This is a genomic window from Acidovorax sp. GW821-FHT09A11, assembly GCF_059418365.1.
Map to the genome: position 1 here is coordinate 508,549 of NZ_JBWKPS010000004.1, position 200,360 is coordinate 708,908.

Annotated in this window: 173 protein-coding genes, 4 tRNA genes and 1 pseudogene (1 of these 178 running past the window's edge); 91 read left to right on the plus strand and 87 right to left on the minus strand. The window is 67.5% G+C overall.

Going from position 1 to position 200,360, the window contains the following annotated elements; all coding sequences use genetic code 11:
• A protein-coding gene (gene cgtA / locus AC07PV_RS13445; RefSeq protein WP_218293475.1) for an Obg family GTPase CgtA crosses the window boundary here: on the plus strand, positions 1-857 show its 3' portion. Its footprint begins 214 nt before the window's first position; 857 of the gene's 1,071 nt are visible here — the last part of the coding sequence; its start codon lies beyond the left edge, outside the window; the stop codon is at positions 855-857.
• A 92-nt stretch (positions 858-949) separates the two neighbouring features.
• Positions 950-2,092, plus strand: a complete 1,143-nt coding sequence (gene proB, locus AC07PV_RS13450; protein WP_218293476.1) for a glutamate 5-kinase — start codon at positions 950-952, stop codon at positions 2,090-2,092.
• 81 nt (positions 2,093-2,173) lie between these two features.
• Here the strand turns inward: proB and AC07PV_RS13455 are convergent, their stop codons facing one another.
• On the minus strand, positions 2,174-2,842 hold the full coding sequence (locus tag AC07PV_RS13455) for an RNA pyrophosphohydrolase (protein WP_218293477.1): 669 nt from the start codon (positions 2,840-2,842) through the stop codon (positions 2,174-2,176).
• Positions 2,843-2,934: 92 nt separating this feature from the next.
• On the opposite strand from AC07PV_RS13455, the gene AC07PV_RS13460 reads away from it, so the two are divergent.
• Together AC07PV_RS13460 and AC07PV_RS13465 are read left to right on the plus strand one after the other, a co-directional pair.
• On the plus strand, positions 2,935-4,677 hold the full coding sequence (locus AC07PV_RS13460; protein WP_494630479.1) for a proline--tRNA ligase: 1,743 nt from the start codon (positions 2,935-2,937) through the stop codon (positions 4,675-4,677).
• Positions 4,674-5,363, plus strand: a complete 690-nt coding sequence (locus AC07PV_RS13465; RefSeq protein WP_218293479.1) for a lytic transglycosylase domain-containing protein — start codon at positions 4,674-4,676, stop codon at positions 5,361-5,363. The genes AC07PV_RS13460 and AC07PV_RS13465 overlap by 4 nt, the downstream gene beginning before the upstream one ends.
• Positions 5,364-5,592: 229 nt before the next feature.
• Here AC07PV_RS13465 and paeA read toward each other — a convergent pair whose 3' ends face one another.
• From paeA to hemA, 7 genes are all read right to left on the minus strand, one after another.
• Positions 5,593-6,942 (minus strand): polyamine export protein PaeA, encoded by a 1,350-nt coding sequence (gene paeA, locus AC07PV_RS13470; RefSeq protein ID WP_218293480.1) that lies wholly within the window; start codon positions 6,940-6,942, stop codon positions 5,593-5,595.
• Positions 6,943-7,102: 160 nt separating this feature from the next.
• Positions 7,103-8,110, minus strand: a complete 1,008-nt coding sequence (locus AC07PV_RS13475) for an AAA family ATPase (RefSeq protein WP_218293481.1) — start codon at positions 8,108-8,110, stop codon at positions 7,103-7,105.
• 151 nt (positions 8,111-8,261) lie between these two features.
• Positions 8,262-8,945 (minus strand): hypothetical protein, encoded by a 684-nt coding sequence (locus AC07PV_RS13480; protein ID WP_218293482.1) that lies wholly within the window; start codon positions 8,943-8,945, stop codon positions 8,262-8,264.
• A gap of 159 nt (positions 8,946-9,104) precedes the next feature.
• A complete protein-coding gene (gene grxD / locus AC07PV_RS13485) occupies positions 9,105-9,428 on the minus strand; it encodes a Grx4 family monothiol glutaredoxin (RefSeq protein ID WP_218293483.1) in 324 nt (107 codons plus the stop codon).
• A gap of 53 nt (positions 9,429-9,481) precedes the next feature.
• Positions 9,482-10,324, minus strand: coding sequence for a peptide chain release factor N(5)-glutamine methyltransferase (gene prmC / locus AC07PV_RS13490; RefSeq protein ID WP_494630480.1), 843 nt, complete (start codon positions 10,322-10,324; stop codon positions 9,482-9,484).
• A 73-nt stretch (positions 10,325-10,397) separates the two neighbouring features.
• Positions 10,398-11,510: a peptide chain release factor 1 gene (gene prfA / locus AC07PV_RS13495; protein WP_494630481.1), complete on the minus strand. Its 1,113-nt coding sequence runs from the start codon at positions 11,508-11,510 to the stop codon at positions 10,398-10,400.
• Between the two features lie 115 nt (positions 11,511-11,625).
• Positions 11,626-12,942: a glutamyl-tRNA reductase gene (gene hemA, locus AC07PV_RS13500; RefSeq protein WP_218293486.1), complete on the minus strand. Its 1,317-nt coding sequence runs from the start codon at positions 12,940-12,942 to the stop codon at positions 11,626-11,628.
• Between the two features lie 72 nt (positions 12,943-13,014).
• Between hemA and AC07PV_RS13505 the strand changes: the two genes are divergently transcribed.
• Together AC07PV_RS13505 and AC07PV_RS13510 are read left to right on the plus strand one after the other, a co-directional pair.
• Positions 13,015-13,293 (plus strand): hypothetical protein, encoded by a 279-nt coding sequence (locus AC07PV_RS13505; protein WP_218340310.1) that lies wholly within the window; start codon positions 13,015-13,017, stop codon positions 13,291-13,293.
• Between the two features lie 112 nt (positions 13,294-13,405).
• Complete coding sequence (locus AC07PV_RS13510; protein ID WP_218293488.1) at positions 13,406-14,377, plus strand: Bug family tripartite tricarboxylate transporter substrate binding protein; 972 nt, start codon at positions 13,406-13,408, stop codon at positions 14,375-14,377.
• A gap of 227 nt (positions 14,378-14,604) precedes the next feature.
• On the opposite strand, the gene ugpQ is transcribed toward AC07PV_RS13510, so the two are convergent.
• The 5 genes from ugpQ to ugpB all read right to left on the minus strand — a co-directional run bounded on the left by ugpQ (position 14,605) and on the right by ugpB (position 20,003).
• Positions 14,605-15,378 carry a glycerophosphodiester phosphodiesterase gene (gene ugpQ / locus AC07PV_RS13515; RefSeq protein WP_218293489.1) on the minus strand — a complete coding sequence of 258 codons (774 nt, stop codon included), beginning with the start codon at positions 15,376-15,378 and terminating at the stop codon, positions 14,605-14,607.
• 152 nt (positions 15,379-15,530) lie between these two features.
• Positions 15,531-16,535, minus strand: a complete 1,005-nt coding sequence (gene ugpC / locus AC07PV_RS13520) for a sn-glycerol-3-phosphate ABC transporter ATP-binding protein UgpC (protein WP_218293490.1) — start codon at positions 16,533-16,535, stop codon at positions 15,531-15,533.
• Positions 16,536-16,595: 60 nt separating this feature from the next.
• A complete protein-coding gene (ugpE, locus tag AC07PV_RS13525) occupies positions 16,596-17,447 on the minus strand; it encodes a sn-glycerol-3-phosphate ABC transporter permease UgpE (RefSeq protein ID WP_218293491.1) in 852 nt (283 codons plus the stop codon).
• A gap of 149 nt (positions 17,448-17,596) precedes the next feature.
• Positions 17,597-18,478 carry a sn-glycerol-3-phosphate ABC transporter permease UgpA gene (ugpA, locus tag AC07PV_RS13530; RefSeq protein ID WP_218293492.1) on the minus strand — a complete coding sequence of 294 codons (882 nt, stop codon included), beginning with the start codon at positions 18,476-18,478 and terminating at the stop codon, positions 17,597-17,599.
• A 205-nt stretch (positions 18,479-18,683) separates the two neighbouring features.
• Positions 18,684-20,003, minus strand: a complete 1,320-nt coding sequence (ugpB, locus tag AC07PV_RS13535; RefSeq protein ID WP_218340308.1) for a sn-glycerol-3-phosphate ABC transporter substrate-binding protein UgpB — start codon at positions 20,001-20,003, stop codon at positions 18,684-18,686.
• 300 nt (positions 20,004-20,303) lie between these two features.
• Between ugpB and serA the strand changes: the two genes are divergently transcribed.
• The 14 genes from serA (at position 20,304) to nudB (ending at position 36,540) form a co-directional block, all read left to right on the plus strand.
• Positions 20,304-21,533, plus strand: a complete 1,230-nt coding sequence (serA, locus tag AC07PV_RS13540) for a phosphoglycerate dehydrogenase (RefSeq protein ID WP_218293494.1) — start codon at positions 20,304-20,306, stop codon at positions 21,531-21,533.
• Between the two features lie 84 nt (positions 21,534-21,617).
• Positions 21,618-25,544, plus strand: a complete 3,927-nt coding sequence (locus AC07PV_RS13545; RefSeq protein ID WP_494630482.1) for a DUF3683 domain-containing protein — start codon at positions 21,618-21,620, stop codon at positions 25,542-25,544.
• Positions 25,541-25,975: an HIT family protein gene (locus AC07PV_RS13550; RefSeq protein ID WP_494630484.1), complete on the plus strand. Its 435-nt coding sequence runs from the start codon at positions 25,541-25,543 to the stop codon at positions 25,973-25,975. The genes AC07PV_RS13545 and AC07PV_RS13550 overlap by 4 nt, the downstream gene beginning before the upstream one ends.
• Before the next feature lie 114 nt (positions 25,976-26,089).
• The gene (locus tag AC07PV_RS13555) at positions 26,090-26,512 is read left to right on the plus strand and encodes a gamma-butyrobetaine hydroxylase family protein (RefSeq protein WP_218293497.1); all 423 of its coding nucleotides are present in this window, start codon (positions 26,090-26,092) and stop codon (positions 26,510-26,512) included.
• 181 nt (positions 26,513-26,693) lie between these two features.
• Positions 26,694-27,425 (plus strand): bifunctional demethylmenaquinone methyltransferase/2-methoxy-6-polyprenyl-1,4-benzoquinol methylase UbiE, encoded by a 732-nt coding sequence (gene ubiE / locus AC07PV_RS13560; RefSeq protein ID WP_369641675.1) that lies wholly within the window; start codon positions 26,694-26,696, stop codon positions 27,423-27,425.
• A gap of 40 nt (positions 27,426-27,465) precedes the next feature.
• Complete coding sequence (locus AC07PV_RS13565; RefSeq protein ID WP_494630485.1) at positions 27,466-28,491, plus strand: Tim44 domain-containing protein; 1,026 nt, start codon at positions 27,466-27,468, stop codon at positions 28,489-28,491.
• A 54-nt stretch (positions 28,492-28,545) separates the two neighbouring features.
• Positions 28,546-29,148 (plus strand): hypothetical protein, encoded by a 603-nt coding sequence (locus AC07PV_RS13570; protein WP_492244441.1) that lies wholly within the window; start codon positions 28,546-28,548, stop codon positions 29,146-29,148.
• Positions 29,145-30,728, plus strand: coding sequence for a ubiquinone biosynthesis regulatory protein kinase UbiB (ubiB, locus tag AC07PV_RS13575; RefSeq protein ID WP_218293501.1), 1,584 nt, complete (start codon positions 29,145-29,147; stop codon positions 30,726-30,728). The genes AC07PV_RS13570 and ubiB overlap by 4 nt, the downstream gene beginning before the upstream one ends.
• A 41-nt stretch (positions 30,729-30,769) precedes the next feature.
• The gene (locus AC07PV_RS13580) at positions 30,770-32,215 is read left to right on the plus strand and encodes a high affinity choline transporter 1 (protein ID WP_218341533.1); all 1,446 of its coding nucleotides are present in this window, start codon (positions 30,770-30,772) and stop codon (positions 32,213-32,215) included.
• 63 nt (positions 32,216-32,278) lie between these two features.
• Positions 32,279-32,629, plus strand: a complete 351-nt coding sequence (locus AC07PV_RS13585; protein WP_218293503.1) for an FmdB family zinc ribbon protein — start codon at positions 32,279-32,281, stop codon at positions 32,627-32,629.
• A gap of 8 nt (positions 32,630-32,637) precedes the next feature.
• Positions 32,638-33,258 (plus strand): DUF502 domain-containing protein, encoded by a 621-nt coding sequence (locus tag AC07PV_RS13590; RefSeq protein ID WP_218293504.1) that lies wholly within the window; start codon positions 32,638-32,640, stop codon positions 33,256-33,258.
• 43 nt (positions 33,259-33,301) lie between these two features.
• Entirely contained in the window at positions 33,302-35,104 is a 1,803-nt protein-coding gene (gene aspS, locus AC07PV_RS13595) for an aspartate--tRNA ligase (protein ID WP_218293505.1), read from the plus strand.
• A 136-nt stretch (positions 35,105-35,240) separates the two neighbouring features.
• Positions 35,241-36,059 (plus strand): CsgG/HfaB family protein, encoded by an 819-nt coding sequence (locus AC07PV_RS13600; protein WP_370627873.1) that lies wholly within the window; start codon positions 35,241-35,243, stop codon positions 36,057-36,059.
• A gap of 10 nt (positions 36,060-36,069) precedes the next feature.
• Positions 36,070-36,540: a dihydroneopterin triphosphate diphosphatase gene (gene nudB, locus AC07PV_RS13605; RefSeq protein WP_218293507.1), complete on the plus strand. Its 471-nt coding sequence runs from the start codon at positions 36,070-36,072 to the stop codon at positions 36,538-36,540.
• A gap of 71 nt (positions 36,541-36,611) precedes the next feature.
• Here the strand turns inward: nudB and AC07PV_RS13610 are convergent, their stop codons facing one another.
• On the minus strand, positions 36,612-38,357 hold the full coding sequence (locus tag AC07PV_RS13610) for a response regulator (protein WP_218293508.1): 1,746 nt from the start codon (positions 38,355-38,357) through the stop codon (positions 36,612-36,614).
• A 119-nt stretch (positions 38,358-38,476) separates the two neighbouring features.
• On the opposite strand from AC07PV_RS13610, the gene AC07PV_RS13615 reads away from it, so the two are divergent.
• The 8 genes from AC07PV_RS13615 to AC07PV_RS13650 all read left to right on the plus strand — a co-directional run bounded on the left by AC07PV_RS13615 (position 38,477) and on the right by AC07PV_RS13650 (position 44,925).
• Complete coding sequence (locus AC07PV_RS13615; protein WP_218293509.1) at positions 38,477-39,214, plus strand: endonuclease/exonuclease/phosphatase family protein; 738 nt, start codon at positions 38,477-38,479, stop codon at positions 39,212-39,214.
• Between the two features lie 73 nt (positions 39,215-39,287).
• Entirely contained in the window at positions 39,288-40,526 is a 1,239-nt protein-coding gene (clsB, locus tag AC07PV_RS13620; RefSeq protein ID WP_218293510.1) for a cardiolipin synthase ClsB, read from the plus strand.
• A gap of 204 nt (positions 40,527-40,730) precedes the next feature.
• Positions 40,731-41,459 carry a GTP cyclohydrolase I gene (gene folE, locus AC07PV_RS13625; RefSeq protein WP_218293511.1) on the plus strand — a complete coding sequence of 243 codons (729 nt, stop codon included), beginning with the start codon at positions 40,731-40,733 and terminating at the stop codon, positions 41,457-41,459.
• Positions 41,460-41,461: 2 nt separating this feature from the next.
• A complete protein-coding gene (locus AC07PV_RS13630; protein ID WP_010461918.1) occupies positions 41,462-41,884 on the plus strand; it encodes a BLUF domain-containing protein in 423 nt (140 codons plus the stop codon).
• A gap of 206 nt (positions 41,885-42,090) precedes the next feature.
• A complete protein-coding gene (locus AC07PV_RS13635; protein WP_218293512.1) occupies positions 42,091-42,972 on the plus strand; it encodes an EamA family transporter in 882 nt (293 codons plus the stop codon).
• Between the two features lie 6 nt (positions 42,973-42,978).
• Positions 42,979-43,866: a DUF429 domain-containing protein gene (locus AC07PV_RS13640; RefSeq protein ID WP_494630486.1), complete on the plus strand. Its 888-nt coding sequence runs from the start codon at positions 42,979-42,981 to the stop codon at positions 43,864-43,866.
• Positions 43,867-43,904: 38 nt separating this feature from the next.
• The gene (locus tag AC07PV_RS13645; protein ID WP_218293514.1) at positions 43,905-44,129 is read left to right on the plus strand and encodes a hypothetical protein; all 225 of its coding nucleotides are present in this window, start codon (positions 43,905-43,907) and stop codon (positions 44,127-44,129) included.
• Positions 44,130-44,253: 124 nt separating this feature from the next.
• Positions 44,254-44,925: a histidine phosphatase family protein gene (locus tag AC07PV_RS13650; protein WP_494630487.1), complete on the plus strand. Its 672-nt coding sequence runs from the start codon at positions 44,254-44,256 to the stop codon at positions 44,923-44,925.
• Between the two features lie 62 nt (positions 44,926-44,987).
• Here the strand turns inward: AC07PV_RS13650 and AC07PV_RS13655 are convergent, their stop codons facing one another.
• From AC07PV_RS13655 to AC07PV_RS13690, 8 genes are all read right to left on the minus strand, one after another.
• The gene (locus AC07PV_RS13655) at positions 44,988-46,343 is read right to left on the minus strand and encodes a tetratricopeptide repeat protein (protein ID WP_494630488.1); all 1,356 of its coding nucleotides are present in this window, start codon (positions 46,341-46,343) and stop codon (positions 44,988-44,990) included.
• Between the two features lie 24 nt (positions 46,344-46,367).
• A complete protein-coding gene (locus tag AC07PV_RS13660; RefSeq protein ID WP_218293517.1) occupies positions 46,368-46,976 on the minus strand; it encodes a hypothetical protein in 609 nt (202 codons plus the stop codon).
• A 132-nt stretch (positions 46,977-47,108) separates the two neighbouring features.
• Positions 47,109-48,512, minus strand: a complete 1,404-nt coding sequence (locus AC07PV_RS13665) for an amidase (protein WP_492254709.1) — start codon at positions 48,510-48,512, stop codon at positions 47,109-47,111.
• Positions 48,513-48,773: 261 nt separating this feature from the next.
• Entirely contained in the window at positions 48,774-50,264 is a 1,491-nt protein-coding gene (locus AC07PV_RS13670; protein WP_494597962.1) for an ABC transporter substrate-binding protein, read from the minus strand.
• Between the two features lie 103 nt (positions 50,265-50,367).
• Complete coding sequence (locus AC07PV_RS13675) at positions 50,368-51,243, minus strand: ATP-binding cassette domain-containing protein (protein ID WP_494630490.1); 876 nt, start codon at positions 51,241-51,243, stop codon at positions 50,368-50,370.
• Positions 51,240-52,277, minus strand: a complete 1,038-nt coding sequence (locus AC07PV_RS13680) for an ABC transporter ATP-binding protein (protein WP_369641682.1) — start codon at positions 52,275-52,277, stop codon at positions 51,240-51,242. The genes AC07PV_RS13675 and AC07PV_RS13680 overlap by 4 nt, the downstream gene beginning before the upstream one ends.
• 30 nt (positions 52,278-52,307) lie before the next feature.
• A complete protein-coding gene (locus AC07PV_RS13685; protein ID WP_218293522.1) occupies positions 52,308-53,186 on the minus strand; it encodes an ABC transporter permease in 879 nt (292 codons plus the stop codon).
• A 5-nt stretch (positions 53,187-53,191) separates the two neighbouring features.
• Positions 53,192-54,154 carry an ABC transporter permease gene (locus tag AC07PV_RS13690; RefSeq protein ID WP_218293523.1) on the minus strand — a complete coding sequence of 321 codons (963 nt, stop codon included), beginning with the start codon at positions 54,152-54,154 and terminating at the stop codon, positions 53,192-53,194.
• Positions 54,155-54,363: 209 nt separating this feature from the next.
• Between AC07PV_RS13690 and AC07PV_RS13695 the strand changes: the two genes are divergently transcribed.
• Positions 54,364-54,621 carry a YfhL family 4Fe-4S dicluster ferredoxin gene (locus tag AC07PV_RS13695; protein WP_218293524.1) on the plus strand — a complete coding sequence of 86 codons (258 nt, stop codon included), beginning with the start codon at positions 54,364-54,366 and terminating at the stop codon, positions 54,619-54,621.
• 106 nt (positions 54,622-54,727) lie between these two features.
• Here AC07PV_RS13695 and pth read toward each other — a convergent pair whose 3' ends face one another.
• The 7 genes from pth to AC07PV_RS13730 all read right to left on the minus strand — a co-directional run bounded on the left by pth (position 54,728) and on the right by AC07PV_RS13730 (position 60,687).
• Positions 54,728-55,336: an aminoacyl-tRNA hydrolase gene (pth, locus tag AC07PV_RS13700; protein ID WP_218293525.1), complete on the minus strand. Its 609-nt coding sequence runs from the start codon at positions 55,334-55,336 to the stop codon at positions 54,728-54,730.
• A 218-nt stretch (positions 55,337-55,554) separates the two neighbouring features.
• Positions 55,555-56,190 carry a 50S ribosomal protein L25/general stress protein Ctc gene (locus AC07PV_RS13705; protein WP_218293526.1) on the minus strand — a complete coding sequence of 212 codons (636 nt, stop codon included), beginning with the start codon at positions 56,188-56,190 and terminating at the stop codon, positions 55,555-55,557.
• Positions 56,191-56,352: 162 nt separating this feature from the next.
• The gene (locus tag AC07PV_RS13710; protein ID WP_218293527.1) at positions 56,353-57,327 is read right to left on the minus strand and encodes a ribose-phosphate pyrophosphokinase; all 975 of its coding nucleotides are present in this window, start codon (positions 57,325-57,327) and stop codon (positions 56,353-56,355) included.
• A gap of 47 nt (positions 57,328-57,374) precedes the next feature.
• Positions 57,375-57,451: transfer RNA gene (locus AC07PV_RS13715), tRNA-Gln, on the minus strand.
• A 30-nt stretch (positions 57,452-57,481) separates the two neighbouring features.
• Positions 57,482-58,339 carry a 4-(cytidine 5'-diphospho)-2-C-methyl-D-erythritol kinase gene (gene ispE / locus AC07PV_RS13720; protein WP_494630491.1) on the minus strand — a complete coding sequence of 286 codons (858 nt, stop codon included), beginning with the start codon at positions 58,337-58,339 and terminating at the stop codon, positions 57,482-57,484.
• 33 nt (positions 58,340-58,372) lie between these two features.
• Entirely contained in the window at positions 58,373-58,789 is a 417-nt protein-coding gene (locus AC07PV_RS13725; RefSeq protein ID WP_370628118.1) for a lipoprotein insertase outer membrane protein LolB, read from the minus strand.
• Between the two features lie 119 nt (positions 58,790-58,908).
• A complete protein-coding gene (locus AC07PV_RS13730; RefSeq protein ID WP_494630493.1) occupies positions 58,909-60,687 on the minus strand; it encodes a tetratricopeptide repeat protein in 1,779 nt (592 codons plus the stop codon).
• Positions 60,688-60,716: 29 nt separating this feature from the next.
• On the opposite strand from AC07PV_RS13730, the gene mutM reads away from it, so the two are divergent.
• From mutM to mutY, 3 genes are all read left to right on the plus strand, one after another.
• Positions 60,717-61,532 (plus strand): bifunctional DNA-formamidopyrimidine glycosylase/DNA-(apurinic or apyrimidinic site) lyase, encoded by an 816-nt coding sequence (gene mutM / locus AC07PV_RS13735; protein WP_492254713.1) that lies wholly within the window; start codon positions 60,717-60,719, stop codon positions 61,530-61,532.
• Between the two features lie 212 nt (positions 61,533-61,744).
• Complete coding sequence (locus AC07PV_RS13740) at positions 61,745-63,604, plus strand: dynamin family protein (protein ID WP_255591738.1); 1,860 nt, start codon at positions 61,745-61,747, stop codon at positions 63,602-63,604.
• Complete coding sequence (gene mutY, locus AC07PV_RS13745) at positions 63,601-64,671, plus strand: A/G-specific adenine glycosylase (protein WP_369641685.1); 1,071 nt, start codon at positions 63,601-63,603, stop codon at positions 64,669-64,671. The genes AC07PV_RS13740 and mutY overlap by 4 nt, the downstream gene beginning before the upstream one ends.
• A 30-nt stretch (positions 64,672-64,701) precedes the next feature.
• On the opposite strand, the gene rapZ is transcribed toward mutY, so the two are convergent.
• From rapZ to AC07PV_RS13760, 3 genes are read right to left on the minus strand one after another with little or no spacing between them, the layout of a single operon-like run.
• On the minus strand, positions 64,702-65,565 hold the full coding sequence (gene rapZ, locus AC07PV_RS13750) for an RNase adapter RapZ (protein WP_218293534.1): 864 nt from the start codon (positions 65,563-65,565) through the stop codon (positions 64,702-64,704).
• Positions 65,565-67,235, minus strand: coding sequence for a DNA repair protein RecN (recN, locus tag AC07PV_RS13755; RefSeq protein ID WP_494630560.1), 1,671 nt, complete (start codon positions 67,233-67,235; stop codon positions 65,565-65,567). Before recN ends, rapZ begins: the two co-directional genes overlap by 1 nt.
• A gap of 2 nt (positions 67,236-67,237) precedes the next feature.
• Positions 67,238-68,134, minus strand: a complete 897-nt coding sequence (locus tag AC07PV_RS13760; protein ID WP_492244449.1) for an NAD kinase — start codon at positions 68,132-68,134, stop codon at positions 67,238-67,240.
• A 28-nt stretch (positions 68,135-68,162) separates the two neighbouring features.
• Here AC07PV_RS13760 and hrcA point away from each other — a divergent pair, with 28 nt between their 5' ends.
• From hrcA to greB, 4 genes are all read left to right on the plus strand, one after another.
• Complete coding sequence (hrcA, locus tag AC07PV_RS13765) at positions 68,163-69,167, plus strand: heat-inducible transcriptional repressor HrcA (RefSeq protein WP_218341517.1); 1,005 nt, start codon at positions 68,163-68,165, stop codon at positions 69,165-69,167.
• Between the two features lie 51 nt (positions 69,168-69,218).
• Positions 69,219-69,295, plus strand: a tRNA-Ile gene (locus AC07PV_RS13770).
• A 206-nt stretch (positions 69,296-69,501) separates the two neighbouring features.
• Positions 69,502-69,578: transfer RNA gene (locus tag AC07PV_RS13775), tRNA-Arg, on the plus strand.
• A 79-nt stretch (positions 69,579-69,657) separates the two neighbouring features.
• Positions 69,658-70,215, plus strand: a complete 558-nt coding sequence (greB, locus tag AC07PV_RS13780) for a transcription elongation factor GreB (protein ID WP_218341516.1) — start codon at positions 69,658-69,660, stop codon at positions 70,213-70,215.
• A 67-nt stretch (positions 70,216-70,282) separates the two neighbouring features.
• Here the strand turns inward: greB and AC07PV_RS13785 are convergent, their stop codons facing one another.
• The 4 genes from AC07PV_RS13785 to AC07PV_RS13800 all read right to left on the minus strand — a co-directional run bounded on the left by AC07PV_RS13785 (position 70,283) and on the right by AC07PV_RS13800 (position 74,437).
• A complete protein-coding gene (locus AC07PV_RS13785; RefSeq protein ID WP_218293539.1) occupies positions 70,283-72,562 on the minus strand; it encodes a RelA/SpoT family protein in 2,280 nt (759 codons plus the stop codon).
• Positions 72,563-72,658: 96 nt separating this feature from the next.
• Positions 72,659-72,862, minus strand: a complete 204-nt coding sequence (rpoZ, locus tag AC07PV_RS13790) for a DNA-directed RNA polymerase subunit omega (RefSeq protein ID WP_005794722.1) — start codon at positions 72,860-72,862, stop codon at positions 72,659-72,661.
• 15 nt (positions 72,863-72,877) lie between these two features.
• Positions 72,878-73,498 (minus strand): guanylate kinase, encoded by a 621-nt coding sequence (gene gmk, locus AC07PV_RS13795; RefSeq protein WP_218293540.1) that lies wholly within the window; start codon positions 73,496-73,498, stop codon positions 72,878-72,880.
• 36 nt (positions 73,499-73,534) lie between these two features.
• Complete coding sequence (locus AC07PV_RS13800) at positions 73,535-74,437, minus strand: YicC/YloC family endoribonuclease (RefSeq protein ID WP_304505103.1); 903 nt, start codon at positions 74,435-74,437, stop codon at positions 73,535-73,537.
• A gap of 90 nt (positions 74,438-74,527) precedes the next feature.
• Between AC07PV_RS13800 and AC07PV_RS13805 the strand changes: the two genes are divergently transcribed.
• The 5 genes from AC07PV_RS13805 (at position 74,528) to hemW (ending at position 79,479) form a co-directional block, all read left to right on the plus strand.
• On the plus strand, positions 74,528-75,544 hold the full coding sequence (locus AC07PV_RS13805) for a serine/threonine protein kinase (RefSeq protein WP_218293542.1): 1,017 nt from the start codon (positions 74,528-74,530) through the stop codon (positions 75,542-75,544).
• Between the two features lie 82 nt (positions 75,545-75,626).
• Positions 75,627-76,529 (plus strand): PP2C family protein-serine/threonine phosphatase, encoded by a 903-nt coding sequence (locus tag AC07PV_RS13810; protein WP_218293543.1) that lies wholly within the window; start codon positions 75,627-75,629, stop codon positions 76,527-76,529.
• Positions 76,530-76,650: 121 nt separating this feature from the next.
• Positions 76,651-77,385 carry a ribonuclease PH gene (gene rph, locus AC07PV_RS13815; RefSeq protein WP_218341515.1) on the plus strand — a complete coding sequence of 245 codons (735 nt, stop codon included), beginning with the start codon at positions 76,651-76,653 and terminating at the stop codon, positions 77,383-77,385.
• A gap of 66 nt (positions 77,386-77,451) precedes the next feature.
• Positions 77,452-78,054 (plus strand): RdgB/HAM1 family non-canonical purine NTP pyrophosphatase, encoded by a 603-nt coding sequence (gene rdgB, locus AC07PV_RS13820; RefSeq protein ID WP_218341514.1) that lies wholly within the window; start codon positions 77,452-77,454, stop codon positions 78,052-78,054.
• 171 nt (positions 78,055-78,225) lie between these two features.
• Positions 78,226-79,479: a radical SAM family heme chaperone HemW gene (gene hemW, locus AC07PV_RS13825; RefSeq protein ID WP_494630495.1), complete on the plus strand. Its 1,254-nt coding sequence runs from the start codon at positions 78,226-78,228 to the stop codon at positions 79,477-79,479.
• A 43-nt stretch (positions 79,480-79,522) separates the two neighbouring features.
• Here the strand turns inward: hemW and AC07PV_RS13830 are convergent, their stop codons facing one another.
• Positions 79,523-79,870, minus strand: a complete 348-nt coding sequence (locus AC07PV_RS13830) for an I78 family peptidase inhibitor (protein ID WP_492808684.1) — start codon at positions 79,868-79,870, stop codon at positions 79,523-79,525.
• 447 nt (positions 79,871-80,317) lie between these two features.
• On the opposite strand from AC07PV_RS13830, the gene AC07PV_RS13835 reads away from it, so the two are divergent.
• The 3 genes from AC07PV_RS13835 (at position 80,318) to AC07PV_RS13845 (ending at position 81,753) form a co-directional block, all read left to right on the plus strand.
• Positions 80,318-80,902, plus strand: a complete 585-nt coding sequence (locus tag AC07PV_RS13835) for an IPTL-CTERM sorting domain-containing protein (RefSeq protein ID WP_492254718.1) — start codon at positions 80,318-80,320, stop codon at positions 80,900-80,902.
• Between the two features lie 301 nt (positions 80,903-81,203).
• Positions 81,204-81,476 (plus strand): hypothetical protein, encoded by a 273-nt coding sequence (locus AC07PV_RS13840; RefSeq protein ID WP_492808686.1) that lies wholly within the window; start codon positions 81,204-81,206, stop codon positions 81,474-81,476.
• A 37-nt stretch (positions 81,477-81,513) separates the two neighbouring features.
• On the plus strand, positions 81,514-81,753 hold the full coding sequence (locus tag AC07PV_RS13845) for a hypothetical protein (protein WP_218293550.1): 240 nt from the start codon (positions 81,514-81,516) through the stop codon (positions 81,751-81,753).
• Positions 81,754-81,932: 179 nt separating this feature from the next.
• Here AC07PV_RS13845 and AC07PV_RS13850 read toward each other — a convergent pair.
• From AC07PV_RS13850 to AC07PV_RS13890, 9 genes are all read right to left on the minus strand, one after another.
• Positions 81,933-82,020: transfer RNA gene (locus AC07PV_RS13850), tRNA-Ser, on the minus strand.
• A gap of 19 nt (positions 82,021-82,039) precedes the next feature.
• The gene (gene ureG / locus AC07PV_RS13855; RefSeq protein WP_218293566.1) at positions 82,040-82,720 is read right to left on the minus strand and encodes an urease accessory protein UreG; all 681 of its coding nucleotides are present in this window, start codon (positions 82,718-82,720) and stop codon (positions 82,040-82,042) included.
• A complete protein-coding gene (locus AC07PV_RS13860; RefSeq protein WP_494630496.1) occupies positions 82,717-83,427 on the minus strand; it encodes an urease accessory protein UreF in 711 nt (236 codons plus the stop codon). Before AC07PV_RS13860 ends, ureG begins: the two co-directional genes overlap by 4 nt.
• 35 nt (positions 83,428-83,462) lie before the next feature.
• Complete coding sequence (gene ureE, locus AC07PV_RS13865) at positions 83,463-84,131, minus strand: urease accessory protein UreE (protein ID WP_494630498.1); 669 nt, start codon at positions 84,129-84,131, stop codon at positions 83,463-83,465.
• A gap of 76 nt (positions 84,132-84,207) precedes the next feature.
• Positions 84,208-84,696 carry a GNAT family N-acetyltransferase gene (locus tag AC07PV_RS13870; RefSeq protein WP_370627868.1) on the minus strand — a complete coding sequence of 163 codons (489 nt, stop codon included), beginning with the start codon at positions 84,694-84,696 and terminating at the stop codon, positions 84,208-84,210.
• 11 nt (positions 84,697-84,707) lie between these two features.
• Positions 84,708-86,426: an urease subunit alpha gene (gene ureC / locus AC07PV_RS13875; RefSeq protein WP_494630500.1), complete on the minus strand. Its 1,719-nt coding sequence runs from the start codon at positions 86,424-86,426 to the stop codon at positions 84,708-84,710.
• 91 nt (positions 86,427-86,517) lie between these two features.
• Positions 86,518-86,823, minus strand: a complete 306-nt coding sequence (locus AC07PV_RS13880) for an urease subunit beta (protein WP_218341495.1) — start codon at positions 86,821-86,823, stop codon at positions 86,518-86,520.
• Positions 86,824-86,849: 26 nt separating this feature from the next.
• On the minus strand, positions 86,850-87,464 hold the full coding sequence (locus AC07PV_RS13885) for a HupE/UreJ family protein (RefSeq protein WP_218341494.1): 615 nt from the start codon (positions 87,462-87,464) through the stop codon (positions 86,850-86,852).
• 35 nt (positions 87,465-87,499) lie between these two features.
• A complete protein-coding gene (locus tag AC07PV_RS13890) occupies positions 87,500-87,802 on the minus strand; it encodes an urease subunit gamma (RefSeq protein WP_055399013.1) in 303 nt (100 codons plus the stop codon).
• A 210-nt stretch (positions 87,803-88,012) separates the two neighbouring features.
• On the opposite strand from AC07PV_RS13890, the gene AC07PV_RS13895 reads away from it, so the two are divergent.
• Complete coding sequence (locus AC07PV_RS13895) at positions 88,013-91,663, plus strand: hybrid sensor histidine kinase/response regulator (RefSeq protein WP_494630502.1); 3,651 nt, start codon at positions 88,013-88,015, stop codon at positions 91,661-91,663.
• Positions 91,660-92,697 carry a response regulator gene (locus AC07PV_RS13900; protein ID WP_218341492.1) on the plus strand — a complete coding sequence of 346 codons (1,038 nt, stop codon included), beginning with the start codon at positions 91,660-91,662 and terminating at the stop codon, positions 92,695-92,697. The genes AC07PV_RS13895 and AC07PV_RS13900 overlap by 4 nt, the downstream gene beginning before the upstream one ends.
• 111 nt (positions 92,698-92,808) lie before the next feature.
• Here the strand turns inward: AC07PV_RS13900 and AC07PV_RS13905 are convergent, their stop codons facing one another.
• Both AC07PV_RS13905 and AC07PV_RS13910 read right to left on the minus strand, forming a co-directional pair.
• The gene (locus tag AC07PV_RS13905; protein ID WP_218293574.1) at positions 92,809-93,135 is read right to left on the minus strand and encodes a plasmid stabilization protein; all 327 of its coding nucleotides are present in this window, start codon (positions 93,133-93,135) and stop codon (positions 92,809-92,811) included.
• 266 nt (positions 93,136-93,401) lie between these two features.
• Positions 93,402-94,088, minus strand: coding sequence for a DUF3334 family protein (locus AC07PV_RS13910; RefSeq protein WP_218293575.1), 687 nt, complete (start codon positions 94,086-94,088; stop codon positions 93,402-93,404).
• A 216-nt stretch (positions 94,089-94,304) separates the two neighbouring features.
• Here AC07PV_RS13910 and AC07PV_RS13915 point away from each other — a divergent pair, with 216 nt between their 5' ends.
• Positions 94,305-95,486, plus strand: coding sequence for an S-methyl thiohydantoin desulfurase domain-containing protein (locus tag AC07PV_RS13915; RefSeq protein WP_494630504.1), 1,182 nt, complete (start codon positions 94,305-94,307; stop codon positions 95,484-95,486).
• A gap of 80 nt (positions 95,487-95,566) precedes the next feature.
• On the plus strand, positions 95,567-96,619 hold the full coding sequence (locus AC07PV_RS13920; RefSeq protein WP_218293577.1) for a GGDEF domain-containing protein: 1,053 nt from the start codon (positions 95,567-95,569) through the stop codon (positions 96,617-96,619).
• Between the two features lie 17 nt (positions 96,620-96,636).
• Here the strand turns inward: AC07PV_RS13920 and AC07PV_RS13925 are convergent, their stop codons facing one another.
• The 3 genes from AC07PV_RS13925 to AC07PV_RS13935 all read right to left on the minus strand — a co-directional run bounded on the left by AC07PV_RS13925 (position 96,637) and on the right by AC07PV_RS13935 (position 100,923).
• A complete protein-coding gene (locus tag AC07PV_RS13925) occupies positions 96,637-97,938 on the minus strand; it encodes a UDP-N-acetylglucosamine 1-carboxyvinyltransferase (RefSeq protein ID WP_494630505.1) in 1,302 nt (433 codons plus the stop codon).
• A gap of 232 nt (positions 97,939-98,170) precedes the next feature.
• Positions 98,171-98,632 (minus strand): (2Fe-2S)-binding protein, encoded by a 462-nt coding sequence (locus tag AC07PV_RS13930; protein ID WP_494630506.1) that lies wholly within the window; start codon positions 98,630-98,632, stop codon positions 98,171-98,173.
• Between the two features lie 20 nt (positions 98,633-98,652).
• Positions 98,653-100,923, minus strand: coding sequence for a xanthine dehydrogenase family protein molybdopterin-binding subunit (locus tag AC07PV_RS13935; protein ID WP_494630508.1), 2,271 nt, complete (start codon positions 100,921-100,923; stop codon positions 98,653-98,655).
• A 392-nt stretch (positions 100,924-101,315) separates the two neighbouring features.
• Between AC07PV_RS13935 and urtA the strand changes: the two genes are divergently transcribed.
• The 5 genes from urtA (at position 101,316) to urtE (ending at position 107,212) form a co-directional block, all read left to right on the plus strand.
• The gene (urtA, locus tag AC07PV_RS13940; RefSeq protein WP_218293581.1) at positions 101,316-102,587 is read left to right on the plus strand and encodes an urea ABC transporter substrate-binding protein; all 1,272 of its coding nucleotides are present in this window, start codon (positions 101,316-101,318) and stop codon (positions 102,585-102,587) included.
• A 154-nt stretch (positions 102,588-102,741) separates the two neighbouring features.
• A complete protein-coding gene (gene urtB, locus AC07PV_RS13945; RefSeq protein WP_494630509.1) occupies positions 102,742-104,322 on the plus strand; it encodes an urea ABC transporter permease subunit UrtB in 1,581 nt (526 codons plus the stop codon).
• Positions 104,323-104,339: 17 nt separating this feature from the next.
• Positions 104,340-105,479 carry an urea ABC transporter permease subunit UrtC gene (gene urtC, locus AC07PV_RS13950; RefSeq protein WP_218341486.1) on the plus strand — a complete coding sequence of 380 codons (1,140 nt, stop codon included), beginning with the start codon at positions 104,340-104,342 and terminating at the stop codon, positions 105,477-105,479.
• Positions 105,476-106,351, plus strand: a complete 876-nt coding sequence (gene urtD / locus AC07PV_RS13955; RefSeq protein ID WP_369641723.1) for an urea ABC transporter ATP-binding protein UrtD — start codon at positions 105,476-105,478, stop codon at positions 106,349-106,351. The genes urtC and urtD overlap by 4 nt, the downstream gene beginning before the upstream one ends.
• 168 nt (positions 106,352-106,519) lie before the next feature.
• On the plus strand, positions 106,520-107,212 hold the full coding sequence (gene urtE / locus AC07PV_RS13960; protein ID WP_218341485.1) for an urea ABC transporter ATP-binding subunit UrtE: 693 nt from the start codon (positions 106,520-106,522) through the stop codon (positions 107,210-107,212).
• Between the two features lie 4 nt (positions 107,213-107,216).
• On the opposite strand, the gene AC07PV_RS13965 is transcribed toward urtE, so the two are convergent.
• On the minus strand, positions 107,217-108,059 hold the full coding sequence (locus AC07PV_RS13965; RefSeq protein ID WP_494602059.1) for a phosphatase PAP2 family protein: 843 nt from the start codon (positions 108,057-108,059) through the stop codon (positions 107,217-107,219).
• A gap of 296 nt (positions 108,060-108,355) precedes the next feature.
• On the opposite strand from AC07PV_RS13965, the gene AC07PV_RS13970 reads away from it, so the two are divergent.
• The 3 genes from AC07PV_RS13970 to AC07PV_RS13980 all read left to right on the plus strand — a co-directional run bounded on the left by AC07PV_RS13970 (position 108,356) and on the right by AC07PV_RS13980 (position 111,641).
• Positions 108,356-109,435, plus strand: coding sequence for a diacylglycerol/lipid kinase family protein (locus tag AC07PV_RS13970; RefSeq protein WP_494630511.1), 1,080 nt, complete (start codon positions 108,356-108,358; stop codon positions 109,433-109,435).
• 40 nt (positions 109,436-109,475) lie between these two features.
• On the plus strand, positions 109,476-110,264 hold the full coding sequence (locus AC07PV_RS13975) for a metallophosphoesterase family protein (RefSeq protein WP_494630513.1): 789 nt from the start codon (positions 109,476-109,478) through the stop codon (positions 110,262-110,264).
• A gap of 291 nt (positions 110,265-110,555) precedes the next feature.
• Positions 110,556-111,641: an adenylate/guanylate cyclase domain-containing protein gene (locus AC07PV_RS13980; protein ID WP_218293589.1), complete on the plus strand. Its 1,086-nt coding sequence runs from the start codon at positions 110,556-110,558 to the stop codon at positions 111,639-111,641.
• 86 nt (positions 111,642-111,727) lie between these two features.
• On the opposite strand, the gene AC07PV_RS13985 is transcribed toward AC07PV_RS13980, so the two are convergent.
• Entirely contained in the window at positions 111,728-112,456 is a 729-nt protein-coding gene (locus AC07PV_RS13985; protein ID WP_218293590.1) for a haloacid dehalogenase type II, read from the minus strand.
• A gap of 244 nt (positions 112,457-112,700) precedes the next feature.
• On the opposite strand from AC07PV_RS13985, the gene AC07PV_RS13990 reads away from it, so the two are divergent.
• The 3 genes from AC07PV_RS13990 (at position 112,701) to AC07PV_RS14000 (ending at position 116,172) form a co-directional block, all read left to right on the plus strand.
• On the plus strand, positions 112,701-113,930 hold the full coding sequence (locus AC07PV_RS13990) for an MFS transporter (protein ID WP_492254740.1): 1,230 nt from the start codon (positions 112,701-112,703) through the stop codon (positions 113,928-113,930).
• A 134-nt stretch (positions 113,931-114,064) separates the two neighbouring features.
• Entirely contained in the window at positions 114,065-115,291 is a 1,227-nt protein-coding gene (gene alaC, locus AC07PV_RS13995; RefSeq protein WP_218293592.1) for an alanine transaminase, read from the plus strand.
• A gap of 182 nt (positions 115,292-115,473) precedes the next feature.
• Positions 115,474-116,172, plus strand: a complete 699-nt coding sequence (locus AC07PV_RS14000; protein ID WP_494598310.1) for an IPTL-CTERM sorting domain-containing protein — start codon at positions 115,474-115,476, stop codon at positions 116,170-116,172.
• Positions 116,173-116,269: 97 nt separating this feature from the next.
• On the opposite strand, the gene AC07PV_RS14005 is transcribed toward AC07PV_RS14000, so the two are convergent.
• The 10 genes from AC07PV_RS14005 to AC07PV_RS14050 form a co-directional block, all read right to left on the minus strand.
• Positions 116,270-117,100 (minus strand): urease accessory protein UreD, encoded by an 831-nt coding sequence (locus tag AC07PV_RS14005; RefSeq protein ID WP_494630514.1) that lies wholly within the window; start codon positions 117,098-117,100, stop codon positions 116,270-116,272.
• Between the two features lie 96 nt (positions 117,101-117,196).
• Positions 117,197-117,733, minus strand: coding sequence for a nucleoside deaminase (locus tag AC07PV_RS14010; protein ID WP_492254744.1), 537 nt, complete (start codon positions 117,731-117,733; stop codon positions 117,197-117,199).
• A 244-nt stretch (positions 117,734-117,977) separates the two neighbouring features.
• Positions 117,978-119,027, minus strand: a complete 1,050-nt coding sequence (locus AC07PV_RS14015) for a patatin-like phospholipase family protein (protein WP_494602066.1) — start codon at positions 119,025-119,027, stop codon at positions 117,978-117,980.
• 113 nt (positions 119,028-119,140) lie between these two features.
• Positions 119,141-119,908 (minus strand): ABC transporter permease, encoded by a 768-nt coding sequence (locus AC07PV_RS14020; protein WP_218293597.1) that lies wholly within the window; start codon positions 119,906-119,908, stop codon positions 119,141-119,143.
• 20 nt (positions 119,909-119,928) lie between these two features.
• The gene (locus tag AC07PV_RS14025; RefSeq protein ID WP_218293598.1) at positions 119,929-120,753 is read right to left on the minus strand and encodes an ABC transporter ATP-binding protein; all 825 of its coding nucleotides are present in this window, start codon (positions 120,751-120,753) and stop codon (positions 119,929-119,931) included.
• 218 nt (positions 120,754-120,971) lie between these two features.
• On the minus strand, positions 120,972-122,006 hold the full coding sequence (locus AC07PV_RS14030; RefSeq protein WP_218293599.1) for an ABC transporter substrate-binding protein: 1,035 nt from the start codon (positions 122,004-122,006) through the stop codon (positions 120,972-120,974).
• 350 nt (positions 122,007-122,356) lie between these two features.
• Positions 122,357-124,663 (minus strand): NADP-dependent malic enzyme, encoded by a 2,307-nt coding sequence (locus tag AC07PV_RS14035; RefSeq protein ID WP_218293600.1) that lies wholly within the window; start codon positions 124,661-124,663, stop codon positions 122,357-122,359.
• A gap of 374 nt (positions 124,664-125,037) precedes the next feature.
• Positions 125,038-126,525, minus strand: a complete 1,488-nt coding sequence (locus AC07PV_RS14040) for a nucleobase:cation symporter-2 family protein (RefSeq protein WP_218293601.1) — start codon at positions 126,523-126,525, stop codon at positions 125,038-125,040.
• A 214-nt stretch (positions 126,526-126,739) separates the two neighbouring features.
• Positions 126,740-127,429: a GntR family transcriptional regulator gene (locus AC07PV_RS14045; RefSeq protein WP_494630516.1), complete on the minus strand. Its 690-nt coding sequence runs from the start codon at positions 127,427-127,429 to the stop codon at positions 126,740-126,742.
• Positions 127,430-127,468: 39 nt separating this feature from the next.
• On the minus strand, positions 127,469-128,749 hold the full coding sequence (locus tag AC07PV_RS14050; RefSeq protein WP_218293603.1) for a C4-dicarboxylate transporter DctA: 1,281 nt from the start codon (positions 128,747-128,749) through the stop codon (positions 127,469-127,471).
• A 243-nt stretch (positions 128,750-128,992) separates the two neighbouring features.
• Here AC07PV_RS14050 and AC07PV_RS14055 point away from each other — a divergent pair, with 243 nt between their 5' ends.
• Positions 128,993-130,333 (plus strand): glycerate kinase type-2 family protein, encoded by a 1,341-nt coding sequence (locus AC07PV_RS14055; RefSeq protein ID WP_494598307.1) that lies wholly within the window; start codon positions 128,993-128,995, stop codon positions 130,331-130,333.
• 72 nt (positions 130,334-130,405) lie between these two features.
• Here AC07PV_RS14055 and AC07PV_RS14060 read toward each other — a convergent pair whose 3' ends face one another.
• The gene (locus AC07PV_RS14060; RefSeq protein ID WP_218293605.1) at positions 130,406-131,335 is read right to left on the minus strand and encodes a LysR family transcriptional regulator; all 930 of its coding nucleotides are present in this window, start codon (positions 131,333-131,335) and stop codon (positions 130,406-130,408) included.
• Positions 131,336-131,456: 121 nt separating this feature from the next.
• Here AC07PV_RS14060 and gcl point away from each other — a divergent pair, with 121 nt between their 5' ends.
• From gcl to glxR, 3 genes are read left to right on the plus strand one after another with little or no spacing between them, the layout of a single operon-like run.
• Positions 131,457-133,247 carry a glyoxylate carboligase gene (gene gcl, locus AC07PV_RS14065; protein WP_494630518.1) on the plus strand — a complete coding sequence of 597 codons (1,791 nt, stop codon included), beginning with the start codon at positions 131,457-131,459 and terminating at the stop codon, positions 133,245-133,247.
• A gap of 36 nt (positions 133,248-133,283) precedes the next feature.
• Positions 133,284-134,063, plus strand: a complete 780-nt coding sequence (gene hyi / locus AC07PV_RS14070) for a hydroxypyruvate isomerase (RefSeq protein WP_494630520.1) — start codon at positions 133,284-133,286, stop codon at positions 134,061-134,063.
• A 50-nt stretch (positions 134,064-134,113) separates the two neighbouring features.
• Positions 134,114-135,028 (plus strand): 2-hydroxy-3-oxopropionate reductase, encoded by a 915-nt coding sequence (gene glxR / locus AC07PV_RS14075; RefSeq protein ID WP_494630521.1) that lies wholly within the window; start codon positions 134,114-134,116, stop codon positions 135,026-135,028.
• A gap of 109 nt (positions 135,029-135,137) precedes the next feature.
• Here the strand turns inward: glxR and ggt are convergent, their stop codons facing one another.
• Positions 135,138-136,922: a gamma-glutamyltransferase gene (gene ggt / locus AC07PV_RS14080; protein WP_494630523.1), complete on the minus strand. Its 1,785-nt coding sequence runs from the start codon at positions 136,920-136,922 to the stop codon at positions 135,138-135,140.
• 237 nt (positions 136,923-137,159) lie between these two features.
• Positions 137,160-137,867 (minus strand): annotated as a pseudogene (locus AC07PV_RS14085) (GNAT family N-acetyltransferase); the annotation flags it as partial.
• Positions 137,868-138,008: 141 nt separating this feature from the next.
• Here AC07PV_RS14085 and pdxR point away from each other — a divergent pair.
• Positions 138,009-139,505: a MocR-like pyridoxine biosynthesis transcription factor PdxR gene (gene pdxR, locus AC07PV_RS14090; protein WP_494598302.1), complete on the plus strand. Its 1,497-nt coding sequence runs from the start codon at positions 138,009-138,011 to the stop codon at positions 139,503-139,505.
• 13 nt (positions 139,506-139,518) lie between these two features.
• Here pdxR and AC07PV_RS14095 read toward each other — a convergent pair whose 3' ends face one another.
• Genes AC07PV_RS14095 through AC07PV_RS14110 form a run of 4 tightly spaced genes read right to left on the minus strand, consistent with a single transcriptional unit; the run spans position 139,519 to position 144,230 of the window.
• Positions 139,519-140,760 carry a M20 family metallopeptidase gene (locus AC07PV_RS14095; protein WP_494630525.1) on the minus strand — a complete coding sequence of 414 codons (1,242 nt, stop codon included), beginning with the start codon at positions 140,758-140,760 and terminating at the stop codon, positions 139,519-139,521.
• Positions 140,757-142,535, minus strand: coding sequence for a 2-oxo-4-hydroxy-4-carboxy-5-ureidoimidazoline decarboxylase (gene uraD, locus AC07PV_RS14100; protein WP_494598300.1), 1,779 nt, complete (start codon positions 142,533-142,535; stop codon positions 140,757-140,759). Before uraD ends, AC07PV_RS14095 begins: the two co-directional genes overlap by 4 nt.
• A gap of 2 nt (positions 142,536-142,537) precedes the next feature.
• Positions 142,538-143,521 carry an allantoinase PuuE gene (gene puuE / locus AC07PV_RS14105; RefSeq protein ID WP_218294409.1) on the minus strand — a complete coding sequence of 328 codons (984 nt, stop codon included), beginning with the start codon at positions 143,519-143,521 and terminating at the stop codon, positions 142,538-142,540.
• Between the two features lie 40 nt (positions 143,522-143,561).
• A complete protein-coding gene (locus AC07PV_RS14110; RefSeq protein ID WP_218293614.1) occupies positions 143,562-144,230 on the minus strand; it encodes a GntR family transcriptional regulator in 669 nt (222 codons plus the stop codon).
• A 108-nt stretch (positions 144,231-144,338) separates the two neighbouring features.
• Between AC07PV_RS14110 and uraH the strand changes: the two genes are divergently transcribed.
• On the plus strand, positions 144,339-144,689 hold the full coding sequence (uraH, locus tag AC07PV_RS14115; protein WP_218293615.1) for a hydroxyisourate hydrolase: 351 nt from the start codon (positions 144,339-144,341) through the stop codon (positions 144,687-144,689).
• Positions 144,690-144,730: 41 nt separating this feature from the next.
• On the opposite strand, the gene AC07PV_RS14120 is transcribed toward uraH, so the two are convergent.
• Positions 144,731-145,213: a hypothetical protein gene (locus AC07PV_RS14120; RefSeq protein ID WP_218294410.1), complete on the minus strand. Its 483-nt coding sequence runs from the start codon at positions 145,211-145,213 to the stop codon at positions 144,731-144,733.
• 127 nt (positions 145,214-145,340) lie between these two features.
• Here AC07PV_RS14120 and xdhC point away from each other — a divergent pair, with 127 nt between their 5' ends.
• Both xdhC and AC07PV_RS14130 read left to right on the plus strand, forming a co-directional pair.
• Positions 145,341-146,174 (plus strand): xanthine dehydrogenase accessory protein XdhC, encoded by an 834-nt coding sequence (gene xdhC / locus AC07PV_RS14125; RefSeq protein WP_255594503.1) that lies wholly within the window; start codon positions 145,341-145,343, stop codon positions 146,172-146,174.
• Between the two features lie 220 nt (positions 146,175-146,394).
• Positions 146,395-147,654 (plus strand): urate hydroxylase PuuD, encoded by a 1,260-nt coding sequence (locus tag AC07PV_RS14130; RefSeq protein ID WP_494630527.1) that lies wholly within the window; start codon positions 146,395-146,397, stop codon positions 147,652-147,654.
• A gap of 95 nt (positions 147,655-147,749) precedes the next feature.
• On the opposite strand, the gene AC07PV_RS14135 is transcribed toward AC07PV_RS14130, so the two are convergent.
• Positions 147,750-149,627: an EAL domain-containing protein gene (locus AC07PV_RS14135; protein WP_369641743.1), complete on the minus strand. Its 1,878-nt coding sequence runs from the start codon at positions 149,625-149,627 to the stop codon at positions 147,750-147,752.
• Positions 149,628-149,857: 230 nt separating this feature from the next.
• On the opposite strand from AC07PV_RS14135, the gene AC07PV_RS14140 reads away from it, so the two are divergent.
• Positions 149,858-150,481 carry a Crp/Fnr family transcriptional regulator gene (locus AC07PV_RS14140; RefSeq protein WP_218293617.1) on the plus strand — a complete coding sequence of 208 codons (624 nt, stop codon included), beginning with the start codon at positions 149,858-149,860 and terminating at the stop codon, positions 150,479-150,481.
• A gap of 332 nt (positions 150,482-150,813) precedes the next feature.
• Entirely contained in the window at positions 150,814-152,919 is a 2,106-nt protein-coding gene (locus AC07PV_RS14145; RefSeq protein WP_492254755.1) for a diguanylate cyclase domain-containing protein, read from the plus strand.
• A 111-nt stretch (positions 152,920-153,030) separates the two neighbouring features.
• Here AC07PV_RS14145 and xdhB read toward each other — a convergent pair whose 3' ends face one another.
• The gene (gene xdhB, locus AC07PV_RS14150; RefSeq protein ID WP_369641745.1) at positions 153,031-155,460 is read right to left on the minus strand and encodes a xanthine dehydrogenase molybdopterin binding subunit; all 2,430 of its coding nucleotides are present in this window, start codon (positions 155,458-155,460) and stop codon (positions 153,031-153,033) included.
• Positions 155,457-157,082: a xanthine dehydrogenase small subunit gene (xdhA, locus tag AC07PV_RS14155; protein ID WP_494598296.1), complete on the minus strand. Its 1,626-nt coding sequence runs from the start codon at positions 157,080-157,082 to the stop codon at positions 155,457-155,459. Before xdhA ends, xdhB begins: the two co-directional genes overlap by 4 nt.
• A 191-nt stretch (positions 157,083-157,273) precedes the next feature.
• Between xdhA and AC07PV_RS14160 the strand changes: the two genes are divergently transcribed.
• From AC07PV_RS14160 to AC07PV_RS14215, 12 genes are all read left to right on the plus strand, one after another.
• The gene (locus AC07PV_RS14160) at positions 157,274-158,206 is read left to right on the plus strand and encodes a LysR family transcriptional regulator (protein WP_492808749.1); all 933 of its coding nucleotides are present in this window, start codon (positions 157,274-157,276) and stop codon (positions 158,204-158,206) included.
• 80 nt (positions 158,207-158,286) lie between these two features.
• Positions 158,287-159,888 carry an ABC transporter ATP-binding protein gene (locus AC07PV_RS14165; RefSeq protein WP_494630529.1) on the plus strand — a complete coding sequence of 534 codons (1,602 nt, stop codon included), beginning with the start codon at positions 158,287-158,289 and terminating at the stop codon, positions 159,886-159,888.
• Positions 159,881-160,954, plus strand: coding sequence for an ABC transporter permease (locus AC07PV_RS14170; RefSeq protein ID WP_218293623.1), 1,074 nt, complete (start codon positions 159,881-159,883; stop codon positions 160,952-160,954). Before AC07PV_RS14165 ends, AC07PV_RS14170 begins: the two co-directional genes overlap by 8 nt.
• Entirely contained in the window at positions 160,954-161,874 is a 921-nt protein-coding gene (locus AC07PV_RS14175) for an ABC transporter permease (RefSeq protein ID WP_494630530.1), read from the plus strand. Before AC07PV_RS14170 ends, AC07PV_RS14175 begins: the two co-directional genes overlap by 1 nt.
• Positions 161,875-161,988: 114 nt before the next feature.
• Positions 161,989-163,155 carry a BMP family ABC transporter substrate-binding protein gene (locus tag AC07PV_RS14180; RefSeq protein WP_218293625.1) on the plus strand — a complete coding sequence of 389 codons (1,167 nt, stop codon included), beginning with the start codon at positions 161,989-161,991 and terminating at the stop codon, positions 163,153-163,155.
• A gap of 235 nt (positions 163,156-163,390) precedes the next feature.
• Entirely contained in the window at positions 163,391-164,368 is a 978-nt protein-coding gene (locus AC07PV_RS14185) for an aromatic ring-hydroxylating dioxygenase subunit alpha (RefSeq protein ID WP_494630531.1), read from the plus strand.
• The gene (locus AC07PV_RS14190) at positions 164,368-165,420 is read left to right on the plus strand and encodes an adenosine deaminase (protein ID WP_494630532.1); all 1,053 of its coding nucleotides are present in this window, start codon (positions 164,368-164,370) and stop codon (positions 165,418-165,420) included. Before AC07PV_RS14185 ends, AC07PV_RS14190 begins: the two co-directional genes overlap by 1 nt.
• Before the next feature lie 273 nt (positions 165,421-165,693).
• The gene (locus AC07PV_RS14195; protein ID WP_494630534.1) at positions 165,694-167,268 is read left to right on the plus strand and encodes a methyl-accepting chemotaxis protein; all 1,575 of its coding nucleotides are present in this window, start codon (positions 165,694-165,696) and stop codon (positions 167,266-167,268) included.
• Between the two features lie 115 nt (positions 167,269-167,383).
• Positions 167,384-168,514: a BMP family ABC transporter substrate-binding protein gene (locus AC07PV_RS14200; RefSeq protein ID WP_492254759.1), complete on the plus strand. Its 1,131-nt coding sequence runs from the start codon at positions 167,384-167,386 to the stop codon at positions 168,512-168,514.
• Positions 168,515-168,597: 83 nt separating this feature from the next.
• The gene (gene guaD, locus AC07PV_RS14205; protein WP_218293630.1) at positions 168,598-169,896 is read left to right on the plus strand and encodes a guanine deaminase; all 1,299 of its coding nucleotides are present in this window, start codon (positions 168,598-168,600) and stop codon (positions 169,894-169,896) included.
• 80 nt (positions 169,897-169,976) lie between these two features.
• A complete protein-coding gene (dcd, locus tag AC07PV_RS14210; RefSeq protein WP_056167817.1) occupies positions 169,977-170,549 on the plus strand; it encodes a dCTP deaminase in 573 nt (190 codons plus the stop codon).
• Between the two features lie 145 nt (positions 170,550-170,694).
• Positions 170,695-171,054, plus strand: coding sequence for a hypothetical protein (locus AC07PV_RS14215; protein ID WP_494630535.1), 360 nt, complete (start codon positions 170,695-170,697; stop codon positions 171,052-171,054).
• Positions 171,055-171,129: 75 nt separating this feature from the next.
• On the opposite strand, the gene AC07PV_RS14220 is transcribed toward AC07PV_RS14215, so the two are convergent.
• The 3 genes from AC07PV_RS14220 to pcp all read right to left on the minus strand — a co-directional run bounded on the left by AC07PV_RS14220 (position 171,130) and on the right by pcp (position 174,531).
• A complete protein-coding gene (locus tag AC07PV_RS14220; protein WP_494630536.1) occupies positions 171,130-172,821 on the minus strand; it encodes a sensor domain-containing diguanylate cyclase in 1,692 nt (563 codons plus the stop codon).
• A complete protein-coding gene (locus AC07PV_RS14225; RefSeq protein WP_494630538.1) occupies positions 172,818-173,783 on the minus strand; it encodes a delta(1)-pyrroline-2-carboxylate reductase family protein in 966 nt (321 codons plus the stop codon). The genes AC07PV_RS14220 and AC07PV_RS14225 overlap by 4 nt, the downstream gene beginning before the upstream one ends.
• Before the next feature lie 70 nt (positions 173,784-173,853).
• Entirely contained in the window at positions 173,854-174,531 is a 678-nt protein-coding gene (gene pcp, locus AC07PV_RS14230) for a pyroglutamyl-peptidase I (RefSeq protein WP_492245844.1), read from the minus strand.
• A gap of 154 nt (positions 174,532-174,685) precedes the next feature.
• On the opposite strand from pcp, the gene ypfJ reads away from it, so the two are divergent.
• The 3 genes from ypfJ to AC07PV_RS14245 all read left to right on the plus strand — a co-directional run bounded on the left by ypfJ (position 174,686) and on the right by AC07PV_RS14245 (position 179,499).
• Positions 174,686-175,561, plus strand: a complete 876-nt coding sequence (gene ypfJ, locus AC07PV_RS14235; protein ID WP_218293637.1) for a KPN_02809 family neutral zinc metallopeptidase — start codon at positions 174,686-174,688, stop codon at positions 175,559-175,561.
• A gap of 72 nt (positions 175,562-175,633) precedes the next feature.
• Positions 175,634-177,829 (plus strand): SulP family inorganic anion transporter, encoded by a 2,196-nt coding sequence (locus AC07PV_RS14240; protein ID WP_494630540.1) that lies wholly within the window; start codon positions 175,634-175,636, stop codon positions 177,827-177,829.
• A gap of 161 nt (positions 177,830-177,990) precedes the next feature.
• Positions 177,991-179,499: a DEAD/DEAH box helicase gene (locus tag AC07PV_RS14245; protein ID WP_218293638.1), complete on the plus strand. Its 1,509-nt coding sequence runs from the start codon at positions 177,991-177,993 to the stop codon at positions 179,497-179,499.
• A gap of 76 nt (positions 179,500-179,575) precedes the next feature.
• Here AC07PV_RS14245 and AC07PV_RS14250 read toward each other — a convergent pair whose 3' ends face one another.
• From AC07PV_RS14250 to AC07PV_RS14285, 8 genes are all read right to left on the minus strand, one after another.
• On the minus strand, positions 179,576-180,199 hold the full coding sequence (locus tag AC07PV_RS14250) for a nitrous oxide reductase accessory protein NosL (RefSeq protein ID WP_492255361.1): 624 nt from the start codon (positions 180,197-180,199) through the stop codon (positions 179,576-179,578).
• A gap of 72 nt (positions 180,200-180,271) precedes the next feature.
• Complete coding sequence (locus AC07PV_RS14255) at positions 180,272-180,853, minus strand: nitrous oxide reductase accessory protein NosL (protein WP_494598289.1); 582 nt, start codon at positions 180,851-180,853, stop codon at positions 180,272-180,274.
• Positions 180,850-181,665, minus strand: a complete 816-nt coding sequence (locus tag AC07PV_RS14260) for an ABC transporter permease (protein WP_010461614.1) — start codon at positions 181,663-181,665, stop codon at positions 180,850-180,852. The genes AC07PV_RS14255 and AC07PV_RS14260 overlap by 4 nt, the downstream gene beginning before the upstream one ends.
• Before the next feature lie 2 nt (positions 181,666-181,667).
• Entirely contained in the window at positions 181,668-182,612 is a 945-nt protein-coding gene (locus AC07PV_RS14265) for an ABC transporter ATP-binding protein (RefSeq protein WP_492254764.1), read from the minus strand.
• Entirely contained in the window at positions 182,587-183,873 is a 1,287-nt protein-coding gene (locus AC07PV_RS14270; protein WP_492245841.1) for a nitrous oxide reductase family maturation protein NosD, read from the minus strand. The genes AC07PV_RS14265 and AC07PV_RS14270 overlap by 26 nt, the downstream gene beginning before the upstream one ends.
• On the minus strand, positions 183,873-186,494 hold the full coding sequence (locus tag AC07PV_RS14275; protein WP_494630542.1) for a 4Fe-4S binding protein: 2,622 nt from the start codon (positions 186,492-186,494) through the stop codon (positions 183,873-183,875). Before AC07PV_RS14275 ends, AC07PV_RS14270 begins: the two co-directional genes overlap by 1 nt.
• 217 nt (positions 186,495-186,711) lie before the next feature.
• Positions 186,712-188,637: a TAT-dependent nitrous-oxide reductase gene (gene nosZ / locus AC07PV_RS14280; RefSeq protein WP_218341441.1), complete on the minus strand. Its 1,926-nt coding sequence runs from the start codon at positions 188,635-188,637 to the stop codon at positions 186,712-186,714.
• Between the two features lie 23 nt (positions 188,638-188,660).
• The gene (locus AC07PV_RS14285) at positions 188,661-189,017 is read right to left on the minus strand and encodes a hypothetical protein (protein ID WP_218293644.1); all 357 of its coding nucleotides are present in this window, start codon (positions 189,015-189,017) and stop codon (positions 188,661-188,663) included.
• Positions 189,018-189,248: 231 nt separating this feature from the next.
• Between AC07PV_RS14285 and AC07PV_RS14290 the strand changes: the two genes are divergently transcribed.
• A complete protein-coding gene (locus AC07PV_RS14290) occupies positions 189,249-189,665 on the plus strand; it encodes a c-type cytochrome (RefSeq protein WP_218293645.1) in 417 nt (138 codons plus the stop codon).
• 11 nt (positions 189,666-189,676) lie between these two features.
• Positions 189,677-190,723 carry an FAD:protein FMN transferase gene (locus tag AC07PV_RS14295; protein ID WP_494630544.1) on the plus strand — a complete coding sequence of 349 codons (1,047 nt, stop codon included), beginning with the start codon at positions 189,677-189,679 and terminating at the stop codon, positions 190,721-190,723.
• An 8-nt stretch (positions 190,724-190,731) separates the two neighbouring features.
• On the opposite strand, the gene AC07PV_RS14300 is transcribed toward AC07PV_RS14295, so the two are convergent.
• Positions 190,732-191,574, minus strand: a complete 843-nt coding sequence (locus AC07PV_RS14300) for a symmetrical bis(5'-nucleosyl)-tetraphosphatase (protein WP_494630545.1) — start codon at positions 191,572-191,574, stop codon at positions 190,732-190,734.
• A gap of 24 nt (positions 191,575-191,598) precedes the next feature.
• Between AC07PV_RS14300 and AC07PV_RS14305 the strand changes: the two genes are divergently transcribed.
• Together AC07PV_RS14305 and AC07PV_RS14310 are read left to right on the plus strand one after the other, a co-directional pair.
• The gene (locus tag AC07PV_RS14305; protein WP_218293647.1) at positions 191,599-192,906 is read left to right on the plus strand and encodes a hemolysin family protein; all 1,308 of its coding nucleotides are present in this window, start codon (positions 191,599-191,601) and stop codon (positions 192,904-192,906) included.
• Positions 192,907-193,062: 156 nt separating this feature from the next.
• The gene (locus AC07PV_RS14310) at positions 193,063-193,371 is read left to right on the plus strand and encodes an H-NS histone family protein (RefSeq protein WP_218294417.1); all 309 of its coding nucleotides are present in this window, start codon (positions 193,063-193,065) and stop codon (positions 193,369-193,371) included.
• A gap of 255 nt (positions 193,372-193,626) precedes the next feature.
• Here AC07PV_RS14310 and AC07PV_RS14315 read toward each other — a convergent pair whose 3' ends face one another.
• Positions 193,627-194,508 carry a helix-turn-helix domain-containing protein gene (locus AC07PV_RS14315; RefSeq protein ID WP_494630546.1) on the minus strand — a complete coding sequence of 294 codons (882 nt, stop codon included), beginning with the start codon at positions 194,506-194,508 and terminating at the stop codon, positions 193,627-193,629.
• Here AC07PV_RS14315 and AC07PV_RS14320 point away from each other — a divergent pair.
• The 3 genes from AC07PV_RS14320 to AC07PV_RS14330 form a co-directional block, all read left to right on the plus strand.
• Complete coding sequence (locus AC07PV_RS14320) at positions 194,507-195,037, plus strand: hypothetical protein (RefSeq protein WP_369641779.1); 531 nt, start codon at positions 194,507-194,509, stop codon at positions 195,035-195,037. The two genes, AC07PV_RS14315 and AC07PV_RS14320, sit on opposite strands and share 2 nt — an antisense overlap.
• Positions 195,038-195,255: 218 nt before the next feature.
• Positions 195,256-198,183 carry an aconitate hydratase gene (locus tag AC07PV_RS14325; RefSeq protein ID WP_494630547.1) on the plus strand — a complete coding sequence of 976 codons (2,928 nt, stop codon included), beginning with the start codon at positions 195,256-195,258 and terminating at the stop codon, positions 198,181-198,183.
• 162 nt (positions 198,184-198,345) lie between these two features.
• Positions 198,346-200,360 (plus strand): PAS domain-containing protein (locus AC07PV_RS14330; protein ID WP_494630548.1); only part of this gene is annotated, 2,015 nt, incomplete at its 3' end.

A 200,360-nucleotide genomic window follows, 5' to 3' on the forward strand; every position in this document is an offset into this window, starting at 1 on the left:
ATGGCATGGGATCGGACATGTTCGGTGCCGCTGGCACCGACATCACCCTCAAGATGCCCGTGGGCACCATCATCACCGACGCTGAAACAGGCGAAGTGCTGTACGAGCTGCTCAACCCGGGCGAGGTCATCACCATCGCCAAGGGCGGGGATGGTGGTTTTGGCAACATGCGCTTCAAGAGCGCCATCAACCGCGCGCCCCGCCAGAAGACGCCGGGTTGGCCCGGCGAGAAGAAGAACCTGAAACTGGAGCTGAAGGTGCTGGCCGACGTGGGCCTGCTGGGCATGCCCAATGCGGGCAAATCGACCTTCATCACGGCGGTGTCCAACGCCCGCCCCAAGATCGCGGACTACCCGTTCACCACGCTGCACCCCAACCTGGGCGTCGTGCGCGTGGGCCCTGAGCAGAGTTTTGTGGTGGCCGATATTCCCGGGCTGATCGAAGGCGCTTCGGAAGGTGCGGGCCTCGGGCACCAGTTCCTGCGCCACCTGCAGCGCACCCGCCTGCTGCTGCACATTGTCGATCTGGCGCCCTTCGATGATGCGGTGGATCCGGTGGCCCAGGCCAAGGCCATCGTGAACGAGCTCAAGAAATACGACCAGCAGCTGTACAACAAGCCGCGCTGGCTGGTGTTGAACAAGCTGGACATGGTGCCCACCGAAGAGCGGGAAACGCGGGTGAAGGACTTCGTCAAGCGCTTCAAGTGGAAAGGGCCCGTCTTCGAGATTTCTGCCCTCACGCGCGAAGGCTGCGAGCCGCTGATCCATGCCATCTTCCGCCACGTGCAGTCCGAGCAGCGGGTGGAGAACGAGCCGGTGGAGGTGGATCCCCGCTTTGCCGGAGATGCTCCGGCCTGATCCGCCGCAAAGCCTTTCTGGTTTGAGTGCTATATTTTTAATAGCTATCGGCGCTTGACGGACAGGCGCTAGTGGCCAAAAACACTAAAAAAATGGTTTCCAGCGTATTGCGTGATGCCCGCCGCATCGTGGTCAAGGTGGGCTCCAGTCTTGTGACCAATGAGGGGCGTGGCCTCGACGAAACCGCCATTGGTGAATGGAGCCGCCAGCTGGCGGCCCTGGTGCGTGGCGACGGCGGCGTACCCCGCGAGGTCGTGATGGTGTCCAGTGGTGCCATTGCCGAAGGCATGAAGCGCCTGGGCTGGACCACGCGGCCGCACGAAGTCCACGAGTTGCAGGCCGCTGCCGCCGTCGGACAGATGGGACTGGCGCAGATGTACGAAACCAAGCTGCGCGAGCAGGGCATGGGCAGCGCGCAGGTGTTGCTCACCCATGCGGACCTGGCCGACCGCGAGCGCTACCTGAACGCCCGTTCGACACTGCTCACGCTGCTGCGCCTGGGCGTGGTGCCGGTGATCAATGAGAACGACACCGTCGTCAACGACGAGATCAAGTTCGGCGACAACGACACGCTGGGTGCCCTGGTGGCCAATTTGGTGGAGGCCGATGCGCTGATCATCCTGACCGACCAGAAGGGGCTGTACACGGCCGATCCGCGCCGCGATGCGTCCGCGCAGTTCGTCCACGAAGCCAAGGCGGGCGACCCGGCACTGGAGGCCATGGCCGGCGGCGCGGGTTCCAGCATCGGCAAGGGCGGCATGATCACCAAGATCCTGGCGGCCAAACGGGCTGCCGGCTCGGGGGCGTCCACCGTGATTGCCTGGGGGCGTGAATCCGACGTACTGGTCCGCCTCGTGCGGGGCGAGGCGCTGGGCACCTTGCTCGTGGCCCAGACGCAGAAGAAGCAGGCCCGCAAGCAGTGGATGGCCGACCACCTGCAACTGCGGGGTTCGGTGGTGGTGGACGCCGGGGCGGCCGCCAAGGTGCGGGATGAAGGCAAGAGCCTGCTTCCCATCGGGATGACGGCGGTGGAGGGCGACTTCTCCCGTGGTGACGTGATTGCCGTGCGCGACGCCTCCGGCGCTGAAATTGCCCGCGGCCTGGCCAACTATGCGGCGGCCGAGGCGCGGATGCTGTGCCGCAAGCCCTCGACGGAGTTCGAAAGGCTGCTGGGGTATGTTGCGGAGCCGGAGATGGTGCACCGCGACAATCTGGTGCTGGCTGCCACCAGCTGATGGCCAAGCTCCAGGCCACTCGCACACAGTCAAACGCCTGCTCTGCGCAGGCGTTTTTCATGGTGGCTGGCCACTGAAGGGCTAGCGCGGCGTGGTGACCGTGGGCAGGCCGTCCAGCTCCCCTGGCACACTGTTCTGCGGGTCGGGATCGAAGCTGGCGCCCGGAGGGAGCTCCATTCCCGGATTGATCAGCATGGACCCGGTCCGGAACATCGTGCCCGCGTGCTCCCCTTCGCGCGTGCGCATGCCGCTGCGCAGGTAGCGGTTGCGCTGCTCGTGGCGGGGCAGGTAGCGCGCCAGTTCCGTGAGGGCCATCTCATAGACGCCGCGCTTGAATTCGACCACCACGTCCAGCGGAACCCAGTAGTCGTTCCAGCGCCAGGCGTCGAATTCCGGGTGGTTGGTGGCACGGAGGTTCAGGTCCCAGTCGTGGCCCACCAGTTGAAGCAGATACCAGATTTGTTTCTGGCCTTTGTAGTGTCCGCGTGCATCGCGGCGGATGTACCGGTCAGGCACCTCATAGCGCAACCAGTCCCGGGTGCGGGCCACCACGCGCACGTGGTTGGGCAATAATCCCACTTCTTCATGCAGTTCACGGAACATGGCCTGTTCGGGGGTTTCACCCCGGTCAATGCCGCCTTGCGGGAACTGCCAGCTGTGGGTGCGTATGCGCTTGCCCCAGAACACCTGGTTTTTCTGGTTGAGCAGGATGATGCCGACGTTCGGCCGAAAGCCGTCCCGGTCAAGCATAATCAAACCCCAAATTTTTAAACTATGTCCATTATGCACGGCGCCTAGCGTGCAGCAAGTGGGCTGCCCCGTTCTGCCCGAAATCGATTCCGATGAAAGCCTCCCAATTCTTTATTTCCACCCTCAAGGAAGCTCCGGCGGATGCCGAAGTGGTCAGCCATAAACTCATGACGCGGGCGGGGCTGATCAAGAAGCTGGGCGCTGGCATCTACAACTACATGCCCATGGGGCTGCGGGTGATCCGTAAGGTCGAGGCCATCGTGCGCGAGGAGATGAACCGCGCGGGGGCCGTGGAGCTGACCATGCCCGTGGTGCAGCCGGCCGAGCTGTGGCAGGAAACGGGCCGTTTCGACAAGATGGGCCCCGAGTTGCTGCGCATCCAGGACCGCCATGGCCGCGATTTCGTGGTGCAGCCCACCAGCGAGGAAGTGATCACTGACATCGCGCGCCAGGAGCTCAAGAGCTACAAGCAGCTGCCCAAGAACTTCTACCAGATCCAGACCAAGTTCCGCGATGAGCGCCGCCCACGCTTTGGCCTGATGCGTGGCCGCGAGTTCATCATGAAGGACGCCTACAGCTTTGACCGCGACCAGGCGGCGGCCAAGGCCAGCTACCAGGTCATGGCACAGGCCTATCGCCGCATCTTCGACCGCTTTGGCCTGACCTACCGCGCCGTGGCGGCCGACAGCGGCGCCATCGGTGGCGACCTTTCCGAAGAGTTCCAGGTGATCGCCGCCACGGGCGAGGACGCCATCGTCTATTGCCCGGCGAGCGACTACGCCGCCAACATGGAAAAGGCCGAAGCGCTGGCCCCCGCCGGTCCACGCGGCGCTGCCACGCGGGCGCTGACCAAGACGGCCACGCCGGGCAAGAGCACCTGCGCCGACGTGGCGGAGCTGCTTGGCGTGCCACTGGCGACCACCGTGAAGTCGCTGGTCCTGGCCACGGACGAAACCAATGAGGCGGGCGAGATCGTCAAGACCCAGGTCTGGCTGCTGCTGCTGCGCGGCGATCACGACATGAACGAGATCAAGGTGGCCAAGGTGCCGGGCATGGCGGGTTTCCGCTTTGCCACGCTCTCCGAAATCGAGGACCACTTTGGCTGCAAGCCCGGCTACCTGGGCCCCATCGGCCTGAAGAAGCCCCTCAAGATCGTGGTGGACCGCGAGGTGGCCGTCATGGCCGACTGGATCTGCGGCGCCAACGAGCCCGATTTCCACATCACCGGCGTCAACTGGGGCCGCGACCTGCCCGAGCCCGATGCCGTGACCGACCTGCGCAACGTGGTGGCGGGCGACCGCTCGCCCGACGGCAAGGGCGAACTGGCCATCGAACGCGGCATCGAGGTGGGCCACGTGTTCTATCTGGGCACCAAGTACAGCAAGGACATGAACGCCACCTTCCTGGGTGACGACGGCAAGCCTGCCTTCTTCGAGATGGGCTGCTATGGCATCGGCGTCACGCGCCTGCCCGCCGCCGCCATCGAGCAGAACCATGACGAGCGCGGCATCATCTGGCCCGACGCCATCGCTCCGTTCACCGTGGTCGTGTGCCCCGTCGGCATGGACCGCAGCGAGGCCGTCAAGGCCACGGCCGAATCGCTGTATGCGGACCTGCTGGCCGCGGGCGTGGACGTGATCCTGGACGACCGTGGCGAGCGCCCTGGCGCCATGTTCGCCGATTGGGAGCTGATCGGCGTGCCGCACCGCGTGACCATCGGCGACAAGAGCCTCAAGGAGGGCGTGGTCGAATACCAGCATCGCCGTGACACGGCGGCCACCAAGGTGCCCACGGCAGACATCCTGGCCCACGTGAAGGGCCGCATGGCGGTATGAGCGAGGCGCGGCTGGCTTTGGCGGCAGGGGGGACGCCCGAGGGCGGCGGCCTGTCACGCCGTGCATGTCTGGCCGCCCTGTCCGCCCCCGCGGCGTGGCTGGCGGCCCCTGCAGCGGCGCATGCGGGCGGCCAGCTCGAAGAGCCTCTGATGGACTCCGTGCGCACGGCGCTGAGCTCGGCCATTGCCAACCAGGCCCCGCCCGAACCCGAGTTCTTCACCACCGAGGCCCGCATCCACTACCTGCGCTGGCTGGGCACCATGAGTGACCGGCTGCGCCGCCGCAAACCCGAGTGGGAGATCCGGCGCGACTTCCTGCAGACCGCCTGGTACGAATCCAAGCGCGCCGGGCTCGATGTCTCCCTGGTCCTGGGGCTGATCCAGGTCGAAAGCGCCTTCCGCAAGTTTGCCGTCTCCAGCGTGGGCGCTCGCGGCTACATGCAGGTCATGCCGTTCTGGACGCGCGTGATCGGCGACGGCGATGCGGGCAAGCTGTTCCATCTGCAGACCAATCTGCGCTTTGGCTGCGTGATCCTTCGCCACTACATCGACCGGGAACGGGGCGACCTGTTCATGGCGCTGGGCCGCTACAACGGCAGCCGTGGGCGCTCGCCCTACCCGGATGCGGTGTTTGGCGCCCAGCGCAACTGGCTGTTTGGCGAGAAGCCTCAGCTGCCCGCAGCCTGAAGCGGCCCCCTGCGGCGCCCGGCCTTGGTGCCGACGCAGCCGGGCGCCGGAGGACGGAACCGTGGAATCCGCGCAGCGGCCACTGATACGGATACGGGTGCTCCTATTTTTATAGCTTCTGGCGCTTATGCTGAGGGCGTTGGAGCCCGATTTTCCCCATGGTTTGGCAGGCCGCTGTGGCAGGCGCCGTGCCGCACCGGGCCCGATGGGCATGGCCGCGAAGGCATCCCTACTTCACAGGCGCTGCGGTGCTGTCCGCCGGAGGGGGCGCGGCAGGGCTTTCCGCCTGGGGCGCACCCAGGCGGGACACCATCACCTGGTCGATGCGGTAGCTGTCCACGTCCAGCACCTCGAACTTGTAGCCGCCCCAGCTCAGGCTGTCCGTGCGGCGCGGTACGCGGCGCAGCATCACCATCAGGAAGCCGGCCAGCGTCTCGTATTCTTCCGCGTGGGGCAATTCGTCGAGCGACAGCGCATGCAGCACGTCTTCGATCGGCGTGACTCCGTCGATGAGCCATGAATTCTCGTCGCGCCGCACGATCTGCTCTTCGTCCGCCGGGCCCACCAGGTCGCCCATCACCGTGCTCATCACGTCGTTCAGGGTCACCACGCCCACCACCAGGCTGTACTCGTTGACGATGACGGCAAAGTCCTCGTGCACCTGGCGGAACTGTTCCAGCACCTCCGAGAGGGTGAGCCGGTCGGGCACGATCAGCACCTTGCGCACCAGGCTGTCGTCCGCCAGCGAGATGGGCTGGTTGTTCAGCACGCGCTGGAAGAGATCCTTCGCGTCCACGTAACCCACCACGTGGTCGATATCGCCCTCGCAGACGGGGTAGGTCGAAAATGGCTCGGCCGCGATGCGCAGGCGGATGACGGAGTCGGGCTCGTCGCGCAGGAAGAAGGCGATCCGGTCGCGGGGCGACATGGCGCTGGACACCGTGCGCGTATCCAGCTCGAACACGTTGGTGATGACCTGCTGCTCGCGGGCCGCCAGCACCCCGGCGCGCGCGCCCGCCTCCATCATCGCCAGGATGTCGTCCGAGGTGATGCGGTCATCGCGCAGGGACGACATGCCCAGCACCCGGAACAGCGCATCGGCCCCCCGGCTGTAGAACCACACCACGGGGCGCAGCAGCGTCATGCACCAGGCCATGGGCTGCGCCAGCCGCACCACCAGGCGCTCCGGCTCGGCCATGCCCAGGCGCTTGGGAAACAGGTCGGCAAACAGGATGAACAGCGAGGTGATGACCAGGAACGACGCGAGGAAGCCGGCGGTCTGCGCGGTCGGCTCCGAAAACCACAGTCCGAACAATGCGCTGAAATGGGGGCTCAGCGCTCCCTCGCCCACGATACCTCCGAGGATGGCCACGGCGTTCTGGCCCACCTGCACCACCGTGAAGTAGTCGCCGGGCTGCTCCTGCATGCGCAGCACCCGGTCCGCGCGCGCGTCCCCCTCATCGGCCATCTGGCGCAAACGCAGGCGGCGCGCCGCCGCGAGCGAAATCTCGGCCATCGAAAAAAAGGCGCTGGCCGCGATGAGCAGGCCGATGATGAAAAGGCTTTGGGACAGGGTCATGGGACGGGCTACGGCGAAGGCGGGCAGGGCGCTGGGCAAGCCCCTTGGACAAGTGTAGCGGCCAGCCTGCCTGCCGCCCCAGTGCGCGCCCACGCTGCCGAGGCTGGAGGAGGCCCGCGCCGCGCGGGCGCCTTGGCCGCCTCCAGCCGGCGTGCCCTGGCTACTGCATGAAACCCATGCGCCCCTTGGCGCTGGCGGCGCGCGGCAGGTCCGACACCTCCACGGTGCTGCGCTGCGCGAGCCGCGCGTTGCCGAAGCCGGTCATGAGCGCGCGGCGCATCTCGCGCGGCGGCATCTGGGCCAACTGGTCCAGCACGTCCGGCGTGGGGTCGGGGTCGAGGCGCCGCCCCCAGTCGTGCCCCGCGCGGATGCCGTGGTAGAGGTTCAGGGCGATGGCGCGGGCCTGTTCCTGGTTGGGCGGCTGCACCTGGTACACATTCATGCGGTTGAGGATGGGGTCGGGAATGCCCCGTTCATCATTGGCCGTGGTGATCCAGATGACCTGGCTCGCGTCGATGGGGATCTCGGCGAACTCGTCGGTGAAGCTCTGCGCCGTGTCGTGCTCCAGCAGGCTGTACAGCGCGCCCATGGGGTCGTACTGCGCATCGGTGCTGGCCTTGTCGATTTCGTCGACGACGATGACGGGATTGGCGTATTCGCCCTCCACCAGGGCCTCGAACACCTTGCCCGGGCGCGCTCCCTTCCATTGCGCCGACGAGCCCGACAGCAGCCAGCCCGCGGTCATGGAGCTCATGGGCAGCAGGTTCATGCCGGTGCCCAGCAACTCGGCCAGATGGCGCGCGAAGTGGGTCTTGCCGATGCCGGGTGGGCCCAGCAGCAGCATGGGCGTGACCTCCAGGCCGTCGCTGCTGTCCTGCGCCAATGCCACGTGGCGCTTCACGTCGTCCAGCACCTCGGTGAAGTTGGGCAACTGCCCGTACAGGCTGGCCATGTCGGGGATGCCCGAGGGCTTGACCTGAAAGCGCTCCGGGCCACGCTCCAGCATGCGTTCGTACACGGTGCGCAGGGTTTCGTATTCGCGCTGGTTGCCGGACTCCTGCAGCCGTGCGAGCTTGCGCTCGACATCGCCGGGGTGGAACACGCTGCGCATCTGGGCCACCGGCAGGCGCAGGGCGGGTGGCTGGGGAACAAGGCTATGGCTGGTCATTGCATGCTCCTTCGTGATGTGAGGTCACGCAACCATTCAAGCACACAACGTGCCGGCCGGATGATAGGGGTTCAATGGATTGGACGAAAGTCCATTGAATCTCTCGAAGTGTTACAAAGCCTCTCGAAGCTCTACGGGCCCAACCAGTTGGCTATTGCACCTTCTGGAAGGGGATGCCCTCCGACATGCTGGCGCCCAATTCGGATGGCCGATTGAAGAAATACATGGTTGCGCCAACCCGGTGCATCGCCACATTGATCTCCTGAATGTGGGAGCTTGGGCGCAGGTAACACTGCCGACCTCCGATGGGAACCGGCAAGCAAGAGTAGACGCCAAACTGGATGAACTCATGGACCTCGGGACCAACGAGTGTCCAGCCAACCGTGCCAGTAGAAACAAAATCGTCGAACTCGGCGGTGATGTTGATTTCAGGATAGTGCGCAGAATTCCACGTGCGTGCAGTACGCGTGGTTTGCCCGGCGTGTGAAAGAACGCGGGGCGTTTGTGTTAGTTCAGCTCTGGCGTCCCCCGTACAACCTGGGCCGGTGTAATAGGTGCCTTTTGCCACCAGGCCCAAGCTGCCATTCTCGTTCAGAGTGATGGAGTAAGTCGTTTTGAGGAATGCAGATGAGCAGGCTTCCCAGGTGCCCACATATTTCGCGAGCCCGGAGGGCACAGTTGGCGGGTCGGTCGGGACTGGATTGCCGGGCGGTGGCTCGGACGCAACGGGTGGACTCGGGTCGTCTGAACCACCGCATGCCGCGAGAAGGGCCGTAAGAAAAAAGGCCGCGACAACGCGCGATACACGTCTGCCAAAAGTGCTTTTGGGATTCATGGGTGTCTTGGGGGAGAGCCTGAGCAGACGGCGGTTTTACCATGAAGTCAAACATTCTCGGTTGCCCCTCCATGGGGTAGTTTCCCCATTTCCATATCGCCCTGGAGCGAAAGCAAAAGCCGCCCGCAGGCGGCTGTGTGGGTGCGAACCGATATGGGCTCAGCCTTCGGTGCCCAGCACCTGCTTGAGTTCGCCCGATTCGTACATCTCCATCATGATGTCCGAGCCGCCGATGAACTCGCCCTTCACGTAGAGCTGGGGAATCGTGGGCCAGTTGCTGTAGTCCTTGATGCCCTGGCGGATTTCGTCGTCCTCGAGCACGTTGACGGTGACCACGGCTTTGGGGTCCACGCCGCAGGCCTTCAGGATCTGGATGGCGCGGCCCGAGAAGCCGCACATGGGGAAGCTGGCGCTGCCCTTCATGAACAGCAGGATGTCGCTGGATTTGACGAGGGCGTCGATGCGTTGCTGGGTGTCGCTCATGGGGATACTCCTTGAAAGAGGCGGGCGAGCCTCACCGGCCCGCGATGGGGGGATTATTTCACTGTCGGCCACTGTCCGCCCGAGCAGCGCGCGATGCCGGCCAGATCGTTGCGGCTTTGCACCTGGATGAAATCGGTGGCGGCGAGCAGGGCCCGCACGGCGGGGGCCTGGTCGTGCCCGTGCTCCAGCAGCAGCCAGCCGCCGGGCCGCAGGTGCGCGGGGGCGTGGGCCACGATGGCGCGGATGTCGTCGAGCCCGTCGGCGCCGCTGGCCAATGCCTGCAGGGGCTCGTGCCTGAGCGCGGCCAGGTGCGGGTCGGCGCTGGCGATGTAGGGGGGGTTGGAGACGATGGCATCGAACAGGCCCGGCACGCCCGCCAGCCAGTTCGCTGGCTGGAACTGCACGGCCAGGTCCAGGCGCCGGGCGTTGGCCTGCGCCACGGCCAGCGCATCGGCGCTCGCGTCCACCGCCAGCACCTGGGCTGTGGGGCGCTGGTGCTGCAGCGCCAGCGCGATGGCGCCGCTGCCGGTGCCCAGGTCCACGACGCGGGGGGCGGGCAACGGGGCCATCACCTCCAGCGCCCAGTCCACCAGCGTTTCGGTGTCGGGGCGCGGGTCCAGCACGCGCGCATCCACCTCCAGGGGCAGGCCGTAGAACTCCTTGCGGCCGGTGAGGTAGGCCACGGGCTCGCCCGACACGCGGCGCTGGCACAGGGCGATGAACCGGGCGTGCGCTGCCTCGTCCAGCGCGTCCGTGTCGTGCGCCAGCAGCCAGGCGCGGCCGGCGTCGGGCCGGGCCAGGGCGTGCAGCAGCAGCAGTTGCGCATCGATGCGTTCCAGGCCCAGGGTGCGGGCCTGGGCCAAAGCCTGGGCCAGGGTGGGGGAGGTGTTGTTCACTACTATTTTGATAGCTACTGGCGCATGTCCATCAAGCGCCAGAGGCCAGTTTGATTCAAATTCTGGATGGAGATCAGCCCGTGGTGCCCATCTCCAGCTCTTCCAGCTGCTCGGCCTCGCGTGCGTGGGCCAGGGCCTGCAGCACGTCGGCCAGGTCGCCTTCCATCACGTACAGCAGCTTGTACAGCGTGAGGTTGATGCGGTGGTCCGTCAGGCGCCCCTGCGGGAAGTTGTAGGTGCGGATGCGGTCGCTGCGGTCGCCGCTGCCGATCAGGCCCTTGCGCAGCGCGGCCTCCTTGGCGGCACGCTCGCTGCGTTCTTTTTCTTGAATGCGCGCCTGCAGCACCTGCAGGGCCTTGGCCTTGTTGGCGTGCTGGCTGCGGCCGTCCTGGCATTCGGCCACGATGCCGGTGGGCAAGTGCACCACGCGCACGGCGGAGTCGGTCTTGTTGATGTGCTGGCCGCCCGCGCCGGATGCGCGGAAGGTGTCGATGCGCAGGTCGGCCGGGTTGAGCTTGATGGCCTCATGCTCGTCGGGCTCGGGCATCACGGCCACGGTGCAGGCGCTGGTGTGGATGCGGCCCTGTGTTTCGGTGGCGGGCACGCGCTGCACGCGGTGGCCGCCGGACTCGAACTTGAGGGTGCCGTAGACACCGCTACCGGAGGGGCCCGTTCCGGGCTGGCCTTCGATGCGCAGCACGATTTCCTTGTAGCCCCCCAGTTCGGCCGCGTTCTCGCTCACGATCTCCACCTTCCAGCCCACGCGGTCGGCGTAGCGGGTGTACATGCGCGTGAGGTCGCCCGCGAACAGGGCCGATTCGTCGCCGCCCGTGCCGGCGCGGATTTCGACGAACGCATTGCGCGCGTCGTCGGGGTCCTTCGGCAACAGCAGGCGCTGCAATTCGTCTTCCAGCTGCAGCAGTTCGGCTTCGGCACTGGTGATTTCTGCCTGCGCCATCTCGGCCATGTCGGGGTCGGCCAGCATCTCGCGCGCGCCGGCCAGGTCGGCCTCGCGCTGCTGGTAGCGGGCGTAGCGGCCCGCCACCTGCGTGACCTCGGCATGCTCGCGCGAGATGGTGCGGTACTGCGCCATGTCGCTCATGATGTCCTCGCGCGAGAGCAGGAAGTCGAGTTCGCCCAGGCGCTGCGCGTAGCGCTCCAGCTGGCTTCGGAGAAAGGGTTTCATGGAATCCTGGAGAAATGGGTTGCTACGTATTTTGTAGCTGTTAGCGCTTGTGTATCAAGCGCTGAGGGCCGATCTGGCTTGAAATCGGAACGGGCTGGGGTGCGGGCGGGCGCCGCTACAGGCCGTTGTGGGGGGTCTTGCTTTGCGAGCGCAGGAACAGGCGCGAGACGGTCTGGGCCGTCTGGGCGCGCATCTCGGCGTCGCCCGCGCGCAGCTCGGCCAGGGTGCCGTGCAGCATTTTCTGTGTGAGGCCACGCGAGAGGGCTTCGAGCACGGCGTCCACATCCTCGCCCTTGGCGAGCAGCTTCTTGGCGCGCGCGATCTCCAGGGCGCGCCACTCGTCGGTCTGGGCGTTGAGCTGCTGGATCAGCGGCACCACGCCGCCGGTCTCGCCGGCCGGGCTGCGCAGCTCCATCCAGTGCATGAAGCTCTGCACGCCCGCGTCGATGATGGCCTCGGCCTGCGCCACTGCGGCCTGGCGGTTGGCCTGGGCCGTCTGCACCACGGTGGCCAGGTCGTCCACGGTGTACAGGTATACGTCGCCCAGGGCCTTGACCTCGGGTTCGATGTCGCGTGGCACGGCCAGGTCGACCATGAAGATGGGGCGGTGGCGGCGCTTTTTCAGCGCGCGCTCCACGGCGCCCAGGCCGATGATGGGCAGGCTGCTGGCGGTGCAGCTGATGACGGCGTCGAACTCGTGCAGGCGCTCGGGCAGGTCGGCCAGGCGCATCACCTCGCCGCCAAAGCGGGTGGCGAGCTTTTCGCCGCGCTCGAGGGTGCGGTTGGCAATCGCGATCTGCTTGGGGTTCTTGGCCGCGAAGTGCGTGGCGCACAGCTCGATCATCTCGCCCGCGCCGACGAACAGCACGCGGATCTTGCCGAGGTCTTCGAACAGCTGGCTGGCCAGGCGCACGGCGGCGGCGGCCATGCTGATGCTGTGCGCGCCGATCTCGGTGCTGGTGCGCACCTCCTTGGCCACGGCGAAGCTGCGCTGGAAGAGCTGGTTGAGCGTGGTGCCCAGGGCGCCAGCGGTCTCGGCGGCGCGCACGGCATCCTTCATCTGGCCCAGGATCTGGGCCTCGCCCAGCACCATCGAGTCGAGCCCGCTGGCCACGCGGAAGGCGTGGCGCGCGACGAGGCTGTCCTCGAGCGTGTAGGAGTGCGAGCGCAGCAGCGCGGGGCTCACGCCGCCGCTCTGGGCCAGCCAGCCCAGCGTGTGGTCCATGGCGGGCTGCTCGCCCGCGCAGTAGATTTCGGTGCGGTTGCAGGTGGAGATGATGGCCGTTTCCACCCCGGGGTGGCGGCTGGAGGTGCCCAGCGACTGGCGCAAACCGTGCAATGTGGGGGCGATCTGGTCGAGCGCGAACGCGAACCGGCCGCGCAGATCGAGCGGCGCGGTGGTGTGGTTGATGCCGAGGGCCCAGACTGCCATAGTTCCCGATTATAAAATTGTTGGCCCGAACAGGCGGTCTTGCCTGTTCAAGCCTTGATGTGGGTCAATTCCATGGGTCCTCTGGACGTTTTCAATCACCTGCTCAACTTCGTGGCACCCGCCGCGGCCGTGGCCCTGCTGCTTGCCTTGTCGGGGCGCTTCATCGGCTCCAGAACACCCTTGCCGCTGTCTGGCGGGTCTCGCCTTGCGATCGTCTTCACCGTGGGCGTGGCAACCCTGGCCGCCGGACTGGTGGTGTGGGGGCGCGACGGCCGTATGCTGACCTATGCCGCGCTGGTGGTGGCCTGCGCCACCTGTCAGTGGGTGCTGGTGCGCGGCTGGAAGGCCTGACCGGCCGCACACCCGCGCGCAATGCCGTGCCATGCCCCGCACCCGCCGCCGGGGCGGGGCGGGTGCACACTCCCCGATCCTCAACAACACAAAAACCTGGAGATAGAACACGATGACGCTCAAGCATTCCTGGCCCGTACTGGCCGCGGGGCTCGCCCTGTCGGTGGCCGCGCAGGCCCAGCAGGCCTTCCCTTCCAAGCCCGTGCGCATCGTCATCGGCTTTCCGGCCGGCGGCCCGCTGGACCAGCATGCACGCTTGCTCACCGACAAGCTGCAGGCCGTGCTGGGCCAGCCCGTGGTGGTGGACTACAAGGCCGGCGCGGGTGGCACCGTGGGCGCGCAGGACGTGATGAAAGCGCCGCCCGACGGCCACACCATCATGCTGGCCAACACGGGCGTGATGGTGATCAACCCCGGGCTCTACAGCCGCCTGCCGTATTCCACGCTCAAGGATTTTGTGCCCATCGCGCGCACCGCCATGCAGCCGCTGGCCCTTTTGGTGAACCCCGGCGTGCCCGCCAAGAACCTGCAGGAGTTCATGGCCTACGCCAAGTCGCGGCCGGGCCAGGTCAACTTCGGCTCGGCGGGCAATGGCGGCATCAGCCACCTGGTGCCCGAGATGTTCAAGACGGCCACCGGCCTGTTCATGGTGCACATCCCCTACCGGGGCAGCGCACCCGCGTTCACCGACCTCATGGGCGGCCAGGTGCAGTTCATGGCCGAAAGCATTCCGCAGGCCGCCAGCTACCACAAGCAGGGCAAGGTGCGCGCCCTGGCCGTGACCAGCAAGGAGCGCAACCCCGCGCTGCCTGACGTGCCCACGGTGATCGAGAGCGGCATCAAGGGTTTCGAGGTGGTGGGCTTCTACGGCTTCCTGGCTCCGGCCGGGACACCCAAGGATGTTGTCAACAAGCTCAGCGATGCCTTCGGCCAGGTGCTGCAGATGCCCGAGGTGCGCAACCGCATGGTGACCCAGGGGGCGGACCCAGCCTTCCTGGGGTCGGACGACTTCGCGAAATTCCTGGCTGCAGAGATGCCGCGCTGGGCCGACGCGGTGAAGAAGTCGGGCGCTAAATTGGACTGACCCCCTGAGGCGCTGCGCGCCTTCCCCCTGGAAGGGGGACGCCACCGGTGGCCCGGCAAAGCCGGTTCCACGGCGGCGCTGGCCTTGGGACGGGGTTGGGGTGACGGCACGCCCTGGGGCGTGGCGGGCAAAAAAAGTCCGCGCGGAGAGGGACGCCAATGGAGGCCCGGCAAAGCCGGTTCCACGGTGGCGCGGGCCTTGGGGCGGGGTTGGGGCGACGGCAGGCCCTAGGGCGTGGCGGGCGAAAAAAAGTCCACGCGGTCGGTGATGATGCCGTCGGTTTCCAGGTGGAGGAGCCGCTGCGCGGCCCAGTCGTCGTTCACCGTGTAGCTCAGCGCACGCAGGCCCGCGCCGTGGACCTGCGCGACCAGCGCCGCATCCCACAGTGCGTGGTTGCACACGATGGCCACGCAGCCTAGCTGGCGGGCCAGGTCCAGCCAGCCGTCGCGCAACGTGTCCAGCAGCAGCGCGCGCGGGATGTGGGGGGCCGTGGCCCGGGCGCCCGCCAGCGCGTCGGGCTGGAAGGATGAGAACAGGGGCTGCACGGCCTGGCCCTGCCACAGACGCGCCGCATGTTCCCCTACCACCCGGCCCGTTTTTTCCTCGACCCCGGGCGTTGGCTTGATCTCGATGTTCAGGAAGAAGCCGTTGGCGATGCAATAGCGCGCCGTGTTCTCCAGGGTGGGCAACGGCTCGCCCGCGTGGGTGCGCGAATGCCAGCTGCCCGCGTCCAGCTGGGCCAATGCGCTCCAGGGGTGATCGCCCCCGGTGCGGCTGGCGGTGGTGCCCAGCGCCTGCGCCGCGTTGGTGGTGCGGTCCAGCGTGGCGTCGTGCATCAGGAACGGCACGCCGTCGGCACTCAGCTTGGCGTCGCACTCGAACATGCGGTAGCCATGCCGGGCGCCCAGCCGGAACGCGGCCAGGGTGTTTTCAGGGGCCAGCTTGCCGGCGCCACGGTGGGCGATCCAGCGGGGGTAGGGCCAGGGAGTAGACATGGTCATCTTGCCTCGTGGTTTGCGTGCCACGCCGCGGTGGCCACTGGCACGGCACCGCGCGCGGACGCCGAGCAAGGGCCGCCCCGCAGCGACGGCGTCGTCCCCCTTTCCGGCGCAGCCGGGAGAAGGGGAAGGCGGCGAAGCCGCTCAGGGGTGGGTCACTTTCTTTTTCCGGTGGTGGCGTCGAACGCATGCAGGCGGTCTGGGCGCGGCACCACGTGGATCACCGAGTCAGGCGCGGGCGCATGGGTGCCTTCTTCCACGCGCACAATGATCTGTTCGCCATGGATGCGGCCGTAGATGAGGCGCTCGGCGCCCAGCAGTTCCACCGTCTCGACCTTGACTTCCCAGCCTTCGCTGCGCACGTCCAGGTGCTCGGGGCGGATGCCCAGGATGGTGCCGGGCGCGGCGCTGGGGGCGTTCTTGAGCAGGTTCATGGGCGGCGAGCCGATGAAGCTGGCCACGAAGGTGGTGGCGGGCGTGTGGTAGACCTCTTCGGGCGTGCCGAACTGCTCCATGTTGCCGGCGTTCATCACGATCATGCGCTGCGCCAGCGTCATGGCCTCGACCTGGTCATGCGTCACGAACAGGCTGGTGATGCCCAGTTCGCGGTGCAGCTTCTGGATCTCGAGGCGGGTCTGGGCGCGCAGCTTGGCGTCCAGGTTGGACAGCGGCTCGTCGAACAGGAACACCTGGGGCTGGCGCACGATGGCACGGCCCATGGCCACCCGCTGGCGCTGGCCGCCCGACAGCTCGCGCGGCTTGCGTTCGAGCAGATGGCCCAGTTCGAGGATCTTGGCGGCCTTGTCCACGCGCGCCCTGATTTCCTCCTTGGGCACCTTGGCGATCTTCAGGCCATAGGCCATGTTGTCGAAGTTCGTCATGTGCGGGTACAGCGCGTAGTTCTGGAACACCATCGCGATGTCACGCTGGGCGGGTTCCAGGTTGTTCACCACGCGGTCGCCGATGCGAAGCTCGCCGCCGGAGATTTCCTCCAGGCCCGCGACCATGCGCAGCAGGGTGGACTTGCCGCAGCCCGAGGGGCCCACGATGACGATGAACTCGCCGTCCTGGACCTCGGCGTTCACGCCGTGGATCACCTGGTTGGCCTTGGGGCCATGGCCGTAGCGCTTGATGATGTTGCGAAGGGAGATGGATGCCATGATGCAATGAATTTGATAGCTACAAGTGCTGAATGGATAAGCGCTGGCAGGGGTTTTGTCTTATTTCTCGGTGTCCACCAGGCCCTTGACGAACCAGCGCTGCATGACCACCACCACGAAGGCCGGAGGCAGCATGGCCAGGAGGGCCGTGGCCATCACGATGTTCCATTCGTTGCCCGCGTCGCCGCCTGCCAGCATGCGCTTGATGCCGATCACCACGGGGTACATGTCTTCCGAGGTGGTCACCAGCAGCGGCCACAGGTACTGGTTCCAGCCGTAGATGAACTGGATCACGAACAGCGCGGCGATCGAGGTGCGCGACAGCGGCACCAGGATGTCCTTGAAGAAGCGCATGGGGCCCGCGCCGTCCACGCGGGCGGCTTCCACCAGTTCGTCGGGCACCGTGAGGAAGAACTGCCGGAACAGGAACGTGGCGGTGGCCGACGCGATCAGCGGCACCGTGAGGCCCGCATAGGTGTTGAGCATGCCGAGGTCCGACACCACCTGGTAGGTGGGGCCGATGCGCACTTCCACCGGCAGCATCAGCGTGATGAAGATCAGCCAGAAGCAGATGCCCTTGAAGGGGAAGCGGAAGTACACGATGGCGAACGCCGACAGCAGCGAGATGGCGATCTTGCCCAGCGTGATGACGATGGCGGTGACGAAGCTCACCCACATCATGCGCGCCACCGGCGCGGTGGAGCCCGCGCCCGTGCCGCCGCCGAACAGGGCGTCGTGGTAGGTCTGCCAGAAGTTGCCGCCGGGCACCATGGGCATGGGCACCTGCACGATGTCCTGCGCGGTGTGGGTCGAGGCCACGAAGGCCAGGTACAGCGGAAAGCCGACGATGATCACGCCCAGCACCATGATGAGGTGCGAGAACGCGGTGAGATAAGGACTGCGCTCTACCATGCGAGGGCTCCAGGAGAGAGGGGCGATGAAGAAGACATGCGTGAATTAAGGAGTGCCAATGCGCGTGCCACCGCGGAACCGGCTTTGCCGGGCCGCTGGAGGCGCCCCCACGAGGGGGCGGCGCCACAGGCGCTTCGGGGGGGAGTCATCTAGTACTGCACTTTCTTCTCGACGTAGCGGAACTGGATCACGGTGAGCACCACCACGATCACCATCAGCACCACCGACTGCGCGGCCGATCCGCCCATGTCCATGGCCTTGAACCCATCGTGGTACACCTTGTAGACCAGGATGGCGGTATCGCGGCCCGGGCCGCCCTGCGTGGTGGCGTCCACGATGGCGAAGGTGTCGAAGAAGGCATACACCACGTTGATCACGAGCAGGAAGAACGTGGTGGGCGAGAGCAGCGGAAACTGGATGCTCCAGAACCTGCGCCAGGGGCCCGCGCCATCAATGGCTGCGGCTTCGATGAGCGACTTGGGGATGGACTGCAGGCCCGCCAGGAAGAACAGGAAGTTGTACGAGATCTGCTTCCACACCGCGGCGATCACGATCAGCGCCATGGCGTGGTCGGAGTTGAGCATGTGGTTCCAGTCGAAGCCCGACTGGCGCAGCATGTAGGCCACCACCCCGAGCGACGGCGAGAACATGAACATCCACAGCACGCCCGCCACGGCGGGTGCCACGGCATAGGGCAGCAGCAGCGCGGTCTTGTAGACCATCGCGCCCTTGATGATGCGGTCGGCGAAGATCGCCAGGATCAGCGACAGGCTGATGCCGCTGACCGCCACCAGGATCGAGAAGAAGGCGGTGGTCTTGAACGACGCCAGATAGCCGGGGTCCTGGAACAGGTCCCGGAAGTTGTCGAAACCGACCCATTCCCTCGAGAAGCCGAAGGAATCCTGCATCTGGAACGACTGCACCAGGGCCTGGCCTGCGGGCCAGAAGAAGAAGACGCTGATGATGGCCAGCTGGGGTGCCAGAAGCACCCACGGCAGCCACGCAGAGCGAAAGAGAACGCGTTTTTCCATGTCCAGACTCTCAAAAAATGCCCCCGTGCTGGCTGTTGCGCAGGGGCGCTGCCCCTCCGGGGGGCCGCTTTTTGCCCCGGGGCAGCCCGGCGGCAAAAAAAGACAACCCGCCGCCCAGTGAACCGCAGGGGTTTACAGGGGCGGCGGGCTTTCGATGTCCCCAGGCCGCAAGGGCCCGGTCGCATCCATAGGCGCTCGTCAGAACTTACTTGTTGGCGCGCGCGAACCGGGCCAGCTGTTCGTTGCCGCGGGTCACGGCCGTGTCCAGCGCCTCCTTGGGGGTCTTCTTGCCCGACCAGATCTGTTCGGTTTCCTCGTCGATGATGGAACGGATCTGCACGAAGTTGCCCAGGCGGATGCCGCGCGACTTGTCGGTGGCCTTGCGGATCATCTGCGTGACGGCGACGTCGGTGCCGGGGTTCTTTTCATAGAAGCCCGAGGCTTCGGTGAGCTTGTAGGCGGCCGTGGTCACGGGCAGGTAGCCCGTGCGCTGGTGGCTGGCCGCCTGCACCTTGGTGTCGTTCAGGAAGTTCAGGAAGTCGGCCACGCCCTTGTACTCTTCGGACTTCTTGCCGGCCATCACCCAGAGGCTGGCGCCGCCGATGGCGGTGTTCTGGGGCGCGCCCTTCACGTCGGCGTAGTAGGGCAGGGCCGAGATGCCATAGGCGAACTTGGCTTCCTTGGCCACGCGGGCGTACAGGCCCGACGAGCCCGTGATCATGGCGCACTCGCCCGAGGGGAAGGAGGCGTCCGGCACATTGCCGCGGCCCTTGTAGACGAAGCTGCCGTCCTTGGAGGCCTTGGCCAGGTTCTCGAAGTGGCGCACGTGCAGCGGCGTGTTGATCTGCAGCTGGGCGTCGTTGCCGTCAAAGCCGTTGTTCTTGGACGCGAACAGCGTGTTGTGCCACAGCGAGAAGCTCTCCAACTGCGTCCAGCTGATCCAGCTCGTGGTGAACGGGCAGCTGTGGCCGCTGGCCTTGAGCTTGGACGCGGCGGCGAACACCTCGGGCCATGTCTTGGGCGGGGTGTTGGGGTCCAGGCCCGCCTTCTTGAAGGCGTCCTTGTTGTAATAGAAGATGGTGGTGGAGCTGTTGAGCGGGTAGCTCAGCATCTGGCCGTTGGGCGCGGTGTAGTAGCCGGCCACGGCCGACACGTACTGGGTGGGGTCGAACTTGAAGCCGCCGTCATTGAGCACCTTGGCCGCGGGCACGATGGCACCCTTGCTGGCCATCATGGTGGCGGTGCCTACTTCGAACACCTGGAGGATGTGGGGTGCATTGCCCGCACGGAACGCGGCGATGGCGCCCGTCATCGATTCGTCATACGTGCCCTTGTAGGTGGGCACGACCTTGTACTTGGTCTGGCTCGCGTTGTACTGTTTTGCCAGGTCGTTGACCCAATCGCCGAGCGCTGCGCTCATCGAATGCCACCACTGAATCTCGACCGGCGCCTGAGCCTGGGCTTGTGCAGGCAGGCACGCCGACATGGCGATGGCAGCGCAGACCGCCAGATGCTTCGTTTGCATGAATATTTCCTCCGAGGATGACAAAAAGCACAAGGGCCGGATGCTATGCAGCCGATGTGACATTGATATGTCGTTGTCGCATGAGCCTGTCGCTTGCAACAACCGGGGAAACCCCTTGGGGTCCCCATGAGGGAAGCGATTGTGACTCTTTTGTGACAAGGTGTGGCGCATTTGCCGAGGCTTGCAAGGTTTTGTGCAATGCACCATGCTGTCGGTCGCGCGCAGGCCTCTGCCGCGCCGGTTCGTTCGCGTCGTCGCGCGCCGGTTTCTTTTCCCCTCTCCTCCTTCTTCCTTATTGCCATGGCCATCAATTCGCTGGACAAGAACAAGATCAAATTCCTGTTGCTCGAGGGCATCCACCCTTCCGCGGTGGATGTGATCCGCGGTGCCGGCTACACCCAGATCGAGACGGTGTCCGGCGCGCTGCCCGACGACGAACTCAAGCGCAAGATTGCCGACGTGCACTTCGTGGGCATCCGTTCGCGCACGCAGCTCACCGAGGAGGTGTTTGCGCAGGCGCACAAGCTGGTGGCCGTGGGCTGTTTTTGCATCGGCACCAACCAGGTGGACCTGAACGCGGCGCGCGAGCGCGGCATTGCCGTTTTCAATGCCCCGTATTCCAACACCCGTTCGGTGGCCGAGCTGGTGCTGGCCGAGGCCATCCTGCTGCTGCGCGGCATTCCGGAGAAAAACGCGGTGGCCCACCGTGGGGGCTGGCTCAAGTCGGCCGACAACGCCTATGAGATCCGGGGCAAGACGCTGGGCATCGTGGGCTACGGCTCCATCGGCACGCAGCTGTCGGTGCTGGCCGAGGCCATGGGCATGCAGGTGGCCTTCTTCGACGTGGTGAGCAAGCTGCCCCTGGGCAACGCGCGCCAGGTGCAGCATCTGCACGACCTGCTGGGCCAGAGCGACATCGTGAGCCTGCACGTGCCCGAGCTGCCGTCCACCGAGGGAATGATCGGCGCGGCCGAGATCGCCGCCATGAAGCCCGGCGGCATCCTCATCAACGCCGCGCGCGGCACGGTGGTGGATATCGAGGCCCTGGCCGGGGCCCTCAAGGCCAAGAAACTGCTGGGCGCCGCCATCGATGTGTTCCCGGTGGAGCCGCGCACCAACAAGGACGAGTTCCAGTCGCCCCTGCGCGGGCTGGACAACGTGATCCTCACGCCCCATGTCGGCGGCTCCACCATGGAGGCGCAGGCCAACATCGGCCTTGAAGTGGCGGAAAAGCTCGTGAAGTACAGCGACAACGGCACCAGCACCTCGTCGGTCAATTTCCCCGAGGTCGCGCTGCCCGCGCACCCTGGCAAGCATCGCCTGCTGCACATCCACCGCAACGTGCCGGGCGTGCTGTCGGAGATCAACCGCATCTTCTCGGACAACCAGATCAACATCTCGGCCCAGTACCTGCAGACCAACGAGAAGATCGGCTACGTGGTCATCGACATCGACGCGGCCTCGTCCGACCTGGCGCTGGACAAGCTGGCGAAGGTCGGCGGCACGCTGCGCAGCCGGGTGCTGTTCTGAACGGGGGGGTGCCTGGGCGGGGCGGGCGTCTGCAAGGGAAGGCACGGTGGCATAAAATCACGCCCCCACCCCAGGTAGACCCCCATGAATGTTCCGATTGCGTTGGCTGCCTTGCAGATGCAGGCTGCCGAGCCCGTGCGTCTGCGCGAGATTCCCTATAACTACACCTCGTTCTCCGACCGGGAGATCGTGATCCGCCTGCTGGGGTCCCCGGCCTGGGACGTGCTGGACCAATTGCGCAAGGAGCGCCGCACCGGGCGCTCCGCCCGCATGCTGTACGAAGTGCTGGGCGATATCTGGGTGGTGCAGCGCAACCCCTACCTGCAGGACGACCTGCTGGACAACCCCAACCGCCGCAAGCTGCTGGTCGATGCCCTGCAGCACCGCCTGGCCGAGATCGACAAGCGCCGCACCCCCGACGACGACGCCGGGCGCGACCGTCTGGTGGGTGAACTGGTGGTGGCTGCGCGCCGCGCCGTGGCCGAGTTCAACGCCACCTTCGAGCAGGCCGCGCAGCTGCGCCGCCAGATCCAGAAGACCCTGGGCCGCCTGACGGCCAAGGACAACATCAAGTTTGACGGCCTCTCGCGCGTGAGCCATGTGACCGACGCGACCGATTGGCGCGTTGAATACCCGTTTGTGGTGCTCACGCCGGATACGGAAACCGAGATGGCAGGCCTGGTCAAGGGCTGCATCGAGCTGGGCCTGACCATCATTCCACGCGGAGGCGGCACCGGCTACACCGGCGGCGCGATTCCGCTGACGTGGAAGAGCGTGGTCATCAACACCGAAAAGCTCGAAGCCATGACCGAGGTGGAGATGCGCCGCCTGCCGGGCATGGACCGCGAAGTGGGCACGGTGTGGACCGAGGCTGGCGTGGTCACCCAGCGCGTGGCCGATGCGGCCGAGCGTGCGGGTTTTGTGTTCGCCGTGGACCCGACCAGCGCCGAGGCCAGCTGCATCGGCGGCAACATCGCCATGAACGCGGGCGGCAAGAAGGCAGTGCTCTGGGGCACGGCGCTGGACAACCTGGCCAGCTGGCGCATGGTGACGCCCGACGCCCAGTGGCTCGAAGTGACCCGCCTGGACCACAACATGGGCAAGATCCATGACGCGGAGACGGCCACCTTCGATCTGCAGTATTTCGAGGCCGACGGCAAGACGCCCGTGCGCACCGAGCGCCTGGCCATCCCCGGTCGCACCTTCCGCAAGGAAGGCCTGGGAAAGGACGTGACGGACAAGTTTCTGTCGGGCCTGCCCGGTATCCAGAAAGAAGGTTGCGATGGCCTCATTACCAGCGCGCGCTGGGTGGTGCACCGCATGCCCGAGCACACGCGCACCGTGTGCATGGAGTTCTTCGGCAACGCCAAGGACGCCGTGCCTTCCATCGTCGAGATCAAGGACTTCATGTTCGCCGAGCAAAAGCGCAGTGGCGTGCTGCTGGCGGGGCTGGAGCATCTGGACGACCGCTACCTGAAGGCCGTGGGCTACGCCACCAAGAGCAAGAAGGGCAACGGTGGCCTGCCCAAGATGGTGCTGATCGGAGACATCGCGGGCGACAACGCCGACGACGTGGCCCGCGTGACCAGCGAGGTCGTGCGCCTGGCCAACACCCGCAGTGGCGAAGGTTTTGTGGCCATCACGGCCGAAGCGCGCAAGAAGTTCTGGGCCGACCGCAAGAAGACGGCCGCCATCAGCCGCCACACCAACGCCTTCAAGATCAACGAAGACGTGGTGATCCCGCTGCCGCGCATGGCCGAGTACACCGACGGCATCGAGCGCATCAACATCGAGCTCTCCCTGCGCAACAAGATCAAGCTGTGCGACGCGCTGACCGAGTTCTTCGAGCGGGGCAACCTGCCCTTGGGCAAACACGACGCCGATGACGAGGTGCCCTCGCCGGAGCTGCTGCAGGAGCGCGTGGCCCAGGCCATCGGCCTGGTGGAGGAGGTCCGCGCGCTGTGGCAAGGCTGGCTGCACGGTGTGGAAACCCTGTTTCCCCAACTGCAGGACCACACGCTGCGCGCGAGCTGGAAGACCCAGCTGCGTGGGCCGCTGCAAGGCATCTTCACCGGCGCCGCGTTCAAGCCCATCCTGGACGAGGCGGTGGCCATCCACAAGCGCGTGCTCAAGGGCCGCGTGTGGGTTGCGCTGCACATGCACGCCGGCGACGGCAATGTGCACACCAATCTGCCCGTCAACAGCGACGACTATGAAATGTTGCAGACGGCGCACGAGGCGGTGGCACGCATCATGGTGCTGGCGCGCAGCCTGGACGGCGTGATTTCGGGCGAACACGGCATTGGCATCACCAAGCTGGAGTTCTTGACCGACGAAGAGCTGCTGCCGTTTGCGCAGTACAAGCAGCGGGTGGACCCCGAGGGCCGCTTCAATAAGGGTAAGTTGCTCCGGAATCAGGAGCTACCAGCGGTTGATGGACAAGCGCTGGAGGCCAATTTGGCTTCAAATTCGGCGTCGAAGCCCGCCTTGCAGGCCGACCTGACGAATGCCTACACCCCCAGTTTCGGCCTCATGGGGCACGAGTCGCTGATCATGCAGCAGAGCGACATCGGCGCGATTGCCGATTCGGTCAAGGACTGCCTGCGCTGCGGCAAGTGCAAGCCCGTGTGCTCCACGCACGTGCCGCGCGCCAATTTGCTCTACAGCCCGCGCAACAAGATCCTGGCGACCTCGCTGCTGGTCGAAGCGTTCTTGTACGAAGAACAGACCCGCCGGGGCGTGAGCATCAAGCACTGGCAGGAGTTCGAGGACGTGGCGGACCACTGCACGGTGTGCCACAAGTGCGAGAGCCCCTGCCCGGTGAAGATCGACTTCGGCGACGTCACCATGAACATGCGTAACCTGCTGCGCAAGATGGGCAAGAAGACGTTCCGGCCGGGCAACGCGCTGGCGATGACCATGCTCAACGCCACCAACCCGGACACCATCAAGTTCATGCGTTCGGCCATGGTGGACGTGGGCTTTAAGGCCCAGCGCCTCGCCGTGGACCTGCTGCGCAAGGTGGGCCGCAAGCAGACGGCCAAGCCGCCGGCGACGGTGGGCACGGCTCCGATCAAGGAGCAGGTGATCCACTTCATCAACAAGAAGCTGCCGGGGGGACTGCCCAAGAAGACGGCGCGCGCGCTGCTCGATATCGAGGACAAGGACTACGTGCCCATCATCCGTAACCCGGCCACCACCACGGCCGAGACGGAAGCGGTGTTCTATTTCCCGGGGTGTGGCTCGGAGCGCCTGTTCAGCCAGGTCGGCCTGGCCACGCAGGCCATGCTGTGGCACACCGGGGTGCAAACCGTGCTGCCCCCGGGCTACCTGTGCTGCGGCTACCCCCAGCGCGGCTCGGGCCAGTTCGACAAGGCCGAGAAGATGATCACCGACAACCGGGTGCTCTTCCACCGCGTGGCCAACACGCTCAACTACCTTGACATCAAGACCGTGGTGGTGAGCTGTGGCACCTGCTACGACCAGCTGCAGGGCTACGAGTTCGGCAAGATCTTCCCGGGCAGCCGGATCATCGACATCCACGAGTACCTGCTGGAGAAGGGTGTCAGCCTGCAGGGCAAGGGGGCGTACCTGTACCACGAGCCTTGCCACAACCCGATGAAGCTTCAGGACTCGATGAAGACCGTGAAGGCGCTGGTGGGCGAGCAGGTCTTGAAGAGCGAGCGCTGCTGCGGCGAGTCGGGCACGCTGGGCGTGACGCGCCCGGATGTGTCCACGCAGGTGCGCTTCCGCAAGGAAGAAGAAATCAAGAAGGGCGAGGCCCAACTGCGTGCCAGCGGCGCAGTGGGCGCGCAGGACAACGTGAAGATCCTCACCAGCTGCCCCAGTTGCCTGCAGGGCCTGAACCGCTACGAAGGCGACCTGAACAACGGCCTGCTCGAAGCCGACTACATCGTGGTCGAGATGGCGCGCGAAATCCTGGGCGAGAACTGGATGCCGGACTATGTGCAGCGCGCCAACAACGGCGGCATCGAGCGGGTGCTGGTGTGACGGCCTGCCCGTTGTGCGCTGAAGATGGTGGCGCACTGGTCTGGCGCGGTGAGCGACTGCGTGTCATCCGTGCGCAGGAGGCGGGGTTTCCTGCCTTCTACCGCGTGGTCTGGAATGCGCATGTGGCCGAGTTCTCTGACCTGGCTGCTGCCGAACGTGCCCACTGCATGGAGGCCGTGACGGTGGTGGAGCAGGCCCTGCGCCAGCACCTGTCGCCCACCAAGGTCAACATCGCGGCGCTGGGCAACATGGTGCCGCACCTGCACTGGCATGTGATTGCGCGGTTTGACTGGGACAGTCACTTTCCCTCACCCGTGTGGGCGGCTGCGCAGCGCCCCAGCCCTGTGGCGCAAGAGGCTTCCGTGCAGGCGCTGCTGCCAGCGCTGGAAAGCGCCTTGCGCCAGCAACTGGCGACCCTGGCTACTGCGTGACTGGCGCTCTGTCAGGAGTCGGTGCGTCTGCCGGCCCTCTGGGCGGTGGGGTCTGCGGCGGGTGGGACAATCACAACCGCCTTTTCTGACAACAGTTTTCTCACAGGTGAATCCATGGCAGGTTTGAAAGCGGGCGCGCCCACGCCGCAGGCAATCACGGTGCACGAAGCATCACGGGTGCTCGAAGTGGGGTTCTCCGATGACGCCACGTTCCGCATTCCGTTTGAGCTGATGCGGGTGTATTCACCGTCGGCCGAAGTGCAGGGTCATGGCCCGGGCCAGGAAGTGCTGCAGACGGGCAAGCGGGAGGTCACGCTGGTCAACCTGGAGCCCGTGGGCAACTACGCGGTCAAGCCCACGTTCTCGGACGGCCACGACAGCGGCATCTTCACCTGGGACTACCTCTACGAACTGGGCCAGAAGCAGGACGCGCTGTGGACGCAGTACACCGAGCGCCTGGCCGCGGCGGGCGTGGACCGCGACGCGCCGATGGCGCCCAAGGGTGGTGCAGGCGGGCATGCCTGTGGCGGTCACTGAAGGGCAGCCCCTAAGCCCTTGTTGACCAATGTGCTATTGAAAGAAGAGCTGCCAGCGCAATATAGGCAAGCGGTAGCGGCTGTTTTCTCTTTGATGGCGTTGTCCTAATTGCGACACAAGCCCCATTTCAGTGCGGGGTTGTCGCTGTACCTCTGGCGCTTGCGCGCCTAGCATGATTCTTATGAGCACCACACATTTTGGTTTTCAGTCGGTCGACGAGCAGGAAAAGGCGCGCCGCGTGCGTGGCGTGTTCGATTCGGTCGCCTCCAAATACGATGTGATGAACGACCTCATGTCGGCCGGCCTGCACCGCGCCTGGAAGGCCTACACCGTGATGGTGGCCAACCTCGGCGAGGGCAGCCAGGTGCTGGACATCGCGGGCGGCACGGGCGATCTCGCGCTGGCATTTTCGAAGAAGGTGGGCGCCACGGGCCGCGTGGTGCATACCGACATCAACGAAGCCATGCTGCGCGTGGGCCGCGACCGTCTCATCGATGCGGGCGTGGTGCTGCCCACGCTGGTCTGCGATGCCGAAAAGCTGCCGTTCCCGGAGGCGCATTTCGACGTGGTGAGCGTGGCCTTCGGCCTGCGCAACATGACGCACAAGGACCAGGCCATCGCCGAGATGTGCCGCGTGCTCAAGCCCGGCGGCAAGCTGCTGGTGCTCGAATTCTCGAAGGTGGCCAAGCCGCTGGAAAAAGTGTACGACTGGTATTCGTTCAAGGTGCTGCCCCAGCTGGGCAAGCTGGTGGCGGGCGACGATGCCAGCTACCGCTACCTGGCGGAGTCCATCCGCATGCACCCGGGACAGGAAGAACTCAAAAGCCTCATGCAGAAAAATGGCTTTGGGCATGTGGACTATCACAACATGACGGGGGGAATCGTGGCCCTGCATGTTGGAATCAAGTGCTGAGTGAGCGTTTCGCTCGGTCATTAACGGAGACGGAGAAGTCATGATGAAACTGTGGTCTGTGGTGTTGGTCGCGATGCTGGCGTTTGCACACGCCGATGCCGACGCCCGGCGACTGGCTGGCGGCAAATCGGTGGGCAAGCAGTCCAGCAATGTGACGCAGCGCGAGTCGGCAACGCCGCCCGCAACGCCGGGGGCTCCGGCACAGAACGCGACCAATGCGGCAGGCGCCAAGCCGGCCACGGCGGGCGCGGCACCCGCCGCCGCGGCTGCGAAGAAGCCCTGGGGCGCGATGCTGGGTGGCCTGGCCGCGGGCCTGGGCCTGGCCTGGCTGGCCAGTTCGCTGGGCCTGGGCGCAGGGTTCGGCAATATTTTGATGATCGCGCTGCTGGCGCTGGCCGCGTTCGCCATCTTCAAGATGGTGATGCGCGCGCGCAGTGGCGCCAGCCAGGGCGGTGGTGCCGCTGGAGGCGCGCCGTTCGCCTTCCAGGGGGCAGGGGCCGCCTCGCCGGCGGCTGCGCAGGTGCCTCCGCAGTACAGCCCCAACAACGTGGGCAACGACGCCTCGGCGCGCCCCTGGGAGCGCAGCAGCATGGCGTTCGATGCCTCGCGCGCAGCGCAGGGCGGGGCCGGCACGGGTGTGGTCATCGGTTCGGGTCTGTCGGGCTCGCAGAACTGGGGCGTTCCGGCCGATTTCGACGCCGAAGGGTTCCTGTCCGCCGCCAAGCGCAACTTCGTCACGCTGCAGGCCGCCTGGGACCGCTCGGACATCACCACGCTGCGTTCCATGATGACGGACAGCATGCTGGACGAGATCCGCACCCAGCTGACCGAGCGCGAAGCGCACCGCGGCGTGCAGCCCAACCACACGGACGTGGTCATGATCGAGGCCCAGTTGCTGGGCATCGAGGACCTGGGCGACGGCTACATGGCCAGCGTCGAGTTCTCCGGCATGATCCGCGAGGAACCCTCCGCGGGCCCGAGCCCGTTCCGCGAGGTCTGGAACATGACCAAGCCCAAGGCGGGCAGCAGCGGCTGGCTGGTGGCAGGGGTGCAGGCCCTGCAGTAATAAAGGAGATACCCCCATTTGGGGCTATCCCAGTTCAGGGAATAATCGGGGACTATGGCAACACCACAGTCCCCTTTTTCGTTTCTGGACGGCCTCTTCGAGCGTGTGGCCGCCGGCCCCCAACCTCCGCAGTGGCTGGTGCACGAGATGCAGCAGCGCATGGTGCTGTTCCTCAACCATGTCCTGATGCAGGAAAAGGAGGCCACCGACCGCCTGGTGCGCCAGAAGGGGCGCATCGCCCGCGTGCAGTGGCGCGCCTATTCGATGGCGCTTGTCATCACGCCCGCAGGCCTGTTCAACCTGGCGCCCGAGACCGCGGCGCCCGACCTGCGCCTTGAAGTGACCGAGAGCTCGCCGCTCACGCTTGCCCAGGCGGCCCTGCGGGGGGACAAGCCCTCCATCCGCATCGAAGGCGATGTGCAGCTGGCCGCCGAGATCAACTGGCTGGTCGACCATGTGCGCTGGGATGTCGAGGAAGACCTCGCACGCGTGATCGGCGATGCCCCGGCGCACACGGTGGCGCAGGTTGCGCGCCGCGCCGCGCAGGCGCTGCGCCAGTTCGTGGGCGCGCGCGTGGCGCCGTCGTCCTTTGCGGCCGTGCCCGTGCCCCCCATGCCGGCAGCGCCGGCCAGCGGCTCCGACCGGGCCGGCGCATGAAGCAATTCCTGCGGGGCGCCGCCATCCTCTGGGTGGGGTTCCGGTACGGCCTGGACGGCCTGGTGCTCGACAGCTTCCAGAAGCCCTGGCTGCGGCCGGTGTCGCGCATCCTGTCGTTCGGGCGCAACCTGGACGCCCCCCGGGGCCAGCGGCTTCGCCTGGCGCTGGAGCGGCTGGGGCCCATCTTCGTCAAGTTCGGCCAGGTGCTCTCGACCCGGCGCGACCTGCTGCCGCCCGACGTGGCCGACGAGCTCGCCCGGCTGCAGGACCGCGTGCCCCCGTTCGATCCCGAGGTGGCGATCGCCACCATCGAGCGGGCGTTCCGCAGGCCCGTGGATGAGGTCTTCACGTCCTTCGATCGCGTGCCGGTGGCCAGCGCCTCGATCGCGCAGGTGCACTTCGCCACGCTGCGCGACCGCCACGGCATCGAGCGCGAGGTGGCGGTCAAGGTGCTTCGCCCCGGCATGCTGCCGGTGATCGAGAAAGACCTGGGCCTCATGCGCATGATGGCCGGCTGGGTGGAGAACCTGTCGGCGGACGGCAAGCGCCTGAAGCCCCGCGAGGTGGTGGCCGAGTTCGACAACTACCTGCACGATGAGCTGGACCTGGTGCGCGAGGCCGCCAACGCCGCGCAGCTGCGCCGCAACATGCAGGGGCTGGACCTGGTGCTGATCCCCGAAATGTTCTGGGACTTCTGCCACCCCGAGGTCATGGTGATGCAGCGCATGAACGGCGTGCCCATCAGCCAGACGGAGCGCCTGCGTGATGCCGGGGTGGACATCCCCAAGCTGGCGCGCGACGGCGTCACGATCTTCTTCACCCAGGTGTTCCGCGACGGCTTCTTCCACGCCGACATGCACCCGGGCAACATCCAGGTGAGCCTGGACCCGGCGACCTTCGGGCGCTACATCTCGCTCGACTTCGGCATCGTGGGCACCCTCACCGAATCGGACAAGGAGTACCTCGCGCAGAACTTCGTGGCGTTCTTTCGCCGCGACTACAAGCGCGTGGCCGAACTGCACATCGAAAGCGGCTGGGTGCCGCCCGAAACGCGGGTCAACGATCTGGAATCGGCGATCCGCGCGGTGTGCGAGCCGTACTTCGACCGGCCGCTCAAGGAAATCTCGCTGGGCATGGTGCTGATGCGGCTCTTCCAGACCTCGCGCCGGTTCCATGTGGAAATCCAGCCCCAGCTCGTGCTCCTGCAAAAGACACTGCTCAACATCGAAGGCCTGGGCCGCGAGCTCGACCCTGAGCTGGACCTGTGGAGCACGGCCAAGCCCTTCCTGGAGAAGTGGATGCTCGAGCAGATGGGACCGCAGCGCGTGCTGCGCGAGCTGCGCGCCGAGGCGCCGCACTACGCCAAGCTGATTCCCGAGCTGCCCCGGCTGCTGTACGACTACCTGCGCCACAAGCCGCAGGACCATCGGCGCGAGCTGCTGGAACTGCTGGCCGCGCAAAAGCGCACCAACCGCCTGCTGCAGGGCATCATCTACGTGGGCGCGGGCTTCGTGCTGGGCCTGCTGTCGCTGATGCTGGTACAGCAGTTGCAAGTGCTTCTGCGTTTCCGGATTTTCTAGGTTTCCCTTCCCCACCCCTTCGCGACATCGAGGAGCATGCCGTGCTGTTGACCCTGGTCATTGTCTATCTGTTGATCACCATCGCCATCGGCCTGCTGGCAGCCCGGCGAGTCAAGAATGCCGCGGATTTCGCCATTGCAGGGCGCCATCTGCCGCTGTACATGATCATCACCACCACGTTTGCAACGTGGTTCGGCTCGGAAACGGTGCTGGGCATCCCGGCCAAATTCATCGAGGGCGGGCTGGGCAACGTGGTCGAAGACCCCTTCGGCGCCGGCTTCTGCCTGATCCTGGTGGGCCTGTTCTTCGCGGGCAAGCTCTACCGCATGACGCTGCTCACCATCAGCGACTACTACCGCGAGCGCTATGGCCGCACGGTGGAGATCGTCTGCTCCCTCATCATCATGCTCAGCTACCTGGGCTGGGTGTCTGCCCAGGTCACGGCGCTGGGGCTGGTGTTCAACCTGCTGTCGGCCGGCGCCATCAGCATCCCCGTGGGCATGACCATCGGCGTGGTCTCCATCCTGGCCTACACGCTGTTTGGCGGCATGTGGTCGGTGGCGGTGACCGACTTCATCCAGATGATCATCCTGGTGGTGGGGCTGGCCGTGATCGCGGTGTTCGCGGGCAACATGGCGGGCGGTGCCGGCAAGGTCATCGAGTTCGCCTCCAGCCGCGAGCTGTTCCGCTTCCTGCCCGAGCCCAAGTTCCATGACGTGGTGTTCTTCATCGCGGCGGGCGTCACCATGATGTTCGGCTCGATTCCGCAGCAGGACGTGTTCCAGCGCGTGATGTCGGCCAACAACATCCAGGCCGCCACGCGCGGCCCGGTGATCGGGGGCATCTGCTACATCCTGTTCGCCTTCGTGCCCATGTTCCTCGTGGCCAGCGCGCTGATCATCATGCCCGCCGAGACGGCCGAGCTGCTCAAGGACGACCCGCAGAAGGTGCTGCCCACGCTGGTGCTGTCCAAGATGCCCTTCGTGATGCAGGTGCTGTTCTTCGGCGCGCTGCTGTCGGCCCTCAAATCCACCGCGTCGGCCACGCTGCTGGCGCCCAGCGTCACGTTCACCGAGAACATCTGGCGCCAGTTCCGCCCGCACAGCTCGGACAGGCAGCACCTGCGCACCATGCGCGTCACCACGCTGGTGTTCAGTGCGCTCGTGCTGGCGTATGCCATCTACATGCAGGGCACGTCGATCTATGAGCTGGTGTCCGGCGCCTATCAGGTGCCGCTGGTGGGGGCCTTCGTGCCCCTGGTGTTTGGCCTGTACTGGAAGCGCGCCACGACGCAGGGCGCCATCTTCGCGATCGTGCTGGGCTTGCTGACCTGGCTGCTGTTCCTGGCCACGCCCGCGGGCGCGGTCTTCCCCGCCCAGCTGGCAGGGCTGCTGGCCGCGCTGGCGGGCATGCTGATCGGCTCGCTGGGCCCGCAGGCCATCCGCAACAGCCATGCGGCGCACCACAGGCTCGTCGGCACGGAGTGACACGGTGGCCGGGGGCATGCCGCCTATAATTGAGGGTTTTGCACTTTCCCTCAACACTCTGACATGCCTATCTACGCCTACAAATGCGGCTCCTGCGGCCATGCCAAGGATGTGCTGCAAAAAATCTCCGACGCGCCCCTGACGGTCTGCCCCGCCTGCGGCGCGCAGGCCTTTTCCAAGCAGGTGACCGCGGCGGGTTTCCAGCTCAAGGGCTCCGGCTGGTATGTGACGGATTTCCGCGGCGGCAACGGCGGGAATTCCGCCCCCGCCACCGCCACCGAGGCCAAGCCGGAGTCGAAGTCCGACGCGCCCGCTCCCGCCAGCACCGGAGATGCTCCTAAAAAAGAAGCATCCAGCGCAGCTGCACCAAGCGCTGGCGGCGGTTCAACCTCCACAACCCCTTCGTCGAACTGAGTACCTTCATGGCTGCCTTGCGCAAATGGCTGTTGACCGGCCTTCTGGTGATCGTGCCAGGGGTCATCACGGCGTGGGTGCTCAACTGGATCGTGAGCACGCTCGACCAGACCCTGCAGATCCTGCCGGGCGCATGGCACCCCGACAAGCTGCTGGGAATCCACATTCCCGGCTTCGGCGTGGTCCTCACGCTGCTCATCCTGCTGGTGGTGGGCGCCATCGCCAGCAACTTCGCGGGCCGCAAGCTCGTGCAGTGGGGCGATGCCCTGGTGCACCGCATCCCGGTCGTGCGCTCCATCTACTCCAGCGTCAAGCAGGTGTCGGACACGCTGTTCTCCGAAAGCGGCAACGCGTTTCGCAAGGCCGTGCTGGTGCAGTGGCCGCGCGAGGGTGTCTGGACCGTGGCCTTCGTCACCGGGGCGCCCAACGGCGAGGTGGCGGCCTACCTGCGCGACGAATTCGTGAGCGTGTACGTGCCCACCACGCCCAACCCCACGGGCGGGTATTTCGTGATGCTGCGCAAGAGCGACTGCGTCGAGCTCGACATGAGCGTGGACGCCGCCCTCAAATACATTGTTTCGATGGGCGTGGTCGCTCCGGCGGACCCGACGCTCGTTTCATCCAAGTAAGTAATCCCCTTAACGCGCCCCCTGGGCGCCGGAAGTTTCTGCCATGGCCATGCGTTCCCACTATTGCGGTCTTGTGACCGAAGCCCTGATGGGCCAAACCGTCACCCTGTCGGGCTGGGTGAACCGTCGCCGCGACCATGGCGGCGTGATCTTCATCGACCTGCGCGACCGCGAAGGCTACGTGCAGGTGGTGTGCGACCCGGACCGTGCCGACATGTTCAAGACCGCCGAAGATGTGCGCAACGAGTTCTGCGTGCAGGTCAAGGGGCTGGTGCGCCCCCGTCCCGACGGCACCACCAACGACAAGCTCAAGAGCGGCCAGATCGAAGTGCTGTGCCACGAGCTGAACGTGCTCAACCCCTCGGTCACGCCTCCGTTCCAGATGGACGACGAGAACCTGTCGGAGACCACCCGCCTCACGCACCGCGTGATGGACCTGCGCCGCCCGCACATGCAGCGCAACATGATGCTGCGCTACAAGACGGCCATCCAGGTGCGCAACTTCCTGGACAAGGAAGGCTTCATCGACATCGAGACGCCCATGCTGGGCAAGAGCACGCCCGAAGGCGCGCGCGATTACCTGGTCCCGAGCCGCGTGCACGATGGCCAGTTCTTCGCGCTGCCCCAGTCGCCCCAGCTGTACAAGCAGATGCTGATGGTGGCCGGCTATGACCGCTACTACCAGATCACCAAGTGCTTCCGCGACGAAGACCTGCGCGCCGACCGCCAGCCCGAGTTCACGCAGATCGACTGCGAGACCTCGTTCCTGGGCGAGGAAGAGATCCGCGCGATCTTCCAGCGCATGATCGCCGAGGTGTTCCAGACCCAGCTGGGCGTGGACCTGGGCGAGTTCCCCATCATGACCTACCAGGAGGCGGCTTTCCGCTTCGGCTCCGACAAGCCCGACCTGCGCGTGAAGCTCGAATTCACCGAGCTGACCGAAGTGATGAAGGACGTGGACTTCAAGGTGTTCTCCGCGCCCGCCACCACCAAGGGCGGCCGCGTGGTGGCCCTGCGCGTGCCGGGCGGCGCGCAGATCTCGCGCGGCGAGATCGACGCCTACACCGAGTTCGTGAAGATCTACGGCGCCAAGGGCCTGGCCTGGATCAAGGTCAACGAGGTGGCCAACGGCCGCGAAGGCCTGCAGTCCCCCATCGTCAAGAACCTGCACGACGCAGCCATCGCCGAGATCTTGAAGCGCACCGGCGCCCAGGATGGCGACCTGCTGTTCTTCGGTGCCGACAAGGAAAAGATCGTCAACGACTCCATCGGCGCACTGCGCCTGAAGGTCGGCCACAGCGACTTCGGCAAGAAGAACGGCCTGTTCGAAAGCCGTTGGGCACCGCTGTGGGTGGTGGACTTTCCGATGTTCGAGCATGACGAAGAGAACGACCGCTGGGCCGCCGTGCACCACCCCTTCACGTCGCCCAAGGATGGCCATGAGGACCTGATGGACACGGACCCTGGCAAGTGCATCGCCAAGGCCTACGACATGGTGCTCAACGGCTGGGAGCTGGGTGGCGGCTCGGTGCGTATCCACCGCGCCGATGTGCAAAAGAAGGTGTTCGATGCCCTCAAGATCACGCCCGAAGACGCACAGGCCAAGTTCGGCTACCTGCTGGACGCGCTGCAGTACGGCGCGCCTCCGCATGGTGGCCTCGCCTTCGGCCTGGACCGCCTGATCACGCTGATGACCGGCGCAGAGTCGATCCGCGACGTGATCGCCTTCCCCAAGACCCAGCGTGCGCAGGACCTGCTGACGCAGGCGCCTTCGCCGGTGGACGAAAAGCAGCTGCGCGAGCTGCACATCCGCCTGCGCAACCCCGACGCCATCAAGGCGGCCTGATCCGGGGCATCCGCCAGATCGATCTCGCAGATGCACTCCGGCGGCATCGCACCACAAAGCGGCAGGGGCCTCGGCCCCATGCCGCTTTTTTCTTGGCTGGTTCCCCAGCGTTGAAAGGAAGCCTTCCATGCGTTCCATGACGATCCCGGCCCTGCTGGCAGGGGTGTTGCTGCTGGCCCTGGCGGGCTGCGGCGAAAAGAAGACCGAACTGGGCCAGGGCGGCTCGGTGGTCACCGGTTCGGCCGGGCCCCAGGGCGCGCAGAACGCCGCCCGCGAGCTGGTCCGCTGCGAAGCACCCGTGGCCACGCTGGCGCTGGCCGAGAACCCCAACGGCTACACCGTGGGTTCGGGCTACCACCTGCCGGCATCCCCCGTGCCCCTGGTCAAGCTGCTGGCGCAGCAAAGCGGCTGCTTTCGGGTGGTGGACCGCTCGGCCGGCCTGCGCGGCACCATCCAGGAGCAGGACCTGAAGGACTCCGGCATCCTGCGCAAGAACAACTCCACCGTGGCCAAGGGCAAGGGCTATGAGGCGCAGTACACGCTCACCCCCAGCCTGACCTTCAGCGAGCAGGATGCGGGGCGCGGCCTGGCCGGGGTGATCGCGATGATTCCGGTGCTGCGCGACATTGCCGGCCTGGCCGGTCTGGTGGAGCAGGTCAAGTTCAAGGAGGCGCAGACGGCCCTGCTGCTGTCCGACAACGAAACCACCGAGCAGGTGGCCGCGGCCACCGGGGCGGCACGCACCACCGACCTGGGGGTGGGCGGGCTCGTGTTCGGCAAGCTCGGTGGCGCGGCGGGGGCGGGCTGGAGCAATACCAACGAGGGCAAGGTCATCGCCGCGGCGTTCCTGGATGCGCACAACCAGCTGGTGGTGCAGGTGCGTGCGCTGCAGGCCAAGGAATTGCCCCCGCCCGTGCCCACCACCGCCGCCGCCACGCGCTCCAGGGGCGGGTGAGGAGGGCGCCATGGTGGCAGCGCAGCGGCCCTGCAAGCTCCCGGAGTCGGTGCTGGTGGTGATCCACACCCCGGCGCTGGAGGTGCTGCTGATTCGCCGCGTGGGCGGCGAGGGGCACTGGCAGTCCGTCACCGGCAGCAAGGACCGCCTGGAGGAGCCTTTTGAGGAGACGGCCCGCCGCGAGGTGGCGGAGGAAACCGGCATCGATGCGCGGTCGCCCGGCTGCGTGCTGACCGATTGGGCGCTGGAGAACGTCTACGACATCTGGCCGCAGTGGCTGTACCGCTACGCGCCCGGCGTGGTGCGCAACCGGGAGCGGGTGTTCGGGCTGCGCGTGCCTTCAGGCACCCCGGTCGTGCTCAGCCCGCGCGAGCACGATGCGTTCCGGTGGCTACCCTGGCAGGCCGCCGCGGACGCCTGTTTTTCCGCGTCGAACGCCGAAGCCTGCCTGCTGTTGCCCCGGTTCGCCGGGCAGGCCTGAGGCTTGGAGGGCGCCAGGCGCGTCGCCGATGGCACCAGAGGGGCGCCCGTCCAGCGGCGTTCCCGGGATTTTCAGACCGGCCGCAGGCGCAGCGCGGCCGCGGGGTCGGGAGGCTCGGCGGGGTCGGGGGCCAGGCTGTCCTGGGGCGGCGACGGGATGCGGGTGGGCTCATCGCCGCCGCCGCGCACGCGCAGCACCACGCCGCCGGGCCGGCGTTCGCTGTCCTGCCCCAGGATCGCCCGCGTGGGCGCGGTGCCCACACGCGTGCGCAGCGCGTCGATGGCGTCCTGCAGAGTTTCGGGCGAGGCCATGCGCGCGCGGTGGCGCAGCAGCACCTGCTGGGACATGTCCACCAGCTTGGAGTTGAGCGTGTGCCCGGCCTGCTGCAGCAGGTGGTTCACGGCGCCCGCCGGGTCGCCGGCCAGGCTTTGTGCCATGGCGGCCTCGGCGGTCTTGTTGATCTGCACGAGGCAGTCGCGCACCATCTCCCCGTAAGGTGCGTGCAGGCCGCAGGCGTTGGCCAGCAGCTCGGTCAGGCCCCGTGTGTTGGCGTAGCGCATGCCCAGCGCGCGCACCCAGCCCTCGCCCTCGGACAGGTCGATCGAGGTGACCGCGAGCACGGCCAGCAGGCTGCCCAGGTTGCACGCGGCCTCGAAGTCGAAGCCGCTGGAGGTGATCTCGCCGGCCATGCCGCGCACGGATTCCACGGCCTGCGAGAACTGGCGCTGCTGGATGAGCTGCAGCGTGCGCGCCACCGCCGCGAAACGCCGGATGCGGGCGCTGGACTCGTGCCGCTCCAGGATGCGGCCAAAGTCGGCCATGCAGCGCTCGATGCCCTTGCGGTCGTTGTCGGCGAAGTACGAGAACGTGAGCAGCACCAGCGACTGGAAGTCGAACAGCTTGGAGTCGATGCCCAGCACGGCCGCCCGTGCCAGCACCTTGGTGGCGGTTTCGCGGTCGCCCATGTAGTACGACATCATCCCCAGCTTCTGCAGCCGCACCACCGAATCCGGCGTGAGGCCGCTGGCCGTGCGGTAGGTCTCGATGGCCTGCGAGAAGTTGCCCAGTTCCACCTGCGCGCGGCCCAGCACGTCGTAGGCGTCGGCGAAGGAGGCGTCCTCGCCGATCAGCTCCTGCAGCGTGGTGATGGCCCGCGCCGCCTGCCCGGATTCGATCTGCGCGCGTGCCACCCCGAGCTTGGCCCAGGGCAGGGCGCGGGCGGCGATCACGGCCTCGAACAGCGTGCGGGCCTCGTCGTGGCGGGACAGGCGCAGCAGCAGTTCGGAGCCGATGCGCGCGGCATACAGCCAGTAGGGCTGGCGCGATTCGAAGCGCTCCACGCACAGCTGCGCGGCACGCTCGAAATCCTCGGCCTCGATGGCGTCGAAGATCGGGCGCAGATGGATCTTGCGCAGGCGCGCCAGGCTCAGGCGCTCGAAGAGCGCGCTGGGCGTGAAGGGCTTGAGCAGATAGCCGTCGAGCGCGGACTCGGCGGCCTCGGCCACGGCGGCGTACGAGGCCTCTGACGTGACCATGAAGAACACGGTGGAGAAGGGCAACAGCTGCGCGCGCCGCAGGTCGTCCAGCAGGGTCTGGCCCGAATAGCCCGATTCGCCGAAATACTGCTCGCACAGTACGTAGTCGAACACCGTGTGCTCCAGCCGGCTGCGCGCATCCTGCACCCGGGTGCACTGCACGATGCGGGTCACGCCGTACTCGCGCAACTGGCCCACGAGGATGCTGCGGGAAGTGGCATTGCTGTCGACGATCAGCGCCAGCACCGCAGGCGCGGCGGATGGGTCGTTCTCGGTAGCCATCAGGGTGTGTGCCGGCCCGCCACGGCGGGGGAGTGGAGTGCAACCAAGTGTAAGCCGCCGCCGCGGCTTTCAGCGTCGGGCAAACCCGCAGCCAGCGCGGCTTGCGACACAATCAGGACATGGAACACGACGATATTCTGCGGGTGGCCACCTACAACATTCACAAGGGCGTGCAGGGCATCGGGCCCGCGCGCCGCCTGGAGATCCACAACCTGGGCCTGGCGGTGGAGCAGCTCGACGCCGACATCGTCTGCCTGCAGGAGGTGCGCAAGCTCCACCGGCGCGAGGCGACCTATTTTCAGCGCTGGCCCGAACTGCCCCAGGCCGAGTTCCTCGCGCCCGAGGGCTACGAGGCCGTGTACCGCACCAACGCCACCACCAAACACGGAGAACATGGCAACGCCCTGCTGTCGCGCTGGCCCGTGATCGGGCACCAGCACGAAGACATCTCGGACCACCGCTTCGAGCAGCGCGGGCTCTTGCATGTCGAGGTGGATGCCCACGGGCGGCGCATCCACGTGATCGTGGTGCATCTGGGGCTCATTCCCGGCAGCCGCATCCGCCAGATCGAACGCCTGCAGCGCTTCATCGAGCGCGAGGTGCCGTCCGGCGCGCCCGTCGTGGTGGCCGGGGATTTCAATGACTGGGGCCAGCAGGTCAAGCGCATGCTGGCCGGCTTTGCGCTGCACGAGTTCGACGCGCCGCGCACTTTCACCTACCCGGCGCGGCTGCCGCTGGCGCAGCTGGACCATGTGTACGTGCGCGGCCTCACGCCGCTGTCGCTGCATGTGCCGCGCGGCCGCATCTGGTGGCGCATGTCCGACCACCTCCCGCTGATCGCCGAGTTCAGGCTATGACCCCCGTTGTGCCGCTCGCGGCGCCTTCCTCCCAGGAAGGGGCGACGCCCCCGCCGGGCGACGGGCTTCCGAAATGAGAAGAAAGCCTTTCGCGCGGGCCCATGGGGCAGGATTTTCCGACGACCACCAGGTGCGCCTGCTGCAAGGGGCCGAGGAGCTTTTTCCCGCGCTGATCCAGGCCATGGACGCCGCCCTGTCGGACATCCAGTTCGAGACCTACATCTTCGACTTCACCGGCGCGGGCGCCGCCGTGGCCGAGGCCCTGATGCGCGCGGCGCAGCGCGGCGTGCGCACGCAGCTGGTGGTGGATGGCGTGGGCACGGGCGCCTTGCCCCACGGCTGGGCGCAGCGCCTGCAGGCGGCCGGCGTGCAGTACCGCGTGTATTCGCCGCTCGGCCCTCTGGGCCTGCTGCTGCCACACCGGTGGCGGCGGCTGCACCGCAAGCTGTGCGTGGTGGACGGCTGCATGCTGTTTTGCGGCGGCATCAACGTGCTGGACGACTTCCACGACCCCAACCACGGCGCGCTGGAGGCGCCGCGCTTTGACTTTGCGGTGCAGGCCACGGGCAGCCTGGTGGCATCGGCCAGCGAGACCATGGACCAGCTGTGGTGGCGCATGCAGGCGGTGCGCGACGCGCGCCAGCGCCGCCTGCCCGAGGCCCTGCAGGCCTTGCGCGCCGCCAGCGCGGCCAAGCATGCGCTGCAGGCCGCCGAGGCCGGCCCGCCCATGCGCGCCGCGCTGGTGCTGCGCGACAACGTGCGCAACCGCAGCCGCATCGAAAAGGCCTACCGCCGCGCCATCGGCGCCGCGCGGCACGAAGTCATCATCGCCAACGCCTATTTCATGCCCGGCGGCAAGCTGCGCCGCGCGCTGGTGATGGCGGCGCGCCGGGGCGTGCGGGTGCGCCTGCTGCTGCAGGGGCGCTACGAGTACTTCATGCAGTACCACGCGGCACGGCCCGTGTATGGCGCGCTGCTGGAGGCGGGGGTGGAGATCCACGAATACGCGCCCAGCTTCCTGCACGCCAAGGTGGCCGTGATCGACGCGATGGGCGACAGGCCCTGGGCCACGGTGGGCTCGTCCAACCTCGACCCCTTGAGCCTGCTGCTGGCGCGCGAGGCCAACGTGGTGGTGGAGGACGCCGCCTTTGCCACCGACCTGCGCCAGCGCCTGGTGCATGCGATGCAGCATGCCGGCCGGCGCATGGACCCGGCGCGCTACGCGGGCCGCCCGCTGCGCCAGCGCGTGCTGGACCGCATTGCCTTCGGCCTCATGCGGCTGGCGCTGTGGATCACCGGAAAAAGCTATTGAGCCCCCTGAGCGGCTGCGCCGCTTTCCCCCGGGGGACGCCACCCGTGGCCCGGCAAAGCCGCTTCCACGGTGGCACTGGCGTGGGGCGGCGCCCTTGGTAAGTATTGCTATGAATAGCATAGCTGCTGGCGCTTTGCCATCAAGCGGTGGAGGCCAAAAACCTTTGAAATCTGCGGTGTGTCAATCGCTGTTACGATTCTGACCATGTCCAGCCAACCCGCCGCCGATATGACGTCCACCCCGCCGGATGATGAAGGCACGCCTGTCTCCGTCAAGATCCGAGAGCGCCTTGCCGCTGCCCGCAAGCGTTTTCATGCCAATGACAACATCGCCGAGTTCATCGAGCCCGGCGAGCTGGAGAAGCTGCTCGACGAGGTCGAGGTCAAGATGCAGGGCGTGCTCGACAGCATGGTGATCAACACCGAAGGCGACCACAACACCAACAACACCGCGCGCCGCGTGGCCAAGATGTACCTCAACGAGGTGTTCAAGGGCCGCTACGTGGCGCAGCCGGCCATCACGGAATTCCCGAACGCCGAGCACCTGAACGAGCTCATGATCGTGGGCCCCATCACCGTGCGCAGCGCCTGCAGCCACCATTTCTGCCCGGTGATCGGCAAGATCTGGATCGGCGTGATGCCCAACGAACACACCAACGTGATCGGCCTGTCCAAGTACGCGCGCCTGGTGGACTGGGTCATGGGCCGCCCGCAGATCCAGGAAGAGGCCGTGGTGCAGCTGGCCGACCTCATCATGGAAAAGACCCAGCCCGACGGCCTGGCCATCGTGATGGAGGCCAGCCACTTCTGCATGTCCTGGCGCGGCGTGCGCGAGATGGACAGCAAGATGATCAACTCCGTGATGCGTGGCGTGTTCCTCAAAGATTCGGCGCTGCGCCGCGAATTTCTGTCCCTCATCCCTGGAAGGAACTGACCATGCTCGTACGCCTGCTCTATGCCAGCCGCGCGGTGGACACTTCGCCCGCCGCCATCGAAGCCATCCTGACGCAGTCGCGCCAGCACAACCCGGGCTGCGGCATCACCGGGGTGCTGTGCTACGGCGGCGGCGTGTTCCTTCAGGCCATCGAAGGCGGGCGCTCCGCGGTGAGCGACCTGTACGGCCACATCCAGAAGGACCCGCGCCACAAGAACGTGGAGCTGCTGCACTACGAAGAAATCGCCGAACGCCGCTTCGGTGGCTGGACCATGGGGCAGGTGAACCTGTCCAAGATCAACCACTCCATCCTGCTCAAGTACTCGGAGAAGCCCGAGCTGGACCCCTATGCCGTGTCGGGCAAGGTGTCGTTCGCGCTGCTCGAAGAACTGATGGCCACGGCCTCCATCATCGGCAGAGCCTGAAAGGCGGGGTGTTTTGCTGCTGCGCGGCCACACCCCGGGCCTGCGGTACTCGCCGCACGGGACTGCGGCTGCGTTCCTCCACCCAGGCTGAGACCGCTCGCTACACAAGTCACCCCACTTTTCGCTGATGCTCTGGCCTCGTTGTTTCGGCCGCAGCCCACCCGGTTCTGCGGCTTTTTGCATTCAGGCCGCTCTTCTTCTCATCCGTGACCCTTACCGCCTTCGCCCTCATCATCCTTGCCGGCCTCATCCACGCGTGCTGGAACATCGTGGCCAAGAAGGCCGGGGGCGATTCGCGGTTCGCGTTCTTCACCTCGGTGATCATGATGGTCATCTGGGCGCCGTTGGGCTGGTACCTGGGGCGCGATGCCGTGCCGCTGTGGGGGGCCACGGAGTGGGCCTTCGTCGCGGCCAGCGGGCTGCTGCACGTGGGCTACTTCGTCATCCTGCTGCGCGGCTACAGCAAGGCCGATCTCACCGTCGTCTACCCGCTGGCGCGCGGTTCCGGGCCGCTGCTGTCGTCGCTGGTGGCGGTGACGGTCCTTGGCGAGCGCATCTCGGCGCTGGGCGTGGCCGGCATCGCCGGCGTGGTGGGCGGGGTGTTCCTGATCGCGGGCGGCCCGGGCCTGCTGCGCGCCGCGCACGACCCTGCCGCCCGGGCGCGCGTGCACAAGGGCATGCTCTACGGCCTGCTCACGGGCGCCTTCATCGCCAGCTACACCGTGGTGGATGGCTATGCGGTCAAGATCCTGCTGATGTCCCCCATCCTGGTGGACTACATGGGCAACTTCGTGCGCGTGGGCTTGCTCGCGCCCGTGGTGCTGCGCGACCTGCCCACGGCCCGTGCGCTGTGGCTGGCGCAGTGGCGCTTCGCGCTGCTGGTGGCGGCGGTGAGCCCCGTGGCCTACGTGCTGGTGCTGTACGCGATGCGCGAGGCGCCCATGTCCCACGTGGCGCCCGCGCGCGAGGTGTCCATGCTGTTCGCGGCGCTCATCGGCGGCCACCTGCTGGGCGAGGGCGACCGTGTGGCGCGCATTTTTGGCGCGCTGTGCATTGCCGCGGGTGTCACCGCCCTGGCGCTGGGGTAGGCCGTCATGGCGGAGCCCATCCGTCCCCTGCTGCTGGGCTGCGATTTCTCCAGCAGCCCCACGCGGCGCAAGCCCGTCGTGCTGGCGCTGGGCCAGCGCCAGGGCGCGCGGGTGCAGCTCGCCGCGCTGGAGCGCTTTGACACGCTGGCCGCGCTGGGCGAGTGGCTCGCCCGGCCGGGCGATTGGGTGGGCGGCTTCGACCTGCCCTTCGGCCTGCCGCGCGAGCTGGTGCGGGCGCTGGGCTGGCCGGTGCAGTGGCGCGCCTGCATGCAGCACTACCGCGGCCTCAGCCGCGCGCAGATCCGCGACCAGTTCGCCGCGTTCTGCGACGCACGCCCCGAGGGCGGCAAGTTCGCGCACCGCGCCACCGACGGGCCCGCGGGCTCCAGCCCGTCGATGAAATGGGTGAACCCGCCCGTGGCCTACATGCTGCACGCGGGCCTGCCGCTGCTGCTGGACGCCGGTGTCCACCTGCCGGGCCTGCACGGCGGAGACCCGCACCGCGTGGCGCTGGAAGCCTACCCGGGGCTGCTGGCGCGCGAAGTGCTGCAGCGGCGCAGCTACAAGAGCGACGACCGCGCCAAGCACACGCCCGACCGGCTCATTGCCCGCAAGGACCTTGTGAATGCGCTGGAGATGGGCCAGACCCGGCTGGGCCTGCGCCTGAAGCTCAGCCACGCGCAGCGCGATGTGCTGGTGGACGACGCGAGCGGCGACAGCCCGGACGCCGTGCTGTGCCTGCTGCAGGCCGCCTGGGCCCAGCAGCGCCATGCAGAGGGCGACGCGCTCTACGGCCTGCCGCCCGGGCTGGACCCGCTCGAAGGCTGGATCGTGACCGCCGATGCCGCCGATATTGCCGCTTTTCCGGGCATCGGTCCGGCGCACGGTGCGTAGCATGGGCGGAACCCACGCCTGATATCTTCACCACCCCCATGCCGGTTGTCGCCCGCTCCCTGCTTGCCCTCGCCCTGCTGGCACTGCTGATGCCGCCCGCACAGGCCGCCCCCGCGCCCTGGTACTACTGGCGCAGCATGGTGGATGGCGCACGCGTCTGCGCGCAAGCCTCGCCGGGCCATGGCTGGCAGCGCGACAGCGCCGCCTACGAAGGCCCTGGCTGCCAGCCGCGCCGCAAAGTGCTCATCGTGCCCATGCGGTGACGTGCCGCACGGTGGGTGGTGGACAGGCTGCTGTTATAAAAAACATAGCTATCAGCGCTTGTTGCATAAGCGCTAGCAGTCAAAAGTGCTTGCAATCATGTGCATGCATTCGATAATGGCATGCATGACTGAATTGATTCTGATCCGCCACGGCGAGACCGACTGGAACCGCGAACTGCGCTTCCAGGGCCACGTGGATGTGCCCCTCAACGCCACCGGCCACGAACAGGCCCGCCGCCTCGCCGAACGCCTGGCCGCGGAACAGATCGTGGTGGACCACCTGGTCTGCAGCGACCTCATCCGCACGCAGCAGACCGCCACGCCCAGCCTGCAGGTGCTGTTCCCGGAACTGCGCATCGACACCCTCACCGACAGCAGCCTGCGCGAGCAGAGCTTCGGCGTGGTGGACGGCAAGCGCGTGGACGACATCAAGATCGAACACGCCGATGCCTGGACCCAGTGGCTGCGCTTCGAAGCCGACTACGGCATGCCCGGCGGCGAGACCACGCGCCAGTTCCACACCCGCGTGATGGACGCCGTGCGCCGCATCGCGCTGCGGCACACGGGGAAAAAAGTCATGGTGGTCACCCACGGCGGCGTGCTCGACATGATCTGGCGCACCGCCCGCGGCACGGGCCTGGACGGCCCGCGCCAGAGCGACATCCCCAACGCCGGCCTGAACCGCGTGCGGGTGGATGCCGATGTGGTGGAGGTGCTGGACTGGGCCGATGTGCGGCACCTGGCGGACCTGCCGGCGCAGCCGGTGTATGACCAGACGAAGCTGCTGGTGAGATAGCCTGGCGGCAGGCACAGGGGAGGGCGGGCCGCGCCCGCGCCTGCTTCTATCGCCGGGCTCCGCTATCCCTGGTGTGGCAGCAGCAGCCCCAGGGCGCCATTGACCACCCCCACCTGCCGCGCGAGCCGCACCGACTCCGGCTGCGCATTGGCCATCGGCTGCAGCAGGTTCTGCACCGCCGCCCACTGCCCGTTGCGCTGCAGCGCATCCAGCCAGATCTGGTGGAACAAATCCCGCTGCGCGTGGCTGCCGCCGATCTCCAGCAGCCGTGGCAATGCCAGGCCCAGCTGCTCCGCCGCCGTGGCCCAGTCGCCTTGCGCATGCGCCAGCAGGCCGCGCGCGGCGGGCTCGCACACCTGCTTCCACACGGTGCGTTCATGTGCCTCGGTGCGCGTGGCGGCGTGGGCCTCGATGTTGCGCAGCAGCGTGCGTGCCGCCTCCGTGCGGCCCGCGCGGGCCAGGCCGTAAAGATACTGCAGGTCCAGGAACGGCAGCACATGGTCGGCCAGGCGCAGTGCCAGGTGGCCGGCCACGTCGGCCCAGCGGTGGCCCACATCCACGCCCGCCAGTTCCAGCCGCGCCAGCAGCGAGACGGCGTTGATCTGGTCCTGCGTGTATTCCTTGACCACGCCCCACACCTGGCTGTCGTACAGCGCCAGCACCTCGGCGTGCCGGTCCTGCTCCAGCAGGAAGAGTGCCTGGTGCCACCAGTTGTGCGTGACCATGAAGGAGTTGAGCCCCGTCCAGGTGTCGCTCACGCCGGCCATGAAGTCCGCGCCTTCGCCGATGCGCCCCTGTGTCAGCATCACGTGTGCGAGGGCATGGTGGGCCCAGGGTTCCTTGCGGCACAGGCGCACCGCATGGCGCGCGGCGGCTTCCGCTTCGGTGAGCCGGTGGCACTGCTCCCAGCCAAAGGCCAGCATGCCGTGCAGGTAGGGCACGTCGGCGGCCGCGGGCAGGGCCTGCAGCGCCAGGCGCAGCATGCCGGGGGAGTCGCCGCGGTTGAACAGATGGTATTGGCCGAGCTTGAGGGAGGCCAGGTCGCGCGGAAACAGGCGGGCCTGCTCCTCGTGCAGCGCGACGGCGCGCGGCAGGTCGCCATGAACCCAGGCGGCGACGGCGGCCACGAAGCGCTGTTCGCGCTCGCTCGCCGCAGGGGCATGGGCGAGCGCCCGGTCGATGAAGGGGCGTGCGTTGCCCGGCGCCTGCGCCGATTCGGCGAACATGTGCAGTGCCGCGCAGCAGGCCTGCACGATGGCGCTGGGGTCGCCGGCGGCCTGCAGCACGTTCACCGCGCGGGCCTCGCAGGCGATGAAGCCTTCCACGAAGTCATTCAACGCCGCCGCGCTGCCTGGCTCGCGCAGGGTGGCGGTGTTGCCCAGGCTGTCGGTCAGTGCGTGCGTGGCGGTGGATGGCATGGGGGCATTGTTGGGCGGCAGGGCTCAGCCGCCCTTGATCAGCGTCAGATAGGCCTTGCGTGTCTCGGCCGATACGGAGGCCACCAGCTGCTCATGCGGCGTCTGGTGGCGCGCCAGCATGCGGGCCGTGGCAACGGTCTTGGACTTGCAGAACCAGTGGCAGGTGTGCTGCATCAGGAACAGCTCCGCCGTCATCATGTAGGCCCGGTCCTTGGGCGACAGGTGGCTGGTGTTCTGCACCACATGGGTGATGCCGCGTGCATGGATCGCCAGGGCCCGCCGCATGTCGAAGGTGAACGCCGGCAGGATCTTCTCGGCGAAGGGGATGGCCATCGCGAGGCGGCTGACCCGCGCGTCGGCGTCGCTCACCTTGGCGAAGTCCGCGGCGAAGCGGCTGAACTGCTCGCTCAGCTGCTGTTCGGTGGTGCTCAGCAGGCTCCAGATCTGGCTGCGGCGCTCGTCGGTGCTTTCACCCAGGGCCCGCAGGTAGCCGTCTGTGAGCGCTTCCATCAGCTTTTCGATCTGGTAGTGCGCCAGATGGTTGCCCAGCAGCACGATGCGCTTGCGCTGCTCCTTGGCGTTGAGCATGAAGGTGCCGGTGGCGATGAGGATCGCCAGGATGAGGATGTCCATGCGGTGATTCGTTGAAGTGGTGCGTGTCGTGGTGGCCCGGGGCGCAGGCCAGCCCGGAGGGGGCGCCGCACGCGGGGCGTGCGTGTTGCCAACCCCTAGGTTACCAACATCCACCCCGCCGGGCCCTCGGGGTTAAGCCGCAGGCGGCAGCGGCCAGGCCTTTTGCGGCTCGCGGATCAGCTCGAACGCATGGGCCACCTGCAGCACGCCCAGGTCGTCGAAGCGCGCGCCGGCGATCTGCAGGCCGATGGGCAGGCCGCTGGCGGTGTAGCCGCAGTTGACCGAGGCCGCCGGCTGTTCGGACATGTTGAACGGCACGGTGAAGCCGATGTGCTCGAGCGGGCGCAGCGGGTCGTTGGTGGGCGAGGGCAGTTCGGCCTGGAAGGCGGGCATCGGCGCCACGGGCGAGATCACGTAGTCGAACGCGCTGCAGGCCTTCACCGTATTCACGCGCGTGAGGTGGAACTGGTGGCTGGCGTTGAAGACCTCGGTGCCGCTCATGCTGGCGGCGCTGTCGGCCCAGGTGCGGATATAGGGCAGCACCTTGTCGCGCTGCTGCGCGGGCAGGGCCTTCAGGTCGATGTGGGAGCGCATGCGCCAGAAGTGGTCCATGCCGTCGAGCATGGCCTGGGTCATGAAGGGCAGCATGGGCACGATGGTGGCACCAGCGGCCTCCATCAGGCGGGCTGCGCGTTCCACGGCGGCCTTCACTTCGGGTTCCACCGGCAGGCCGCAGCCCGCGTCCAGCAGCAGGCCGATGCGCAGGCCGCGCAGGCGCTCCACGCCCTTGTTGAACTGGCTCCAGGCGATGTCCTGCGCTGGCAGGCTCATGCTGTCGCGCGCGTCCGGCTGGCTGAGTACCTGCATCATCAGCGCAGCGTCGGCCACCGTGCGGGTCATGGGGCCGGCGGCACGGCCGGTGTAGGGCGGGTCGATCGGGATGCGGCCCAGGCTGGGCTTCAGGCTGAAGATGCCGCACCAGCTGGCGGGCAGGCGCAGCGAGCCGCCGATGTCGGTGCCGATGTGCAGCGGCCCGTAGCCCGCCGCAGCGGCGGCACCGCCGCCGGCGCTGGAGCCGCCCGGGCCCTTGCTCACGTCCCAGGGGTTGCGCGACAGTGGGTGGAAGGTCGACAGGCCCGAGGACAGCATGCCGTAGTCGGGCATGGTGGTCTTGGCCACGATGACGGCACCGGCCTCGCGCATGCGGGCGGCGGGCGGCGCATCGGCGGCGGCGGGCACGAGTTCGACAGCGGCGGTGCCCAGGGGGGTCGGGTCGCCTTGCGTCGAGATGTTTTCCTTGATGGTGCTGGGCACGCCGTCGAGCGCGCCCTTGGGCTCGCCACGCAGCCAGCGCGCTTCCGATTCGCGGGCCTGCGCCAGGGCGGCCTCGGGCCGCAGCAGGTAGGTCGCCTTTATGTGGGGCTCCCAGCGCCCGATGTGGGCCAGCACGGCCTGCGTGACCTCGACGGGCGAGAGGCGGCGCGCGCGGTAGGCGGCCAGGAGGTCGTGGGCGGGCAGGTCGTGCAGGGCGGTCATGGTAGAGGGATTTTTGGTAAAAAAGGCTGATAACGCCTATGGATAAAGCGCTGGCAGCTATTGTTTCAGGAGCTATCTGCTCCCGAGCGTTTCAGCTATTCATTGCTCGGCGCGCCACCCACAGCCTCTGAAAAGGGCACGGCCCAGGCGCGGGCAGCCGAGCAAGGGCCGCCCCGCAGCGAGGGCTGCGTCCCCCTGCCCACATCGCGCAGCGATGTGAGAGCGGGGGGAAGGCCCGCAGGGCCTCAGGGGGGTGTCTCATCAACTCCAGGACAGCGTGGAGATGTCGTTCACGAACACGGGCATGTCTTTCCACAGGCCCTTGAGGTTCTTGTTGGCCACCGTGATCCACTGGTTGGAGTACAGGAACGCGTGCACCGCATCGTTGGCCAGCAGGCGCTGCGCGTCGCCCAGCAGGCGTGCGCGGTCAGCGGGGCGCGCGGCGTTCTTGATCTGGTTGAACAGCTCGTTGAACTTGGGCGAGTTGTAGGCCCAGTAGTAGTCGGGCTTGGCGAAGTTGCCCAGGTCGAACGGTTCCACGTGCGAGATGATGGTCAGGTCGTAGTTCTTGCTGCCGTAGGTGCCGGACAGCCACTGCGCCCATTCCACGTTCTGGATCTTGGCGATGATGCCGACCTTGGCCAGCTGGGCGGCGACCACCTCGCCGCCCTGGCGGGCGTAGGGCGTGGGCGGCAGCGTCAGGGTCAGCTCCAGCGGTGTCTTGATGCCGGCCTCGGCCAGCAGCTTCTTGGCCTTCTCGGGGTCGTAGGGGTTCACGCCCGTGGTGTCCACGTAGCCGAACGCGCCGGGCACGTAGTGGCTGCCGATGGGCGCGCCATAGCCGTCGCCCGCACCTTCGATCACGGCCTTGCGGTCCACGGCGGCGGCGATGGCGCGGCGCACGCGCACGTCGTCCAGCGGCTTCTTGCCGTTGTTGATCGCCAGGATGGTCTTGGCGCGCGAGCCGCTCACCACCACCTGGAACTTGGGGTTGCCCTTGAACTGCGGCACGCTGCGGGGCGTGACGCGGGGGAACGCATCCACGTCGCCGGCCAGCAGGGCGGCCACCTGGGCGGCGGGGTCGGAGATGAAGCGGAACGTGGCGCGCTTGATCTTGAGCGCCTTGGCATCGCGAAAGCCCTCCCAGGCCGTCAGCACCACGGAGGAGCCCTTGTTCCAGGCCTGCAGCTGGTAGGGGCCGGTGCCCACGGGCTTGTTGGCGTTGGTGTCGGCGCTCTTGGGCTCCACGATGATGGAGGTGGCCTGGCCCAGCACGAACAGCAGGTCGGGGTCGATGTCCTTGTTGAGCAGCACGACGGTGTAGTCGTCCACCACCTGCGTGGTGAGGTTGGCGAAGGTGCGCTTGTCCTTGTTGGTGCTCTTTTCGCCGCCGGCGCGGTCGTACGAGAACTTCACCACGGCCGCGTTGAAGGGCTCGCCGTTCTGGAACTTCACGCCCCGGCGCAGCTTGAAGGTGTAGGTCTTGAGGTCGGGCGAGACCTCCCAGCTCTCGGCCAGCAGCGGCGACACGCTGCCGTCGGCGTTGATCTTGGTGAGCGTCTCGAAGATGTTGTACTGCACGATCTCGGCGATGGCCGATGCGGCGCCGGCCGTGGGGTCCAGGCCCGGGGGTTCGAGCGTCATGGCCAGCACCACGGCGTCTTTGCGGCCCTGCGCCAGGGCGCCGAGCGAGGTGGACAGGGGCACGGCGGCGATGGCGCCAGTGGCTAGGACGGTACGGCGGTTCAGCATGTTCGGACTCTCCAGACAAAAAAACCAGACGAAAGCCCCGGTGTCATTTCAATTTGTTACCGGGGAGCACAAAAGCTTTTTACACCATCGCGTGCGCATTTGGTTATGCGGTTTTTGCGGTGGCCGTGGCAGCGGCCGCCGCGGCGCGGCGTGCGCGCGCCCGGCCGGGCTGCACCTGCGGCACGGCGCCCACCAGCGACTGGGTGTAGGGGTGCTGCGCGTTGCGGAACAGTTCAGCTGGCGAGCCGCGTTCGACGATGCGGCCCTGGTACAGCACCACGACTTCATCGCACAGATGGTTGACCACCGCCAGGTCGTGGCTGATGAGCATGTACGTGATGCCGAACTCCTGCTGCAGGTCCTGCATGAGGTTCAGCACCTGGGCCTGCACGGACACGTCGAGCGCGCTCACGGGCTCGTCGGCGACGATGAGGCGCGGGCGCGTGATGAGCGCGCGCGCGATGGCGATGCGCTGGCGCTGCCCGCCCGAGAATTCATGCGGGTACTTGGAGAGGTCGTTGGTGCGCAGGCCCACCTGGGCCAGCACCTGGCCGGCCTGCTCGCGCTGGGCGGCGCGGCTGGTTTCACCCTGGGCCTGCAGGGGCTCGGTCACGATGCGCTCCACCGTCTGGCGCGGATCGAGCGAGCCGTAGGGGTCCTGGAAGACCATCTGGAAGTCGCGCCGCGCGTGGCGCAGCTGCTCTGCGGGCAACTGGTGCAGGTTGCGGCCCTGCAGCTCGACGGTGCCGGAGGTCGGCGTGTCCAGCGCCATCACCAGGCGGGCCAGGGTGGATTTGCCCGAGCCCGATTCGCCGACGATGCCCAGGCTGCGGCCTGCAGCCACCGAAAAGCTCACGCCGTTGAGTGCATGCACCTTGCCCGGGGGCTGGAACAGATGTTCCCGCGGCAGCGTGTATTCACGCACCAGGTCTTTCACCTGCAGCAGGGGGGCGTTGGAAAGGGACGCCAGGGAGGTCATGCGGTCACCTCGACAATGTTCACCGCCTGGGCACTCTGGGCCTCGGCGATGGCTTCGCGGCGCAGGCAGCGCACCGCGTGGTCGCCATCGGCATCGGTGGCCACCAGCGTGGCTTCGGGCCGATCGTGGTGGCAGGCATCCACGGTGTAGCTGCAGCGCCCGGCGAAAGGGCAGCCGGCCGGCAGGTCCACGAGTTCCGGCACGGTGCCGGGGATGGTGGACAGGCGCGGGCGCTGGCCGGGTGCATGCACGGCGCCCAGATGGGGCCGTGCCGCGAACAGTCCGCGTGTGTAGGGGTGGGCCATGGCGGAGAAGACGGAAGCGGTGGAGCCGCTCTCGACCACGCTGCCGCCATACATCACCATCATTCGGTCCACGTTCTGCGAGATCACGCCGAGGTCGTGCGAGATGAGGATCAGCGCCATGTTGCGCTCGGCCACGAGGTCGCTGATGAGGTCCAGGATCTGTTGCTGGATGGTCACGTCCAGCGCGGTGGTGGGCTCGTCGGCGATCAGCAGGTCGGGCCCGCAGGCCAAGGCCATCGCAATGGTGATGCGCTGGCGCTGGCCGCCCGAGAACTGGTGGGGGTAGGCATCGAAGCGCTGCGCGGCGTGGGGGATGCCCACGCGGTCGAGCAGCGCCAGGGCCTCCGCGCGCGCGGCCGAAGCGCTCATGCCACGGTGCAGACGCAAGGGCTCGGCCACCTGGCGGCCAATGGTGTGCACGGGGTTCAGGGCTGTCATGGGCTCCTGGAACACCATGCCGATGCGGTTGCCGCGCATCTTGCACATCTGCGCATCGGTGCGGCCCACCAGCTCCTGGCCATCAAAGCGGATGCTGCCCGTGACCTGCGCGCTGTCGGGCAGCAGGCCCATGAGCGACATGGCGGTGATGGACTTGCCGCAGCCCGACTCGCCGATCAGGCCCAGGGTTTCTCCGCGCGCCAGCGAAAAGCTTACGCCGCGCACGGCGTCGGCGGGGCCTCGGTGGGTCTGCAGGCGGATGCGGAGGTTGGAGACTTCTAACAGAGACATCGTGGGATTCTGGTGGTCTGCTTGGCGGGATCAGCGCTTGCGCGAAAGGCGGGGGTCCAGCAGGTCGCGCAGGCCGTCGCCCAGCAGGTTCAGGCCCAGCACGGCCAGCGCGATGGCAACGCCGGGCCACACGGCCAGCAGCGGCGCCTGGAACATCAGGGTCTGTGCCTCGCTGAGCATGCGGCCCCACGAAGGCTGGGGTGGCTGCGTGCCCAGGCCCAGGTAGGAGAGGGCGGCTTCCGCCAGGATGGCGATGGCGAACTGGATGGTGGCCTGCACGATGAGCACCGACAGGATGTTGGGCAGCACATGCTCGAGGGTGATGCGCCAGCCGCCCTTGCCGCAGGCGCGCGAGGCCATGATGTACTCGCGCGACCACACGGCGTTGGCCGAGGCGCGCGTGACGCGCGCGAAGGTGGGGATGTTGAAGATGCCGATGGCGATGATGGAATTGACGATGCCCGCCCCGAACACCGCCGTCATCATGATGGCCGAGAGGATGGCGGGGAACGCGAACGTGAAGTCCGCCAGCCGCATGATCAGTTCTTCCACCCAGCCGCGCTTGGCGGCGGCCAGCAGGCCCAGGGCCGTGCCGATGGTCAGGCCGATGCCCACGGCGATCACGCCCACCAGGATGGAGTTGCGCGCGCCCACCAGCAGCAGCGACGCGACATCGCGCCCGAAGGCATCGGTGCCCAGCCAGTGGGTGCCGGATGGACTCGCCAGCTTGTTGGCCAAGTCCATCTCGTAGGGCGACCAGGGCGTCCAGACGAAGGAGAGCAGCGCAGCAAGGATCAGCAGCGCTGACAACACAGCACCAATGACAAAACTGCGGTGGCGCAGGGCGCGGTGCAGCCAGCCGGGGGCGGAGGGCGTGGAAGAGGAGGGGGTGGACACGGCGGCGCTCATGGGAATCAGATGTCGGAAGCCTTCACGCGGGGGTCGATCACGGCGTAGAGGATGTCCACCACGAAGTTCACGATCACCACCATGGCCGCGAGCAGCATCACGCAGTTGCGCACCACGATCAGGTCGCGGTTGGAAATCGACTGGAAGATCAGGCGCCCCAGGCCTGGCAGGTAGAACACGTTCTCCACCACGATGGTGCCGGCCAGCAGGTTGGCGAACTGCAGGCCCATGACGGTGACCACGGGGATCATGGCGTTGCGCAGCACGTGGCCCCAGAGCGCGGCGCGCTGCGACAGGCCCTTGGCGCGCGCGGTGCGCACGAAGTCTTCGCGCAGCACCTCCAGCACGGCCGAGCGCGTGATGCGTGCGAGGATGGCCGCCTGCACCACGGCCAGCGCGATGGCCGGCAGCAGCAGCGCCTTGAGAGCTTCCAGCGGGCCGCCGCCGGCGTCCTCCGTCCAGCCGGGGAAGCCGCCGGCGGAAAACCATTGCAGCTTCACCGAGAACAGCAGGATCAGCAGGATGGCGAACCAGAAGTTGGGAATGGCGATGCCGATCTGCGCCAGCCCCATCACGCCCACGTCGCCGAGCTTGTTATGGCGCGCGGCGGCGTAGACACCCGCCGCGAGCGCCAGCACCGTGGTGATGACCATGGCCATGAGGGCCAGCGGCACGGTCAGGGCCAGGCGCTCCAGCACCAGATCAAGAACCGGGGAGCTGTAGGCATAGCTGTCGCCCATGTTGCCCACCACCAGGCCGCTGACCCAGTTCCAGTAGCGCAGGCCGGCGGGCTGATCCAGCCCCAGCTTGGCCGCCAGCGCGGCCACGGCATCGGGAGAGGCGTCGGGGCCCATCAGGATCTGGGCGGCGTTGCCCGGCAGGATCTCTAGCACCAGGAACACCACGACCGAAGCACCGATCAGCGTGGCCAGGAGGGTGATGAATCGCTTGAGGAAAAACAGGCCCATGGGAGGGTGGCGTCAGGAAAAAGGAGGAAGGCGCGAGTGCGTCAAATTAATGTGTATACACAGCATAACGGTAAAAACATCCCCGTCGGCGGTGGTGGGTTGCAGTGTCGCATGCAAGGCACATGCCACCATCGCGGGATAATACGGAGCATGAACTGCGCTGCGTACCTTCTGGCCCCTGCTTCCGGCTCCATGCCCAGGGAGGCCGCATGGCGCTGATGATCACCGACGAGTGCATCAACTGCGATGTCTGCGAGCCCGAATGCCCCAACCAGGCGATCTACCTGGGGCAGGAGATCTACGAGATCGACCCGAGCAAATGCACCGAATGCGTGGGGCACTTCGATGAGCCCCAGTGTGTGCAGGTCTGCCCCGTCGCGTGCATCCCCGTGAACCCGCAGCACGTGGAGAACCGGGAAACCCTGTGGCAGAAATTCCAGCGGCTGCAGGCTGCGCCGCCGGCCTGATTTCAAGCCTTGGAGGCGGTAAGCGCTTGTGTATCAGGCGTAGATTGCTATGAAATAAATAGCAATGACTGCCATGCCCTGTGGGCAGGGCCACGCCGCCAGGGGGTCAGTCTTCCGCGGGGCGGGGTGGCTTGGGGCGTGGCGGCTTGGTGGTGTGGATGAGCAAGGTGGCCTTGTCCATCTCCCCCGCCAGCATGGCCGGGTAGGCCTTCAGGGAATGGGCGATGCTGTCCTCGATCAGCGTACGCTGGTCGGGCGAGGGTTTTTTGAGCACCCAGTTGGCGACTTCACTTTTCACGCCCGGATGGCCGATGCCCACGCGCAGGCGCCAGTAGTCGGGCGAGCCCAGCTGGCCGTGGATGTCGCGCAGCCCGTTGTGCCCGGCATGGCTTCCGCCGCGCTTGAGCTTGACCTGGCCGGGCGGAATGTCCAGTTCGTCATGCACCACCAGGATTTCTTCGGGCTGGATCTTGAAGAAGCGCGCCAGCGAAGCGACGGACTTGCCCGAGAGGTTCATGAAGGTCTGCGGCTCCAGCAGCCACACGCTCTGTCCATGCACCGTGGTGCGCGCGACCAGCCCGTGGTAGCTGCGCTCGGGCACCAGCGTGGCCTTGAGCTCCCGCGCCAGGGCATCGATCCACCAGAAACCGGCGTTGTGGCGGGTGGCCTCGTAGTCTGGCCCGGGGTTTCCAAGGCCTACAAACAGCTTGATCATGGGCGGGATTATCCGTGTGCGGCGGTGGTGCGAACTGCAAGGGGTGCGGAGCGGCTCCGCCGGGGAAGGGGGGCTCGCCCGGCGGCGGGACGGGGTCCGCCAGGCCGCGTCTTCCAATGAAAACGGCCCACGCAGGGTGGGCCGTTTCGGTGGCCAGCGTCGCCGGAGCGCGCTGGCCTTGGGGAAGAAGCAAAGGGTCGTCCGTGAAGGACGGCTGATTACTTCTTGCCCTTGCCCTTGCCCTTGGCGTCGGCCGCGGGGGCTGCTTCGGCAGGGGTCTCGACGACCACGACCGGAGGCACCACGGACACCAGAACGGGGTTGTTGTTCTGGCCACCACGGACCTTGGCCACCACGCCCTTGGGCAGCTTGATGTCCTTCAGGTGCAGGGATGCGCCCTTTTCCAGCTTGGACAGGTCCACAGCGATGAACTCTGGCAGGTCCGAAGGCATGCAGGTCACGTCCAGTTCGTTCACGATCGGGTTGACCATGCACTTGTCGACCTTGACGGCGTTGGACTCTTCAGCGCCGCTGTAGTGCAGTGGCACCTTCATGTGCAGCTTGGTCTTTTCGTCCACGCGCTGGAAGTCGATGTGCAGGACGAGCTGCTTGTAGGGGTGGTATTGCACGTCGCGCAGCAGGACCTTGGAGGTCGTGCCGGCCACTTCCATGTCCAGCACGCTGGAGTGGAAAGCTTCCTTCTTGAGGGCGTGCCACAGTGCGTTGTGGTCCACCTCGATGAGTTGGGGTTCAGTGGTGCCACCGTAGACGATGCCAGGCGTCTTGCCCGAATTGCGCAGACGGCGGCTCGCACCCGTACCTTGCTTGGCGCGCTCAAAAGCGACGAAGTTCATAACTAGCTCCTGAAAAGGACAGACCGCGACCAGTCTTGCCCTGTTGAAAAAAGCCTGCGGTGCCATTCCTGGCGGCAGGCCCATGCAATGCCCTCGAACAGGCAAGCCTCCCGAAGGAGGCCTGCACGCAATCCGGTCCGCAACGCTCCCGTGGGAAGCGCGTCAGAACAGGTTGTCCTGGTCCGAGAACAGACTCATCACCGACTCACCCTTGGCAATGCGCTGTATCGTCTCTGCGATCAGCGGTGCCACGGAGAGCTGGCGAATCTTGGTGCATCCCCGGGCGTTGTCGCTCAAGGGGATGGTGTTGGTCACCACCACTTCGTCGAGGGCGGAACCCTTGGCGATGCGTTCGATGGCAGGACCCGAAAAAATGGGGTGCGTGCAGTAGGCGTACACCTTCTTGGCGCCACGCTCCTTGAGCACTTCGGCCGCCTTCACCAGCGTGCCGGCGGTATCGATCATGTCGTCCATGATCACGCAGTTGCGGCCTTCGATCTCGCCGATCACGTGCATGACTTCCGACACGTTGGCCTTGGGGCGGCGCTTGTCGATGATGGCCAGGTCGCAGTTGAGCTGCTTGGCGAGCGCACGCGCCCGCACGACGCCACCCACGTCGGGCGAAACCACGATCAGGTCTTCGTAGTTCTTCTGGCGCAGGTCACCCAGCAGCACGGGCGACGCGTAGATGTTGTCCACGGGGATATCGAAGAAACCCTGGATCTGGTCGGCATGCAGGTCCATGGTCAGGACCCGGGCAACGCCCACGGCCTGCAGCATGTTGGCCACCACCTTGGCGGTGATCGGCACGCGCGTGGAACGCGGGCGGCGATCCTGGCGGGCATAGCCGAAGTAGGGGATCACGGCGCTGATCCGCTCTGCCGACGCGCGCTTGAGCGCATCGACCATGATCAGCAGTTCCATCAGGTTTTCGTTGGTCGGCGCGCAGGTGGACTGCACCACGAAAACATCCCGTGCACGCACGTTCTGTTTGATTTCTACGGTGACTTCGCCGTCGGAGAAGCGACCCACGTCGGCTGCACCGAGGGTGGTGCCGAGGTGTTGGGCGATTTCAGCTGCCATGCCAGGATTGGCATTGCCGGTGAAAACCATGAAGTCGGGGTGGTTGGCTTGCATGAGCGTCCCAGCAGTCTGAAAAAAAAGCCCGTACGCGAAAAGAAATTTGGCAGGGGAAGAAGGATTCGAACCTTCGCATGCCGGAATCAAAATCCGGTGCCTTAACCAGCTTGGCGACTCCCCTACACAGGTCAACTGCCGAAGGCAGCGAACCTTAATTCTCGTCTGATGCCCAGCCTGCCAGAGGATGGATCATCAGATTTTCACATGCCTTGACCTGCCAGCCCTCGGGGGCGCGGTCCAAATCAACTGCGTGTGACATTTGTGCAAACACCGCACTGCCTGAGCCTGTCATCCGGCCTTGCAACCCTCGCGACCTGAGCCATTCAATGGCTTCGGTGACTTCGGGGCAGAGCGCCTGGGCAACGGGCTGCAAGTCGTTTCGACCGAAGTCAAAGTGTGCTGCAGCAAAGCCTAAGATTGTAGCACTATCTGAATCGCGTTTCAAACTTGGTGACGAAAAAATTGATTTTGTCTCCAAGCCTGCTGCGGGCTTCACGATGGCAAAGCGCGCTGGCGGCAGTTGGTGTGCTTTCTCAAGCGGCGTGATTGTCTCACCAATTCCTTCGACCCAGGCGTTGTGGCCGCGTAAAAAAAATGGAATGTCGGCACCCAGCGTCAATCCGATCTTTTCGAGTGCCGTGCGCGGCAGGTCCAGGCCCCACAGCCGATTGAGAGCCAGCAAGGTGGTTGCGGCATCCGACGAGCCGCCGCCCATGCCCGCTTGCGAAGGCACGCTCTTCAAGACGCCGATGCGCACGCCCTGGCGGCAGCCCGTGGCCTGCTGCAGGGCACGCGCCGCCTTGATGGTGAGGTCTATCTCCGGCAATGCGGGGCCGATGTCTTCACGCGTGATCTCGCCTGACGCGCAGCGCTCGAAATGAAGCGTGTCGCACCAGTCGACCAGCATGAAGACCGACTGCAGCAGGTGGTACCCGTCCGGGCGTCGGCCTGTGATGTGCAGAAAAAGGTTGAGCTTGGCCGGGGCAGGCACGTCATAAAGGGCTTGCATGGCAACAAACGGTGCGCGAGGAGGGGATGCGGGCTAGCGGGTCAGGGCGATGCGCAAGGTGGCCTGTGGCACGGGGTCGTCCCGGTGGGCGACCAGCCGCCCCTGCTCCAGGGCGGAGAGGTCCGCTCTCCAGCCTGGCACCGTGGCTTGCACGCCCTTGAGCCAGCCAAACAGGGCCGCGACGGGGATGCGCGTGCCGGTCACATCCTGCAGCAGTGCATCCAGCGAATCGGAGGTGCGGGTCTCCTGCGCGCTGACGAGCTGCGCGTGCCCATCCTTCCAGTCCAGCTGCGCGATGCGGCTGCCCAGGGGGCTTATCAATGCAAGCCCCCCGCTCTGGGCATTGCCGCGCAGCTCGAACATGGCGGAAAACGACTGCGATGCCTGCCCATCGACTTGCAGGGCCAGGCGACCGCTCCATGCGTCTTCTTCAGGAGCGGTTTTTTGCATCGGCTGCGCACAACCGGCCAGCCACAACGCGCAGGCAAGCCATGCGAGCAACACGGCGAAACGCCGCAGACCTGCAAGGCCGACCATGGGGTGCAGCGGTGTCGTTTGCCAGCCCCGCATCAAAGGCTGACTCCGAGGCGCGCCAGTGTTTCCTTGAGGGTCTCATTGTCGGGGCTCGCGCGCTGGCCTTCCTTCCAGACCCTGACGGCCGCTTCCCTGTCTCCCAGGCTCCAGAGCACCTCGCCAAGGTGCGCGGCGATTTCCACGTCCGGACGCGCCTTGTACGCGGTTTCCAGGTGCCGCCGCGCTTCCGCCTTGTTCCCCATCCGGAATTCCACCCAGCCCAGGCTGTCCGTGATGAAGGGGTCCGACGGAGCGAACTCCATGGCCTTGAGAATCAGCTGCTTGGCTTCGTCCAGGCGCAAGCCTCGCTCCGCCAGGGAGTAGCCGAGCGCGTTGTACGCATGATGGTATTGGGGCTTTTGCGTGATGACCTGTCTCAGCAGCCGTTCCATCGTCTCGGGTTGGCCCGCTTTCTCCGCCAGCATGGCCTGGTCGTAGACCAGCTCCGCGTCATCGGGCGCCAGCGCCACGAGATCGCTCTGGACCGCGTAGGCCTCCCGGTACAGTCGCAGGTCGCGCAGCAATTGCACTTCGGCCAGCAGCTTCATCCGCTTGTCTTCGGCCGACGTACCGGGCAGGTTGCGCAGCAGCGCGCGCGCCTGGGCCACCTTGCCCTGACGCGCCAGCAGGGATGCGCGGCGGCTTTGCGCGCTGAAGACTTCATCGACGTTGTCGATGCGTCCCAGCCATGCCTCGGCGGCCGCGAAATCCTGCTTCTTCTCTGCGATTTGCGCGTACAGCAAGTAGGCTTGCGTCAACCCCTTCTGGCGCACGTCCGCATCCGGAGAGGCCGACACAAGTTCCATGAAGCGCTGCAGCGAACTCTCCGACGCGGGCAGGCGGTTGTCCTGGAATTGCAAGGTGGCGAGCACCAGCCATGCTTCCACCAGTTCGGGCTTGTCCCTGGTGACAAATTCCAGCTGATGGCTGGCGTCCGGATAGCGCTGCAAGCCCAGAAGCACCCGGGCATACGCCATCCTGAGCTCGGGGACCGGCTGCTTGGCGAGTGCCTGTGTCACCAAGGGCTCGGCCTCGGGGGTGTTCTCTTCCATCAGCTCGAGCGCCAGCACGGCAGCAGCCTCGTTGGCGTTGTCCAGGGCCTGCGCCCTGCGCGCAGCATCCAGCGCTCCCGGCTTGTCGCCAGCCGCCATGCGCAGGCGCCCCAGGGACACCCAGGCCACCGGTCCGGTGGCGGGGTGCGCGAGTTCGTCGACAAGGGCCGCTTCCACCACCTTGGCCGCCAGTGCCTTGTCACTCGCGCGTCCGTACATCTGGGGCAGTGCGGAAAGCGTGGACGCCTTGGCGCGGGGCGGGGACTGGGCAAGCTCCTGGCGCAGCAGATCGGGGGTTTCGCCAATCCGGTTCAGCGCAACCAGAATCTGGAGTACATAGCGGTTGGCTTCCCGTGACTGCGGCAGTGCTTCCTTCCACGCCTTGGCGGCTGCCAGCGCGTATTCGCCCGAGCGCGACTGCAGTGCGATGTCCGCTGCCCTCTGGTAAAGCTGTCCATCCGCGCTGCGGCGTGCCGCCTCGAGCATGAACGCGTAGCCGGCACCCGGGTCACCGGTCCGAGCACTGATCTCGCCCAGAAAAATCTCGTAAAACAATTCCGCATCCAGCGCCGGATTGGATGCCACGGGGGCTTCGCCGGTGGCGGGAGGGGCGTCGCCCCCCGGCTGTTGCGCCCATGCTGAGTGGGCAGCTACCGCTATAACGGTAGTCAATGCGGCGATCCGAAAACTGTGAAATGGCACCATCGGGTCATAATAATCCATGCCTGTTAACCCATTGCCGGGGTCTTCGTATGCCTGAGTTGCCCGAGGTGGAAGTGACGCGCCGCAGTTTGGCCGATGCCATCACTGGCGCCCGCATCGAGGCCGTCACACTGGGAAAACCCCTGCGCTGGCCCCTGGGTTGCCCCCCTCAGACCCTGATAGGCCAGCACGTGGTGGACCTGCGCCGTCGCGGCAAGTACCTGCTGGCCGATACCAGCAGCGGGGTCCTGCTCCTGCACCTCGGGATGTCCGGAAGCCTTCGGTTCACCCGAGGGTTGCCTGCGGCGGGCGTCCATGATCACTTCGACATGGTGACCAGCCAGGGAACGCTGCGGCTGCATGACCCCCGCCGGTTCGGTGCGGTGGTTTACGCCACGGGGGAGGAGGACCCGGTCGCTGCCAAGTTGCTCGGGGGATTGGGCATGGAGCCGCTGTCCGATGCGTTTTCTCTCGCGGCCTTCCAGTCGGGGCTGAAAAAGAGCCAGATGCCCATCAAGCAGTTGCTCCTGGCCGGCCGGCTTGTGGTGGGGGTCGGCAACATCTATGCCTCGGAAGTGCTTTTCCTGGCCGGCATCCGGCCGACCACGAGTGCTTCGCGCATTGGGCCCGCACGGGTGCGGAAACTGCATGAAGCCATTCGCGTGGTGCTTGCGCGGGCGGTGGAGCTGGGGGGCAGTACATTGCGCGACTTTTCCAATGCGGATGGCACCGCAGGGCACTTTCAGACCCAGGCAAATGTCTATGGGCGCGATGGAGCGCCGTGCCACGTGTGCGCCACTCCGATACGCGTTCTGCGCCAAGGACAGCGGAGCAGCTATTTTTGCCCGGCATGCCAGCGGCCCTGAGGCGAGCGGGGGCGCGGCCTGGCCCAAATGACAGCCCGTGGGCCGTCGATGCTATATTTTGTGTATATGCCTGCCTTGTAGGCCATACATAGATCTCTGGGAGCACAGTGGGACCTTCATTCAACGAGCAGTTCGACCAGCACGGCGTCTGGCGGCGTGAGTTCGCCCAGCAACTCAAGCGGCTGGCCGAGTGGATGTCTTCGCACGAGCTCATGGACGCTGCCGTGCAGGAACGGCTGCACCGTCTGGAGGAGCAGGTTCGCAGCGACAAGGTCATGGTGGCGTTCGTTGCCGAGTTCTCGCGCGGCAAATCCGAGTTGATCAACGCGATCTTCTTTGCCGACTATGGACGCCGCATCATGCCTGCGAGTGCGGGGCGCACCACCATGTGCCCCACGGAACTCGGCTACGACGCCAGCGTGGCGCCCAGCCTTCGGTTGCTGCCGATTGAAACCCGCCTGCAGATGCAGAGCCTGGCCGAGTGGAGGGTCAAAACGGATCGCTGGCAGGAGATTCCTCTGGACGTCGGCAACGCAGACCAGATTGCCAAGGCGCTCGAGAAAGTCGCCGAAGTGCGCAAGGTCAGCCTGGACAACGCGCGCGCACTGGGCTTCTGGCACGATGACCTGACCGATGAGAACCCCGTGCCCGACGCCCAGGGGCTCGTGGAAGTGCCCATGTGGCGCCACGCCATCATCAATATTCCGCACCCCTTGCTCAAGCAGGGGCTGGTGATCCTCGATACCCCAGGGCTGAACGCCGTGGGCGCGGAGCCCGAACTCACGGTCAATCTCATCCCGCAGGCACATGCGGTCGTTTTCATCCTGAGTGCCGACACCGGCGTGACCCGTTCCGACCTGTCCATCTGGCGCGAGCATCTGGCCATTTCAGCGGACAGCATGGATGCCCGGCTGGTGGTGTTGAACAAGATCGATACGCTGTGGGACACGCTCAACTCGGCCGAACAGGTGCAGGCGCAGATGGAGCGCCAGTGCAGCACTTCCGCGGAAATGCTGGGGGTTCCCCTGGAGAGGGTGGTCCCGGTGTCCGCGCAGAAAGGCCTGGTCGCCAAGATCACCGCCGACGATCTGCTGCTGGAAACCAGCGGACTGCCGGTGTTGGAAGAGGCTCTGGCCAAGGGCATCATGGGCCGGCGTCAGTCGATTTTGCGGGCGGCGGTGGCCAATGGCGTCGCCAGCCTGCGCACTGAAACCTCCCGCGTCATCAATATCCGGCGCCGCGATCTCGACGACCAGATGGCCGAGTTGCGCAGCCTCCGTGGCAAGAACGCATCGGTGATCGAATCGATGCGCCACCGCGTCGAGCAGGAGCAGCGCGAATTCGACCTGAGCACGACCAAGATACAGGCGGTGCGCGCTGTTCACCTCAAGCTTCTCCGTGACGTGTTCCAGCAACTGGGCGCCAAGGCGCTCAAGGCGGAACTCTCTGAACTGGCGCAGACGCTGCAACAGAAGGGGCTCAAGCTGGGGGTCAAGAAAATTTATGTCCAGACCTTCGACAAACTGCGCGGCACGCTGGACAAGGCACAGGCATCGGGCACCGAGATCCAGGCCATGCTGGGTGGAACGTTCAGGCAACTCAATGCCGAGTTCGGTTTTTCCCTTCAAGTGCCTTCAGCCCCCCAGCTGGAGCATTTCACGCACGATCTGAACCAGATCGAACAAAGCCATCTGCAGTACCTCGGCATGGGCAATGCGCTGAAGCTGGCACAGCCCGAGTTCGCGGAACGCCTGGTGCGGGCCTTGGCCATGCGGCTGCGTACCGTGTACGAGTCCGCAGCGAACGATCTGGAACTGTGGAGCAAATCCGCCACCGCCCAGCTGGATGCCCAATTGCGTGAACGTCGCCGCAGTTTTGCGCGCCGCATCGAAGCCGTCGATCGCATACAGCATGCGGCCAGTGGCTTGGTGGAGCGCATCGCGGAAATAGAGTCGAGCGAGGACGAGCTGGTTCAGCTGGAGCACAGGCTGCAGGAACTGACCGCGAAGCTCATTGCCCTGCCGGGACTGGAATCCGCGACCACCGACAGCAGCCATCCTGTCTCGGCATGAGCGCCACAGAGCACGGGAGCGTGGCGGAGCGCGTGGTCGCGTGGCAGTCGACGCACGGGCGCAACCATCTGCCCTGGCAGCAAACACGTGATCCGTATAGGGTCTGGCTGTCGGAAATCATGCTGCAGCAAACCCAGGTTGCCACGGTTCTCGACTACTACGCGCGCTTTCTTGCGCGTTTCCCCGATGTGAGGGCGCTGGCGCAGGCCGGGCAGGACGAAGTGATGGGGCTGTGGAGCGGGCTGGGCTACTACACCCGTGCCCGCAACCTGCATCGCTGCGCCCAGCAGGTGGTCGCCGAACATGGGGGCGTATTTCCCGACACTGCCGCGGTGCTGGCGACTTTGCCGGGGATTGGCCGGTCCACGGCGGGAGCGATCGCAGCCTTCTGTTTTTCTGAGCGAGTCCCCATTCTGGATGCCAATGTCCGCAGGGTGCTCACGCGCCTGCTGGGGTTCGACAAGGACCTGGCGTCGGCAGGAAATGAACGTCTGTTGTGGGAGGAGGCGCAGGCACTGCTCCCCAGGAAAAATCTGCATGCTGCCATGCCCCGCTACACGCAGGGGCTCATGGATCTGGGCGCCTCGGTCTGTACTCCAAAAATGCCGCGCTGCGGGCAGTGCCCCCTGGCAAGCGGCTGCGCAGCGTCCAGGGCCGGCGACGCGGAGCGTTATCCCGTCAAGACGCGCAGGCTGGTGCGCCGTTCAGAATCCTGGCAACTGCTCGTGCTTCGAAATCCCGGGGGCCGGGTTTGGTTGCAGCGTCGTCCGGCGGCTGGCATCTGGGCGGGAATGCACTGCGTTCCGGTATTTGCCGACGGTGCCTCTCTCATGGGCTGTGTCGCGTCTTTGGGCGATGCGTCCCGCATTTCCTGCAATGAGCTGCAGCCGTTTCTTCACGTGCTGACGCACAGGGATCTGCATCTTCATCCCGTTCTGGTCGCGGGGGACATTGCAGAGCGTCCCACGGAAGACGGCGGGTGGTTTGGTGCCGACGAATGGCACTCCATCGGCCTGCCGGCGCCTATCCGCAAGCTGCTTGATTCGACGCAGGCGCAGCTTTGGTGATGGGGGTGGGGGTGTGCGCGGTACCGCGCCTTACCGCCCATCCAGTTCCCGGTGCCTCTTCAGTGCGGTCCAGCGGCTGTTCAGAACCTCGGCGAGGCGCTCCACCAGATAGACCGAGCGGTGCTGGCCACCGGTGCAGCCTATGGCCACGGTAACGTAGCTGCGGTGGTTGCGGTCAAGCATTTCCAGCCAGTGCGCAAGGAACTGCTCGATGTGCGCCTGCATCAACGAGACGTCGGGCTGCTGGCGCAGGAAGTGGGCAACAGGCTCGTCCAGCCCGGTCAGATCACGCAATGAGGGCTCATAGTGCGGATTGGGCAGCATCCGAACATCGAAGACGTAGTCCGCGTCCATCGGTATGCCGCGCTTGAACGCAAAGGATTGAAACACCAGGGTCATCTGCCCCCGGGCCGTGACGATCAAGCTCTTGACGTAGCTTTGCAGTTGCGAGGCCCGTATCGTGCTCGTGTCGATCACATGCGACTGCTCTCGTAGCTCGGCCAGCAGCTCGCGCTCCAGTTCGATGATCTGCACCAGCGCCTTGCGCCCCTGCTGGAGGTCGTCGTGCGACAGTGGGTGGCGTCGCCGTGTTTCCGAAAAGCGCCGCACCAGGGTGTCGATCGTTGCATCCAGAAAAATGGATTGCACCAGCACACCCTGGCTCCTGAGCCTATGGAGCTCCTGCGGCACCTGGTGCAAGGATGTGGCGCTGCGGACGTCCATTGCGATGGCAACGCGGTTCCCGTGGTGGCGGTGCTCCAGTGCCACGAAGGCCGGCAACAGTTCGGGCGGCAGGTTGTCCACGCAGTAGTACCCAGCGTCTTCCAGGGCATGCAGCGCCACGGATTTTCCGGAGCCCGACATGCCGGTGATGAGGACGATTTCGAGCGCCATCAGCCGTTTCCTTCCGAAGTTGCGGCAGCGATATCCAGCATTTCTCGTGCGTGGGCGAGTGTCGTGCCCGTGGAGCGTTCCCCTCCCAGCATGCGGGCGATCTCCGCGACACGTTGCTCCTCCTGAACCGCCAGGACTGTGCTGGTGGTGCCTTGTGGGCTCTTGCGCTTGGAAACCTTCAGGTGATGGTGGGCGCAGGCTGCCACCTGGGGCAGATGGGTGACTGCGAGCACCTGCCGGTTGCTGCCCAGCTGCTGCATGAGGCGTCCCACGGTTTCGGCCACCGCACCGCCGACACCGGAGTCCACTTCGTCAAAGATGAGCGTGGGCGCCATGCCCAATTCGCTGGTCGTCACCGAGATGGCAAGGGAGATGCGCGACAGCTCGCCCCCCGACGCCACTTTGCCGATGGGTTTGGGGGTCATGCCGGGATGGCCGGCCACGAGGAAGACGACGTCGTCGATGCCATGGGCTGAAGGCTCCTGCGCTTTGGTGACGGACACCTCGAATTTCCCTCCTTCCATGCCAAGGCCCTGCATGGCCAGCGTGATGGCCTGGGACAGCCGGGGAGCTGCCTTTGCGCGGCCCAGTGACAGAGACCGCGCCGATGCCTGGTAGGCCTTGGCGCTGGAGGCTTCCGCGGCCTGCAACTGCTCCAGATCGGTGGCCGCATCCAGGCGGCGCATGTCTTCCTTCCAGCCTGCGAGCAGGGCAGGCAGCTCTGCGGGAGTGCGCTTGTACCTGCGCGCCAGAGTCATCCAGAGCGATATGCGCGCGTCGAGTTCTGCCAGGCGCTGTGGGTCGATCTCCGCATGCCTCAGGTACAGCTGCAGCGAGTGCACGACATCGCTCGCCTGCGCGAGGCTGGAGGAGAGGATGTCCGCAAGATTGGCGAACTCGGGCTCAATATGTTCCTGGCTTTGCAGGAGGGCGTGCGCGCGCGAGAGCCCGGCGAGCGCCCCGACCTCGTCGTCCTGCAGGGTCTGGATCGCGCCCTCCGCGCCTTCCAACAGGGCCTGCGCGTGCGAGAGGCGCTTGTGCTGGGCGTCGAGCTCTTCCCATTCGCCATTGGCGGGGGCCAGCTTGTCCACCTCGCTGATCTGCCACTGCAGGCGCTCACGTTCCTGCTGCAGCGTGGCCTGCGCCTGGCGCGCCTGTTGCAGGGCCTTCTGGTCCGCACGCCATTGGGCCCAGCGTGCGGTGGTGTCTGCGGTGCGCACTCCTGCAAATGCGTCGAGCAGCCCGCGCACGGAGTCAGGCCGCGTGAGGCTCTGCCACGCATGCTGGCCATGAATGTCCAGGAGGCTGTTGCCCAGCATCCGCAGTTGCGCCGCAGTGGCGGGCGTTCCATTGATCCATGCCCGGCTTTTACCCTGCGCGTCCACGGTGCGGCGCAAGAGCAGCAGGTCATCGATGTCGAAGCCCGCTTCCTCCAGCCAGGGGTGAACATGGGCCGGGCAGTCGAATTCCGCACACAGGTCGGCCTTGTTTGCGCCCTCGCGAACCACGCCCGCATCCGAACGGGAGCCCAGCACCAATTGCAGGGCATCAATCAGGATCGACTTGCCGGCGCCGGTTTCTCCGGTCAGCACGGTGAAGCCGGAGCCCAGTTCAAGCTCCAGCGCCTGAACGATCACAAAATCACGCAGGGTGATCCGCCTGAGCGCCATGGTCAGGAACCTCCTTCGTTCCAACGTAGTTTCTTGCGCAGCGTGGCAAAGTAGTTCCAGCCCAGGGGGTGAAGGAACCGCACGCAATGCTCCGACCGTTTGACCAGGATGCGGTCCCCGTGCAGCAGAGAGGCCAGGGACTGCATGTCGAAATTGGCGCTGACATCCCTTCCGCTGACCACCTCGACCGCCACTTCGGTGGCATCCGACAGGACGATGGGGCGGTTGGACAGCGTGTGGGGGGCAATGGGCACGAGCACCCATCCTGGAATGGAGGGGTGCAGCATCGGCCCTCCGGCGGAAAGCGAGTAGGCCGTGGACCCCGTCGGCGAAGCAATGATGAGGCCGTCTGCGCGCTGGTTCGCCACCAGGCGGCCGCCCACCTCGACACGCAGCTCCACCATGCCCGACGTGGCGCCCCGGTTCACCACCACATCGTTCATCGCGAGGGCCTCAAAGACAATCCGCTCATCCCGCACCACCGTGGCGTGCATGAGCGGCCGCAGGTCTTCCTCGTACTCGCCCTGCAGCATGGGCAGCAGGGTGGCTTGGTACGTGTCAAACGGAATGTCCGTGATGAAGCCCAGGCGCCCCTGGTTGATGCCGATCAGGGGGGTGCCAAACCGGGCAAGCCTGCGGCCTATGCCGAGCATGGTGCCATCGCCTCCGACCACGAGGCCCAGGTCGCACTGGCAGCCTATCTGGTCTACATTCAAGGCTGGGTAGTGTGTCAGCCCGGTGTTGCTGGCGGTTTCAGCCTCCAGCATCACTTCACAGCCTTGGCGCTCCAGAAAATGGGCGATGTCTTCCAAGGCTTGGCGAGAGCTGTCGCCCATGGAGCCTGCCGATGAAGCCTGGTACTTGCCGATGAGCGCAACATGGCGGAAATTGGACGTCATCGCGAAATTACATCATTAAAATCATTCCATGCTCGATGACCGTGCCAAGTTGTTGCTCAAAGCGCTGGTCGAGCGCTATATCGCCGATGGCCAGCCCGTTGGATCGAGGACCTTGTCGCGCGCGTCCGGGCTCGATCTCTCGCCAGCCACCATCCGCAATGTCATGGCGGATCTGGAGGAACTGGGGCTGATTGCAAGCCCCCACACTTCGGCAGGCCGCATTCCCACGGCACGTGGCTACCGGCTCTTTGTAGACACCATGCTGACGGTGCAAAGGGATCCGCTGACACCTCCACAGCTTGCGCCGGAGCAGCCCCAGAAGGTGATTGCGAACGCGGCGCAGTTGTTGTCAAACCTCTCGCAGTTCGTCGGGGTGGTCATGGCGCCACGGCGCACTTCGGTATTTCGCCACATCGAATTCCTGCGGCTTTCCGAGCGCCGGTTTCTGGTCATCATCGTTTCTCCCGAGGGGGACGTTCAGAACCGCGTCATCTTCACCGAGGCGGACTACTCGCAATCGCAGCTCATTGAAGCCTCCAACTTCCTCAACGCGCACTACGCGGGGCTCGCGATGGAGCAGGTGCGCGAGCGCCTGAAGTCCGAAGTGGATGTGCTGCGCGGCGAGATCGCCTCCCTCATGCAGGCGGCCGTCAACGTGGGTTCCGAGGCCCTGTCGGAGGCGCAGGACGAGGTTGTTATTTCGGGCGAGCGCAACCTGCTGGCTGTCAGCGATTTTTCCAGCGACATGGGAAACCTGCGACGGGCCTTCGATCTGTTCGAGCAAAAGACCCAGATACTGCGGTTGCTGGATATCTCCAGCCAGGCAGAAGGTGTGCGCATCTACATCGGCGGCGAAAGCCATGTGGTGCCCTTTGAAGAGCTGTCCATTGTCAGTTCGCCGTACGAAGTGGACGGCAAGGTCGTGGGCACGCTGGGGGTGATCGGCCCTACGCGCATGCCCTATGACCGGATGATCCAGATCGTGGACATCACGTCCAAGCTCGTGTCCAACGCACTCAGCCATCGCAAGTAAAGCCCCTACAATACGGCGCTTGCCCCGTTGTATGGCGCTGGAGCATGGCTTGGGGCGTTAGCTCAGTTGGTTAGAGCAGAGGACTCATAATCCTTTGGTCGTTGGTTCAAGTCCAACACGCCCTACCACCCATCGCTTGCACGGGCGATCATCGCGATTGCAGCCATTTTTCTTGTCGCAGTGCACTCCTTTTCTCTTTGGAGTCTCTGGAGTGCATTACAATCCTGGCTTGCGTTGAGTTGAGTGTCTGATTGAGTTTGCCTTCAAGGCAGGAACAAGCAGAAAAATATGATTTCAAGGGTCGCCAAGAAATCATGCTATAATTCAAAGCTTAGCGGCTGTAGCTCAGCTGGATAGAGTACTTGGCTACGAACCAAGGGGTCGTGGGTTCGATTCCTGCCAGCCGCACCAATGTTTAAAGCCTGCAATCGAAAGATTGCAGGCTTTTTCATTTGTCCAGAGCGCTTTGCGCTGATCGGGAGATGTGGCTATGAGCAAGGCTTTTACCAAAGAAACCGACGGTGGCGACGAAGATGAATTGGCGCTGCCTCCGCTGCCTGCGGGTGGCAAGAACTACATCACTCCCGCTGGCTATGCCCGCCTGCGGGATGAGCTGCTTGACCTGATCGACAACGAGCGTCCCAAGATCGTGGACGTCGTGCATTGGGCCGCCAGCAACGGCGATCGCTCCGAAAACGGCGACTACCTGTATGGCAAGAAGCGTCTGCGCGAAATCGACCGGCGCATCCGGTTCCTGACCCAGCGGCTGGAAATTGCTGAAGTGGTGGACCCCAGCCTTCACGCTGGAAGTGACCAGGTGTTTTTCGGGGCCACGGTGACCTATGTGGATGATGAGGCCGTGGAGCGCACCATCACCATCATGGGCATCGATGAGGCGGACAGCCACGAGTCGCAGGTGAGCTGGATTTCTCCGGTCGCCCGCGCATTGCTCAAGGCCCGTGTCGGTGACGAGGTGCAACTGCCCACGCCGGGCGGTGTCCGCAATCTGGAGGTGGTGGAGGTGAGATACCCGCCGCGAGCCGGGTAGCAGCCAACCGCGCAGCAACTCAGCCGAAGCCGAGTGGCTGGTGGGGCCTCCAGGCCAGCTGGATTTCCTACGCCTGTGGCGTGATCCTGGCGGCGCGAATGACTGCCTGGGTGCGGCGCAGGTTTTTCAGCGCCAGTTCCAGGTGTGCCTGGTCGCGCACGGCAACGATAAACCGCAGGTCGGTGGTGTCGAGCGCGGCCTCGTCATCCATGTCGACATGGGTGATATCCGCTTCTGAATTTGCCAGTTCCGCGGCCACGCGGGCCAGGACACCCTTGCCGTTGGTGACGGTGACCACGACCCCTGTTTCAAACATGCGGGTGGGCTCGTCGGACCAATCCACCGCGATGAAGCGTTCGCTGTCCTTGTGCTGCAGGCGCTTGGCCACCGTGCAGTGCACGTTGTGGACGACCAGCCCTTCGCCCCGGCCGAGATAGCCGACGATGCTGTCGCCGGGCACGGGCCTGCAGCAGGTGGCGTATTGCACCGACGCGTTTTCGCTGCCGTCGAGCGTGACGGCCCCCTGGGACAGCGTTTCATGCGAGGTATAGCGCTCGCGGGTCATGAGCAGCGCGTCGGGGCGGTGGCCATGCTCGGACATCAGCACCATGAGCCGTTTTGCGACGATGCTGGCAATGCGCTTGCCAAGGCCCAGGTCCGTCATCAGTTCGCTGCGGGTGCGGTTGCCGGTGAAGCGCAGCAGCTTCTCCCACATCGGCTGGGTTTCCGCGTCCAGCGGTGGCAGTTGCTCAAGGCCTTCGGCGCGGATGGCCTGTGTCAGCAGCTTTTCCCCCAGCCCTTCCGATTCGGTCTGCGCCAGGGTTTTCAGATAGTGCCGGATCTTGGAGCGCGCCCGGCCGGTGCGCACAAAGCCCAGCCAGGCCGGATTGGGGGTGGAGACGGGCGCGGTGATGATTTCCACCACGTCGCCGTTCTTGAGCTCGGTGCGCAGCGGCACCTGCTCGTTGTTGATCTTGGCGGCGGTGGTGCGGTCGCCCACGTTGCTGTGGATGGCGTAGGCAAAGTCCACCACCGTCGCGCCGCGGGGCAGGGCCATGATCTGGCTCTTGGGGGTGAACACGTACACAGCGTCGGGGAACAGGTCCACCTTCACGTGGTCCCAGAACTCGGCGGCATCGCGGGTTTCGTTCTGTATGTCGAGCAGCGATTGCAGCCATTTGGTGCCCAGGCGTTCGGCAGAGGTGCCGTCGCCATCCTGTGCCTTGTACAGCCAATGCGCCGCCACGCCGGCCTCGGCGATCACGTGCATTTCGTCCGTGCGCATCTGGAACTCGATGTTCACGCCCGAAGGGCCGACAAGGGTGGTGTGCAGCGACTGGTAGCCGTTGAGCTTGGCGATCGCGATATGGTCCTTGAACTTGCCGGGCACGGGCTTGTACATCTGGTGCAGCACGCCCAATGCGGTGTAGCAGTCCGTTACCGTGGGCACGATCACCCGGAAGCCGTAGATGTCCGTGACCTGGGCAAAGCTCAGGTGCTTGAGGTCCATCTTCTGGTAGATGGCGTACAAGGTCTTTTCCCGGCCTGCCAGGCGAACCTTCATGCCGATTTTCGAGAAGGCGGTATCCACCTCGGCCTGCACCTTCTGCACCAGGTCGCGCCGGCGGTTGCGCGATTTGTTGACGGCCTTGGACAGCGTGGCATACCGCCACGGATGGAGATGCCGGAATGCCAGGTCCTGCAATTCACGGTAGGTCTGGTTGAGCCCCAGGCGGTGGGCGATGGGGGCGTAGATCTCCAGCGTTTCGGATGAGATGCGGCCCCATTTGCTGCGCGGCATGTCGGACAGCGTGCGCATGTTGTGGGTGCGGTCCGCCAGCTTGATCAGGATGACCCGCACGTCGCGCGCCATCGCCAGCAGCATCTTGCGGAAGGACTCCGCCTGGTTTTCCTCGCGGGTGTTGAACTGCAGCTTGTCGAGCTTGGTCAGGCCGTCCACCAGCTCGGCCACGGGGGCCCCAAAGCGGTCGATCAGGTCGGCCTTGGTGACGCCGCAATCTTCCATGGCATCGTGGAGCAGGGCCGCCATCAGCGCCTGCGCATCGAGCTTCCAGGTGGCGCACTGGGCCGCCACGGCGATGGGGTGGGTGATGTAGGGCTCGCCGCTGTTGCGCAACTGGCCCAGATGGGCCTCGTCCGCGAACCGGTAGGCCTGGCGCACCTGTTCGATGCTGCCGGCGTCCAGGTAGTCCAGGCTGTCCGTCAGCGCGGCAAAGCTGGCCGCAGCGGCATTGGCGGCCGCAGCGGCTGCCGAAAGGGTGCCCGCCGTTGGCGATTCGCCAAACCGGGGCTGCGTTGCAGAAGGTGAGTTGAGCACCGCGTTCATGCCTTAAATGTAGCGCGGGAGCGCATCAGACGACTTCTGGGCAAAAAAAAGCACCGCTGCCGCGGTGCTCTTTAGGGACTTCGCCCGGGAAAAGGCTCAACCAGGAACCTTCTTGAGCATTTCCAGGCCAACCTTGCCTTCGGCGATTTCGCGCAAGGCGGTCACGGCCGGCTTGTTGCGGCTTTCGATGCGGGGGGCGTGGCCTTGGCTCAGCATGCGGGCACGGTACGTGGCGGCCAACACGAGCTGGAAGCGGTTGGGGATCTTTTCCAGACAGTCTTCTACGGTGATGCGTGCCATCGGTTTACTCCGGATTCAGGTGATATTGAGCGACTGGAAGGTGTCAGCACGGGCGCGGCGCTGGGCGGCGTACTTGAGTCGCTGGGCGTGAACTACGGCTTTCAGGTCGAAAAGCGCGCGCTCAAACAACTCATTGATTATAACGAAGTCGAATTTGCTGACTTGCGCCATCTCGATGGCAGCGTTCTTGAGGCGGACTTCGATGACATCGGGAGAGTCTTCGCCCCGCCGTTCCAGGCGCGAGCGCAATTCTTCCCAGCTGGGGGGCAGGATGAACACCAGGATGGCGTTGGCAAATGCCTGCTTGATCTGCAGGGCGCCCTGGAAATCGATCTCCAGGATCACGTCCGAGCCCTGGGCAATCCGCTCCTCGATGGCTTTCTTGGAGGTGCCGTAGCGGTTGCCGTGCACATGCGCCCACTCCACGAAGGCATTGCCCTCCACCATGGCGTCGAATTCGGACTGCGAGGCGAAGTAATAGTCGCGGCCGTGTTTTTCCTGGCCGCGTGGCGCGCGGGTGGTGTGGGAGATGGACAGGTGGACGTGGGAGTCCAGCTCCAGCAGGGCCTTGACGAGGCTGGATTTGCCAGCCCCGCTGGGGGCTGCAACTACGATGAGATTTCCGGGGTAGTCCATAGTTGATGTGCGCTACGCGCTATCAAAAAATGAGTATTACTCGATATTTTGCACTTGCTCGCGCATCTGCTCGATCAGCACTTTCATGTCCACGCTGATGCGTGTGAGGTCAAGCGCGGCAGACTTGGAGCCCAGCGTATTGGCCTCGCGGTGCAGTTCCTGGATCAGGAAGTCCAGCCGCTTGCCCACTTCGCCGCCCTTCTTGAGCAGGCGTTCGATTTCGTCCAGGTGGGAGTCCAGCCGGGTGATTTCCTCGGCCACGTCGATACGGATGGCAAAGGCGGTGGCTTCTGTCAGGGCGCGGTCGCGGGCGGCCTCGGGCAGGGTGGCGCCATCGGTCAGGGCCATGGCCTCCTTCCAGCGCTCCATGAAGCGCAGCCGCTGCTGCTCGACCAACAGGGGCACCATGGGGACGGCCTGTTCCGCCAGGGCGCGCAGCTGCTTGACCCTGTCCAGAAGCATGGTGGCCAGCCGCTTGCCCTCCCGCTCGCGGGCGGCCATGAGCGCGGTCAGCGCTTCTTCCGCGAGGGCGGGCACGGCTTCGCTCCAGTCCTCGGAGCCCGACGGGGCGTTGGCGCACAGGCGCAGGGCATCGGCCACCGTGAGGGGGGCGGCGGTGGGCAGCCATGCCTTGACGGAGTCCTGCAGCGAGTTGAGCCGCTGCAGCAGCCGCGCGGGCGGATCCTGCAGGGTGTTGCTTTCCTCGTTCTCCAGGGCGGCCCGGACCTCGACCTTGCCGCGCTTGAGCCGGGCGGTCAGCAGGCTGCGCAGCGCGGGCTCCATGGCGCGCAGTTCATCGGGCAGGCGGAACGACAGGTCCAGGAAGCGGCTGTTGACCGACCGGATTTCCAGCCCCAGCCTGCGCGATTGGGACGCGCGGGCCTCGGTTTCTGCGCCAGTGGCGGATGCGCCGTGCTGTGCGCTGGCGTATCCGGTCATGCTGTAAACTGGCATTGGACTTTTTGATGGTTGCTTGCGATCCGGCGATTATCCGGGTTCCGCTCTACCCCCGAGTCATCTTCGCAAAATATGTCAAAAATCAAGCCGGCTCCCTTGCCGCCCGACACCGCCATTGGTGGATACCGCGTGGTTCGCAGGGTGTCCTCCGGGGGCTTTGGCGTGGTCTACCTCGCCACGGACAGCGAAGGACAGCAGGTCGCCATCAAGGAGTACCTTCCGTCGTCCCTGGCGACGCGCGCGCCTGGCGAATTGCTGCCCAAGGTGCCGTCCGAGAAACTCTCGCTCTACCGCCTGGGGCTCAAGAGCTTTTTTGAAGAAGGGCGCTCGCTGGCCCAGATATCGCACGCCTCCGTGGTGAGCGTGCTCAATTTCTTTCGCGAGAACGAAACCGTCTACATGGTGATGAACTACCTGGAGGGCGCGACCCTGCAGGACTTCATCATCACCGCGCGTGACCTCAAGACGCAGAAGGTGTTCCGCGAGTCGACCATCCGCTCGCTGTTCGACGAGGTGCTGCGCGGCCTGCGCATCGTGCACCAGCACAAGATGCTGCACCTCGACATCAAGCCGGCCAACATCTTCATCACCGACGACAACAAGGCCGTGATGATCGACTTCGGCGCCGCGCGCGAGGTGCTGTCCAAGGAGGGCAACTTCATCCGCCCCATGTACACGCCCGGCTTTGCCGCGCCCGAGATGTACCGGCGCGACTCGTCCATGGGCCCGTGGACCGACATCTATGCCATCGGTGCCTGCATCTACGCCTGCATGCAGGGCTTTCCTCCCAACGAGGCGCCCCAGCGCATCGAAAAAGACCGCCTGTCGCTGGCGCTGACCAAGCTGCGCGGCGTGTACTCCGACAACCTCATCGAGGTGGTGGAGTGGTGCATGGCGCTGGACCCGCTGTCGCGCCCGCAGTCGGTGTTCGCGCTGCAAAAAGAGCTCAGCCGCGAGGGCGAGCGCCGCTACACCAAGCTCACGGTGGCCGAGAAGATGCGCCTGCAGCTGGACACCCTGGTGTCCGACACCAAGAAGAACGTGCAAAAGGTGGGTGAAGCCACCGGTATCGGAGCCAAACCCAAATGAAAACGACCCACGCGAAGCGGGTTGGGGCGGGGCGCCTGTTCATTAACGATGCCGTGGTGCATCCTTGTTTGCGTGGGTCACTATGAAGTTCTCGGTTTTCCAGATCAGCCGCCGTGGCGGCCGCGAGAAGAACGAAGACCGCATGGGCTATTGCTACACGCGCGAATCGGGCCTGTTCGTGCTGGCCGACGGCATGGGCGGCCACCCCGAAGGTGAAGTGGCCGCGCAGATCGCGCTGCAGACCATCTCGGCGCTGTTCCAGCGCCAGGCCAAGCCCCAGCTCAAGGACGTGCAGGAATTTCTTTCGGGCGCACTCCTGGCCGCGCACCACCAGATCCTGCGCTACGCCACCGACAAGGGCATGCTCGACACGCCCCGCACCACGCTGGTGGCGGCCGTGCTGCAGGCTGGCACGGCCACCTGGATCCACTGCGGCGATTCGCGCCTGTACATGGTGCGCGACGGCGACCTGCTCACCCGCACGCGCGACCATTCGTACATGGAGCTGCGCAATTCGCCCCCGCCGGGGCTCGAGCGCATCAACCGCAATGTGCTGTTCACCTGCCTGGGCTCGCCGACCAAACCCATCTACGACATCACGGGCCCGGTGTACCTGGAGCAGGGCGACCGCATCCTGCTGTGCTCGGACGGCCTGTGGGGCACGCTCAGCGACGAGGAAATCGCCAAGCAGCTCGCCCGCAATGCGGTGTCGCACGCGGTGCCCGAGCTGGTGGAGGATGCCCTGCGCAAGGCGGGCGACAGCAGCGACAACGTCACGGTGGTGGCGATGGAATGGGAAACCCCCGACGCGTTCGAGTCCACCCAGGGCGTCTCGACAGACAGCATCAGCGACGACGTGTTTGCGTCCACCATCCAGGCGGGCCCGCTCGACGGGCTGGTGGATGACCTGGACGACGCGGCCATTGAGCGGTCCATCGCCGAAATCAACGAAGCCATACGCCGCTCTGCCGCCCGCAAGGCGTGAGTTCCCGGCCGGCCAGGCGCCGATGGATCTGGCGGCCTGAGTTTTTGGGGCGCGGGAGTGTGTCCCTGCACGCAGGTCCTTCACTCATCCGCCTTGTGTTTTTTTACGAGCCACCCACACCATGACACCCTTTGTCCGTACCGGCGGCCGCGCCGCCGACCAGTTGCGCACCGTGCGCATCACCCGCCACTACACCATGCATGCCGAGGGCTCGGTGCTCATCGAATTTGGCAACACCAAGGTGCTGTGCACCGCGTCGGTGGAGGAGCGGGTGCCGCCCCACAAGCGGGGCAGCGGAGAGGGCTGGGTGACGGCCGAGTACGGCATGCTGCCGCGCGCCACCCACACCCGCAACGACCGCGAGGCCGCGCGGGGCAAGCAAAATGGCCGCACGCAGGAGATCCAGCGTCTCATCGGCCGCTCGCTGCGCGCCGTGTTCGACCTGAAGCTGCTGGGAGAGCGCACTCTCCAGCTCGACTGCGACGTGATCCAGGCCGACGGCGGCACGCGCACCGCGGCCATCACCGGCGCCTGGGTGGCGGCGCAGGACGCGGTCAACCAGCTGCTTGCCAGCGGCAAGATCGCCCAGTCGCCGCTGGTGCAGCCCGTGGCCGCCATTTCGGTGGGCATGGTTCAGGGCACGCCGCTGCTCGACCTGGAGTACGTCGAAGACGTGGACTGCGACACCGACATGAACATCGTGATGACCGGCGCTGGCCATTTCGTGGAAGTGCAGGGCACGGCCGAGGGCGTGGCCTTTACTCGCGCGGAGATGGACCAGCTGCTGGCGTTGGCGGAAAAGGGCATTGCAGAGCTGGTGCAGCTGCAGCAGCGCTCGCTTCTGGAAACCCCATGACAGGAATGCTCATTTATTGATAGCTGCTAGCGCTTGATGGATAAGCGCCAGAGGCCATTTTGACCTATGAAAATTGTCCTTGCATCCAACAACCGCGGCAAGCTGGCGGAGCTGCAGGCCATGTTCGAGCCGCTGGGCGTGGAACTGGTGCGCCAGGCCGACCTCGGCGTGGGCGAGGCCGAAGAGCCTTTTCGCACCTTTGTCGAGAACGCCCTGGCCAAGGCCCGCTTCGCCTCGGCACACACGGGCTTGCCCGCATTGGCGGACGACGCAGGCATGTGCGTGGACGCCTTTGGCGGCCTGCCGGGCGTCGATACCGCCTACTACTGCACCCAGTTCGGCTACGAGAAGAGTGACGACAACAATGTGCGGGCCCTGCTGGAGCAACTGCAGGGCGTGGCCAACCGCCGCGCGGCAATGGTCAGCACCCTGGTCGCTGTGCGCAGCCCGCAGGACCCGGAGCCGCTGATTGCGGTGGGCCGCGTGGTGGGCGAGATCACCACGGCCCCCCGGGGCAGCAACGGTTTTGGCTTCGACCCCGTGATGTTCATCCCTGAATTCGGCAAGACCTTCGCCGAGCTGCCCGTGGAGGTGAAGAACGCCCACAGCCACCGTGGCCGTTCTGCCGCGCAGATGCTGGCGCTGATGCGCGAGCGCTGGCTGGCATGAAGTTCCCCCTGAGTCGCTTCGCGCCTTCCCCCAGAGGGGGACACCGCCAGCGCACGCAAGTGAAACGCAGCTGCGCCGCCTGGGCGGCCCTTGCGCGGCGGTCGTGCGCGCGACAGCTCCAGCTGCAGGCGGGTACCGCGGCGCGAGCGCTATGAACCTTTGAGGCTTGCAATGGCTATTCCCATCATTCCTGCTGCTGCTGATGCGCCCGCCGTGGTGCGCGACATCCAGCACTACATGCGGCCCGGCCTGCTGCAATTGCCCAGCCTGCCTCCACTGTCCTTGTATGTGCACCTGCCCTGGTGCCTGAAGAAATGCCCGTACTGCGACTTCAACTCGCATGAGTACCGCGAGGCCGCCGGTGATCCGGGAGGGGGCGGTTTGCCCGAGCAACGCTACATCGACGCGTTGATGGCCGACCTGGAGGCGGCGCTGCCGCTGATCTGGGGCCGCACGGTGCACAGCATCTTCATCGGCGGGGGCACGCCCAGCCTGTTCTCGCCCGCAGCCATTGACCGGCTGATCGGCGACATCCGCGCCCGCCTGCGGCTGGAGGCCGATTGCGAGATCACCCTCGAGGCCAACCCCGGCACCTTCGAAAAAGACCGCTTCCGAGCGTTCCGTGCAGCGGGCGTCACGCGCCTGTCGGTGGGGGTGCAGAGTTTCAACGACCGGCACCTCCAGGCCCTGGGCCGGGTGCATGACCGCGCCCAGGCCCTGGCGGCGGTGGAGGAGGCTGCCCAGGCCTTCGACACGTTCAACCTCGACATCATGTACGCGCTGCCGGGGCAAACGCTGCAAGAGCTGGAGCAGGACATGCAGACGGCGCTGGCCCTGAAACCGCCGCACATCTCCATCTACCACCTGACCATCGAACCCAACACCTACTTCGCGAAGTTTCCGCCGGCCGTGCCCGAGGATGACCAGGCCTATGCGATGCTGGACCGCATCACGGAGATGACCGGGCAGGCGGGGCTGGGGCGCTATGAAATCTCGGCCTACGCCCGGGCGGGGCACCAGTGTTTTCACAACACCAACTACTGGCAGTTCGGCGACTATCTGGGCATTGGCGCGGGCGCGCACAGCAAGCTGAGCTTTGCGCACCGCGTGGTGCGCCAGGTGCGCTTTCGCGATCCGGGCCGCTATATGGACAACGCCCTGGCCGGCCGCGCCGTGGCCCAGGATGACGAGGTGCGCCGCGCCGACCTGCCGTTCGAATTCATGCTCAATGCCTTGCGGCTGCGCGAGGGCTTTGCGCTGCAGGACTTCATGGCCCGCACCGGCCTGCCCGTCACCGCCATCGCCAAAGGCCTGGAGGCGGCCGAGCGCAAGGGCTTGATCGAACGCGACATGGCCCGCGTGCGCCCGACGGAGCGGGGCTTTGATTTCCTGAGCGACCTGCAGGAACTCTTTCTGGCCGACTGAAGGATCGCGGGCGCCCGCCGCGCGCCCGGTGTCGCGGGCCGGATCAGCCGCAGCGCACGGCGATGATGCGCCCGTTGGCATCCACCTCCAGGTTCAGGCGCTGCGCATCAAACTCCTTGGTGATCATCTGCCCCGGCCGCAGGATGCGGGCCAGTTGCGCGCCCGAGCGGGCGCGTGCGGACTCCATGACCGAGGAGGTGCTGTTCTGCCCCACCGCGAACTGCGCGGGCTGGGCGTTGCACACCGCTGCCGCAGGCGCCGCCGGTGGAGGCGTGGCGCTGCCGGGCCCGCTGGAGGAGGACGGGGCGGGTGTCTGGCCATAACCGGAGCAGCCCGTCATGGCGGCGGCCAAGGTCACGCTGCCCACAAGGGCAAGAGAAGCTTTCAACATGTGGATCCTTCGGGTATCGAATCCGCTCACCATACTAGAACCCTCCGCCGGGCGGCGTGTCCGCGCGTAACAACCCGGCCTGCGGGTTTGCACCGGCCCGGTAGCCCCTGCCCGCGGCGGCGCGGACCGCACGCGATGTTGTCCTACAGCTGGCACAAGACGGGCGTTTTAGGATGCGTGCGTCGATACCCTCTCGACATCCCTCCCGCGTGCACAAGCAAGTGTTCAGCCCGCGCACTGCGGGCTTTTTTTTGCGTGCTGGCCGGGGGCGCTGAGGGCCTGCGAACCAACGGAGCCGGTCCGGACAGCAGCCGCGAGGGCTTGGTTTCGAGTCAGCGGCCGCGGGGCCTTACCCCTGCCCGCCGCCTGCCGTGCGGCCACGTGCGCAGCCAGAAGTTGGCCGACTTCTCACGGCGTGTTACAAACGTCCGCTCACAGGGGGAATCAATGAAAATCGTCCAATGCGCGGCCATGGCGCTGGTGTTTGCTTGCGGCCATTCACACGCTGCGTACACGCTGAATTTTGTTCAGAGCGGCCCAGATGTCGTCGCCACGGGAAGCGGCAGCATCAACACCTCGGGTGCGACTTTTGCCGGGAACACCATTTCACCGGCGGTGATCATCCCCAATCTTGGAATGGCTCTGGTCGGAACGCCGCCGTCGAGCATCTATGCGATCACCACGCTGGGGCCTGCGGACTATGGGGCTGGTGCAGGCATCCTGTCCTCCAGTACCTCCGGCGACGCGGCGGGCATCACGTCGGGCGCGTGGATTGGAGTGCCCGTCGGCTATGTTTCCGGCGCCCCCCTGGCGCCCTCCACAACGACCTGGGCGGGAACCACGATGGCGGCCCTCGGCCTCACCCCGGGCTCCTATACCTGGACCTGGGGGGCTGGGCCCACCGCAGATTCCTTCACCATTGTGGTGGCTTCGACAGCCAGCATTCCCACGCTCAGTGAATGGGCCATGCTCCTCATGTCTGGCCTGCTGGCCGCCGGTGCCCTCGTGGGGCTGCGGCGCCGGCAACGCTGAGCCAGGCTGTTGCACAGCGCAGAGCCCACTCCGATGGGCTGTTTTTTGCGCCCTGCTGCGTGGTGCGAAGGTGCAGGGATGATGGCGTCAAGGACATCGCGGTTCGCACAGGCACCTCGGCCATTGCGCGCGGCCAGTCCATTTATTCATCCATCCATCCATCGCAAAGATAAAGGCGAGGATGTAGGACCGCGCCCATAGACGGATGCCGCGCGGTGGCGCAAGCTGGGGGCGGCATCGATGACCGCTGGGGCTGGGTCTCTTCGCTGCAAGCTCAGCAACCCTGCAACCAAGGTCAGACATGAACATCCACATCACCATTGCACAGAAGGTGCCGCAAGAGGCTTTTGAACGTGTGCTGGACGTAATGCGTTGCCTTCAGCAGACCGACGCCAACTTCGACGGCATTGCCATCGCGGTCACCCGGGGCCCGGTCGAGGAGTTCGTGGTCACCGACACGGTCGACAGCTTGCGCGAGAACCTCCTCCGGCTCGTGGTGGAAGACGCGCTGAAAGGTGGCTTTGTGAATGCGCCGCGCAGCGCGCAGGGTGCCAGGCACGCGATGAATGATTGAACCTTGAGGCGCACTGACCGGCTTCGCCAAGGACTCCATGAGCAGCACCATCACGGTTGCGAATTCGATTTCGGACAGCGACTATGCACGGGTTGAGATCCTGGCGCGCCACCTGCAATCCACCACGGGCGACGCGAACTTCAATGGGCGCGCCATCTGGGTGCAGCGCGGCCTCGTCACGGGGGTCACGGACACCAGCGACGACTTGCGCGCAGCACTCTTGATGCTGCTGGTGGACGGCGTGCTGGGCTTCGCCCCGCCGGTTTCCGGGGGGTGATGGATGCCGGGTCGTTGATGGATACCGTTCAGGATGACCGAAGGTGCGCCACCACGGTGCTTGCCATGGCCAGCTTTAGAGAGTTCCGCTTGTGCGGAAAGGCCTGTCGGATGCCCTTCATTGTGATCGGCCACGCGAAGACAAAGAGGTCTCCACTGCGGGGGGCCATTCTTGCGTTTTGGCGGAGACTGTGAGATTCGAACTCACGGACGGTTGCCCGTCGGCAGTTTTCAAGACTGCTGGTTTAAACCGCTCACCCAAGTCTCCGGGAGGGAAGGCGCGAATTCTAGCCCACGGCGGGCGCGGGTTTTTGCAGCATGCCGCGCGTCTCGATGAACTTCACCACATCGGCCACGCCTGCCAATGTCTTGAGGTTGGTCATCACGAAGGGCTTGAGGCCCTGGGCGTTGGTGCGCATGCGGGTAGTGTCGGCGTGCATGACGTCCAGGTTGGCGCCCACGTGGGGGGCCAGGTCGGTCTTGTTGATGATGAACAGGTCGCTCTTGGTGATGCCGGGGCCGCCCTTGCGGGGGATTTTTTCGCCGGCGGCGACGTCGATGACGTAGATGGTGAGGTCGCTCAGCTCGGGGCTGAAGGTGGCGGCGAGGTTGTCGCCGCCGCTTTCCACGAACACGATGTCGGCATTGGGGAACTCGCCCAGCATGCGGTCGATGGCTTCGAGGTTGATGGAGCAGTCTTCGCGGATGGCGGTGTGGGGGCAGCCTCCGGTCTCCACGCCCAGGATGCGCTCGGGGGGCAGCGCGCCGCTCACGGTCAGCAGGCGCTGGTCTTCCTTGGTGTAGATGTCGTTGGTGATGGCGATGAGGTCGTAGTCGTCGCGCATGGCCTTGCACAGCATTTCCAGCAGCGTGGTCTTGCCGGAGCCTACCGGGCCGCCGATGCCCACGCGCAGGGGGGGCAGTTGCTTGGTACGGTTCGGGATGTGGTGCAGGGTGCTGGTGGTCATGATCGGAAGAGGCGGGAGTATTGGGTTTCGTGCTGGGAACTCAGGATGGCCAGCATGGGAGAAAAGGCCTGGCGCTCGCTGTCCATCAGGCCGATGGCGTGGTCGGCGGCGGGGGGGATGGCATCGGCCAGGCGCGCCAGGATGCGCTGGCCGGCGCTTTGGCCCAGTTGCATGGACTTGAGTGCGGCCTGGACCATGTTTTCGGCCCAGCCAAAGGCGTAGGCCAGCAGCACGTCGCGCACGGGCGCCTGGGTGGTGGAGGCGGCCAGCGCGAATGCCACGGGGTAGGTCGGGGGCAGTGCGGCCAGGTGGCGGATGCTGGGCAGGGTCTCTTCATCGTCCTGGTGCTGGTTGCGCAGCCAGTCGGCCATCGACCGGCCCATCTGCTCGGTCTGCAGCCTCAGTTCGCTGGTTTCGCGGGTGTGCAGCACCCAGTCGTTGAGTTCACGCACATGCGCCCAGTCGGCGCGGCGCCAGGCGCCCACGGCCTTGGCGATCAGGGCCATGTCGCCGCGTGCCTGGGTGATGTGCAACTGGTCCAGCAGCCAGTCGGCCACGGCGGCTTCGCTGGCGATGCCTGCGTTTTCAATCGCGCTTTCCAGCCCCTCGGAATACGAAAAACCGCCCACGGGCAGCGCGGGCGAGGCGAGCCAGATGAGCTGCAGCAGGCTGGCTGCCGGCAGGGGGGCGGGGCGTTCGAGGCGCATGGCGGGGAAGGGGGGGAAGGGGGGTACGCAGCCCGTCAGTGGCTGTGCCCGTGGCTTTCATGGTCATGGTCATGGCCGTGGTTGCAGCCGGGGCCGTGCACATGGCCCTGGGCGACGACCGGGATGGCCACGGGGCGGGCGCGGGCCGGGGCGGCGCCCTGTTCGTGTCCGTGCGCATGGCCGTGACCCTGGCCGGCATCGTGGGAATGCCCATGATCGTGCCCGTGGTCATGGTCATGGCCGCCGTGCCCTGCGGCATAGGCGCCGCCCTCGGGTTCAAACGGCAGGTCCTGCGCTTTGACGATCAAGTGCATGGCGCGCAGCATGTCGGCCAGCACGTGGTCAGGTTCGATCTTGAGGTGATCGGGCTGCAGCTCGATGGGCACATGGCGGTTGCCCAGGTGGTAGGCGGCGCGGGTCAGGTCGAACGGGCTGCCATGGTTGGCGCAGTGTGTGATGACCAGCACGGGCTGCGGCGCCGCGATCACGCGGACCATGGAGCCGTCTTCGGCCACGAGCACATCGCCACCGCGCACCAGCGTGCCGCGCGGCAGGAAGATGCCCAGCTCGCGCCCGGCGGAGTCGGTGGCCGCGAAACGGCTTTTCTGGCGCACGTCCCAGTCCAGCTCGATGGTGGCGGCGCGCTTGACCAGAACGGGAGCAAGGCCTTTGCCTTGGGGGATGAGCTTGGAGGCTTGGATCATGGCGTTTCTTTTCTTTGTTCCAGCGGTAGACCGTGCATTGTCGGCCAGGGGCGCAACCCTGTTGGGCGCCCCCGGTTTACAGCTGACGGGTCATGAAGAAGCTGTAAGGGTCGGGGCCGTAGTCGGCAAAGGGGCCGCACTCGGCAAAGCCGTGCTGGAAATACAGCTGGCGCGCGGGCTCGAAGAAGGGCTGCGGGCCCGTCTCCAGGCTCACGCGGGCAAAGCCGCGCGAGCGGGCCTCGTGGAGCAGGTGGTTCAGCAACTGGCGGGCGATGCCCTGGCCCCGGTGGCGGGCGCTGGTGCGCATGGACTTGAGTTCGGCGTGGGTGGCGTCGAGCTGCTTGAGCGCGCCGGTGCCCACCAGCATGTCGCCCTCCGCGTCAGGCAGCCAGGCGGACCAGAAGGCAATGCCGGGCTGGCGCAGCTGGTCCATCTCCAGGGCATGCACGCTTTCCGGCGGCGACACCGCGTACATGTCCTGCAGGTGTTCCTGCATGAAGGCTTCGATGCGTGGATCGCTCAGGTCGTCCAGGCGGATGTGCAGGTCTTGCAGCACAGCATTCACGGGGCGTGGCCTCAGAACAGGAAGTAGCGCTGCGCCATCGGCAGCACCGTCGCGGGCTCGCAGGTGAGCAGTTGGCCGTCGGCGCGCACGGTGTAGGTTTGTGCGTCCACTTCCATCTTCGGGGTGTAGCTGTTGTGCACCATGTCGCGCTTGCGGATGCCGCGGATGTTGTTCACGGCGGACAGCGTCTTGCGCAGGCCGAAGCGCTCGCCGATGCCGGCATGCAAGCCTGCCTGCGACACGAAGGTGAGCGACGTCTTGGCAATGGCCCCGCCGAACGCGCCGAACATCGGCCGGTAGTGCACGGGCTGGGGCGTGGGGATGGACGCGTTCGGGTCGCCCATCGCGGCCATGGCGATCAGCCCGCCCTTCAGGATGAGCGCGGGCTTGACCCCGAAGAACGCGGGTTTCCAGATCACGATGTCGGCCCACTTGCCCACCTCCAGCGAGCCCACCTCGTGGCTGATGCCGTGGGCGATGGCCGGGTTGATGGTGTACTTGGCCACGTAGCGCTTGATGCGCGTGTTGTCGCTCCGGGCGGTGTCGCCGGCCAGGCTGCCGCGCTGCACCTTCATCTTGTGCGCGGTCTGCCAGGTGCGCAGGATGACTTCGCCCACGCGGCCCATGGCCTGGCTGTCGCTGGACATCATGCTGATGGCGCCCAGGTCGTGCAGGATGTCCTCGGCGGCGATGGTCTCCTTGCGGATGCGGCTTTCGGCAAAGGCCAGGTCCTCGGCAATGCTGGCATCGAGGTGGTGGCACACCATGAGCATGTCCACATGTTCATCGAGCGTGTTGTGCGTGTAGGGCATGGTGGGGTTGGTGGAGCTGGGCAGGAAGTTGTCCTCGCCCACCACGCGCAGGATGTCCGGCGCGTGGCCGCCACCCGCGCCTTCGGTGTGGAAGGCGCAGATGCCGCGCCCGCCCACGGCGGCGATGGTGTCCTCCACAAAGCCCGATTCGTTGAGCGTGTCGCTGTGGATGGCCACCTGCGTGTCGGTGGCTTCGGCCACGTCCAGGCAGTTGCTGATGGCCGAGGGGGTGGTGCCCCAGTCCTCGTGCAGCTTGAGGCCGATGGCGCCTGCGTTGATCTGCTCATGCAGCGCCTCGGGCAGGCTGGCGTTGCCCTTGCCCAGAAAGCCCAGGTTCATGGGGAAGGCGTCGGCCGCCTGCAGCATGCGCTCCAGGTTGAAGGGGCCGGAGGTGCAGGTGGTGGCCAGCGTGCCCGTGGCGGGGCCGGTGCCGCCGCCCAGCATGGTGGTCACGCCGCTGGCCAGGGCTTCCTCGATCTGCTGCGGGCAGATGAAGTGGATGTGGCTGTCGATGCCGCCCGCGGTGACGATGTTGCCCTCGCAGCTGATGACCTCGGTGCCGGGACCGATGATGATGTCCACGCCCGGCTGGGTGTCGGGGTTGCCCGCATTGCCGATGGCGGCAATGCGGCCTGCCCTGAGTCCGATATCGGCCTTGAAGATGCCGGTGTGATCCACCACCAGGGCGTTGGTCAGCACCGTGTCCACCGCGCCTTGTGCATTGCTGCGCTGGCTTTGCGCCATGCCGTCGCGGATGGTCTTGCCGCCGCCGAACTTCACCTCTTCGCCGTAGCTGCCGGCGCGCAGCGTGTGGTCGGCCTCGACTTCGAGGATGAGTTCGGTATCGGCCAGGCGCACGCGGTCGCCCACGGTGGGGCCGAACATTTCGGCGTAGGCGCGTCGTCCAATGGTTGCCATGGGGTGTGCTCCGCGAGAACTGATGACTATATTTTTGATAGCTGCCAGCGCTTGTTCAACAGGCGCTGGAGGCCGTTTTGGCTTGATATTTCTACAGGGCGCCGTGCGTCAGGCCCTGAAAGCCATACACCCGGCGCTGGCCCGCGTAGTCCACCAGTTCCACGGTGCGCTCCTGGCCAGGCTCGAAGCGCACTGCCGTGCCCGATGCGATGTTCAGCCGCATGCCGCGTGCGGCGGCGCGGTCAAAGCCCAGTGCGTTGTTGGTCTCGGCAAAGTGGTAGTGCGAGCCCACCTGGATGGGGCGGTCGCCGGTGTTGCGCACCACCAGCGTGAGGGTGCGGCGGCCCGTGTTGAGCGGGTGTTCGCCGGGTTCGGTGAAGAGTTCGCCTGGGATCATGGGATGCTCCTGTGGGGCGGATTGGCTCAGGCCATCTGCGCCAGCAGCGCACCACCGAATACTGCCACGCCCGCACCCGCAGCGCGCGCCAGCCACACGTGGCGGTGGCGCAGCGCCCAGCCCGCCGCCAGGCCCGCGCCATGCAGCAGCACGGTGGCGGCCAGCATGCCCGCCAGGGTTTGCCAGGCGCTGTCGCTGCCTGCCAGCTCGTGGCCGTGGGCCACGCCATGGAACACGGCAAACACCCCCACGCCCAGCGCGGCCACCAGGCCGGGAACGCGCAGGCGCGACACGACGAGCAGGCCGGTGGCCAGCAGCGAGGCTGCAATCATCGGTTCCACCGCGGGCAGTGCCACACCCTGCAGGCCCAGCACGGCGCCCGCCAGCAGCATGGCGGCAAAGCCCACGGGGCCCCACAGCAGTTCGCGGCCGGCGCCGCGCGCGGCCAGGGCGCTCCACAGGCCCACGGCCACCATGGCGGCCAGGTGGTCCAGGCCAAAGAATGGGTGGGCAAAGCCGCTCAGAAAACTGCTGTGGATGTGGGTTTCAGCGCCGGTATGGGCAACGGCGCTGGTACTGATGGCACTGGCAGCCATGAAGAGAAGAGCGGCTGTGTGGCGGTGTGAGAGTGCGATGCGCATGGGGGCTCCACAGAGAGAAAGAGGGAGAAAAGGGGTCAGACAATCGGCTGGTGCACGGTGACGAGCTTGGTGCCGTCGGGGAAGGTGGCCTCGACCTGGATGTCCGGAATCATCTCGGCGATGCCGTCCATCACGTCCGCGCGGGTCAGCACCGTGCGGCCCTCGCTCATCAGCTGCGCCACGGTCTTGCCGTCGCGGGCACCTTCCATCACGGCGGCGCTGATCAGGGCCATGGCCTCGGGGTAGTTGAGCTTGAGGCCCCGGGCCTTGCGGCGCTCGGCCAGCAGGGCGGCGGTAAAGATCAGCAGCTTGTCTTTTTCGCGAGGCGTCAGTTCCATGTCGTTGTACTCAATGCTGGTGTTGTTGGCTCGCGCGTCAGCCGATGCGGGGTGACCACGAGGGGCGTGCTATGGCGCACGGGGGTGATCTGGCGAGAGCTGTTCCATCATAGGCAGCAAGCCCCGTGCCCGCCATACGTCATCTGGCGCACGTCCCCAGGTGCAGTGGCATGGAAACTGCACCTGAAGGGGTGACCGCCGCCATTGCCCATGCCTTCCCACACCGCCTCCATCGCCCCTGCTGACGCCACCCCGCTGCAGCCGACAGAGCCCGGCATGGCTGCACACGAGCCCCAGCAGGCCCCGCAGCAGGTCGTCAAGGTCCGGCGCGACTACAACAGCTGGGTGGCCACCGAGACCATGGAGGACTACGCGCTGCGCTACACGCCCCAGCGCTTTCGCAAGTGGTCCGAATGGCGCGTGGCCAACACGGCTTTCGGTGCGGCGTCGTTCCTGATCCTGGAGGCCGTGGGCGCGACGCTGCTGGTGCAGTACGGCTTCATCAACGCCTTCTGGGCCATCGTGGCCACGGGGCTCATCATCTTCCTGGCGGGGCTGCCCATCAGCGTGTATGCGGCGCGCTATGGGGTGGACATGGACCTGCTCACGCGCGGCGCGGGCTTTGGCTACATCGGCTCCACGCTCACCTCGCTGATCTACGCCAGCTTCACCTTCATCTTCTTCGCGCTCGAAGCCGCCGTGATGGCCTATGCGCTGGAGCTGGCGCTCGACATCCCGCCCACCTGGGGCTACCTCATCTGCGCCATCGTGGTGATTCCGCTCGTCACCCACGGTGTGTCGGCCATCAGCCGCCTGCAGGTGTGGACGCAGCCGCTGTGGCTGGTGATGCTGGTGGTGCCGTTCGCCTATGTGCTGGTGCGCGATCCTGGTGCATTTTCCGGGGTTGTGCACTACGGCGGTGAATCGATGCGCGGTGCCACGTTCCAGTTGCCCTTGTTTGGTGCGGCGCTCACGGTGGGCATTGCGCTCATCACCCAGATGGGGGAGCAGGCCGACTACCTGCGCTTCATGCCCGCCAGCACGCCCGCCACGCGCGGGCGCTGGTGGCTGGGCGTGCTGGTGGGCGGACCGGGCTGGGTGGTGCTGGGGGTGCTCAAGATGCTGGGCGGTGCGCTGCTCGCCTACCTGGCGCTCACCCACATGGTGCCGGCCGACCGGGCGGTGGACCCGAACCAGATGTACCTGGCCGCGTACGAATATGTGTTCCCCCACTACGGCTGGGCGGTGGCGGCCACGGCGTTGTTCGTGGTGGTCTCGCAGCTCAAGATCAATGTGACCAATGCCTACGCGGGCTCGCTGGCGTGGTCCAACTTCTTCTCGCGCCTCACGCACAGCCACCCGGGGCGCGTGGTGTGGGTGGTGTTCAACACGCTGATCGCCTTCATGCTGATGGAGATGAACGTGTTCCGCGCCATGGGCGAGGTGCTGGGGCTGTACTCCAACATCGCCATCGCCTGGATCATGTCCGTGGTGGCCGATCTCGTCATCAACAAGCCGCTGGGGCTGTCGCCCAAGGGCATCGAGTTCAAGCGCGCGCACCTGTACGACATCAACCCGGTGGGCGTGGGCTCGATGGCGCTCGCGTCCATCCTGTCCATCAGCGCGCACCTGGGGTTGTTCGGCCCACTGCCGCAGGCGTTCTCGGCCGTGATCGCGATGGCTGTCGCGTTTGTCACCGCACCGCTCATTGCCTGGGCCACCGGGGGGCGCTATTACATCGCGCGCCAGTCCGAGCCCGCTGCGCTGGCCGACGTGGTGGCGGTACCCCTGCACGGCCCGGTGGGCCGCAAGGCCGGCGGCGGAATGGATGCGGCCCTGGGCAGCTACGTGCGCTACACCGTGCAGCGCTGCGTGATCTGCGAGCGCGAATACGAAGCGCCCGACATGGCCCAGTGCCCCGCCTACCGGGGCGCCATCTGTTCGCTGTGCTGCACGCTGGACGCGCGCTGCGGCGACCTGTGCAAGCCCGACGCCAGCATGGCGGTGCAATGGTCTGCCGCCCTGCGCTGGGTGCTGCCGCGCGCCATGTGGCGCTACCTGGACACGGGCCTGGGCCACTTCCTGCTGCTGATGCTGGTGATCGCGCCGCTGCTGGCCTCCGTCATGGGGCTGCTGTACCACCAGGAGCTCAACACCATCGCCAATGCGATGACCGACACGGAAGTCCTGGCCGCCCCGGAGGTCGCGTTGCGCTCCGGCCTGCTCAAGGCCTACCTGGCGCTGCTGGTCATCTCGGGCATCGTGGCCTGGTGGCTGGTGCTGGCGCACAAGAGCCGCCAGGTGGCGCAGGAGGAATCCAACCGCCAGACGGGCCTCTTGGTGCGCGAGATCGAGCTGCACCGCCAGACCGACGAGGCCCTGCAGACCGCGCGCAGCGTGGCCGAGCAGGCGCGCCAGGTGGCCGAGGCGGCCCAGCGCGCGGCCGACCAGGCCAACCAGGCCAAGAGCCGCTACATCAGCGCCATCAGCCACGAGATCCGCACGCCGCTCAACTCCATCCTGGGCTACGCGCAGCTCATGGGCGAGGACGCGGGCGTGCCCCCGCACCGCAAGCAGGCGGTGCACGTGATCCGGCGGGGGGGCGAACACCTGCTCTCGCTCATCGAGGGCACGCTAGACATCGCGCGCATCGAATCCGGCAAGCTCACGCTGGATGTCACGCCCATGCGCTTTGCCGATGGCCTGCACGAAATGGCCAGCCTGTTCGAACTGCAGGCCGCCGCCAAGGGCCTGGCCTTCCAGTTCGATGTGCTGGGCGTCATTCCCGAGGTGGTTCGTGCCGACGAAAAGCGCCTGCGCCAGATCCTCATCAACCTGCTGGGCAACGCGGTCAAGTTCACGGCGCACGGCACCGTCACGCTGCGCGTGCGCTATGCGCGCGAGATGGCGCGCATCGAGGTGCAGGACACGGGGCCGGGCCTCGCGGCCGAGGAGATCGAGCGCATCTTCGAGCCCTTTGCGCGGGGCGGCTCGGGCGGTGGCAACACCGCGGCCGCGCCGGGCGCGGGTCTGGGCCTGACCATTGCCAAGATGCTCACCGCGCTCATGGGCGGCGAGCTGACGGTGGGCAGCACCCCCGGCGTAGGCTCGGTGTTCCACGTCAAGCTGTTCCTGCCTGAGGTGCATGGGGACGCGCTGGGCAAGACCGCGCCAGCGCCCGCCGCATTGGCCACTCGCACCCAGCGCGCGCGCAGGGGTTACGCGGGGGACCGCCGCCGCATCCTGGTGGTGGACAACGAAGAGCCCGACCGCGAGCTGCTGGTGCAACTGCTCGAACCCCTGGGCTTCGAGCTGCGCCAGGCCGCCAGCGGGCACGACGCGCTGGACCTGCTGGCCACGGGCTACCGGCCGCACGCGATCTTCATGGACCTGGCCATGCCGGGCATCGACGGGTGGGAGACCCTGCGGCGCGTGCGGCAGATGCACCTCGCGAACGTCCACTGCGCCATTGTGTCGGCCAATGCGTTCGACAAGGCGCTGGACAACGACGTGGACATCCGCCCCGAGGACTTCATCGTCAAGCCCGTGCGCCACACCGAGCTGCTGGACTGGCTGGAGCGCCGCCTGGGCCTGCAGTGGCAGCACGGCGAGGCCGACGCCGCCCCCGCCCCCGCCTTGCCCGCGGCAGCGGATGCGCCCCTCACGTACCCCGATGCCACCGCCCTGGCGGCCTTGGCCCAGGTGGTCGCGCTGGGCTACTACCGGGGCATCCTCAACACCCTGGACGACATCGAACGCGGCCAGCCCGCGCACGGCGCTTTTGTCGGCACCATGCGGCAGCTGGCCAGGCAGTTCCAGTTCGATGCCATGGGCCACATCCTGGAGCAGGCGCCACCGTGACGACCACCGCGACCCCACCCTCCCTGCCGGTGCATGCCGCGGCCCTAGATCGCGGCGACAGCGACGTGGTCCTGATCGTGGACGACGTGCCCGACAACCTGGCCGTGCTGCACGACGCGCTCGATGAATCGGGCTACACGGTGCTCGTGGCCACGCACGGCGAGGCCGCGTTGCAGCGCGCCGCGCAGGCATTGCCCGACATCGTGCTGCTCGACGCCATGATGCCCGGCATGGACGGCTTCGAGGTGGCGCGGCGCCTGAAGGCGTCGCCCGCCACCGCGCACATCCCCATCATCTTCATGACGGGCCTCACCGAGACCGAGCACCTGGTGGCCGCGCTGGAGGCGGGTGGCGTGGACTACGTGACCAAGCCCATCAAGCCGCGCGAGGTGATGGCCCGCATGGGCGTGCACCTGGGCGCGGCGCGCAGGGCGCGCCAGGACGCGAGCCAGGCCCGCGAGGCGCGCAATGCGCTCGATGCCTTCGGCTATGCCAGCATCACGGTGCGCGCGGTGGACGGCCGCATCGTGTGGCAGACCCCGCTGGCGCGCGAACTGCTGCAGGGCTACTTTGGCGAAGCCAGCCCCTGGGCGCCAGGGATCGTGCAGGCCTGGCTGCGCCGCCATGTGCTCGCCGAAAACGCGGCGGAGCTGCTGGCCCATGCGCTGGCCGAGCCGCCGCGCCTGGCCATCGAGCAGGGCGCGCGCCGCCTGACCTTCCGCCTGCACCAGCAGGCGGGCGACAGCGAAGGCGGGGGCGACTGGCTGATCGTCATGCGCGAGGTGTCGGACGCCAAGATCATCGAATCCATGAGCCTGTCCTTCAAGCTCACCGCGCGCGAGGCAGAGGTGCTGTACTGGGTGGTCAAGGGCAAGATCAACCGCGACATCGGCGACATCCTGGGCGCCAGCCCCGCCACGGTGAAGAAGCACCTCGAACGCGTGTTCGCCAAGCTGGGGGTGGAAACGCGCACGGCGGCGGCCGCCATGGCGATGAACCGCATCCGGCAGCTGCACCCGCAGTTCGAGGGCTGATTCTTCAGTATTTTGGGCTCCTGGCGCTTGTGGAATAAGCGCGGAAAGCTATCAATTTAATAGCTTTGGTGAGGCCTGGGCCTGCGGTGCGCAAGGCCGGCCGGGTGCCGCTCAGCGGCCCACCGCGCGTTCCAGCTCCTGCTTGTTCATCCTGGAGCGGCCCTCGATCCCCTTGCGCCGGGCCTCTTCGTACAGCTGGTCGCGCGTTCGGCCCTGTGCGCCCTGGTGGGACCGCTGGCCGCCGCGCACCGGGGCCGGGGTGTCGCGCAAGGTCTTGGGGTTGGCGGTCTTGCTTTCGCCGTGCTGGGCGCGTTCCTTGTTCACGGTGCGCGCGGCAATCTCTTCGGCCGTGTCCGTGCTCTTGCCGCGCTGTTTCAGGCTGGTCTTGATGTGTTCGTACTGGCGTTCGCGCTTGGCGCTCCACTGGGCTTGGGGCATGGCGGGCTCCTTCGATGGGTTGGCGGGCGGGGCAGCCAGGCTGGCCCCGCATCTGAGCCCAATCTATCCGGCGCGCGGCCCGCGTTCGTCAGCAGGCCCGGCATGCAGCTGTAGGACAGCGGACCTCCTCGCTGACAACGGCCAGGGCCGCCATGCCCCATGGTGGCGGTATGAAAAATGGCCGTGGCGCCCGATCGGCAAGCGCTGGTAGCTACTTTTTTGATAGCGAATGGCCTGCGGACCACGGGGCGGCCGCAGGGGCCGCGCTACATCCCCAGCGACTTGAGCAGCGCGTCCGTGTCGTCCTGCCCGGCGGGGGGAGGCGCGGGCACGGGGGGCGCGGCCTGCGACTGGGCCATCAGCGCATCCGGGTCCGGGGCCTCCTGCGCCTCGAAGTCGTAGAGCTTGATGAATTCGGTGCGGTCGATCGCCAGCTCCAGGTAGAAGATGTTGTTGTTGCTGGTGTAGAAGGTCACGCGCCGCGCCTCGGGCTTGTCCAGGTTGGCGTCCACGCTCAGCATCACCTGCTTGTTCAGCACCAGCATCTTGGGCTGGTTCTGGGTGATGTGGGTCTGCAGTTCGCGCCGCACCTTGCCGGTGAAGTCGCCCACCACCTGGTTCATGAGCTCGCCCATCACGTTGCTGACCTCGTCCGAGGTGTAGGAGGTGACCAGGTCGTCCTTGGACATGCCCATGTTCAGCAGGTAGTTGGCGTACAGCTCCATGGCCGCCGTGGCCGAGAAGTTGATGATCACCAGGCCCGAGAAGCCGCCATCGAACAGCACGAAGCAGCCGATGTCCGGCTTCAGGCAGGTCTTGCTGATGCGCTGCACCATGCCGGAGTAGTGGATCTGGCTGTGGGTGGCCACGTTCAGCACCCGGGTGACGGAGTTGCACAGGCTGATCAGCAGGTCTTCGGTGCCGTAGACGGAGTTTTTTTCAGGGTGGCTCATGGTGTGTGTGGATGGCGGACAGTCGAATTTCTGGCGCGGTGCGCTGGGCAGAGCATAGGCGAAGCCGCCGCGCGAAACCAGAGTGCTTTCCGCGCCATGGGCCGCGGCGCGGCCCGCTGCCTACCACGCTTTGGCCTTTGTTCCGCGCGGGATGGCGCGGGTTGACAACCGACCGGGCTGGCGTATCGTGCCAGCCATCCATGAGAGGGGCGAGAGATGGGTGTTTATTCCTACGGGCTGAACGAGTTCCAGTCGGTGGCGGACGGCGCGGCGGTGCTGGCCAGCGGCGGCGGTGGCAGTTACCACGACGCGTGCTCCATCCTGGAGGAGCTGGCCCGCCAGGGCTTCACGGGCACCGTCCAGGTGCAGGATTATGACGGGGCGACCAACGCCTGCGTGCTGGCCATCATGGGCTCGCCCGACGCGGCCGACAGCCTGACGCTGGCCGCCATCCAGAACTCCATCCGCAACACGGTGCAGGTGCTGGCGGACGCCACCGGGGCGTCGCCGGGGGCCTACATCCCGGTGGAGATCGGGCCCATCAACTCGCTGGTGCCGCTGATCGGCGCGGCCATGGGCGGGGGGGCGGTCTGGGTGGTCAACGGCGACGGCGCCGGGCGCGCGGTGCCCGAGCTGCCGCAGACCACGTTCACCGGCAATCCGCCGCTGGCTCCGTGCCCCGCGGCGCTGGCCAGCGATGCGGTCAGCCCCGCCGACATCGAATCCGCCGTGCTGGGCGCGAGCACGGCCGCGCGGGTGGAAGCGCTGGCCGGCGGCGTGGTGGGCGGCTTTGGCGGGTATTCCGGCATCGCGATGTGGCCCTCCAACGCGGGCAACGGCTTTGCGCTGTCGGGCAGCTACATCGCGGGCACGCTGGAGCAGGCGCGCGCGCTGGGGCAGTTCCTGCGGGACAGCGGCACGCCGCAGGCCACGGGCGCGGTGGCCGATGCCATCGCCCTCATCACGGGCCGGCCCGCCGCCGCCGTGGCGACCAACTTCTTCATCACCTCGGTCTCGCAGTCCACGTCCAGCGCATCGCTGGATTCGGGCATCATCCGCCTGGACAACACGCAGGATCCGCGCCAGAGCACGCAGACGCACTACCTGTACAACCTCAACGAGAACCTCATCATGTACTCGTCGTCGAGCGCGGTGCCCGACATCATTGCCCCGGACTCGATCTGCTACTACTCCGAAAGCACCGGGCGCGGGTTCTCCAATGCCAGCGACGATCTGGCGCTGTACTTCGATGCCGCCACCGGCCAGAGCACGGGCCGGATGGTGAGCGTGATCGCGGTGCAGACAGCGCCGCAGCTGTACGGCACGCCGGGCGTGGTGGCCTCGTTCGCGTCGCTGCTGCGCAACATCGGCTACGCGGGCGCCATGCCCCCGGCCTGACCATGCGCAGACAGACAGACAACCAGCCCACCAGCCAGCAACCGGCCGGGACACGGACAGCGCGATGAAGGCAAGCCGCCATGGGTGAAGCAGATCTGAACCGGGAGCGGCTGGAGCTGGCGCTGGAGGCCGCCGGGCTGGACCTGTGGGAGAACGACCTGGTGACCGGCAACGTCACCCGCAAGGCGACCAAGACCTTCCTCGAACTGGGCTTCACCGAGGAGGAGATCGTCTCGGGCGTGCAGGACATCTACGGCCTGTTCCATCCGGAGGACGTGGACAGTGTCCGGCAAGCCGTGGCCGACCACCTCTGCGGCGTCACGCCGCAGTACCGCTGCGAATTCCGCCTGCGCGCCAAGGGCGGCGACTGGGTCTGGTACGCGAACTATGGCCGCATCATGGACGGCCACAGCGACACGCCGGGCAAGCGGCTCATCGGGGTCACCTTCAACATCGACGACCGCAAGCGCAAGGAAGACGAGATCGCCCAGATCAACCGCCAGCTCGTGGAGCAGAACCGCCTGCTGCAGCAGCTCAATGCCGCGCTGGAGCTGCTGGCGGCCAACGATGCGCTCACGGGGCTGTCCAACCGCCGCACGCTGATGGAACTGGGCGCCAATGAATGCCAGCGGACCCAACGGTTTGGCCACCCGCTGTCGCTGCTGGTGGTGGACATCGACCTGTTCAAGCCCGTCAACGACGTGTGGGGGCACCTGGCGGGCGACCGCGTGATCTGCGCCGTGGCCCAGGCCTGTGCGTCACGCAAGCGCAGTGGCGTGGACATCGTGGCGCGTTTCGGGGGCGAGGAATTCGTCATCGTGCTGCCCGAGACCGATGGGGCCAGCGCCCAGCGCATGGCCGAATCGCTGCGCCACGACGTGTCGGCGATGAGCGTGCCCGTGAACGACGAAGGCGCCAGCATCTCGGTCACCGTGAGCATTGGCGTGGCCACGCTGCACCAGGGCTCGGGGCTGGATTTCGAGGAGCTGGTCAACCGCGCCGACAAGGCGCTGTACCGCGCCAAGGAGTCGGGGCGCAACACCGTGCACTGCGCGGATGCGCACCCCGCGCACGCCCGGGTGCATGTGCTGCCCAACCCGGGCGAGGCACCGGGCGGCGTGGTCGCAGCCTGAGGCCCGCGGGCCGCCGCTCACTCCTCGCTGGTCCACTCCACCTGCACGCCCAGGCTGCGCAGGTTCTCCACGAAGCGCGGGTGGGCGCGGCGGATGGGCGTGGCGTTGCGGATCTCGGAGCGCCCGGGCGTGCTCGCCGCCACCATGAACAGCGCGATCGCCACGCGGATGATGTAGGGGCTCTCGACCACGGCCGGGCTCAGGGGGTTGCCCCCGAAGGTGACCAGGCGGTGCGGGTCGGACTGGAACACGTGCGCGCCGAACTTCGACAGCTCGCCCGCCCAGCCCAGGGCCCCGTCGTACACCTTGTTCCAGAACAGCGCGTTGCCCTCGGCGCGCACGCCCAGGGCAATGAAGATGGGCAGCAGGTCCACCGGAAAATACGGCCAGGGCGCGGCCTCCACCTTGGTCAGCACATTGCTCGTGAAGGGCGTCTGCACCTTGAGCGGCCCGTCGCACGCCGCGCGCGACCAGCCGTCCTCGTGCGTGACGGTGACGCCGAACTTGGCGAAGGTGCGGTCGATGAGCGGAAAGTTCCCGGGCGCGCTGTTCTTCACCACCACGTCCCCGCCGGTGATCGCGCCCAGGGCGAGGAAGGTCGTGATCTCGTGGAAATCCTCGTCGAAACGGAACTCCCCGCCGCGCAGGGCCGTGCCGCCGTGCACGGTGATGCGCGAGGTGCCCATGCCCTCGATGCGCACGCCGATCATGGCCATGAAGCGGCAGAACTCCTGCACGTGCGGCTCCGACGCCGCGTTGGTCAGCACCGAGGTGCCCTCGGCCGTGGCGGCGCACAGCACGAAGTTCTCGGTGGTGGTCACCGATGCGTAGTCCAGCCAGTGGTGGTTGGCCTGCAGCCGGCCCGCGCTGCGGATCAGCAGCGAGCCCTCGGCCCGCTCGACGGCGCCCCCGAAGCGGCGGAACACCTCCACGTGCGGGTCGATCTCGCGCACGCCCAGCGTGCAGCCCTTGACGTTGTCCTCCAGCCGCGCCACGCCAAAGCGCGCGAGCAGCGGGGGCACCAGCATGATGGACGAGCGCATCTCCTCGGGCAGCCGGTGCTGCGCGGCATCGAACACCGTGGCGTGGTGGTGCAGTTCGAGCGTGCCGGTGGCGTGGTCCATGCGGACATCGCTGCCCAGGGTGCGGAAGATCTCCAGGATCTTGCGCACATCGGTGATGTCGGGCACGCCCAGGAGCTTGAGCGGCTCGTTGGTGAGCAGCGTGGCGCACAGCACGGGGAGCACCGCGTTCTTGTTGGCGGATGGCGTGATGCGGCCCCGGAGCGGGGTGCCGCCGTGGACGACGAGGTTGGACATGGGTGGAGCAGGGCTGAAGAAGGGGCCGGGCAGGCCGGGGGCCTGCGCGAGGTCGATACTCTAACTGGGTCTGGTTTTCCGTGGTGACGGAAGGCCTGAATGCTATGCAATTAATAGCATTCCGCGCTTGACAGGCGTGCGCGGGGGCCATTCCAGAGGGGTGGCATCCTGGCGCCCGCCTGGCGTCTGGCCCCCGGAGCTTGCCGCCATCCCCCGGGGCACGGGGCGGGCGTCACGCCTTTTCCGTGGCCGCCGCCTGGTGGATCGCCGCGCGAATCCGCTGGTAGGTGCCGCAGCGGCACGCGTTGCCCGACATCGCCGCGTCGATGTCCGCATCGCTGGGCCGTGGCGTCTTCTTCAGGAGCGCGCAGGCCGACATGAGCTGCCCGCTCTGGCAATAGCCGCACTGCGCCACGTCCAGCACCGTCCACGCGGTGCGCAGGGCGGTGGCCTCGGGGCCCTGCAGGCCCTCGATGGTGGTGATGTCGGCATCGCCCACGGCCGACAGGGGCGTGATGCAGGCGCGCACGGGCTCGCCGTTCAGGTGCACGGTGCAGGCGCCGCACAGCGCCATGCCGCAGCCGAACTTGGTGCCGTTCAGATGCAGCTCGCCGCGCAGCACCCACAGCAGGGGGGTGTCGGGTTCGGCGTGGACGGAGATGGCTTTGCCGTTGATGCGCAGGGTGGTGGGCATGGAGGGTTCCTTCAAGCCGGTCAGGCCAGTTTCAGGGGCAGGGCGCGCAGGCGCTGCCCGGTCAGGGCAAACAGCGCATTCGCCACAGCGGGCGCGATCGGCGGCACGCCGGGTTCGCCCACGCCTTCGGGCGGCTCGGCGCTGTCGATGATGTGGGTCTCCACGCGCGGGCAGTCGGCCATGCGCAGCAGCGGGTAGTCATGGAAGTTGCCCTGCTGCACCTGCCCGTCCTTGACCGTGACCTCGCCGTGCAGCGCCGCCGTGAGGCCGAACACCACGGCGCTTTCCATCTGCTGCGCGATCAGGTTGGGATTGATGGCGGCGCCGCAGTCGATCACGCACACCACGCGGTGCACGCGGATGGCCTTGTCGGCGCCCACCGACACCTCGGCCACCTGGGCCACGATGGAGCCGAACGACTGGTGCAGCGCCACGCCCCGCGCGCGCTGCCCGCCCGCCGCGCCTGGCGCCAGCGGCTTGCCCCAGTCCGCCAGCTCGGCCGCCTTGTGCAGCACCTTCAGGTGGCGCGGGTGTTTTTGCAGCAGCGCGGCGCGGAAGGCCACCGGGTCCTGCCTGGCCGCTGCGGCGGCCTCGTCCACAAAACTCTCCTTGAAGAACGCCTGGTGCGAATGCCCCACCGAGCGCCAGAAGCCCACGGGCAGGGGCACGTCGACCACCTCATGCGCGATGCGCGCATGGGGCCATTCGTAGGGCTGGTCGAAGGCACCTTCGGACGTGGTCTTGTCGGGGCCCGCGCCCGCCAGGCCAAAGGTGCGCACCAGCACCTGCGGCACGATGGCCTGGCCCACGGAGATGTTGTGCCACGCCACCAGTTGTCCCTGCGCATCAAACCCCGCCTTGAAGCGGGCCATGCAGGCGGGGCGGTAGAAGTCGTGCTGCGTGTCCTGCTCGCGGGTCCACAGCGTCTGCACCGGCGCGCCCCCGGCGGCCTGGGCGATGGCGGCGGCCTGGCCCACGTAGTCCACCTCCAGCCGCCGCCCAAAGCCGCCCCCCAGCAGCAGCTGGTGCACGGTCACTTTCTCTTCGTCGATGCCCAGCGCCTTGGCGGCTGCCCTGCGGGCCAGGCCCGGCACCTGGGTGGATGTCCACACGGTGGCGGCCCCGTCCTTGAATTGCACCGTGCAGTTGATGGGCTCCAGCGCCGCGTGGGCCAGGTAGGGCGCGCGGTAGTCCGCGGTGATGGTGCTGGCCGCGCCCTGCAGGGCCGCATCCACGTCGCCCGTGCTGTGGTAGCCAAAGCCCTTGGCCTGGTCCAGCGCCTGCGCCATGCGCGCCATCACGGCGTCGCTCGACAGCGTGGCGGCGGGGCCGTGGTCCCATTCCACGGTGACCGCCGCGGCGGCCTTCCTGGCGTGCCAGGGCGTGTCGGCGATCACGGCCACGGCGCCGGTGCCGCCGTGCAGGGGCGCCACGGCCAGCACGTGTTTCACGCCCGGCAGCTTCCGGGCGGCGGCTGCATCAAAGCGCGCCACCTTGCCGCCGCGCGTGGGGCACATCACCACGCTGGCATGCAGCAGGCCGGGTGGGTGGGCGTCGATGCCGTACACGGCCGAGCCATCCAGCTTGGAAGGCGCCTCGATGCGCGTGAGCGGCTTGCCGATGAGCTTGAACTGCGCGGGTTCCTTCAGCGTGACCTTGCCCCGCATGGGCTGCTGCGCGGCCAGGGCGGCCAGTTCGCCAAACGTGGCGCGCTGGCCGGCCACATGTTCCACCACGCCCGCGTTGGCCGTGCACTCCGCCGCCTGCACGTTCCATTGCGCGGCGGCGGCGCGGATCAGCAGGGCGCGCGCGTGGGCGCCGGCCTCGCGCATGGGCAGCCACAGGTCCTTGATGCTGCTCGATCCGCCCGTCATCATCACGCCCACCTCGCGCATGGTCTTGGCCGTGAGCCAGCCCGCCACGGCCTTCATCGAGCCGTCGTTGTCGGGGTGGAACGGCAGGCCGTCCACCACGGTGGCCAGGTTGTTGTAGATGTCATCGATGGGCGCCATCTCCAGCCGCACCTGTGCCCAGTCGGCATCCAGCTCTTCCGCCAGGATGGCGGCCAGGCCCGTGTGCGCGCCCTGGCCCATTTCGGATTTGGCCATCATCACCGTCACGGTGTTGTCGGCGCCCACCTTGAGCCAGCCGTTCAGCGCCGCCTGCCCGCTGGCGCTGGGCACCGGGTCGGCCGGGTGCAGGCGCTGGCGCGGCGGCATCACGCCCCAGCCAATGACCAGCGCGCCCGCTGTCGCGGCGCCACCGAGGAGCACTGTGCGTCGTTTCACCATGGGGTTGTTTCCTTCGTGGCGTAGGTGGGCTGGATGGGGGCATGCGAGCCCGGCGCATGGGGTGATGGTTCAAATATCGTAAACCTGCGACCGAGATTCCCCCGCCTTTCGGGGACTTGGCATTTTGAGTGTTTTTGGCCTTCAGCGCTTATCCATCAAGCGCTGGAAGCTATTAAATGCATAGCGTTTCGCCTACCCGACACAAGCTGGGTGAGCAGACCCTGGCGGCCTGCGGCCGGGCCACCGTGTACGCCACCCGGCGTATTTCCCAAGCCGGCCTCGCTCTCCAGAATCCATTCCATCGCCCGATCCGCCACGGCTCCACCACGGAGCCCGCCGGGCGAAGCGGTTTGATTGATTCACTGATTGAAACCACCACCGGAGAAGCACACATGCAACGTCGTTATTCCCTCAAGGCCCTTGCGGCCGTCGCTGCGCTCGCTGGCCTGTCTGCGCTGCCAGCCCACGCACAGGACACCATCAAGGTCGGCATCCTGCACAGCCTGTCGGGCACCATGGCCATTTCCGAGACCGTGTTGAAAGACACCGTGCTGATGGCCATCGACGAGATCAACGCCAAGGGCGGCGTGCTGGGCAAGAAGCTCGAGCCCGTGGTGGTGGACCCCGCCTCCAACTGGCCCCTGTTCGCCGAAAAGACCAAGCAGCTGCTGGGCCAGGACAAGGTCTCGGTCATCTTCGGCTGCTGGACCTCGGTGTCGCGCAAGTCGGTGTTGCCGGTCGTGGAAGAAATGAACGGCCTGCTGTTCTACCCCGTGCAGTACGAAGGTGAAGAGCTGTCCAAGAACGTGTTCTACACCGGCGCCGCGCCCAACCAGCAGGCCATCCCCGCGGTGGACTACCTGATGAGCAAGGACGGCGGCAGCGCCAAGCGCTGGGTGCTGCTGGGCACCGACTACGTCTACCCCCGCACCACCAACAAGATCCTGCGCGCCTACCTCAAGTCCAAGGGCGTGAAGGACAGCGACATCGACGAGAAGTACACGCCGTTTGGTCACTCTGACTACCAGACCATCGTCGCCGACATCAAGAAGTTCAGCCAGGGCGGCAAGACGGCCGTGGTGTCCACCATCAACGGCGACTCCAACGTGCCCTTCTACAAGGAACTGGGCAACGCGGGCCTGAAGGCCAAGGACGTGCCGGTCGTCGCATTCAGCGTGGGCGAGGAAGAACTGCGCGGCGTGGACACCAAGCCGCTGGTGGGCCACCTGGCCGCCTGGAACTACTTCCAGTCCATCAAGAGCCCGGCCAACACCGAGTTCATCAAGAAGTGGAGCGACTACGCCAAGGCCAAGGGCATTGCCGGCCACAAGGACAAGCCGCTCACCAACGACCCGATGGAAGCCACCTACATCGGCATCAACATGTGGAAGCAGGCTGTCGAGAAGGCCAAGAGCACGGATGTGGACAAGGTGATCGCCGCCATGGCCGGCCAGACCTTCAAGGCACCGTCGGGCATCGTCAGCAAGATGGACGAGAAGAACCATCACCTGCACAAGAGCGTGTTCATCGGCGAGATCAAGGCCGACGGCCAGTTCAACGTGGTGTGGAAGACGCCGGGCCCCGTGAAGGCCAAGCCATGGAGCCCGTACATCGAAGGCAACGACAAGAAGAAGGACGAGCCGGACGGCAAGTCGAAGCTGTGATCTCCCCCTGAGCGGCTACGCCGCTTCCCCCTCTCTCACGCTGCGCGTGGGAGGGGGACGCCGCCAGCGCGGCGGGGCGGCCCTTGCGCGGCAGCCCTGGTCTGGGCCCTGCGCGCTGCACAGGCCCATCTTGTTCGACGCCACTGGCCCTTCCATGCTTTCTTCATTCTTTTCTCGCTTGATCGCCTGCCTGCTGTTGTGCACAACGGTGCAGGCGCACGCGCTCACGGCCGAGGCGGCGCGGGCCATGGCGGCGGGTGATACCGACGACCGGATCGCCGCGCTGCAGAAAGCCATCGCCACGCCCGACGAGGCCACTTTGGCGTTTATCCGCGCGATGGGTGACGACGCCGTGAAGATCGCGGGCGACAAGGCCATCGTGATCAAGGGCGACAAGGGGCTGGACCCCGTGACCGGCGCCGAGGTGCCGGTGCCTGACGACGCCGAAGACATCGTCAACAACAACCGCATGCGCGGCGAGTTCGACACTGCATTGGCTTCGATCCAGCTGATGTCCACCGACATTGCACAACGCCGCAGCGCCATCGAAGCGCTGCGCGAAGAGACCGACGAGGCCCGCCTGCCGCTGGTTGAGAAGGCCCTGGCCGCCGAGCAGGACGCAGCTCTCAAGGGGCGCCTGGCCAGCATCCGCGCGCGCATCCTCCTGAGCAGCAGCGATGCCGCCAATCGCCTGGAAGCCGCCCAGCACCTGGCCGCCAGTGGCAACCCCGCCACGCGCACGGTGCTGCTGGAGCAACTGCGCAACGAACAAGATCCCAAGGTCAAGGCCGCGCTGCAGGCGGCACTCAAGACGGTGGAAGACAGCCTGCAATGGGGCGAGCGTCTGGCGGCCATGTTCACGGGCATCAGCCTGGGCTCCATCCTGCTGCTGGTGGCGCTGGGCCTGGCCATCACCTATGGCCTCATGGGCGTGATCAACATGGCCCATGGCGAGCTGATGATGATCGGCGCCTACGCCACCTACGTCATGCAGGGCGTGTTCCAGCGCTACTTTCCGGGCGCGTTCGACTGGTACCTGGTGGCGGCCGTGCCCGCCGCCTTCATGGCCTCGGCGCTCATGGGCGCGGTGCTCGAGCGCGGCGTGATCCGCTTCCTGTACGGCCGGCCGCTGGAGACCTTGCTGGCCACCTGGGGCATCAGCCTGATGCTGCAGCAGCTGGTGCGCAGCGTGTTCGGCGCGCAGAACGTGGGCGTGGAAAACCCCTCGTGGATGAGCGGCGGCGTGCAGCTCATGGAGAACCTGCAACTGCCCTGGAACCGCGTGATCATCGTGGCGTTTGCGCTGGCGGTGCTGGGCGGCGTGGCCTTTCTCATCAGCAAGACGCGCCTGGGTTTGTTCGTGCGCGGCGTCACGCAGAACCGCCCCATCGCCTCGTGCATGGGCGTGAACACCGCCCGCGTGGACACCTATGCCTTCGCGCTGGGCTCCGGCATTGCGGGCCTGGCAGGCTGTGCCCTCAGCCAGGTGGGCAATGTGGGGCCGGACCTGGGCCAGGGCTACATCGTCGATTCGTTCATGGTGGTGGTGCTCGGCGGCGTGGGCCAGCTGGCCGGCACCGTGTATGCCGCGCTGGGCCTGGGCGTGCTCAACAAGTTCCTCGAAGGCTGGACGGGCGCCGTGCTGGCCAAGATCGCCGTGCTGGTGTTCATCATCATCTTCATCCAGAAGCGGCCGCAGGGCATCTTCGCGGTCAAAGGGCGTACCGCCGACTGAGCGGATCGAGACAGAACATGACGACGACTACGCCTTCCTCCTCCATCCAACTCCCCGCACCCGCGCCGCTGCTCACGCGCGGCGGCTGGTCGGCCTTCATCGTGGCGCTCATCGTGGTGTGCGCCGTGGCACCCGTGCTCAACCTGTGGGTGCCGGCCGGCAGTGCGCTGCACCTGTCCGACTACGCCGTGGCCCTGCTCGGCAAGATCATGTGCTACGCCATCTGCGCGCTGGCCATGGACCTGATCTGGGGCTACACCGGCATCCTGAGCCTGGGCCATGGCCTGTTCTTCGCCTTGGGCGGCTACGTGATGGGCATGTACCTCATGCGCCAGATCGGCCGCGACGGCAACTACCAAAGCGACCTGCCCGACTTCATGGTGTTCCTCGACTGGAAGGAGCTGCCCTGGCACTGGATGTTGTCCGACAGCTTCGTTGCCACCTTGATCCTCATCGTGGCGGTACCTGGCGTGATCGCGTTCGTGTTCGGCTACTTCGCGTTCCGCTCGCGCATCAAGGGCGTGTATTTCTCGATCATCACGCAGGCCATGACGTATGCGGCCATGCTGCTGTTCTTCCGCAACGAGACGGGCTTTGGCGGCAACAACGGCTTCACGGATTTCAAGCGCATCCTGGGCCAGCCCATTGCCACGCAGAACATGCGCATGCTGCTGTTCGTGATGACGGGCGTCACGCTCTTGGTGTTCTTCCTGCTGGCGCGCTGGCTGGTGCGCAGCAAGTTCGGCCGCGTGCTGCAGGCGGTGCGCGATGCCGAGACGCGCGTCATGTTCTCGGGCTACTCGCCACTGCCCTACAAGCTCACCATCTGGACCATCAGCGCCATGATGTGCGGCGTGGCGGGCGCGCTGTACGTGCCCCAGGTCGGCATCATCAACCCCGGCGAGATGAGCGCCGCCAACTCCATCGAGATCGCGGTGTGGGCCGCGGTGGGCGGCCGTGCCACGCTGATCGGACCCATCGTGGGCGCCTTCATCGTCAACGGTGCCAAGAGCTGGCTCACCGTGACGGCGCCCGAGTTCTGGCTGTATTTCCTCGGTGCGCTGTTCATCGCCGTGACGCTGTTCCTGCCCGATGGCGTGGTGGGCCTGGTGAAGAAGCTGAAGAAAAACAAGAAGACCGAAGGAGCCGCGCCATGACACCCGATCTGATGGACGAAGGCGCAAGGCGCATAGAGGCCAGGCTGGCGCCCGCCGCCCTGGGCCAGACCGAATCCGGTGGCCGGGCTGCAGGCTTCTCGCGCATCGCCACGCCCGGCGAGGTGGACATCACCCACGGCCGCATCCTGTACCTCGAAGACGTGAACGTGAGCTTCGACGGCTTCAAGGCCATCAACAACCTGAGCCTCGATATCGCGCCCGGCGAGCTGCGCTGCATCATCGGGCCCAACGGTGCCGGCAAGACGACGATGATGGACATCATCACCGGCAAGACGCGGCCCGACAGCGGCACGGTGTACTTTGGTTCCACCATCGACCTCTTGCGCCACAACGAGCCCGAGATCGCGAGCCTGGGGATTGGCCGCAAGTTCCAGAAACCCACGGTGTTCGAGCAGCTCAGCGTGTTCGAGAACCTGGAGCTGGCCTTGAAGACGCACAAGGGCGTGACGTCGAGCATGTTCTTCCGGCTGGATTCCGCGCAGTCGGACCGGCTGGCGGAGATCCTGCACACCATCCACCTGGCCGACAGCGTGGCGCGCATGGCAGGGAACCTGAGCCATGGGCAAAAGCAGTGGCTGGAGATCGGGATGCTGCTGATGCAGGACCCCAAGCTGCTGTTACTCGACGAGCCCGTGGCGGGCATGACGGACGAGGAGACGGCGCGCACGGCAGAGCTGTTCCTCACGCTCAAGGGCAAGCACTCGCTGATGGTGGTGGAGCATGACATGGGGTTCATCCGCACCATTTCGGAGATCGTGACCGTGTTGTGCGACGGGGCGGTGCTGGCGCAGGGCACGCTGGACCAGGTGCAGGCGGATGAGCGGGTGATCGAGGTCTATCTGGGGCGGTGATGGAGGTTGCCTGTTCTCTTTTCCTGGCGGGCGGTGGGCTGTTGCGAAGGCTGGGGCCGGGGCGACTCTCGGAATCCGGACTCGGCACAGGCGCACCGAATGCTTCCAAATTCATAGCTGCTGGCGCTTGATGAACAAGCGCCAGAGGCCCAAAACACTCCAAGTACCATGCTCACCGTCCAGAACATCAACCAGTACTACGGCGGCTCCCACATCCTGCGTGATGTGAGCCTCACGGCGCAGGCCGGCAAGGTCACCGTGCTGCTCGGCCGCAACGGCGTCGGCAAGACCACGCTGCTCAAAAGCCTCATGGGCCTGGTTCCCATCAGGAGCGGGGGCATCACGTTCGACGGCAAGCCCATCGACAAGGCCACGCCGTACGACCGTGCCCGCGCAGGCATCGGCTTTGTCCCCCAGGGGCGCGAGATTTTCGGCCGCCTCACGGTGGAAGAAAACCTGCGCATGGGCCTGGCCTACAAGAGCGGCGCCACCCCCGTGCCGCCACACCTGTACGAGCTGTTCCCCGTGCTCAAGCAGATGCTCGGCCGCCGGGGCGGCGACCTTTCGGGCGGGCAGCAGCAGCAGCTGGCCATCGCCCGGGCGCTGGCGCCGGGGCCGCGCCTCTTGATCCTGGACGAGCCCACCGAGGGCATCCAGCCCAGCATCATCAAGGACATCGGCCGCGTGATCCGCATGCTGGCCGACAAGGGCGAGATGGCCATCCTGCTGTGCGAGCAGTACTACGACTTCGCGCAGGAGCTGGCCGACGACTACCTGGTGATGGAGCGTGGTGAGGTCATCGCGCGCGGCCCTGGCAGCGAGATGGAGGCCAAGGGCATCCGCAACCTCGTCGCGATCTGATGGCTCATGGCCGTTGCGCCGCAGCGCCGGGGGCGGGGCCGCGCCAGCGCGACACACTCTCCATGATCAGCACCGTGCACACCATCCAGGTGCCGCCCAGCAGCCAGCCCGCGAGCACATCGCTGGCGTAGTGCACATGCAGCACCACGCGGCTCCAGCCGGTGGTGAAGATGAACGCGCCGGCCAGGAGCGCCGCGGGTGCGTGCCAGGGGCGGGGCAGCAGCCGCGTGGTCAGGTAGGCCAGCATCGCGTACGCCACCATCGACGCGCTGCTGTGGCCGCTGGGAAAGCTGTAGCCCTGGGCCTGGGCCACGCCGTGCACGTGCTCGGGCCGGACACGCTCGAACACCTCCTTGAGGACTTTGGTCAGGGCGCCGTTTCCCGCCATGGCGACGAACCAGCCCGTGGCCAGCAGCCGGTGCCGGCGCAGCCACAGCGCCAGGGCCACCACCAGCGTCAGCCCGGCCAGCACCCCCGAGTCCCCCAGGTGGGTGAGCGCGGCGAACCAGCGCAGCACGGCGGTGTCCGCCTGCGCGCGCAGGCCGTCGGCAAGGGCGTCGTCCAGCACGCCCCAGCGGCCATCGGCGGCGCGCCCGCTGTCGGCCAGCTCCGCCATCGCGGCGCCCGCCAGCACCAGGGTGCAGGCCGACGCGCCCATGGCCGCGATCATCACCCAGCGCGCCCGTGCCGGCAGGAGCCGGCGCAGCGGCGGGGCCGCGCGGCGCAGGCCCCGCAGGCCCGCCAGGCCGCCCAGCCCCAGCAGCGCGAAGGCGACCGTGCCCGCCCACCACCAGGCCATGGGGTGCTGCGCCAGCAGGGCGCCAATGTCGGATGCGGGGAGGGTCATGGGTTGCGGACGGCGTCAGCTTCTTCTTCGCCAGGCTAGGAGGGAGCCCGCGTTTGTACCGGAGTTCCCAGCGGCCCTGCCGGGCATGGGTGAATCGTCGTGGCACCGTGGCACCGTGGCGCTGCCCCGGCCCTGTCGGCGGGCGCTGACAGGGCAAAGGCGTGGCTACCGGCTGCGCATGCACTGCCCGCCCGCCATCATCGGACGACCGCACCGCAATCCCCGGCGCGCAGCCAGCACGGTGCCGGCCTGGCGCCCGGGTCCGGTGCCGCAGCCTGTTGCAGACCTTTCTCTTCATGACACCTTCAGAGCGTCCCGTTCCTGCCCGGCCCCACGGCCCCATCCACCTGGTGGTGCCCCGGCGCCCCGGCGCCGACCTGGACCTGCTGCGCGCCAAGCTCGAGGGCGTCTCGGCCCTGCAGGCGCACAACCTGGTGTGGCACGTGCCGGACCAGCGCGGCGACATCGTGGCGCTGGCGGGGGAGGCGGCGCATGCCGCGCGCGCCGACGGTGGCCTGGTGGTGGCCGCGGGCGGCGACGGCACCATCAACGCGGTGGCCGCCGCGGTCCTGCGCCTGGGTGTGCCCATGGGGGTGGTGCCGATGGGCACCTTCAACTATTTCAGCCGCGAACACGGCCTGGCGCTGGACCCCGAGGTGGCCGTGCAGGATCTGCTGCAGGCCCTGCATGCGGGCGACATGCGCCCCGTGCAGGTGGGCTATGTGAACCGCCAGCTGTTCGTGGTCAACGCCAGTGTCGGCCTGTACCCCAAGCTGCTGGCCGAGCGCGAGAAGGCGTCGCGGCGCTTTGGCCGCTCGCGCCTGGTGGCCGTGGCGTCGGCGGTGTGGAGCATGTTCCGGCCCGCGGCCGGCCGCCGCTGGCGTGTGGTGATGAAGACCCACGAGGGCGCACGGGACCGGCAGGAGGAGCACCTGGTCACCACGCTGTTCGTGGGCAACAACCCGCTGCAGCTCGACCGCATGGGCCTGCCCCAGGCGCAGATGGTGGCCGATGGCGGCAAGATGGCCGTCGTGCTGCTGCAGCCCCAGGGCCGCTGGGCCGTGGCGCGCACGGTGTGGAACGCGGCCACCGGCCAGCTCGACAGGGACGGCGCGGTGACCAGCGTGGCGTGCACGGAGCTGACGGTGGCCCCGGCCAGCTGGCGCCCGCCGCAGGTCAAGGTGGCTTTCGACGGCGAGCGCGCGTGGATGGCGCCGCCCCTGCATTTCCGGATCAGCGCGCGGCCGCTGTGGCTGGTGGCCTCGTCCACTCTGATCCGTGACGATGCCTCCGCGCCCGCGCCGCCGGCTGCCATGCCCGTGCAGCACGAAGGGGCGCCGGTCGCCCCTCCGGTGGAAGGGATGCTGCCGGCATGACGCAGCAGCCTGGCCGCCCAGCCCCGTTCGGAGAGTGCCCATGGACGTCCTGATGCACCTGTCGGATCTGCATTTCGGGGCGCACGATCCCGATGTGTGCGCCGCGGCCCAGCGGCTGGCGCAGCGGCTGGGGGTGTCGATGGTGGTGGTGTCGGGCGACCTCACGCAGCGCGCCACCGCCAGCCAGTTCGAGCAGGCCGGGCGTTTTGTGCAGGGCCTGCACGCCCGCTCCACCCTGGTGCTCGCAGGCAACCATGACCTGCCGCTGTTTGCCTGGTGGATGCGCTGGGGGCGGTCGTACGAGCGTTTCGCGAGCCAGTTCGGGGTGGACCACGAACCCGTGCGGCAGGCGGGCGCGTTCTATGTGGTGGGCGTCAACACCACGCGTGCCTGGCGGCATGAACGCGGCAGCCTGTCGTCTGCCCAGATCCACCATGTGGCCGACCTCCTGGCCCGCGCCCCCCCCGATGCCTGGCGCATCGTGGCCAGCCACCACCCCCTGGTGGCGCGCGATCCGGCCGACCGCGCGCACCGCCCCCACCGGGCCGACGAGGCCCTGCAGTGCTGGCGCTCCGCCGGTGCGCAGATGCTGCTGTCGGGCCACGCCCACCAGCCTGCGCTGCTCAACCCCCTGCCCGGGCTGTGGGCCAGCCACGCGGGCACCGCCGTGTCGTACCGCCTGCGCCACGGCAGCCCCAACAGCCTGGTGGTGCTGACGGTCGAGGCATCCGGGGCGGCGGAGGGCGGCTGGGCGCGCTATGCCGCCCGCTGGGACTACGACGCGGCGTTGGGTGAATTCCAGCGCGTGCTGCGGCAGACCGTGGGCTAGGGCGGACGGTCCCGGCTCCGTGGCCAGGAAAACTGTTGCTATATTTTTGATAGCTTCTGGCGCTTGAAGGGAAAGCGCCAGAGGCTCGAAACATCTGAAGTGGCCGCCGCGCGCAGCGGTGGGCGCGCATGCCCCCGCACGCGGGTGCAGGCGGCGGTGTGGGCGGGCAACGGGGTGTTTTCACCGGTTGACCGGCCGGAGGGCGCCACCTATTCTGGTGGCCTGGCGGGCGGGCCGTGCGGCGGATGCGGGGCCGGGCCGTGCCGCCGTTTTTGCAGCCTCTCGTCACTCATGCACAAAGAATTCAACCACGATGCGGTGCGCCGGCTGCAGGCGCTGATCGAGCGGGAGACCGGTGCGCCGCTGGGCGAAGGGGCGCAGGCCGAGATGGCGGCGATCCTGCGCGGCAGCGAATGCCCCGATGGCGCCGCCGCCGAAGGCCTGGCCGTGGCACCGCGCGAGGTCACCATCCTGCTGGCGGACCTGCGCGGCTTCACCGCGCTGTCGGGATCGCAGCCGGCGGCGGTGGTCATCGCGGCGCTCAACCGCTGTCTGGCGCGGCTGAGCGAGGTGGTGTTCAAGCACCAGGGCAGCATCGACAAGTTCATGGGCGACTCGATCATGGTGCTGTTCGGCGCGCCCATGGGGCGCGACGACGACGTGGACCGCGCGCTGCTGTGCGCGGTGGAGATGCAGATCGCCATGCGTGACCTGAATCTGGAGCACCTGCGCGAACGCCTGCCGCAGGTGTTTCTGGGCATTGGCGTGAACACCGGCAACGTGATGGCGGGGCGCTTCGGGTCGGAGCTGTATTCCGAATACACGGTCATCGGCGAAGAGGTGAACCTTGCCTCGCGCATCGAGGCCTTCAGCCTGCGCGGGCAGGTGCTGATCAGCGAGGCCACCTACCAGCGCTGCTGGGGCCTGGTGTCGGCCACCGCGCCCATGCAGGTGTACGTGAAGGGCCGCGTGCAGCCGGTGAGCCTGCGCGAGCTGGTGGCGATCCCCTCGCACAAGCTCAAGGTGCCGCGCCAGGAGTTCCGCCGCAGCCACCGCGTGGACACGCGCCTGCCCTGCCTGTGCCAGCGCATGCAGGACAAGATCATCGTGCCGCACATCGTGCACGCCGCCATCCGCGACATCGGCTACCACGGCCTGCTGATCGAGGTGGCGGAGCCGGTGGCGCTGCACAGCGAGGTGAAGGTGGAGTTCGACCTCACGCTCGTGGACTACCACGCCACCGACGTGTATGCGCGCGTGGTCACGCTCAAGCCCGAGCGCGAGCAGTGGCTGGCCGGGCTGGAGTTCACCTCGATCAGCCCCGAGTGCAACGCCAAGGTGCAGATGTTCGTGCAGCTGCTGGTGGCGGCGCGGTAGCCGCGGCCTGGGCCGGCAAGGATTCCGCGGGCGGCCTCGCTGGAACCGGCGCGGGGGCGGCGCCTGCGGGGTGGCACGCGCCGCTCTCAGCAGCCCAGCATCCGCGCCAGGTCGTTCAGGTCGGTGGCATGCAGATCGTTGCCGGGCTGGGGCGACCCGTCCTTGGGCCGTGCCTTGCCGAGTTCGTGCGGGCGCTCGATGTAGGCGGTGCGCAGGCCGCAGGCGCGTGCGGCCGCCAGGTCGTCGTGGTGGGTGGCCACCAGCGCCACCTGTCCGGGCCGCAGGTCGAACACGCGCGCCACGCCCAGGTAGGTGTCGGGGCTGGGTTTGTAGGCCTTGAACACTTCCGCGCTCAGCACGCAATCCCACGGCAGCCCCGCGCGCTTGGCCATGTGCGTAAGCAGGCTGATGTTGCCGTTGGACAGCGTCGTGAGGATAAAGCGGGTTTTGAGCCGCGTGAGGCCCGCCACGCTGTCGGGCCACGGGTCCAGCCGCTGCCACACATGGTTCAGGTGCTGGCGCTCGGCCTCGGCCAGGTGGGCGAGGCCGAAGCGCGGCAGGATGCCGTCGAGGATGCCCCGGTGCAGCGCGTCGATGCGCGTCCAGCCCTGCTCGCCGCGCATCACCCGCGCCATGGCCGGCTGGTAGCCGCTGCGCCAGGCGATGGCGAACGCGTCGCCGTCGATGGCCGGGTACAGCGCCTGCATCTCGCGCACGATGCTGCCGTGCCAGTCCACCACGGTGCCGAAGATGTCGAAGGCCAGCACCTTCACGCTGCTGGCGATGGGGTCTGCCGTGCTCTGGGTCGTCGTCATTCGCGGTCCTGGGTGGGGAGGAAGGAAGGGCGGGGTCGGGGCGCCAGCGTAGCAGCCTTGCGTGTTGGGCCGGTGCGCCGGGGTTGCACATGCCCTCGCCCCTGCAGGGCGGCGCGGGGCGTGCTATGGTTACAAAAATCGGGTTTACCCCCGTAACTGCGTTTCTTCTCCATCCCCGTCCATCGCCTGCGCCGCCCGCCGCCTGCCGGTGCAGCGCCCCTTTGTTGCTGTTGTTCCTGCTGCCATGACCGCGCCCCTGACTCCCACGTCGTCCCTCGCCCACGCCCCGACCGACGACCGCACCCTGGTGCGCGCCGTGCTGGCCCTGGGGGTCGGCGGCTTTTCCATCGGCACGGGCGAATTCGTCATCATGGGCCTGCTGCCCGAGGTGGCGCGCGACATCGGCGTCAGCATTCCGCAGGCCGGCCACGTCATCAGCGCCTATGCGCTGGGCGTGGTGGTCGGTGCACCGGTGCTGGCCGTGCTGTGCGCCCACTGGGGGCGGCGCGCGCTGCTCATGGCGCTGATGGTGGTGTATGCGCTGGGCAACTTCGCATCGGCGCTGGCGCCGGGCTACCTGTCGCTCAGCGCCATGCGGTTGTTCACCGGTTTGCCGCACGGCACCTACTTCGGCGTGGCCGCCCTCGTGGCCGCGGCCCTGGCGCCACCGGGGCGCCGCGCGCGCGCCGTGGGCTGGGTCATGCTGGGGCTGACCACGGCCACCCTGGTGGGCGTGCCCATCGCGGCGGCCCTGGGCGAATACTTCGGCTGGCGCGCGGCGTTCGTTTTCGTGGGCCTGATCGCCGTGGCCGCCGTCGCCATGGTGCGCCTGTGGGTGCCCGACATGCCCGCATCGCACGGCGCCAGCCCCCTGCGCGAACTGGGCGCGCTGGCGCGCAAGCAGGTGTGGTTCACCCTGGGCATCGGCGCCATCGGTTTTGGCGGCATGTTCGCGGTGTTCAGCTACATCAAGCCCACGCTGCTGGAGGTGGCCGGCATGCCGCCCGCGCTCATGCCTTTCGTGCTCTCGCTCTTCGGCCTGGGCATGGTGGCGGGCAACATCGTGGGCTCGCGCATGGCCGACAAGGCCCTCATGCCCGCCATCGGCAAGGTGCTGCTGTGGTCCATTGCGGTGCTGGCGCTGTTCGTGCCCGCCGCGCACCACCCCGTCACCGCCGCGCTGGCCACCTTCTTCCTGGGCACGCTGGTCGCCATTGGCCCCGCGCTGCAGATCCGCCTGATGGACGTGGCGGGCGACGCGCAGACCCTGGCCGCGGCGCTCAACCACTCGGCCTTCAACGCCGCCAACGCGCTCGGTGCCTGGCTCGGCGGCGTGGCGATTTCCGCCGGCATGGGCTGGACGTCCACTGGCTGGGTGGGCGTTCTGCTGGGCATCGGCGGCGTGGGCATGTTCGCGTGGTCGATGGGCAGCGAGCGGAACACGCAGCGCGCCACGGCGGGCCTCAAGGCCTGAGCGTAGCGGCGGCGCTACAGCGCCGCCCTCTGTAGACCGGCCACCGCGTTCTGCGTTACAGTGAACGCGGGCCAACCCCATTGTTGGCCACGTCGCTCGGACGGTTCCGGGCGCTTACGTGAAAGTTCACCAGCATGTCTGCTTCTCAGGGCAAGCGCCGCTTTGCGCGCATCGATCGCCTTCCCCCCTACGTCTTCAACATCACGGCCGAGCTGAAACTGGCTGCCCGCCGCCGTGGCGAGGACATCATCGACATGAGCATGGGCAACCCCGATGGCGCGACCCCGCCGCACATCGTGGCCAAGCTCACCGAGGTGGCCCAGCGGCCCGACACCCACGGCTACTCCGCCAGCAAGGGCATCCCCCGCCTGCGCCGCGCCATCAGCCACTGGTACAAGGACCGCTACGCGGTGGACATCAACCCCGACACGGAAGCCATCGTCACCATCGGCTCCAAGGAGGGCCTGGCCCACCTGATGCTGGCCACGCTGGACCGGGGCGACACCGTGCTCGTGCCCGACCCGAGCTATCCCATCCACATCTACGGCGCGGTGATCGCCGGGGCCGACATCCGCAGCGTGCCCGTGGCGCCCGACGTGGACTTCTTCGCCGAGCTGGAGAAAGCCATCCGTGGCAGCTACCCCAAGCCCAAGATGATGATCTTCGGCTTTCCCAGCAACCCCACGGCGCAGTGCGTGGAGCTGTCGTTCTTCGAGCGCGTGATCGCGCTGGCCAAGAAGCACGACATCCTGGTGGTGCACGACCTGGCCTATGCCGACATCGTGTACGACGGCTACCGCGCCCCCAGCATCATGGAAGTGCCCGGCGCCAAGGATGTGGCGGTGGAGTTCTTCACCCTCTCCAAGAGCTACAACATGGCCGGCTGGCGCGTGGGCTTCATGGTCGGCAACCCCGACCTCGTGGCCGCGCTCGCGCGCATCAAGAGCTACCACGACTACGGCACCTTCACCCCCCTGCAGGTGGCCGCCATCGCCGCGCTGGAGGGCGACCAGCAGTGCGTGAAAGACATCGCCGCCCAGTACCAGCGCCGCCGCGACGTGCTCTACAAGGGCCTCACGGAGTCGGGCTGGGCCGTGGACTGCCCCAAGGCCAGCATGTACATCTGGGCCCGCATCCCGGAGCCCTACCGCGCCCTGGGCTCGCTCGAATTCGCGCGCCAGCTGCTGGACAAGGCCAAGGTCTGCGTATCGCCCGGCATCGGCTTCGGCGACCAGGGCGACGAGTACGTGCGCTTCGCCCTCATCGAGAACGAGGCCCGCATCCGCCAGGCGGTGCGCGGCATCCGCGCGATGTTCAAGGCCGATGGTTTGCTGAAGGTGCCTGCGGCCGCGGCGGCCTGAGGCCTGCCGAAAACGCCCGCCGGGATGGCGGCTGCTTTCGAAGCGGGCTCCTGCGGGACGGGCCGCGGCTGATCGGGCGGGTTCATGGGGGCCCATCGGCGTATAGGTATTGCGGGCGAATGCCTATACGATCCCTCTCCTGTTGTTTCACAAAACGCGGAGGGGGGTCCATGAAGGAATGTATGAAGAATTGGCTCGCGGCGCTGGTGATGCTGTGCGCCGCAGCGGTGGCCCATGCGCAGCCCACGACCTACGTGGCCACCGCGACCGGCAACTACAACCTGTTCATCGATTTCACCCTGTGTGTGACGGGCCCCTGCCAGAACTTCAATACAAGCATGGGCGCATCAGGCTCGTTCACAACCTCCGCCCCGCTGGCGGCCAATCTCTCTGCCGCGAACGTGGCGCCCCTGGTCACGGCCTTCAGCTTCTCGGATGGCATCAATACCTATTCCAGTGCAGACCCGGCCGTCCGCATCTTCTTTTTCAACGTATCCACCAACGCCTCCGGCGCCATCACCACCACGAACATCCGGATCCAGCGCTGGCTGACCGGAACCTCTCCCCATGTGCCGGGTGACCGGCATTCCTGGGTCTTGTTCCTGGCAACAGGGGAAGTCGACCACAACGCGCAGTGCCTCACCGTCGGCGCCTCGCCCGCGGGTGTGCCGGATTCATGCGTTCTCGTCCTGGGTGCCGACACCAGCCGGTCGCTGGCATTTGGTTCCGCCCGGGCCTGGGCCGTGGCGCCCTCTGCCGTCACCGCTGTTCCCACCCTGGCCGAATGGAGCCTGGCCCTGATGGCCGTGTTCATGGCGATTGCCGCCTTGGTGGCACTGCGCCATCGTTCCCGGGCCAGCGCAGGCTCCGTGCCCTCCTGACGGGGCGTGGCCTGGCCCCGGGCGCAGCACTGCGGCAGGGTTTCGGCCCTGCCGTGTGTGCCGCCCTGGCCAGGCCGGGCCAGCATGCCTGCAGGCCCTACATGGCCCAGATGCGGGGCGCTTCGCCCTCCAATTCCCACAGCACCTCCCGCCAGGCCATGCGCACGGCCTTGAGCAACTGCATCGCGGGCTCCACCTGTGGCGCCAGCACGCGCAGCACGACCATCTGCGCATTGGGGCTGGTGGCGCCGGCGCTGGCCTGGAGTGCATGGCCGTCCACCATGGCGCGCGCGGCGTCCAGGGCGGCGTCGCGGCGGGGGCGGTCCAGCGGGGTGCCGGCGGCAAAGAACAGGCTGGCCAGGCAGCGGTGCCCCGCCAGGCCCAGGGGACTGTTCAGCAGGCGCTGGTCGGCCGCGTCGATCACGCCGCGCTCCAGCCACAGGCCGGGCACTTCGAGGTGCTGTGCGAAGCGGCCGGTGTCGAACGGCTGGTTGGCGTGGGGCAGGCCCAGGGCCGTCACGTCCCAGCCCATGAATTCGGCGCCGGGGGCGAGGTTCAGCGTGAGGTGGTTCTCGGCATTGCAGGCGCTGTAGCACAGCGCCTCCAGCGGCAGCCATTCCAGGCGCGCACCCTCGGCCAGGGTGAGGTGGCTGCGCTGCAGCGCCAGCGGGCCGGTGGATCGGTAAAAGCGCGTGGCGCCCGGTGTGGTGACGAGGCCGTGCGCGCCCGGGCCCACGGTGGCGGTGATGTCCAGCGTGTCGCCGCCCACCAGTCCGCCGGGCGGATGCACCAGCACGTTGTGGCAAATCGCGTCGCCTTCGGGGTACAGGCTCTGCAGGATGCGCAGCGGTCCGCTGTGCTCATGGCGCGCCACGGTGCGGGCGTTTTCTACCGAGTAGTTCAGCTGCAGGCGCGCGTGCCAGGGCATGGTGCGGGTGTCTTTTGCTATTAAATAAGTAGCTGATTATGCCCCGTGGGCAAGCGGTGGCGGCCCAGGCGCCGGGCCCTGGCGAAGCCTTCTCGCTCAGGACGACCAGAACCCCACGTGTGGCGCGCTGGCTTCGGCCACGAGGGCGGGGCCGATGCATTCGATGAAACGGGGCGACGCCGCCAGCACGTCGCGCCCCGAGAGGGCTGCTGCTGCCGCATAGGCCTGCCGGGAGCGGGGCACCTGCAGGGCGTGCAGGCGCGCCGCGTCGATGCCGAACACCACGCGGCCGATGCCCGACCAGAAGATGGCGCCCGCGCACATCACGCACGGCTCTGCCGAGGTGTAGAGCGTGGCACCCGCCAGCGTGTCGCGGTCCACGCGCGCGCTGATCTGGCGCACGGCATTGGTTTCGGCATGGCCGGTGCAGTCGCCCGTTTCGGCGGTGTTGCAGTACGCCTCGGACAGCAGCTCGCCCTGCGCGCCGATCACCACCGCGCCAAACGGCGGGTTGCCGCGCGCGCGGGCACGGCACGACCACGCGATGGCCTGGCGCAGGTACACGCCGTCGTTGGCGGCAAGGGCGGCTGCTTCGCCGGGCTGGGGGGGCGCTGCGGACATGAGGGCAGGCATGGGCTGTCTCCGGGCATGGTGTGTTGCGCCCAGCGGCATGCATGGGGCATGCCAAGAACATTGTGTGACATGTGTGCATGGCTTTCGCCGTGCTGCCCGAGGCGCGGGGCGGTCCCCGGTGGCGCGGTGGGGGTGTGGTGGGCACGCCGCAGCAAGGAGCCGTCCCGTGACGTGGGCGATACCGCCCCGGGCGCGCATGTCGCGCAGCGGGGCCACGCCTTCGGGGGCCTGCCGGGCCGGCGGGCTACCTGCCGGGCGCGGGGCAGGGGTCGTCCAGCCCCGCCATGCCCGCCAGCCTTTGCAGGCGCGAGCGGTTGTCCAGGCAGGCCTTGTACTCGGCCTCCAGGACCTTTTGCTGGGCTTGCTGCGCCGCGCGGGCGCGCTCGGCCTGCAACTGCGCGATGCGTTCGCGGATCTGCGGCATGGCGGCCAGGGCGGCCTTCTCGCCTTCCAGGATCGCGCCGGCGCGCTGGCTGAAATCCGCCGGGCCGATGTCCAGCACCTTGGGGCTGATGATGACGTCGGCGCGTGCCAGTTCGGCCTGGCCCAGCTTCTGGCCCATGATGGCGATCGACTGGTTCAGCGCGCCCAGCATGTTGCCTGGCGACTGGCCCCGGGCCTTGTTGGAGATGTCCACGGCGACCACGATGTCCGCGCCCAGCTGGCGCGCCGCATCCACCGGCACGGGGCTCACGATGCCGCCGTCCACGAAGTGGTACTTGCCGATGGTGACCGGCTGGAACACGCCCGGCACGCTGCTCGAGGCGCGCACGGCCTGGCCCGTGTTGCCGCGCGAAAACACGGTGCGCTCGCCGTCCTCGAGCCGGGTGGCCACCACCACGAAGGGCTTGGCCATTTGCTCCAGGGGCTTGCGGCGCACCTGCTCGTTGACGTAGTCCTCGAGCTTCTGGCCCAGCACCAGCCCGCCGGACGACAGCTGCAGGTCGCGGATCTTGGCTTCGTCGAGCGCCACGGCTTTTTCCTGCATCTCGAACGCATTCATGCCGCTGGCGTACAGCGCGCCCACCACGCTGCCCGCGCTGGTGCCGGAGACGACGGCGGGGGCGAAGCCATTGGCTTCCAGCATCTTGATCACGCCGATGTGCGCGAAGCCCTTGGCGGCGCCCCCGCCCAGGGCGATGCCCACCTTGATAGGCGCGCCTGGGGATGGGGTGCCGGTGGCGGCCGCGCCCTGCGCGGGCGTGGCGGGCTGTTGCGGGGGCGTGCCGCCGCACGCCGCGAGGCCCAGGCAACCCACAAGCGCCAGGGGGCGCAAAAAGACTTCCAACCGCATGCCAAGGAATCCTGTTGTCGACGGGGCGGCGAGTATAGCGGCAGGCTGTAAAGAAGAGAGGCGCTGCCCGTGGCGCCGGGGCCTTGCACGCCGCTACCGGCGCGGCCGGGCCTTCACTCTCCCTGCGAGCCCCGGTGGGCCCAGCCGGTGGTGCGCTTTTCAACCCAGCTGAACAGTTCGTACATCACCATCGCCATCGCGCCCACCACCATCAGGCCGGCGAACGCCAGGCCCATCTGCATGGAGGAGCCCGCGCTGATCAGCAGGTAGCCGATGCCTTCGTTGGCGGCGGTCATCTCGCTCACCGTGGTGCCCACGAAGGCCAGCGTGATCGCCACCTTGAGAGAGCCGAAGAAGTAGGGCATGGAGCGCGGCAGGCCGACCTTGGTGAGCACGTCCCAGCGCCTGGCGCCCAGCACGCGCAGCACGTCTTCGAGTTCGGGCTCCAGCGTGGCCAGGCCGGTGGCGATGTTCACCATGATCGGGAAGAAGCTGATGAGGAACGCCGTGAGGATGGCCGGCCCCACGCCGATGCCGAACCACACCACCAGGATGGGCACGAACGCCGCCTTGGGCAGCGCGTTGAAGGCGGTCATCAGTGGATAGACCGCCGCGTAGGCGATGCGCGAACTGCCGATCACGAAGCCCAGCAGCACCCCCACCACGATGGCGATGCCAAAGCCGGCCATGGTCACCCAGAAGGTGCGCCATGCGTGGCCCGCGATGACGCCGCCGAACTCGACCAACTGGGTGGCGATGGCCCAGGGGCTGGGGAAGATGAACTCGGACACGTTGAAGGCCGAGCAGATGATCTGCCAGAGCAGGATGATCGCGACCAGCAGGATCCAGGGAGACCAGCGTTCTACGGTTTTCTTGTGCATGGAAACAGGCTCGGATCAATCTATTGCTGGAGGGGCGCGCCGGCCTTGCGCAGGGCGCCGATGTGGCCGCGCAGCTCGTGCACGATGTCGGTGAATTCCTTGGTGTAGGTGATCTCCAGCTCGCGCGGGCGCGGCAGCTCGATCTCCTTCCTGACGACGAAGCGGCCCGGGCTCTTGCTCATCACGTACACCGTGTCGGCCAGGAAGACCGACTCGCGCAGGTCGTGGGTGACCAGGATCACGTTGAACCGCTGTTCGGTCCACAGGTCGCGCAGGATGCACCAGAGCTCCTCGCGCGTGAACGCGTCGAGCGCGCCGAAGGGCTCGTCGAGCAGCAGCATCTTGGGCTCGTGGATGAGCGCGCGGCAGATGCTGGCGCGCTGCTGCATGCCGCCAGACAGCTGCCAGGGGAACTTGTCCTCGTAGCCGGCCAGGCCCACCTTCTGCAGCAGGCGGCGCGCGCGCTCCTCGTACTCCTTGCGCTTTTGCTTGAAGCTGCTGCGGTACGGCTCCACGATCTCCAGCGGCAGCAGCACGTTGTCCACCGTGGTGCGCCAGGGCAGCAGCGAAGGGGCCTGGAAGGCCATGCCCGAGATCTTGAGCGGGCCGGTCACGGGCTGGCCGTCGATGAGGATCTTGCCCATCGACGGCATCTTCAGGCCCGTGGCCAGCTTCATGAAGGTGGACTTGCCGCAGCCCGAAGGACCGACGATGGCGATGAACTCGCCGCGCCGCACCTGCAGGTCGATGGCCTCGACGGCGAAATGGTTCTGCGCGCGCAGCTCGTCGTTGTAGGCGAGCCAGACGTCACGAAAATCCACGAAATAGGAATCGGCAGCCTGCATCAGGTGTCCGTAAATAAAGGTTGCGCACCGGGCCGGGCGAGCGGCCCATGCATTTCAGTTTTCAATAGCGCCGAGCGCCACCCACCCCGCACGAAACTGGCGAGGCTCAAGCCAGCGCCCCCGTGCAAGGACCGCCCCGCCGCATGGGGGGCGGCCCCCTCCGGGATTGCGAAGCCATGTGAGAGAGGGGAAAGGCGCGAAGCGACTCAGGGTGTGTTTCACTTCTTGGGCAGGATGTTCAGCTCGGCCGCGCCGGGCAGGAAGCTGGCGTTCCACACATCGTCGGCGTTCACGCGCGTCTTGGTGTTGAACGCATCCGACACCTGCGAGGCCATCAGCGACAGGCGGCCGGGCTTGGCCTGGCCAAAGCCCTCGGCGCGCGCGTCGGGGCTGTTGATCACGGTGTCGATGGCCAGTTGCAGGCGGCGCGTTTCCAGCGGCACGTTCACGATGCCGTCGCGCGCCTTCACGTGCTCGATGGCCGCCCCGGGGTTGGCGATCACTTCCTTGGCGCCCTTGGCGAAGGCCGAGAGGAAGGCCTTGATGGCCGCGGGGTTCTCCTTGATGAGCTTCGGCGACGCGATGATCACGTTGCCGTAGAGCTTCACACCGAAGTCGGCATAGGGCAGCACCACCACGTCGGCCGCCTTGGCGCCACGCGCCTCCAGGTTCAGGAGCGAGGTGAAGGTGAAGCCGGTGATCGCGTCCACGTCGCCGCGCACCAGCATGGTCTCGCGCAGGGGTGGGTCCATGGCGGTCCATTGCACGCTGCCGATGGCGTTGGCCTTCTGGAAGATGGGGAACGCGCGGCGGCCCGCGTCGAACACGGGTGCGCCCAGCTTCTTGCCCGCCAGGTCGGCCGGCTTGGCGATGCCGCTCTTCTTGAGCGCCATCACGGAGGCGGGCGTGTTGTTGTAGACCATCATCACCGCCACGGGCTTGTTCTGCGCGTCGGGATTGTTGGCGTGGAACTCCATCACGGCGGCCAGGTCGGCAAAGCCCATGTCGTAGGTGCCCGAGGCCACGCGCTGCACGGCGCCGCCCGAGCCGTTGCCGGCATCCACCGTCACATCCAGGCCCGCCGCCTTGAAGTAGCCCTTGGCCACGGGCTGCAGGAAGAGCGCGGCGGGGCCTTCAAAGCGCCAGTCGAGCTGGAACTTGATCGGCGTGGGCGTTTGCGCCTGGGCCAGCGAGAACAGGCCGGTGGCGGCCATCATCAGCACGGTGGTTTGCAAGAACGAGCGTTTTTTCATGGGGGCTCCTGTCAGAAGACGGCAAGGGACGCGGCGAGCGAAGAACAAGGACGAAGAAAGAAGAACAAGAAGGGCAGGCGAGAGGGAAGGGCAACACGGCGACCGACCGGTGGGGCCGGGCGCGCGGGGCCCATGCCGTCAGGGTCAGCAAAAACGATGCCCGCTTTGGTGGTTGTAATGTCAGGCAGCGGACCATTGTTCACCGAAGCGGTGCAGGCGCGCATGCAGGGTTTCCCGAAATGGTGCGCCGCAGGCACACCCGCCGGCCGCTCCGGCGCTGAAGGCCCCGCCACGGTGCATGCCGGGGGGCTGGCAGGCGCCGCGGGCATTGCACCCGCGGCGCGGTGCCCTTACTTGGGGCGTGCCGCCGCGCTGGCCACGGCCAGCGCCGTCATGTTGAACACGCGGCGCACGGTGGCGGCGGGGGTGAGGATGTAGGCCGTGGCCGCACCGCCCATGAGGATGGGGCCCACGGTCACGCCGCCGCTGGTCGTGGTCTTGAGCACGTTGTAGAGGATGTTGGCCGCGTCCAGGTTGGGGCAGATCAGCAGGTTGGCCGAATCGGTGAGCGTGGAGTCCGCCATGTAGGCGTTGCGGATGTTGGGCTCCAGCGCGGCATCGCCATGCAGTTCGCCGTCGCATTCGATCCCGGGGTGGGCGGCCACGAACAGGTCGCGCGCCTCGCGCATCTTGCGGGCCGAGGCGCGCTTGGACGAGCCATAGCTGGAGTGCGACAGGAAGGCGACCTTGGCCGGCAGGCCAAAGCGTTGCACCTCCTGCACCGACATCCAGGCGATGTCCGCCAGCTGCTGGGCCGTGGGGTTCTCGTTCACATAGGTGTCGGCGATGAAGAGCGTGCCCCGGTTGGTCATCAGCGCGTTGAGCGCGGCGTAGTCGTTCACGCCCTCCTCGCGGCCCAGGATGCTGTGGATGCGTTCCAGGTGCGTTTCATAGGTGCCCACCAGGCCGCAGATCATGGCGTCGGCATCGCCCAGGGCGACCATCAGCGAGGCGATGATGGTGTTGGAGCGGCGCACGGCGGCCTTGGCCACCTCGGGCGTGGCGCCGTTGCGCTTCATGAGCTGGTGGTAGTGCTCCCAGTACTGGCGAAACCGGGGGTCGTCCTCGGGGTTGCACACTTCCACGTCCTGTCCCAGGCGCATGCGCAGGCCGGCCTTCTCGATGCGGGCGGCGATGACGGCGGGGCGGCCGATCAGGATGGGCACGGCGATCTTGTCGTCGATGGCCATCTGCGCGGCACGCAGCGCGCGCTCGTCCTCGCCGTCGGCATAGGCCACGCGCTTTTGCGCGTCCGGCAGGGCCTTGGCTGCGTTGATCACGGGGCGCATCAGCATGCCGGTCTGGTAGACGAAGCGCGACAGGGCCTCCTTGTAGGCCTCCATGTCGGTGATGGGGCGCGTGGCCACGCCCGATTCGGCCGCGGCCTTCGCCACCGCGGGCGCGATCTTGAGGATCAGGCGCGAGTCGAACGGCGTGGGGATCAGGTAGTCCGGGCCGAAGGTGAGCTCCTTGCCCGCATAGGCGCTGGCCACCTCTTCGCTGATGTCGGCCTTGGCCAGGTCGGCGATCTGGCGCACGCAGGCAAGCTTCATCGCCTCGGTGATCTTCGTGGCGCCGCAGTCGAGCGCGCCCCGGAAGATGTAGGGGAAGCACAGGACGTTGTTGACCTGGTTGGGATAGTCCGAGCGGCCCGTGGCGATGATGCAGTCGGGGCGGATGGCCTTGGCGAGTTCGGGGCGGATCTCGGGCTCGGGGTTGGCCAGGGCCAGGATGATGGGTCTGTCGGCCATCGTCTTGACCATCTCGGCCGTGAGCACGCCGGGGGCCGAGCAGCCCAGGAAGACATCCGCGCCGTGGACGGCGTCGGCCAGCGTGCGCGCGTCGGTCTTCTGGGCGTAGCGCGCCTTGGATTCGTCGTAGCCGCCGGGGCGGCCTTCATAGATCACGCCCTTGGAGTCGCACATGAAGATGTTTTCCACCTTCACGCCCAGGCCCACCATCACGCCCACGCAGGCAATCGCGGCCGCGCCCGCGCCCGAGACGGCGATCTTCACCGCGCCGATGTCCTTGCCCACCAGCTCCAGGCCGTTGAGCAGCGCGGCGCTGGAGATGATGGCCGTGCCGTGCTGGTCGTCGTGGAAGACGGGAATGTTCAGCCGGTCGGACAGCTGCTTTTCGATGTAGAAGCACTCGGGAGCCTTGATGTCCTCGAGGTTGATGCCGCCCAGCGTGGGTTCCAGCGCGGCGATGATCTCCACCAGCTTGTCCGGGTCGCGCTCGGCCAGTTCGATGTCGAACACGTCGACGCCCGCGAACTTCTTGAACAGGCAGCCCTTGCCCTCCATCACCGGCTTGCCGGCCAGCGGGCCGATGTCGCCCAGGCCCAGCACGGCGGTGCCGTTGGTGATCACGCCCACGAGGTTGCCGCGCGAGGTGTAGTCGAACGCCTTGGACGGGTCGGCCTGGATGTCCAGGCAGGGGTAGGCCACGCCGGGCGAGTACGCCAGCGACAGGTCGCGCTGGTTGGACAGGGGCTTGGTGGGAGTGACCGAAATCTTGCCCCGGCTGGGATTGCGGTGGTACTCGCGCGCGGCGTCGCGCAGGGCCTCTTCGGCGGCGGAAAGTGTCTGGGTCATACGGAAATCCTGGAGATGCTCAGCAAAATGCCAAATGAGCTTACCCCATGGCAGGAGGCGCCGGAATGGGGGTTAATGCCTTCATTGCATGGAATCCGCCCCTCGCGGGATACCGGCCGCCCGGACGCGCGCCGGGCCCGTGGAGGGCCCGCGCAGCGGCAGGGGCAGCGCGGGCCGGGCGTGGGCGGGGCTTGCGCGGGCTGCGGGCTTCCACGTCGCCACCGTGCACGCCGTTGCGGAGGCACTCTGCGTGGCGCGTTCGGCCGCCCATTCCACCTGCCTTGGTCACAGGTGTTTTGCTGCGGCGGGGCCCGGCTGCCCGATGCCGCAGGCCCGCCCCCGCGCCGGGTGGCGCGCGGCCGCGGGCCCCTCCATCAATGTGCGTCGGCCTGGCGGGCCGCATTCACGGCGGCCGAGGTGTCGCGGCTGGCGCCATTGAAGAACACATTCAGCGCCACGGCCGTGATCGAGGCCAGCAGGATGCCGGATTCGATGAGGGGGTGGATGGCGTGTGGCATCCACTGGCGGAAGTTGGGAGCGATCAGCGGGATCATGCCCACGCCGATCGACACCGCCACGATCATGGCGTTGAAGCGGTTGTTCTTGAAGTCCACGCCGCCCAGGATGCGGATGCCCGTGGCGGCCACCATGCCGAACATCACCAGGCCCGCACCCCCCAGCACCATGGTGGGCAGGGACTCCACCAGCGCCGCCATCTTGGGCAGCACGCCCAGCACGATGAGGATCACGCCGCCCGCCACGCAGACAAAGCGGCTCTTGACGCCCGTGACCGCCACAAGCCCCACGTTCTGCGAGAAGCTGGTGTACGGAAAGGTGTTGAAGATCCCGCCCAGCAGCGTGCCCAGGCCGTCGGTGCGCAGTCCGCGCGTGAGCGCGTTCTGGTCGATCTTGCGGTCGGTCATCTCGCCCAGCGCCAGGAACATGCCCGTGGATTCGATCATCACGACGATCATCACGAGGGTCATCGTCAGGATCAGGATGGGGTCGAACACCGGGCTGGCGATCTCGAAGGGCAGGACCAGGTCGAACCACTGGGCCTTGGCCACCTTCTCGAACGACATCAGCCCCATGGCCACGGCCACCACGGCGCCGATGACGATGCCCAGCAGCACCGAGATGTTGGCGATGAACCCCTTGGCGAACTTGGCGATCAGCAGGATGGAGACCAGCACCAGGGCCGAAATGCCGACGCCCGTGAGGTCCGCGTAGCGCGGGTTGGGCACCGTGGGCACCACGGCGAATCCCTTGGGGACGGGGGGCAGCGACGAGCCCGGAGCGCCCGCCGCGGACTGCATCTCGGTGAGCCACTTGAGGTGCTCGGGGTTCACCATGCTGGGGGCCGTGGGGCCCACCGGGTTGCCAAAGATCCAGTTGATCCCCACGCGCATGAGGCTGATGCCGATGGTGGCAATGATGGTGCCGGTGACCACGGGGGGGAAGAACCGCAGCATGCGGCTGACCAGGGGCGCGATCAGGATCGAGATGACCCCCGCGCCGATCACCGAGCCGAAGATCAGCCCGGCGCCGGCCGTGCCGCCCGTGCTCTGCGCCATCGACACCATGGGCGCGACGGAGGCGAAGGTCACGCCCATCATCACCGGCAGCTGGATGCCGAACCAGCGCGACGCGCCCAGGGCCTGGATCAGGGTGACGAGCCCGCAGACGAACAGGTCCGCCGAGATGAGCTTGGCCACCTGGTCGGGAGTGAGGTTGAGGGCCCGGCCCACGATGAGGGGCACGGCCACGGCGCCGGCATACATCACCAGCACGTGTTGCAGGCCCAGGGCCGTGAGCCGGCCCACCGGCAAATGTTCGTCCACGGGATGTACGGGCGGGTGCATGGGAGGTTCCTTTGGGTTGACGGGGGTGTGGGGATTCAGGGGTGGAGACGGCGCATCAGATGGTGCACAGTTGTCCATACAAAAATCGTATACACATTAGCCCGGCCGTTGATCAAGGTAAACCCTAGGGCGTGCCAGGGCCTCGCGCGCCGCACGAAAAAAAGGAGCGGTCGGCCGGGGCCGCCGCAAGGGAGGGGGTGGGGCGGCCCGGCCGCTAGGGACCGGCCGGCGCGCGCTTGCCCAGCGGTGTGAGCGAGTCGCGCAGGCGGTCCCGCACCAGGGGCTCGGTGGGGTTCAGCGCGCCTTCCACATGGCCGATGTGCGTGAGCATGCGTTCGCGCGCCAGGGCGGTGTCGCCGGCCTCCAGCGCCTGCACGATGGCCGCGTGTTCGGCGCAGGACTGGCTCGCCTCGTGCCGCGACTGGTAGAGCGACGCCGCCAGCGTGGTGCGCGCCGTGAGGTCGCGCAGGATGTCGCTGAGGCTGCGGTGGCCCATCGCCTCGGCCAGGCAGACATGGAAGTCCGCCAGCAGGAAGGCGCGCGTCGCGGCGTCGGCGCCCTCGATGGCCTGCTGTTCCTGCGCGATGTGGGCGCGCAGGCGGCGCGTCACGGACTGCAGCGGCCGGCCCGTGTCCGCCAGGATGCCCGACTCGATGATGCGCCGTGCCGAGAAGGCATCGCGCGCGTCCTCCACCGAGGGTTCCACCACATACCAGCCCCGGCGCGGGCGCACCTCGACGAAGCCGCGCGCCTGCAGCTGCATGAGGGCTTCGCGCACCAGGGTGCGGCTCACGCCGAAGAGATCGGCCAGTTCCTGCTCGCCCAGGCGCTCGCCCGGGGCGAGCTTCTGGGCGAGGATGGATTCCACCACCTGCTGGGTGATCTGGGTCTGGTTGATGCTCATGGCCGGATTGTCGCGTGGTGGGCGGGGGGCGGGGCCCTGTCAGGCGCGCGGCAGCGGCGGCTCGCGGCCGTCCAGCACGGCGTGGGCCCGTTCGCGGTCGATGTCGCCTTCCCAGGCCGCCACGGCCACGGTGGCCACGCAGTTGCCGATCAGGTTGCCCAGGGCGCGGGCGATGCCCATGAACCAGTCCACCGACAGCACCAGCACGAGGCCGATGGCCGGGATGGCGGGAATCGCCTGCAGCGTGGCGGCCAGCACCACGATGGCCGAGCCCGGCACGCCGTGCGCGCCCTTGGACGTGACCAGCGAGATCGCCAGGATGGTGAGCAGGTCGGCCATGGAGATCGGCGTGTTCGTGGCCTGGGCGATGAACACGGCGGCCAGCGTGATGTAGATCGAGAAAGCGTCCAGGTTGAACGAATAGCCCGTGGGGATGACCAGGCCCACGGTCGAATCGCGGATGCCCAGGTGCTTGAGCTTGGCCATGATCTGCGGCAGCACGCTGTCCGACGAGGTGGTGGCGAACACCACGGCCAGCTCCTCGCGCAGGTAGCGCAGCAGCTTGAACAGGCTGAAGCCCGAGAAACGCATGATGAGGCCCAGCACCACCACCACGAACAGGAACACCGCCGCATAGAACAGCACCACCAGCATGCCCAGCTGCTTGAGCGAGCCGATGCCGTACTTGCCCACCGTGAAGGCGATGGCGCCCAGCACGCCCAGCGGCGCCAGCTTGATGATCAGGCCCATGGTCTTGAAGAGCACGTGCGACAGGTCTTCGATGAGGGTGGTGACCCGCGCGCCACGCTCGCCCATCAGCGCCAGCGCGCAGCCGAAGACGATGGAGAACAGCAGCACCTGCAGCACGTCGCCATTGGCGAAGGCGCTCACGGCCGTGGTGGGGATGAGCTTGAGCAAGAAGTCGCTGAAGCCGCCGCCGGTGAGCTTGCTCGCGTTTTCCGCATAGGCGCCCATGGCCTTGGGGTCGAGCGCCTTGGGGTCGATGTTCATGCCCACGCCGGGTTCGAACCAGAACGCGAGCGCCAGGCCGAGCACCAGCGCGATGGACGTGACGACCTCGAAGTAGATCAGCGACTTGACGCCCACGCGGCCCACGCGCCTGAGGTCGCCTGTGCCGGCGATGCCGTGCACCACCACGCAAAAGACGATGAGCGGAATCAGCATCTTGATGAGCTTGATGAAGCCGTCGCCCAGGGGCTTGAGCTGCACGGCGGTATCGGGCCAGAACAGCCCGACGGCCACGCCGGCAATCAGGGCCAGGATCACCCGGCCAAACAGGGAGTTGAGGAAGCGGAGCATGGGAAACCCTTTGAAAAGGAAGGAACTTGCATGGCGATCAATCTTGCATACAAGAACTGTAGACAAGTGCGGCCGCCCGGAACATGGGGTTATCCCGGGCTGGGGCCTGCCCGGGAAGGGGCCTCAGTGCGCCCGCACGGGTGCGTGGAGCCCTGCCGCCGGCGTGGGCGGTTGAAGTTCTTTTGACTTGCGCGCGGGGTATCGCCGGGCGTGGTGCGCCACAATCGCCCGCGGAGACCACCCATGACCCGCAACGACCCCGTGCCCGATCCCGTCCGCCAGGGCGGAGACTTCCTCGAATACCTGTACCGCGTGGCCGTGCGCCGCGCGCTGCCGCTGCACAACACCGCAGCTTTCCTGCCCGCACCGCCCAGCCGCGAGAGCGGCGGCCGCACCCTGGTGCTGGGCGCGGGCAAGGCCGGTGGCGCCATGGCGCAGGCCGTGGAGGCGCTGTGGCCCGCCGACGCGCCGCTGTCGGGCCTCGTGGTCACGCGCTACCACCACACGCCGCCGCGCCCCGAGGGGCTGGCGCAGCGCATCGAAGTGGTGGAGGCCGCCCACCCCGTGCCCGACGCGGCGGGCCTGGCCGCCGCGCAGCGCATGCTCGAATGCACCCGGGGGCTGACCGGGAACGACCTCGTGCTGTGCCTGATCTCGGGCGGCGGCTCGGCCCTGCTCACGCTGCCGGCCGAGGGCCTGACGCTCGAGGACAAGCAGTGCATCAACAAGGCGCTGCTGGAGAGCGGCGCCGCCATCGACGAGATGAACTGCGTGCGCAAGCACCTCTCGCGCATCAAGGGTGGGCGCCTTGCGGCGGCCTGCGCGCCAGCGCGCGTGGTCACGCTCACCATCAGCGACGTGCCGGGGGACGACCCCTCGGTCATCGCCAGCGGCCCCACCGTGCCCGACGCCACGACCTGCGCGGACGCGCTGGCCATCCTGGCGCGTTATCGCATCGACATCCCCGACAGCGTGCGTGCCGCGCTGGAGGCGGGTGATCTGGAAACCCCCAAGCCCGGCGACGCCGTGTTCGCAGGCCACGCCGTGCACATGACGGCCACGCCGCAGCAGTCGCTGGAGGCCGCGGCCGAGGCCGCGCGCGCGGCGGGCGTGCCGGCCTACATCCTCTCGGACGAGATCGAGGGCGAATCGCGCGAGGTGGGCAAGGTGCACGCCGCGCTGGCCCGTGCCGTGGCGCGCCACGGCCAGCCGTTCGCGCGGCCCTGCGTGATCCTCTCGGGCGGCGAGACCACCGTCACCGTGCGGCAGCGGCCACCTGGCGCCCCCAGGGGCCGGGGCGGCCGGGCGGGCGAGTTCTGCATGGGGCTGGCGCAGGCGCTGCAAGGGCAGGCGGGCGTGTGGGCGCTGGCGGCGGACACGGACGGCATCGACGGCGTGGAAGACAACGCCGGTGCCCGCGTCGCGCCCGACACCCTGGCGCGCGCTGCCGCGCAGGGCCTCTCCGTCACGGACCACCTGGACCGCAACGACGCCTATGGCTACTTCGAGGCGCTGGGCGACCTCGTCATCACGGGGCCCACGCACACCAATGTCAACGACTTCCGGGCGATCCTGATTTTGTAGCGGCTCGCGCTTGTCTTGCCAGGGTTTCAAGCAATAAATGCCTGAAACCGTTGACTGGCAAGCGCGGGCAGCTCACTTTTTTGACAAGCCTTCGCGCGGCAAGGACGCCACCCAGTCCTTGCCGAAGCGCCCCTGCAAAAACGCGACGAAGGCCTGCACCTTCTGCGGCACCAGGCGCGGCGACGGGTACACCGCATGGATCTCCTGCTCGGGCAGGCGGCAGGTCTTGAGCACCTCCACCACGCGCCCGGCGGCCAGCGATTCGACCGCCACGTAGTGCGGCAGCGCCGCGATGCCCATGTGCGCGCGCGCCGCCGCCAGCAGGGCCGAGAGGTTGTTGGAGCGCAGCCGCCCCGTGACGGGCACCGACACCGCCTCGCCGCTCGCATTGCGCAGCCGCCACAGGTCGTTGCCCTGCACGCTGCTGTAGATCAGCGTGGCGTGGTCCTTCAGGTCCGACGGCCGGCGCGGCGTGCCGTGGCGGCGCAGGTAGGTGGGCGAGGCCACCAGCACCCAGGGGTTCATGCCCAGCGTGCGCGCACCCAGGGCCGAGTCGGCGAGCTTGCCCAGGCGGATCGCCACGTCGATGCCCTGGGCCACCAGGTCGGTATAACGGTCCTCGAAGCTCAGGTCCAGCTGCACCTGCGGGTTCTGCGCCATGAACTCCAGCGCCAGCGGCACCACCACGCGCCGCCCGAACGCGACCGAGCTGCCCACGCGCAGCTGGCCGTGCACCTGTGTCTGGCGCACGCGCACCACGCTCTCGGCCTCGGCCACATCGGTCACGATGGCCTTGCACTTTTCGTAGTACAGCGCGCCGGGCTCGGTCAGGCTCACGCCGCGCGTGTTGCGGTTGAGCAGCCGCACCTTCAGGTGCGCCTCCATGGCGGCGACCTGCTTGGTCACCGTGGGCTGCGTGGTGGCGAACTCCCGCGCCACCTTGGTGAAGCTGCCGGTCTCCACCACGCGCACGAACATCTGCATGGCATCGAGGCGGTCCATGGTCTGTCTCCTGTTGCTGTCCAGATTTATTCCTGGCTGGAATAAATTTTATGGTCCATCGCCACCTTCCGCCCAACGAGGGGCTTGCCTAAAGTTTGACCATCCACAAGGAGGTCAAGCAATGGCAAGAATGAAGGCAATCGAAGCGGCCGTGAAGGTGCTCGAGAAGGAAGGCGTGAGCGTCGCGTTCGGCGTGCCCGGCGCCGCCATCAACCCGCTGTACGCGGCGCTGAAGGCGCATGGCGGCATAGGCCACATCCTGGCGCGCCATGTCGAAGGCGCCAGCCACATGGCCGAGGGCTACACCCGCGCCGTGGCCGGCAACATCGGCGTGTGCATCGGCACCAGCGGCCCGGCCGGCACCGACATGGTCACCGGCCTGTACTCGGCCAGCGCGGATTCCATCCCCATCCTGTGCATCACCGGCCAGGCGCCGCGCGCCCGCCTGCACAAGGAAGACTTCCAGGCCGTGGACATCGCCACCATCGCCAAGAGCGTGACCAAGTGGGCCACCACGGTGCTGGAGCCCGCGCAGGTGCCGCAGGCGTTCCAGCAGGCGTTCCACCTCATGCGCTCCGGCCGGCCCGGGCCGGTGCTCATCGACCTGCCCATCGACGTGCAACTGGCCGAGATCGAGTTCGACCCCGACACCTACGAACCCCTGGTGCCCTACAAGCCCGCCGCCACGCGTGCCCAGATCGAGAAGGCGCTGGCCATGCTGAACGACGCCGAGCGCCCGCTGATCGTCGCGGGCGGCGGCATCATCAACGCCGATGCATCCGGCCTGCTGGTGGAGTTTGCCGAGGTGCTGGGCGTGCCGGTGATCCCCACGCTCATGGGCTGGGGCAGCATCCCCGACGACCACCCGCTCATGGCCGGCATGTGCGGCCTGCAGACCAGCCAGCGCTACGGCAACGCCACGATGCTGGCCAGCGACTTCGTGCTGGGCGTCGGCAACCGCTGGGCCAACCGGCACACGGGCTCGGTCGATGTCTACACCCGGGGCCGCAAGTTCGTGCACGTGGACATCGAGCCCACGCAGATCGGCCGCGTGTTCGCGCCGGACTTCGGCATCGTCTCGGACGCGGGCGCCGCGCTCAGGCTCTTCGTGGACGTGGCGCGCGAATGGCAGGCCGCGGGGCGCCTGAAGGATCGCAGCGGCTGGGCCGCCGAATGCCTGGGCCGCAAGCACAGCGTGGACTACCTGCGCAAGACCCACTTCGACAGCGTGCCCATGAAGCCGCAGCGTGTGTACCAGTGCATGAACCGCGCGCTGGGCAAGGACGTGTGCTACGTCTCCACCATCGGCCTGTCGCAGATCGCGGGCGCGCAGTTCCTGCATGTGTACCAGCCGCGCCACTGGATCAACTGCGGCCAGGCCGGGCCGCTGGGCTGGACGGTGCCCGCCGCCCTGGGCGTGCGCGTGGCCGACCCGGCGCGCAAGATCGTGGCGCTGTCGGGCGACTACGACTTCCAGTTCATGATCGAGGAGCTGGCCGTGGGCGCTCAGTTCAAGCTGCCCTACCTCCACGTGCTGGTCAACAACAGCTACCTGGGCCTGATCCGCCAGGCGCAGCGCAGCTTCAGCATCGACTACTGCGTCCAGCTCGCGTTCGACAACGTGAACATGGCCGAGGGCGAGGCGGCGCGCGGCTACGGCGTGGACCACGTGAAGGTGGTCGAGGGCCTGGGCTGCAAGGCCATCCGCGTGCACCGTCCCGAGGAGTTCGCGCCCGCTATCGCCCAGGCCGAGGCCTGGATGGCCGAGTACCGCACGCCGGTGGTCATCGAGGTGATCCTGGAGCGCGTGACCAACATCGCCATGGGCACCGAGATCGACAGCATCGTCGAATTCGAAGCGCTGGCCACGCAGCCGGCGGATGTGCCCAGCGCGCTCGCAGTGCTGGACTGACCCCACCATTTCCTGACTGATACCGGAGACCTGTTCATGCCCCGTTTCGCTGCCAACCTCAGCATGCTGTTCACCGAGGTGCCTTTTCTCGACCGCTTCGAGCGCGCCGCGCGCACCGGCTTCGAGGCCGTGGAGTTCCTCTTTCCCTACGAGTTTGCGGCGGAAGACATCCGCGAGCGCATCGACCGCCACCAGTTGCAGATCGTGCTGCACAACCTGCCCGCGGGCGACTGGGCCGCTGGCGAGCGCGGCATTGCCTGCCACCCCGCTCGCATCGTGGAGTTTCGCGCCGGTGTGGCCCAGGCCATCAGCTATGCCCAGGCGCTGGGCGTGCCGCAGCTCAACTGCCTGGCCGGCAAGGCGCCTGCGGGTGTGGAGGCACAGGTGCTGCGCCGCACCCTGGTCGACAACCTGCGCTTTGCCGCCACCGAGCTGAAGGCCGCCGGTCTGCGCCTGCTGATCGAGCCCATCAACCCGTTCGACATCCCGGGCTTTTACCTCACCCGCACGGTCCAGGCGCTGGACCTCCTCGACGAGGTGGGCGCCGACAACGCCTTCGTGCAGTACGACATCTACCACGCGCAGCGCACCGAAGGCGAACTGGCCGCCACGCTGCAAAAGCACCTGCCGCGCATCGGCCACGTGCAGCTGGCGGACAACCCCGGCCGCCACGAGCCGGGCACGGGCGAGATCAACTACCGCTACCTGTTCGCACACCTGGACCGGCTGGGCTATGGCGGCTGGGTGGGCTGCGAGTACCGGCCCGCGCGTACCACGGAAATCGGCCTCGGCTGGCGCGCTGCGCTCACGGCATGACCCGGCACAGACCCATGGACGAATCACCACAACACAAGGAGAAAAAGAACATGACCGACACCCCCCTCAAACTCGGCTTCATCGGCCTGGGCATCATGGGTGCGCCCATGTGCGGCCACCTCATCGCCGCCGGCCACCAGCTGTACGTGCACACGCGCGGCCGCGTGGCGCCGCAGATCGCAGAGAGCAGCGCCACGCAGTGCACCACGGCGCGCGGCGTGGCCGAGCGGGCCGACATCATCTTTCTGATGCTGCCCGACACGCCCGATGTGGAGAAGGTGCTGTTCGGCGCCGACGGCGTGGCCCAGGGTCTGAAAGGCAGCACGGCCAAGGTGGTGGTGGACATGAGCTCCATCTCGCCCGTGGCCACCAAGGACTTCGCGGCGCGCACCGAGGCCGTGGGCGCGCAGTACCTGGATGCGCCCGTCTCCGGCGGCGAGCTGGGCGCGAAGAACGCCACGCTGTCCATCATGGTCGGCGGCCCCGAAGCGGTGTTCGAGCGCGTCAGGCCGCTGTTCGAGCGCCTGGGCAAGAACATCACCCTGGTGGGCGGCAACGGCGACGGCCAGACCGCCAAGGTGGCCAACCAGATCATCGTCGCCCTGAACATCGAGGCCGTGGCCGAGGCGCTGCTCTTCGCCGCCCGCGCGGGCGCCGACCCGGCCCGCGTGCGCCAGGCGCTGCTGGGCGGCTTCGCGTCGTCAAAAATTTTGGAGGTGCATGCCGAGCGCATGATCCGGCGCACCTTCGACCCCGGCTTTCGCATCGGGCTGCACCAGAAGGATCTGAACCTGGCGCTGTCCAGCGCTCGGGCGCTGGGCGTGCCGCTGCCCAACACGGCCATGGCGCAGGAGCTGTTCAATGCCTGCGTGGCGCATGGCGGCCAGGGGTGGGACCACTCGGCGATGGTGCGGGCGCTGGAGAAGATGGCGAACTTCGAGATCGGGCAGGCAGTGCCGGCCTGATGCGGGCCGCCATGAAAAATCCCGCTGGCCTTTCGGCGAACGGGATCTTTGAAAAAATGGCTGCCAGCGCTTGTCCATCAAGCGCGGTTAGCTATTGATTCAGGAGCAATCAATACCCCAGCGTCTTCCCATCCGGGTTGCGCGGGTCCGAGTATCCGTACAGCGCGCCGCCACGGATCTGGATGGTCTGCGTGCGGCCCATCGACGGCTTCACCGCGATGTTGTGGCCGCGCTGCTTGAGGAGCGCGATGGTGTCGGGCGAGAGGCCCTTTTCCACGCGCAGCTCGTCGGGCGTCCACTGGTGGTGCACGCGGGGGGCGGCAGCGGCTTCGGCGGGGTTCATGCCGAAGTCGATGGTGTTCACCACCGTCTGCAGCACCGTGGTGATGATGCGCGCGCCGCCAGGGCTGCCGGTCACCAGCGTGGGCTTGCCGTCCTTCAGGACCAGGGTGGGCGTCATGGACGACAGGGGGCGCTTCTTGGCGGCCACCGCGTTGGCGTCGCCGCCGACCAGGCCGTAGGCATTGGCCACGCCGGGCTTGGCCGAGAAGTCGTCCATCTCGTTGTTGAGCAGGATGCCCGTGCCCTTGGCCACGATGCCGCTGCCGAAGTTGGTGTTGAGCGTGTACGTCACGGCCACGGCGTTGCCGGCCTTGTCCACCACCGAGTAGTGGGTGGTCTGGTCGCTCTCATACGACTGGGGCTGGCCGGGCTTGATGCTCTTGCCGCTGCGCGCGGTGTTGGCGTCGATGCCCTTGGCCAGCGATTCGGCATAGCGCTTGGAGGTCAGGCCCTTGAGCGGGATCTTCACGAAGTCCGGGTCGCCCAGGTACTCGGCGCGGTCGGCGTACGCGAGCTTCATGCTCTCGGCCATGTAGTGGATGGTCTGCGCGCTGTTGGGGCCCCACTGGGCCAGGGGCAGGGGCTCCAGCATGTTCAGGATCTGCACCAGGTGCGGGCCGCCGGAGGAGGGTGGCGGCATGGTCACGATCTCATAGCCACGGTAGGTACCGCGCGTGGGCACGCGCTCGGCCACCTTGTATTCGCGCAGGTCCTGCAGCGTGAGGGCGCCGGCGTGCGGTGCCATCTCGGCGGCGATCTTCTGGGCGATCTCGCCTTCGTAGAACGCCTTGGCGCCCTGCTGGCCGATCAGGCGCATGGACTGGGCCAGGTCTTTCTGCACCAGCGGGTCGCCCACCTTCAGCGGCGCGCCGTTCTTCCAGAAGATGGCCTGGGTGGCGGGCCATTGGCCCATGTTCTTCTTTTCCTGGTCCAGGATCTTGGCCAGGGTTTCGCTCACCGGGAAGCCCTTGTCGGCCAGCTCGATGGCGGGAGCGATCACGCGCGACAGCGGCAGGGTGCCCCAGGTCTTGAGCGCATGCTCCATGCCGGCCACGGTGCCGGGCACGCCCACGGCGTAGTGGGTGTACAGCGACTTGCCGTCCACCACGTTGCCCTTGGCATCCAGGTACATGTCGCGCGTGGCCTTGATGGGCGCCACTTCGCGGAAGTCGAGCGCCACGCTCTTGCCGGTCTTGGCGTCGTGCACCACCATGAACCCGCCGCCGCCCAGGTTGCCCGCATTGGGCAGGGCCACGGCCAGCGCGAAGCCGATGCCCACGGCCGCGTCCACCGCGTTGCCGCCGGCTTTCAGGATGTCGAGGCCGATCTGCGAGGCCAGCTCCTGCTCGGTGGCGACCATGCCGTTGCGCGCCACCACCGGGTGGAATACGTCCATGTCGAAGTCGTACGCGGCGCTGGCGGCCTGGGCCGAGGCCGTTTGCTGCACGGCGGGCGCGGGCGCCGCTGCCGTGGTGGGTGGGCTGCCGCAGGCCGTGAGGCTGGCCAGCGCCAGCGCCAGGCTGGAGGCCAGCAGCGTGTGTCGGATGTTCATGGGTGATGCTCCTGAGATGGTTTTTTGCTCTGTAGGAAGGGGAGGGCGGGTGGACCCTGCGAAGGGCGCCCGCGGCAAGTGTAGGGTGGGCCCGCGCTGCGTGCGGGCGGCGGGTTATGCCGATTGAGTATGCAGCCTGGGCATGCCCGTCATTCCCGCTTTCTGTGCAGAAGAATGCGGCACGGGGCCGCGCTCCTCGACGCCTCAGCGCGGTGGTTGCGAAGCCCCTGGGCCCAGTGATTCGCGCACCTGGGTCAGCGAGCGCCGCTGGCGCCCCTGCGCATCCTGGTTGTCTTCCGACCGCCAGGCCTCGAACGCCTGCCGCAAACCAGGCCATTCGGTGTCGATGATGGAAAACCAGGCGGTGTCGCGGTTGCGGCCCTTGTAGACCAGGGCCTGGCGGAAGATGCCCTCGAACTGGAATCCCAGGCGCGCGGCGGTGCGCCGCGAAGGGGCGTTGAGGCTGTCGCACTTCCACTCGTAGCGGCGGTACCCCAGCGTGTCGAACACGTAGGCCATGAGCAGGAACTGCGCCTCCGTGGAGGCGGGTGTCTGCTGGAGCAGGGGCGAAAACATCACGTTGCCGACCTCGATGGCGCCATGGGTGGGATCGATGCGCATCAGCGCCAGGGTGCCCACGGCCTTGCCCGTGGCCTTGTCCACCACCGCGAAGTGGCGCGGGTCGGTGCTGAGCGCGGCGGTGTGTGCGTAGCGGCCATAGTCCTCGGGGGTGTCGAACGGGCCGGTGAACATGTAGGTCCAGGCGCGTGGGTCCGGCGCGAGCCGGTAGGCCGCATCCAGGTCGGCCGCGTGGCGGTCGGCCTGCAGCGGCTCCAGCTGGCAGTGGCGGCCCACCAGGGTGACGGCGCCGGGCTGGGGGCGGGGTGTCCAGCCGGGCACGGGGGTACCAATGGGCTGGGCGAGATCATTCACGGAGGTGGACATGGAATTGCGCGGTCGAAGGGTCAAAAAAAGAGAGGTTGAACCGGTGACTCTAGGATTCTTGTGGACCATTCAAAAGATCCACTCATGCACAATCTGATGGTGCCACCGAGGCTGTGAACTGGTGGTTTTTCACCGGCCACCATGACCCAGCGCCTCCCCGCCATCGACCCCGTCCGCCATGTCCTGCTGGAGGCCCCGCTGGTGCGTGACCGGCAGGGCGACTCGCTGCAGCGCCAGCTCCTGACCCGCATCCGCGATGCCATCCTGGATGGGCGCTTCCCTTCGGGCTGCCGCCTGCCGGGGTCGCGGGATCTGGCGGTGGACCTGGGCGTTTCGCGCAATAGCGTGACAGCGGTCTATGAGCAGCTGGGGGCCGAGGGCTACATCGCGCTGAGCCGCCGGGGCACCAAGGTGTCCGCGCTGGACCGCAGCCGGGCCCGGGGCCATGCGGACCCCGCACACGCAGCGCCGCCCCGCCTGTCCGAGCGCGGCACGCGGGTGGTCAGCCGCTTTGCCGATGCGGCCGAGACCCTGGCTTTCAGGCCGGGCGTGCCCGCGCTGGCGCGGTTCCCCCTGAGCGCATGGAAGAGCTGTTTTGACCGCGCCTTCAAGGCATCTGGCGTGTCGGCCCTGGGCTATGGCAATCCGGCGGGCGAGCCCGCCTTGCAGGGCGCCATCATGCGGCACCTGGCGGTGGCACGCGGCGTGCGCTGCGAGGTGGGCCAGGTGGTCATCACCGAAGGCGCGCAGGAGGCGCTGAACCTGTGCGTGCGGCTGGTCACCAACCCGGGCGACACCGCCTGGGTGGAGGACCCGGGCTACCGGGGGGCGCAGACCGCCTTCCAGTGCGGAGACCTGAAGGTCGAAGCCCTGCGGGTCGATGGCGCGGGCCTGGTGGTGCCTGCCGATGCCTGGTCGGCGGCGCCGCCCCGGCTCATCTATACCACGCCGTCGCACCAGTACCCCACGGGCGGGGTGCTGCCCGTGGCCCGCCGGCTCGCGCTGATCCGGCAGGCGCAGGCCTGTGGCGCCTGGATCATCGAGGACGACTACGACAGCGAGTTCCGCCACGCGGGCGAACTCATTGGTGCCATGCAGGGCCTGGTGCCACAGGCGCCGGTGATGTACGTGGGCACATTCAGCAAGACGCTGTTCCCTTCCTTGCGGCTGGGTTTTGTGGTGCTGCCGCAAGCCCTGGCCGCAGCGGCCGCGCCGCTGCTCAAGGAGACCCTGCGCGGCGGGCATCGCCATGAGCAGCTGGCGCTGGCGGAGTTCATCGACAGCGGGCAGTTCAGCCGGCACCTGGGGCGCATGCGGCGCCTGTACCGGGGCCGGCAGGCGCTGTTGCGCGATGCGCTGGCGCAGCACCTGGCCGTGCCCCATGCGGTGCTGGGGGGCGACAGCGGCATGCACCTCACGGTGCGCCTGCCGCCCGAATACCCCGACCAGGCGATTGCCGAGGCGGCCCGCGCCTACGACATGGCGCCGGCACCACTGTCGCGGTTTGCCCTGCGCGCTCGGCCCGAGGACAACGGCCTGGTGCTGGGCTACGGCAATACGTCCGAATCGCAGTACCCGGCCCTGGTGCAGCGGCTTTCGCGGCTGGCCCAGGCGCGGCGGGCACGGCGCAGCGCCTGAGAGCGAGACCGGATCAGGCCAGCAGGTCGCTCAGCGTGCGCGCGATCACCTTGGTGGCGCGGCGCAGGTCTTCGAGCTGCAGGCGTTCGTCGGCGCGCTTTGCGTGCGATTCGAGCACGGTGCGCGGGCCGGAGCCGTAGATCACGCCCGGGATGCCGCGCTCCACATACAGGCGCACATCGGTGTACAGCGGCGTGCCCACCGCGGGCACGGGCTCGCCGATCACGGCCTGCGCATGCTTCTGGATGGCGTCCACCAGCGGCTGGTTGCCGGCCAGCGGGGTCATGGCGTTGGCCAGCAGCAGGCGCTTGATGTCCACGCTGATGCCCGCGCGCTCGCTCGCGGCCTGCTCGATGATGCGGCGGATGGCGGCTTCGACCTCCACCGGGTTCTCTTCGGGGATCATGCGGCGGTCGAGCTTGAAGGTCACCTTGCCGGGCACGACGTTGGTGTTGGTACCGCCTTCGATGCGGCCGACGTTCAGGTACGGGTGCTTGATGCCCGCCACGTTGGACGTGATCTTCGTGTACTCGCCGTTCTGCGCATACAGCGCGTTCAGGATGTGCACCGCGCCCTGCAGCGCGTCCACGCCGGTGTGGGGCACGGCGGCGTGGGCCATCTTGCCGTGCACGGTCACTTCCATCTGCAGGCAGCCGTTGTGGGCGGTGACCACCTCGTAGCTGAAGCCGGCGGCGATCATCAGGTCGGGCTTGGTCAGCCCTTTTTGCAGCAGCCAGCCGGGGCCGAGTTCGCCGCCAAATTCCTCGTCGTAGGTGAAATGCAGTTCCACCGCGCCCCGGGCGGGCTTGGCGACGGCTTCCAGCGCGCGCACCGCGAAGGTGAAGCTTGCGAAGTCGCTCTTGCTCACGGCGGTGGCGCGGCCGTACATGGCGCCATCGACGATCTCCGCACCGTAAGGGTCGTGCGTCCAGCCTTCGCCGGGGGGCACCACATCGCCGTGTGCGTTCAGGGCGATGGTGGTGCCGCCGCTTCCGTAGGGCCTGCGCACGATGAGGTTGGTGATGGACTCCATGCCGTAGGCCTGCACGTCTGCGGCCGGTACTGCGTGTTTTTCAGCGGTGTAGCCGAACTCGGTCAGCAGCTCGGCCGTGCGTTCGGCGTGGGGAGCGTTGTTGCCGGGTGGGGTGTCGGTGGGCACGCGCACCAGGGCCTGCAGAAAGCGCACTTCCTCGTCGAAGTGCTGGTCGATCCAGGCGTCGAGAGCGGCGTAGGCGGTGGGGGTGTTTGTCGTCATGGTTGTTGTTCCTCGGCAAGTTGGCGCAGGACCTGGGTGAAGGCGTCCACGGCCAGCTGCATGTCGTTGTTGGTGGTGGATTCGAGCGGGTTGTGGCTGATGCCGGAGTTCAGCCCGCGCACGAAGAGCATGGCCTGGGGCATGATTTCGTGCAGCTTCATCGCATCGTGTCCCGCCCCGCTGGGCATGCGGAACACGGGCACGCCCAGCGTGTCCACGGCGCGTTCCCAGTGGTGCTGCCAGGCGGGCGCGCTAGGTGCGGCGGCGGCGCGCATGGATTCTTCCAGCGTGTAGCGCAGGCCGCGGCGGGCGGCGATCCTGGCGAGCTGCTCCCTCACGTCGTTCACCAGCGCGTCGCGCTGGGCGTCGGTGGGCGCGCGCAGGTCCAGGCTGAATTGGCAGCGGCCGGGCACCACGTTGATGGAGCCCGCGGGCACCTGCAGCTGGCCGATGGTGCCCACCGAGTCGCCGTCCTGCGCGGCGCGCTGCTCCACGTACAGCGCGAGTTCCGCCACGGCCACGGCGGCGTCGCGGCGGCGGTCCATGGGGGTGGTGCCGGCGTGGCTGGCGGTGCCGATCATTTCGCACAGAAAACGCACGCTGCCGTTGATGGAGGTGACCACGCCCAGGGGCAGGTCCAGCTCGTTGAGCACGGGGCCCTGCTCGATGTGTACCTCGATGAAACCCAGGTATTGCGCGGGGTCGCGCTGGAGCTTGGGGATGTCGTCGATGCACAAGCCCGCGTGCTGCATGGCCGCGCGCATGGTCACGCCGTCCACATCCTTCTGGTCGAGCCAGGCGGGGTTGAAGTCGCCGATGAGCGCGCCCGAGCCGAGGAACGTGGCCTTGTAGCGCTGGCCTTCCTCTTCGGCAAAGCCCACCACCTCGATGCCGAAGGGCAGCCGCCGGCCGGCGCGGTGCAGCTCGCGCACGCAGGCCATGGGCACGAAGATGCCCAGGCGGCCGTCGTACTTGCCGCCGTTGCGCACCGTGTCGTAGTGCGACCCGGTGATGAGGTAGCGGGCCCCTTCCGTGGCCGGGTGGTAGCGCCCCACCACGTTGCCCACGGCGTCAATCTCCACTTCGTCGAAGCCGCAGTCGCGCATCCAGTGGCTGATGCGCTGGGCGCAGGCGCGGTGCGCGTCGGTCAGATACGTGACGGTGAGCTGGCCCTTTTCAGCGAAGTCGGGGTCGGAGTGTTCGGCCAGCTTTTCCTGCCAGTCCCACACGTCGTTGCCCAGCACGGGCTCGGCGGCGAACTTGTCGTTCAGGCGGATCTCGGCGATGCGGTGGATGTTGCGCAGGGCCTCGGCCAGTTCGAACTCGGGGTGGTTGTCCAGGCGCCGCGCAAAGGTGTCGATGATCTCCTGCTTGGGCAGGCCCGTGCCGCGCGGCCCGCGCACCGCCAGGATGAACGGGAAGCCGAAGCGCTCGTTGTAGGCGGCGTTGAGCGCCTGGATGCGCGCGAACTCCTCGGGTGTGCACTGGGTGAGGCCCGCCTTGCTCTGCTCGTTGGTGGACTCGGCCGTGAGGTTCTTGGCCACCATCGCTTTGCCCGCCAGTTCCGGGTGGGCGCGGATCAGTGCCAGCTGCGCGTCCTGGCCCGCCGTGCGCACCACCTGGGCCAGCGCGTGCTGCAGGTGGGCCTGCGAGCGGAAGGGCCGCTGCGCCAGCGCCTGCTCGGCGATCCAGGGCGAGTGCTCGTACAGGCCATCGAGCAGCTGCAGGGCCTCGGCGCTGCTGGCGGCGTTGAGTTGTTCCAGTGTCAGGGCCATGGTCAGCCTGCTTTCTGTGAAGGGTAGGGGTGCGCCTGTTTCCAGTGGCGCGCGATGTCGATACGGCGGCACACCCACACGTCGCCGTGGCGCTCGATGTGGTCCAGGAAACGCTGCAGCGCGGTGATGCGGCCGGGCCGGCCCAGCAGGCGGCAGTGCATGCCGATGCTCATCATCTTGGGCGCGTTGTCGCCGGCCGGGTCGCCTTCGGCGTACAGCGCGTCGAACGTGTCCTTCATGTACTGGAAGAACGGGTCGGCGTGCGAGTAGCCCTGCGGCAGCGCGAAGCGCATGTCGTTGCAGTCGAGCGTGTAGGGCACGATGAGCTGGGGCGCGGTGGTGCCATCGCTCTTTTTCACGTCCATCCAGAACGGCAGGTCGTCGCCGTAGTAGTCGCTGTCGTATTCGAAGCCGCCGAAGTCGGCCACGAGGCGGCGGGTATTGGGACTGTCGCGGCCGGTGTACCAGCCCAGGCCATGCACATGGCCTTCCGAGCTTCCTCGGGGGCCCGTCATGCGCTCAATGATCTCCATGGCCTCGACCATGTGGGCGCGCTCGACCTCTTCGGGCACATGCTGGTAGTGGATCCACTTGAGGCCGTGGCAGGCGATCTCGTGGCCCAGCTGCACGAAGGCCTGGGTCAGCTCGGGGTGGCGCTGCAGTGCGCTGGACACGCCGAACACGGTGAGGGGCAGCTTGCGCTTTTCGAACTCCCGCAGGATGCGCCACACGCCGGCGCGCGAACCGTATTCGTAGATGCCTTCCATGCTCATGTGCCGCTCGGGGTAGCTCGCGGGGTTGAACATTTCGGACAGGAACTGCTCGCTGCCCGCGTCGCCGTGCAGCACGGCGTTCTCGCCGCCTTCTTCGTAGTTGAGCACGAACTGCACGGCGATGCGCGCACCGCCCGGCCATTGCGCATGGGGCGGGGTCTTGCCGTAGCCGATGAGGTCGCGGGGGTAGGGCTGGGTGGAGTCGTAGATCATGGGCATGAGGGATTCAAGGGGTCTGTCACGCGCTGGGATGTCACGTGCTGAGCGCGGCGGCCAGGTCGCTGGCCGGGCGCTTGCGGTCGAAGGTCAGGCTGGCTTCCACGTGCTCCAGGTGGGCCTGCATGAGGGAGACGGCCAGGGCCTCGTCGCGCGCGGCGAGCGCGGCCACGATGTCGCCATGCTCCTCGTGGGAGTGTTCGGCGGCGCTGGCCGACTGGTACATCAGCGTGATGAGGGCGCAGCGAGAGATCAGGTCGCCCAGCATCTGCGCCAGCACCTCGTTGCCCATGAGCTCGGCCATGCGCACATGGAAGTCGCCGAGCAGCTCGGTGCGGCTGCTGGCATCGGCCGTGCCCATGGCGGCCTTCTCGCTGGCGACGTGGGCGCGCAGGGCCTTGATCTTGGCGGGGGTCACGGTCTGCACGAAGGCCCGCGTCATCTCGGTCTCGAGCATGCGTCGCACGGCGAACACCTGGCGGGCCTCTTCGACCGAGGGGGTGGACACGAACGCTCCGCGCGCGGGCTCCAGCGTGACGAGGCGGTTCTGCGCGAGCTGGAACAGCGCCTGGCGCACCAGCGTGCGCGACACGCCGAAATGGTCGGCCAGTTTCTGCTCGGCCAGCTTGGTGCCCGGCTGCAGGCGGTGCTCGACGATGGCGCGGGTCAACGCGTCGACAATGGCACTGGTGGATGAAGATTCCATGGTTGCATGATACGTTGGATGGCGAAAAGTGTATACACTTTTGGTCTACACGCTGCGATCTGGCAATCCTCGCCGATCGGCCGTGGTCCCCACTTCAGGAGATTCCCTATGGGATTGAGCACCCACGTTCTGGACACCATGAATGGCTGCCCCGCGGCCGGCATGGAGATCGCCCTGTATTCCACCGACGGCGACAACGCCACCCTCATCAAGCGCCTGGTGTTGAACCATGACGGCCGCACCGATGCGCCGCTGTTCGACAATGCGACCCTGCGCGCTGGCACCTACCGGCTCAGCTTCAATGTGGCGGGCTACTTCAAGGCGCGCGGCGTGCAGCTGCCCGAACCCAATTTCCTGAACCTGGTGAGCCTGGATTTCGGCATCGCGCACGCCGACCAGCACTACCACGTGCCGCTGCTGGTGAGCCCGTGGAGCTATTCGACCTATCGCGGGTCGTGAGGGGCGGGGCCCAGCCAGGGCCCGCGCGCACGGGGATGTGCCTACAGCTGCCCTTCGGTCAAGGTATCGAGCTGGAAATGCCCGCTCTTGTCCCACAGCCAGGTGTCGGTGTAGGTGACCTTGCCCAGGCGCGCGGGCACCGGGAAGGGCGCCGCTGCGCGCACGGTGCGCTCGATTTCCGCGACCACCTCGGGGGCGTGGCGCGGGGCGCGCATCCACCGCAGGCGCGTCACCTTGCCAGCGCGGTCGATATCCACCTCCAGCACGCCGATCGCATACAGCATGGGGGGCAGCTTGCCCTTGAACACGCGCTGCGCGTTCAGGCCGTAGAGGTGGGTGGCGGCGTCCTGCCGGTACGCCCGGGGGGTGGTCGCCGCCGAGGCGCGGGCCGAACCGGCGCTTGCGGGCACGGGGCCCTTGACGCCGCTGGAGGCATCGGTGCTGGGCGCACGGCTGTCCTGCGCGGGCGGCGCAGGTTCGGGCGCCGACTTGCATGCCGCCACCAGCGCTGCGATGGCGGCCATGAGCCCGGCGAGCAGCCAGTGGCTGCGGGTACTGGGGGTGCGCTCGGGGGCTGGGGACGGCATGATGGCTGGTGTGGGCTGGAACGGAACGGGGACCCTGGGATCCCGATGGCGCGAAGGATCTGGATTGACTGATGTGCTTTTACTGCTGGACGGCCTTGCGGCCGCGCCCGCCTGTCTGGTAAGGGTGGAGTCTACCGAAGGCTCGGTGCCGCGTGAAGCCGGGGCCTGGATGGCCGTGTTCGCCGAGCGGATAGTGGGCACCATCGGCGGCGGCCACCTGGAGCACCAGGCCATTGCCGAGGCCCGCCGGCGCCTGGGGGGCGTGCCCGGCCCGGCCCGCATGCGCTATGCGCTGGGCCCGGCGCTGGGGCAGTGCTGCGGGGGCGTGGTGCACCTCGAATTCGAGACGCTGTCCGCACCCGCCGACCAGGCCCTGGCCGACCGCCTGCGCGCGCGCCTGTCGCCGCGCCGGCACCCGGTGGCGCTATTCGGCGGCGGGCATGTGGGCCACGCGCTGGCCCGGGTGCTGGCGCCGCTGCCGTTCGCGCTGACCTGGATCGACAGCCGCGACGGGATCTTTCCGCAGCCGGCGCCGGACGGCGTGGCCTGCGAACACTCCGACCCGGTGCAGCTGGCGGTGCCGGACCTGGCCTCTGGCACCCGCGTGCTGATCATGAGCTTCAGCCATGCCGAGGACCTGGACGTGGTGGCCGCCTGCCTGCGCCGCCAGCGCGAGCGGCGCGACCTGCCGTTCATCGGGCTCATCGGCAGCAAGACCAAGTGGGCGACGTTCGCAAACCGCCTGCACGGGCGCGGGTTCGCGCAGGAGGAACTGGCGCAGGTCACCTGCCCCATCGGCATCCGGGGCATCGACGGCAAGGAGCCGGAGGTCATCGCCGTGGCCGTGGCCGCGCAGCTCCTGCAGACCCTGGGCGGTGGGGGCGCGAACGGGTTCTGAGGGTAACTCCGCTCCTGCGTGCCTTCGAGGGGGCTGGAATCGAGAACAATTTCTGCATACACTTTTCACTGTCCTGATTCGGTATTTCATGGGTCGCAGCGGTGCCCCGGCAGAATCTCTGCCAAGGTGCGCGACCCCCTTCTTCTGCTCAGAGCGCCCGCAGTGGTGAGCAGGTTGCACAAAGGCGGCGCCTTCGCGCCGCCAAAGTTGAGAGACTTCCATGGAAAGCTACTTTCTCGACTGGGCCAACCTGCTGCTGCGCTGGGTCCACGTCATCACCGCCATCGCCTGGATCGGCTCCTCGTTCTATTTTGTCTTCCTGGACAGCAGCCTCACGCCGCCCGAGGACGAGGACCTGAAGAAGCAGGGCGTGAGCGGCGAGCTCTGGGCCGTGCATGGCGGCGGGTTCTACCACCCGGTCAAGTTCGCCGTGTCGCCCCCGAAGCTGCCCGGCCACCTGCACTGGTTCTTCTGGGAGAGCTACAGCACCTGGATCAGCGGGTTCGCGCTGTTCACGGTGTCGTATCTTTACAGCGCCAGCACCTACCTCATCGACAAGTCGCGCATGGACTGGGCCCCCGCCACGGCCATCGTGGTGGCGCTGGCGTTCTTCGTGGTGTTCTGGCTGCTGTACGACGCGATCTGCCGCCTCTTCGGGCAAAAGAAGAACGGCGACGCCATCGTGGGGGCGCTGGTGCTCGTGCTGGTGTGCATCGCCTCCTGGCTGGCCTGCCACTGGTTCGCGGGCCGCGCGGCCTTCCTGCTGGTGGGCGCGATGATCGCCACGGCCATGAGCGCCAACGTGTTCTTCTGGATCATCCCCGGCCAGCGCACGGTGATCGCGCAGATCAAGGCCGGCGAGCCCGTGGACCCCATCCACGGCAAGCGCGGCAAGCAGCGCAGCGTGCACAACACGTACTTCACGCTGCCCGTGCTGTTCGCCATGCTGAGCAACCACTACAGCTTCACCTGGAGCCACCCGCAGAACTGGCTGGTGCTCATCCTCATGATGTTCGCGGGCGCCGCCATCCGCCAGTTCTTCGTGATGCGCCACGGCCACAAGCTGGGCCGCAACGGCAACCCGCTGCCGTATGCGCTGGTGGGGGTGGTGGTCATCGTGGGCGTGATCGCCTGGATGCGCCCCGCGCCGGTGGCGGCCCCTGCCGCGCCGATGGCGGGCTATGCTACTGTTTCAGGAGCTGCTGGCGCAGGTGGGCAAAGCGCTGGAGCTCAAAATGACTATGCATCCCTGCAGCCCGTGCTGGCCCAGCGCTGCTACATGTGCCATGGCGAGCAGGTGCAGATGAAGAACCTGCGGCTGGATGCGCCCGACAGCGTCAAGCAGCATGCGCAGGCCGTCTACCAGCAGGTGGTGGTGCAAAAGCTCATGCCCATGAACAACGCCACGGGCATGACCGATGCCGAGCGGGCGCTGGTCAAGCGCTGGTTCGAGGCCGGAGCGGCGGTGGGCACTCCCTGAGCCGCTGCGCGCTTCACCCCGGGGGACGGCCACCCGGGGTCCGGCCGGACCCGTTCCATGCAGGCACCCGCCGGGGTGCGTGATTTTTGGGCGCCCTACGCCGCCAGCGCGTCTTGCAGCGCGCGGGTGGCGGCCAGTGCGCCCAGGCTCGATTCGGTGAAGCCGCCATGCAGAACCACCCCCGTGGCCGCCTGCTTGGCCTCGTGTTTGGCCACCGCGGCCAGATTGGCCACTTCCTCGGCATGGCGGAAGCGCCCGGGCGTGATGCGCACCGCGCCGATGGCCAGCGTGGTGCACGGAAAGAACCGCTGCACGCCGTGGCGGTCCTCGGCGTCGATGCCGCCGGCCTGCCGCGCAGCGTCGTCGAACAGCGTGAGCGCCTCGCGCGCGAATTCGTCCACGATGTTCTTGCAGCGCTGCAGCCAGTTGCTGCTCTGGAACACGAGCATGAAGTCGTCCCCGCCCACATGGCCCACGAAGTCGCGCCGCGCGTCGCAGTGCGCCGTGGCCAGGCGCGCCACCAGGCGGATCATCTGGTCGCCGCGCCAGTAGCCGTAGTGGTCGTTGAAGGGCTTGAAGTTGTTCAGGTCCGCATAGCAGGCGACGAACTCGGTGTGGTGGTCCAGCAGGCGCTGCATGTGCAGGCTGATGGGGATGTTGCCGGGCAGGAAGGTCAGCGGGTTGGCGTGCCGCGCCGCCTCGATGCGCGTCTCGGTCACGGCGCGCACCAGCTGGTCGCCCGTGCCCAGGCCCAGGTAGCGGCCGTTGTCGGTCACGATGTAGCCGTCGCTCAGGTAGCGCTGGTCCTGCGAGGTGAGGATGCCCACGAGCTGGTCCACGTCGCAGTCCAGTTCCACCACGCGCGGGGCCTGGTTGGCGAAGGCCAGGCACGGCTTGCGGCCATGCACTTCGCGGAAGTACAGCGTGGCGTAGTGGTTCATGAACTGCTGGCGGTTGATGAGCGCCACGGGGCGCGTGCCGTCCACCACGGCCAGCGCATGCAGGTCGGTGCGTTCGTGGAACATCGCCGCCACCGCGTCATTGCTGGTGGCGGGCGCGGCGGTGGGTGCCTGCACCACCAGCACGCTGCGCAGGATGCCCGGGCGCGCCGTCTGCCCCAGGTGGGGCAGCACGGCCACGCGGCGGTCCTGCATCACTTCCAGCGCGGGGCCGTCCACCGTCTCGCGGGGTGTGCGGGCCGGGCGGCCCAGCAGCCAGCCCTGGCCGTAGGGGATGTCCAGGTCGCGCAGCGCGCGCAGGTCGTCGCGTGTCTCGATGCCCTCGGCGATCAGCGTGGTGCCGAACACGTCGGCGATGCCCTTGATGGCCTGCAGCATCTGCAGGTTCTCGGGGTGGTCGCTGATCTCGCGGATGAAATACTTGTCGATCTTCACGAAGTCGGGCTTCACCTCGGACCACAGCCGCAGGCTGGAGCGGCCGTCGCCGAAGTCGTCCAGCGCCATGCGCGCGCCGCAGGCGTGCACGGCCTTGATGGCCTGGCGCAGCAGGGGCATGTCGGACACGCGCTCATGCTCGGTGATCTCCAGCACCAGCATGCGCGCGCTCGCGCCGAAGCTGCGCACCGTCTCGCCCAGTTTCTGGGCGCCGACCAGTGCCACGCCGTGCACCAGCGCGTCGGCGCTGATGTTCACGAACAGGCGGCCGGGGGCCTCCTGCGCACCCCATTGCTGGAGGGCGGTGAACACGCACAGCAGCTCGAAGTCCTGCAGGATGCGCTCGCGCCGGGCCATCTCCAGCAGTGCGTCGGGGGTGTGCCAGGGCGTGCCGCGAGGTCCCCGGATCAGGGCCTCATGGGCATAGATGCTGCCTTCGCGCAGGTCGGCCAGCGGCTGGAAAACGCAGTGCAGGCCCCCCTCGCGCATGAGCCCCGCCAGAGGGCCCGTGCCATGGCGCGCGGCCGGCGACAGCAGCGCCAGCATCGCCTCCAGCCGGCTCCAGGGAGTGTTCTGCATTGCGTGGGATGGGTGGTCTCTGGGCAAGGTGCCCACGATAGCGGTGGGCTGTGACAATGTGGTTACAAGCTGTCACGTTTCTGCCGGCCGCCGGCGCCGCGCCCCGGGGCCGGGTAGTGCGCCGCCGCCCGTGTGCTGGCGCAAGGCCCCCGCGCGGCGGGGCCGGCGGCGAGGTTCCGGTTTGATCTTGCTCAATGCTCGGCGGGCGCCGGCACGGCACAGTCCGTCCCATGCTGCCCTCTATCTATTTCTCCCTGCCCGCCGAAACCGAGGTCATTGCCGCCGGTGAAGTGCTGCGCAGGCGCAACGAGGTGCTGACGTCCGTGCTGCACCTGGAAAGCGGTCGCGTGCTGCGCGGCGTGCTGGACGATGGCTACCTGCGCCACCAGCTGGGAGCCGTGGACGGGCCGTTCTGGCTGGACGCCGCGTCGGCGCTGATGGGCCTGCCGTTGCCGGTGGACATGGTGGCCGACACGCGCCTGCAGGTGCGCCGCCTGCCCATCGATGAATTTCACCGCAGCCTGGCCGAAATGCCCGCGGGCGCGCGCGGCCTGCTGCTGGACATGGCGCAGGGCTACCGGCAGCAGTCCGAGCTGGCCGTGAGCCGCCTGGCGCAGGATGCCGAATCGCGCTGCGCGCAATGGCTGCTCAAGCATGCCGAGCAGGACCACAGCGGGGCGATGCAGGTCACGCTGCACCAGCGCAAGCGCCTGATCGCCGCGCAGCTGGGCATTGCGCCCGAGACCTTCTCGCGCGTGCTGCGCCACCTGCGCGAGCTGGGCCTGATCCACGGCACCGGCAACGTGCTGAACCTTCCCCATCCCCGCGCGCTGCAGTCCATGGCGGGTTGCTAGAAAACACGCCCTGAGTCGCTGCGCGCCTTGACCCTGCTCTCGCTGCGCGGGAGGAAGGCGCACCCGGTGGCCTGGCAAAGCCAGTTCCACGGGGGCACTCGCCCCGTCCGCGCCAGTTTCAGAGGCTGGCGCGCGGCGGAAGGGCCGCCGGTGCGGATGGTCCTTTGACCGCAGTGTGGCTCAGGGTTTGTCCTTGGGTTTCACTGAGGGTTCTACCCAAGCCCCGGGCTGCAGGGGCTGCGTATATTTGTTGGGACCTGTCCGGTTTGACCCGTTCCGATGCCCAACGCCAATTCCCGTGCTTGCCGGGGTGCTCCCAGAGCGGAGTGTCCATGAAGCCTCCCGCTCACCCCGCGCCGCCGCACGACGCGCCGGGCTGGTTTGTGCCTGGGACCCTGGTGCTTCGGCTCATGCTGGCGGCGGTGCTGGCGGTGGCCCTGTCGGGCACGGTGTCGGCATGGCTCGTCACGCGGGCGTCCGGGCAGGAGGCCGTGCGGCGCGTGGTGAGCCAGCAGACCGACGAGGTCGAGGTCGTGGCCCGCCTGCTGGCCAGCAAGATCGAACAAAGCCAGAAGGTGCTGCGCACCGTGGCCGCCGGCATCACGCCGGGCATGCTGGAATCCCCGTCCACCCTCGAATGGCTGCTGCAGCAGGGCCTGCCGGCCGTGCAGTTCTTCGATGCCATGCAGGTGGCCCGCGACAACGGCGAACTGCGGCTGAACCTGCGGGCGGGGCGCCTGGAAAAGGCGGCCGACCTGGACCCGGCCGAGCGCGACGCCCTGCGCCGCACGCTCATCGATGGCAAGCCGCTGGTGTCGGAGCTCATCGCGGGCCGCACCGGCGATGCGCGTGTGATGTTCACCATGCCGCTGCACCGCGAGGATGGCGCCGTGCTGGGCGTGGTGGCGGGTGCGCTGCGGCTGCAGTCCCAGGGGCTGCTGCCGCCGTCCATGGCGCTGCCCGCGCGCGATGACTCGCGGCTCATCGTCTTCACGCGCGACGGCACCATCCTGTCGCACTCGGACCCCGCCCGCATCCTAGGCAAGGTGCGCGACGAGGCGGGCCTCGCCCCCGTGTACGCCCGCTGGCTCGACCAGTCCCAGCCGGTGGTGGGGCGGGGCACGACCCACCTGGAGGCCCAGCACATCGTCAGCATGGCGGGCATGCCGCTGCCGCAGTGGATCGTGGCGCGCGTCAGCCCCTCGCAGGCGCTGCTGGCGCCGCTGGAGGGCGCGCAGCGCGAGGCCTGGTGGCTGGCCGCCGCCAGCATGGCGCTGTGCATGCTGCTCGTGGCCGTGCTCATGGCCTGGATGGCCCAGCCCCTGGCGCAGCTCACGCACAGCGCGCGCCAGATGCTGCGCCGGGGCGCGCGGGCCGGGGTCGTGCAGGACATTGCCTGGCCGCGCGCGGACGGCGAGGTGGGCGAACTCGTGCGCGTGTTCCAGGGCATGGTGCAGCAGGGCAGCCTGCAGCAGCAGCACAAGGCCACGCTGGACGGGCAATTCCAGGCCGTTCTGGACAGCGCATCCGTGGGCATCGTCATCTCGCGCCACGGCATCCTGGAGGTGGTGGGCCGCCAGGCCTGCGTGATGCTGGGCTACGCAGAAGGGGAGCTGCAGGGCCGACCCGCCCGCACCCTGTACGCCAATGATTCCGACTATGTGCGCATCGGCGAACGGGTGCAGGCCGAGTTTGCCGCGCACGGTGTCTTCGACGGCGATGTCTGCTTCATGCGCAAGGACGGCTCGCCCGTATGGGCCCGTGTGCAGGGCCGCGGCGTGCGGCCCGACGAGATGGGTGGCGGCACGGTCTGGATCCTGGAGGACATCACCGCCGCGCGCGAGGCGCAGATGCAGCATGCCTGGGAGCGCACGCACGATGCGCTCACCCAGCTCTACAACCGCAGCGCGTTCGACGAGCGCCTGGGCCTGCTGCTGGCCGAGCGCTCGGCGCGGCCGCGCGCGCCGGAGGGGGACGGCGGCGACACCGCCGGGGACGGCGTGGTGCTGTTCCTGGACCTGGACCACTTCACCGTGGTGAATGACATCGCCGGCCACGATGCGGGCGACGATGTGCTGCGCCATGTGGCCCGCCTGCTCGAATCCCAGGTGCGCCAGGTCGGCTGGGCCGCGCGGCTGGGCGGCGACGAGTTCGCGGTGGTGCTGCCCGGCTGCGCGCTGGCGCGCGGCCAGGCCGTGGCCGAGCAGCTGCGTGCCTCCGTGCAGGACTGGGAGCCTTCGTACCAGGGGCGCAGCTTCACGCTGGGGGTGAGCATCGGCCTCGTGGTGCTCGATGCCAGCCTGCAGGACGTGCCCTCGGTGCTGTATGCGGCGGACATGGCCTGCTATGACGCCAAGCGGGCGGGGCGCAACCGGGTGGAGACACGGCACGCGAACCAGGCGACCGCATCGGGGAGGATGGCGCTGGGGCCTGCATGAAAAGCCCCCTGAGCCGCCTGGCGTCTTCCCCCTGGGGACACCGCCAGCGGCCTGGCAAAGCCCGTTCCGCGGCGTCTGCCGGCCTGGGCCGGCCAGTGCCCGGGGGCTCACTCAGTCCGTCAGGCGTCCCAACGCCCGCAGCACATTCTCCGCGGTCGCCGGTGCCGTCAGCACCACGGGCCCCGTGGCTTCATCCCCACGCCCCGCCGCCACCGCATTGCGCAGCGCCTCGTACACGCTGATCGCCAGCATGAACGGCGGCTCGCCCACCGCCTTGCTGCCGCCCACGTTGTCCTCGCGGTTCGCCTCGGGCCACAGGTTCACGCGGAAGTGCGCGGGGATGTCCCCCGTCGCCGGGATCTTGTAGGTGCTCGGTGCGTGCGTGGCCAGGGTGCCCTTGTCGTTCCACACCAGCTGCTCGGTGGTGAGCCAGCCCATGCCCTGCACGAAGCCGCCCTCGATCTGGCCGATGTCGATGGCCGGGTTGATGCTGTGGCCCACGTCGTGCAGGATGTCCACCTTGAGCACGCGGCTTTCGCCGGTGAGCGTGTCGATGACCACCTCGGAGCACGCGGCCCCGTAGGCAAAGTAGTAGAACGGCCGGCCCGTGAGCGTGGCCTTGTCGTAGTGGATCTTGGGCGTGCGGTAGAAGCCGTCGCTCCACAGCTGGATGCGGTTGGCGTACGCCTCCTTCACCACGTCGTCGAACAGGCGTACCTTCTTGGGCGAGATCACCTGCCCGCCCTCGAAGCGGATGGCGCCGGCGCCGCAGCTGTCGAGCCCGCACACGAAGGAGGCGAGGTTGTCGCGCACGTTGCGCGCCGCGAACTGCGCCGCGCGGCCATTCAGGTCGGTGCCGCTGGACGCTGCCGTGGCGCTGGCGTTGGGCACCTTGCTGGTGTCGCTGGCGGTGACGAGCACCCGGGACAGCGGCACGCCCAGTTCGTCCGCCACGATCTGCGCCACCTTGGTGTGCAGGCCCTGGCCCATCTCGGTGCCGCCGTGGTTCACCTGCACGCTGCCGTCGGTGTACACATGCACCAGCGCGCCGGCCTGGTTGAACAGCGTGGCCGTGAAGCTGATGCCGAACTTGACCGGCGTGATCGCCAGGCCCCGCTTGAGCACGGGGCTGGTGGCGTTCCAGGCCGCGATGGCGTGCTGCCGCTCGCGGTAGCCGGCGTCGCGCTCCAGCTGCGGCATCAGTTCGTGCAGGATGTTGTCCTCCACCGTCATCTGGTAGTGGGTGACGTTGCGGCCCTCCCCGGCGTCCTTGCCGTACAGGTTGGCCAGGCGCACGTCCTGGGCATCCCGGCCCAGCGCGCGCGCGATGTCGCCCAGGATGGCCTCGATCACGATCACGCCCTGCGGCCCGCCAAAGCCGCGGAACGCGGTGTGGCTCTGGGTGTTGGTCTTGCAGCGGTAGGAGGCGATCTCCACGTCGCTCAGGAAATAGGCGTTGTCGCTGTGGAACACGGCGCGGTCCGCCACTGGCCCCGACAGGTCGGCGCTGAAACCGCAGTTGGCCGCCATGTGCAGCGCGAGGCCGGTGATGCGGCCCGCGCCGTCAAAGCCCACGTCGTACTGGTACGCGAACGGGTGGCGCTTGCCGGTGACCATGAAGTCTTCATCGCGGTCGAGCCGCAGCTTGACGGGGCGCCCGAACTTGCTGGCCGCCACCGCCGCCCACACGGCCAGGTGGCCGGCCTGGGTCTCCTTGCCGCCGAAGCCGCCGCCCATGCGCCGGCACTCCACGCGCACCGCGTGGTTGTCCAGCCCCAGGGCGTGGGCCACCCAGTGCTGCACTTCGCCCGGGTGCTGGGTGCTGGAATAGATCCACCACTGCCTTTGCTCCAGCGGCAGCGCGTAGGCAATCTGGCCTTCGAGGTAGAAGTGTTCCTGCCCGCCCACCTCGAAGGCGCCCTGCAGCCGGTGCGCCGACCGCGCGAGGCCGGCCTGTGCATCGCCCCGGCGCACGAACACGGGCGGCAGCACATAGCTTTCGGCCCGCAGCGCTTCCTTCACCGTGAGGATGGCGGGCAGCGGCGTGATGTCCAGCTTCACGGCGCGCACGGCGCGGCGCGCCTGCATCACCGAGTCGGCCACCACCAGGCCGATCACCTGGCCGACGTGCTGCACGGTGTCGATGGCGAACACGGGCTCGTCGTGCGCGAAGGCAGCCAGCAGCTTGTCGCCTGGCACGTCGGACGACAGCACCACGCCGCGCACGCCGGGCAGGGCCAGGGCGGCGCTGGCATCCACGCTGTTCAAGGTGCCGTGCGCCACGGTGGAGAGGATGGGCGCCGCATAGAGCGTGCCCTTCACCTCGGGCAGGTCGTCGATGTAGTGGGCCGCGCCCGCCACCTGGGCGCGCGCGCTTTCGTGGATGTGCGACTGGCCCATGGCGCGGGTGCTGGCGGGCGCGCTGGCCTGCGGCGGGGCCAGGGGTTCGGCGGCGTGGGCGTCGGCGCTGGCGACCACGGGGTCGTCCACGGCATCGCGGCTCACGGGCAGGCCGCCGGGCAAGGTGTCGCGCTGGTTCATACGGCTTCCTCCAGGCGGAAGTTCTCCACGCTCACCGCCTCTTCGCCCTGGCTCTCCAGCCAGAAGCGCTGCAACAGGCTGGCCAGCACCGTGCGGCGGTAGGCACCGCTGGCGCGCATGTCCGAGATGGGATTGAACTCGCCCTGCAGCGCTTGCGCGGCGCGGGCGATGGTGTCGGCGTTCCACGGCTGGCCGGCCAGCGCCGCCTCGGTCTGGCGCGCGCGGGCCGGGGTGGCGGCCACGCCGCCCGCGCCGATGCTGGCGCGGCGCACCACGTCGGCTTCGATGTCCAGGTTGATGACCAGGCACACGGCGGAAATGTCATCGTCAAACCGCTTGGAAATCTTGTAGGCCCTGAGCACTTCCGTGACCCCCGGCCTGGGCACCACGATGCGCACCAGCAGCTCGTCGGGCGCCATCACGTTCTGCCGGTAGCCGGTGTACAGGTCTTCCAGCGCCAGGGTGCGTTCTCCCCGCACGCTGGCCAGTACCACCTGGGCGCGCAGCGCGATCAGGAGCGGCATGGAGTCGCCAATGGGCGAGCCGTTGGCCACGTTGCCCCCCAGCGTGCCCGAATTGCGCACGGGCAGGCCCGCGAAGCGCGTGGCAAAGGTGTGCAGCTGCGGCCACTGCGCGGTCAGTGCGGCAAACGCGTCGGTCAGGGTGACGGCGGCCCCGAGCGTGATGTGGTGCGCGTCCTGCTGAACCTGCCGCAGTTCGGCCACGCGGGTCACGTCCAGGATGCTTTCGTATTGCTTGTGCTGCTTGGTCACCCACAGGCCCACGTCGGTGCAGCCTGCCACCACCTGCGCCGCGGGGTGTGCCGCCCGCGCGGCCAGCAGATCAGGCAGTGTGGTGGGTGAAATATAAGAAGAATTGGCCTCTGGCGCTGGATGGGTAAGCGCGAGTAGCTCCAGCTTTTGTAGCAAAAGAGGTTCATTTACCACCATTGCGGGCAGGGCGGCCATGTGCTGCGCGGCGTCCAGGATGGGGCGGTAGCCCGTGCAGCGGCACAGGTTGCCGGAGAGTTCTTCCTGCGCCAGTTCGCGGGTGATGGGTTGGCCGTGGTGGACGTGGTCGAGCGCCGACGGGCCGCCCCTAGGCGCGAGGGCCCCGGGCGCGCGGGAATCCGGGGGCCCTTCCCCGGATGGGGGCCGCGAACCACACGCAGTGGGGAGCGTGGGGGCGATGTGTTTCTGGTACATCCCAAAGAGACTCATCACAAAACCGGGGGTGCAAAACCCGCATTGAGAACCGTGGCACTGAACCATCGCCTCTTGTGCGGGATGCAGTGTGATGGGTGGACGAGGAGCCGGGGCGGCATCGCCCACGGGCTGGATCAACGGGTCTTCCGCCAGGTCCTCCACCGTCCACAGCGCCATGCCGTGGACCGAATGCGCCAGCCGGATGCAGCTGTTCACCGCGCTGTAGTGCACCTTGCCGTCCCGTGCCTCGCCCAGCACCACGGTGCAGGCGCCGCAGTCGCCTTCGCCGCAGCCCTCCTTGGTGCCGGTGTTGCCCAGGTCTTCGCGCAGCACCTCCAGCAGCGTGCGATCGGGTGGTACATTGCCCAGCGCCACGGGCTGGCCGCGGCGCAGGAATTGCAAGGGTTGGGTGGTCATGACGGATGCCGCTTCTTCGATTGCTGTCAATTCATGAGGACCTGCGCACATCGGGATGCGACGTCCGCATTGCCTTGGAGCGATGCGGTTTGCCTGAGCCCTGTTTTGCGCAAGTCGTGTTCATCAGAGGGTAGGGCGCCCAATGGCCGCCAGCATAAGTACAAGCTTATGACATCAATGCACGCACTGCTATGAGAGACCACGCCCTTTTCGACAAGATAGACCTCCATCTCATAAGGGTCTTGCACACCGTGCTCACAGAACGCAGCGTATCGAGGGCCGCCGTCCGCCTGGGCATGCACCAGCCGGCGGTGTCGGCCGCGCTCAAGCGCCTGCGCGACCTGGCGGGGGACCCGCTGCTGGTGCGCTCGGGCGCCAGCATGATGCCCACCGACGCCGCGCTGCGCATGGTGGAGCCCGCGGGCGCCATCCTGCGCTCGGCCGAGGCGCTGTTCTCGGATGCGCGCGGGTTTGATCCGCGCACCGCCACCCGCACCTTCCGCGTGGCGGCCAGCGACTACCTCGATCCGCTCTTCCTGCCCCAGCTGGTGTCCCGCATCAAGGTGGAGGCCCCGCTGTGTCCCATCGAGATCCTGCCCCTCTCGGCCGACGCGCACTACCATGCGCACCTGGCGCAGGGCGAGGTGGACGTGGTGATCGGCAACTGGCCGCAGCCGCCGGACGACCTGCACATGGGCCGCCTGTTCGGCGACGAGGTCGTCTGCCTGGTGGGCAGGGACCACCCCGCCGTGCGGCGCGGCTGGGACGTGGAAAGCTGGCTGGCGGCCGAACACATCGCGCCCACGCCCACCCACCCCGGCGCGCGCGGCGTGATCGACGCCCACCTGGACAACCTGGGCATGCAGCGCCACATCACGGCGCGCTGCGCGCATTTCAGCCTCATCCCCAGCATCGTGGCCTCGAGTCTGCTGGTGCTGACCACGGGCCGCCAGTATTGCGAGCGTTATGTGGAGCAGCTGCCGCTGGCCATCCTGCCGTGCCCGGTGCCTTTTCCGCGCCTCATGTACTACCAGCTGTGGCATGCGCGCACGCACCACTCCGCCGCTGCCGCGTGGTTGCGCGAATGTGTGAAAACCGTGGCCTCTTCGCTACGAAAAGAATAGCTGCTTGGGCATGCTGAACAAGCGCAAGAAGGTGTTTCCATTCTTATAACAAGTTGTAAAACTGAGAGACAATCCACCGCATGAGTTCACCTCCTACTCCTCCCGCCCCGGGCGCGCCGCCGCCGCCCCGGCTGCAGCTCATGGGCATCACCAAGCGCTATCCGGCCGTGGTGGCCAACAGCGGCGTGTCGCTCACGGTGCTGCCCGGCGAGATCCATGCGGTGCTGGGCGAAAACGGCGCGGGCAAGTCCACGCTGATGAAGATCATCTACGGATCGGTCAAGCCCGACGAAGGCAGCGTGTTCTTCAACGGCCAGGCCGTGCAGGTGCGCAACCCGCAAGAGGCGCGGGCGCTGGGCATCGCCATGGTGTTCCAGCACTTCAGCCTGTTCGACACCCTCACGGTGGCCGAGAACGTGTGGCTGGGCCTGGACAAGAGCCTGCAGCTGGCCGAGGTGACGCAGCGCATCACCGCCAAGGCGGCCGAATATGGCCTGGACATCGACCCGCTGCGCCCCGTGCACACGCTGAGCGTGGGCGAGATGCAGCGCGTGGAAATCATCCGCGCGCTGCTCACCAACCCCAAGGTGCTGATCCTGGACGAGCCCACCTCGGTGCTCACGCCCCAGGCGGTGGAAAAACTCTTCGTGGTGCTGCGCAAGCTGGCCAGCGAGGGCTGCAGCATCCTCTACATCAGCCACAAGCTGCACGAGATCCGCGCGCTGTGCACCGCGTGCACCGTGCTGCGCGGCGGCAAGGTGACGGGTGTGTGCAACCCGGCGGAAGAATCGAATGCGTCTTTGTCGCGCCTGATGATCGGCGCCGAGCCGCCCGCGCTGGAGCACCGTGCCGTACAGACTGGCGTCACGGTGCTGCGTGTGCAGGGCCTGTCGCTGCCGCGTGCCGACCAGTTCGGGGTGGATTTGATCGACCTGCAGTTCGAGGTGAAGGCGGGCGAGGTGGTGGGCATTGCCGGTGTGTCGGGCAACGGGCAAAAGGAACTGCTCTACGCGCTGTCGGGCGAAGACCAGCGGGCTGATGCGGCCTGCATCCAGGTCTCCGGCCAGAACGCGGGTCGCATGGGCCCCGGCCAGCGCCGCGCGCTGGGCTTGCACTTCGTGCCCGAAGAGCGTTTGGGCCGGGGCGCCGTGCCCACCATGGGGCTGGCGCACAACCTGCTGCTCACCCGCACCAATTCGGTCGGCGGCAGTGGCTGGATCAAGGTGGGCGCGCTGCAAAAACATGCCGAGGACATCATCCGGCGCTTCAATGTGAAGGCGGGTGGACCCAACGCAGCGGCCAGGTCGCTGTCGGGTGGCAACCTGCAGAAGTTCATCGTGGGGCGCGAGATTGACGCCAACCCCAAGCTGCTCATCGTCTCGCAGCCCACCTGGGGCGTGGATGTGGGCGCCGCCGCACAGATCCGGGGCTCCATCCTGGCGCTGCGCGATGCAGGCTGCGCCGTGCTGGTGGTGAGCGAGGAGCTGGACGAATTGTTTGAAATCTGCGACCGGCTGCACGTGGTGGCCAAGGGGCATCTGTCGCCTTCGGTGCCGCGTGCCGAGGCCACGGTGGGCCTCATCGGCGAATGGATGAGCGGCCTGTGGCATGCCGACGTGCAGGCGCACCTGGCGCAGCAGCACCAGCAGCAGGCGCGGGCCGGGGAGGTGCAGCATGCTTAAGCTGGAACCGCGTCCCCAGGCGTCGAAGCTCTGGACCTATGGCTCGCCGCTGCTGGCGCTGGCCATCACGGTGCTGATCGGCGTCGCGCTGTTCGTGGCGCTGGGCAAGGACCCCGTGCGCGGGCTGCAGGTGTTCTTCTGGGAACCCGTCAAGTCGCAGTACGCCATCGGCGAACTCATGGTCAAGGCCACGCCGCTGCTGCTCATCGCGCTCGGCCTGGCCGTGTGTTTCCGCTCCAACGTGTGGAACATCGGTGCCGAAGGGCAGTTCGTCATCGGCGCCGTGGTGGCGGGTGGCGTGGCGCTGCTGGCCGACAAGACCACCGGCCCGTGGATCGTGCCCGCCATCCTGCTCGCCGGTGTGCTGGGCGGCATGGCCTGGGCGGGGCTCACGGCGCTGCTGCGTGACAAGTTCAACGCCAATGAAATCCTGGTCAGCCTGATGCTGGTCTATGTGGCCACGCTGGTGCTGGGCTACCTGGTCTACGGCCCGTGGAAGGACCCCATGGGCTACAACTTTCCGCAGACCAAGACCTTCGAGAAAGTGACGCAGATCCCGCGCCTGATGCAGGGTTCGCGGGTGTCCATCGGCCTCTTGCTGGCGCTGGCCGGGGCGGCGGCGCTGTGGGTGTTCCTGTTCCGCACGCGGGCCGGTTTCGCGCAGCAGGTCGGCGGACTGGCCCCGGCGGCGGCGCGGTACGCCGGGTTCTCCTCGCGCAAGGCGCTGTGGACGGCGTTGCTGATCTCGGGCGGCGCGGCAGGCCTGGCGGGAGCGCTGGAAGTGGCGGGGCCGATTGGCCAGCTCACGCCCTACGTGCCGGCGGGCTACGGCTTCGCGGCCATCATCGTCGCCTTCGTGGGGCGCCTGCACCCCGTGGGCATGATCCTCTCGGCCATCCTCATGAGCATGTTCTATATCGGTGGCGAGCTGGCGCAGTCGCGCATGGGGCTGCCCAAATCGCTCACGGGCGTGTTCCAGGGCCTGCTGCTGTTCACGCTGCTGGCGTGCGACACGTTGATTGCCTACCGCGTGCGCTGGGTCGGCACCAGGAAAGGAGGTGTCTGATGGAGTCCTATGCACTGCTCATCGGCGCCACGCTCAGCGCGGGCACCGTTCTGGCCATTGCGGCCCTGGGCCTGCTCATCAACGAAAAGGCCGGCATCGTCAATCTTGGGGCGGAAGGCATGATGCTGTGCGCCGCCATCGCGGGCTTCGCCACCGTGGTGCACACGGGCAACACCTGGCTCGGGTTTGCGGCGGGCATGGCCGCCGGCGCCGTGCTGGCCGCCATCTTCGGCGTGCTGGTGATCTGGCTCAACACCAACCAGTACGCCACCGGGCTGGCGCTCAGCCTGTTCGGCGTGGGGTTCTCGGCGTTCGCCGGCATCAGCTACGTGCAGGCCAAGCTGCCCGAGCTGCCCAAGTACGCGGTTCCGGTGCTGGGCGACGTGCCGCTGCTCGGGCCCGCGCTGTTCCAGCAGCATCCGCTGGTGTACCTCACCATGCTGCTGGTCGCGGGGCTGATCTGGTTCCTGTACCGCTCGCGCGCCGGGCTCGTGCTGCGCTCGGTCGGCGAGTCGCCCGAGTCGGCCCACGCGCTGGGCTATCCGGTGCGGCGCATTCGCCTCGCGGCGGTGGTGGCGGGCGGGGCGCTGTGCGGGCTGGCGGGCACTTACATCTCGACGGTGTATACACCCCTGTGGGTAGAGGGCATGGTCGCCGGCCGGGGCTGGATCGCCCTGGCCCTCACCACGTTCGCGACATGGCGCCCGGCACGGGTGTTGCTTGGTGCCTATTTGTTCGGCGGCGTGACCATGTTGCAGTTCCACCTGCAGGCCACGGGGGTGCAGGTGGCCAGCCAGTTGCTGAGCATGCTGCCGTATGTGGCCACCATCGTCGTGCTGGCGCTGATTTCGCGCAATCCGGCGTGGATCCGCATCAACATGCCTGCGTCGCTGGGCAAGCCGTTCTATCCCGGCTCCTGAAATGGGCGGGCCGGTGCGTCAAAAACTGGTTACCCCACGGTAGATCGCCCCATAATTGCTGCTTTCGTCCCCAACCTTTGCAAGTCTCACTCTTCATTCAACAAGGAAACCGACATGACTGATCTGCAGAAACGCTCCATGCTCAAGGTGGCAGCGCTCTCCGCCGTTGCCGCCGCCGCGCTCGTGGGCTGTGGCAAGAAGGAAGAACCGGCACCGGCCCCCGCGCCCGCACCGGCCCCTGCGGCAGAAGCGCCGGCACCCAAGCCCGAGCCTCTGAAGATCGCGTTCGCCTATGTCGGCCCGGTGGGTGACGGCGGCTGGTCGTTCGCGCACGACAACGGCCGCAAGGCCATCGAGAAGGAATTCGGCGACAAGGTGGTCACGAGCTTCGTGGAAAGCGTGCCCGAGTCGGCCGACGCCGAACGCGTGCTGCGCGACCTGGCCGGCCAGGGCAACAAGCTGATCTTTGGCACCACCTTCGGCTACATGGAGTCGATGCTCAAGGTGGCCGAGGACAACAAGGGCATCAAGTTCGAGCATGCCACCGGCTACAAGACGGCCGAGAACATGCGCACCTACGACAGCCGCACCTACGAAGGCGCGTACATGGCGGGCGTGATCGCCGGCGCCATGACCAAGACCAACACGCTGGGCGTGGTGGGCTCGGTGCCGATTCCTGAAGTGATCCGCAACATCAACAGCTTCACGCTGGGTGCGCAGTCGGTCAACCCCAAGATCAAGACCAAGGTGGTCTGGGTGAATGAATGGTTCAGCCCGCCCAAGGAAACCGAAGCCGCCACGTCGCTCATCAACGGCGGCGCCGACGTGCTGTTCCAGAACACCGATTCGCCCGCCGTGCTCAAGACGGCGCAAGAAAAGGGCAAGCGCGCCTTCGGCTGGGATTCCGACATGACCGCCTACGGCCCCAAGGCCCACTTGGCATCGGCCGTGATCAACTGGGGCCCGTACTACATCAAGGCCACCAAGGACGCGCTGGAAGGCCAGTGGGCCACGGGCCAGAGCTGGTGGGGCGTGAAGGAAGGCGCGATCGACATCGTCTCCATCGCCGAAGACGTGCCTGCCGACACCAAGGCCAAGGTCGAAGCCGTGAAGAAGGGCCTGGCCGATGGTTCGTTCCAGATCTGGAAGGGCCCGATCGTGGGCCAGGACGGCAAGGAAGTGCTCGCCAAGGATGCGGTGGCCGACGACAAGTTCCTCGGCGGTGTCAACTTCTACGTCAAGGGCGTGGAAGGCAAGATCCCCGGCGGCGACAAGAAGTAAGAAGCCGCACGGGCTTCCCGGCGCTGGCGCCGGGAGCGCTCCCCTGAAAAAGGCCGCCCCCGGGCGGCCTTTTTGCTGGGCGTACCCCACGCCCCCGCGCGACCGGCACGCCGTGCTGCCGGCGCTGGGCATGCGGCGTGCGGCAGCGCTTGCGTATATGCTCGACCAGCGCCCTCGCACAAGAGAGGAGGGGGCGCTGCCACAACGACACGCACCACGAGATTCCCTGCCCACCATGATCGAAGCCACCCTCTGGCATCCTGTCGCGCCCTCGGAGGATGTCGTGCAGGCCCCGCTGGCCGCGCGCCTGCTGGAGCGCGACATCGTGCTCTGGCGCGATGGCGAGGGCCATACGCGGGCCTTCGCGGACCAGTGCCCGCACCGGGGTGCGCGCCTGTCGCTCGGCCGCGTGCACGAGGGCCGGCTTGAATGTCCCTACCACGGCTGGCAGTTCGCCGCGAACGGCCAGTGTGTGCACGTGCCCGCGCTGCCGCATTTCACCCCGCCCGCCACGCACTGCGCCCACCGCCATGCCGTGCACGAGGCCCACGGCCTGGTGTGGGTGCGGCTCGAGGCCGGCGATGCCGCGCCGCCCGCCTTTGCCGCCGAGGACGATGCGCGCCTGCGCAAGCTCAACTGCGGCCCCTATGACGTGGCGGCGAGCGCGCCGCGCATCATCGAGAACTTCCTGGACATGTCGCACTTCGGCTTCGTGCACGAAGGCTGGCTGGGCACGCGCGAGGCCACGGCCATCGACGACTACCGCGTGGAGTCCCTGCCCACGGGCCTGCGCGCCATGGGCTGCAAGGCCTGGCAGCCCCAGTCCAACCTGCATTCGACCGCCCCGGCCCAGGTGGAGTACACCTATGAAGTCACGGCCCCCTATGCCGCGGTGCTGACCAAGGTGCCCGAGGCCGGCACCACCGCGGTACGGGATTGGCGCGAGGCGATCGCGCTGTTCATCTGCCCCGTGACGCCCGTGCGCAGCCGCGTCTGGTTCCGCTTGGCGGTGGCGGATTTCGAGTCGCCGGCGGAAAAGCTGCAGGCGTTCCAGCACACCATCTTCATGCAGGACCAGCCCGTGCTGGAGTCGCAGGTGCCCCGGTGCCTGCCGCTGGACCTGCGGGCGGAGTTGCATACCGCCGCCGACAAGGCATCATCCTTCTACCGCCGCTTTCTGCGCCACAGCGGCATCACCTTTGGAGTCTGCTGATGTTTAAAGTGCCTCCCATCTCCACCGAACGCCTGCCCGAACTGCTGCGCGCCATGCCCAAGGCCGAGCTGCACATCCACATCGAGGGTTCGCTGGAGCCCGAACTCATCTTCGCGCTGGCGCAGCGCAACGAGCTGGCATTGCCCTATGACAGCGTGGACGCGCTGCGCAGCGCCTACGCGTTCACCAACCTGCAGAGCTTTCTGGACATCTACTACGCGGGCGCCAGCGTGCTGCTGCACGAGCAGGACTTCTACGACATGGCGCGCGCCTACCTGGGGCGCGCGGCGCGCGACAACGTGCTACACGCCGAGATCTTCTTCGATCCCCAGACCCACACCGCGCGCGGCGTGGCCATGGAGACGGTCATCAACGGCCTGCACCGCGCCTGCCAGGACGCGCGCACCGAACTGGGCATCAGCGCGACCCTGATCCTGTGTTTCCTGCGCCACCTGAGCGAGGAGTCCGCGTTTGAAACGCTGGAACAGGCCATGCCGCTCATCGACAAGATCGTGGGCGTGGGGCTGGACTCTAGCGAGGTGGGCCACCCGCCCGAGAAGTTCGCGCGCGTGTTCGCACGCTGCCGTGAACTGGGCCTGCACCTGGTGGCGCATGCGGGCGAGGAGGGGCCTCCCGCCTACATCTGGAGCGCGCTGGAGGTGCTCAAGGTCGAGCGTATCGACCACGGCGTGCAGGCCGTGCACGATGCCGCGCTGATGCGGCGCCTGGCGCAGGACCGCATCGCCCTCACGGTGTGCCCGCTGTCCAACCAGAAGCTGTGCGTGTTCCCCAACCTCGCCGACCACAACCTGGGCCAGCTGCTGGACGCCGGCCTTGCGGCCACGGTCAATTCGGACGACCCGGCTTACTTTGGCGGCTACATCAATGAGAACTTCACGCAGGTGTTCGCGGCCGCGGGCCTGACAGCCCGCCATGCCTACCAGCTGGCGTTCAACAGCTTCGAAGCGAGTTTTGCCGGCAACGCCGACAAGCGCGTGTGGGAACACAAGCTCAAGGAAGCCTTCGAGCGGTGCTTGGAGCACGACTACTGAACGCAGGCGCACGCTCCCCGAGCGGCAGGCGGAAGCTGGCCATGCCGGCCCTTCGCGGGAGCAGCCGTTTTTGAGGGGATTTCGCTGCGCGGGGGCGCCGCGTGCGCCGGACCGTCGCACACGTTGCGGGTGAAATCCGGGTAAACCCTAGAATCATGGGTTTCTGTAAGCATTTGTTGGCATCCACCGGATGCCCGCGTGCCCTGAAACGGCCCTGCGGGGCCCTAATTTTTTGTGCAGGCGTCTGCGCTGTTTCCTACCGGAGTGTTTTCCATGTTTCTCAATCAGTTGTCCATCGGCAAGCGCCTTACCCTGGTGCTCGGTGTGATCCTCGCGCTGTTCCTGGCGAGCAGCATCGTGGCGGTGGTCCGGCTGGGCCAGCTTGGCGCCGAGATCGACACCATGGTCAACGACAACGTCAAGACCGAACGGGCGGGCTCGGACTGGCTGCGCCACACCACGTCCGGGGTGCAGCGTGCCGCGGCCATCGCCAAGAGCAGCGATGCCAGTCTGATCCCGTACTTCGCGCCCGCCACGGCGGCTTCCATCCGCGACACCAATGAACTGCAGAAATTCATCGAGTCGAAAATGGACACGCCCGAGGAAAAGCAGCTGTTCATCAAGGTGGGCGAACTGCGCAAGAGCTATCTGGCCGCGCGGGAAGAGGTGAGCAAGTTCAAGCAGGCGGGTGACGCCGAGAACGCGAACAAGGTGTTCACCGAGCGCTTCGAGCCCACCTCGCGCAGCTACCTGGCCGGCGTGCAGGAAATGGTGGATGCCCAGCGCGCCCAGCTGGACGCCGCCGGCAAGCGCAGCGAAGAGCTGCGCGCGCAGACCACCTTGCTGCTGCAGCTGTGCACGGCCATCTCGCTGGTGCTCGGTGGGCTGCTGGCCTGGCTGCTGGCCACCAGCATCACGCGTCCTTTGCGCCACGCCGAGGCCATTGCCGAATCGATCGCCGACATGGACCTGACCGGTGCGCCGCAGGCCAGCTACGCCAACGACGAAACCGGCCGCCTGCTGCGGGCGCTGGACCTCATGCGCAGTGCGCTGCACGGCTCGCTGCAGCAGGTGCGCGGCGTGGTGGACAGCATCTCCACCGCCAGCACGCAGATCGCCATCGGCAACCAGGACCTGAGCGCGCGCACCGAGCTGACGGCCGCCAACCTCGAGGAAACGGCGAGCTCCATGGAAGAGCTCACCAGCACCGTGCGCCAGAGCGCCGACTCCGCCGTGCAGGCCAACCAGATGGCCGCATCGGCCGCCCAGGTGGCGCAGCGCGGCGGCGAGGTCGTGGCCCAGGTGGTGAGCACCATGGACGCGATCAACGCCAGCAGCAAGAAGATCAGCGACATCATCGGCACGATCGACGGCATCGCCTTCCAGACCAACATCCTGGCGCTGAACGCGGCGGTGGAAGCCGCCCGTGCGGGCGAACAGGGCCGCGGCTTTGCCGTGGTGGCCAGCGAAGTGCGCAGCCTGGCGCAGCGCAGCGCCGAAGCGGCCAAGGAGATCAAGACCCTGATCGGCCAGTCGGTCGAGAAGGTGGAATCGGGCGCCGCGCTCGTGCAGAACGCGGGCAGCACCATGGACGAGATCGTGAGCTCCGTGCGCCGCGTGACCGACATCATCGGCGAGATCAGCGCCGCCGCGTCGGAGCAGAGCCAGGGCATCAGCCAGGTGAACGTGGCGGTGAACCAGCTGGACCAGATGACGCAGCAGAACGCCGCCCTGGTGGAGGAGTCCACCGCCGCCGCCGAGAGCCTCAAGGACCAGGCCGCACGCCTGGCGGACGTGGTGGGCGCGTTCCGCCTCGGCGCGCCGTCGAACACGCCGCGGCTGCGCTGAGGAAGCGCTGCGCCAGTGCGGACGCCCCCCGCTGGCTACAATACCGCCCTTGCAAAGGCTGCTGTCCCGGCAGCCTTTTGCTTTTTCTGTCATCGGGACCATGTAGAGGAACACCATGTACAAAAACCTCGCCACCGCACTGCGTGCGGCTTGTGTGAGTGCGCTCGCGGGCGCCGTTTTCATCTCCCCCGTTTTTTCCCAGACTGGCGCGGCCGCTCCCAGGGCGGCGCCCGCCGAACCCGTCAAGGCTGGTTTCGTCTACGTCTCGCCCATCACCGAGGCGGGCTGGACGCGCCAGCACGAAGAAGGGCGCAAGGCGGTGGAGGCCGCGCTGGGCAGCCAGGTCAGGACGACCTTCGTCGAGAACGTGGCCGAGGGGGCCGATGCCGAGCGCGTGATCCGCGACCTGGCCGCCACGGGCCACCAGATCATCTTCACGCCCAGCTTCGGCTACATGGAGCCCACGCTCAAGGTCGCGCAGGACTACCCGAACGTGAAGTTCGAATCCATCACCGGCTACAAGACGGCCGCCAACGTGGCCGTGGCCAATGCGCGCTACTACGAAGGGCGCTACCTGGCGGGCATCGCGGCGGGCCGCATGAGCAAGACCGGCGTGGCGGGCTACGTGGCGGGATTCCCGATCCCCGAGGTGCTGCAGGGCATCAACGCGTTCACGCTGGGCATGCGTTCGGTGAACCCCCAGGCCACCGTGAAGGTGGTGTGGATCAACGTGTGGTTCGACCCGCCCAGGGAGCGCGATGCGGCCATGGTGCTCTTCAACCAGGACGTGGATGTGATCGCCTTTCACACCGGCTCCACGGCCGTGATGGCCGCCGCGCAGGAGCGCGGCAAGATGGCCGTGGCCTACCACTCGGACATGCGCCGCACCGGGCCCGATGCCCAGATCGTGGCCGTGACCCACCAGTGGGGCCCCTACTACACCGAACGCGTGCGCGCCGTGCAGAACGGCACCTGGAAAAGCGCCGCCCTCTGGGGCGGGGTGCGCGAGGGCATGATCCGCGTGGGCGACTTTGGCTCCCGGGTGCCGGCGGCCGTGCAGCAGGAGGTGCTGGCCGCGCAGAAGGCCATTGGCGCGGGCAGGCTGCAGCCGTTTCGCGCGGGCAAGGCCCCGGTGCGGGACAACGAAGGGCACGAAGTGATCGCTGCGGGCCAGGCACTCTCCGATGCGCAGATCCTGCAGATGAACTGGCTGGTGGAAGGGGTGCAGGGCAAACTGGCGCGGTGATCCTGCCGTCTCGCCGGCGCGTGCTATAGCCACTATGGGGCGCGCCATATGCAAGCCGCCGTCCCTGCCGCTAAGCTTGCGCCATGCCTGTCTACCGATCCGCCCTCCTGCGCTTTGCCGATGACGGCACGGCCCTCTACGATGAAGACGGCCTGCTGGCCGTGGGCCCCGACGCCGGCGGCCGCCAGCGGGTGCTGGCGGCGGGCGGGTGGCAGGCCTTGTCGCACCGGTACGCCGGCGAGCCTGTCGTCCACCTGCCGGGGCGCATTCTGGCGCCGGGCTTCGTGGACATGCACATCCACTTTCCGCAGACCGATGTGATTGGTTCCCCCGCCGAGGGCCTGCTGCCCTGGCTGGAGAACTACACCTTTCCGCACGAGTCTCGTTTTGTCGATCCGGCCTACGGCGCCGAGGTGGCGGGCTTCTTCGTCGACGAGCTGCTGCGCAACGGCGTGACCACGGCGCTGGCGTTCGCCACCTCGCACCCCGCATCCGTGGATGCGCTGTTTGGGGAGGCGCAGCGCCGGCAGATGCGCCTGATCACCGGCAAGGTGCTGCAGGACCGCCACTCGCCCGACGGCGTGCGCGACGAGACAGAGCAGAGCCTGCTCGACACCGAGGCCCTGATCCAGCGCTGGCACGGCGTGGACCGCCTGGGCTACGCGATCACGCCGCGGTTTGCGCCCACCAGCACGCATGAACAGCTGCGCGGCGCGGGCGAGCTGGCCGCGCGCTATCCGGATGTATGGATCCAGTCGCACGTGGCCGAGAACCGCGACGAGATCCGCTGGGCGCGCGAGCTGTTTCCGGATGCGCGCAGCTACCTGGCGGTGTATGACGGCTTTGGCCTGATGCGCGAGCGCGCGGTGTACGCCCATTGCATCCACTTCGACGACGACGACCGGGCGCTGATGCGCGACACCGGCACCGTGGCGGCCGTCAGCCCCACCAGCAACCTCTTTCTGGGCAGCGGCTTCTTCGACTACGCGGGCGCGGACCGCGTGGGCTTTGGCTACGGCCTGGCCAGCGATGTGGGCGGGGGCACCAGCTTCAGCCCGTTCCACACCATGCTGGCGGCCTACTATGTGGGCCGTGAAGGGCAGAGCAAGCAGGGCCTGAGTTTGTCGCCCCGGCAGCTGTGGTGGCGGCACACGGCGGGGGCCGCGAAGGCGCTGGGCCTGGCGGGCGTGGTGGGCAATCTGCAGCCGGGCTGCGAGGCCGATTTTGTGGTGCTGAACCCTGAGGCCACCCCCCTTTTGGCGCGCAAGACCCGCCAGGCGCGCAACCTGGATGAGCTTTTGTTTGCGCTGATCGTGCTCGGCGACGACCGGGTGGTGCAGGAAACAGTGATTTCTCAAGCAAAATACGGCTCTAGCGCTTGATATTCATGCGCTACCAGCTACGTATTTAATAGCGCCCGGCAGTCCACCACTGTGCGGGCCACAGCGCAGGGAGTTCTGCTATGAGCATCAAGAGCGACAAATGGATCCGCCGCATGGCGGCCGAGCACGGCATGATCGAGCCTTTCGAGCCAGGCCAGGTGCGCGAGGCCGAGGGCCGCAAGATCATCAGCTACGGAACCAGCAGCTATGGCTACGACATCCGCTGCGCGCCCGAATTCAAGGTGTTCACCAACATCCACAGCACCGTGGTGGACCCGAAGAACTTCGACGAGAAGAGCTTCGTGGACTTCCATGGCGACAGCTGCATCATCCCGCCCAACAGCTTCGCGCTGGCCCGCACGATGGAGTACTTCCGCATCCCGCGCAACGTGCTCACCATCTGCCTGGGCAAGAGCACCTATGCGCGCTGCGGCATCATCGTCAACGTGACCCCGTTCGAGCCCGAGTGGGAAGGCTACGTGACGCTGGAGTTCTCCAACACCACGCCGCTGCCCGCGCGCATCTACGCGGGCGAGGGCTGCGCGCAGGTGCTGTTCTTCGAGAGCGACAAGGACGACGTGTGCGAGGTGAGCTACCGCGACCGCGGGGGCAAGTACCAGGGCCAGGTGGGCGTGACCCTGCCCAAGGCCTGACATCGGCCGCCTGCGCGGCCGGCGGGCCGCCAGGGGCCGCGTCCTACAGCGCGTCAGCCCGTTGGCTGAAGTGCAAGCGCAGGTAAGGTTCTTAGCATCGTGTCATGCCACCCCGATGTCGCGGTGGGCAAGAAGGAGTCCTCCCATGCTGACCTTTGCTGCGCCGTTCACACCCGCCAAGGCCCGGGGTACGGGCCTTTCCCTGCACGCCGCCTGTGGCGCGGGCGACCTCGGTTTCGCGCCCTCGCAGCCGCACGGCGGGCCGCAGGTGCATTATTGGCCGTGCGAATCGCTCAATGCCTTCGTCCTCAAGATGGCGGCGGCGGGCCATTGCGTGAACACCGCGATGATGCTGGGACACCGGCCCTACGCGCTGGAACAGCTTGCCATGGCGCGCGCCGCGAACGACGGCGGCCTGAATGCATTGGCCGAGCGGCTCCAGGCCTATTTCGACGCGACCGCCCCGCAAGGCTGCGCCGTCGTGGCGGACATCGACGGGGCCTAGGTGGCACCGGGCCACGCGCCAGCGCGGCTCCATCCATCTACCCACCCATCCACCCATCCACTCACACTCCGTTTCTCAGGCCTCCACGCAGACCCGGTTGCGTCCCTGTCCCTTGGCTTCGTAGAGCGCGGCGTCGCCCCGGCGCAGGAGGTCCGTGCCGTTGTCCTGCAGGCTGCGCATGCTGGCCACGCCGGCGCTCACGGTGATGAGCCCGACCACCGGATCCTGCTGCCCTGCCATGGCCGCGACCAGGGACTGGGCAATGGCCTGGGCGCCCGCCAGGTCGGTATCGGGCAGCAGCGCCACGAACTCTTCCCCGCCCAGCCGCGCCACCACGTCCGAGTTGCGCAGCCGCACCTCCAGCGTGCGTGCCAGCCGGCGCAGGACTTCGTCGCCCGCCTCGTGGCCGTAGGTGTCGTTCACGCGCTTGAAATGGTCCACGTCGATCGTGATCAGGCTCAAGGGGCGGCCGCTGCGCCGGGCCAGCGCCAGCGCAAACGCCATCTGCGTTTCGAAGCCCCGGCGGTTGAGCAGGCCGGTCAGCGCATCGGTGCGGGCCTGCAGGTCCAGCGCGCGGTTGGCCGCCTCCAGCTCCAGCGTGCGCACGCGCACCTTCTCTTCCATGGCCTCGCGGGATGCCAGAAGCCGGTGCGTCATGCGCCCGAGGGCACTTGACAGCTGGCGCACTTCGCGGCTGCTGTGCGCCTGCGGAATGCGGGCCCCGGCCTTTTCGGCTTCCACGGCGCTGGCGGCATCGGCCAGCGCGTACAGATCGTCGCTCAGCCGGCGTGCCGCCAGCCAGGCCAGCACCGAGGCCAGAAGCGCGGCAGCCAGCCCGATGGCCAGGGCCATGCGCACGGTGCGGCTCGCCTCGGCGAAGGCCAGCGCCACGGGCTCACGGGCGACGACCCGCCATCCGAGGTCGCTGGCGCTGCTGCGCGCCCGCAGCGGCACCATCGCCGTGAGGTAGCTGCGGCCGTCCCTCCACGGCACCACGGCCGCCGGGCTGGCGGCCCGGTCTCCGGGCGCCGCGGCCCCGGCCGGCAGGTGCTGCCCGGCCTCCCGCAGGGCCTGGGTCTGGCCGCCGGGGGCATAGATGAGCTGGCCCTCGCGGTCAAAGACAAAGAGTTCCACCGCGCTGTCTTCGGTGTGCGCGGGCGTGAGGCTGACCATGACCTCGCGGGTCCATTCCCAGCTGCCATGGATGCCCACCACGCCCACGGTGGTGGGGCCGATGCGGATGGGGGCCGCGAAGTCGACGAGCCGGTAGGGTTCGCCCGAGGGGTTGGGGGGCAGCAGCTTTTCCAGCAGCTTGGCCGCGTGCACGTCCCCCACGTGCAGTTTCTGCAGACCTTCCTGGAACCAGGGCCGCTGCGCCACGCTCTGGCCCACGAGCAGGCCGCCCGTGGCCGTGCGCACCACCCCCTGGGCGTCGGCCACGCCGATCCACACGCTGTGGGGCTGGGTGGCCTGGCTGCGGGCCAGCATGTGGTGGCCTTCGGGGGTGTCCAGCCCCTTGACCCAGACCACTTCGGCGGCGGCCAGCACCTCGGCTTCCCGGCTGCGTTCCAGCAAGCCGTTGGCCAGCAGCTTGCCGGCGTTCTCGGCGATCACCTGCAGGGCGGTGCCGGCATCGCGCTCGATGCGCCGCTTGAGCAGCTCTCCGAAGGCGAGGGACAGCAGCACCGCCAGGCCCACCACCAGCGCGCCGAACACCAGCGCGATCTGGGCGCGCAGGCTGTGGTCCGAGAAGCGGAGGAGGGTCATGGCGTGGCCCGCGGGGCGTGCCCTGTCGACACCGGCGGGTGCACCGCGAGGCGTGCCGCCGCCAGGTCCCAGCCTGCCCAGCCGCAGCTCTTGAACAGCACGGGGCCTTCCGGGGGGATGGGCCGGCCGTGCAGCACGTCCCGCAAGGTAGGCAGCACGCCCACATCCATTCCTGCCTGCAGCAGATCGCCGGCCTCGTGGCGCGCATCGTCGCTGTCCAGCACGATGTGCCCCCGCAGCGCCACGTGGCGGCACAGGGCCGGCGCCAGCTCGGCCATCGCGGGGGTGTAGGCGCCCACCGCCGCCACGAAGGCATCGGGTCGTGGCGGCGCGGCCAGCACGACGGCGTGCGCGGGCGTGCAGGTGGCGATCAGCGGGCAGTGCGGCACCGCGTCGTCCGCGTTCGCCACCACGCGCGCCCGGGCGCCCAGCGCATGGGCGCGCCGGACCAGCGCCTCGGCGCTGGCCGCGCTGCGCGAGGCCACCCACACCTCGCGCACCGCCATGCCCAGAACAAACGCCTCCAGGTGGGCCAGGCCCTGCACGCCGGCACCCACGATGAGCAGTGGCCCCTCGGGCGCGCGCGCGAGGTGCCGTGCGGCCAGCAGCGACACCGCCGCGGTGCGCCGCGCGGTGATCGTGGGGCCGTCGAGGACCAGGCGGCGCTCGCCGGTCGCGACATCAAACACCACCACATCCCCCTGGATCGCGGGGCGGTGGGTTCCCGCGTTGCCTGGTGTCAGTGTGATGAGCTTGGCCATGGCCACGCGGCTGTCGGCCGCGGGCATGACGAACAGGTTGGCGCCCCCGGCCAGCGCCACCACCGTGCGCGCAGGAACCGCCACCGAACCGTCCCGCAGCAGGGCCGCGATCTCGTCGGCGAGCGCATCCCAGGGAAGGCATGCCGCGGTGGCCGCGGCGTCCAGCGCGCGGGGGGATCCGGAAAGAAGGTGGGAAGGCATCGCGAGACTTTATACAGGGCCATGGTGCCGGGGAAGCGGGCAAGCCCGTGGTGCGGAGACCGGCATTCAGTCAGTGCGTGGCGCCGGCGCCCAGCGCGATGTCGTGGCGGACCAGCATGGCGGCCCACAGGGCGGCATGGATGCCGCGCACCATCTCCCGCAGCGCCAGGTGGGGCGTGCCCTGGCCTGGCAGCCAGGGCACGTGCACGAAGCCGCCGCGGGTGCCCGGAAGGTCCGCGTCCTGCGCCTGCAGCATGTGCATCAGCCCGTACAGCACATGGTTGCAGACAAAGGTGCCCGCCGTCTGCGACACCTCGCAGGGCACCCCCGCGCGTTGCACGGCGCGCAGCATGGCCTTGACGGGCAGGCTCGCGAAGTAGGCGGCGGGGCCGCCGGGCACCACGGGCGTGTCGACGGGCTGGCGGCCGGCGTTGTCGGGAATGCGGGCATCGTTGATGTTGATGCCCACCCGTTCCAGCGAGAGCGCGCCGCGCCCGCCCGCCTGGCCCAGGCAGACGATCAGCGCGGGCCGGTGGGCCTCGGCCAAGGCCCGCAGCTGCTGCAGCGATTCCCCGAACACGGTCGGCAGTTGCGCGGCCACCACGCGATTGCCGGCGATGTGCTGCCCGTGCAGGGCCTCGGCGATGAGCCAGCTGGGGTTCAGGGCGTCGCCCCCGAAAGGGTCGAACCCGGTGAGCAGGATGACCCCGCCCGCGAGGGGGGCGTAGTGCGATGCGTCGTGGAGCATGGAGGGAGTGCGGGCGGGTTGTGGCCAGGTCGATGGTGGAGCATGCCCGCGGGGCGCGGACAGGCAGGCCATCGTAATCTGCCCTTGGAGTTCCTGCCGGGCGCGTAATATGGCGGCAATGCCTTCCGCAGGGCGAGGGCGCTGGAGATACGGTATGAAATGGGAAGGCAATCGCGAATCGGACAACGTGGAGGACCGCCGCGGCGAAGGCGGCGGCGGATCGCCGGTTTTTGGCGGACGCAGCATCGGCATCGGCACCATCGTCATCGCCCTCGTGGGCGGCTGGGTGCTGGGCATCAACCCGCTGACCATCCTGGGGCTGCTCAGCGGTGGCGGCCCCCCCGCGCAGGTGCAGTCGCAGGGGCCCGCCCAGCGCCCGCCGGCGGACGACACCATGGCCCGTTTTGTCTCGACCGTGCTGGCCGATACCGAGGACGTGTGGAAGGCCGTGTTCCGCCAGGGCGGCGGCAGCTACCAGGAACCGCGCCTGGTGCTGTTTCGCGGAGCCACGCCCACGGCCTGCGGCACGGGCCAGGCGGCCATGGGGCCGTTCTACTGCCCGGCCGACCAGAAGGTCTACATCGATCTCGGTTTCTACGAGACCCTCAAGAGCCGCCTGGGCGCCCCGGGCGATTTCGCGCAGGCCTACGTGATCGCGCATGAGGTGGGCCACCACGTGCAGAACCAGCTGGGCATCAGCGGCAAGGTGGACCAGATGCGCGGGCGCGTGAGCAAGACGGAATACAACGCGCTGTCGGTGCGCCTGGAACTGCAGGCCGACTGCTTCGCGGGCGTGTGGGCCCACCATGCGCAGAACGCGCGCCAGATCCTGGAGCAGGGCGATGTGGAGGAGGCCATGAACGCGGCCGCCAAGATTGGCGACGATGCGCTGCAGCGCTCGAGCGGCGGCGCGGTGGTCCCCGAGAGCTTTACCCATGGCACCAGCGCCCAGCGCCAGCGCTGGTTCAACAACGGGCTGCAAAACGGCAGCGTCAAGGCCTGCGACACCTTCTCGGCCCGCAGCCTGTAGCGCGCTGGCCGCCGCGGCGGGTTGCACCCGGTGTCCGGCGGCCCGCAAGCCCTGAGAAAAAACACGGTTGCCATGTCCGCCACCGCCTTGTCTTCGACGGCTTCGGCCCACGGTCCCTCCGGCGGCGCCAGCAGCGGGGTGGCCGGGCCCCTGCCGCAGCCGCCCTCCTCGGGGGTCGCGGCGGCATGGTCGGCCGCGGCGGTCACGGTGCCCCATGCGGTGGGGCTGGGCCTGCTGGCGTTCGCACCGCTGGCGGGCGACTACCCGCTGGCGGCCCTGGCGCTGTGGTCCGCCGCGCTGCCGGGGCTGCTGCTCACGCTGGCCGCGCCGCGCGCCGGCGTGGTGTATGCGCCCACCACCGTGGTCGCGCTGCTGTTCGCGGCGGTGCTGGCCACCGCCCACGGCGCGGCCCCCGCGCTGGGCCTGAGCGCGCGCCAGGTGCTGGCCGTGAGCGGGGCGACGGTGGGGCTGGCCTTCGTGTTCCAGTGGCTGCTGGGTGTATTGCGGCTCGCTTCCGTGGCGCGATTCCTGCCGATCTCGGTGACCCACGGCTTCGCCGCGGGGGTGGGCTTGTCCATGGTGGTGGGCCAGGTGCGCAATGGGTTTGGCGCGGGGCCCGACGCGCTGTGGGACGCGCGCACCGGCTGGCATGCGCTGGCGGCCGCGGCCGTGGTGGCCATCGCCTGGGCGCTGCGCCACCGCTGGCCCCGTTCGCCGGGCCTGCTGTCCGCGGTGGTCCTGGTCACGCTGGGGGTGGCGCTGGCCGGGCTGTGGGGCGGCGGCCTGGGGGCCGTGTTCGCACCCGCCGTGCAGCCCAGCAGCTTCGCCGGGCCGCTGTGGCCCGACTGGACGGGCATCCCCTGGATGGCGCTGGCCCAGCAGGAGGGCTCGGCGCTGGTCGTGCTGGCCTTGCTGATGGCCCTGGTCAACAGCCTGGAGATCCTGGTGTTCAACCAGGAGCTGGAACTGGAGCACGGGCTGCGCGGCAATCCCAACCTGGCCCTGCGCCGCGAGAGCCTGCTCGGAGCGCTGTGCGGCCTGGCCGGAATGATCCCCGCATCGACCAGCGCATCGCGTTCGCGCATCGTGCTGGCGCAAGCCGGGGCCTCGCGCGACGCGCCGCGGTGGCATGCGGCGATCATGCTGGGCGTGGCCGCCACGGGCGCATGGTGGCTGCACTGGGTGCCCATGGCCTGCCTGGCGGGCGGCCTGGTGCTGGCGGGGCTGCTGCAGGTGCCGGGCCTCATGTGGTCGCTGCGCTATGCGCGCAGCTCGCGCGTGACCTGGGCGCAGAGCTGGCTGGTGGCGCTGGTGTTCGCCGTCATGGGCGGCGTGGGCGCGCTGGTGGCGGGCCTGGTCGTGGCCACGTTCGTGCTGCTGCACGACTCGGCCGCCAAGGTGCTGCGGCATGTGCGGCTCGATGGCGAACTGCGCTCGCGCCGCCTGCGCCGGGCCGGGTCCGACACCTGGCTCGTTCCGCGCATGAACCAGATCGCCGTCTTTGAGCTGCAGGGGGTGATGTCGTTTGGCGTGGCCGCCCACCTGGCCGAGCAGGTGCGTTTGCTGCTGCAGCCGCGCCACCGGTGGGTGATTCTCGATGCGGGGCGCGTGCCCGCGTGGGACAGCACCGCGCTCGCGCAGCTGCGCGCCCTGGTGCGCGACCTGGGCCACCAGGGCATCGCGGCGGCCGTGGCGGCGCTGGACCCCCTGGCCGCCGAACAGGCCAGGGACCATGTGCGCTCCTTTTCCGATGTGGACCGGGCCCTGGAATGGGCGGAGGCCGGCATCCTGTCGCAGCGGCCCATCGAGCAGCGCCCGGCCCATCCCGCCCGGGACCTGCTGGGCGAGATCGGGGAAGGCGTGCCGCGCGCGGCGAGCGACGCCCTGCTGGCCTTGCTCGAGCGCGAGACGGTGCCGGCACGCGGCGTGGTCTTCAATGCGGGCGACACCGACCACGACCTGCTCGTGGTGCAGTCGGGCCACATCACCCTGGTCACGCAGTGGCCCCCGGAAAAGGGGCTGCGCCTGGCCACCGTCGGTCCGGGCATGGCATTTGGCGAGATGGCGTTCCTCAATGGGGCGGCCCGCAGCGCCAGCGCCGGGGCCGAGCGGGGCAGCGCACACCTGGTGCGCCTGTCCCGCGCGCATTTCGACGCGTGGGCCCGCCAGTACCCGGAGGCGGCGCTCACGGTGATGAATAACCTCGCCCAGATCGGGGCGAGGCGCCTGGCGGCCACCACCCGCCAGCTGCGGGCGGTGCTGGAGTAGTTTTCCGTCCAGATGGCATGCAGCGCTTGTCCCTTATGCGCTGGCAGCTATCAAAAACATAGTGAATGGCCGTCGTGCGTGCCCTGCACCACGGCTGCCGACGTGCCGCCAAAACGCTAAAAATGGCATTTTGGGCCACCGGTGCGACAATAGAGGGCTAAATGACAAGTTCCTTTTCCAATCTATCGCTGGCCGAGCCGCTGGCGCGCGCCGTGGCCGAAATGGGCTACGAGTCCATGACGCCTATCCAGGCGCAGGCCATTCCGGTGGTGCTCACCGGCCAGGACGTGATGGGCGCGGCCCAGACCGGCACCGGCAAGACGGCGGCGTTCTCGCTGCCCCTGCTGCAACGCCTGCTCAAGCACGAGAGCAGTTCCACCTCTCCCGCCCGCCACCCCGTGCGTGCGCTGGTGCTGCTGCCCACGCGGGAGCTGGCCGACCAGGTCGCCCAGCAGATCGCGCTGTACGCCAAGTACACCAAGCTGCGCAGCACCGTGGTGTTCGGCGGCATGGACATGAAGCCGCAGACCATCGAGCTCAAGAAGGGCGTCGAAGTGCTGGTGGCCACGCCGGGCCGACTGCTCGACCACATCGAGGCCAAGAACGCGGTGCTCAACCAGGTCGAGTACGTGGTGCTCGACGAGGCCGACCGCATGCTGGACATCGGTTTCCTGCCCGACCTGCAGCGCATCCTGTCCTACCTGCCCAAGCAGCGCACCACGCTCTTGTTCAGCGCCACGTTCTCGCCCGAGATCAAGCGCCTGGCCGGCAGCTACCTGCAGAACCCCGTCACCATCGAGGTGGCCCGCCCGAATGAGACGGCCTCCACGGTGGAGCAGCGCTTCTACAGCGCCAACGACGACGACAAGCGCCGCGCCATCCACCAGGTCCTCAAGACCCGGGGCTTGAAGCAGGCCTTCATCTTCGTGAACAGCAAGCTCGGCTGTGCCCGCCTGGCGCGCAGCCTGGAGCGCGAAGGCCTCAAGACGGCCGCGCTGCACGGCGACAAGAGCCAGGACGAGCGCCTGAAGGCCCTGGAAGCGTTCAAGAAGGGTGAAGTGGACCTGCTGGTGTGCACCGACGTGGCCGCCCGCGGCCTCGACATCAAGGACGTGCCGGCGGTGTTCAACTTCGACGTGCCGTTCAACGCCGAAGACTACGTGCACCGCATTGGCCGCACGGGCCGTGCGGGCGCCTCGGGCCTGGCGGTCACGCTGGTGTCGGGCAGCGATGCCCGCCTGGTGGCCGACATCGAGAAGCTGATCAAGAAAAAGATCGAACTCGAAGCCATCGAATACGAGGAAGACCAGCCGCGTGGCCGCATCAACGACGGCCGCCGCGCCTGGCGCGAAGCGGGCGAGACGGGCGACGGGCGCGATGCGATCTCGGCGGGCCCCCGCCGCGAGCGTGAACGTGAGCGCGACCACCGTGGCGGCCGCGAATCCCGCGAGACACGCGAGCAGCACCGGGGCTTCCGTCCTGCGGTCGCTTCGCGCGATCCCTTCTTCGAGAAACCGTACGAGGCCAGCACCGCCGCCGATGCGGCCCCTGCCTGGGAAGCCGCCAAGTCGGCGCCGCGCAGCAGCGTGTCGGCCAACATCAAGCCCAAGCGCAAGGTGGCCGCGCTGTTCAAGGCAGTTCAGCCGCAGACCGAGACGTCGGCACAATAATTGGGTGAAATTGGCCGCTGGCGCTTGATGAGCAAGCGCTGGATGCTCTATTTTTGATAGTGCATTGAGATCGTGGCTACGGCTGCGGTGGGCCTGCATGGACGGCGTGGTCCTGCCGCCTGCCCGGGGCCAATGACCGCAGCAGCGCCGCGTCGATGGCGCTGAACCCCAAGACCCGCCCACCACGCCGCTGCGCAAAGTGCTGCGCCGCGGCAGCGTCGGCAAAGGCCGGCAGGTTGCCCGCGCGCATGGGCCCTCGCGCGGAAGATCCATGGACATACAGCGCCTGCCGGGCATCCAGCCACGCGCCGGTGTCCGCATCGGTGACGTAGCGGGCCACGATGGCCTGCGCCGTGCGCCCACGCGCATAGTGGCCCACGTTGCCCAGGTACATCATCAGGCTCAGGGGCGAATCCAGGAACTGGGCGTCCCCGTCCGCAAAAATGACCTGCGCCGCCCAGTCGCGCGCGCGGGCCGGGAACATGCCGCACACGGGGCAGCGTGCCTCGGGGGGCACTTCGCGGGCGGCCTGCGGCGGCTGGCCCAGCGCGGGGTCGTACGGCGTCGTCGGGGCCACCACGCACACATCGTCGCCCACCATCGCGGCATCGGCGGCTGCCGCCGGGGCGCGGCGCCACCTCGGGGGCCATTGCCAGGCCCCCAGGCTGGCGGTGCCCAGCAGCACCGCCGCCAGCGCCATGCGCCGCGTGGGCGCGCGGGACGGGGCGCGGGCCGAGGGGGCCGGCCGTGGGGGCATGGGGGGCTGCATCGCCTACATCCGCGTGTCGTGCAGTGCCCCGCCGCTCAGGTCCACCATGGCGGGCGTGATCTCGGCAAAGCGCAGCACCTTGCCGCCGTATTCGGCGGCGAACTTCTTCGCGTCGGCCTCTTGCGCGAAGCTGCCGATGGTGGGGCCCATGGAGCCGTGGCGCTTGCCGCCCACCACGTAGAGGGCGGTCTTGCCGTCGATCCAGTGGCCCTGCGGGGCATTCCAGTCGGCCTGGCCCATGTCCTGCACATACACGGCCTGCACGGCGCGCACCTGCTCGCCGGCCAGCAGGGTGCTGAAAAGCTCCACCGTGTCGCAAAAGAACGAGGGCCTGTCCTGCCCCGCGAAACGCACCTGCGCCTTGGGGCCGGGGTAGTCGGCCAGCAGCATGCCGTCGAGTTCGCAACTGGTGGTGCGGTCGATCTCCACGGGTTTCAGGGACTGCGCGCTGTTGTCCGCCTGGCTGCAGCCGGTCAGGCCCGCAAGGCCCGTGAGCGTGCCCAGCGATGCGAGGGCCGCCCAGCCCAGCAGTTGGCGCCGCGTGGCGCAGGCGCATTGATATTGGTTGTGGGTTTTTTTCGTCATGGCTTGAATCTCCAGCTCGCCAGGCCCAGCGGCACCACGATCCAGCCCGCCATCACCGCGCCCATCAGCCATGGCTTGGCCAGGGCGGGGGGCACGATGCTGGTCAGGCCGTACAGGGTGCGCACGTCGTCGAGCGAGAACACGTTGAGGATGCGGAAAACGTCGGCCGGGTTGAGCAGCAGCAGATAGGCCATGGCCTCGCCGCCGACGCTGCCGCCCGTGGCCACCAGGGCGCCCAGCAGCAGCAGGTCGAACACCAGCACAAAAAAGAACCAGGCGGCAATCGCCAGGCCCGAGGCGCGTGTGCGCTCGTGCGTGAGCACCGAGAGCAGCACCGCCATGCTCAGGAACGCCAGCCCCAGCAGCACCGAGCTGATCATGAAGCCGCCGTAGTGGAACAGCGCAGCCCCGCTGAACTGCCGCACCAGCAGCACCGCCACCAGACCGAACCCCGCCAGCGTCGAGAGCGTGAGCGCCGCCGCCAGCCCCAGGTACTTGCCCAGCAGCAGCTCCAGCCGCGTGATGGGCAATGACAGCAGCAGGTCGAGCGAGCCGCGCTCGCGCTCGCCCACGATGGCGTCGAAGCCCAGCAGCAGCGCGATCAGCGGGATGAGGTAGATGACCAGGCTGACCAGGCTGGCGATGGTGAATTCGATGGAACGAAAGCCCACCGTGCCCTGCTGCGCGCCGCCAAAGTAGGCGATGGCCAGCGAGAACACGGTGAACACCAGTGCCACGGCCAGCACCCAGCGGTTGCGCATGCGGTCGCGGAACTCTTTGCCCGCGATGGTGAAGATTTGTTGGAATTCCATGGCTAGCCCTTGCGCAGGTCGAAGTACACATCCTCCAGCGAGGGCTCCTGGATCTGCAGGTCCTGCAGCGCGGCGCCCAGCGGGGCCAGCGCACCCAGCACGGCCATCTTGCTGCCGCGCGGGCAGTCCACGTGCAGGCCTTCCGGCGTTTCCGTCCCGGTGACGCCGGGCACGGCAGCGAGCAGTCCCAGCGCGGCAGGCCGGTCGGCCGCGGCCAGCGTGAGGTGGATGGTCAGCGGCATGTGCGCCTGCTCGCGCAGCGCCTGCACGCTGCCCAGGGCCTGCAGCTTGCCGGAGGCCAGGATGGCCAGGCGGTCCACGCGCTCCTGCAGTTCGGCCAGGATGTGCGAGGTGATGACGATGGTCACGCCACCCGCCTGCAGCCCGCGCAGCGTGGCGTAGAAGTCGCGGATGGCCTGCGGGTCCAGGCCGTTGGTGGGCTCGTCGAGCAGCAGCACCCGGGGCTCGCCCAGCAGGGCCTGTGCAAACCCCAGGCGCTGGCGCATGCCCTTGGAGTATTCGCGCACGGCGCGGTTGCCCGCGTGGGCCAGGCCCACGCGTTCCAGCAGCGCGGGGCATTGCGTGAGGGGCGCACCCTTGAGGCGGGCGAAGAAACGCAGCGTTTCCAGCCCGTTCAGGTTGTCGTAGAGCACCACGTTCTCGGGCAGGTAGCCCAGGTGGCGGCGGGCGGCGCGAAAGTCGCGGCCCTGCACCGTGGCGCCGCCCACCCGGATCTCGCCCGAGGTGGCGGGCGTGAGGCCCAGGATCATCTTGAACAGCGTGCTCTTGCCCGCGCCGTTGTGGCCGATGAGGCCAAAGATCTCGCCGCGCGCGATGCGCAGGTCGATGCCGTCCACGGCGTGCAGTGCGCCGTAGTGCTTGTGCGCGCCCCGCACCTCGATGGCGGGGGGCTCGCTCAGGTCAATGGGGGGAGGGTTGCGTGTCACGCTGAAAATTCCGTTGAGGTTGGTTCGGTTGCATGCGGGGTTTTGGGTCCACCACGGTGGGCACGCGCAGCACCGGAAACTGCTGGCCCACCAGGCGCAGCGCCTGCACGGCAGGGCTGGCCAGCAGCAGCTTGATGGCGGGGTGGCGCCAGGTCAGGCGGTCCACCATGTCGTTGGCCTCGTAAGGCACGTCGCCCACGCCGTTGCCGTCGCGGTCCCAGCCGAGGTAGTTGCTCCAGTGGTTGCCGCCCTCGGTGCCCCAGCGCTCGTCGCGGGCGCCCACATAGCGCACCTGCTCGCGGTTGCCGATGAAGTCGTTGCCTTCGACCTTGTTGTTTTTGGAGCCGGCCGACAGGTGCACGCCCACCGTGTTGCGGGTCACCAGGTTGCCGCGCAGGGTGATGTACTCCACGTCGTAGATGAAGAAGCCCCGGGCGTTTTCGGCCACCACGTTGTTCTCGATCACCGAGTCCTGCAGGGTGCGCAGCATGATGCCGTGGTCGCTGTTGCCCCACGCGCGGTTGTTGCGCACCACCTGGTCGCGTACCTCCATCAGCGCCAGGCCGCCACGGTTGAGGTAGGTATCGTTGTCCTCCCACAGGTTGTAGTAGGAGTTCATGTAGTGCGTGCCGTAGCGGCTGTGGTGCAGCCGGTTTCCGCGAAACACCGCGTGGTGCGACACGTCCACATACAGCGCGTCGCGCACGAAGCTGATGTGATTGCCCTCGATGCGTGCGCCCGTGGTGTTGTACAGCTGTACGCCGTTGCCGCGCTGCGACGAGTTCACATCGCGCAGGCCGGTGATGGTGTTGTGCAGCACCTGCACGTCATTGGCCTTCTCGATCCACAGGCCGAACAGGTTGTAGGTGAGGTCGTTGTGGCGCACCACGGCGCGGTGTGCACCGGGGTAGATGTAGATGCCCGCGTTCTGGTCCTTGAGGCTGGTGCCCGAGTCGCGCACGATCAGGCCTTCGATCACCACGTCGGGCGCGGTGACGCGGATGGTGTCCCCCGTCTGGCCGCCGGTGAGCGTGGGGCGGTCGATGCCGCGCAGGGTCACGGCCTTGTCGATGCGCAGGTTCACGCGGTAGAAGCCCCGCTGCACCTCCACCGTGTCGCCCGGCGCCGCGGCCGTGATGGCGGCCTGCAGGTCCTGGCCGGGGCGCACCAACACGGTGGCGGCGTGGGCGGGCAGGGCCAGCAGGCACGCAGCCAGCGCCACGCATGCGGCGAATGCGGTGGCAGCAAGGGGGGGCTTCATCACGCCAATCCCACCACGGCCTTGATGGCCAGGAAAAGCGCCGCGCCGATCAGCAGGTTCTTGAAGCCCACGTAGCTCAACATGTCCATCACGCCCGCCCGGCGGTACTGGCCCTGCCACCAGGGGCCGTCCTTCACATAGCGCTTGCCCGACAGGCGGATCAGCACCTCGTACACGCTCCAGCCAAACCACCAGCCGATGATGGCGCCCGACGACAACGTGCCCAGGGCGGTCATCACCCAGGCCACGCTGGCGGCCACGGCCAGCGAGAAGCCTGCCATTTGCAGGCCACGGCCTGATGCCCAGCCTTCGCGGCTCCAGGGCCACAGGTGGTCCACCAGCTCCAGCCAGAGCCAGCGCAGGCCTTGGCTTCCAGCCTTGTGGGCGGGGTGTGCAGGCGTTGTGGGCATGCGCGGGTCGGGCCCCTGGGCGGCCTTGGCCGAGATCTGGTCCTGCACCGTGGCGGGGTGGATCGGGATGAAATAGCCGTTCTTGCCGATGGGCGTGATTTCCAGGCCGTCCTTTTCGCGGCGTTTGCGCTCCTTGGCCAGGGGCGGGCAGCCCTTGGTGTCGGTGTAGAGAATCATGCAATCGAGGCAGTGCAGGCACTCGCGGTGGTCGATGCGGCCGTCGGCGTCGATGGCCTGGGCGCCGCAGCCCACGGCGCAGGCCTTGCAGCTGTTGCAGTCCTGCTTGCGCTTGAGGCCAAACCAGCGGAACGTGCTGGGCATGGCCAGCGAGGCACCCAGCGGGCAGATGTATTTGCAGTAGGGCCGCTCGATGAAGATCGACACGCCCAGGATGGCCGCCACGAACAGGCTGTAGGGCCAGGCGCGGTTCATCACACCGACCAGGAAGGTGGTCTTGAACGGCTCCACCTCGGCCAGCTTTTCGGCCAGTCCCATGGAGAACATCGACACCACCAACAGCCCGAAGAACACCGCGTACTTGACCCACTTGAGCCGGTCGTGCCACTTTGGCGGCAGCTGGGTCTGAAAGCGCTTGAGGCCCAGGGCACGCGCGACCTTGTAGATGCCCTCCTGCAGCGAGCCGAACGGACACATCCAGCCGCAGAACAACCCGCGCCCGAACAGGAACACGGTGACGATGATGAAGATCCAGAACAGGAAGATGAACGGGTCGGACAGGAACAGCGACCAGGTCCACTGGAACAGCAGCGAATGGAACCAGGTCAGCACCTGCGTGATGGAGGGCTGCGCCATGGCGCCAAAACCGATCCAGCCAATGCTGAGTGCCCAGAAGCTGTACTTGAAGCCGTTGACGGGCCATTTGTTCTTGTGGGTGGACAGGCGCGTGAGCTTCTCGCGCAGGGCGTACACCACGGTCACGGCGATCAGCAGCGCGGCGAACAGCGCGATCTCCACCGCGCGCGACTTCCACACGCGCACCCAGGGGGCGTCGGGCTCGTCGAGGGTGGGGCGCCCGCCTTGCAGCATGGCGGCGGGCAGCCAGTAGGGCGTGTCGAAGCTGGTGAAGCTGCGCGCGCCCGTGGCGCGGTCCACGCGGTTGCCCAGAAAGCTCAGCTTCCACGGGTAGGCGGCCGAGAACGCGGGTGAGCGGATGATGAAAATGACCGACTCGTTGTAGCTGGGCGCGCCTGCGGCCTCGATGCCATACAGATTGAGCGCGTCCAGGTCGCGGAAGGTGAACGAATCCGCCCCCTGGCGCACCTGCACGCGGTCGTAGATGCCGCCGCGCACGAAGCCCGAGCCCTTGAACGACTCCTTGCCGCCGGTGCGGATGATGAAGAAGGCGTGTTCGCCCTCCTTGAGCTGCAGGCGCAGGTTGTGCCAGCCGTTCTCGCCCAGCAGGCTCTTGCCCAGGTCGGGGTGGTTCAGGTCGCCAAACCACAGCTCGATGAAGGGCTCGGGGCCCTTGTCCAGCCCCACTTGTTCGGGCGCCACCCGCAGGCGCTGTACGGTGCCTTGCTGCACCAGCTCGGCCCAGCTCAGGCGTTTGCCGGTTTCCGCATAGCGGGCCGGCTCGCGCACCGTGGGCGCGAGGATGCCCACCTGCCGCGCCACGGCCGAGCCCGAGGCCATCATGACCTGGTTCTGCGCGATCACGGTGACGGTGGCGCCGGAGATGGCGTCGAGGCCCAGCACGTTTTCATCGGGGCGCGACTGGCCCACCTCGATCTTGTCGGCCACCGACTTGCCCAGGTACTGGGCGTTGAACTTGAGCAGTGCGGATTCCGGAATGCCCAGCAGCAGGATGGGCTCGGAATGCTTGAGCACCTTCACGCCCACGAAGCGGCCCTCCTTGTCCATGCCGATCAGCGTGACCACGGGCTTGCCCGAGTAGGCGGGGGTGTCCGTGATGTCGGTGGACAGCATCACATAGCCCAGCAGCTTTTTCTGGGCACTGTTGTTGTCGTAGGCCTCCACATAGGGCGGCTGGCCCTTGCGTTCAGAAAAATGACTGGCGCCGGGAAACACGTCCTTGCACGGCACCAGCGCGCACATGTCGCGCGCGGTAGCGAGTTCCGCAGGCAGCTCGGCCTCGTAGGCGCCTGCGGCGGCATGGGCGCGCGGCGCCAGCCAAAGGGCTGCCAGAAAGACCAGAAGAAGCGTGGCGAACTGCCGACGGAGGGATGTCATGAAACTATCTTTTTGATAGCTGCTAGCGCTTATCCAGTAAGCGGTAGAGCACGATTTGGCATAAAAAATGAGCGTAGCCTGCGCAACTGGCGCGGCCCAAGCCAGCGACCGCTGCGCAAGGGCCGCCCCGCCGCGCTGGCGGTGTCCCCCTTCCGCAGCGCGTAGCGCTGCAAGAGAAGGGGGAAGGCGCGCAGCGCCTCAGGGGGATGCCGCCTGGCTATGCTTCCACAATCATCCGCGTGCGCATCTCCAGGTGGAGTGCATGGCAGAAGTGCGTGCAGTAGCACCAGAACACACCGGGCTTGTCGGCCACGAAGGACACGGATGCGGTCTCCAGCGGATTCACGATGAAGTTCACGTTGTAGTTCGGGATCGCGAAGCCGTGCGTCAGGTCTTCGATCTTGTCCAGGTTGGTCAGGATCAGCGTGACCTCGTCACCCTTCTTGAGCTTGAACTCGCGCAGGCTGAAGGCCGGGGCTTGCGAAGTCATCTTCACGGTGACCTTCTTGCCGTTGCGGAACACGCCGGACTCCTTGGGATCCTTGACGGCCAGCGGGAACTCGTCGAGCGTGTAGACCTGCTTGGGGCGCACCAGGTCGCGCTTGAAGATGATGAAGTCGTGCGGCTCGCCGCGCACGGGGTGGTCGGCCATCAGCACCATCTTCTCGCCCGAGATGTCGATGAGCTGCTCGTTCTCGGGGTGCAGCGGGCCCACGGGCAGGAAGCGGTCCTTGGAGAACTTGCAGCCCACCGCCAGGAACTTGCCGTCGGCGGCCTTGGTCTCGGACTGCGAGGCGTTCAAGTGGCCCGGCTGGTACTGCACATCGAGGCGGTCCACCACGTACTTGGCGGTCTTGTCGCCCGCGTGGAACTTGATGGCGGCCTCCACGTTCCACTTCACGACCTGGCTGTCCAGGAAGAGCGTGGTGTAGGCATTGCCACGGCCGTCGAAGGCGGTGTGCAGCGGACCCAGGCCCAGCTCCACCTCGGCCACGATGGCGGAGTCCAGCTTTTCGAGCTTGCCGTCGAAGTAGTCGAGCACCTTGGCCAGCTCGATCACGGTGCCGGTGGGCGAGAGCTTGCCGGCGCAGATGAAGTACTTGCCATCGGGGCTGGCGTTCACGCCGTGCGGGTTCTTGGGCACCGACACGTACGCGGTAAGCGCCGTCTTGGGGTCCTTGTTCGCCTCGTGGGTGCCGTCCACCACGGGCACCTTGCTGGTGCCGATGGTCTTGAACTTGCCAGCCTTCACGGCGGCCTCGATGCGGCCCACGTTGAAGAACAGGCAGGCGTCGCGTTCGGCGGCCATCATGTCCTCGTACTTCGCGCCCATCTCCACGTTGTACTGGTTGGTGGCCGCGAGCTTGCCGTCGTACGACGTGGCGACCAGGTCGCAGTTGCCGTCGATCAGCACTTGCCAGCGCACTTCCATCGTTTCTGCATCGACGCAGCTGAACATGGAGCGGTACTTGCTCGAATCTTCCGTGCCGGTGTTGGGCATGGGAATGGCGAATTCACCGCCGCAGAACACGCGCGTGGTGTAGTTGATGGCCGGGTCCACCGGGTCGGCCTTGTCCGGGAAGATGCCGTGGAAGCCCTGCACGTTGGGCAGCTCGGTGATCTTGTCGCAGATGAAATAGTCAAGGCGGATGCGCGCGATGCGGCTGTTGATCTTGTCGTTGATCCAGGCGTAGCGGCCGTCGTAGTTGCCGTCCTTGTACGAGGCGTGCGTGTGGTGGGTGTCGGCCACCGTGTACTTCAGGCTGCCATCGGGCTTGGTGCCCATGATCTTCTTGCTCTCGTTGGTCACGCCCCAGCCCACGAGCGCGTCGGGCACGAAACAGGGGATGCGTGTGATCTCGCGGCCCGAGGGCAGGCCCAGCACGCGCATGTCGCCTGTGTGGCCACCGCTCCACAGGCCGTAGTACGTGTCCAGCTCGCCCGGCTTCAGGTGCGGGTTCGCGCCGGTGCCGGCATGGCCTGCCGCGGACGCGGCCGGAGCGGGTGCCGCGGGGGTGGCCGCATTGGGCTTTTCGGTGCAGGCGGCGACGCCGGCGGTCAATCCGACCAGGGCCGCCGTGTTGATGAAGCTGCGTCGGCCCATGCCGGCGGCGGGTTGCGGACTGTCTTTTCTCTCGTTCATGGTTTTTCCTCTTTTGGGATGGCTCAGTTGAAAAAGGGGGGCGCCCGGGCGGGCGGGTGGGTCCGTGCGCTGGCGGCCATGCAGCGGCGCAGGGGCGCGCGGGGCGTGCCATCGGGCGGGGCCGTGAAGGCCTGTGCGGCGGCGGGTGCCACGGGCGGCGCGTCGGCGGCCAGGCACAGCGGGCATTGCATGCCGGCGGAGTCGGTGGAGACCAGCCCGTCGGCGGTCCGCAGGAAAAGCTGGGCGCCGCCACTGCCCGCGCAGATGAGTTCGACGGCCTGTGGCTGCAGCATGGGCGAGGCCACCGCGGCACCGAGCGCCATGACGAACCACGCCAGCACCCACAGGCGCAGTGATCGGAGGGCGTGGTGATCTTGCATGGCCTGGATAATAGATTCACATAATATGAATCAATTTGATCTGGATCATGCTTCGGCGGGGCCCGCACCTGCCCAAAACTGCCTCTTGCACCTACAGTCAATACGCCAGCCTGAAGAGGGCGCGGGCATGGCCCGCAGGGCTGCTTTCAGGTTGCACCGTGGACGCGTTTCGCGCGGGGCCACGGGCTCTTTGGACTGGTTGTTTCAATGACGAAGAACAGGATGTATGCGATGCAAAAGAAAACCGTGATGGTCGCCGTGGCGATCCTGGCTGCACTGCTGGCCGGCTGTGGCGACAAGAAGCCGGAGCCCGCCCCGGCCGCGGCCCCCGCTGCCACGGCGGCACCGGCCCCCGCGCCCGCGGCGGCCCCTGCCGCCCCGGCCGCCGCAGAGAACGAACTGGGCAAGAGCGTGTTTGGCAAGACCTGCGCCATGTGCCATGCCGCTGGCGTGGCCGGTGCCCCCAAGCCGGGCGACAAGGCCGACTGGGGCCCGCGCATCGCCCAGGGCAAGGACACGCTGTACAAGCATGCGATCGAGGGCTTTACCGGGGCCAAGGGCATGATGCCCGCCAAGGGGGGCTCCGCCAACCTGACCGATGCCGAGGTCAAGGCCGCCGTGGACTTCATGGCCGACAAGTCGCTCTGACCGGAGGCGCCATGCAGCAAGCATCTGTGCGCCCCCACGGCCTGTCGCGCCGCCGCCTGGTGATGGCGCTGCCCTTGCTGGGCGGCGCGGTCTGGAGTGCGGGAGCGGCCGCAGGTGGACGGGGGTTGTCTGAACGCAGCTCGCGGCCCCTGATGGGCACGCAGGTGGACATGGCGGTGGAGGGCGTTGACCGCGCGCTGCTGCGCCAGGCCATGGACCGGGCCTATGCGGAGATGCAGAGGCTGGAGGCGCTCATGAGCCGCTACCAGCCCCGCAGCGTGGTCAGCCGCATCAACCTCGCGGCGGGCATCATGCCCGTGGCGGTGCCACCCGAAGTCATGGCGGTGCTGCAGGGCGCGCAGCGCGTGTCGGCGATGAGCCGTGGGGCCTTTGATGTGACCGTGGGGGCTTTCAAATCCTGGAACTTTGGTCCCGGCGACAAGGTGGTGCCCGGCGCCAGCGAGATCGCGCGGCAGCTGCCGCTGGTGGATGCGCGCGGCCTGGTGCTGGATGGGGCCGCAGGCACGGCCTTCCTGGCCCGTCAGGGCATGGCGCTGGACCTGGGCGGCATCGCCAAGCTCCCGATCCTGGAAGCCGGCATGAACATGCTGCGCTCCGAGGGGGTCGAGAACGCCATGATCAACGGCGGCGGCGATGTGCTGACCCAGGGGTTGTGGCAGGGCCGGCCCTGGCGCGTGGGGCTGCGCGACCCGCGTTCCCCGGAGCATCTGCTGGGCGTGGTGGCCGTGGCGGGCACCGGTGTGGTGGCCTCGTCGGGCGACTATGAACGTTTCTTCTTCCACGAAGGCCGGCGCCAGCACCATGTGCTCAATCCGCGCACCGGCCGCCCGTCATCGGGCGTGCATGGCGTGAGCCTGGTGGCGCGGGATGTGGCGGCCGTCAACGGCCTGGGCGCCGCGCTGATGGTGCGGGGCCCGCAGGCGGGCAGGGCACTGGCGCAGCGCATGCCGGGGCTGGCCCTGCTGATCGCCGGGCAGGACGGTGGGGTCTGGCAGTCGGCGGCCATGTCGGCCCTGCTGGAGCCCGTGCCGTCCTGAGGGTGCATTCAGCCCGGGGCCTGGGCCTGCTCGCAGTGCACCTGCAGCAGTTCGCGCTCTGCCAGCGTCGCGCCAAAGCGCACGGCGCTCAGGCAGCCGCCCCACACGCAGCCCGTGTCCAGCCCCAGCAGATCGTTGCGGTGGAGCCAGCCCAGCGTGGACCAGTGGCCGAAGGCCACCAGCGTGCCCGCGGTGCGCCGGCCCGGCACGTCGAACCAGGGCATCAGGCCGGGCGGTGCGGCATCCGCGCTTTCGGTGCTTTCGAAATCCATCACGCCGTCGGCCGAGCAAAAGCGCAGCCGGGTGAGCGCGTTCACGATCACGCGCAGGCGGTCAGCGCCTGTCAGGTCGTCCCGCCACTGGTCGGGGGTGTTGCCGTACATCGCGTGCAAAAAACCGGGCAGATCGGGGCCGCGCAATACCGCGTGCACTTCATCCGCGTATCCCAGGGTATCTGCGGCAGACCAGGCGGGCAGCACGCCCGCGTGCACCATCAGCAGCGCCTGCCCGGCATGCGTGTGGGCACGGGCCAGTGGCTGCTGGCGCACCCAGTCAAGCAGCGCCGCGCGGTCGGGGGCGTCCAGCACCGTGCCCAGCGTGTCGCGCCGCGAGGGCTTGCGCGCGCAGTGTGCGGCGGCCAGCAGGTGCAGGTCGTGGTTGCCCAGCAGGCAGCGCAGGGCGTCGCCCTGGGCCATGCAGCGGCGTAGGACCGCGGCGGAGTCCGGCCCCCGGTTGACGAGGTCGCCCAGCAGGTAGACGGTGTCGCGGCTGGGCGAAAAGCCGATCACGTCGAGCAGGTGCCCGAGGGCGCTGTCGCAGCCCTGAATGTCCCCGATACAGTAAAGTGCCATGGTGTGTTTCTTATCCGGTGAAGCATGGATTTTCTGCTGATCGCGCTGCTGACCTTGCTCAATGGCGTGTTCGCGATGTCTGAACTCGCCCTGGCGTCCAGCCGCAAGTCGCGCCTGGCCACCATGGCCGAGGCCGGTGACAAGGGCGCGCAGGCGGCCCTGGCGCTGCTGGACAACCCCACGCAGTTCCTCTCGTCCGTCCAGGTGGGCATCACGTCCATCGGCATGCTCAACGGCATCATTGGCGAGGCGGCCTTCAGCGACGGCCTGGGTATCTGGCTGCAGGAGGCCGGAATGCCCGCCCGCCCCGCCGGCATCGCGGCCACCGCGCTGGTGGTGACGGTCATCACCTTCATCACCATCGTGTTTGGCGAGCTGGTGCCCAAGCGCATCGGCCAGCTTTATCCGGAAACCGTGTCCCGGGTGGTCGCGCGCCCCATGGCCTGGGTGGCGAAGGTGGCCAAGCCATTCGTGCGGCTGCTCTCGCTCTCGACGCAGGGCGTGCTGGCGCTGATGCGCGTGGACAACGCGGCGGGGCGCGCCGTCACCGAGGAGGAGATCGTGGCCAGCCTGGAAGAGGGCCGCGATGCCGGGGTGATCGAGCACCATGAGCACCAGATGGTGCGCAACGTGTTCCGGCTCGATGACCGGCCGCTCACCTCGCTCATGGTGCCCCGCAGCGACGTGGCCTGGCTGGATGCCGGACTGACGGTGGCCGAGGGGTTGCGCATGGCCGGCAGCGGCGGGGAGCAGGGCGCGCATTCCTGGTATCCGGTGTGCCGGGGCTCGCTGGATGAGGTGGTGGGGCTCCTGAGCGTGGCGCGCCTTCTCGAACTCGGCCCGCAGGCGCAGGGGCTGCTCGAGCGCCATGCGCAGCCCGCGGCTTTCCTTCCGGAAACGCTGAGCGGCATGGAGCTGCTGGAGCAGTTTCGCGCGCGCTCGGGGCGCATGGTGTTTGTGGTCGATGAATATGGCGTGGTGCAGGGCATCATGACCCCGCGCGATTTACTCGAAGCCATTACCGGCGAATTGCAGCCGGGCGCGGCCACGGACGCATGGGCCACCGCGCGGGGCGATGGCACCTGGCTGCTCGACGGCCTGGTGCCGGTGGCCGAGCTCAAGGCGCGGCTGGATATTCGGGATTTACCCGGTGAAGGGCGGGGGCGCTATAACACCTTGGCCGGCCTTTTGATGGCGGAAACCGGACATTTGCCTGCCATTGGCGAGAGAATCGGCTGCGCCGGATGGATATTTGAAGTGCTCGAGCTCGACGGCAAGCGCATCGACAAGGTATTGGCGCAGCCGGAGCCACCGGCCGCCTCCAGTCTCTGAAAGGCCCGGCACCAATACCCCGCCGCAGGGTGCCATTCATTATGGGCATGGCGGGTAATATGGAAATTCCATGAATTTGAAGAGATGGATGGCAAAGGCGGCAGATTATTCATATAATTCATCCGTCACACATCCTCCACCCTGAACCCTGACACCATGACCACCAGCTATAAAGAACTGTTGAAGCAGCGCGAAGCCCTTGAGCAACAAATCAGCGAGGCCCGCCGGCGTGAATTGTCGGACGCGGTGTCCCAGGTTCGTTCCCTGGTGGCCGAATATGGCTTGACCGCCCAGGACGTGTTTCCCGCAGGCAAGGCCGCTGGCAAGGCCACGGGGCGCAGCTCCACCGCTGGCACCAAGGTGGCTCCCAAGTACCGCAATCCCGCCACGGGCGAAACCTGGACGGGCCGTGGCAAGGCGCCCAAGTGGATTCAAAACGAGAGCCGCGAGAAGTTTGCCATTTAAAAAGGCGGCAAACCGCTGCCGCCAGGAATTCTTCAGGCATATCGGATGGCCTGATTCGCCTGAAGGCCCGGTACGGCATGGCTGCACAGCCATCGCACAGAAAATAAAGCCCGCACCCGCGGGCTTTTTTTATGCGCCATTTACTTCGTGCATTCAGCGAATGAGCCCGGGTACCCAGGGGCCTCTTGGGGCGGCGGCGGGGCAGGGGTTTCTTATGGGCTCGCGGCCGCTGAAGGCCCTTCGAGCCCATTGGTATCACGCGGGTTCCTGCGGATGTGGTTGCGAGGCCACCTTGCGCAAAACCTCCGCCGTGAAATCGTCGGCCGGAAAGAATGATTCCACGGCCAGTTCCTGCAGGGTCACGTCCACCGGGGTGCCAAATATCGTGGTCGTGCTGATGAGCGAGAGCATTCCGTGCACGCTTTCAAAGCAGAACGGCATTACCACGCCCAGCATTTCACCCGCCAGAACCGGCGCGCCCGGTGCCTGCGGCGCGGGATATTCCTGTAACTCGGCCTGCAGGGCGATCAGCGCCGGGTCGGCGGTGGCCTGTATTTGCTGGCGCAGGCGTTCAAACAGGTGGGCCCGCCATTGCGGCAGATTGGCGATGCGGGGGGCCAGGCCCTGGGGATGCAGGCTCAGGCGAAACACGTTGATCGGGGGCGCGAGCAGTTCCGGGCTCACGTGCGAGGCCAGCAGGGCCTGGGCAGCCTGGTTCGCCGCCACCACGTTCCAGCAGCGGTCGAGCGCGATGGCGGGGCAGGGTTCGTGCCCCTTGAGCACCAGCTCGACGGCCTGGCGCGCCGCCGCGAGGGCGGGGTCGTCCAGTGCGCGCTCACGGTACATCGGCGCGTAGCCGGCCGCCACGAGCAGGGCATTGCGCTCGCGCAGCGGGATGGCCAGCCGTTCGCACAGGCGCAGCACCATGTCGCGGCTCGGGTTGGTGCGTCCGGTTTCCATGAAGCTCACATGCCGCGTGGAGATGTCGGCCTCGTCGGCCAGTTCCAGCTGGCTCAGGTGCCGCTGCTGGCGCCAGGCGCGCAGATGGTCGCCAAACGATGCGGGCCCCGGCGGCGCCGCGCGGTGCGGCAGGCTGGGGCGCACAGGGCGGTGCGAAGGGGGGGATGTGGAGGTCATGGGCCACATCCTAGGGGGAAAGAGCGTGCAGGCCATTACCTGCCAGGTCATCGACGCCGTGCACCGGGACGGGAACGATGCAGGCCTGTTCTTCATTTTTTTACCCACCAAGGAGTCTTCCATGTTCAACCTGATGTCTTCCCCCCGATTCCTGCGCGCCGTGGTCTGGTTCGATGCCTCCACCGGTGTGCTGCTCGGTGCCCTGCACCTGCTGCTGACGGCGCCGCTGGCCGGGTGGCTGGGTCTCGCGCCGGGGCTGCTGCAGGCCTCGGGCGTGCTGCTGCTGGGCTACGCCGCCCTGGCCACCGCCATCGCGCGGTCCGAGCCCATGCCCCGTGGCTGGCTGTGGGTGCTGATCGTTGGCAACTTCGCCTGGGCGCTGGCCAGCCTGGCGCTGCTGCTGGGCTCCGCGGCCGCGCCCACCCTGCTGGGCCAGGCCTATCTGCTGGTGCACGTGGTGTCCGTCGCCCTGCTGGCCGAACTGCAGTGGATGGGCGTGCGCCGCCTGCCCGCATGGGCCGCCGCTTGACGGGTATCCATCGTTTGCTCTTGAATTAATAGCATCTGGCGCTTGTCGCACAAGCGCCAGGGGCATTCTTGATTCATTTGCCATGCGGCGGCGGCGTGGGCCGGAGCACCGGCCTGCGCCGCACCGGCACCGGGGCCCGGCGGCCCGCATAGCCCCACGATTGCACCGTCACGCAGGACTGCCAGAATAGGCCTTGTTGCCTTTCACAGGAGTTCGCCATGGCCTCATCGCCCAAGCCCGCCCGTCACGCGTTTGCCAACACCCTCAAGAGTTTCAGGACAGCGTCCGGCAAGGAGGGCCAGTTCTACTCCCTGCCCGCGCTGGCCCGGCAGTTTCCCCAGATCCACCGCCTGCCCGTGTCGATTCGCATCGTGCTCGAATCGGTGCTGCGCAACTGCGATGGCCGCAAGGTGACCGCCGAGCATGTCAAGGAGTTGGCCCACTGGGTGCCCAAGGCAGACCGCAAGGACGAAATTCCCTTTGTGGTCTCGCGCGTGGTGCTGCAGGACTTCACCGGCGTGCCGCTGCTGGCCGACCTGGCCGCCATGCGCAGCGTGGCCGTGAAGCTGGGCAAGAACCCCAAGAAGATCGAGCCGCTGGTGCCCGTGGACCTGGTGGTGGACCACTCGATCATGATCGACCACTACGGCAAGAAGAATTCGCTCGACCTGAACATGAAGCTCGAGTTCCAGCGCAACCGCGAGCGCTACGAGTTCATGAAATGGGGCATGCAGGCGTTCGACACCTTCGGCGTGGTGCCTCCGGGCTTTGGCATCGTGCACCAGGTGAACCTCGAATACCTGGCGCGCGGCGTGCACAAGCGCAAGGACGGCGTCTACTACCCCGACACCCTGGTGGGCACCGACAGCCATACCACCATGATCAACGGCATCGGCGTGGTGGGCTGGGGCGTGGGCGGCATCGAGGCCGAGGCCGCCATGCTGGGCCAGCCGGTGTACTTCCTCACGCCCGACGTGGTGGGCTTCGAGCTCACGGGCCAGCTGCGCGAGGGCGTGACGGCCACCGACCTCGTGCTCACGGTGACCGAGATCCTGCGCCAGCACAAGGTGGTGGGCAAGTTCGTGGAGTTCTTTGGCGAGGGCACGCGCACGCTGTCGCTGCCCGATCGCGCCACCATCGGGAACATGGCGCCCGAGTACGGAGCCACCATGGGCTTCTTCCCGGTGGATGAAAAGACCATCGACTACTTCCAGGGCACGGGCCGCACCAAGGGCGAGATCGAGGCCTTCGAGGCGTACTTCAAGGCCCAGGGCCTGTTCGGCGTGCCGCTGGCGGGCGAGATCGACTACTCGCAGGTCGTGCGGCTGAACCTGGGCGACGTCACGCCCAGCCTGGCGGGCCCCAAGCGCCCGCAGGACCGCATCGAGCTGGGCAAGGTCTGCAGCCAGTTCGCCGACCTGTTCAGCAAGCCCATCGCGCAAAACGGCTTCAACCGCCCGGCCGAGCTGCTGCACACCCGCCACCATGTGCGCCCGTCCGACGCGCCGGCCGAGGTGAGCGCACCCGCCGAGAAGCCCCTGCCCTCGGGCGCGCCGCGCTTCGTGGTGGAGATGGAGCACAACAAGCCCACCCTGGCCGCCGCGCACGCCGAGGTGCCCGCCCAGCAGGCCAGCCGCGCTGGCGACGTGACCCTGGGCAACGGCGACGTGCTGATCGCCGCCATCACCAGCTGCACCAACACCAGCAACCCCAGCGTGCTGCTGGCCGCGGGCCTGCTGGCCAAGAAGGCGGTGGAGGCGGGGCTCAAGGTCAAGCCGCACATCAAGACATCGCTGGCGCCCGGCTCGCGCATCGTCACTGAATACCTCACGCAGACCGGCCTGCTGCCCTACCTGGAAAAGCTGGGCTTCGCGCTCGCCGGCTACGGCTGTACGACCTGCATCGGCAATGCGGGCGACCTCACGCCCGAGCTGAATGAGGCCATCACCAGCAACGACCTCGTGTGCGCGGCCGTGCTCTCGGGCAACCGCAACTTCGAGGCGCGCATCCACCCCAACCTCAAGGCCAACTTCCTGGCCAGCCCGCCGCTGGTGGTGGCCTACGCCATCGCGGGCACGGTGCTCAAGGACCTGATGACGGAGCCCGTCGGCAAGGGCAAGGGCGGGCGCGACGTCTACCTGGGCGACATCTGGCCGACCAGCGACGAGATCCACCAGCTGATGAAGTTCGCGATGAACGGCAAGGCCTTCCGCGAGAACTACGCCAAGGTGGGCTCCGACCCCGGCAAGCTCTGGGAAAAGATCAAGGGCGTGGGCGGCAATGCCTACACCTGGCCCGCCAGCACCTACATCGCCGAGCCGCCGTTTTTTGCCCAGTTTGCTCTTGAAAAAGGAGCTGCCAGTGCAGATGGATCAAGCGCTGGCGGCCAAAATGACGCAAAACTTCCGTCCGTGCTGGGTGCGCGCATCATGGCGCTGTTCGGCGACTCCATCACCACCGACCACATCTCGCCCGCCGGTTCCATCAAGGAAAGCTCGCCCGCGGGCCAGTGGCTGCTGCAGCACGGCGTGATGAAGCAGGACTTCAACAGCTATGGCGCGCGGCGCGGCAACCATGACGTGATGATGCGCGGCACCTTCGCCAACGTGCGCATCAAGAACCTCATGATTGCCCCCACGGCCGACGGCTCCCGCGAGGAGGGCGGCGTCACGGTGTTCCAGAACGAGGGCGCGCTGCAGGGCGAGAAGATGTTCATCTTCGACGCCGCCATGCAGTACATCGCCCAGCGCACCCCCACGGTCATCTTCGCCGGCGAGGAATACGGCACGGGCTCCAGCCGCGACTGGGCGGCCAAGGGCACGCAGCTGCTGGGCATCAAGGCCGTGGTGGCGCGCAGCTTCGAGCGCATCCACCGCTCCAACCTGGTGGGCATGGGCGTGTTGCCCCTGCAGTTCCGGGCGGGCGAGTCGTGGGAGACGCTGGGGCTCACCGGCAGCGAGGTGATCGATGTGGTGCCGGACCCCGCGCTCACCCCGCAAAGCGATGCGCAGCTCGTCATCCGCCGCGCGGACGGCTCGCGCCAGGAGGTCACGGTCACGCTGCGCATCGACACGCCGATCGAGGTGGACTACTACCAGGCGGGGGGCATCCTGCCCTTTGTGCTGCGCCAGCTGCTGGCCGGCTGAAGATGATGCGGGGGTGGCCGGCGCTGCGGCGCCGCGCCCCGGGGGCCGCGCGCCCAGTCAGCCGTGTGCCAGGGAGACCGTAAAGAATGTGAATGCCTGCTTACTCGCCGATACACTTGTGACGTTGTGTCGAAATAGAGTCCTGCACTGCCTCACGCCCGTATGCCCCCTTCCACCCGCTTCAGGCCCTATCGCGCGCTGCTGACGGACACACCAGCCGTCACGGTGGTGCTGGTGGTGGCCGCGCTGGCGGCCGTGATGGTGCCGCTGGCGCAGATGATGGGCGATGGCGCGGGTTCCCAGCACGGCCTGGAGCCTTTCATGGAACTGGTGGCCGTGCTGCTCGGGCTGCTGGTGGTGTCGGTATCGCTGCACACCCTCGAAGCCCCCGAGCAAACCCGTGCCAACGTGCTGGTGGCGGGTTTCGGCGTGGCGGCGGCATGCAATTTTCTCCACGGCGTGCTGGCGCATTCGACCTCGGTCCACATGCCCACGGGCACGGCCGGCATCTCGCTGTGGCTCAGCAGCTGGGCCCGGGTGGCGGAGACGCTCACCCTGCTGCTCACGGCGGTGCACCTCACCGCCGCGGGCCCTGCCAAGGCGTGGCTGGCCGCCTCCGCCGGCATGGCGCTGCTGCTGCTGGGAACGGCGCTGGGGCCGCTGCCCGCATCGTTTGCGCAGGCCGCGGGCGGAGCCTTGCGGCAGTACCTGGCGTTCGGGCTCGTGCTGGTGCTGGCGGCGGTGGCCCTGCTGCTGCACCGCGATGCGGTGCGCCGGGGGCAGGCGCGCGAGCGCGTTTTCGCCTGGGCGGCGGCGGCCTTCGCCTGCGGTGAACTTTCGGTGGGCCTGCTGGGCGGCCATTCTCCCGTGGGCGGCCCGCTCGCCCACGGCTGGCGCATCGTGGCCTATGCGCTCCTGTACCAGGCGGTGTTCAACGCGGGCATCCGCCAGCCGTTTGCGCGTGTGCAGGAGGCCGAGCGGCTGCTGCGCGAAAGCCAGGGCCGCCTGTCGCTGCTTGGGCGCAACCTGCCCCACAGCGTGCTGTACCAGGTGGTGCGCGAGCACGACGGGCGCACGCACTTCGTGCACATGGGCGAGGCCATTGCCCGCCTCAACGGGGTCAGCGTCGAGGACGTGGTGCGCAACCCCAGCGTCCTGTACGGGCAGATCCTCGAGGAAGACCGCGCGCGCCTGCTGTGGGCCCAGGAGAACTCCTTCGTGAACATGGCAGCGGTGGAAGAGGTCTTCCGGATGCGCCGCCCGGACGGCCAGCTGCGCTGGATGCACCTGAGCGCCTCGCCGCGCCGGCTCGACGATGGCCGGGTGATGTGGGACGGTGTGCAGACCGATATCACCGCGCACCACCTGGCCGAGGAAGCCTCCCACGCGCACGAGGCCCTGATGGCCAACATGCTGCGGCAGGTGCCTGGCGGGGTGGCACGGCTGGACCGCGACCTGCGCGTGCTCTACGTCAATGAACAGCAGGCCCGCTGGCTGCACCGCGAGCCCGCGCAGCTGCAGGGGCAACTGCTGAGCGATGTACTGGAGCCCGAAGTGATGCAGCGCATGCAGCCTCATTTCGACAAGGCGTTCGCGGGCGAGGCGGCGGTGTTCGAGAACCGCATCGACGGACCCGGCGGCACCCAGTGCCACCACACCACCATCGCCCCCGAAAGCGTGACGGACCAGGGCGTGCCCGCCGTGGTGCTGTTCGCCTACGACCTCACCGAGCTCAAGCGCATCGAGGAAGAGCTTGCGCACCAGAAGGCACACCTTGCGCGCGTGGTCAACGCCATGCCCGACATGGTGTTCCTCAAGGACGCGCAGGGTGTCTACCTGTCGGTCAACCCCGTGTTCGAGCGCTTTGCCGGGCGGCCGGAGCGCCAGATCGTGGGTTGCAGCGATTTCGATCTGGTGGCGCAGCCCGAGGCCGAGCGGTTCCGCAACTACGACCTGCGCGCCATGCAGGCCTGGCAGCCGCTGGTGTACGAGGAAACGCTCACTTTCGCCGAGGATGGCTACCAGGGCCAGTTCGAGACCATCAAGACCCCCATCCGCGACCTGCACGGCCGCGTGACCGGCGTGCTGGGCGTGTGCCGCGACATCACGGACCGCAAGCGAGCGGAGCAGGAGATCGAGCGCCTGGCGTTCTTCGACGCGCTGACGGGCCTGCCCAA

Coding starts and splice junctions, on each gene's coding strand:
- AC07PV_RS14260 (WP_010461614.1), bottom strand. CDS start 181,665: ATGGAATTCCAACAAATCTTCACCATCGCGGGCAAAGAGTTCCGCGAC.
- AC07PV_RS13545 (WP_494630482.1), top strand. CDS start 21,618: ATGAATGTTCCGATTGCGTTGGCTGCCTTGCAGATGCAGGCTGCCGAG.
- AC07PV_RS13980 (WP_218293589.1), top strand. CDS start 110,556: ATGCACAAAGAATTCAACCACGATGCGGTGCGCCGGCTGCAGGCGCTG.
- AC07PV_RS14025 (WP_218293598.1), bottom strand. CDS start 120,753: ATGCAGGCTGCCGATTCCTATTTCGTGGATTTTCGTGACGTCTGGCTC.
- rdgB (WP_218341514.1), top strand. CDS start 77,452: ATGAAAATTGTCCTTGCATCCAACAACCGCGGCAAGCTGGCGGAGCTG.
- AC07PV_RS13785 (WP_218293539.1), bottom strand. CDS start 72,562: ATGAACGCGGTGCTCAACTCACCTTCTGCAACGCAGCCCCGGTTTGGC.
- AC07PV_RS13830 (WP_492808684.1), bottom strand. CDS start 79,870: ATGTTGAAAGCTTCTCTTGCCCTTGTGGGCAGCGTGACCTTGGCCGCC.
- AC07PV_RS14225 (WP_494630538.1), bottom strand. CDS start 173,783: ATGCCTTCCCACCTTCTTTCCGGATCCCCCCGCGCGCTGGACGCCGCG.
- AC07PV_RS13925 (WP_494630505.1), bottom strand. CDS start 97,938: ATGTCCAACCTCGTCGTCCACGGCGGCACCCCGCTCCGGGGCCGCATC.
- ugpQ (WP_218293489.1), bottom strand. CDS start 15,378: ATGACCATGTCTACTCCCTGGCCCTACCCCCGCTGGATCGCCCACCGT.
- AC07PV_RS14035 (WP_218293600.1), bottom strand. CDS start 124,663: ATGACCCAGACACTTTCCGCCGCCGAAGAGGCCCTGCGCGACGCCGCG.
- AC07PV_RS13805 (WP_218293542.1), top strand. CDS start 74,528: ATGTCAAAAATCAAGCCGGCTCCCTTGCCGCCCGACACCGCCATTGGT.
- AC07PV_RS14220 (WP_494630536.1), bottom strand. CDS start 172,821: ATGACCCTCCTCCGCTTCTCGGACCACAGCCTGCGCGCCCAGATCGCG.
- dcd (WP_056167817.1), top strand. CDS start 169,977: ATGAGCATCAAGAGCGACAAATGGATCCGCCGCATGGCGGCCGAGCAC.
- AC07PV_RS13610 (WP_218293508.1), bottom strand. CDS start 38,357: ATGGCTACCGAGAACGACCCATCCGCCGCGCCTGCGGTGCTGGCGCTG.
- ispE (WP_494630491.1), bottom strand. CDS start 58,339: ATGCAAGCCCTTTATGACGTGCCTGCCCCGGCCAAGCTCAACCTTTTT.
- AC07PV_RS14005 (WP_494630514.1), bottom strand. CDS start 117,100: ATGCCCTGGCACGCGCGCCTGCAGCTGAACTACTCGGTAGAAAACGCC.
- ugpE (WP_218293491.1), bottom strand. CDS start 17,447: ATGGTAGAGCGCAGTCCTTATCTCACCGCGTTCTCGCACCTCATCATG.
- AC07PV_RS13905 (WP_218293574.1), bottom strand. CDS start 93,135: ATGCCCCAAGCCCAGTGGAGCGCCAAGCGCGAACGCCAGTACGAACAC.
- AC07PV_RS14030 (WP_218293599.1), bottom strand. CDS start 122,006: ATGAAAAAACGCTCGTTCTTGCAAACCACCGTGCTGATGATGGCCGCC.
- AC07PV_RS13840 (WP_492808686.1), top strand. CDS start 81,204: ATGAACATCCACATCACCATTGCACAGAAGGTGCCGCAAGAGGCTTTT.
- AC07PV_RS13810 (WP_218293543.1), top strand. CDS start 75,627: ATGAAGTTCTCGGTTTTCCAGATCAGCCGCCGTGGCGGCCGCGAGAAG.
- AC07PV_RS14310 (WP_218294417.1), top strand. CDS start 193,063: ATGACCACCAGCTATAAAGAACTGTTGAAGCAGCGCGAAGCCCTTGAG.
- AC07PV_RS14130 (WP_494630527.1), top strand. CDS start 146,395: ATGGAAAGCTACTTTCTCGACTGGGCCAACCTGCTGCTGCGCTGGGTC.
- hyi (WP_494630520.1), top strand. CDS start 133,284: ATGCCCCGTTTCGCTGCCAACCTCAGCATGCTGTTCACCGAGGTGCCT.
- AC07PV_RS13615 (WP_218293509.1), top strand. CDS start 38,477: ATGGAACACGACGATATTCTGCGGGTGGCCACCTACAACATTCACAAG.
- AC07PV_RS13685 (WP_218293522.1), bottom strand. CDS start 53,186: ATGAGCGCCGCCGTGTCCACCCCCTCCTCTTCCACGCCCTCCGCCCCC.
- urtE (WP_218341485.1), top strand. CDS start 106,520: ATGCTCACCGTCCAGAACATCAACCAGTACTACGGCGGCTCCCACATC.
- pcp (WP_492245844.1), bottom strand. CDS start 174,531: ATGCTCCACGACGCATCGCACTACGCCCCCCTCGCGGGCGGGGTCATC.
- AC07PV_RS14010 (WP_492254744.1), bottom strand. CDS start 117,733: ATGCCTGCCCTCATGTCCGCAGCGCCCCCCCAGCCCGGCGAAGCAGCC.
- AC07PV_RS14185 (WP_494630531.1), top strand. CDS start 163,391: ATGATCGAAGCCACCCTCTGGCATCCTGTCGCGCCCTCGGAGGATGTC.
- clsB (WP_218293510.1), top strand. CDS start 39,288: ATGAGAAGAAAGCCTTTCGCGCGGGCCCATGGGGCAGGATTTTCCGAC.
- alaC (WP_218293592.1), top strand. CDS start 114,065: ATGTCTGCTTCTCAGGGCAAGCGCCGCTTTGCGCGCATCGATCGCCTT.
- AC07PV_RS13860 (WP_494630496.1), bottom strand. CDS start 83,427: ATGCGCCTCGAACGCCCCGCCCCCCTGCCGGCAGCCAGCCTGCTGCAG.
- recN (WP_494630560.1), bottom strand. CDS start 67,235: ATGGCGCTCAGGCGGATCACCCTGCGTGATTTTGTGATCGTTCAGGCG.
- AC07PV_RS14165 (WP_494630529.1), top strand. CDS start 158,287: ATGAGTTCACCTCCTACTCCTCCCGCCCCGGGCGCGCCGCCGCCGCCC.
- ggt (WP_494630523.1), bottom strand. CDS start 136,922: ATGAACATCCGACACACGCTGCTGGCCTCCAGCCTGGCGCTGGCGCTG.
- AC07PV_RS14050 (WP_218293603.1), bottom strand. CDS start 128,749: ATGCTCCGCTTCCTCAACTCCCTGTTTGGCCGGGTGATCCTGGCCCTG.
- AC07PV_RS13710 (WP_218293527.1), bottom strand. CDS start 57,327: ATGCAAGCCAACCACCCCGACTTCATGGTTTTCACCGGCAATGCCAAT.
- AC07PV_RS13570 (WP_492244441.1), top strand. CDS start 28,546: ATGGCAACACCACAGTCCCCTTTTTCGTTTCTGGACGGCCTCTTCGAG.
- AC07PV_RS13475 (WP_218293481.1), bottom strand. CDS start 8,110: ATGACCAGCCATAGCCTTGTTCCCCAGCCACCCGCCCTGCGCCTGCCG.
- AC07PV_RS13670 (WP_494597962.1), bottom strand. CDS start 50,264: ATGCTGAACCGCCGTACCGTCCTAGCCACTGGCGCCATCGCCGCCGTG.
- AC07PV_RS13970 (WP_494630511.1), top strand. CDS start 108,356: ATGACACCTTCAGAGCGTCCCGTTCCTGCCCGGCCCCACGGCCCCATC.
- AC07PV_RS14135 (WP_369641743.1), bottom strand. CDS start 149,627: ATGCAGAACACTCCCTGGAGCCGGCTGGAGGCGATGCTGGCGCTGCTG.
- hemW (WP_494630495.1), top strand. CDS start 78,226: ATGGCTATTCCCATCATTCCTGCTGCTGCTGATGCGCCCGCCGTGGTG.
- AC07PV_RS13895 (WP_494630502.1), top strand. CDS start 88,013: ATGCCTTCCCACACCGCCTCCATCGCCCCTGCTGACGCCACCCCGCTG.
- AC07PV_RS14325 (WP_494630547.1), top strand. CDS start 195,256: ATGGCCTCATCGCCCAAGCCCGCCCGTCACGCGTTTGCCAACACCCTC.
- rph (WP_218341515.1), top strand. CDS start 76,651: ATGACACCCTTTGTCCGTACCGGCGGCCGCGCCGCCGACCAGTTGCGC.
- AC07PV_RS13975 (WP_494630513.1), top strand. CDS start 109,476: ATGGACGTCCTGATGCACCTGTCGGATCTGCATTTCGGGGCGCACGAT.
- AC07PV_RS14200 (WP_492254759.1), top strand. CDS start 167,384: ATGTACAAAAACCTCGCCACCGCACTGCGTGCGGCTTGTGTGAGTGCG.
- AC07PV_RS13590 (WP_218293504.1), top strand. CDS start 32,638: ATGGCTGCCTTGCGCAAATGGCTGTTGACCGGCCTTCTGGTGATCGTG.
- AC07PV_RS14320 (WP_369641779.1), top strand. CDS start 194,507: ATGGGCCACATCCTAGGGGGAAAGAGCGTGCAGGCCATTACCTGCCAG.
- mutY (WP_369641685.1), top strand. CDS start 63,601: ATGAGCGCCACAGAGCACGGGAGCGTGGCGGAGCGCGTGGTCGCGTGG.
- AC07PV_RS13555 (WP_218293497.1), top strand. CDS start 26,090: ATGGCAGGTTTGAAAGCGGGCGCGCCCACGCCGCAGGCAATCACGGTG.
- urtA (WP_218293581.1), top strand. CDS start 101,316: ATGCAACGTCGTTATTCCCTCAAGGCCCTTGCGGCCGTCGCTGCGCTC.
- AC07PV_RS14195 (WP_494630534.1), top strand. CDS start 165,694: ATGTTTCTCAATCAGTTGTCCATCGGCAAGCGCCTTACCCTGGTGCTC.
- urtD (WP_369641723.1), top strand. CDS start 105,476: ATGACACCCGATCTGATGGACGAAGGCGCAAGGCGCATAGAGGCCAGG.
- AC07PV_RS14015 (WP_494602066.1), bottom strand. CDS start 119,027: ATGCGGTTGGAAGTCTTTTTGCGCCCCCTGGCGCTTGTGGGTTGCCTG.
- puuE (WP_218294409.1), bottom strand. CDS start 143,521: ATGATCTACGACTCCACCCAGCCCTACCCCCGCGACCTCATCGGCTAC.
- AC07PV_RS13505 (WP_218340310.1), top strand. CDS start 13,015: ATGGGTCCTCTGGACGTTTTCAATCACCTGCTCAACTTCGTGGCACCC.
- AC07PV_RS13835 (WP_492254718.1), top strand. CDS start 80,318: ATGAAAATCGTCCAATGCGCGGCCATGGCGCTGGTGTTTGCTTGCGGC.
- AC07PV_RS14240 (WP_494630540.1), top strand. CDS start 175,634: ATGTCCGCCACCGCCTTGTCTTCGACGGCTTCGGCCCACGGTCCCTCC.
- guaD (WP_218293630.1), top strand. CDS start 168,598: ATGCCTGTCTACCGATCCGCCCTCCTGCGCTTTGCCGATGACGGCACG.
- AC07PV_RS13660 (WP_218293517.1), bottom strand. CDS start 46,976: ATGGACATCCTCATCCTGGCGATCCTCATCGCCACCGGCACCTTCATG.
- folE (WP_218293511.1), top strand. CDS start 40,731: ATGTCCAGCCAACCCGCCGCCGATATGACGTCCACCCCGCCGGATGAT.
- AC07PV_RS13480 (WP_218293482.1), bottom strand. CDS start 8,945: ATGAATCCCAAAAGCACTTTTGGCAGACGTGTATCGCGCGTTGTCGCG.
- AC07PV_RS14215 (WP_494630535.1), top strand. CDS start 170,695: ATGCTGACCTTTGCTGCGCCGTTCACACCCGCCAAGGCCCGGGGTACG.
- xdhB (WP_369641745.1), bottom strand. CDS start 155,460: ATGAACCAGCGCGACACCTTGCCCGGCGGCCTGCCCGTGAGCCGCGAT.
- AC07PV_RS13585 (WP_218293503.1), top strand. CDS start 32,279: ATGCCTATCTACGCCTACAAATGCGGCTCCTGCGGCCATGCCAAGGAT.
- gmk (WP_218293540.1), bottom strand. CDS start 73,498: ATGGACTACCCCGGAAATCTCATCGTAGTTGCAGCCCCCAGCGGGGCT.
- ureG (WP_218293566.1), bottom strand. CDS start 82,720: ATGACCACCAGCACCCTGCACCACATCCCGAACCGTACCAAGCAACTG.
- hrcA (WP_218341517.1), top strand. CDS start 68,163: ATGCTCGATGACCGTGCCAAGTTGTTGCTCAAAGCGCTGGTCGAGCGC.
- AC07PV_RS14145 (WP_492254755.1), top strand. CDS start 150,814: ATGAAGCCTCCCGCTCACCCCGCGCCGCCGCACGACGCGCCGGGCTGG.
- AC07PV_RS13915 (WP_494630504.1), top strand. CDS start 94,305: ATGGGTGTTTATTCCTACGGGCTGAACGAGTTCCAGTCGGTGGCGGAC.
- AC07PV_RS14305 (WP_218293647.1), top strand. CDS start 191,599: ATGGATTTTCTGCTGATCGCGCTGCTGACCTTGCTCAATGGCGTGTTC.
- AC07PV_RS13725 (WP_370628118.1), bottom strand. CDS start 58,789: ATGCAAAAAACCGCTCCTGAAGAAGACGCATGGAGCGGTCGCCTGGCC.
- AC07PV_RS13630 (WP_010461918.1), top strand. CDS start 41,462: ATGCTCGTACGCCTGCTCTATGCCAGCCGCGCGGTGGACACTTCGCCC.
- AC07PV_RS14020 (WP_218293597.1), bottom strand. CDS start 119,908: ATGCACAAGAAAACCGTAGAACGCTGGTCTCCCTGGATCCTGCTGGTC.
- AC07PV_RS14060 (WP_218293605.1), bottom strand. CDS start 131,335: ATGGACCGCCTCGATGCCATGCAGATGTTCGTGCGCGTGGTGGAGACC.
- AC07PV_RS14055 (WP_494598307.1), top strand. CDS start 128,993: ATGACCCGCAACGACCCCGTGCCCGATCCCGTCCGCCAGGGCGGAGAC.
- ubiE (WP_369641675.1), top strand. CDS start 26,694: ATGAGCACCACACATTTTGGTTTTCAGTCGGTCGACGAGCAGGAAAAG.
- AC07PV_RS13565 (WP_494630485.1), top strand. CDS start 27,466: ATGATGAAACTGTGGTCTGTGGTGTTGGTCGCGATGCTGGCGTTTGCA.
- AC07PV_RS13930 (WP_494630506.1), bottom strand. CDS start 98,632: ATGCCCACCACCCTGCGCATCAACGGCAAAGCCATCTCCGTCCACGCC.
- AC07PV_RS13920 (WP_218293577.1), top strand. CDS start 95,567: ATGGGTGAAGCAGATCTGAACCGGGAGCGGCTGGAGCTGGCGCTGGAG.
- AC07PV_RS13640 (WP_494630486.1), top strand. CDS start 42,979: ATGGCGGAGCCCATCCGTCCCCTGCTGCTGGGCTGCGATTTCTCCAGC.
- AC07PV_RS14290 (WP_218293645.1), top strand. CDS start 189,249: ATGCAAAAGAAAACCGTGATGGTCGCCGTGGCGATCCTGGCTGCACTG.
- AC07PV_RS14190 (WP_494630532.1), top strand. CDS start 164,368: ATGTTTAAAGTGCCTCCCATCTCCACCGAACGCCTGCCCGAACTGCTG.
- AC07PV_RS13880 (WP_218341495.1), bottom strand. CDS start 86,823: ATGATCCCAGGCGAACTCTTCACCGAACCCGGCGAACACCCGCTCAAC.
- AC07PV_RS13800 (WP_304505103.1), bottom strand. CDS start 74,437: ATGACCGGATACGCCAGCGCACAGCACGGCGCATCCGCCACTGGCGCA.
- AC07PV_RS13455 (WP_218293477.1), bottom strand. CDS start 2,842: ATGCTTGACCGGGACGGCTTTCGGCCGAACGTCGGCATCATCCTGCTC.
- urtC (WP_218341486.1), top strand. CDS start 104,340: ATGACGACGACTACGCCTTCCTCCTCCATCCAACTCCCCGCACCCGCG.
- AC07PV_RS14250 (WP_492255361.1), bottom strand. CDS start 180,199: ATGGCGCTGGCGGCGGTGCTGCTGGGCACCGCCAGCCTGGGGGCCTGG.
- pth (WP_218293525.1), bottom strand. CDS start 55,336: ATGATCAAGCTGTTTGTAGGCCTTGGAAACCCCGGGCCAGACTACGAG.
- AC07PV_RS14170 (WP_218293623.1), top strand. CDS start 159,881: ATGCTTAAGCTGGAACCGCGTCCCCAGGCGTCGAAGCTCTGGACCTAT.
- ureE (WP_494630498.1), bottom strand. CDS start 84,131: ATGATCCAAGCCTCCAAGCTCATCCCCCAAGGCAAAGGCCTTGCTCCC.
- AC07PV_RS14275 (WP_494630542.1), bottom strand. CDS start 186,494: ATGACATCCCTCCGTCGGCAGTTCGCCACGCTTCTTCTGGTCTTTCTG.
- AC07PV_RS14295 (WP_494630544.1), top strand. CDS start 189,677: ATGCAGCAAGCATCTGTGCGCCCCCACGGCCTGTCGCGCCGCCGCCTG.
- aspS (WP_218293505.1), top strand. CDS start 33,302: ATGGCCATGCGTTCCCACTATTGCGGTCTTGTGACCGAAGCCCTGATG.
- greB (WP_218341516.1), top strand. CDS start 69,658: ATGAGCAAGGCTTTTACCAAAGAAACCGACGGTGGCGACGAAGATGAA.
- hemA (WP_218293486.1), bottom strand. CDS start 12,942: ATGGCAGTCTGGGCCCTCGGCATCAACCACACCACCGCGCCGCTCGAT.
- gcl (WP_494630518.1), top strand. CDS start 131,457: ATGGCAAGAATGAAGGCAATCGAAGCGGCCGTGAAGGTGCTCGAGAAG.
- AC07PV_RS13680 (WP_369641682.1), bottom strand. CDS start 52,277: ATGTCTCTGTTAGAAGTCTCCAACCTCCGCATCCGCCTGCAGACCCAC.
- AC07PV_RS13885 (WP_218341494.1), bottom strand. CDS start 87,464: ATGCGCATCGCACTCTCACACCGCCACACAGCCGCTCTTCTCTTCATG.
- AC07PV_RS13600 (WP_370627873.1), top strand. CDS start 35,241: ATGACGATCCCGGCCCTGCTGGCAGGGGTGTTGCTGCTGGCCCTGGCG.
- AC07PV_RS14140 (WP_218293617.1), top strand. CDS start 149,858: ATGCTGCCCTCTATCTATTTCTCCCTGCCCGCCGAAACCGAGGTCATT.
- paeA (WP_218293480.1), bottom strand. CDS start 6,942: ATGACCCTGTCCCAAAGCCTTTTCATCATCGGCCTGCTCATCGCGGCC.
- AC07PV_RS13460 (WP_494630479.1), top strand. CDS start 2,935: ATGAAAGCCTCCCAATTCTTTATTTCCACCCTCAAGGAAGCTCCGGCG.
- AC07PV_RS14000 (WP_494598310.1), top strand. CDS start 115,474: ATGAAGAATTGGCTCGCGGCGCTGGTGATGCTGTGCGCCGCAGCGGTG.
- AC07PV_RS13665 (WP_492254709.1), bottom strand. CDS start 48,512: ATGACCGCCCTGCACGACCTGCCCGCCCACGACCTCCTGGCCGCCTAC.
- proB (WP_218293476.1), top strand. CDS start 950: ATGGTTTCCAGCGTATTGCGTGATGCCCGCCGCATCGTGGTCAAGGTG.
- AC07PV_RS14175 (WP_494630530.1), top strand. CDS start 160,954: ATGGAGTCCTATGCACTGCTCATCGGCGCCACGCTCAGCGCGGGCACC.
- AC07PV_RS13675 (WP_494630490.1), bottom strand. CDS start 51,243: ATGACCTCCCTGGCGTCCCTTTCCAACGCCCCCCTGCTGCAGGTGAAA.
- AC07PV_RS14045 (WP_494630516.1), bottom strand. CDS start 127,429: ATGAGCATCAACCAGACCCAGATCACCCAGCAGGTGGTGGAATCCATC.
- ubiB (WP_218293501.1), top strand. CDS start 29,145: ATGAAGCAATTCCTGCGGGGCGCCGCCATCCTCTGGGTGGGGTTCCGG.
- AC07PV_RS13645 (WP_218293514.1), top strand. CDS start 43,905: ATGCCGGTTGTCGCCCGCTCCCTGCTTGCCCTCGCCCTGCTGGCACTG.
- AC07PV_RS13655 (WP_494630488.1), bottom strand. CDS start 46,343: ATGCCATCCACCGCCACGCACGCACTGACCGACAGCCTGGGCAACACC.
- AC07PV_RS14315 (WP_494630546.1), bottom strand. CDS start 194,508: ATGACCTCCACATCCCCCCCTTCGCACCGCCCTGTGCGCCCCAGCCTG.
- AC07PV_RS13690 (WP_218293523.1), bottom strand. CDS start 54,154: ATGGGCCTGTTTTTCCTCAAGCGATTCATCACCCTCCTGGCCACGCTG.
- AC07PV_RS14300 (WP_494630545.1), bottom strand. CDS start 191,574: ATGGCACTTTACTGTATCGGGGACATTCAGGGCTGCGACAGCGCCCTC.
- AC07PV_RS13935 (WP_494630508.1), bottom strand. CDS start 100,923: ATGGTGAAACGACGCACAGTGCTCCTCGGTGGCGCCGCGACAGCGGGC.
- glxR (WP_494630521.1), top strand. CDS start 134,114: ATGACCGACACCCCCCTCAAACTCGGCTTCATCGGCCTGGGCATCATG.
- ypfJ (WP_218293637.1), top strand. CDS start 174,686: ATGAAATGGGAAGGCAATCGCGAATCGGACAACGTGGAGGACCGCCGC.
- grxD (WP_218293483.1), bottom strand. CDS start 9,428: ATGAGCGACACCCAGCAACGCATCGACGCCCTCGTCAAATCCAGCGAC.
- urtB (WP_494630509.1), top strand. CDS start 102,742: ATGCTTTCTTCATTCTTTTCTCGCTTGATCGCCTGCCTGCTGTTGTGC.
- AC07PV_RS14110 (WP_218293614.1), bottom strand. CDS start 144,230: ATGGAATCTTCATCCACCAGTGCCATTGTCGACGCGTTGACCCGCGCC.
- AC07PV_RS13730 (WP_494630493.1), bottom strand. CDS start 60,687: ATGGATTATTATGACCCGATGGTGCCATTTCACAGTTTTCGGATCGCC.
- rapZ (WP_218293534.1), bottom strand. CDS start 65,565: ATGGCGCTCGAAATCGTCCTCATCACCGGCATGTCGGGCTCCGGAAAA.
- AC07PV_RS13990 (WP_492254740.1), top strand. CDS start 112,701: ATGACCGCGCCCCTGACTCCCACGTCGTCCCTCGCCCACGCCCCGACC.
- AC07PV_RS14160 (WP_492808749.1), top strand. CDS start 157,274: ATGAGAGACCACGCCCTTTTCGACAAGATAGACCTCCATCTCATAAGG.
- nudB (WP_218293507.1), top strand. CDS start 36,070: ATGGTGGCAGCGCAGCGGCCCTGCAAGCTCCCGGAGTCGGTGCTGGTG.
- AC07PV_RS14120 (WP_218294410.1), bottom strand. CDS start 145,213: ATGGCCGCCATCGCAGCGCTGGTGGCGGCATGCAAGTCGGCGCCCGAA.
- AC07PV_RS14285 (WP_218293644.1), bottom strand. CDS start 189,017: ATGCAAGATCACCACGCCCTCCGATCACTGCGCCTGTGGGTGCTGGCG.
- AC07PV_RS14255 (WP_494598289.1), bottom strand. CDS start 180,853: ATGACGAAAAAAACCCACAACCAATATCAATGCGCCTGCGCCACGCGG.
- AC07PV_RS13510 (WP_218293488.1), top strand. CDS start 13,406: ATGACGCTCAAGCATTCCTGGCCCGTACTGGCCGCGGGGCTCGCCCTG.
- nosZ (WP_218341441.1), bottom strand. CDS start 188,637: ATGAACGAGAGAAAAGACAGTCCGCAACCCGCCGCCGGCATGGGCCGA.
- ureC (WP_494630500.1), bottom strand. CDS start 86,426: ATGGCAACCATTGGACGACGCGCCTACGCCGAAATGTTCGGCCCCACC.
- AC07PV_RS14270 (WP_492245841.1), bottom strand. CDS start 183,873: ATGAAGCCCCCCCTTGCTGCCACCGCATTCGCCGCATGCGTGGCGCTG.
- AC07PV_RS13965 (WP_494602059.1), bottom strand. CDS start 108,059: ATGACCCTCCCCGCATCCGACATTGGCGCCCTGCTGGCGCAGCACCCC.
- ugpA (WP_218293492.1), bottom strand. CDS start 18,478: ATGGAAAAACGCGTTCTCTTTCGCTCTGCGTGGCTGCCGTGGGTGCTT.
- AC07PV_RS13740 (WP_255591738.1), top strand. CDS start 61,745: ATGGACGCTGCCGTGCAGGAACGGCTGCACCGTCTGGAGGAGCAGGTT.
- rpoZ (WP_005794722.1), bottom strand. CDS start 72,862: ATGGCACGCATCACCGTAGAAGACTGTCTGGAAAAGATCCCCAACCGC.
- ugpC (WP_218293490.1), bottom strand. CDS start 16,535: ATGGCATCCATCTCCCTTCGCAACATCATCAAGCGCTACGGCCATGGC.
- AC07PV_RS13695 (WP_218293524.1), top strand. CDS start 54,364: ATGGCGCTGATGATCACCGACGAGTGCATCAACTGCGATGTCTGCGAG.
- AC07PV_RS14095 (WP_494630525.1), bottom strand. CDS start 140,760: ATGACGACAAACACCCCCACCGCCTACGCCGCTCTCGACGCCTGGATC.
- AC07PV_RS13890 (WP_055399013.1), bottom strand. CDS start 87,802: ATGGAACTGACGCCTCGCGAAAAAGACAAGCTGCTGATCTTTACCGCC.
- serA (WP_218293494.1), top strand. CDS start 20,304: ATGGCCATCAATTCGCTGGACAAGAACAAGATCAAATTCCTGTTGCTC.
- AC07PV_RS13760 (WP_492244449.1), bottom strand. CDS start 68,134: ATGACGTCCAATTTCCGCCATGTTGCGCTCATCGGCAAGTACCAGGCT.
- AC07PV_RS14180 (WP_218293625.1), top strand. CDS start 161,989: ATGACTGATCTGCAGAAACGCTCCATGCTCAAGGTGGCAGCGCTCTCC.
- uraD (WP_494598300.1), bottom strand. CDS start 142,535: ATGGCCCTGACACTGGAACAACTCAACGCCGCCAGCAGCGCCGAGGCC.
- mutM (WP_492254713.1), top strand. CDS start 60,717: ATGCCTGAGTTGCCCGAGGTGGAAGTGACGCGCCGCAGTTTGGCCGAT.
- AC07PV_RS13705 (WP_218293526.1), bottom strand. CDS start 56,190: ATGAACTTCGTCGCTTTTGAGCGCGCCAAGCAAGGTACGGGTGCGAGC.
- pdxR (WP_494598302.1), top strand. CDS start 138,009: ATGACCCAGCGCCTCCCCGCCATCGACCCCGTCCGCCATGTCCTGCTG.
- AC07PV_RS14245 (WP_218293638.1), top strand. CDS start 177,991: ATGACAAGTTCCTTTTCCAATCTATCGCTGGCCGAGCCGCTGGCGCGC.
- AC07PV_RS14040 (WP_218293601.1), bottom strand. CDS start 126,525: ATGCACCCGCCCGTACATCCCGTGGACGAACATTTGCCGGTGGGCCGG.
- xdhA (WP_494598296.1), bottom strand. CDS start 157,082: ATGACCACCCAACCCTTGCAATTCCTGCGCCGCGGCCAGCCCGTGGCG.
- AC07PV_RS13465 (WP_218293479.1), top strand. CDS start 4,674: ATGAGCGAGGCGCGGCTGGCTTTGGCGGCAGGGGGGACGCCCGAGGGC.
- uraH (WP_218293615.1), top strand. CDS start 144,339: ATGGGATTGAGCACCCACGTTCTGGACACCATGAATGGCTGCCCCGCG.
- AC07PV_RS13650 (WP_494630487.1), top strand. CDS start 44,254: ATGACTGAATTGATTCTGATCCGCCACGGCGAGACCGACTGGAACCGC.
- ugpB (WP_218340308.1), bottom strand. CDS start 20,003: ATGCAAACGAAGCATCTGGCGGTCTGCGCTGCCATCGCCATGTCGGCG.
- AC07PV_RS13910 (WP_218293575.1), bottom strand. CDS start 94,088: ATGAGCCACCCTGAAAAAAACTCCGTCTACGGCACCGAAGACCTGCTG.
- AC07PV_RS13985 (WP_218293590.1), bottom strand. CDS start 112,456: ATGACGACGACCCAGAGCACGGCAGACCCCATCGCCAGCAGCGTGAAG.
- prfA (WP_494630481.1), bottom strand. CDS start 11,510: ATGAAACCCTTTCTCCGAAGCCAGCTGGAGCGCTACGCGCAGCGCCTG.
- AC07PV_RS13845 (WP_218293550.1), top strand. CDS start 81,514: ATGAGCAGCACCATCACGGTTGCGAATTCGATTTCGGACAGCGACTAT.